This is a genomic window from Nonomuraea sp. WAC 01424 (assembly GCF_003947315.1).
In the GTDB taxonomy this organism is placed as follows: Bacteria; Actinomycetota; Actinomycetes; order Streptosporangiales; family Streptosporangiaceae; genus Nonomuraea; species Nonomuraea spiralis.
Genome location: NZ_QHHZ01000001.1, coordinates 397,752 through 622,163, shown reverse-complemented (window position 1 = coordinate 622,163; position 224,412 = coordinate 397,752). Strand labels below are relative to the sequence as shown.

Sequence of the window (224,412 nt, the reverse complement as noted above, 5' to 3'; positions counted from 1 at the left end):
GCCGCCCTGCGGCTGGACGGTGAGTGCGGACTCCGCTGTTGCTCGGGCTCACGCGCTGGGCGCTCGCGTGGCGGGCTGACCACCAAGACGCATCCGGCCCCAGGCGGCCCGCCGTAAGGCCAGGGGGCCGCGCGCCCGCCGGAGAGGGCGACCGCCGCCGAGGCAGGGCACACCAGCCCGCGTTGACCTTCGAGTTGGTTGAAGCTCGATGATGGCCGGGTGCCGAACTCTGAGTTGATGCCGATCGGGGTCTTCGCCCAACATAGTGATCTGACCTCGAGCGCGTTGCGGTTCTACGCCGACTCGGGCCTGCTTCCGCCCGCCAAGGTCGACCACGTCTCGGGCTACCGCTACTACAGCGCCGACCAGGTCGCCCGGGCGCGCGAGCTTCGTCAGCTCCGCGAGATCGCCATGCCACTCACCGCTGTCGAGGCGGTCCTCGACGTCGAGCCCGATGAAGCGTCCCGGCTGATCGACGAGCACGTCACGATGGTTCTCGGGGACGCGGTGGCGGTACAGCAGAAGGCAGCCCTGATCAAGGCGTCGCTCGCTTCCGCACCAGGTCTGCGGGTTGCCGCGCTGAAGGGCCCCGTGCTGGCTGACGCGATCGAGCAGGTTCTGACCGCGACCGCATGCGATCCGGGGATGCCCGTACTCGGAGGGCTGCGTGTGGAGGCGACCCATGAATCCGTCACACTGACCGCGACCGACCGCTACCGCCTCTCGACCAGGACCCTGGCCCCCGCCGAACCGGCGGCCGCGGCCTGGGCGGCCACGGTTGCTCGCGTCGTTGTCCGAGGTCACGACCCGCGTGATGGCCACGAAGGATCTGCTCCTGCGAGCTCTCGAGGAGCATCCGGGCGCGCGGATCTCGCTGCGCGTGACCGATCAGGGCTTGGACGTTCTGAGGACCGATGGACGGCGCCCCGACCACCCGCTACCGGCCACCGTGACGGGCCGCAATCTCCAGATCTCCTTCGAGCTGACCACGCTCTATCCGGCCGTCAGCACCGCCATCGGCTCCGACGTACTGCTCGACCTGCGAGGACCCGACCAGCCCGTCACGATCCGCTCAGCCGACCGCGGCGACCTCACCACGTTGGCCATGCCCATCGAACCCGACCGTTCCGCCTGAGACAGAGGACACCTACTTCCATGACCGACGCCTCCATCAGCCCCGACCCGACCATGGCAGCCATCGGCCAGGCCGTCGCGGAAGGACAGACCGGCGACACCGCCTCCGCTCGCCGAAAGCTCCTGGACCTCTGGTCCGTGATCGGTGTCACCGGCGACCCGCTGCACCGCTGCACCCTCGCCCACTACCTGGCAGACCTCTACGACGACCCCGCCATGGCCCTGACCTGGGACATCCGGGCCTTGGACGCCGCCGACGCCGTGACCGAGCAGCGCGTCCAGGAGCATCATGCCGGTCTTCACGTCGCGGGCTTCTACCCGTCTCTGCACCTCAACCTTGCCGACAACTACCGCCGGCTGGCGTCGTTCGACGCCGCCACCGAACACATTGACGCGGCCAAGGAACATGCCCCCAACCTCCCCCAGGACGCTTACGGCGCCATGTTGCGTGCCGCCATCGAGCAGGTGGCCGAGGCCATCACCCGGCGGGACACCGCCAAGCGAGCCTCCGCCCGCACCGCATGACGCACGTCCTCGGCCGGCACGCTCCTGCCCAAGGGCCAGACCGACGTGATCAGCTTCGGCATCATCGAGCACGTCGACGACACCGGCGGCGTCTCGAGCGGCTGGACCCTGACCTTCGACCAGCTGCCGCTCGTCGCCGATGAAGCCGAGATCGCCGAGCTGTACGGCAAGCTCGGGTGGCGGTCAGGAGTGGTCGTTGCGCTGTTGCATCGAGCGGCGGTAGAGCTCGTCGATCTGGTCCAGCGGGTCCGGCGGGCGGCGGCGGGCCTCGATCTCCAGCTCCGTCCGCGCGTGCAGGTCGTCGATGCCCGACGACGTGTGGTGCATCTGGTCGCCCAGGAGGTCGGCGCGGATGCGGGCGCACATGGCGGTCAGCTTGGCCTGGTGCCCGCGCAACTGGTCGAGGGCGGCATGGTCGACGTACGGCGACACGCGGCGCTGCTGGGCGTACATGCCGAGCTGGCCGTCGTGCACGTCGGCCTGGGCCGACAGGTCGGCCATGAGCCGGGGCAGGTCGCCGAGACCCCACCCGCGCTGCTGGGCCTGGGCGGCGGCCTGGCGGGTGAGGGCCACCTCGCGGCGCAGGTCGAGCCGGAGGCGTTCGACCTCGGCCGCGTCGCCGGTGCCCATGGCGTTGACGTGCGTGGTCAGCCGGGTGGTGGCCTGCCGGGCCTTCTTGGCGGCCTTCTTGCCCAGCTTGACCAGCAGGTAGACGCCCACGCCGGTCAGCAGCAGGAGGAACGCCAGGACGGCCAGCACGATGACAAGGAACTCGCTCATCTCCGCCACCTCCCGTGGATTCGTTGTCTAGAAGGATAGTTCGACGGGCGAGGGGTTCAACGCCCGGCGGGGATCGCGGGTTCCGCCGAGTGGGCCGAGCAAGCTCTTGATCGGGGACGCGCGCACGTGTTTCAGTGCTCATGTTCGGTCGTCTCGGATGAGGGGTACGCGTGCTCGACGGCAAGGTAGTGATCATCACGGGCGGTGCCAGGGGGATGGGGGCGGCCACGGCACGCAGGTGCGCGGCGGGCGGCGCCCGGGTCGTGCTGACCGACGTGCTCACCGAGGAGGGAACGGCCACCGCGAAGGAGGTCGGCGGCACGTTCGTCCCCCACGACGTGACGGATCCCGGGCAATGGGACACCGTGGTGGCCGCGGCCGTGGAGGCGTACGGGCGGCTCGACGGCCTCGTGAACAACGCGGGCATCGCCACCGCGCACACCATCGAACAGCAGTCCCTGGACGACTTCGAGCGGGTGCTCCGGGTGAACCTGGTCGGCGTGTTCCTCGGGCTCAAGTCCGTGGTGGCCGCCATGCGGGCGTCCGGCGGCGGCGCCGTGGTGAACCTCTCCTCGGTCGCGGGGCTGACCGCGCTGCCCGGCACAGGCGGGTACGGCGCGTCCAAGTGGGGCGTACGCGGCCTGACCAAGATCGCGGCGCTGGAGTTCGCCCGCGACCGGATCAGGGTGAACTCGGTGCATCCCGGGATGATCGTCACCCCGATGACGACCGCGTTCGGAGCGGTCTCCGGCGAGGGCACGTTCCCGCTGGCCGCCGCCGGGCGGTGGGGCGAGCCCGAGGAGGTCGCCGAGGCCATCGTGTTCCTGCTGTCCGACGCGGCCTCGTACGTCACGGGCGCCGAACTGGCGATCGACGGCGGCTGGACGGCGGGCGAGACCGCGCTGCTCGGCCCGCCACCGGGCCGGGCCGCGACCGCGCCGGAGGAGAAGGGGGCCGGAGATGGCCGTTGACGAGCCGACCCGCGCGGTCATCGACCTGATGAGCGAGTTCTTCCCCAAGGGGCAGGGGCCGTGGGACCCGGTCGAGGCGCGGCGGGTGCTGGCCTCGGTCCCGGCTCCCGAGCCGCTGCCCCTGGACCGGGTCGAGGAGCGCGACGCCGCGGGCGTGCCCGTACGCGTCTACTGGCCGCCGGAGGCCGGGCCCGCGGACGACACACCGGCCGGGACGGCGGCGCGGCCCCTGGTCGTGTACTTCCACGGCGGCGGGTTCACGCTGGGGTCGCTGGACAGCCATGACGGCGTCTGCCGCCAGATCTGCGCGGGGGCCGGGGCGGTCGTGGTCGCCGCCGGCTACCGGCTCGCGCCCGAGCACCCCTACCCGGCCGCCGTCGAGGACGCCCTCGCCGTCACGCGCTGGGCCGCCGAGCACGCGGACGCGTTCGGCGCCGATCCGGGGACGCTGGTGGTGGCGGGCGACAGCGCGGGCGGCAACCTGGCCACCGTCACCTGCCTGCGGGCGCGGGAGGAGGGCGGGCCGCCGATCGTGCTGCAGGTGCTGGTCTATCCCGCCACGGACGCCACCCGCCACTGGCCCTCGTACGACCAGAACGGCGAGGGATATTTCCTGACCACGGCGCACATGCGGTGGTTCTGGGACTGCTACCAGCCCGGCGAAGGGCGGCGCGGGGAGCCGTACAGCTCGCCTCTGGGCGCGGACGTGCGCGGGCTGCCGCCGGCGCTGGTGATCACGGCCGGGCACGACCCCCTGCGCGACGAGGGCGAGGCGTACGCCCGCCACCTGCGCCACTCCGGCGTCGAGACCGAGAGCATCCGGTACGAGGGCCTGTTCCACGGCTTCTTCGGCACGGGCCCGATCCTGCCCGCGGCCGGCGACGCCATGGACCGCGTGTGCGCCGCCATCCGCGCCCTCAAATAGCGCCCAAATAAAGGGAAATTTCATGCCACACGCCGAAATTTCGCCAACCATCAGGCTCTTCTACACCGACGACGGCTCCGGCGGTGGCCCGGACGACCCGCCGCTGCTGCTCGTGCACGGCTGGGGCGCCGACTCCCACCAGTGGTCCTGGCACATCGACGCCCTCGCCCCCGGCCACCGCGTCCTCGCCGTGGACCTGCGCGGCCACGGCTACTCCTCGGTCCCGGAGACCGGCAACACCCCGCGGGCGATGGCCGAGGACCTGGACGTGCTGCTCGACCGCCTCGACGTCCCCGAGGTGATCGCGGTGGGCCACTCGATGGGCGGCCAGGTCGTCTCCATCCTCGCGGTCGAGCATCCGGGGCGTGTACGGGCGCTCGTCACCCTCGACCCCGGCTACGGCATGACCCAGGACCTCGCCGGAAGCTTCCCCGAGATGATCGCGGGCCTGCGCGGCGAGCACGCGCACGCCGTCGCCGAGGAGATCGACAGGTGGTGCACCACCTCCGCGACCCCCGCCGTCATCAGACGCTGGCACAAACGCCGCCTGTACGGCATGCCGCCGCACGTGCTGGCCGAGGCGTTCGAGGCCATGTTCACCGCGCCCGGGGCCATCGGCGTGCGGCCGGCCAGTGACGACCACCTGGCCCGCCGGAATTGTCCGGCGCTGTCGATCTGGGCCGATCCCGGGCGCGCGGCCTGGGAGGAGGGGCTGCTCAAGCAGCCGGGCTCGAAGGTCGTGTGCTGGGAGGGCTCCGGCCACCGGCTGCACGAGGAGCGCCCGGCGGAGTTCGTGCGCCTGCTGGAGGGCTGGCTGAGGGGCCGGTGAGGGCGTGCTGAGGAGAGGGCATGGTGAAGGGCCCGGCAGCGCGGACGCTGCTGCCGGGCCCTTCGTGTGAGCGCGCACAGGGGGTTGGGGGCCATGGCGCTCACACGTCTATGAGGGCAGCTCCACCCGGACGATCTCGCCCTTGCCGGTGGTGAAACCCTTGTTCGACACGTAGACCGACCCGTCGGCGGCGACGGCCATGCCCAGCGGCACGGTGAGCGTGCCCGGCTTGAGCAGTTCGGTGCGCTTGCCGTCGGCCTCGATGCGGTAGAGCGACGTACGCGGCTGGTGGTCGGAGGGCACCGGGCCGACCGAGCCGAGCACGAGCAGCCGTCCCGAGCCGTCGAAGGCGACGTCCACCGCGGTCGTGAAGCCCTTGACGGCGGTCTCCGCCTTCTTGCCGGCCAGCCTGAACACCCTGGCCACCCCATCGGGCTGCGGGAACCCGGCGTGCTCGGCCACGTAGTAGGAGCCGTCGGGGGCGGCCGCGATGCCCATGGGCACCGACTGCATCGGCACCTTGCTGCCCTTGGGCAGCTTCAGCATGGCCGGCGCCGCGACCTTGCGTGCGTGGAACACCGCCCGCAGCGTCACCTTGCCCGACGCGCTGACCTGGAGCACGTCGTTGGCGCCCACGTCCGTGACCAGCGCGCCGCCCTGCGGGGTCGGCACGACCGCGAACGGATACGAGTCGATCGTGCTGCCCTTGTCCTTCTTGTCGGGGTTGTGCTTGACCTCGAACGCGAGCAGGTCGCCCATGACGGACGACGTGCCGTCCTTGATCTTCAGCAGCGTCCCGAGGGTCCTGCCCTTCGGGCCGAGCTTGGCCCGAAGCTTGCCGTCGCCGCCCAGGCCGATGGGCACCAGCATGGAGCCGTCCGCGGCGAAGGCCACGTCGTGCGGGCCGGTGCCGAGCCCGTCGGAACCGGCCGAGGGCAGGTCCTTGATCACGGTGGTCAGCTTGCCGTCGGCCAGCTTGGAGATCTTCCCGGTGAGGCCGAGGCAGACCTTGCTCGCCTCGCCGCCCGGCTCGGCGGGCACGGTCGCGCACTTGATCTTCCCGCCGGAACCGGACTCGGCGACGTAGAGAGCGCCGTCGGGGCCGAAGGTCAGGCCGCGCGGGCCGTCGAGCTTGGAGGCGACGACCGTGACGCTCGCCTGCGCGGACGCTGACGCCGGGACGGGCGCGACCGACGCGGCCAGGCCGAGAGCAGCGACTCCCCCCGTGATGATGACTCGCTTCATGGGAGATCACCGTAGGAGCGCGGGGCGGGGGAGCGGATCAGCCCGCAGGGTGAGGCGTACTCAGCCTGGCGGTGGATTTCGCCGGATCCTGCGGCGGGCGCGCAGGCGGCGTACGCGCCTGATCGTCCACCAGGCCAGCAGGACGAGCAGCAGCAGTACGACGATCACCAGCAGCGGCAGGAACACCGCGATCAGGCTCATGCCGAGCGAGCCGGCGTCCTCGGCGGTGCTCACGACGGGCGCGCCGACCCCCGCCGTGCCGGCGTTGATCACCGGGCGGGCCGTCGCCTTCAGCGTGTGCACGGCCAGCGCCATCGCGATGCCCAGCAGCCAGCCGGCCCACGGGTTCGCGGTCATCCAGGTCGAGTGGTCGATCTCGGCGGCGGCGTTGGTGGCGGAGAAGACCACGCCGCCCGAGGCCGGGCGCACCACGGTCTGGACGGCGTCGTTGACGCTGTCGACGGCCGGCACCTTGTCCAGGACGATCTCGGCGAGCAGCAGCACCGCGATGATCGCCAGCACGCCCCAGTTGGACAGCCAGGAGTAGCCGTCGGGCAGCTTCACCCTGTCGGTGAAGTTGGCCAGCACGCCCACGACCAGGAGCGGGATGTAGGCGTTCAGGCCGGCGGCGGTGGAGAGCCCGAGACCGGTCAGCGCGGCGAACATCCCCCTAGTCTGCCCCCGCCGCGGCCTCCATCACGCGGGCCAGGCCCGGCCGGGTGAACTCGGCCGCCGCACGCTCGTACTTCTCCATGCCCCAGGACCAGAAGTCGAAGTCGATCGTGTCGTTCGCGCCGTCCTGGATGGAGGCCCACAGGGTCCAGCCGTACTTGGACATGAGGCCGAGCAGGCGGGCGCGGGCGATCTTGTGGCGCAGGCGGCGGCCGTAGTAGGCGGTGACGAGTTCGTCCAGGTGGCCGGGTGGGAGGTCGGCCTCGCTCCAGAGGTTGCCGAGCTCGAAGCAGGGGTCGTTGTTGCCGGCGTACTCGTAGTCGATGAGGTGGAGGCGGTCGCCGCGGTCGACGATGTTGCCGGGGAGAAGATCGTTGTGGCAGGGGACGGTGGGCTCGGCGCGTACCGCCAGACATTTCCTGATTTCTGCGGCGGCGGGCATGAAATCCAGATATTTCGCCGGAAGTCGGAAACCTCGCTCCTGGACGATCCGCAGATACCCCCGCTGCACCTCGAACATGTCGAAGTCCCGGACGAAACGCGGCCCCGCGTGCAGCCGCCGGCACACCTCCGCCACTCTCGGCAGGTTCGCCGGCTCCCACAGATCCGCCTCGGTGAACGTCCGGCCCGGCAGGAACCCGATCACCAGCACGCCCGCGTCCGGCAGGTAGCCGTGCACCGGCGCCCCCACCCCCGCCCGCGCGGCGGCGATCGAGTCGGCGTGCTCGGCGTCCTTGTCGATGCGCAGCAGGGCGCCGTCGCTGGCGGTCACCCGTACGACATAGGCCCCGGCGGGGGTGGTGACCTTGTAGTTGCGGTTGGTCATTCCGCCGGGCAGCTCCTCGACGGAGCGCGGCAGGCCGGACAGCAGCGGGATGCGGTCGAGAACCTGGGCGAGAGCCATGGTCGATGCTAGCTCCGCCGTCCTAAACGGTCTAGACCTTTTACGGTACGGAGGTTAGCCTCGCGACCATGAGCGACTCGGCCCGCATCGTGATCATCGGCGGCGGGGTGGGCGGCGCGTCCGTCGCCTACCACCTCACCCGGCTCGGCGAACGCGACGTCGTCCTGCTGGAGCGGGACGAGCTCACCAGCGGCTCCACCTTCCACTCGGCGGGCCTGGTCGGCCAGCTCCGCTCCGACCCCACCCTGACCCGGATGAACCAGTACTCCGTCGAGCTCTACCGCACCCTCGACGCCGGGTGGACCGAGTGCGGCGGGATCAAGCTGGCCTCGACGCCGGAGCGGATGGCCGAGATCCGCCGCCAGATCGGCTGGGCCAGGACGTTCGGGCTGCCGCTGGAGGAGATCTCGGTCGCCGCGGCGGTGGAGCTGTTCCCGCTGATGGACCCGGCGGGGGTGGTGGGGGCGGCGTACCTGCCGACCGACGGCCAGATCGACCCCTCGATGCTCTGCTACGCGCTGGCGACCCGGGCCCGCGAGGGCGGCGTACGGGTGCGCACCCGTACGCGCGTGCTCGGCATCGACGTCGAGCGTGGGCGCGTCACCGGCGTACGGACCGACCAGGGGAACATCGCCTGCGAGGTCGTGGTCAACTGCGGCGGCATGTTCGCCGCCGAGATCGGCCGCATGGCCGGGGTGCGGATCCCGATCGTGCCGATGTCCCACCAGTACGTCGTCACCGACGCCTGCCACGACCACCCCGTCCTGCCCACGCTGCTCGACCCCGACCTGCTCGTCTACTACCGGCAGGAGGTGCGCGGCCTGGTCATGGGCGGCTACGAGCGCACCTGCGCCCCCTGGACCGCCTCCGAGACCTCCTACGACGCCGTGCCGGCCGGCTTCAACGGCAAGCTGCTGCCCGAGGACTGGCCGCGGTTCGAGGAGATCTCCGCCAACTCCAGGATCCGGGTGCCCGCGACGGCCGACGTCGGCATCCGCAAGCTGATCAACGGGCCGGAGGCGTTCACCCCGGACAACGAGTTCTGCCTGGGGGAGACCGAGGTGGGCGGGTTCTTCGTGGCGGCCGGGTTCTGCGCCCACGGCATCGCGGGCGCGGGCGGCATCGGGAAGGTCATGGCCGAGTGGATCGTCGAGGGCGAGCCCGGCATGGACGTCCACCACATGGACATCCGCCGCTTCGGCCGCCGGTACCGGTCGCCGTCGTACACGGTCAAGCGCTCGGTCGAGAACTACGAGACGTACTACGACATCCGCTACCCGGGCCACGAGCGCGCGGCCGGGCGCCCGCTGCGGGTCTCGCCCGCCTACTCCTGGCACGCCGCCCACGGCGCCGTCTTCGGCGAGAAGGCGGGCTGGGAACGGGTCAACCACTACTCCGCCGGCCCCGCGGACGAGGACGAACGCCCCCGCGGCTGGGCCGGACGGCTGTGGTCGCCCGCCGTGGGAGCCGAGCACCGCGCCACGCGCACCGCGGCCGGGCTGTTCGACGAGAGCTCGTTCGCCAAGATCGAGGTCACCGGGCCCGGCGCCGCCGACCTGCTGGAGTGGGTGTGCGACAACCGCGTCGCCCGCCAGGTGGGCGCCGTCACCTACACCCAGGCGCTGAACCGGCGCGGCGGCATCGAGTGCGACTTCACCGTCACCAGGCGCGGCGAGCAGGAGTTCCTGATCGTCACCGGCACCGCGTCCGGCTCCCGCGACCTCGCCTGGCTGCGCAGGCAGGCCGCGCTCACCGGCTCGGCCGCCCGGATCGCCGACGTCACCGGCCAGTACGCCTGCTTCGCCCTGTGGGGCCCGAAGGCCCGCGACATCCTGTCCGGGCTGACCCCGGACCCGCTGGACTTCCCGTTCATGTCGGCGCGCGAGCTCACCGTGGGCGACGTGCCCGCGCTGGCCCTGCGGGTGACGTTCGTGGGGGAGGTGGGCTGGGAGCTGTACTGCTCCAGCGAGTACGGCCGCGCGCTGTGGGAGACGCTGTGGCGGGCCGGCGAGCCGCACGGCCTGGCCGCGGGCGGCTACCGGGCCATCGACAGCCTGCGGCTGGAGAAGGGCTACCGGGTGTGGGGGGCCGACATCGGCCCCGAGACGACGCCGTACGAGGCCGGGCTCGGGTTCTGCGTCAAGCCCGGCAAGGACTTCCTCGGCCGGGACGCCCTCGACCCCGACCCGGCCCGCCGCCTGCGCTGCCTCGTCCTGTCCGACCCCCGGGCGGTCGCCCTCGGCAACGAGCCCGTACGGGTGGACGGGCAGGTCGTGGCCCGGGTCACCTCCGGCGGCTACGGCTACACGGTCAAGGAGTCGATCGCGTACGCGTACCTGCCGGTCGGGCCGGGGGCGGCGGTCGAGGTCGAGGTCGAGGGCGAGTGGGTGCCGGGCGTCGTCGTCAGGGAGCCGCGGTACGAACCGGCGGGGTCGCGGGTGCGGTGACGCCGCTGCGCACCGACAGGCGTACGCGGTCGGGGCGGAACAGGTCGCGGGCGTACTCGACCGGGGTGCCGTCGGCGGCGTAGGCCGTGCGCTCGATCCGCATGAGCGGCGCGCCCGCCGCGATGCCCAGTTCGGCGGCCTCCTCCGGACCGGCGATCACGGGGTCGAGGTGCTCGACGGCGGTCCGCGGCTCCAGGTCGTAGCGGGTGGCGAGCAGGGCGTAGAGGGAGCCGCCGAGATCCTCGCCGAGGAACCCGGGCAGGGCGGGGAAGAAGGAACGTTCGAGCGCCACCGGCGAACGGCCCGCCGAGCGCACCCGGGCCACCTCGTGCACCGGCTCGCCCGGCGCGGCCCCGAGCGCGGCGGCCACCGCGGCGGACGCGGGCACGGTGGCGGCCGTCAGGATCCTCGCCTCGGCCCGCAGGTGGGCCCGGCGCATCTGCTCGGTGAAGCCGGCCAGGCCGGTCAGGTCGCACTCGATGCGCGGCTCGGCCACGAACGCGCCGCCCGACCTGGCGGGGAGCCTGATCAGCACGCCGTCGTGTTCGAGGGTGGCCAGGGCCTGGCGCAGGGTCATCCGGCTCACGCCGAGGCGCGCGGCCAGCTCCCGTTCGCCGGGCAGGCGGTCGCCCGGGGTCATCTCGCCGGAGGAGATGGCCTCCAGCAACCACTTCTCGATCTGCGTGTGCGCGGGAACTCCGGTGCCACGCTCCAGCTCAGGCGGTGTCCCGACCACACGCGCATGGTAACCCGTGGGCGGACGGACGCCGTGACCGGGCCGGTCAGGAGGAGGTGAGGCCGTTCAGGCGCTCGACGGCGGCGGCGAACTCGCTGATCATCTCGTACACCACGTCACGGGCCGGCCTGACCCGGTCGAGCTGGCCCACCACCTGCCCCACGTAATAGCTGACCAGCTCCAGGGCCCCGGCGTCGCCGCGGTCGGCCGCCACGCCGATGCGGGCCATCGCGCCCTCGGCCAGCAGCAGTTGCAGTGGCATGCCCAGCGGCCCCGGGCTCTCCTGGCCGGAGTCCCACTCCTCGGTCCAGGCCGACCTGAGCTGCCGCGCCGGCTTGCCCGTACGGGACCTGGACCGCACGGTGTCCAGCGACGAGGCGGCCAGCAGCTTGCGCCGCAGCGCCGGGGACGTCTCCGCCTCCTCGGTCGTCAGCCACACCGAGCCGCACCACACGCCCTCGGCCCCGAGCGCCATGGCCGCGGCCATCTGCCGCCCGGAGGCGATGCCGCCCGCGGCCAGCACCGGCACCGGCGCGACCGCGTCCACCACCTGCGGGACGAGCACCATCGTGGAGATCTCGCCGGTGTGCCCGCCCGCCTCGGTGCCCTGGGCCACGACGATGTCCGCGCCCGCGGCCACCTGCCTGCGCGCGTGCTCGACGGTGCCGACCAGCGCCGCCACCGGCACGCCCGCCTCCCTGGCCTCGGCGACCATCTCCGGCGGCGGCGGGCCGAGCGCGCTGGCGATGAGCCCGATCGGGTGCCTGAGCGCCACGTCGATCAGCGCGGTCGCCCCCGGGCCGGTCACCCGCCTGCCGAACTCGTCGGCCACGGCGGTGAGCGGCTGCGGCGGCGCGTTCACGCCGTACTTGGCCAGCAGGTGGGTGACGAAGTCGCGGTGGCGGTCGGGTACGAAGTCCAGCAGATGGGCCCGCAGGTCGAGCGCCGAGGCGTCGATCCGGCCCGGGACCAGCACATCCACCCCGTACGGCCGCCGGCCCACCCGTTCGTCGATCCACGTCAGCTCCGCGTCGAGCCGCTCCGGCGAGTACGCGACGGCCCCCAGCACCCCGAACCCGCCCGCGTTCGTGACGGCGGCCACCACGTCGCGGCAGTGGCTGAAGGCGAACAACGGGAACTCGACGCCCAGGCGCTCACAGATGGCGGTCCGCATGCACCGACGCTAACCTCCAGAAGCTTGTTCGGTCCATCCCTGTTCTCAGGACGGGCCGGCCTGCCCGTCGAGCGCCAGGGCGATCCCGGCGGCCGACTCCGGGGGGCTGCCGGGAGCGTGCCAGCCCAGCTCGGGCGTGTATCCGCGGATGCGCTTGGCGGGCACGCCTGCGACGACGCTGTGGTCGGGGAACTCGCCGCGTACCACCGCGCCCGCCGCCACCACGCACTGCCGTCCCAGCACCGTGCCCGGCAGGATGATCGCCCCCGTGCCGAGCCACGAGCCCGCCCCGATCGAGACCGGGCTGTTACGCGGCCACTGCCTGCCGATCGGCGTCTCGGGGTCGTCGTAGACGTGGTTCTGGTCGGTGATGTAGACGTACGGGCCGGTGAAGACGTGCTCGCCGATGTCGATCGACTGGTGGGCCACGATGTGCGAGCCCCGGCCGATCGAGCACGAGCCGCCGATCCGCAGGATCGACCCGGGGCCGAGATCCACGCCGGGCCACATGCCGCAGGAGATGGACACCCGTTCGCCGATCAGCGTGTGGTCGCCGATCTCGATCCACTGCTCGCCGAAGATCGCCCCGGGTGGGAAGGCGATGCTCACTCCGTCGCCGATCCGGCGGAATCGAAATCCCGCGGTGGAGGCCGGGGAGATCGCCCCGGCGGAGCGGATCGCCGCGTAGGCACGGTGAATCAGCGTGCCCATGGCCCGCCGTACGAGTGACATAGGGACCAAAGTTACCGCTAGGTCATGTCGTTCGGGCATGTGAGGGGCGTTGTTTGATATCCTGAGAGCCCGTGGACACTTCGGCCACACCTCGAGCCACGGGAGCCCCTTTGCGCAGCGCATCGCAAACCAAGCATCTGTTCGTCACCGGCGGTGTCGCCTCCAGTCTCGGCAAGGGGCTCACGGCCTCCAGCCTCGGCCGCCTGCTCAAGGGTCGCGGTCTGAGGGTCACCATGCAGAAGCTCGACCCTTACCTCAACGTCGACCCCGGCACGATGAACCCGTTCCAGCACGGAGAGGTGTTCGTCACCGACGACGGCGCCGAGACCGACCTCGACGTCGGCCACTACGAGCGTTTCCTCGACACCGACCTGCACGGCTCGGCCAACGTCACCACCGGGCAGATCTACTCCAACGTCATCGCCAAGGAACGGCGGGGCGAATACCTGGGTGACACCGTCCAGGTCATCCCGCACATCACCAACGAGATCAAGGACCGCATCCGCGGCATGGCCGGTCCCGACGTCGACATCGTGATCACCGAGGTCGGCGGCACGGTCGGCGACATCGAGTCGCTGCCGTTCCTGGAGGCCGTCCGCCAGATCAGGCACGAGGTCGGCCGCGACAACGTCTTCTTCCTGCACGTGTCGCTGCTGCCCTACATCGGCCCGTCCGGCGAGCTGAAGACCAAGCCCACCCAGCACAGCGTGGCCGCGCTGCGCAGCATCGGCATCCAGCCCGACGCGATCGTGCTGCGCTCGGACCGGCCCGTGCAGACGGCGATCAAGCGCAAGATCAGTCTCATGTGCGACGTCGACGAGGACGCCGTCGTCTCCGCCGTCGACGCCGCCTCCATCTACGACATCCCCAAGGTGCTCCACGCCGAGGGCCTCGACGCCTACGTCGTGCGCCGCCTCGGCCTGCCCTTCCGTGACGTCGACTGGAAGGAGTGGGAGCAGCTCCTGCGCCGCGTCCACCGTCCGGCCAAGGAGGTCACGATCGCGCTGGTCGGCAAGTACATCGACCTGCCCGACGCGTACCTGTCGGTCACCGAGGCGCTGCGCGCCGGCGGGTTCGCCAACGACGCGCGGGTCAACATCCGCTGGGTCAAGAGCGACGACTGCGAGACCCCCGAGGGCGCCGAGCGCGAGCTCGACGGCGTCGACGGCGTGCTGATCCCCGGCGGGTTCGGCGTGCGCGGCATCGAGGGCAAGATCGGCGCCATCCGGCACGCCCGCGAGGGCAAGATCCCGCTGCTCGGCATCTGCCTCGGCATGCAGGGCATGGTCATCGAGGCCGCCCGCAACATGGCCGGCATCGAAGACGCCAACTCCGCCGAGTTCGACCCCGACACCAAGCACGCGGTCATCTCCACCATGGCCGACCAGGAGGACGTCGTCGCCGGCGAGCGCGACATGGGCGGCACCATGCGGCTCGGCAGCTACACCGCCAAGCTCGGCGAGGGCACGCTGGCCAGGCAGCTCTACGGCGGCAAGGCCAAGGCCGACGAGCGCCACCGCCACAGGTACGAGGTCAACAACGCCTACCGCGAGCGCCTGGAGAACGTCGGCCTGGTCTTCTCCGGCCTGTCGCCCGACGGCCGCCTGGTGGAGTACACCGAGCTTCCCGTGGACGTGCACCCGTTCTTCATCGGCACGCAGGCCCACCCCGAGTTCCGCTCCCGCCCCACCCGCGCCAACCCGATGTTCAAGGGCCTGATCGGCGCCGCCCTCGCCTACGCCGACAGCCGTGTGAGCACCAAGGTCGGCAAGTGAATGTCCAGGACACGCCCGAGGCGTGGGACGTCGTCGCGTCCAAGGAACACTTCCAGGGCTACGTGATCAAGGTCGTCACCGACACGGTCAGGATGCCCCACGACGAGGTCGCCGACCGCGACTACGTCGTGCACCCCGGCTCGGTCGCCGTGCTCGCCCTCGACGACCGTGACCGCGTCCTGATGATCAGGCAGTACCGCCACCCGACCCGGCGGCTCATGTGGGAGCTGCCGGCCGGCCTGCGCGACGTGGCGGGCGAACCGCTCGCCGCCACCGCGGCCCGCGAGCTCGCCGAGGAGTCCGGCTACCGCGCCGAGACCTGGCACACCCTGGTCGACCTGCGCTCCTCTCCCGGCATGACCGACGAGCGGATCAGGGTCTTCCTCGCCCGAGGCCTGAGCAGGATCCCCGACGAGGAGAACACCTTCGTCCACCGGCACGAGGAGATCGACATGCCGGTCGAATGGGTGCCCCTGCCCGACGCGGTCGAGAAGGCGCTGATGGGAATGATCCACAATTCCCCGGCCGTGGCCGGTATCCTCGCCGCATATGCGGCATCGGTTGAGGGGTTCGCCCAGTTGCGCCCCGCCGACGCCCCGGAGGCGTGACGGAAGGACCATGTGGTGGAGGCGGTGCTCTCCAGTTACCTCGCCCATCTGGCGGTGGAACGAGGTCTGGCTGCCAACACGCTCGCGTCCTACCGTCGTGACCTGCGGCGATACTTCGAGCATCTCCAGGCGCGGGGGCGGCTGAAGCTCGACGAGGTGGGGGAGGCCGACGTGCAGGCCTTCCTCGCCGCGCTGCGCGAGGGCGACCGGGAACACCCCGCCCTCGTGGCCAGCTCGGCCGCGCGGGCGGTCTCGGCCGTACGCGGCCTGCACCGCTTCGCCCTGCGCGAAGGCGTCACGGCCCACGACCCCGCCCACGAGGTGCGCCCGCCGCGCCAGCTCCGCAGGCTCCCCAAGGCGATCACCGTGGACGAGGTCGAACGCCTCATCGCCGCCTCCGGCCCCGACGGCGCCCCCCTCACCCTGCGCAACCGCGCCCTGCTGGAGGTCCTGTACGGCACCGGCGCCCGTATCTCCGAGGCCGTCGGCCTGGCCGTCGACGACCTCGAACCCGACCAGGTGCGCCTGCGCGGCAAGGGCGGCCGTACGCGTGTCGTCCCTCTCGGCCGCTACGCCCGCTCGGCCCTCGACGCCTACCTCGTCCGCGCCAGGCCCGGCCTGCTCGCCCACGGACGCGGCACACCGGGGGTCTTCCTCAACGCCCGCGGCGGCCGGCTGACCAGGCAGGGAGCCTGGGAAGTGCTCCAGGCCGCCGCCGAACGCGCCGGACTCGCGGGGATAAGTCCACACGTTCTCCGACATTCCTTCGCGACCCACCTGCTCGACGGAGGCGCGGACGTTAGGGTGGTCCAGGAGTTGCTCGGTCATGCCTCCGTCACGACCACGCAGGTCTACACCCTGGTCACGGTCGACAAACTCCGCGAGGTCTACGCCGCGGCGCACCCGCGTGCCCGGCAGTGATCTATAGTCTTTTGCGCGAGCGCGGTGCCCCGGCGTGCCGCCTTGCCGCGTTAAGTGGTGACGCCATAGTGTCCGTCCGGACGGTCCGGTTCGGGATCGTCAGGGAGGTTCGAGCTGGTGACTGTGACGACCAAGGGTTCGACCCAGGGGACCCCCGACAACCCCTGGGGTGACACCAAGACCAACGCGCCTTCCAACGGCGTCAACCTGGGCCCCACGCAGCGCCCGCGGCCGGTGTTCCCTGAACCGGTCCCGCCGCAGGTGCACGGGCCGGCGCGAGTGGTCGCGATGGTCAACCAGAAGGGCGGCGTCGGCAAGACGACCACCACCATCAACCTGGGCGCGGCGCTGGTCGAGTGCGGGCTGAAGGTGCTGCTGGTCGACTTCGACCCGCAGGGCGCGCTGTCGGTGGGCCTCGGCATCAACCCGCTCCAGCTCGACCTGACCGTCTACAACCTGCTGATGGACCGCGGCGTCACCGCCGAGGACGTCCTGCTGGAGACCGGCGTCGAGGGCCTCGACCTGCTGCCCAGCAACATCGACCTGTCGGCGGCCGAAGTCCAGCTCGTCACCGAGGTCGCCCGCGAGCAGGTGCTCGGCCGCGTCATCAAGCCGCTGCTGCCGCACTACGACGTCTGCCTCATCGACTGCCAGCCGTCGCTCGGCCTGCTCACCATCAACGCGCTGACCTGCGCCCACGGCGTCATGGTGCCGCTGGAGTGCGAGTTCTTCGCGCTGCGCGGCGTCGCGCTGCTCATGGACACCATCTCCAAGGTCCAGGAGCGGCTCAACGAAGACCTCGAGATCGAGGGCCTGCTCGCCACCATGTACGACGCCCGTACCCTGCACGGCCGCGAGGTGCTGGCCCGCGTCGTGGAGGCGTTCGGCGACAAGGTCTTCCACACCGTGATCAACCGTACGGTCCGCTTCCCCGACGCCACCGTCGCCGGCGAGCCGATCACCACCTTCGACCCGTCGTCCCTCGGCGCCAACGCCTACCGCGAGCTGGCCCGCGAGGTGCTCTCGCGCTGGCCGGCGCCTGCGACAATGGCCAGGTGACCGCAGAGCAGACCGAGCCTTCCCAGGGCTTCCAGGTTCACCTGGACGTCTTCGAGGGCCCCTTCGACCTGCTCCTCGGCCTGATCGCCAAGCACAAGCTCGACATCACCGAGGTCTCGCTCTCCAAGGTCACCGACGAGTTCATCGCCTACCTCCGCTCCCGGGGTCCCGAGTGGGACCTCGACCAGACCAGCCACTTCCTGCTGGTCGCGGCCACGCTGCTCGACCTGAAGGCGGCCCGGCTGCTGCCCTCGGGCGAGGTGGAGGACGAAGAGGACCTCGCGCTCCTGGAGGCCCGGGACCTGCTGTTCGCGCGGTTGCTGCAGTACAAGGCGTACAAGGAGGTGGCGAAGGTCTTCGCGGGGCGGATGGCGGAGGAGTCGCTGCGTTTCCCCCGTACGGTGTCGCTGGAGCCGCAGTTCGCCAACCTCCTGCCCGAGCTCATCCTCGGGATCGGGCCCGAGCAGCTCGCCCGCATCGCGGCCAAGGCGTTCACCCCGAAACTCCCGCCCACCGTCAGCGTCGGGCACATCTACCAGCCCCTGGCCAGCGTCAAGGAGCAGGCGGCGATCCTGGTCATGCACCTGCGGCGGCTGCGCCGGGCGACCTTCCGCGCGCTGGTGGCCGACTGCGAGGGCACCTTCGAGGTCATCGCCCGATTCCTGGCCGTGCTGGAGCTGTTCAGGGAGTCGGCGGTGACGTTCGACCAGGTCGAGGCGCTGGGAGAGCTCCACGTGACCTGGACGGGCGCCGACGACGGCGACGTCGCGGTGGGGGACGACTACGAGGAATCCGCGGAGAGACCATCGAATGACTGACAACCCCAACCCCCTGCCCGGCCCCCGCAAGTCCCCGGACTCGGGATCCCCGCTGCCCGCCTGGATGACCCTTCCGGGCTCCCTCGTCCAGCCCGCCTCCCCGGAGGATGCCCCCACGCTGCCTCCCAGCCTCCCGGCCTCGCCCCCGCAGCCCGCCACGGCCCTGGACGACGCCCCGGCCCCCGCCCCGGCCCCCGAGCCGGAGCCGGTCGCCGGGCCCGCCCCGGCCCCCGAGCCGGAGCCGGTCGCCGGGCCTGCGCCGGGCGCCGAGCCGGAGCCCGAGCGGGAGCCCGAGCAGGAGGAAGCGGCCGAGCCCGCCGGGCCGGAGCTGGGCGCGGCGCTGGAGGCGATCCTGATGGTCGTGGACGAGCCCGTAGCCGAGATCACGCTGGCCCAGGTGCTGGAACGGCCGACTCATGAGGTCTCGGCGGCGCTCAGGGGGCTGGCGGCGGAATATACCGCCGCCGGACGGGGTTTTGATCTGCGGGAAGTCGCGGGTGGCTGGCGTTTCTACACGCGGGCCGACTGCGCACCGCTGGTCGAGAGGTTCGTACGCGACGGCCAGCAGACGCGGCTCACCCAGGCCGCGCTGGAGACACTCGCGGTCGTGGCCTACCGGCAACCGGTGAGCCGCGCCCGTGTCGCCGCCGTACGCGGCGTCAACAGCGACGGCGTCATGCGGACGCTCGTCGCCAGGGGGCTGGTCGAAGAGGCCGGCACCGACCCGGAGAGCCAGGCAGTGCTCTACCGGACAAGCTCATACTTCCTGGAACGTCTGGGACTGCGGGACCTCAGCGAGCTTCCCGAGCTCGCTCCCTTCCTCCCCGACGACGTGGAAAACCTCGAGGAGACAACAAAGTGATCAACAGGCGCAGCACCCCGTCCGGTGATGGACGCGGTCGTGGACGCACCGGCGGCTCCGGCCGCGGCGGGCGTCCCGCCTTCCGCTCCGACGACAACCGCCGCGACGGCTTCGGCGGTTCCGGCAACTACGGCAATTCGGGCGGCTCCGGCGGCTCCGGCGGCTCGGGCAGTTCCGGCAGGGACGCGTTCCGCGGCGACGCCCGCCGTGACTCCCTTCGTGCCGACCGCGGCGGAGCACGTGCCCGCTACGGCCGTCCCGGCGACCGCGACGACCGCGGTGGCCAGGGCTTCGGCGGGGGTTCCCGCGACGGCGACCGCTTCGACCGCCCGGCACGCGATGACCGTCCGGCACGCGACGACCGTCCTTCGCGCGATGACCGTCCGGCGCGCGACGACCGCGGGGCCGGTGCGTCCCGTGGCGGCGGCTTCCGCGACGACCGCGCCCCGCGCGGCGACCGTTTCGACCGTCCCCGCCGTGAGGGGGGCGACAGTTTCGACCGCCCGCGCCGCGAGGGCGGCGACCGTTTCGAGCGTCCCCGCCGTGAGGGCGGTGACCGGCCGCGTGGTGACGGCTTCCGCGGCGCTTCGCGCTCCGACGAGCGCGGCGGCTACGGCAGCGACCGGCGCGTCGAGCGCGGCGGCTACGGCGGCGGCGAGCGGCGCGGTGAGCGCGGCGGCTACGGCGGCGGCGAGCGGCGCGGTGAGCGTGGCGCCTTCTCCGGTGGTGACCGTGGTGGTTACTCCGGCGGCGACCGTGGCGGGTTCTCCGGCGGTGACCGCGGTGGGTACTCCGGTGACCGTGGCGCAACCTCCGGTGGCCGTGGTGGATACGGAGGCGAGCGGCGTGGTGAGCGCGGCGGGTACGCCGGCTCCCGTGGCGGCGCGCGTCCCACCCGTGGCGGCGACGGCGGCCGTTCGGAGCGTGGCGGCTTCCGGGCCGAGCGTCCGGAGCGCGGCGGCTACGGCGGCGGCGAGCGTCAGGAGCGTGGCAGCTTCGGGGGCGAGCGTCAGGAGCGTGGCGGGTTCCGGGCCGATCGCAGTGGGCGCAGGGACGACGGCCCGCGGTCGGGCGGCGCAGGCGCCACCCGTGCCCGGTTCGGCCGGCGCGAGGACACCCCCCGTACGCAGCAGCCGCGTACCCCCAGGCGGGACGACGTGCAGACGCTCGGCGGCGGACGGCGGGAGGCCGGCTACGGCAGCCCCCAGGCCAGGCGGGTGAAGGCCAACCGCCAGCCCCTGCGCGACCGTGACTTCTACGCCGACGACTACACCGACGAGCGCGACACCACCGAGGTCCCCGACGGCGTGCGCCTGCAGAAGGTGCTGGCCCAGGCGGGCGTGGCCAGCAGGCGCGCCTGCGAGGAGATGATCGGCGACGGCCGCGTCACGGTCAACGGCCAGGTGGTACGCAGGTTCGGCGCCAAGGTCGACCCCGCCACCCAGGTCATCCACGTGGACGGCAAGCGCATCCCCACCGCCCCCGACCTGGTCTACTACGCCCTCAACAAGCCGATCGGCGTTGTGTCCACCATGGACGACCCGCAGGGCCGCCCGTGCCTGGCCGACTACGTCGAGGAGCTGGCGCCGCGCCTGTTCCACGTCGGCCGGCTCGACACCGAGACCGAGGGCCTGCTGCTGCTCACCAACGACGGTGAGCTGGCCAACCGGCTGACGCACCCGAGCTACGGGGTGCAGAAGAAGTACTGGGCCAAGGTGCCCGGCCCGATCCCGCGCGACCTGGGCCGCAGGCTCAAGCAGGGCATCGAGCTGGAGGACGGCATCGCCAGGGCCGACAGCTTCGCCATCGTGCAGGAGCACGGCCAGCAGGCGCTGGTCGAGGTGGTGCTGCACGAGGGCCGCAAGCACGTCGTACGGCGGATGCTGGAGGAGGCCGGTCACCGGGTGATCGACCTGGCCAGGATCGAGTTCGGTCCGGTGAAGCTGGGACGTACCAAGGCCGGCACGGTCCGCGCGCTGTCCTTGAAGGAGGTCGGCGAGCTTTACGCGGCTGTGAAGCTGTAATCTGGCTGGTACGCAGGAGCCCGTGCGCATCTCCGCACGGGCTCTCCCGCTATGGAAGGGGACGAAGCGCATGGTGCGGGCTATCCGCGGGGCGATCCAGCTGGATGCCGGCGACCGCGACTCGATCATCCAGGGGACGACCGAGCTGGTCCAGGCGATCATGGACCGCAACTCCCTGACCACGGACGACGTGATCAGCGTGCTGTTCACCGCCACGCCCGACCTGACCGCCGAGTTCCCCGCGCTCGCCGCGCGCAAGCTGGGTTTCCACGAGGTGCCGCTGATCTGCTGCACCGAGATCGACGTGCCGGGCGCGCTGCCCAGGGTGGTGCGCCTGATGGCCCACGTGGAGACCGACCGGCCGCGGGCGGAGATGCAGCACGTGTATCTGCGGGGCGCGGTGGCCCTGCGTCAGGACATCGCCCAGTAGGCGTCCCACTTCCTGCTTCAATAGCCCGATAAATCAGGACATCGATATGGCCTCGGAACTCCGTACCGTGCTCGTCGTCGGCACCGGTCTCATCGGCACCTCGGCGGCTCTGGCGCTGCGCAAGCGCGGCGTACGCGTGCTGCTCGCCGACCGCGAGGCGGCCGCCGTACGCCTGGCCAGGGAGCTGGGCGCGGGCGAGGAGTGGCAGCCGGAGCTGCTGCCCGCCGGGGACGTCGACCTCGCGGTCATCGCGGTGCCCCCGGCGCACGTCGCCGAGGAGCTGCTGGAGCTGCAGAAGCGCGGTGTGGCCCGCTTCTACACCGACGTGGCCAGCGTCAAGGCCGAGCCCATCCGCCAGGCCGAGCGGCTCGGCTGCGACCTGACCACCTACGTCGCCTCCCACCCGCTGGCCGGGCGGGAGAAGTCCGGGCCGGGGGCGGCCAGGGCCGACCTGTTCCTCGGGCGGCCGTGGGCGTTGTGCCCGACCGGCGAGGCACTCTCCGAGGCCAGGACGGCGGTGCTGGAGCTGATCGAGTTGTGCGGCGCCAACCCCGTCGAGGTGGGCGCGGAGGAGCACGACCGCGCGGTCGCCGTCGTCTCGCACGCCCCCCACGTCGCCGCCTCGGCGGTGGCGGCCCGCCTGGCCGACGCCACCGACGTCGCGCTCGGCCTGGCCGGGCAGGGGGTGCGCGACGTGACCCGCATCGCGGGCGGCGACCCCGGGCTCTGGCTGGGCATCCTCGAGGGCAACGCGGATCCGGTCGCCGAGGTGCTGGAGGCCGTCTCGCGCGACCTGGCCGAGGCCGCGACGGCGCTGCGCTCCCTGGCCGGGGGCGACGGCACCGCGTCCGGCGACCTCACCCAGCTTCTCAAGCGCGGCGTCGCCGGGCACGGGCGCATCCCGGGCAAGCACGGCGGTCCCGCGCCCGCCTATGTGGTCGTCCAGGTCGTCATCGGCGACCGTCCCGGGCAGCTCGCGCGGCTGTTCCAGGTGTGCGACGAGGTCGGGGTCAACGTCGAGGACGTGCGGCTGGAGCACGCGCCGGGGTTGCCGCTGGGCATCGCCGAGCTGTGGGTGCAGCCGGACGCGGCTTCGCCGCTGGCCGACGCCCTGCTCGAACGCGGCTGGCAGGTCCCCTGACCGCACCGCCGTCCGCCCCCTGATCACGGCGGGGCGCGGTCCAGCCTGCGGCGGGCTCGTTCGACGGCGGGCGGGAGGCCGCGCCGGGCGGCCAGGGCCCGGGGCAGGCTCCGTACGGCGGTGCGCAGCCCCTCACGGCCCCCTGGACCGCCCAGCAGCGCCCGCAGGGACCGGCGCGCCACCACCGGCCACGGACGGCGCAGCACGGCCGTGAGCACGGCGTCGCGCGCGGCCAGCGCCTGTCCGCCGCGCGGGTCGCGGACCGCGGCGGGACGGTGGTGGGCCACGACGTCGTCCACGTAGGCCAGCCCCCAGCCGCGCGCGGCCAGGTCCACGGCCAGGCGCTCCTCCTCGCCGTAGAAGAAGAGCACGTCGTCGAATCCGCCCGCCTCCAGGAACGCCTCCCTGCGTACCACGGCTCCACGGGCCAGGAAGCTCAGCACGCTCGGCCCCGGCAGGCCGTCCTCGACGCCGAGCGGGGAGTCCCGCATCGCCTCCGACACCGGGTCCGGCCGCTCCTCGGGCCCCACCAGCACACGCGCGCCCAGGACCGCCAGGCGGGGGTGGGCGTCCAGCACGTCGGCCGCCCGGTCCAGCGCCCCGGGCGCCCACCAGGAGTCGTCGTCGGCGAAGGCCACGTACGGGGTCCCGGCCAGGCGTACGCCGAGGTTGCGGGCGGGCGCGCCGAGGTTGGCGCCCGCCTCGACCACCTGGACGTCGGGGAAGTGCTTGCGGACGAACCCGGCGGTCCCGTCGGAGGAGCCGTTGTCGACGAGGATGACCGGCCGCGGGTGGCGGGGGAGCGACCGGGCCAGCGTACGGACCCGGTCCCTGGCGGCCACCACGACCGTGACCCGCGCTCGGCTCGTCTCCGTCACGCCCGACCTCTAACCCGCGCGGCCCCCCTTAGTCCTCTGAAGGGCGTTGACGGCGGGCGGGGGGAGGCGTAGAAAAGACGGTAACAGCGTTACCTACAAGAAACGGTGTTACTCACATGGCGGTCACCGCGTACCGGCAAGCCCAGCAGGAAGGCCAGAGCGTGGTCAGGTCGGCCATCCTCGACGCCGCCAAACACCTGCTCATCGCCGACGGCCCGGCGGCGCTGACCGTACGGCGCATCTCCGGCGAGGTCGGCTGCTCCACGAAGGTGATCTACACCCTCTTCGGCGGCAAGGACGGGCTCAGCGAGGCGCTCTGGCTGGAGGGGTTCGCCCGGCTGGAACGGCGGCTGCTGGCCGTCCCCGCCCAGGACGACCCGATCGACGCGCTGCACGCCGGCCTGGAGGCCTACCGCGAGTACGCGCTGGACGAGCCCGACTACTACCGGGTCATGTTCCAGAACGCCATGCACGGGTTCGAGCCGGCCCCCGAGCCCGCCCCCGCCGGGCGGCGGACGTTCGACATCCTGGTCGACGCCGTGGCCGCCGCCCTGGAGGCCGGGCGGCTGCGCGGCACGCCCGCCGGGGAGCTGGCCGACGTGTTGTGGATGGCCATCCACGGCGCGGTGAGCCTGGAGATCTCCGGCTTCTTCGACCGGGCCGAGGCGGGGCGGCGCTACCGGCTGCTCTGCACCTCCGTGCTCACGCCGTTCCTGACCTGAGAGGAAGCGCACGATGACCACCAGCCCCTACCGCAACGGCTTCGCACCCGCGACGGAGGAGATCACGGCCTTCGACCTGGAGGTCACCGGCCGCATCCCGGCCGAGCTCGACGGCCGCTACCTGCGCAACGGCCCCAACCCGCTCAGCCTCGACGACCCCGCCGCCACCCACCTGTTCATGGGCCAGGGCATGGTCCACGGCGTGCGGCTGCGCGGCGGGCGGGCCGAGTGGTACCGCAACCGGTGGGTGCGCAACGCCGAGGTCGCCCGGCGGCTGGGCGAGGAGCCGAGGCCGGGGCCGGTGCACGAGGGCATGGACTTCGCCGCCAACACGCACGTCATCGGCATCGCCGGGCGCACGTTCGCGACCGTCGAGGCGGGCGGGCTGCCGTACGAGCTGAGTTACGAGCTCGACACGGTCGGCGCGTGCGACTTCGTCGGCGGCCTGCCCGGCGGGTACGCCGCCCACACCCACCTCGACCCGGTCACCGGCGAGCTGCACGCGATGGCCTACTTCGCCGGCTGGGACCACCACCAGCACATCGTGATCGACCCCAAGGGCGTGGTGGCGCAGGTCAGGGACATCCCCGTCGCCGACCGCCCGATGCTGCACGACTTCGCCCTGACCCGCCGGTACGTCGTGATCTACGACCTGCCGGTCACGCTCAGCATGGCCCACGCCGAGCGCGGCGCGCCGCTCCCGTACGCGTGGGACGACGCCCGCGCCGCCCGGCTCGGCCTGCTCTCGCGCGAGACCGGCGACGTGCGCTGGGTCGAGGTGGACCCTTGCTGGGTCTTCCACACGCTCAACGCCTACGACGACGGCGACGACGTCGTGATCGACGTGGTCCGCTACCCCAAGCGGTTCGTGGACGCCCGGCTCGACCAGCGCGGCGCGCCCACGCTCGACCGCTGGCGCGTCGACCCCGCCGCCGGCCGGGTCACCACCACCCGGCTGGACGACCGCCCCCAGGAGTTCCCCCGCATCGACGAGCGCCGCACCGGCGGCCCGTACCGGTACGGGTACACCTCGGCCGCCGCCGACCTCCACGACGTGATCTACCCGGCCGGAACCGAGCTGGAGGACCTGCCCGACGAGGCGTTCGACAACACGCTCATCAAGCACGACCTGGAGCGCGGCACGCAGGAGTCGCGGCGGTTCGGGCGGGGGGCGTACGCGGGGGAGCCGGTGTTCGTGCCCTCCGGCGCGGCCGAGGACGACGGATATCTGCTGACCTACGTCAACGACCCGGCCAGGGGAGCGGCCGACCTGGTGATCCTGTCGGCCCAGGACTTCACCGGCGAGCCGGTCGCCACCGTGCACCTGCCCGCCCGGGTCCCGCTCGGCTTCCACGGGAGCTGGATCGCGGACTGACCGGACGCGGTAGCCTCTTCAGGTTGGGGAAACACACGTGAAGAGGGAGAGGCCGTGTCCGGTCTGGTCGTCGCCATGGACGGTCCTTCGGGGTCGGGCAAGTCGAGCGTGTCGCGCGGGGTCGCCCGTGCGCTGGGCCTGCGTTACCTCGACACCGGGGCGATGTACCGGGCGATGACGTGGTGGATGCTCCAGCAGGGCGTCGACCTGGCCGACCCCGCCGCGATCGCGGCCCGTTCCGGCGAGCCGTCCATCGTCTCCGGCACCGACCCCGAGGGCCCCACGATCCAGGTCGACGGCGTCGACGTGGGCGGGCCGATCAGGGAGGCCGAGGTGACCGGCGCGGTCTCCGCCGTCGCCGCCGTCCCCGAGGTGCGCGCGCGCCTGGTCGCGCTCCAGCGGGAGCTCGCCGGCGCCGGTGACATCGTGGTCGAGGGCCGCGACATCGGCTCGGTCGTCTGCCCCGACGCCGCCGTCAAGGTCTACCTGACGGCCAGCGCCGAGGCCCGTGCCCGCCGACGGAGCGCGGAGCTGACCGGCTCCACGGTGGAGGCGCAGCAGGCCGACATGGCCAGGCGTGACACCCTGGACTCAACACGTAAGACGGACCCACTCTCGATGGCGGATGGCGCCGTCGAGCTCGACACCACCGCGCTCAACCTCGAAGAGGTCATCGCGGAGGTGCTGAGACTGGTCAAGGAGCGCACCTGAGCCCAGGTGCGGTACTCACGTAAGGATGAATGATCGTGTCAACGGGGGATTGGGTCGAGGCCGGCCTCGACGAGCTGGAAGTCGCCGAGCACGGTGACACCACGCCACTGCCGGTGGTCGCCATCGTGGGCCGCCCCAACGTGGGCAAGTCCACGCTGGTCAACCGCATCATCGGCCGCCGCGAGGCGGTCGTGGAGGACGTGCCGGGAGTAACCCGCGACCGCGTCACCTACGACGCCAACTGGCGCGGCCGCCGTTTCACCGTGGTCGACACCGGCGGCTGGGACCCTGACGCCACCGGCATGAACCTGCGCATCGCCGAGCAGGCTCAGGTGGCCGTCGAGCTGGCCGATGTGATCGTGTTCGTGGTCGACGCCACGGTCGGCGCGACCGACGCCGACGAGATCGTGGGCTCGGTGCTGCGCCAGTCGGGCAAGCCGGTGATCCTGGCCGCCAACAAGGTCGACAACCAGCAGCTGGAGATGGAGGCGGCCGCGCTGTGGGCGCTCGGGCTGGGCGAGCCCTACCCGGTCTCCGCGCTGCACGGCCGCTCCAGCGGCGACCTGCTCGACGTGGTGCTCGACGCGCTGCCCGAGACGCCGCAGATGACCTTCGGCGCCGAGCGCGGCCCGGCCCGCGTGGCGCTGCTCGGCAAGCCCAACGCGGGCAAGTCCTCGCTGCTCAACCAGCTGGCGGGGGAGGAGCGGGTGCTGGTCGACCCGATGGCCGGCACCACCCGCGACCCGGTCGACGAGCTGATCGAGCTGGGCGGGCGCACCTGGCGGTTCGTCGACACCGCCGGCATCCGGCGGCGCGACCGCGAGCTGCAGGGCGCCGACTTCTACGCGGCCATGCGCACCCGCGCCGCCCTGGAGCGCTCGGAGGTGGCGATCGTGCTGATCGACGCCAGCGAGCCGCTCACCGAGCAGGACCTGCGGATCATCGGCCTGGTGATCGAGTCCGGTCGGGCCATGGTGGTGGCGTTCAACAAGTGGGACCTCGTCGACGAGGACCGCCGCTACTACCTGGAGAAGGAGATCGACCGGCAGCTCGTACGCACCCCGTGGGCGCTGCGGGTCAACATCTCCGCCAAGACCGGCCGTCACATGGACCGGCTGGTGCCCGCGCTGGAGAAGGCGCTCAACTCCTGGTCCACCCGGGTGCCGACGGCGCGGCTCAACGCGTTCCTGACCGAGCTGGTGCACGCCACGCCGCCGCCGGTGCGGGGCGGCAAGCAGCCGAAGATCCTGTTCGCCACCCAGGCGTCGGTCGAGCCGCCGAAGTTCGTGTTGTTCACCTCCGGCTGGCTGGAGGACACCTACCGGCGCTTCATCGAACGGCGCATCCGCGAGGAGTTCGGGTTCGCCGGATCGCCGATCGACGTCACGATGAAGATCCGGGAGAAGCGGCCCAAGAAGGACAAGTAACGGCGTTGCCGTATGATCGGCGGCAACACGTGGACGGAGACGAGTAACCAGCGGGCCGCACGGGCCCAGAGAGCCGCCGGATGCTGCGAAGGCGGTCCCGTGTCCGCTGGTGAAGACACTCCCGAGTGCGGGGAGGAAATGCCCCGCCGGCCTGACCCCCGTCATCGGGTCGTGGAGGCCGCCCCTCGCGGGCGGTGAAAGTGCGGTGGCACCGGGAGCTCCCTTCTCCCCCGCACTCCCAAGGGGTCATGCACTTCCTGCAGAGGAGCTGTGATGATCTCTCGTGTCCTGTCGGCGGCGCTCGCTGAGCACGCCGGCCAACGAGTGACGATCGCCGGCTGGGTCCATCGCCGCCGGCACCTGAAATCCGTGTCCTTCCTGGTCGTACGCGACCGTTCCGGGCTGGCGCAGGTGGTCAGCGCGTCCGGGGAACTGCCGGCCGAGGAGAGCGTGGTCCGGGTCACCGGCACCGTGACCCCGGCCGGGCAGGCGCCGGGCGGGGTCGAGCTGACCGGGCCGGAGATCGAGGTCCTGGCCGAGCCCGACAAGGCGCCGCCGTTCGACCTCTACCGCCCGGTCGTGGCGGCGAGCCTGCCGACGATCCTCGACCACGCCCCCGTCGCGCTGCGGCACCCGCTGCTGCGGGCGCCGCTGGAGATCTCGGCGGCGAGCGTGGCCGGGTTCCGGGAGACCCTCGACGGGCTCGGGTTCACCGAGATCCACACGCCCAAGATCGTGGCCTCGGCCACCGAGTCGGGCGCGAACGTCTTCGGCATCGACTACTTCGGCCGGCGCGCCTACCTCGCGCAGTCGCCGCAGTTCTACAAGCAGACGATGGTCGGGGTGTTCGAACGGGTCTACGAGGTCGGGCCGGTCTTCCGCGCCGAGCCGCACGACACCGTACGGCACCTGGCCCAGTACACCAGCCTCGACGCCGAGCTGGGGTTCGTCGCCGACCACCGGGACGTGATGGCCGTGCTGCGCGAGGTCGTGGCGGGCATGGTCGAGTCCGTACGCCGCCGCGCCGGGGCCGCCGTCGAGGCGACCGGGACCGTGCTGCCCACAGTGCCGGACGAGATCCCGGCCGTGCACTTCACCGAGGCCCAGCGGCTGACCGGCGAGGACGAGCCCGACCTGTCACCGGCCCAGGAACGGTGGCTGTCGGAGTGGGCGCTGCGCGAGCACGGGTCGGAGTTCCTGTTCGTCACCGGCTACCCGATGTCCAAGCGGCCGTTCTACACCCATCCCGACCCGGCCAGGCCGGGCTACTCCAACGGGTTCGACCTGCTGTTCAGGGGCCTGGAGCTGGTGACCGGCGGCCAGCGGCTGCACCGGTACGAGGACTACGTACGGGCCCTGGACGGGGACGTGGAGCCGTATGAGGGTTACCTCCAGGCGTTCCGGTACGGGATGCCGCCGCACGGCGGGTTCGCGCTCGGCCTGGAACGCTGGACGGCCCGGCTGACCGGCGCCGCCAACATCCGCCAGACCACCGCCTTCCCGCGCGACCTGCACCGCCTGTCGCCCTGACCGGAGGCCCGGCCTAGGAGACCGGGCCGGGCTCCTCGCCGGGGGCGGCGCCCACGAGAGCGGACGCCGCCTCCGCGCGGCGCGGCATGAGCAGCGCCACGGCCGCCCCCAGCAGGCAGACGAACGCCGTGAGCAGGAACATCTCGGTGTACTCGACATGGAGGGCGGCGTCCACCTTGGCCAGGTAGTCGGCCAGCCGCCGCTGGTAGGTCTGCGCGTCGACGCCGAACGGCAGCGGCGTGTCCAGGTGGGCGGTCAGCGACTGGAACCGGTGGAACCCCCACGCCGACACGCCCGCCACGCCGATGAGCATGCCCATCATCCTGGCCACCACGACCGCCGCCGAGGCCACGCCGTGCTGGGCGGCCGGGCTCACCCGCAGCACCGCCGACGAGACCGGCGCGATCACCAGCCCGAGACCGAGGCCCGCGATGACCAGGTCGGCGTCCACGGCCAGGCCCGCCCCGGCCAGGTCGAGCGGCCAGCGGCTCATCAGCCAGTAGCCGGCCGCCGCGATCAGCAGGCCGGGCACCGCCACCGCGCGCTCGCCGGCCCGCCGGGCCAGCACGCCGCCGAGCAGCGCGCCGACGGCCAGCGCGCCGAGGAACCTGGCCAGGACCAGCGCCGCGCCCAGGGCGTCCTCGTCCAGCAGCGTCTGCGCGGCGAACTGCACGAACACCATCGTCACCAGCAGCGCGGCCCCCGTCAGGAAGCTCACGGCCAGCGTCGCCAGCAGCGGCCCCTTGCGGGCCGCCGACAGGTCGAGCAGGCGGACGGGGGAGCGGATCTCCCACCAGACGAAGACGGCGGCCGCCACCGCGCCGCCCGCGATCACCGGCGGGCCCCACGGCGGGAGCACGGTCGTGGCGGGGTCGGGGTTGTAGAGGCCGACGACCAGGAGGGCGAGCGCCAGGGCCAGCAGGGCGCCGCCGACGACGTCGACGCGGGCCCGCGCGGCGGGCGGCCGGGACGGGACCGTACGCTGCACGGCGACGGCGGCCAGGGCGGCCAGGGGCACGTTGACCCAGAAGATGGCGTGCCAGCCGCCCAGCTCCACCCCCGCCACGGCGACCGGGGGGATCAGCGCCAGCACGCCGCCGTACAGGGGGCCGAGGGCGCTGCCCAGCTCCTGGGCCGCACCCACCGCGCCCAGCGCGAGCGGGCGGTCGCGGGTGTCCCAGAGGTCGCCGATCAGCGCCATCGTGATCGGCAGCAGCGCCCCGCCCGCCACCCCCTGCACCGTACGGCCCGACACCACCATCGCCTCACCGGCCGCCAGCGCGGTCAGCACCGAGCCGAGCGCGAACGCCGCCAGGCAGGCGTGGATCAGCGGCCGGCGGCCGTAGCGGTCGGAGAGCTGGCCGAGCAGCGGCATCGCGGCGACGTACCCGAGCAGGAACCCGGTGACGACCGGCGTGACGCGCTCCAGGTGGTTCTGTGGCACGCCCACGTCATGGGCGATGTCCATCAGCACCGTCACGACCACGTACGCGTCGAGCGCGGCCAGCAGCACCACCGCGCCGCCCGCGCCGAGCGCGACCCGGCGGGCGCGGGACGAGGCGGTCACCCGGCTCACCCGGAGGTGGGCGGCGTGATCGTGACCGGCGCGTCGTAGTCGCTGAACGTCACCGTCACCGTGCCGTTCTGCAGCGGCAGGCTGGCCTTGGTGAGCCTGGCGGTGGCCTTGTCGATCCAGACCTTGCCGTTCACGCCCTGCGTGACGCCCGGGACGATCTGCCCCACGACCTGCCCGGAGAACGTCGTCGCCACCCGGTACGAGCCGTCCTCCAGCGCCTCCACCTGGGGATCGGTGGCCGAGGCGAGCAGCTGCGCGATGCCCTTGGCCGGGCTGAGGATCACCGAGGGGTCGTAGAACTGGGCGAGCTGCTGCCTGGTCATCGTCTGGAACCCGCCGGTCGGCCCCTTGAAGTGCACCGTGTCGCCGATCACGGCGAAGGTGATCTCCTGGAGGGTGCCCAGCACCTCCAGCGTGATCGTGCCGTCGGCGTCGCCTCCCGAGGTGAGCCTGCCGTCGGCCTTCTTGAGCGGCACGTTGGGCTTGCCTTCGGTGGCGATCGAGAAGCCGGCCGACTTGACGGCCTTCATGGCCTCCGACGCCTTCTTCATCAGGTCGGGCCCGGCGGGAAGCTCGTCACCGCCGCCGCCCCCGGCGGAGCAGGCCGACATCAGCGCGAGCACGACAACGATCAGCAGCTTTCGGAGCATGAGCGGATCGTAGCGACCGCCCGGGAACGCCGCGCGGCGCCGGCCATATCGGTTGGGTGTCAGCGCAGCTTCTTCAGGTGCTCGACGATCGGCTCGAACGCCTGCTCCAGCGCCTCCATCTGGTCGTCGGTGAGCCGGTCGACGAAGTGCTCGCGCACGCCGGCGACGTGGTCGGGCGCCACCCGCTGGATCGTCTCCCAGCCCTCGTCGGTCAGGACGGCGAACGTGCCGCGCCGGTCGTCGCGGCAGTCCTCCCTGGTGACCAGACCTTTGGCCTCCATGCGGGAGATCTGGTGCGACAACCTGCTGCGCGACTGGATCGTGGCGTCGGCCAGGTCGCTCATCCGCATCCGCCGCTCCTGGCTCTCGGAGAGGTTGACCAGGATCTCGTAGTCGTTCAGCGAGAGCTGATGCTCCTGCAACTCGCGATCGAGGCGGTGCATGAGCAGCTTGTGCAGCGCGAGATGCGTACGCCAGGCACGCTGTTCGGTGGGGGAAAGCCAGCGGGGCGCGCTCATGATCCCCAATCTAGCGCACGACCGCGGCGATGCGACTACCTGCGGGGGGCTGCCGGGCGTGCCCCCCGTAGAGTGATCTGGTGGCGGAGAAGTCGGGGGACAGCCTGGCCACCGTGCTGGTCGCGGGCGCGGCGAACCTGACCATCGCCCTGGCCAAGCTCGTCGCCGGGCTGATCGGCGGATCGGCCGCGATGTTGTCGGAGGCGGCCCATTCGGCCGCCGACACGGTGACCGAGCTGCTGCTGCTGGTCTCGGTACGCCGATCGGGCAAACCGCCCGACGAGCGCCACCCCTTCGGCTACGGCAAGGCCGGGTTCTTCTGGGCGATGATGGCGGCGGTCGCGACGCTGGTCGGCGGCGCCGGTTTCTCCGTCACCCACGGGGTCCACGAGATCAGCCACGGCGAGGAGCTGGGCAACCTCACTCCGTCCTACGTCGTGCTGGCGGTCTCGTTCGTGATCGAGGGCGTCTCGCTGAGCAAGGCGCTCTCGCAGTTGCGCGCCGCGGCCGGCAGGCACAAGATCCGGCCGCTGCGCCTGGTGCGGATCACCTCCGACACCGCGTTGAAGGCCGTGTTGTTCGAGGACGCCGCCGCGCTGGTGGGCCTGGTGATCGCGGCGATCGGCCTGCTCGGCTCCCAGTGGTCCGGCTCGGCCCTGTGGGACGGCGCCGCGTCGGTCGCGATCGGGCTGCTCCTGCTGGTCGTCGCGCTCATCCTGATCCAGTCGAACCTGTCGCTGCTCATCGGCCAGGCCGCCCCCCGGCAGGTCGAGACCGGCATCCGCGCGGTGTTGCTGGCCCAGCCCGAGGTGGAGGAGGTGGTCGAGCTGCTGACGATGATGATCGGGCCAGGCTCGATCATGGTCGCCGCGAAGATCGACTTCTGTGACGAGGCCGGCGCGGCGGGCGTGGAGATCGCCTGCGACCGGCTCGACCGGCGGCTGCGCGACCGTTTCCCGGGCGTCAACCTGGTCTTCCTCGACCCGACGCCCACGCGGCGGGGCTAGCCGTCAGGCCGCCGGGGGCACCGGCACCCGCCGGGCGGGCGAGTCGGTGATCACCGCGACCATGACGTCCGGGTCGGCGCGCCACTCCAGCAGATGGCGGCCCGCCAGGTCGGAGCCGCCCGAGCGCAGCTCGTCGAGCGTCAGCTCACCGCGCTTGACCAGGGCCTCCTTACGGGTCCAGTGGCGGATCAGGTCGTCGTTGCCGGTGACGAGGGCACGTTCTGCGGGGGTGAGCGCGTGGTCGGCCAGCGCCTCGTTCAGCGGGCCCGGCGGCACGTGCTCGGCGTCCACGCCGACCCGGCCGGGGCCGGCCGCCGCGCACACGTAGCCGCGGGTGTGGCTGAAGCTCACGCCCAGTTCGGGGGCCTCGGGCAGGTACGGCCTCCCATGGCCGGGGCCGTGCACCTCGCAGCGTTGCAGCAGGGTCAGGCTGTCCGGCGGGAGGCCGAGCACGGCGGCGGCGCACAGGCGTACGAGCAGGTGGGCCGCGACGAAACAGGCGCGGTCGGCGGGGAAGACGAACCGGTCGGCCCGCTCCCGCTCCACCTCGGTCAGCCACGTCTCGGGCGCGCGCACCTCTTCGGGGCGGCCGCCCATCGCCAGGGGGACGATCGTCAGTCCTTCTTCTTCGCCGCGGGGTCGTCGAGGTTGTACTGGTCCTCCGAGGCCGCGCCGAGCACGGTCACGTCCTGGACCTTCCAGGAGCCCTTCTGCTTCACAAGTGTGATCTTAAGGTGCGAATCCTTCACCGAGCGAATCGCCTGCGCGGTGTTCACCTGCTGGTCGACCACGACGATGGCGTGCGCGGTGGCCTCGTCCGCGTCGGCCAGGTAGACCTCGCGGACCTTGGCCTGCGAGACGGCCTTGAGCTTGACGATCACCTGGGACATCGCGCCGCCGAACGCCGCGTCGTAGGTGGCCTGGAAGTCGCCCGTGGCCTGGGCGGACAGGGCCGTGCGGGTGCTCTGGAGGTCCTGGTAGTCGTAGCTGAGCAGGGCCTGGCTGAAGGCGCTCGCGGCGCCTGAGACCTCCAGGCGCAGGGCACGCTCGTTCTCCAGCCTGGCCAGCGCGTCGCGGGCCCGGGAGGCGTCGATCCACTGCAGCACCGCCGTGGCCGCGACGGCCGCCGCCAGCATCGCGGCCAGCGCCCCGAACACCCGCGCCCGCGTGAACCACCCGCCCGCCGCCGCCTCCGCCTTCGGAGCGGCGTCCTGCTCGGTGGCGGACTCGGGCCCGGGGGTCTCGGCGAGGTCCTGGTCGGCGGTCATGGCGACTCCTCACGGCGGCGGGCCGCCCGGCCCGCCGCGATCCAGCCCACGATGCCACCGGCCGCCACGACGGCGAGGAAGATCGCGGCAATCAGCGGCGTGGTGCTCGATCGGGTACGGGACGCGCCCCCGGCGGCGGCCACGCCACCGGACGACGACGGGGACGGGACGGTCTCCTTCTCCGGAGACCCCTTGCGTTGCGGCCGGCCGGGGGTGTCCTGCGGCCCGCCGGTGGGCCGGGCGGCGGCGTCCGGATGCGGCCCGGTGTCCCGGGCGGCCCTGGAGGTGTCGGCCGTCGCGTGCCGGGGGCAGGTCGTGAGCCGGGGCACCCGAGGCGGCCCGAGGGCCCCCGCGTACTCCTCGGCCGGCGTCGGCCCGCCGGGCACGCTGAAGACGAACGACGCCTTGCCGTACACCGTGTCGCCCCGCCGTTCGCTGATGTCGCCGGCCAGGCTCAGCGCGGTGGGGACCACGCTCAGCAGGTGGTGCACGTTCTTCGCGGTCTCGGCGGAGAAGACCGGGCGGTGCGGCAGCCCGGCCGCCGTCAGCAGGCACGACAATCCCGGCCTGGACTTCCTGATCGCCGCGTCGAGCTGCGCGAACACGCCCGGTCCCTGGTCGAGGAAGGCGTTCAGGTCGGTACGCGAGGCGCGCAGCGAGCCCGTGACCGCGCTCAGGTCCGTGATGCCCGAGGCCAGCGCGTCCTTGCGGCCCGCCAGCGTGTGGGTGAGCCGGGTGAGCTGCACCGACAGGTCCTCCAGAGCCTGGGAGTCGTCGGCCAGCGTGCCGGTCAGGTCGTGGGCGTCCTCGATGACGTCCCTGATCGCCGGGGCCCGCCCGTCCAGGGCCGTCGCCAGCTCGTGGGTGATCGTCCTGGCGTCCCCGGGCGGTACGGCGTCCAGCAGCTTGCCCACGCCCTCGAACAGCTTGCGGTAGTCCAGCGGCACGGCGGTCCTGCCCAGCGGGATGGTGTCGCCGGCCGCGAGCGTGGCCCCGGTGACGCCGGTGGCGGGCGGCGAGAGCTCCACGTACGGCTCCCCGACCGCGGACTTGCGGCGCACCTCGGCCGTGCCGCCCTTGGGCAGCCTGATCTCCCTGTCGATGTCGAGCCCGACGACGATCTTCCCGGGCGCCAGCCGCACGTCCCCGATCCGGCCGACCCGTACGCCCAGGTAGGCCACGTCGAAGCCGCGTACGAGTCCGGGGGAGGAGGCGAACTCGGCCGACACCCGGTACGGCCGCTCGATCGCGTCGAGCTTGATGATCGTGCTGAACGCCCAGATCGTCATGACGACGCCCAGCAGGACGAAGAAGCCGAGGTTCAGATAAACGCGGTTCCTCATCGCGGCGGCTCCCACAGCAGGCGGAAGTCCTCCAGCCGGTCGGCGGCCTTCTTGGCGACGTCCGGGACGACCCCCTTGTTCCTGGGCAGCAGCAGGCCCTTCAGCCAGACGTAGATCAGCACCTGCCCGTTGACCGTGATCGGCGGCGCGTCGATGAACGTCTGGATCCGCGCCACCAGCGTTTTCAGGTCCTCCTTGCCCCGCCGCATCGCCGAGGAGACGGCCTCCAGCTCGCGCAGCAGCGTACGCAGCCGGGCGGCGTGCCGCGGGTACACGGTGAGGTTGGCCTCCTTGGCCAGCTCGGTCAGCGCCACGACGGCCCGCTTGACGTGCTCGCGGCCGTGCGCGATGCGGGTGGTGGCGGCGGCGAGGGTGCCGGGCAGCCGGTCGAGCTCGCCGCTGCCCTTGGCCAGGTCGTCGACCAGCCGGGCCAGGGCGTCGATGCCGGCCGCCAGGTCCCGCCGGGCCGCGGCGTAGGCGTCGGTGACCTCCGCCGTCTGCCTGATCAGCTTGTTGACGTCGGTGCCCTTGCCGGCGAACGCGGTCGAGGCCGCGTCCAGGATCGCGTTGACGTCCTGGGCGCCGAGTGCCGCGACGAGCGGGCCGGCCCTGGCGGTGACCTGCTCGATGTCCGGTTCGACCGACGTGTCGGCGATCGTGGCCCCGTCCGCCAGGTACGGGCCCGTGGACAGGTCCTTGCCCGGCGGCGGGCTGAGCAGGACGTAGTTCTCGCCCAGCACCGACGTCTTGGCCACGGTCGCGGTGCTGCCCACGGGCACCCGGTGGGCGGACTGGATCGACATCGTCACCCTGGCCCGGTAGCCCTCCAGCCGGATGCCGGTCACCGTGCCCACGCGGACGTCGGAGATCTGCACGCTGTGCCCGGCCACCAGGCTCTGCACGTCGTCGAAGGTGGCGTTCAGCGTCAGGTCGCCGGTGATCGCGCCGAGCGTACGCAGCGAGCAGGACGCGGTGAGCGCCAGCGCGAGCAGCAAGACCGGCAGGCGGGCCCTCATCGGGTGGCCCCCTTCCGCTCGAAGGGGCAGTTGCTCAGCCCGCCCGGCAGGCACGGCACCTCGCCCAGGTTCAGCGACCGGAACAGCGGTGTCAGCCAGGTCCTGGTCATCGCGTTGAGCACGACGCGGATCTTCAGCACGTGCTGGTCCCGGTCCCAGGAGTCGATCAGCACGTCGGCGAGGTCGGCCGCGCCCTTGACCGCGCGGGCCGTGGACTCGCTGTTGGCCCGGACCGTCAGCACCAGCTCGGCCAGCGTGCTCGCCGCCTGCGGCAGCCGTTCGGAGTACGCCTCGATGATCAGGTCGCCGCGCCGGACGAAGCCCGCCATGCCGGCGACGAAACCGCGCAGGCGCCGGCGTTCCTCGGCCAGGATCGCGCTCGCCTCGGCGAAGGAGTCGATCGCTCCGGTCACCTGGCCCTGCCGCCTGTTGAGGCTGGTGGCCAGCCGGTTCAGGCCCTTGGCCAGCTTGACGAGCTGCTCGTCCTGGCGGGCCAGGGTGTCGGTGAGGTGGGCGGTGTCGGCGATCGCGTTGTTGATCGTCCGGCCGCGTCCCCGTACGCCGTCGGCCAGGTTCCCGGCCACGTCGCCGAGCTTGTCGCCGTCGAGGGCGTCGGTGAGCTTGGTGAAGGCGGCGAGGGCGTCGTCGATCTCCACGGGCAGGTCGGTGCGCTCCAGGGGGATGACCGCGCCCGGCGCGATCCGCCGGTCGCCGGGTTTCCACGGCGGATACAGCACGACGTTGCGCTCGCCGAGGGTGTTCTGCGGCGCGACCACGGCCTTGACGCCGTCGGGCAGTGGCACCTCGGGGTCGACCAGCAGCTCGACCCGTACCTTGTCGCCGGCGACGCGGATGCGCTCCACGTACCCGGCGTCCAGCCCCATGACCTTGACCCGCGCCTCCTCGTACAGGGAGGGCGCCTTGCGGAAGACCGCCACCAGCCGGTACGGCGGCACGCCCAGCACCGAGCAGCCGCCGTTCGCCGCCAGCAGCGCCCCGGCCGCCAGGACCGCGAGGAGTCGTCTCATCGGTCCTTCTTCCTGTCCTTGGCGACGGCGGCCAGCACCTCGGGGTCGATCGGGCCGAGACCCGTGGCGACGGCCTCCAGCCACGGGCCCTGACCGCCCATGGTGGCCAGGCCGGAGAACGTCGGGCCCGCCCACGCCAGCAGCGAGTTGAGCCGCTCGCCGCTCCCGCTCAGCCGGGCCGTGATGGCCGCGTTGTCGTCCAGGACCTGGATGAGGGTCTTCTCGTGCTCGTCGATCAGGCGGGTGGTGCTCCGTACGAGGTCGCTGCCGTCGCCGAGCAGGGCGCGCAGCTCCTTCCTGCGGGCGCGCAGCTCGTTCAGCATGACCTCGACGGCGTCGATGAGCCGGCCGAGCCGGCGGTCCTTCTTCTCCAGCACGTCCATGATCCGGGTGCCGTTGTCCAGCAGGCGCTGGAGTTGCGGCTCGCTCCTGCTGATCGTGTCCGACAGGTCGCCGATGTTCTTCAGCAGCCTGCTCACCCGGCCGCGCCTGGAGGTGTCGATCTTGCCCAGTTCGGTGAGCAGGTCGTCCACGGCGTCGGTGTCGAGCCGCCGTACCAGCCGGGTGGCGTCGTTGACCGCGTCGTTGACGAGCGTGGGGACGCCGGTCCGGTCCGCCGGGATGCGCCGCCGCGCCTCGGGGAGCTGGTCGAGGTACGGGGCGGCGACCGGGCCGGTGAGCTTGACGTACCGGCCGCCGAGCAGGTTGGACAGGGCGATGTCGGCGCGGGTGGCCCGGCCGAGCCGTACGTCGTCGTCCACCTTCCACGTGACGACCACGTTGCCCTGGGCGTAGTCGGCGCGCACCTCGGTGACCTTGCCGACCCGTACGCCGGCGACCCGTACGTCGTTGCCGGCCCGCAGCCCGCCCGAGTCCACGAAGACGCCCGACATGGACCAGCCGCCTTCGAGCAGCCCCAGGTTGCCCACCAGGAACGTGGCCACCAGGATCGTGCCGAGCACGGCCACCGACACCAGGCCCACGGCGATCTTGTTCCGGTCGCGGAACGACTTGGCCGCCATCACCGGCCCACCAGCAGCCTGCGCAGGTCCTTCTCGCTCTGCACCCTCGTGTTGCGCAGCGGCGGCGGCGCCTTCATCGGGTACGGGCACGGCGCGGCCCCCAGCGCCACGCAGGGCACGGCGGTGATGAAGTAGCGCCCGCGGTTCACCGTGGAGTACGCGCGGGCGAACAGCGGCTGGAACGTGCTGACCGTCCGGTCGATCTCGCTCACGTGCCGCCGGATGCCGCCGGTCAGCCCCGACAGGTTGTCCACCACCCGGCCCAGCTCGTCGGCGTTCCTGCCGATCACCTCGTCGGAGGTGCGGAACGTGGCCGACAGCTCGACGACGGCGTCGTCCACCAGCTTCCGGTTGCCGGCGAACGCCTCCGAGAGCGTCACCAGGTTGTCCACGAGCCGCTCGATCTGCCGGTCCCGCTGGGCCACCACGCCGGTGACCGTCGCGTAGTCCTTCAGGAGCTGCTCGATCGTCCTCCTGCGTTCGTTGACCGTGCCGGTGATGGCGTTGACGTTGTCCAGCAGCCTCGGCAGGTTCTTGTCGTTGCCTTTGAGCGACCTGGCCGCGGCGGTGAGGAGCCGGTTGATCTGCTCGGGGTCGAGGCTGCGGGTCAGCGGGCCGAGATCGCTCACCAGCTCGCCGATGTCCACCACGGACGAGGTGCGGACGATGCGCGACCCCGGCGGCAGCCGGCCCGGCGCGTTTCCCGGCAGCAGGTAGACCACGCGCTGGCCGATGGCGTTGCGCCAGCGTACGGCCGCCTCGGTGTCGGTGGGCACCCTGACCGCGTCCTGGACCTCCATGGTGACCTCCGCTCGGCCGTTCACCACCCTGATCGACTCCACCCGGCCGACCGGCGCTCCGGCGATCTTGACCTCGTCGCCCTCGTTCAGCCCCGACACGTCGTCGAACGCGGCGGTCAGCGGATAGCCGCCGCCGGTGCCGACCCGGCCGATCTGCACGCCGATCAGCACGATCAGCGACCCGGTCAGGCCGACGAACAGTACGAAACGCACGAACGTCCACCGGCGCGCGATCCGTGCCCGGGAGACCGCCATCTCAGCGCCTCCCGTCCGTGGGCCCGCAGGACCCGACGATCAGCTCGCACACGTCGGTGGCGACGAACGCCTCGACCTGGAGCATGCGGCTGCCGTCCGGACCGCGGGCCTCGATCAGCTCGTTGAGCAGGTCCACCAGCCTGCTCAGGCCGCGTACGCCGTCGCCGGCCAGGCCGAGCTGGGCGTAGATGAGGGCGGCCACGCGCTCGCCGGAGCGCACGCCCGCCCGCAGGTCCTCGCGATGCGTACGCAGGCCGTGCGCGGTCAGGCCGGAGACGGAGGTGATCTCCTGGAGCAGGGCGCGTACCTTGTCGGCCCGTTCGAGCAGGCCGGGGGTGATGACGTTGACGTCGGAGGCGATCGAGACCAGTTCGTCGCCCTTGTCGGACAGGGCCGTGCCGAGTCCGGCGGCGTCGTGCAGGAACTGCCGGGCCCGCCCCCGCTGCCGGTGCGCGACGCCGACGAGCGTGCCCGCGTCGCCGATCAGCTCGCGCAGGTTCCGGCCCTCGCCGTCCAGCCCCTTGGCCAGGGTGTGCACGATGACGGTCACCTCGCGGGGATCGATCGCGTCCAGGCCCCTGTAGGCGTCGCCGAGCGTGTCGGACAGGTCGAGCGGCTCCTCGGTGTCGGTGATGACCGCGCCGCTGCCCAGGTACGGCCCCGTGGCCTCGCCGGCGCCCGGCCGCAGGTCGATCATCTTGGGGCCGAACACCGACAGCGGCTCGACCGCCGCGACCGTGGTACGCGGCACCTTCACGCCCGGCTGGAGGTGCATCGTGACCACGGCCCGGCCCTTGGCGTCCAGGGTCACGTCCGTCACGTCGCCGACCGTGACGCCGCGGATCTTGACCTTGGAGTTGGTGTCCATGCCCTGCCCGGCCCGGGTGAACACGGCGTCGATCCGGGTGCCGACCTCGGTGGCGGCTCGTACGACCAGGAACGCCGCCGCGGCGACCACCACGACCACCGCGACGGCGATGGCGTAGGGGGCGGCGAGGGAGAGGTCGGATCGGGACAACCGGCTCACCCCGTCAGCGGTATGTTGCCGCCGCCGCCCCAGAACAGGAACGACAGCAGCAGGTTCAGCAGCACGATCGTGACGATCGACTGGCGGATGGCGCGTCCGGCGGCCACGCCCACGCCCACCGGACCGCCGGTGGCGTGGAAGCCGTGGTAGCAGTGGATCACGATGACGGTGAAGGCGAAGACGCCGACCTTGACCAGGCTGTAGACGATGTCGCTGACCGGCAGGTACAGGTAGAAGTAGTAGTCGTAGGCGCCGGGGGCCAGGCCGAACAGCACCGTGCACATCAGGCGGGTGGCGAAGAAACTGGCGAACAGCGCGATCAGGTACATCGGCAGCAGCGCGAGCAGCGCCGCCACCACCCGCGTGCAGATCAGGTAGGTGAAGGCGTTGATGCCCATCACCTCCAGCGCGTCGATCTCCTCGGAGATGCGCATCGCGCCGAGCTCGGCCGTGAACGACGAGCCCACCTGCGCCGCCAGGGCGGTCGCCGCGATGATCGGGGTGATCTCGCGGACGTTGGCGAAGCTGCCGACCAGCCCCACGAACGACTCCGCGCCGATGGCCTGCAACCCCTGGTAACCCTGGAGGCCCACGGTCGCGCCCACGACGAACGCCATCGTGAACACCACGAAGACCATGCCGCCGCCGATGACGGTCGCGCCGACCCCCACCACGACATCGCTGACCTGCTTGATCACCACCTTGACGTAGCGCAGCCGCAGGACCACGTCACGGACGGAGTAGAACAGCACCTTCCACACGAACAGCGGCCAGTCGGCCAGTGTCGCGAACCGCTCGGCCAGGTCCCGCCCACGGTGGGCGATCCCGGGCCCGGCCGTCCGCGTCGCCGTCACATCGACCTCGGCGGGTAGGCCAGGAAGTACACGGCCGAGATCACGTAGTTGAACGTGAACACCAGCATGAACGTCAGCACGGTCGCCTGGTTGACCGCCCGCCCCACGCCCACCGGGCTGGTCGCGCACGTCATGCCCTTGTAACAGGCCACGGCGGCGGCGACGAAGCCGAAGATCCACGCCTTGAACAGGGTGACGTACAGGTCGGAGCCGACGACCAGGGACAGCGCGCCGTCGAAGTAGGCGCCCGGCGTGACGCCCTGCACGACCACGTTGAAGAAGTAGCCGCCGGTCGCGCCCGCCAGGATGACCAGCGGGCACAGGCAGACCGCGATCGTGGAGGCCGCCCACATACGCGGCGTGACCAGGCGGTGGATGGGGTTGACCGCCATGACCTCCATGGCGCTCAGCTCGTCGCGGATGTGCCGGGCGCCGATGTCGGAGGTCATCGCGCTGCCGCCGGCCCCGGCGATCAGCAGCGCGCTGGCCAGGGGCGCCACCTCGCGGATGAGGCCGACGAAGACCGCGCTGCCGGTGGCCGAGCCGGCGCCGAGCTGCCAGGCCAGCTCGCCCACCTGCAAGGCCACGGTGGCGCCCAGCGGCAGGGAGACGAGCAGCACGGGCACGCTGGTGACCTTGGCCAGGAACCAGCACTGGTCGACGAACTCCCACCACCAGTTCCTGACGTCCCAGGTCCGGCGTAAGCCCTCCAGGACGATGACGAACAGGTCGCCCACCTGACCCAGGAGGGACCCGGCCTTGCGTCCGACGTACCCGGACAGGGCCATCAGCGGCCTGCCCGCACCCGTGTACCCGCCACGACCACCTCCGCCTACGGATCAGTCACCTTACTGACGGGTTGTCTAGTAGTCGATGCTTTGCCAGGAATTTGAGCAAAAGGTATGAGACCCAGGTCACTCCTTGTCAGGCATGCACGAAACGTGACCGGGCCGTTACGAGAGGGCGTTCATCCAGGACTCGATCTCGTCGGGGTGGCGGGGGAGCGCCGACGACATCAGGGTCGCGCCCTCGGCGGTCACGACCAGGTCGTCCTCGATGCGGATGCCCATGCCGCGCAGCTCGGCGGGCAGCGTCAGGTCGTCGGGCTGGAAGTACAGGCCCGGCTCGACCGTGAGGACGTGGCCCTCCTCCAGCACGCCGTCGAGGTAGACCTCGGCCCGCGACCTCGCGCAGTCGTGCACGTCGAGGCCGAGCATGTGGCCGCTGCTGCACAACGTGTAGCGCCGGTACAGGCCGGACTCCATGAGCGCGTCGGGGGAGTCCTTCAGCAGGCCCCAGTCGTTCAGGCCCTCGCAGATGACCCGCATGGCCGCCAGGTGGAAGTCACGGAAGCTCGCGCCGGGCTTCAGCGCCGCGATGCCGGCGACCTGCGCCGCCAGGACCAGCTCGTACGCCTGCCGCTGCGCGCCGGTGAACCGGCCCGACAACGGGAGTGTGCGGGTCACGTCGGCGGTGTAGAGGGTGTCGGTCTCGACGCCGGCGTCGAGGAGCAGCAGGTCGCCCTCGGCGAGCGCGCCGTCGTTGCGGATCCAGTGGAGCACGCAGGCGTGGGCGCCGGAGGCGACGATGCTGTCGTAGCCGACCGCGTTGCCCTCCAGCCGCGAGCGCAGCCCGAACACGCCCTCCAGGTAACGCTCGCCGCGCGGGTGGCCGAGCGCCGCGGGAAGGGCGCGCGCGACGTCCTCGAAGCCGCGCACGGTGGCGTCCACGGCCGACTGCAGCTCGCCGACCTCCCACTCGTCCTTGATCAGCCGCATCTCCGACAGGAACACCTCAAGCTCGGCGTCGCGGCCGCCCGCGGGCACCCGCTCGTCGACGGAGGCGTCGACACCGCGCAGCACCAGGGCCGGGCCCGACAGGCTCAGGTCGCGGATGTGCGCACACTCGATCTGGTACAACTCGGACGCCTCGGCCAGGTCGGGCCTGCGGCCCACCCAGAACTCGCCGTAGCGGCGGTCGCGGTAGAACTCCTCGCCGTCCTCGCGCGGCGAGCGCGGGCGCACGTACAGGACGGCCTGCCCGGACGGCTCGACCACGAGCACGTCGCCCGGCTCGCCCGCGCCCGTCAGGTAGGAGTACGCGCTGTGCGGACGGAACCGGTAGTCGCTGTCGTTGCTGCGCACCTTCAGCGTGCCCGCCGGGATCACCAGGCGCTCGCCGGGGAAACGCGCGGCCAGCGCCGCCCGCCGCCGCGCCGCCCACGGGGCGATCGGCAGCGCGGTCACTCCGGTGCGTCGGGTGTCGGCCCAGCCCGTGCGCATGAACGCGGCCAGCTCCGGAGTGATGGGCAGGTCGTGGCTTCCGGTGTTGAGCTGCTCGGTCATCGGTCGGTTCCTCGTCCTCGGGGATGCGGCAAGTCAGCCTACGTGACCGCTTGACGGCGTCCCCACTTGGTTGTTTGCCTGTGGGAGCGGGCATAAGCCGAGTCCCGTCCGGGGACATTGGGAGCAGAGGTGATGCACATGCTCATCGGGACGATCCTGCGCGGCAAGGGAAGTGCCGTGACCACGCTGGCGCCTGAGGCGACCGTGCGGGAACTGCTCGGCAAGCTCTCCGACCACAACATCGGCGCGGTCGTCGTCTCCACCGACGGCACGACGATCCAGGGGATCGTCTCCGAGCGCGACGTCGTGCGCCGGCTGCACGACCGGGGCGCCGAGATCCTCGACGCGCCGGTCTCCTCGATCATGACGACCGAGGTCCGCACCGCCGGGCCCGGCGACAACGTCGACGAGCTGCGCCGTACGATGACCACCCACCGATTCCGCCACATGCCGGTGGTCGAGAACGGCCGCCTGGTCGGCATCGTCAGCATCGGTGACGTGGTCAAGAGCGCGATCGAGGAGCTGGAGACCGAGAAGGCGTCGCTCGTCGACTACCTCCACCGTTGACAGGCACGTTGACAGGGATGGCACCCTTGGGTCCGTGATGTACGGCCCCCCTGAGGTTCCTCGGGCGACGAGCAGTCCGACGATCATCCTGCTCGTGTCCGGACTGGCCGCGGTGCTGGGATTCATGCTCGGCGTCTTCGTCGGGTTCGGCGCCGGGGAGTCGTCGGCCGAGCCCGCGCCCAGGGTCACGGTGACGGTCGAGGGCACCGGCCCGCCCTCCGGCGAGCCCGTCCCCTCCGCGTCGTCCGTGCCTTCGGCGTCCTCCGTGCCGTCCGCGCCCGCCACCCAGCCGGGCCCCGCGCAGACCGGGCCCACGCAGAACGGCTCCACCCAGACCGGGCCCACGACCGGGCAGACACAGCCGGGGGTCGCGCAGACCGGGCCGGCCGCCGGGATGCGCACGTTCGTCGTGGGCGTGGACATCCAGCCCGGCACCTACCGTACGACCGGTCCCGTCCAGGGCTCCACGAACTGCTTCTGGGCCCGGCTGAACAGCACGTCCCCCGACATCGGCTCCGTGATCAACGCCGGCGCCCCGACCGGCCCGGCGAGCGTCACCATCGAGCCCGGCGACAAGGCGTTCCAGACAGCCGGATGCGCACAGTGGACCAAAGCGTGACACTTTCCTGCCGCAAACTCTGGACATAAGAGCAGGAACGCGCAATTCTATGCGGCAACGGAAGGAGGCACGCCCCAGCGTGCTGGCGTGATCGTCCTACGGTCTATGGGCCACGCCACTCCCGCGCCCCTGGCAAGGACGCGGCACGGAGAGTGTGGAACAGCGCGCATCGCCACGAATCCCGAACCCTTCGTTCGTGAGGAGTGACCATGCGTCCACCTCTGTTCCCGTCCCCATCCGCCCCCCGCCGGACGTCCCGCCGTGGCCGCTGAGTTCGACCTCCTGGTCGTCGGCGACGCCAATCCCGACGTGGTGCTGGCCGGCGCGCCGCGCGAGCTGGAGTACGCCCAGCGCGAACGGCTCGTCGCGGGCGGCGACCTGGTCCTCGGCGGATCCGCCGCGATCACCGCCTGCGGCGCGGCCCGGCTCGGCCTGCGCACCGCCTTCGCCGGCCGCGTGGGCGCCGACGCGGCGGGGCGTTTCGTGCTCGGCGAGCTGGCGGAGCGCGGCGTCGACGTCTCCTACTGCGTGACCGACCCCCGGCCCACGGCCATGACCGTCGTGCTCGCCGACGGCACGGACCGGGCCATCCTCACCTCGCCGGGTTGCCTGCCGTACCTGACCGCCGCCGACGTGCCGCGCGGGCTGGCCCGGCACGTGCACGTGTCGTCGTACTTCCTGCAGCCGGGTCTGGCCGCCGGGCTGCCCGCGCTGCTGGGGGAGCTGCGCGCGGCGGGCGTGACGACCTCGCTGGACACCAACGACGACCCGGACGGCCGCTGGGACGGCCTCGCCGCCGTGCTCGCCGAGACCGACGTGTTCCTGCCCAACGCCGACGAGGCCAGGGCGGTCGCGGCCCGCCTGTCCGGCGTCCGCGGGGAGCGCCTGGAGGCCGCCGCCGCGCGGCTGGGCGCCCTCGGCCCGGCCGTCGTCGTCAAGGACGGCGCGAACGGCGCGCTGGCCTGGGAGTCCGGCCTGGTGACGCGGGCCCCGGCCGTCCCCGTCGAGCCCGTGGACACCGTCGGCGCGGGCGACAGCTTCAACGCCGGCTTCCTGGCCGCCAGGCTGCGCGGGATGAGCCTGCGCGAATGCCTGGACGTGGCCGTGACCTGCGGTTCGCTGTCCACCCGCGCGGCCGGCGGCACCGCCGCCCAACCTACTTGGAAGGAACTATGAAGATCACCTTCCTCGGCGCGGGAAGCGTCGAGTTCACCCAGGGCCTGCTGGCCGACCTGGTCGGCTTCACCGACCTCGGCCCCTTCGAGGTGGCCCTGCACGACATCCATCCCGAACGCCTGGAGACCGCCGAGGCCGCCGCCCGCGCCATCGCCCGCGACCGCCCGGACATCACCGTCTCCGCCCACCTGGACCTGCGGCGTTCGCTGGAGGACGCCGACTTCGCGATCAACATGATCCAGGTCGGCATGATCGACGCCACCCGCGTCGACTTCGAGCTGCCCGCCCGCTACGGACTGCGCCAGACGATCGCCGACACCATCGGCGTGGGCGGCATCTTCCGCGCCCTGCGCACCTTCCCCGCGCTCGACCGCATCGCCCAAGCCATGGCCGAGGTCTGCCCGGACGCCTGGCTGCTCAACTACACCAACCCGATGGCCATGAACGTCTGGTACCTGTCGGCGGCCACCCCGGTGCGCAACGTCGTCGGCCTGTGCCACTCGATCTACTGGACCGCCCACGACCTGGCCGAGCTGGTGGGGGTGCCGTACGAGGAGGTGACGTACCTGGCTGCGGGGGTGAACCACCAGTCGTGGCTGCTGCGCTTCGAGTCCGGCGGCCGGAGCCTGTACCCGCGCCTGGACGAGGTCATCGCGGCCGACCCCGGCATGCTGCGCCGGGTGCGCGTGGACATGTACCGCAGGCTCGGCCACTACCCGACCGAGACCAGCGAGCACTCGGCCGAGTACGTGCCCTGGTACCTGCACGACGACGCCGAGATCGAGCGGCTGCGCATCCCCGTGGGCGCCTACGTCGGCATCAGCGAGGAGAACGTGCGCACCTACGAGGCCACCCGCGACGCGCTCAGGGCGGGCCGGCCGATCACCGCGGAGGGGACCATGGAATACGCCCCGCAGATCATCCACAGCATCACGACCGGCACCGGCCGCACCGTCTACGGCAACGTGCCCAACCACGGCCTGATCGGTAACCTGCCCGCCGGGTGCGTGGTCGAGGTGCCCGTCGTCGCCGACGCCCTCGGCGTGCGGCCGGTCGCCGACGGCGACCTGCCCGCGCAGTGCGCCGCGCTCAACCGGGCCTACGTCAACGTCAACGAGCTGACCGTGCGCGCCGCGGTCGAGGGCCGCCCCGAGCACGTACGGCACGCCATGATGGCCGACCCGAACACGGCCGCCACGCTGACCGTCGACCAGATCGACGAGTTGTGCGGCGCGCTGCTGAAGGCGCACGGCGACCTGCTGCCCGAGTCGCTGAGGAGCCGGTCGTGAGGCGGGCGGTTCTGGTGGCGGCTCTGGCCGCGGGTCTGCTCACCGGCTGCGGCTCGGACCCCGGCGGGCAGGGGGACGGCCCGGTCGAGATCACCTGGTGGCACGGCCAGGTCGAGACGCAGGCCAAGACCATCGAGCAACTGGCCGCCGACTACAACAAGGCCCACCCCGGCGTACGGATCGTGCCCGCGGTCGGCACCACGAACGTCGACGACATGCTGCAGAAGGTGCAGGCCGTGCTGGCCGGGGGCAAGGCGCCCGACATCGCCTACATGTACGGCACCTGGATGCCGCACCTGGCCAAGAACCCCAAGGTGTACGACCTGACCGCCACCGTGAAGGCCCCCGGCTTCGGCTGGGACGACTTCTGGCCCTCCGAGCGGGCCGTGTCGGAGGTGGACGGCAAGGTCGTCGGCATCCCGGCCGTGGTGGACAACCTGGCCGTCATCTACAACAAGAAGCTGTTCGACGCGGCCGGAGTGCCCTACCCCGGCAAGGACTGGACCTGGGACGACTTCCGCGACGCGGCCCGCAGGCTGACGAAGGACGGCGTGTACGGCACCGCGTACCCGGTCACCGGGGGCGAGGACACCGTGTGGCGGTTCTGGCCCATGATCTGGCAGCAGGGCGGCTCGATCCTGACTCCGGACGGCAGGAAGTCGGCGTTCGACACGCCGCAGGCGGCCAAGGCGCTCGATCTGTGGAGTGCGATGGCCCGCCAGGACAAGTCCGTATATCTCGATCAAAATGGTGAGAAGTTCCTGCCGCTGTTCCAGAGCGGCAAGATCGGCATGATCGTCTCGGGGCCGTTCGCGCTGCTCGACGTCATCGACCACAAGGTCGACTACGGCGTCCAGGTGCTGCCCGGCTACGACGGCAACCACGAGACCGTCGCCGGGCCGGACAACTGGGTCGTCTTCGACAACGGCTCCCGCCGCGCCAAGGCCGCCGCCGACTTCCTCACCTGGCTCACCCGTCCCGAGCAGGACGCCCGGTGGACCCTCGGCCTGGGCAACCTGCCGATCCGCAAGGCCACCACCGCGCTCCCCGCCTACGACACGTTCGTCAAGGACTTCCCCGACATGGACGTCTTCACCGCCAACCTGGACAACGCCAAGCAGGCCAGGCCGCCTGTCCCGGTGTACCCGGAGTTCTCCGAGAAGGTCGGCGACGCCATCAGCCGGGCGCTGGTGGGCGGGACACCCGTACCGGAGGCCCTGACCAAGGCGGCGGCCGAGGCCGACCGGGTGCTGGAGCGCGCACGATGACCGCGGCGGCCCCGGCCAGGCGCGACGCGCGGCGGGCGGGGCGGCGGCGCCTGCTGCCCGAGCTGACCGGGTGGGGGTTCGTGCTGCCCGCCACGGTCGTGATCGTGGGGCTCAGCCTGTTCCCGGCGGCCTGGGCGCTGCTGCTGTCGCTGCGCGACGGCGACCTGCTCACCGGCGGCGACTACGTCGGCCTGCAGAACTACCGCGACCTGCTGGGCGACGCCGACCTGCGCGCCGTCGCCGGGCACACGCTGGTCTACACCGTGTTGTTCGTGCCGGGCTCGGTCATCCTCGGGCTGGGCCTGGCGCTGGCGCTCAACCTGAAGATCCGGCTCATCGGCTTCTACCGGACCTGCTTCTTCGTCCCGTACGTGGTCTCGGCCGCCGCCACCGGCATCCTGGCCAACTTCGTCTTCGACCCCGACTTCGGCATCGTCAACGCCGGGCTCAAGGCGCTCGGCCTGCCCGCGATGGGGTTCCTCCAGGATCCCGACCAGGCGATGCTCACCCTCGTACTGATCTCGTTGTGGGGCGGGGTCGGCATGCCCGCCGTCGTCTACCTCGCCGCGCTTCAGGACATCCCGCGCGAGCTGACCGAGGCCGCCCGCGTGGACGGCGGCGCCCAGCGCCACGTGCTGCGGCACGTCGTGCTCCCGCAACTGCGGCCCGCCACGGTGTTCCTGCTGATCTGGCAGACCATCACCGCGCTGCAACTGTTCGACCTCGTCTACACCACCACCAAGGGCCAGCCGCTCGACTCCACCACCGTCATCGTCTTCTACCTCTACCGCCAGGCCTTCCAGCTCTTCCATTCCGGGTACGGCGCGGCCATCGCCTACGTCCTGTTCGCCGTCACGCTCGCCGTGTCCGGCCTGACCCTGTGGAGGGGGACGAAGTGAGACGGCCTCACCTCGCGCACCTGTTCCTGATGCCGCTCGCGCTGCTGTTCGCCGCGCCGCTGGTCTGGATGACGCTGACCGCGTTCATGCCGGACGCCGACATCAACAGCTACCCGCCCAAGCTGTGGCCCGAGCACTTCACCCTGGGCGGCTTCACCCGCATCTTCACCGAGGACGACTACCCGCGCTGGCTGGCCAACACCGTCCTGGTCGCCTTCGGCGCCGTGGCCGGGCACGTGGTGCTGTGCTCCCTGGCCGGGTACGGCTTCGCCCGCATCCCCTTCCGCGGCCGTGCCCTGGCGTTCGGGGCGCTCATGGCCACCATCATGATCCCCGCCCAGGTGCTCATGATCCCGACGTTCCTGCTGTTCCGGAACCTCGGGCTGATCGACACCCTGGGCGCGGCGGTCGTACCGTGGCTGGCCTCGGCGTTCGGCGTGTTCCTCATGCGGCAGTTCTTCCTGTCGCTGCCGCGCGAGCTGGAGGAGGCCGCCGTCATCGACGGCTGCTCCCGCCTCGGGGTGTTCTTCCGCGTCGTGCTGCCGCTGGCCCGTCCCGCGCTCGCCACGCTGGTGGTGTTCACGCTGCTCGGCGCCTGGAACGACCTGCTCTGGCCGCTGATCGCGATCTCCTCCGAGGACGTCTACACCCTCCAGATGGGCCTGGCCACGTTCGCCGGTGCCCGGCACACCGAGTGGTCGGCGCTCATGGCCGGGAACGTGGTCGCCGTGCTGCCGCTGGTGGCCGCGTTCGTGCTGGCGCAGCGGCACTTCGTGGCCACCATGAGCTTCAGCGGGCTGAAGGGATGAAGATGTTTGCACAGGTGAGCTCGACAGGAGGAGGATGCGCTCAGCCCCACCAAGGAGGATGACATGTCGGTGTTGCAGAGCTTCGTGGACAGTGTGCGCAGCGGCGCGATCGAGGTGATCGACCTCACCGCGCCCCTCGCGCCGGAGACGCCGGTCCTCCAGTTGCCCGAGCCGTTCGGCAACACCATCCCGTTCCGGCTGGAGGAGATCAGCCGCTACGACGACCGCGGCCCGGCCTGGTACTGGAACGACATCCACACCGGCGAGCACACCGGCACCCACTTCGACGCCCCCGTCCACTGGGTCACCGCCCGCGACGGCCAGGACGTCTCCCAGGTGCCCGTACGCAGCCTGATCGCCCCCGCGGTCGTGATCGACCTGGCCGCCGAGGCGTCCAAGGACCCCGACTTCCTCCTCCAGATCGACCACGTCAAGGAGTGGGAACGCGCCAACGGCCCGCTGCCCGAGGGCGGCTGGCTGCTCTACCGCACCGGCTGGGACGCGCCCGCCGCCGACCAGGCCGCGTTCCTGAACGCCGACGAGACCGGCCCGCACACGCCCGGCATCTCGGCCGAGTGCGCCTCCTGGTTGGCCGCCGAGACGCCGATCCTCGGGATCGGCGTGGAGACCGTCGGCACCGACGCCGGCGCCGCCCACTCCTTCGACCCGCCCTTCCCGTGCCACTCCTTCCTGCTCGGCGCCGGCAAGTACGGCCTGACCCAGCTCCGCAACCTCGACCGCCTGCCCGTGACCGGGGCCGTCATGGTCGCGCCGCCGCTGCCCATCGTGGGCGGCTCCGGCAGCCCCGTCCGGGTCCTCGCCCTGGTGGAGCGTTGACCGTTACGGAGACGGCCGCGGCGGCGGTCGGCCGGGTGCTGGCCGCCCAAGGCGTCCGTACGGCGTTCGGGGTGGTCGGCAGCGGCAACTTCCACGTCACGAACGCGCTGGTCGAGCACGGCGTACGCTTCGTCGCGGCCCGGCACGAGGGCGGGGCGGCGACCATGGCCGACGCCTACGCCCGGATGAGCGGCGAGGTCGGCGTCGTCACGGTGCACCAGGGGCCGGGGCTCACCAACGCGATGACCGGCCTCACCGAGGCGGCCAAGAGCCGTACGCCGATGGTCGTGCTGGCCGGCGAGGCGACCGACGCGCGCTCCAACTTCCACATCGACCAGGAGGCCCTGGCCACGGCGGTGGGCGCGGTGCCCATGCGCGTCACGGACGCCGGGCGGGCGGGGGAGCGGGCCCTCGAAGCGTTCCGGGTGGCCGCGCGGGATCGCCGTACGGTCCTGCTCAACCTCCCCCTCGACGTGCAGTCCATGCCGTCGAACGCCCCCGTCCCCGTCCCCGCCGTCGGCGACGCCGAGCGGTCCGGCGCTCCGGCCGGGGTGGTCGGCGGGACGGCGGAGCTGGGGCGGCTGCTGGCCGCGGCGCGGCGGCCGGTGTTCATCGCGGGGCGCGGCGCCCGGCACGCCCGGCGCGAGCTGGAGGCGCTGGCCGACCGCACCGGCGCCCTGCTGGCCACCTCGGCCGTCGCCAAGGGCCTGTTCCGCGGCAGCCCGTGGGACCTCGACGTGAGCGGCGGCTTCGCCACCCCGCTGGCCGCCGAGCTGATCCGCGGCGCGGACCTGGTCGTCGGCTGGGGCTGCGCGCTGAACATGTGGACGACCCGCCACGGCTCGCTGGTCCCGCCGGGGGCGAAGGTGGCCCAGGTCGACCTCGACCCGGCGGCCGTCGGCGCCTACGTCCCGGTCGATCTGGGGGTGATCGGCGACGTCCGCGCCGTGGCGGCCGCCCTGACCGGGCCGGACGGCGGCGCGCCGGGTTACCGGTCGGCCGAGCTGGCCGCGCGCGTCCGGGCCGAGGGACGCTGGCGGGCGGTGCCGTACCGGGACGAGAGCGGCGCGGGCCGGATCGACCCGAGGACGCTCACCATCGACCTGGACGACCTGCTCCCGATCGAGCGTGTCGTGTCCGTCGATTCCGGCAACTTCATGGGATATCCCTCGATGTTCCTCGACGTGCCGGACGAGGGCGGGTTCTGCTTCACCCAGGCGTTCCAGTCGATCGGGCTCGGCCTGGCGACCGCGATCGGCGCCGCGCTGGCCCGGCCCGACCGGCTGCCGGTGGCCGCCCTGGGCGACGGCGGCGCGTTCATGGGCCTCGCCGAGCTGGAGACCGTCGTCCGGCTGGGCCTGCCCATGGTGGTCGTGGTCTACGACGACGAGGCGTACGGCGCGGAGGTGCACCACTTCGGGCCGCACGGGTTCCCGCTCGACACCGTCCGGTTCCCGCCCGCCGACCTGGCCGCGATCGCCAGGGGCCACGGGTTCGCCGCCGTGACCGTCACGGACCGCGCCGACCTCGCCGGTGTGGCCGAATGGCTCAAGGGGCCCCGGGACCGCCCGCTGCTGGTGCACGCCAAGATCACCGGTGAACGCGGCTCCTGGTGGCTGGAGGAGGCGTTCAAGGGCCACTGAACGGCCGGGCACGAGGGACAGACCGGCGTGCGCGGACCGTGGCGCGGGGTGCAGGGTGCCAGGTGGTGCGGTCAGAGCTTGCGGTAGGTGCGGGCCTCCTCGGCGGCGGCCAGCACCTCCGCCAGCGACCCGCCCACGCACGCCGCCACGCACGCCGCCACCGCCCCCTCCACGAACGGCACGTCCGCGATCACCACCCGCCCCTCCTCCTCCAGCAGCCGGGCGGTCAGCACCGAGCTGCCCAGATCGGGGATGATCAGCACGCCGTCGCCCCGGTCCACGGACCGGATCGCCTGCTCCACGAGGTCGAAACTGGTGCCGAGGCCGCCGTCCGCGGTGCCGCCGGCCGCCGCCACCGGCACGGGCTCGCCGGCGATCCCGCGCGCCAGCGCCGCCGTCTCGGCCGCCAGCCCGGCACTGTGCGAGACCAGCACCACCCCGACCATCAGCCCTCCGCCCGCGCCGCCGTCGCCAGGGCTTCCATGATCAGGGCGGTCGAGGCCGCGCCCGGGTCCTCGTGTCCCATGCTGCGTTCGCCCAGGTAGCTGGCCCGGCCCTTGCGGGCCTGGAGCGGGATCGTGTCCCGTGCGCCCTCGGCCGCCGCCGCCGCGGCCCGTTCGAACGCCTCCAGGGCCCCGATGCCGTCCCGTACGGCCAGGGCCAGCGCCCGCGAGGCGGGGACCAGCGCGTCCACCATGGTCTTGTCGCCCACCGCCGCCTTGCCCAGCCGCTCCAGCGCGACCACCCCGGCCTCGAACGCCGCCTCGAAGTGGAACAACGTCACCGGGGACTCCAGCGTCCGGCCCATCTGGCGGAACATCGAGCCGTACAGCGGGCCGGAGGCGCCGCCGACGCGGCGGATGAGGGCCGTGCCCGCCTCCGTCAGCACCTGCGCGGGCGAGCTCGGCGGCCGGTCGGCCAGGGCCTTGGCGACCTCGGTGAAGCCGCGGTCGAGGTTCACGCCGTGGTCGGCGTCGCCGATGGCCGCGTCGAGCTCGGTCAGCCGCTCGCGGTCGCGGCGTACCAGCCTGGCCGCCTCGTCGAGCCAGGCCACGAAGAGGCCGGTGTCCATCACCGGCCCCAGCGCAGCGCCGGTGTCTCGACCGGCGCGTCCCACAACCGTGTGAGTGTGTCGTCGAGCCGGCACACGGTGACCGAGAAGCCCTGCATGTCCAGGCTCGTCACGTAGTTGCCCACGAGCGAGCGGGCCACCCGGGCGTCCTTGCCCTTCACGAACGCGGCCACCTCCGCGAACAACACGTACAGCTCCATGAGCGGGGTGCCGCCCATGCCGTTCACCATGACCAGCAGGTCGCCGCGGAGCGCCAGGTCGCTGTGCAGGGCCTCCATGGCGACGGCGGCCAGCTCGCGGGCCGAGGCCATCGGCACCCGCGTGCGGCCCGGCTCGCCGTGGATGCCGATGCCCAGCTCCACGTCCGTGTCGGGCAGGTCGAACGTCGGCTTGCCGGCCGAGGGCGTCGTGCACGAGGTCAGCGCGATGCCGAAGGACCGGCTGCGTTCGTTCACCTCGCCGGCCACCCTGGCCACCTCGGTCAGCGGCGCGCCCTCCTCGGCCAGCGCGCCCGCGATCTTCTCCACGAACACCGTCGCGCCCGTGCCGCGCCGTCCGGCCGTGTAGAGGGAGTTCTGGACGGCCACGTCGTCGTCGACCAGCACGCTGACCACGTCGTTGTCCTCGGCCAGCTCGGCGGCCATCTCGAAGTTCAGCACGTCGCCGGTGTAGTTCTTGACGATGTGCAGCACGCCGGCGCCGCCGTCGACGGCCCGGGTGGCCTCGATGATCTGGTCGGGCACCGGCGAGGTGAAGATCTCGCCGGGGCAGGCGGCGTCCAGCATGCCGTACCCGACGAACCCGGCGTGCAGGGGCTCGTGGCCCGAGCCGCCGCCCGACACCAGCCCCACCTTGCCGGAACGCGGCCCGCCGGCCCGGTAGACCACGCGGTCCTGGACCCGCAGCGAGGGGTGGGCCGCGGCCATCCCGCCCAGCGCGTCCTCGACGGCGGACTCCGCGGTATTGATGAGCTTCTTCATGGTCAGAACATCTGCCCGTTCTCGCGCGGGAGCAAGCACCGCGGGACGAACCGGCGATCCGGCGGCCGGACGAGGCCGCTGACGACCGTCCGACCGGTCCGAGTAGGCTACCTTCTGGTCATGGCTGAGATTGTGTACCCGCCGGTGATCGCCGCCGCGCGGACCCTCTTTCGCGTGCTCGACTACCGCTTCCACATGGAGGGCACCGAGCACGTGCCGCGGACCGGGGGCGCGGTGCTGGTGAGCAATCACATCAGCTATCTCGACTTCATCTTCGCCGGGTTCGCCGCGCTGCCGTCGAAGCGGCTGGTGCGCTTCATGGCCAAGCAGGACGTCTTCGACCACCGTATCTCCGGGCCGCTCATGCGGGGCATGCACCACATCCCGGTCGACCGGGGGGCCGGCGCCGGCTCGTACGCCACCGCGCTGCGCAAGCTGAAGGCCGGTGAGGTGGTGGGCGTCTTCGCCGAGGCCACGATCAGCCGCTCCTTCACCGTCAAGGAGATCAAGAACGGCGCCATCCGCATGGCCCAGGCCACCAACGTGCCGGTCATCCCGGTCGCCCTGTGGGGCAGCCAGCGGATGTGGACCAAGGGCCGGCCCAAGCAGCTCACCCAGCGGCACGTGCCGATCACCATCCTGGTGGGGGAGCCGTTCCACCCCAAGCGGGGCGAGGACGTCAACCAGCACACCACCGACCTGCACGTACGCCTGTCGGAGCTGGTCGACCGGGCCCAGCGCACCTACCCGGAGGTCCCGCCGGGCGTGTGGTGGCAGCCCGCGCACCTGGGCGGCACCGCGCCCACCCCCGAGGAGGCGGCCGCCATGGACGCCGGCGGGGCCGAGGCCCGCGCCGCGAAGGAGTGAGCCCGCGCCCCCGGTCTCAGATGGCGGCCTGGTAGGCGCTGGCGCGCATGCCGGCCAGCAGGCCCGCCGTCTGCTCGGGCGTGTAGCGACGTACGGGGTCGTGGTGGAGCAGCCCCTCGATCAGGGGACGCATCACCCCGGCCCGCCGCGGCGGCGGATACGGGCCGCTGCGGGCCATGCCGAGCACCGTGGCCGCGTCCTGGCCGGGGTAGGGCGGCTGGCCCTCGATGGCGCTGTAGAGGGTCGCGCCGAAGGACCACATGTCGGCCTCCTTGCTGGCCGGCCCGCCGTGCAGCCGCTCCGGGGCCATGAACGCGGGTGTGCCGCGCAGCCGCCGCGAGGTCGTCATGCGGATGTCGCCCTCGGCGGTGGCGATGCCGAAGTCGGTCAGCACCACGCGGTCGCCGGTCAGCATCACGTTCGCGGGCTTGACGTCACGATGGAGCACGCCGGCCTTGTGCGCGGTGCGCAGCGCGGCGAGCAGGTGCTGCCCGATCGCGGCCACCGACTGCGCGGGCAGTGTGCCCACCTGCGAGAGCAGCTGGTGGAGTGAGAGCCCGTGAAGGTACTCCATCACGATCCAGAGCTTGCCGCCCACTTCCATCAGGTCGTGGACCGTGACGATGTTGGGGTGCGTCAGCCCGGCGGCCATCCGGGCCTCACGCAGCACCCGGCGGCGCACCATCTCGGCCTCACCGGCCAGAGTCAGCTCCTTCAACGCCACCTCTCGGTGGAGGAGCCGATCGAACGCCCGCCAGACGACTCCCATACCCCCACGACCGGCCTCCTCGTTCAGGAGGTACCGTCCGCCGATCTCCCGCATACCATCCCCTCAAGCTCGGGGATAATCATGTCATCTCCGCACGCGACATTGGGTGCCTAAGGTGATCTGGATATGTCGGAAAGTGTAGGTGTGCTGGTCAGCGCCGCAGAAATTCGCCCCGGCATGGCGCGCCACACCAGTCCCACCGCCACCAGTCCCAGCCCCGCGGCCCCGGCCAGGACGGCCGCCAGCCCGAAGAACTCGCCCGCCACGCCGCCGAGCGCGGCCCCCAGCGGCATACCGCCCATGCCGACCAGCCGGTAGGCCGAGTTCACCCGTCCCAGCAGCTCGCCGGGGATCACGCGCTGCCGTACCGAGACGACGAGTACGTTGGCCGCCGCCCCCGTGACGCCCCACACCACGGCGACCGGGTACAGCGCCCACGGCGAGGGCACCAGCACGGGGACGAGCAGCAGCAGGCTGCTCGTCAGCCACGCCCCCACCAGCACGGCCTGCTCGCCGAGCAGCCGCGTGGCCGGTCCGGTCAGCGGCGAGCCGAGCACCGCGCCCGCCGCGAGCGCGGTCATCATCAGGCCGTAGCCGCCCGGTTCCAGGCCCATGCGCGACCCGTCGCCGACGGCCCACAGGACGAAGACGGCGAAGTAGGCCGCGCTGGAGACGTTCAGCAGGCCGGCCGAGAGCGCCAGGCTGCGCAGGAACCGGTGGGACCACAGGTAGCGCAGCGCCTCGCCGATGTCGGCGCGCAGCCGGCGGCGCGGCCCGGCCGGTGCGGCGCGGTACGAGCCGCGCATGCCGGTCAGGAGCAGGGCGGCGGCGCCGTACAGGAGGGCGGGGGCGCCGAAGAGGGCGGCGGGCAGGAGGGCGGCGAGCAGCCCGGCCACCGGGCCGCCGACGAAGTCGTTGCCGATGGTCTGGGCGCTGACGATCCGGCCGTTGGCCCGGGTCAGGTCCTCCCGCGAGACGGTCATGGGCAGGACGGACTGCGCCGAGAGGTCGGCGAAGACCTCGCTCACACCGGCCGCGAACACCACCGCGAGCAGCACCCACAGGTTCAGCAGGCCCATGGCGGCCAGCAGCGTCCCCGTCGCCAGCACCGCCGTACGGACCGCGTTGGCCAGCGCCATGACCCGGCGGCGGTCGGCCCGGTCGGCGACCGCCCCCGCGTGCAGCGCGAACAGCAGCCACGGCGCGGGCGCGGCGGGCCCGGCCAGCGACACCAGCGTGGGGGAGCGCGTCATGGACACGGCCAGCAGGGGCGCGCCGACCCTCAGGACGCCGTCGGCGAGGTTCGACAGCGCGGTGGAGGACCACAGGAACCCGAAGGCCCGGCCCAGACGTGTCACGGCTCACTCCGATAGTGTGTAAGGAAAAGTGTGCATAGATTCCTTTGCAAAGATAGGCTTGCACAGTGAGCGAAGGCAAGAGCTTTTCCGCGCGGGCCCTCGACGCGAACGCGCTGAAGTCGTTCGCGCACCCCCTGCGGCTGCGCATCTACGAGCTGCTCGACGAGCACGGCCCGTCCACGGCCACCGGGCTGGCCGGCCTGCTCGGGCAGAACACCGGCGCGACCAGCTACCACCTGCGGGAGCTGGCCCGGCACGGCATGATCGAGATCGCGCCCGAGCTGGGCCGGGGCAAGGAGAAGTACTGGCGCATCACGCCCGGCGGCTTCAGCTACGCGCCGTCGGAGGAGGACTCGGGGAGGGACCCGGAGGCGGCCGACGCCCTGGACTTCCTGATGGACGACCTGGTCCGGCAGCGCGGCGCGGAGCTGACCCGCTGGCGCGAGGCGTTGGGGCGGGCGCCCGAGGAATGGGTGCGGGCCGGCATGTTCGCCCGCCGGTCCCTGCGGCTCACCCCGGCCGAGGCGACCGCTCTGAGCGAACAGGTGCTGGAGGTGCTGGACCACTACCGGAAGTTGTCGGACGGCAGGGACGTGCCCGCCGGTGGCGGGCACGTCGTCGTGCACTTCGACGTCCTGCCGCTCGGGGCCACCGGCGACCGGCCGGAGGACCCGGCCTAGGGTTCTCCCCGGCCCCGGCCCCCGGCCCCCGGCGGCCGTTCAGGAGATCAGGGTCAGGAGATCAGGGTCAGGGCGCGCTCGGCGGTGCCCTCGGGCGCCTTGGCGGGCGAGCCGGCGTCGAACGGCGGGCGCGGGTCGTACTCGATCGCGAGCTGCACCGCCTGCGCCGTCTCGGCGTCGTTCGCCTGGGCCAGCAGGGTCAGGGCCATGTCGATCCCCGCCGAGACCCCGGCGGCCGTCACGACCTTGCCCTCGACGACCACGCGCTCGCTCACCGGCTCGGCCCCGAAGTTGCCCAGGCCGTCCAGCACCGCCCAGTGGCTGGTCGCGCGCAGGCCCTTGAGCACCCCGGCCGCACCCAGCAGGTACGAGCCGCTGCACACCGACGTCGTCCACCGCGTGTGCTCGTGGGCCTCGCGCAGCCAGCCCAGCAACGCCTGGTCGGACAGGGCTTCGAGGGTGCCGGGCCCGCCGGGCACGACGACCACGTCGGGACGGGGCAGGTCGGCGTAGGAGGCCGTGGCGGCGATCGACAGGCTGCCCCGGTCGTCGAGCACCGGCCCCGCCTGCCCGGCCACGAACGTCACCGTCACGCCGGGCGCGAACGCCAGCACGGTGTAGGGACCGACCGCGTCGAGCGCGGTGAAACGGGGATAGAGCGGAATGGCCACGTGCATGGTGTCATTTCTCCTTCGACTGGAATCTGCGGCGGTGCTCGCCCGGCGAGACCCGCCAGTGACGGCGGAAGACGCGGTAGAGGCTCTCCGGCGTGCCGAGCCCCGACTCCCTGGCCACGGTCTCCAGCGGGTGCCCGGTGACCTCCAGGAGGCGTCTGGCGGCGTCGGCGCGGCTGCGTTCGACGTACCGGCCGGGGGACAGGCCGGTCTGCTCGGTGAAGACGCGGGAGAAGTGGCGTTCGCTCATCCCGACGCGCCGGGCGAGCGCGGGCACGCTCAGGTCGGCGGCCGGGTTGGCGTCGATGTAGCCCTGGAGTTCCCGCAGCGGCAGGCTGCGCGGCGTCATGGCCCGCATCGGCGCGCTGAACTGGCTCTGCCCGCCCGGCCTGTGCAGGTAGACGACGAGCCCACGGGCCACGTCGCGGGCCAGCTCGTGGCCGTGGTCCCTGGCCACCAGCGCGAGCGCGAGGTCCACACCGGACAGCACGCCCGCCGAGGTCCACACGTTGCCGTCCTCGATGTAGAGGGGGTCGGGGTCCACCTCGACATCGGCGTAGCGCCTGCGCAGGTCGTCGGCGGCCAGCCAGTGGGTCGTGGCCCTGCGCCGGTCCAGCAGCCCGGCCTCGGCCAGCAGGAACGCCCCGTTGCAGACCGAGGCCACCCGGTCGGCCCGCGCCGCCAGGCCGGAGATGGCCTCGACCAGCGCGCGATCCTCGAGCTGCCGGGGCACCGACAGCCCGCCGGCGACCAGGAGCGTGTCGATCGCCCCGGTCACCTGGCCCAGCGCCCCCGCCACGACGGCGAGCCCGTTGTGCGCGCTCACCGCCCCCGCCTGCACGGCGGCCACCTCGACCCGGTAGCCGCGCCCCCGCGCGATCAGGTCGGCGGTCGAGAACACGTCGGCCGGCCCGGCCATGTCCAGCAACTGGAAGCCCGGGAAGACGACGATCACGATCCGCCGACGCATGTCTTCATGCTGGTCGCGGCCCCGCGACGGCGTCAATGACACAAACCTTGCACATTACGCCATGGCCGGTCCGGGAATTGGAAACGGCCGACACCCCCTACCAGGGTGCCGGCCGTTGCTCTGGAGGGCGTCAGCCCATGTGCGGGTAGCGGTGGTCGGTCGGCGGGACGAACGTCTCCTTGATCGTGCGGGCGTTCACCCAGCGGATCAGGTTGAAGATCGAACCGGCCTTGTCGTTGGTGCCCGAGGCCCGCGCGCCGCCGAACGGCTGCTGGCCCACGACCGCGCCCGTCGGCTTGTCGTTGACGTAGAAGTTGCCCGCCGCGAAGCGCAGCCGCTCCGCGGCCGAGGCGATGGCGTACCGGTCCTGGGCGATGATCGACCCGGTCAGCGCGTACGGCGCGATGCCCTCCATCTGGGCGAGCACCGTGTCGAAGTCGCGGTCCTCGTAGACGTGCACGCCGAGGATCGGCCCGAAGTACTCCTTGACGAAGATCTCGTCGGTCGGGTCGGCGCACTCCAGGACGGTCGGCTTGACGAAGTAGCCGACGCTGGAGTCGTACGAGCCGGTGAGCACGTCGATGTTCGAGGCCGCCCGCGCCCGGTCGATGGCCTCCTTGTGCTTGCCGAAGGCCCGCTCGTCGATGACCGCGCCCATGAACGTCGACAGGTCGGCCGCCACGTCGCCCACGGTCAGCGACTCGGCCACGCCCACGAAGTCGTCACGCATCCGGTTCCAGACCGAACGCGGCACGTACGCCCGCGAGGCCGCCGAGCACTTCTGGCCCTGGTACTCGAAGGCGCCCCTGACCAGCGCGGTCGTCAGCACCGCCGGGTCGGCCGAGGGGTGGGCCAGTACGAAGTCCTTGCCGCCGGTCTCGCCCACCAGGCGCGGGTAGCCGTGGTAGGAGGCGATGTTGGCGCCGACCGTGCCCCACAGGTGCTGGAAGGTCGGGGTGGAGCCGGTGAAGTGGATGCCGGCGAGGGCCGGGTGCGTCAGCGCCACCTCGGAGATGGCCTGCCCGTTGCCGGTGACCAGGTTGATCACGCCGGGAGGCAGCCCGGCCGCCTCCAGCAGCCGCATCGTGAAGTGCGCGGCGAACTGCTGGGTCGGGGACGGCTTCCAGACGACGACATTCCCCATCAAAGCAGCAGAAGTCGGCAAATTTCCGGCGATGGCGGTGAAGTTGAACGGCGTGATCGCCAGCACGAACCCCTCAAGGGGCCGGTACTCCATCCTGTTCCACACGCCCGGCGACGAGATCGGCTGGTCGGCGTAGAGCTGACGGGCGTACGTCACGTTGAAGCGCAGGAAGTCGATCAGCTCGCAGGCCGCGTCGATCTCCGCCTGCTGCGCCGACTTCGACTGCCCCAGCACGGTGGCGGCGTTCAGCGTCTGCCGCCACGGCCCGGCCAGCAGGTCGGCGGCCTTGAGGAAGACCGCGGCCCGCTCGTCGAAGGACAGTGCCCGCCAGGCGGGCGCCGCCCGCAGGGCGCTGTCGATCGCGTCCTGCACGTCCTGAGCCGTAGCGTCGTTGGTACGGCCCAGGACGGAGGCATGGTTGTGCGGCTGCACCACGTCGATGGGCGCGCCGCCGCCGAGCCGCTGCTCGCCGTCGATGGTCATGGTCAGGTCGATGGCGGAGCCGGACAGCTCCTTGAGGCGGTCCTCCAGTGCCGAACGCTCGGCGCTGCCCGGCGCGTAGCCGAGTACGGGCTCGTTCGCGGGGACGGGGACGTTGCTGATGGCATCCATTTACTTACCCCCAAGGGCACGAAGGAAGAAGGCGACGTTGGCGGGGCGCTCGGCCAGCCGGCGCATGAAGTAGCCGTACCAGTCGTCGCCGTAGGGGACGTACACGCGGACCGTGTGGCCGGCCCCGGCGAGGGCCTCCTGCCGGTCGGTCCGGATCCCGTAGAGCATCTGGAACTCGTGGTCGCCGAGCGTCCGCCCGAAGCGGTCGGCGAGCAGTTCGGTGATCGAGATCAGCCGGTCGTCGTGCGTCGCCACCATGGGGTAACCCTTCCCCGCCATGAGGATGCGCAGGCATCGCACGTACGCCTTGTCCACGGCCTGCTTGCCCTGGTGCGCGACCGAGGCGGGCTCGCGGTAGGCGCCCTTGACCAGCCGTACCCGTGACCCCTCGTGGGCCAGGTCGCGGCAGTCGTCCTCGCTGCGGAACAGGTACGCCTGGATGGCCACGCCGGTCGTCGGGTAGTCCTCACGCAGCTTGCGCAGGATGCCCAGCGTCGAGTCGACGGTGGTGTGGTCCTCCATGTCGAGCGTCACGGTCGAGCCGTTGGCCGCGGCGGCGGCGCAGATCTCGCGGGCGTGCTCCAGGGCCATCCCGTCGTCGAGCCGCTGGCCGACGGCCGACAGCTTCACCGACACCTCGCCCCGGCGGCCGAGCTGCAGCGGCTTGAGCGCCTCCAGCAGCGTCACGTACGCCTGCGCCACGGTCTCGGCGGCCTGCGCGTCGCGCGTCTCCTCGCCGAGGTGGTCGACGGTCACGGCCAGGTTCGCGTCCCGCAGCCGTTCGATGGCGTTGCGGGCCTCCTGGACGCTCTCGCCGGCGACGAACCGGTCCACCACCTTACGGGTGAGCGGGAAGCCTGACACGGAGCGGCGTACGACGCCGCTGCCGGAGGCGGCAAGGAGCAGTTGACCCAACATGCCTCAATTCTAGAAACCCCAGGTCAGAAGGGGCCATGAACGCGCGTAACGAGCGATGTGGCAGGCTGTCATACAAATGCACAACACCTCAGACCTTCAGGAGATCGTCGACGAGATCGCCGCCACGCTGGGGGCGTCCGCGACGCTGGAGGACCGCTCGTTCCGCCTGCTCGCCTACGGCGCCCAGCACGGCGACATCGACACGGTCCGCCAGGAGTCCATCCTGCGCCGGCGCGCCACCGGCGAGGTGCGCGACTACTTCGAACGCTACGGCATCGCCAGGGCCGGCGGCCCGGTCCGGATCCCGGCCGACGCCGAGCTCAAGGTGCTGGCCCGGGTCTGCTGGCCGCTGCGGCACGGCGAGGTCACCTACGGCTACCTGTGGCTGCTCGACTCCGGCAGCCTCACCGACGACGCCCTGCGCGGCGTCGCGCCGCTGGTCGCCAGGGCCGCCGCCGCGCTCGCCCAGGAGGCCAGGAGCCGCCAGGACCTCGGACGCGGCCTGCTCGCCCTGTTCTCCGCCGACCCCGAGGAACGCGCCGCGGCCTCCATCGAGGTGCCCGGCCCGGTCACCGCCGTCGCCGTACGCGAGTCGAGCGAGCGGGTGGCCGCCCTCTGGACGCTCCCGCGCGGCGTGCTGGCCCGTACCGGCTCGCCCGTCGCCCTGCTCGCCCCCGCCCACCTGGCCGGGGAGGTCGCCCAGACCCTCCAGAGCGCGTACGGCACCGCCGCCGGCATCGGCGCACCCAGGAACGACCCGGCCGACGCCTGGCAGAGCTGGCGCGAGGCCCGCCAGGCGCTGCGCATCGCCGAGCACTTCCCCCGGCACGCCCCCATCGCCCGCTGGCCGGACCTCGGCGTCCACCGCCTGCTGGCCCGGCTCGGCCGCTCCGACCTGCACGAGCTGGCCGCCGAGACCGGCGCGCTGGACCCCGAGCTGGCCCAGACCCTCGAGGCCTACCTCGACCTCGGCGGCCACGCCCAGAAGACGGCCGCCGAGCTGGGCATCCACCGCCAGACCCTCTACTACCGCCTGGGCAAGGCCGAACGCCTCCTGCACCGCGACCTGTCCGACGGCGACGACCGGCTGACCGTGCACCTCGGGCTGAAGGCGGCCAGGCTGCTGCCTCAGGACAGCCGGTAGACCTTCACCCAGTCCACGTACATCGACACCGTCGCCGGGGTGGAGGAGTCGCGGCAGCGCGGCTCGCAGACCACGTCGTTCTGCAGCGCGAGGCCCATTTTGCCGCCGTCCGGCACGTACGCGCCCCGGTAGTCCCACACCTTCCGGCCGTCCAGCCAGAACGTCAGCCTGCCGGGCAGCCGGTCCACCGCGACCGTGTGCCAGCGGGTGAAGTCGGCCCGGAGCTGCCGCTGCGCGCGCCCGCGCCCGCCGTGCACGAAGATCCGGCCGCCCTGCCGCCGGGGGTCGACGATCTCGGCGAAGTCGACCTCGGCGTAGCCGTCGCCCTCGCCCTGCGCGGTCGGCCACAACAACGCCACCGGCGTGTACCCGTTGCCCGCCTCGGCCCTGAACCTGACCTCCCACCGGCCGTACCGCTGGGCGAGCCTGGTGGCCACGCCGCCGGACAGGTCCTTGCCGCCGTACCGGCCGCCCTTGAGGCGCAGCATCCCGCCGGCGACCGTCGCGGCCTTCCCCGTACGGGGGTTCCGCTCCGCGTCCGGCGAGTGGTAGACCATCCATCTGCTCGTGTCGACGGAGGAACCGTCGAAGTTCTCGACGAGGACGGGCGTGCCCCACGTCTCCGCCTGTGCGCTCTGGGGGAGGGCGAGGGCCGTGAGGAGCGCCGCCGCCGCCAGGATCGAACCGCGTGTAGACATGCCGACCATCGAAGCAAAGACGTCACTCCGGTAACAAGGGCCCCCGAAACGGTGACAAGGGCCCTTGGATCGGTGGCAAGGGCCCCTGGATCGATGGCAAGGGCCCCTGGAACGCCGAAAGGCGGACGGCCCCCGCCGCCCGCCCCTCGCCGCCTGTGTCAGGCGCAGGCCGACTCGTACACGCGGACCAGCTCCTGGCTGACGCGCTCCCAGGAGTAGCGCGAACGGGCCCGGTCGGCGCCGGCGTACCCGAGCGCGGTGCGCAGCGTCGGGTCGCACAGAAGCTCACGGGCCAGCCGCGCGGTGCGGGCCGGCCGGTCCGGCGGGACCAGCAGGCCGGTCACGCCGTCGATCACGGAGTCGAGGTGGGCGCCCACGGACGAGGCGATCACCGGTACGCCGCAGGCCATGGCCTCCAGCGCGACGATCCCCGTCACGGCCTCGCGCGGCACCGAGACCACGGCGTCGGCGCTGCGCATCAGCTTCGGCACCGAGGCCCGCTTGACCTGCCCGAGCAGCGTCACCCGGTCGGCGACGCCGAGCTGCTCGGCCAGCGCGCGCAGCCGGCGCGCGTCCCGGTCCTGGTCCAGGTCCTCGGGCTCGGGGCCGCCCGCGATGAGCAGTTCGACGTCGGTCAGCCCCTGCAACGACCGCACCGCCGTGTACGCCCCGCGCTCGGGCGACAGCGGGCCCACGTGCAGCAGCCGCTTGCGGGTGCCCTTGGTGGCGATCGCGCCGCGCCGCTGGAACCGCTCGGTGTCCACCCCGTACGGCACGATGGCGATGTTGCCGCGCGGCACGCCCAGCCTGATCAGCGCCGACTCCTCGTCGCCCGAGCCGGCGATGACCGCCTTGGCCCTGCGCCCGAGCGCCCGCTCCAGCTTCTGGTGCGTGGCGTCCACGGTGTGGAAGGTCTGCATGACCGGCACGTCCAACCCCTTGGCGCCCGCCACCGCGACGAGCCCCCCGGTCCACGAGTGAGCGTGGATCACGTCCGGCCGCTCCTGGTTCCACCGCTTCATGAGGTGCTCGCCGACGTCGTTGAGGTACGGCACGACGTCGTCGGGCGTCAGGCTCTTGGCCGGGCCCACGTCGATCTGCTCCAAAGTGACACCCGGGGCCACCCGCGTCTTGGGCTTGCCCTCGGCGTCGTCACGGCGGGAGTAGATGGTGACGTGGTGTTCGCGGCCCAGCTCGCGCGCTACGGCGAGGATACGGTGATGCTGGTTTCCCTTGGCGGACGCGACGATCGCAATATTCATGGCACACCTCAGCGTGGAAAAGCCTTCAAGGTGTGCCTGCGTCTTAGGCACGTTGTTCTACGGAACGACAATACCCATGTTTGACTGGTTCGCAAACCCTCGCAGATCAGACACCTCGGAGGGCGAGAACCACGATCTCGTCCCACACCTGGCCGCCGGAGAAGGCGTGCCGGTCGGCCTCCACCGCCTTGACCACGGTGGCCGGGGCCTGCCCCGCGCAGCGTCCCAGCACGTCGGCCAGCCGCTCCTCGCCGTACGGCTCGCCGGAGTCGTTCCTGGAGGAGATCAGGCCCTCGGAGTAGAGCACCAGCGTCTCCCCGACGGAGACCGTCAGCTCCTGCACATCCGTCTCGGCCTCGGGGGAGATGCCGAGCGGCACGCCGCCGCCCGCCGCGAAACGCACGTTGCCGTCGGGCTGCAACAACGCCGCCGGATGGTGACCGGCCGAGGACAACAGGATCGTACGACCCTTGACGAACCCCGCCACGGCCATCACGAACATGCCCGTGCCCTGCGCGACCAGGGCCTGGTTGACCTTGCGCATGACCAGGTCGGGATGGGACTCCCAGGTGCTGAGCACCCGTAGCCCGCCGCGTACCATGGCGCTGACCGAGGCCGCCTCCTCGCCCTTGCCCGCCGCGCCGCCCAGCGCGAACCCCCAGCCGCCCGCGACCGGGAACACGTCGTAGAACTCGGCGCCCACCGACGAGCCCGGATGGTAGACGGCCGACGCCTCGTAGCCGGGCACGTCGGGCAGGTTGCGCGGGGCCACGCTGGCCGACAGCGCGTCGGCGGCCCGTGAGCGGCTCTGGAAGCTCGACTGGGCGCGTACGGCCAGGCCGAGCTGCATCCCCACGTCCTGGAGCACACCGAGGTCGGCCAGCGAGAACGGCTGCCGGTCGTGCGTACGGACCAGCGTGAGCACCCCGTCGGAGTTGCCGATCGGCACCGACAGCAGCGAGCCCGCGCCCATCACGGTCAGCAGCGGCCCGTCGGCGCAGTAGCCGAGCAGCGACTCGTCGTCGACCATCTCGTGCACCACGCCCGAGCCGCGCTCCAGCACCTGCACCACCACCTGGCTGCCGGCCGGGTCGGCCGACTCCACCTGGCGCACCAGCTCGCCCAGCGGATGGTTCTTGGGCGCCACCACCACCGAACGCCGCGGCAGCCCGTCACGCACCATGTCGGCGATCACCCAGTCGGCCCACTCGGCCGCCAGCAGCCGCGTGGTCCGCGGCAACGCCACCGGCCGCAGCAGCGCGTCCTCGTCCAGCAGCAGCGCCCCGATCTTGGCCAGCAGGTCCTGCCGCCTGGACGCCGCCAGCAGCAGCGCCCCGTCGGACTGCTCGGGCCGCCGCGCCCCCGGCTCGGGCAGCTGCACCTCGGTGGGCAGCGCCACGGCCGCCACCATCTGCTGCGGCTCGCCCGGCATCGTCACCCGCGTCAGCGCGAGCTGCACGGTGTGCGTCCGGCCCTGGTGCGCCAGCCGCGTCTCGAACGCCGACGGCTGCCCGGTCTGCAACACCGAGTTCAGGTGCGAACGGAACGCCGCCCGCCTGGAGACGTCCACCAGCAGCGGGAACGACCGCCCGACCAGGTAGCCGTCGGGGCTGCCGAGCACCCGCGAGGTCTCCGGGTTGATCCGCCGGACCACCCCGCCGCCGTCGAGCACGATGACCGGCACCGGGAAGGCCCGGAACACCTGGCGCAGCAGCTTCAGCTCCCGCTGCGTGCCGTCCTTCTTGCCGGAGGCGCGCTTGGGCGCCTTGCGCAACGCCTCGCGCGCCTCGGCGAGCAACTCGGCGGCGGTGTCCAGTTCGGCCAGGGCGGCGTCGAGCGTGGGCGCGAGGTCGGTAGGGTAGGCCGTCCTCGCCTCACGCAAGGACGACACGCGTCCCGCCAGCGCGTCCAGAGCGTGTTCGAGGTCCGGCATGGTCATCCTTTGACGCTACGCCACCGGGGATAACGGTAGCCATAAGGGGTAGGGGCTTCTTGCTATGGAATCGACGGCGATGATCACTCCCGGGCTCGCCCGAGACCTGGCGGCGCTGGGGCGGCTGGGCGAGGACACCTCCACGGAGAGCGTGTTGCGCGGTCTGACCACCGCGCTGGCGGCCGGGGTGCCCGGCTGCTCGGGCGGCTCGGCCGAACACTGGCGCGACCAGCGGGTGCTGGTCTCCGGCTCGCACAGCGAGCTGATCATGCTCGTCGAGGGCGAGCGCGAGCTCGGCGAGGGCCCCTCCGTCGAAGCTCGGAAGACCGGCGCCCGCGCCAGCGTGAGCGACGTGCTGAGCGACAACCGCTGGCCCCGCTACGACGCACTGGCGACCCGCTGGGGGGTGCGCTCGGTGCTGGTCGTGCCCATCGAGGTGGCGCCCGCGCAACTCCTCGTCGGACTTTACTCGGTACGGCCGGGTGCCTTCTCCCCGCAGGCCGCTCATTCGCTGGCCGAGATGCTGACCGAGCAGGTCGGGGTGGCCGTGGCGAACATGTGGGAGTTCGAGGAGGTACGCACCGACGCCGCCCAGCTCCAGGAGGCCCTGGCCGGGCGCTCGGTCATCGACCAGGCCAAGGGCATCATCATGCAGACCAGCGGGTGCACCGCCGAGGCCGCCTTCGAGGAGCTGCGCAGGATCTCGCAGCACCATCAGGTCAAGGTGGCCGATCTGGCCAGACTCCTCGTCGAGGAACACCAGCGCAAGTCGACGCGTCGCCCCTGACACCGGGCGTGGGCCCTTGTGCGAGCCCCGACCCCGACCCCGACCCCGGCCTCATTCCTCAGCCGATGGCGGCCAGTGCGTCGTCGAGCGTGTCGTACAGCGGCAGGCGCTGGGCCAGCCCGGTGATCCACATCACCTTCGACTTCGAGTACTCCACGCCGACCAGCGCGAACTTCGCACTCGAGGCCAGGCTCGTCTGCCAGTGATGGACGATCAGCCCGAGCGCGCGCGAATCCATGAACGTGACCCCGGCCAGATCGAGTATCAGATCGGCTCCGGCCAGCGACAGGTAGTCGGCGAACTGCTCACGCGTCGTGGCGTCGAGCACGCCGTCGACCTTGACGACCGTGATCTCGCCGACGGTCGACGACGTCAGGCTCAGGGCGGCCACGGGCCCTTCGCCGTTTTCGGGCATTGTCACGAAGCAACCCTACTGTCACCACGCGACCGAGGAATACTTCCCGCGGCAGGGGGGACACTGGATCCGAAGTCCAGCAGAGGGCTTTCGTCTCGAGAGTAGAGCGAGGCGTGCCTCTGCCTGGGCTTTTCCTGCTGGCGGAGGCCGCCCTGCGACCCATATGAGGAGCAGCGATGGCTGTGCAGGAATACGTCCTCGAGGAGATGTCAGCGGAAGAGCTCCTGGCCGAGATGGCCAGGGAAGGCACACCCGACAACCACAGGGAACGGCTGCGCGAGCGCATCGTGGAGATGCACCGGCCGCTGGCCATGGAGATCGCGAGGCGCTACCGCTACCGGGGCGAACCCCTGGAGGACCTCCTCCAGGCCGCGTACGTCGGCCTGATGAAGGCCGTCAACGGCTTCGACCCGACTCTCGGCCACGCCTTCAGGGGCTACGCGGTCGTCACGATGACCGGTGAGGTCAAGCGGCACTTCCGCGACCGCACCTGGGCCATCCGGGTGCCGCGCCTCTACCAGGAGCGCCGGTCCGAGCTCAACAGGCTCGTCGCGGACCTCAGCCAGGACCTCGGCCGGTCGCCGACCGTGGCCGAGCTCGCGGCGAAGATGAACATCTCGGAGGAAGACGTCCTGCTCACCCTCGACGCCTCGGCCGCGTACAGCACGCTGTCGCTCGACGCGCCGCTCGGCACCGACGACGACGCGGCCTCGCTCGGCGACGTCATCCCCGAGGACGACGACACACTGAGCACCATGGTCGACCGCGAGGCCGTCAAACCGCTCATCGACGCGCTTCCCAGCCGCGAGAAGCACATCCTGCTGCTGCGCTTCTTCGGCAACATGACGCAGGCCGAGATCGCCGCCGAGTTCGGCATCTCGCAGATGCACGTGTCACGGATTCTTCGTAAGGTACTCGACCAGCTCCGCAGTGAGCTGCTGGTCGGTCAGTGAGAAAAATCGGTCAGTGATCGGTCAGTGAGAGAAGGCGAGTCGCCGGGTGAACGAGGACGTAGAGCCTCAGTCGGGCTACACGAGCCCGCCACCCGGCGTGCCCGTGAAGGAGCTGCGCTTCCGCCTGCCGGATCTGCCGGAGGTGCGGCAGTTCGCCGAGGACGAGGCCCGCGCCACCGGCATGCCGGAGGAGGCCGTCGGCGACTTCGTCATCGCGGTCAACGAGGTGGCGACCAACGCGGTCACGCACGGGGCCGGCCGGGGGGCCCTGCGGACCTGGACGGTGGACGGGGACCTGGTGGTCGAGGTGCACGACGAGGGCGCCTGGAAGCCGGGTCCCCTGCCGGGGGCGGTGGGGGGCATGGGGTTGTGGGTGGCGCGGCTGCTCTCCTCCGATTTCACGTTGCGGGTGGGGAGCGGGGGGAGCACAGTGATCATGCGGTTCCCCGGCAAGAGCTGAGCTGTTCGCTCTGGGCTTTTGGTGGTTGTTTGGCCCGTTCTGGTGCTTGGGGTGGCTGGCTCCAGGTGTTGCGTGCTTACCGGGGGACGGTGGTGCGCGTATCGGGGCGTTTCCGAGGCGTATCTGGGGCTTGTCGCGGCCTGCTGCGGCGGATCAGCGGATCGGTGGACCGGCGGATCGGTGGATTGGCGGATCGGGCGGGAGGCCTGACAGCCTCCCGCCCGATCGTCGTTCTCGTTCTACCCGTCGTTCCCGCTCCACCTGGGGGCTGCCGCCTCTGGGGTTGCCTCTTCTAGCGGCGGGACCGTCCGCGCCAGTTGCTGTAGCCGGAGCGGATGCCCGCCGTACCGACCCCCGCCTGATGCAGGGCCAGCAGGGTCAGCCCGAGCAGCACGAACGTCATGCCGGAGAACCCGCCGGGGATCTTCACGTTCACCAGGTCGAGCAGGAAACCCAGCCCGAAGATGATCGCAGCGACGATTGCGAGCATCTAGATCACCTCCTCGTTTCCTGGGACGAACCGTGCGTGGACAGCGCGAGCAGCCGCTCCAGGACGTTCCGGTAGTCGCGGAACGCCTGCCGCAGGTCCTCGGTGTCGGGGGAGTCCACGTCCTTCCAGCGTTCGCGCAGGGCGTCGGTACGGGAGGTCAGGGAGCTGGTGAGCGACTCCACCACCTCGCCCACCAGGCCGTCGGCGTGCTGGATCGCCTCGGCGGGGTCGTCGACGAAGGACGCCTGCAGGTCGCGCCAGCGGGCCTGCACCTGGGCCGGATCCTGGTCGAACAGGCCGACCTCCAGAGGGGCCGCATGAGAGGGGACGTCGTCGGCGGGACCCTTTTCAGCAGCCCGCCCGCTATCCGTCAGCCCGCTATCCGTCAGCCCGGGATCCGTTAGCTCGTGATCCGCCGGCCCGGGATCCGTCAGCCCGCCTTCCGTCGGCTCGTTGTGAGCCAGCCCGTCATCGGCCCGTCCGTCGTTGGCCGGTCCGTCGTGGGGGTCTTCGTCGGCGGTCCGTCCGCCGTAGGGCTGTTCGCCGGTTGCCCATCCGCCGTGAGACTGGTCGTCGATGGACCGTCCGCTGTGCACCAGTTTGTCTTCGGGGTGTTCGCCGGGGTGGGGTGTGGTTCCGGGCAGGGTGTCCCGGGAGGTCTCGTATCCGGGCGCCTCGTCGGCGGGGATGCCGGTGTGGGCCGGGTCGGGGTCGCGGTCCCGTTCGGCCCCGCGTCCCAAGGGGGTGTCGCGTTCCGGGTCGGCCGGCAGGTCGCCGGCGGGGCCGGTGCTCGCGTACGGGTCCTTGTAGGGCGGCTCGTCGTCGTCCTCGCCGGGCGCCGTGGCAGCGTACCCATGGGCTGCCGGGGCGTGGGCGATCTCGTCACGCCGCCCGAACGCACCACGGCCCGCACCTTCGCCCAGACCCTCACTACGGCTCACGCCTTCGCCCAGGCCCTCGCTACGGCCCACGCCTTCGCCATGGGCCAGGCCCTCGCCATGGACCGAGCCCTCGCTTTGGGCCACGCCTTCGCCATGGCGCGTGCCGCCGTAATCGCCCGTGCCAGCCGTGTCACCCGCGCCAGCCGTGCTGTCCGTGCGGTCGTCCGGGCCGAACCGGCCGTCATCGTGCCGGCCGTCATCGTGCCGGACCTGTCCGGAACCCGCCTCCTCGCGCGCCCTCGGGTCGCGCGCTCTCGGGGCACGCGCCCTCGGATCCCGGTCCTCGTACTCATCACCGGTCTCGCCGATGAGATCCTTGTCCTCGTCCCCGCGCGTCTCGTCCGACCGCTGCGACGGGACCTTGAGCTCGTCCTCGCTTCTGCTGTTGCGCATCTACGTTCACCGCCCTCGCGTGGTCTCGTGCAGCAGTTCCTCGAACAACGCGCGGTAGTGCACCATGGCCTGCCGGAGCTCCTCGGTCGAGGCTTCCTTCCTGGCCGCCCGCCCGCTGATCTCGTGGGCCTTCCTGTAGTGGTCGAGAGTGGCCGCGTGTCCGACCGACAGATCGGACAGCCGCTGCTCGAAGTCGTCCGTGGGGTAACCCCGTTCCGCCATGACGGAGGTGACGAGCTGGTCCGCCTCGGTCACCGCGAACCCGGGCGCGTCGACGAAACGCTCCTGGACCTCGGTCCACCGGTTGGCGTAGGTGTCGCGCGTCTCCTCCGGCAACGGCCGGATGTCGAGCTCGGAATGGCGCTGCTCGCGGGCGATGAGCTCCCGCTCGGCCTCGCGCCGGTTGTCACTCTCGGCCACCGTACGTTCGTACTCAGGGCCGAAACGTTCGCGGAGACGGCTGCGGCGTTGCTGCTGTAGCACGACAAAGCCCACTGCGGCGAGCGCCACCACCGCGACCACGACGACGGCCACCCAGATGAAGGTGGTCATTGATGTTCGCCTCCGGTCTCAGTAACGAGACCTGCGACTGCCCACGATCAGGGTTGTCGAAACTCGCGTACTCAGTGAGCTGCAAGCCCTTTCCTGGCGGCCTCCAGCACCGTCGCGACGTGTGAGCCCGCAGGTGGCGCCGGGACCTCACTGAACCCCTCGGCCGCGTCGTACCGCACGTCGAGCCCCGCGTCCACGAGCCGCTGAGCCCAGCGCAAAGCCGTATTCAACCGCTCGGCCGCCGGCGGCTTCCCCTGCGCCGCCGCCGACAGGTTCCGCAGGTTCGTCGCCGGCCCGGACTGCGCGTGCTCACGCGCCAGCTTCCACGGTACGGCCACGCTGTGGTCCAGCATCGGCTTGGCCAGCCCCGCGGCCCGCTTGGCCTGAAGCACCCCCGACTCCGAAACCCCGAAATGACCGGCCAGCTCCTGCACACTCATCCCGTCGGCCACCAGCCGCGCCAGCTCCGCCCGATCAACGCTCGGCCTCCGCCCCACCACGCCCTCCGCTCCCGCTTTCCGTGTACGCGCCTACCTCCGATGTGCGCTAAGGTTATGACGTCCCGCCCCGCAGGGGGCGGCCGACACAACCGGGACGTAGCGCAGCTTGGTAGCGCACTTGACTGGGGGTCAAGGGGTCGCAGGTTCAAATCCTGTCGTCCCGACCAGGTTTTAGCTGGTCGGTTAGGGGTGCCAGAGGTTCTCTGGTGCCCCTTTTCGGATCTTAAGGAGCCAAACGGGGAGCCACTGCTCTACCCGGCTCGCGACTTGAAGATCTCGTCCATCACCACGGCGCCGTCTGTCAGCGCCGGTCGGATCTCCTGCCGGTACACGGTCTCCGTCACATGCGTTGACGAGTGACCAACGAGGCGAGCGATCTCTTCACTCGCCACCCTGTGAGCGGACAGCAGCGACATGAAACTGTGCCGCAGTTCGCGCGGGCACCAATCCTCTCCGATGCCTGCGGCCGTTGTTATCTTCTTGAATTCGCGCCGGACGTACCAGTGAGCTGTTTTCATCCTTGGCGGAGACTGCTGATCACAGCATGATCGCGAGTCGGAGTTCACCCTGAAGACGCAGAGAACCCCTGGTAGACGGGTGGATCACCACAATCAACACCGTCACCACCAGGGGCTCGGATGCTTTTCTATCGCGCTGCCGTCGATTTGTCGCGCTCAATGCTGAACTACGTGGCCGGGATCATCCGCAGCCACCGCAAGGCCATCCGTTCCACCTGGCGGCGGCTCAACCCCGCCCAGCAAGCCCTGCTGGTGCTGGTCTACCTGCGCAAAGGCGAGACATTCACCGAACTCGGCGCCGGGTTCGGCGTCTCGGCGGCCACCGCCTGGCGCTACGTCGAGGAGACCATCGGTCTGCTGCGGGCCCGTGCCCCCAAGCTCCGCCACGCCTTACGCAGCGCCGATCGAGATGGCCTGCACTACCTGGTGCTGGACGGCATGCTGGTCCACACCGACCGCGTGCGCGCCGATCGGCCGTACTACTCGGCCAAGCATCGCACGCACGGGATGAACATCCAGGTCATCGCCTCTCCAGACGGCACGATCATCTGGACCTCCGGGTCACTGCCGGGCAGCACGCACGACCTGACCGCCGCCCGCATCTGGGGCATCCTGCGCGCGCTGGAACAGGCCGGCATCCTCACCCTGGCCGACAAGGGATACCAAGGCGCCGAAGGCCCGGTCGCCACGCCATACAAGGGACGTGACAAGCCCGCCTCCCAGAAGACGGCCAACCGCTCCCACGCTCGGCTACGCGGACCTGGCGAACGCGCCAACGCCCAGCTCAAGAGCTGGCGCATCCTCCGCAAGCTCCGCTGCTGCCCCCACAAAGCGGGCAAGCTCTGCAAGGCGATCGCCGTCCTGCAGAACTACGAGTTCGCCCGAGGATGAAAAGGCCTCAGTGAGTGTTTGAGATTGGTGATCTCCGTCAGTCGCAGACGATTCTGGCCTGTCGCCGAGCGGGGCCCGTGCAGGTGAGACGGCGGGCCATACCGGCGATGGCAGCCCAGCGGATGACGGCCTCGGAGACCTTCGGGTCTCGTTCGTAGTCGCGGGCCAGACGGCGACAGGCGGTCAGCCAAGCCGGCGTCCTCTCTACCACCCAACGCCGTGCGATGACGCTGAAGCCTCGCTGATCAGCGGGCTTGCGGACGATCTCCAACGTTGTACGCAGGGTGTCGCGGACCCGGTCCACCAGCCGGCCGGCAAACCCCTGGTCGGCGACGATGTGCCGGATCGGGGTGGTCAGATACGCCGACAGCAGGGCGGTCATGGCGCCGTCCCGGTCCTGCCGGCTCGCGGCCATCACCGCGACGGTGACCAGCAGGCCGGTGGTGTCGGTGATGATGAACCGCTTGCGGCCGTTGACCTTCTTACCGGAGTCATGGCCGCGACTGTCACGCCCGACGGTGTCGGCGCCCTTGACGCTCTGGGAGTCGATGACGCCGGCGGACGGCTCGTCGTCGCGGCCGTCCTGGCGGCGGGCCTTGATGCGCAACTCGCGCAGCAGGTCCTCGGTCACCCCGGCCTGCTCCCATTGCTGGAAGTACCAGTACACGGTCTGCCAGGGAGGCAGGTCCGTGGGCAGGTACCGCCACGGGCAGCCGGACCGGACCACGTACAGGATGGCGTTGACGATCTCCCTGCGCGGGTGCTTCTCCGGCCGACCGCCGCTGTTGGGCTCGGGAAGCAGAGGCTCGATGAGGTCCCATTGGGCGTCGGTCAGGTCCGAGGGGTAGCGCTGCGGGGGCATCCGGACACCCTGGTTGCCCACGAGCTGGTCGTCACGCCGCCACGCCGTACATGAATGATCTTCTCAAACACGCTCTGAGGTCGGCGGGGCCTGACGTGGCGCTAGCTGAGGTGGCGACTCGATTTGTAACTGGTTGAGTGGATTTAGTCCTATGACAGGCCGACACGCACCCGGAAAAGCAATCCGTAAGAAGACGTGTCTTGGAGGTTCGATGTCAAGCTGTACGCATAATGGAGGCTCAAGAGCATCTGGAGCATGTTGTGGGGAACGCGTTCGGTTATGTGCAGCTGCATACGCCCGATATGCAAGGGGCGCAGAGGTTTTACGGTGAGCTGTTCGATTGGGAACTGGAACCGACCGGCCCTGCTGATAAGCCTTACGTGGAAATACGTGTGGGTGACGGAGTCGCGGGCGGGATGATGCCGGTGACGGAGCAGGATCCCGTTCCCCGATGGGTTCCATATGTGCAAGTCCATGATGTGGCCGATATGTCCATGCGCGCGGCAGCGCTCGGAGCGACTGTCGTCGTTCCCCCCACCGCCCTGCCCGATGGCAGCTTCTACAGCCTGCTCTTCGATCCGGAAGGTGCACCCTTCGCCTTGCATGGGCCGTCCTCGGGCTGATTCTCGCCGCTCTTCTGGAAGGTGGAGGCACGGTGCACGTATCGAATGGCGCCCGGTTGCCGGTAGCCGCCGGGATCGTTTCAGCGGTTGTCGGACTGTCCATGGTGGCGTGTTCGGAAAGAACATCCGACAATGGCGCCAACGAGACGTACGTTCCGACGTCCGAGAACAACGGGCACAGCCCGGCTGCGAACATGATGGTCAATCGCGGCCGCTATCTTGCCACGATCGGCGCATGCGAAGCCTGCCACACGCCACCTGAAGTGCCGCAGGACCCACCTGGCCCTGCAGACGAGAAGCAGATAGCTCGTGAGAGAAATTTCCGCACCGATCCCGACTGGGTGAAGTACCTCGACCATGACCGGCCCAATGCGGGCGGTGTTCCCTTCGTCATCCGATTGACGAAAGATTCGGATGCCGTGGTTTACAGCCGGAACATCACTCCGGACGTCGAGACCGGGATCGGCAGCTGGAGTGAGGCTGACATCGTTAAGGCATTGCGAACGGGAGTGACGAAAGACGGGCGCGTGCTGTTCTTGTTCCCGCCCCACTCGTTCTATCCGAATCTTGCCGATGATGACGCATATGCACTCGCCCGCTATTTGAAGAGTTTGAAACCGGTGCGGCACGAGATCCCTGATCGCGTGTTGCCGTTCGACCCGCAACCAGCGAAAAGCGACCCGCCCGAGAAAGCTCCAGGCAGCCGAGACCCCAAACGGGCGGACTACCTTCTCTCAGCCTTGGTCGGATGCACGGAGTGTCACTCTCATCATGAGGGTGGGACTCTGAAGAAATTCGTCGGAGGCGACCCGAAGGACGCGACCACCGGGGTCTTCCGATTTGGACCTGACCTTCCGTTGCGAGTGCACGAAAAGGGGCTGGCCACGTTTCCGTACCCAGGATATGCGGTCTTCTATGCCGGCAACCTCACGAAGTTCGGTGTCGGCGGGCCGCAGAGCAATACTTCTGTCGAGAAGATCACGCGCGCCTTCCGTGGAGGTGTATCACCCGAACCTGACGAGTACGGTCGGCCGCGCCCTCTCAACCACATCATGCTCTGGCAATTCTATTCGCGAATGAGTGATGATGATTCGTATGCCATTGCGCGCCTGATCAAGAAGCTGCGGTATGAACCTCACGAGGTTCCGCGCAGCCCGATTTATTTCGGTGAAGACTGGCGCGCTGCATTCGAGCAGGTATTCGGAGAGCCGCCGTCCAGTAACGACGCAAGAATATTCGGCAAAAGCCCATGAAAGGAAATGAACGATGACCACGGGCGACGAATCCGCGAAACTCGCGCAACTCAACGAAGACTACGACGAACTCCTTGCGCAGATGGGAGACCAGATCGGGCCGTATCCTGATGCGGGCATCGACGGCTTTCTCAGCCACTTCATCATCTCACTGGAGATCCTGCAAGGGCCGGCGGCCGGGCAGTCGGTGATGTTCACGATGCCCCCTGCGGTTCAGACGGTCTCGAGGTCAGCTCCGTTTCGCTACCGAAGTGGTGGCGACCATTCAGTACAGATTCCACTCCCTGCGAGTTGTACCCTGCCCAGCACGATTCGTGAGAGCGACTTCATCAACAGGCCGGAGGGTTTCTTTCAAGAAGGTCGGGAAACGGTCTGGATGCAGATCCTGAACCTCGACGCGCGTGCAGAAGTCGATGCCCTGGGCCCAGTGCGGATCATACTCGGCGAAACTCTTAAACGGGAGTATCCTGACGTATTCCAGCCGTCGCTGGGCGTCGCGCAGTCTCTAGGCCCCCGGCGCGGCGGGTTTCCGGCGAAGCTGTTCTTCAATCCTTACGCTCTGATCGAGACGCCCGCCGGCGCGTTTCGCGCCATCCACGGCACGCTCGCCTATGGTCGTATCACCAGCTTCCCGCCCATTGGCACTCCGGTGAGCATCTGCGACTGCATCCCCCTCGAAAGCGTCGAGGAAGTGCGCAGAACGGGTTCGCTGCGTTCTGTGGACGAATCCATCGAACCTTTTGCTCGACTGGTTGCACTCTCCCATCCGATCGACGTAGCCATGCAGATTTCCGGAGAAGAAGCATTTCTTCACGTTGAGCGGCGGATCGAGCTGGCGGGTTCGTCCCCACGGCAAGGGTGATGAATGCAAACGGGCCGGCCATTGAGTTGTTCCAGCTCACCCGGATGTATGGCAAGGTCCCTGCACTGATCCGCGCCTCTGTGCGAATCGAACGGGGCGAAGCTGTTGTGGTGAGTGGACCCAACGGGGCGGGCAAGAGCACTTTGCTCAATGTCATCACGACGCTGGCCTCGCCTACCTTCGGCTCAGGACAGGTGGTCGGTTTCGATCTTGTGCGCGATCGGATGGCGGTTCGTGAGCGGGTAGAGCTGCTCGGCCACCAGACCCGTCTGTACGACGATCTGAGCGCGCTGGAGAACCTTCAATTCGTCTGCCGGCTTCATGGCGTAGAGCCCGCGCGTGCGATGTGGGCTGTTGAGCAGGTCGGCCTGGTGGACGTGGCCACTGAACCGGTGCGCGCATTCTCAAGGGGAATGCGGCAACGTGTCGCGCTCGCCCGTGCGCTGATGAGGGAGCCGGAGGTGCTGTTGCTCGACGAGCCTTACGTCGGTCTGGACGAGGATGCGAAGGGCTTGGTCGACGCGATGGTCCGCACCACGTTGCATGCGGGCCGCACGGTTGTGGCGGCCACGCACGACGACGGCCGCTGCGGGTGGACCAGCCGGACGGTGCACATGGAGAGAGGACGCATCGCAGCCGGGCCTGTCAGCGGCCGGGCCGACGAGGTGAAGCATGACGGCGTATCTGCGTAACGTGGCGGCGTTGGCCGCCAAGGACCTACGAACGGATCTGCGGGCCCGCCACACGATGGCGATCGTCATGCCGTTCGCCGTCATGCTGGTTGTGACATCCGGCCTCGTATTCGGGCCAGGGCGAACGATGCTCATTCAGGTTCTGCCTGGGATCATCTGGCTCGGCGCGCTGTTCGCAGCTGTGCTCGCATCCGAGCGGTCCTTTGAGAATGAGTGCGCTGACGGTGCGCTGCTGGGCTTGATACTCGCTCCGGTACCGAGGGGGGCAGTTTTCACCGGTAAGGCGATCGCTCTCACGGCACAGCTCATCGTGCTCGAGGCAGGGATGATGCTGCTCGGGGTGATCCTATTTGATCTTCCGGCGATGGCTCGCCCACTGGAATTGACTGTTGTCATGTTCACGGGTGCGGCTGGACTCGGTGCACTAGGCGTGTTGTTCGGCGCTTTCGCAAGCGCGACGCAGACTCGTTCGGGTGTTTTCCCGCTGCTGGCACTTGTGCTGGCCGCCCCCATGCTGCTCGGTGCGACACGAGGAACCGCCGCAGCCCTCGGTGGCGAGGACCCTGGCGACTGGTTGAGCCTCCTGGCCGCCTTCGACCTCATCGCCTGGTCTCTTGGAGCACTGCTCTTCGAGTCTGTTCTGGAGGACTGAGGAGTGCGGATCCTGTGGCAAACGGCGATCTGGATGTCGGGTGCGGCGGGGCGTCGCGTACTCGCCGTCGTCGCGAATACCGGTGTGATCGCCGCCATGCTGGTCGCATTGTTCCTTGTGCCCGCGGACGGGGAGCAGGGCATGGTGCAGCGACTCATGTATCTGCACGTACCCACGGCGTGGGCCGGCTACATGAACTTCACTGTGGTGTTCGTAGCCAGCATCGCCTATCTGCGGACGCAGCGGGTTCATTGGGATCGACTCGCCGCTGCCGCGGCGGAGGCAGGCGTGGTGTTCACCGGTCTCACGATCACGCTCGGGGCGCTCTGGGGACGGCCGGTGTGGGGCACTTGGTGGAGTTGGGACCCGAGGCTTACGACGACTCTGATTCTCTTCCTCGTATATTCGGCCTATTTGACAGTCAGGCGACTTCCGGATAATCCTGTTCGCTCCTACAGGTGGGCAGCCGTGGTGGGGATCGTAGGGTTTGCCGATGTTCCCATGGTGCATCTGTCCGTCCTGTGGTGGCGCTCCCTGCACCAGGAACCGTCGCTACTACGCCCCGAAGCGCCGGCATTGGCGCCTTCGATGTTGGCAACCCTGGTAGCCGCCACCATGGCCTTCACCGTGATGTCAGTGTGGCTGATCATCATGCGCCTGCGTCTTCGCAGAATGGAAGACCGCATTTTCACCGATACTCCTGGGCGACTCATCGAGCGGGTCAGGCCGGTGGTCATCCCCGCCTTGCCAGAACGGAAGAACTGATGGGCTACCTCGTGACGGGTTATCTCATAACCGCGGGCGTGATAACGACATATGCGCTCTCGATTATTCGTCGAACATCTGACCGCTCCCGCGAGACCAGAGCCAGGCGGCGATGAAAGTTCGTCTGGTGCTGCCGCTGCTGCTCACCGCTGGCGCGTTGGGCTGGATACTGATTCGCGGCCTGGGGGGCAGCCTCACGTATTACCTGACTCCTGGCCAGATATCCGGCCGCACGGAGGTAGGCACCCAAATACGGATCGGCGGGCAGGTTCAGCCAGGTTCCGTGCGGCATCGGGACGAGCAGTTGCTGTTCGTACTGCAGGACGATAGCGGCACGGTTCCTGTGATCTTCAAAGGCAGCGTGCCAGCGATCTTCCGTTCGGGCCAGGGAGCGATCGTTGAGGGGGTCTATGGCCGCGACCATGTGATGCATGCCGACACCCTTGTCGTACGGCACGGCAACCGCTATGCCCCCGACGGCAGGGGGTGAGGTTGTGAGCACGGCACTTTTTGGGAAGATGGCGCTGACCCTAGCTCTTGTTGCGGCGTGCTGGGTCGTAGCTGCAGCAGTTGCCGGTGCACGCGGCCGGGGCGCCATGCTCGACAGCGCGAGGAGTGCCACGTACGGGGTTTTCATCGCCGTCGTCGTGACTGTTGCAACCATGGTGGCAGCCCTGCTCACCAACGAGTTCCGCATTCACTATGTCGCGGAGAATTCGAGTTCCGGCACGAGCGTCTTCTACCGCGTGATTGCTCTGTGGGCGGGCGACGCCGGCTCGCTGCTGCTATGGAATTTGTGCCTGGCAGGCTATCTGGCGCTCTTCGCGCGTCGCCATCGGCTGCACCAAGAGATCGCGCACGCCTGGGCGTTGGCGGTGATCGGAGTGGTGCAGGTGTTCTATCTGACGCTGACACTCGTCATTGATCCGTTCGCGACCGCGGAATCGATGACCGACGGCCGTGGCCCTCAGCCTCTGCTCGAGAGCAGTTTCCTCATGGCGTACCACCCTCCACTGCTCTATTTGGGCTTCGTAGGATTCACTGTTCCATTTGCCCTGGCGATGGGAGCCTTGATAGCGCGCGACCACAACCTTCTGGTTCGCTGGACCCCTATGTTGAGACGTTGGACGCTCATCGCTTGGTGTTTTCTCACCATCGGCCTGGTGCTGGGGGCATTGTGGGCCTATGAGGTACTGGGCTGGGGCGGGTATTGGGCCTGGGATCCAGTGGAGAACGCGGCGTTCATGCCATGGCTCACTGCCACAGCCTATCTTCACAGCACGAGGCTACGAGAACGTGGTGGTCCGATCGGCAGGTGGAATCTTTATCTCTTGGTCGTCACCTTGTCCTTGATCACCTTGGGTACGTTTCTGACCCGAGGCAGCCTCCTGACGTCGGTGCACGCCTTTGCGGAGTCACCCGTGAGCGGGATGTATCTGGCATTTTTGCTGGTAATTCTGGGAGGTGGCACCTGGCTCGTCCGGACTCGTGCTGGAATGGTTGTCAACAAGTTCCATATGCGGTCGGTGCTGTGTCGAGAAACCGCCATCATGGCAAACAACTTGGTATTGATCGTCTTGTGTGTCACTGTGCTCAGCGGAACGCTGTATCCCTTGGTAGTCGAGGCGCTGTCCGGGCCGCGAGTGAGCGTCGGCAGGGCCTACTACGAGGAAATGGCGGGCCCATTGCTGATCCTGCTCGTAATGCTAGCGGGAGCCGGGCAGTTGCTCGCCTGGCAGGTATGGTCAGCACGGAGGGTCGCGGCTCGGGCTGTTCCTGCTGGGCTTGGCTCCGCCGGCGTCGCGGCAGCCGTCATGGCCGCAGGCGTCCGGTCCGGAGTCGTTGTCGCGGTGCTTGCGATAGCCACGTTCACGCTTCTGGTCAACGCGATCGAGGCCTGGTCGATGTGGCGGGCGGGCGGCAAGCGCTATAGCGTCTGCGGAGCATTTTTCGGTCACGCCGGATTGGCGATAGCAGCGGCCGGAATCGCCACTTCGATGGGTTTGGCAGGACAAGCAGAGATCACCTTGTCGCCGGGAGAACAGTCGGCTTTTGAGGGCGAGATCGTCCATTACCAAGGCATACAGACTCAGACACGGCCGGAACGTACGGATTTGATTGCCAAGCTCACCGTAGGAAAGGTTGATCTGTCGCCGTCCCTCCGGCTGGTCCAGCAGTCAGCCGATCCGGTGGGCATGCCGGCCATCAGGCATGATCTCACTGGCGATCTATACGTCTCTGTGCTCGCTATTGAACAACCAGGCGGACGCGCCAACTTTCACTTCTACAGCAATCCCGGGATCGGTCTGCTGTGGGTGGGTGGAGCATGCGCCGCTGCAGGTGGGCTGGTGAGCGTTTGCCGCCGACGCCGGGTAATGGGCAAGCATGTCGCAGAAGCCGACGGCCTTTCTGCAGCACCACGATGAAACGGGAACCGATATGAATGTTTCGTCACGTCTCCTGAACCGACTAACAGCAGCGGCGGTGGTCACTGCGCTGACATCTCTCGCGGGCGTACTGATCAGTGTGCTGGTGTGGGATCCAGCGGAGGAGCATGCACCGCTCATCGGACGTCAAGCTCCAGGCTTCAGTCTCGACCGAATCGGGGGGCCTGGGAACGTCACTACGGCTCGTTTCGCCGGTCACCCAATGATTATCAACTTCTGGGCTTCGTGGTGCGATGTGTGCCGCTCGGAGTTCGTTCTGCTGGACGGCGCGCTTGAGCGACATCGTGAGAAAGGACTCGTCGTGCTGGGTGTGCTCGCCCATGACGTAAAGGAAAGGGGATACGACTTCCTGCGCCAAACCGGTGTGGACTGGCTGAATGGAGTGGATGTCGACGCGAAGACGACTATGGCATATGGGGTACGAGGGCTTCCTCAGACGGTTTTCGTGGCACCGGATGGTCACGTCAGCGCTGTTCATTTCGGTGAGCTGGATGATACGGCGCTTGAGAGGTACATCGAGGAGATGGCAGGAACGGGTGAATGAGACGGAGGCTGATCCTTGTGGTTGTCGCCGTCGCACTCGTGCTCTTTGTCGCCCACCAGCTCAGCGGGCCTCCTTCGCGCGAGGAGCAGGCATATCGACTGGAGAAGCGACTACGCTGCCCAACGTGTCAGGGCATCTCGGTCGCGGACTCTCCTTCGCCGATCGCCCGCACCATCCGGAGGATGATCGACTCGGAGTTGAATGCGGGACGCGATCCGCAGGCCATCGAGGCTGACCTCGTCGCTACGTATGGAGATTGGATCCTGCTGGAGCCCCCGAACCGTGGGCTGGGGCTGATCGTCTGGTGGCTCCCCCCGCTAGCGATGCTGATCGGACTCGTGCTGGTCGGACGTCGGGTCTGGTGCTGGGCCGACGATGGTCAGCAGGAGGAAGCTTGAACGAGTGGCTAATGCCGGTGGGGGTGGCCGCCCTGACATGGGTGGTGCTCGTTGTGGGACTCTGGCCGCTCATGAGGCTGCCTCGGGTCGAGTATGGGATCGGTTCACGTGCTCATCAGCGATGCTTCAGGTGGATGCTGAGCGGTGCTCTTGTGATCGGGATGGCCACGCTGCTCACAGGATCGGTCCCGCTTCGTACGTCGATGACGACCATGAACGCCGCACTCGAACGCTCGACTCCTGCCCAATCCAGAAATGGTGAACCGCAGTCGATCGAGGAACTGCTGGCCCGGGCACGCCAGTACATGAGCCAGGGAGCGGTCAGAGAAGCGATCGTGCAGTACATCAAAGTTTTGAGTATCGACCATCGTAACTCTGAAGCCTATACATATCTAGGATATATGCAGTATATGGCGGGGCATCTGAAGGATGCGCGCTGGGCCGTAGGGCAGGCATTGATTTTTGATCCGAGAAATATGCAAGCACGATACCTGCGCGGCAGGATAGCATTTGGTGGGGGGCGGACCAAAAAGGCTGCGGAGGATTTCTGTGAATATCTGAGGCAGGCGCCTCTTGGGGCTTATCGAGCCGATGTGAAGCGTTTGCTAGGGGCTGTCGGCGAAAGATGTCGAAGGTGAGCGATCAGAAGTTTGTTCAGGTGAAATCCCCTCCTGTGCGAGAAGGGGAAACGCCGTCAAAAGTGGCGGATCAGTCAACTGTCGCTTGCGTAGCTGGATGTAGACGACTTCCGAAGAGGAGATGTGGTCGCCGAGTGTCATATCACTTCCTCTTCCCACATACATGGATGCTTCGGATGTTTCCATAAGAACTTGTTCGACTGTCGCCTCCGCGGCCATACTGATCGCCAATACGACGACTTTTGCTGAAGATCTCGAAACCGGTACCAGGATCGGGCCAGGAGAAGTGGTGACCGTGCACGAGATGGGTCGAGTCTGGGCGATGTGCGAAGGGAACAATCCAATCACGGTGAGGCCAGGAGCACGGTCGGGGCGCTCGCGAACCCAGCATTCAAGATGAAGTGGGGAACTGTCAGGCTGTGGTGCACGGTTGACATTCATCAGTTCGATGACTGGTACGTCTGCCACCTTGCGTGCCTGAGATCGGAATCGCCCTGGAGATAGCCCCACGAGCCTAGTGAATTGTGACGTGAAGGTGCCCAAGCTGGAGTAGCCGACGGAGATGCTGATATCCAAGATACTCGTGGATGTCCGTACGAGCATTTGCTTGGCCTCGGCGATTCTTAGTGCGGTGAGGAATCGGCCGGGGGTGGTTGTGGTGATTGTATGGAAGGTTCGATGAAAGTGAAACAAGCTCATATGTGCGGTCTGTGCGTGGTCGCGTAGTTCTAGCGGCTCGGCCAGCCTTTCGTTCATGTTGGCGATGGCCAACATGATGGACCTGACGTGGTCTTCATGGTGGCATGTGTTGTTTCCTGGCCGCATGGCTTGAAGCCGGTCCATAGTGCTGCTCCGTCAAGTCACCGGCCATTTGTGTGCCGATAAGCCTCTACACCATAATCGTATTGGCTCGGCTCGGTGGCGAAGCGAGCTGCCTAGGTCGTTGGGGATGCGAATCAAAATCCACGGTGAAATATTAAGCTCATCTGATATTTCACCAAGGTACTTGACCTCTGATAGGGCAAGTCGTTTCGGTGTTGAGCTTTCTTGATGTGCTCGTGTCGCTTTCGTGCATACGATCCAAGCCGCTCAATAGGCCACAAGAAATGCCTGCAGTGTACGACGGCGGTGATGATGGGAGTGGCTCGCTTCCGAGGCGGACCTGTGGAACGCCCAATGGCAGGAGACGGTAGGAGCGGACGACGGCGTGGGAGCGGAACGAGCCGTTGTTCTGCGTGATCGCGCAGGCGGGTGGTCACCCGGTGACAAGCGATTCGGGGAAGACGCTCACCAGAGACGGCGCCCTGCCGGCCTTTCGTCCTCTGGGCGATGACCGACTCGATCGGCCGGGCATGGGCCGCGATCGTGGAGTCCCTGTGTGCCGCGCGGGCATCGGGCCGTCTCTCGTCCATCTAGTCCGCGGCTGTGGACGGCGCCGGCGAATGTGTTCCAGTGCGCTTCGTGTAAGGGCCGAGCGCCGCGATGAGTTGCGCGGGCAGCGGAGCCGGCTCCAGGCCGGTGGATCGGCGCCGCATGAAGGCGACGGTCTGCCGGCCGCGCGCGGCGAGTTCCGGGCCTGCGTCCGCGACGCGCTGGTAGTCGAAGATCATCGTTATCCGGTTCGTGGTGGTGTCGCACAGTGACATGTGCATCTCGATGAGGTCCAGGGGCCAGCATTCGCGCAGGTAGTCGACACCGCAAGAGACGGTGACGAGGGCGTGCCCGTCGTGCAGCATGTCCAGGACGCGGGGGCAGTGTTCGGAGAGGAAGGCTTCGCGGCAGTGTCCCTGCCAGCGCACGTAGTGGGCGAAGTAGGCGTTGCCGGTGAAGTTCGTCTCCTCGAAGGTGACACGGTGGCGGTGGACGTAGGTGCGTGTCATGAGGCGCCGTCCCGGGTGAGGGGGGTGCTCCCTTGCCGGTCCCCCTGGAGACAGACGGCGATCGCGACGGGGCTGGGTAGCTCGCGGACCGCGGTGACCATACCGGCGATCCGCCGTTGTCCCGAATGCATGATCAGCCAGCCGTCGTCCCGGGTCTCGGGGACGAGGATGAGGGGATCGGAGGGACCGGCACCGAGCTTGGCCAGGGCTTCCCTGGCGGTCCAGATCCGAGCGGCCGCCCAGGTTTTCGGCTCTCCCGCCGTGCCGGTGATCTGCCGAGCGACCTGTGCGTCTGATGTACTCAGGAGCGAGTCCCAGCGTTGCGCGGGCGCGCCGTCGACCGCTTCCCAATCGACCGCGATGGGCCGCGTCCCGGTGGCCACCATCAGGTACCCGGCGTGATGGCTCGCGGAGGCGTACGCGCCAGAGACGATCAGCCGACCCTCCGGACTGTGGCTCACGGCGTGTTTCCCGTCCAGGAGCGTCCGCACCATGCGTTCCGTGGTCGCGGGGGACGAGCGTGTACCGCTCGCGACGCAGACCAGATCGGTCGTGATCGAGGGGAAGAGCCGGTCGAGGGCGCGGGCCAGGTGCGGGCCGAGCATCTCCAAGGTCAGCGCTTGGGTGTCTGGCATTGGTCCCGTATCGGTGAGCCGCAGTCCACGCCAGGTCTCGATCATGGTGCCGTTCGCGTCGGCGACGTCAAGGTCGTAGACGAATGTGGCGCCGTCGTGGCTGCGTTCCCGGGCACGTACCTGCACAGTTCCTGTGGGAAATGCGATGCTTTGCACTGATTCCACCGCGACGGGCAGCACCCGATGTCCCGGTACGCAGCCCTGAAGCACGTGGATGTAGGCGTCGCGGGCACCGGGATCGCCCAGGAGCAGGTACGGATCGTGGAATCCGGCGAACCAGGTCGCGGTGAGGTCGGCGTTGACGAGCGCCTCGCATCGGCGTGCGGTGAGCAGCTCGTAGCGCCGGAGTCGGTGGAAGCGGGGGCCGTGGAAGAACAGGGTGCCGTAGTAATCATGGACGGCGGCGCCTGGACCCTTGCCGGTGACGAGGGTGCGGAGGGGTGCCCGGTCGGCGAACCGGCACACTGCGGAAAAGTGATCCACCGCGTAGCCGGTCTCCGCGGCGCGCAGGACGACCTCGATCTGGCCGTCGTCGTGGCTGAGCGCCGCGAGCCGAACGGTGCAAACGCCGTTCGTCGGCACCGCCACCGGCCGGCTGAATCTGATGTGCTCGAAGGCAGGCGCGTCCGTGCGGCCGGCCACTGCCGCGGCGGCCTGAGCCATCGCCTCCATTCCCACAACTGCGGGCAGCAGCGCCTCACCGTCCAGCACGTGGTCTTCCAGATAGAGGTCCTCGGGCATGGACAGGTCGGCTTCAGTGACCAGTTCGACGCCCGGATGATGTATCAGGGGGCGTTGCAGGAACCGCCAGGTCGGCACCGCTTCCCGTTCGTACACCAGCGTCTGCCCCCGCGGATGCCGTCCGCAGACCATGACGTCGAACGGCAGGTCGTTCTCGGCGAGGAGGTCCATGAAGGCCGCGACGCCCTCGGGCACCGGGATGGGTGCGACACCCTGGCGCGTCAGCGTGTCGATGGCGCCCAGGCGTGCCCCCATGCCGGTGCCGGACCAGACCGACCATTCGATGTTCAGGCACCGGCATCGGGGCAGCCGCGCGGCCGCCTTCTCGACGCGGAGCCGCAGCCGCTCGTTCGCCAGTGCGTAATCGCTCTCACCCGGCAGGCCGATCCGGGCGATGACCGACCCGAAGGTGATCAGCACGCGCAGGTCCGTCTCGTCGAGCTCGGCCAGAAGGAGGTCCAGGCCGCCGACCTTCGCGGCGAACGTCGCGCGCATGCGTTCCGGGCTCAGGTCCTCGATGCGTCCGGGCTGGTTGTGCCCGGCGGAGTGCACGAGGCCGCGGACCGGTCCCAGCCTGGAAGCCTGCCGTACCGCGTGGCGTACCGCCGCGGGGTCGGTGATATCAGTGGGCAGGTAGACGGCCTTCGCCCCGGTGGCGGCGAAACGCTCCAGATTCGCGGCGACCTCCGGATCGTCGATTTCGCTGCGGCCCAGCAGGACGATACGGGCGCGGGTGGCCCGGGCGAGTGCGAGAGCACACTCTGCACCGATTCCCTTGGCTCCGCCGGTGACGACGCACACATCTTCGGGTCCGAGCGGGAGGGGCCGCTCCGGGTCGCCGCGGCGACGCAGCCGTCGATGGCGAGTCACCGGCGTGGTCCGCCCGCCTCGGCCGTCGACCGTGATCTCGGTGTACCCGTGGAAGACCCGCGATGCCTCCTCTGCGGCCTGCTCCAGCCCTGCCTTGGTCGCAGGTGCGTCGATCACCAGGCAGTCGATGTCGGGACGTTCGGCTACGATGCTCCGGCCGAGCGCGGCGCCTAGGCCCTGGTGGTGCAGGACGACAATCGGCACGTTCTCGGCCGCGGCCTCCTGGAGCGCGGCGGTGAGGATGTCGGCGGCGTCCTCGTCACCGGGCGGTAGTGCGACGAGTCGGCTCGGCGCGCCTTCTCCAGGCGGAAAGCAGGCGGAAAGCTCGGCGGCGAGAGGATTGTGTGTGGCCGACATCTTCCAGTCCCGGGCGACGACGCGGCCGGGAGGCGGGGCCGGTACCCATCGTTGCTCGAACGCTCGTACCCAAGGGGCGACCCCGGCGATGAGGGAGTCGAGCTCCTGCCCGGCCTCGGGCAGCTCGTCCACGTAGGCGGCCAGGTCGGCGACCGTGGCGCCGGCCAGTGCGGGAGGCGCCACGGGCGCGGCCCTGCCCAGGCGGGCGGCGGCTTCGGCCTCGAGCCGGCCGACCTTCAGCGAGTTGAGGTGCAGATCGGTGAGGAGCCGGTCCTGCGGCCGTACCGCGGGCAGTTCCAGTTCGGTGACGAGCAGCTCCTCGACCACGGCCCGCGCGTCGCAAGCCGCCTCGGGCGGCACTCCACGCGCGGGCGTCCCGGTCTTGGCTGGTTCGCCCGCTCCTTCGTGCTCAGGCGAGGCGGGAAAGGTGGTTTCGCACGGGCTGGTCAGCAACCGCCTCGGCTGCGAGGCGTCGATATGCCGTGCTCCTCTGCCGTGGACGAAGGCACCGGCGTTGGCGCCGCAGGCGGCGAACAGGGCCGCCGTCACCTCCGCAGCGGGGCGCGCCGAGGGGTTGCCGCTGTCGAGAGCGAGTACCGGCACGCCCGCTTGCTCCGCGATACCGGTGAGCATCGTGCCCGGCCCGGCTTCGATGAGCAGATCGGCGTGGGCGAGCAGGCCCTCCAGGGCGTCGGCGAATTGCACCGGCGCGGTGAGCTGCTCGCTCAGCAGGGCGGCCAGGTCGACGTCGGCTGTGATCAGCTTTCCGGTGACCGAGGAGTACACGTCGTGCCGCGGTGGACGGAGCCGGGCCGCCTTGAAGTGCGGCTCCAGTTCCTCGGCCGCCGGAGCCATGACGGACGTGTGGAAGGGGTGGGACACGCGCAGACGCGTCGCCTGTACCCCATGCTCAAGCACCCGAGCCAGAACCGTCTCCAGGTCGTGCGCGGGACCGGCGACGGTCACCGACGCGGGACCGTTGCAGGCGGCGATGACGGCCGCGGTGCCCTCGATGAGACGTCGGGCCGGCTCGGGACCGGTGGCAAGACTGATCATGCCCCCTTCTCTGGGCATCTGGCCCATCGCCTCACCCCGCGTGCGGGCGAGCCGCAACGCTTCCTGCTCGCTCAGCGCGTCGGCCCAGGACAATGCGGTGAGCTCGCCCAGGCTGTGTCCCACTGCGCCGACGGCTGCCACGTCCAGCGCGGCCACGTAACGTAGTCCGGCGAGCGAGGAACGCACGATGGCGTGCTGTGCCACGGTGGTGTTGGCCGTGCCCGCCTCTACCGGGCCGTCGGCGAACAGGTCGCCGGTGTCGACCAGCCGCCCCGTCCAGCCCGCGTCGGGATACACCGGCGCGGCCTGACCGGGCAGCAGCAGCCCGAGCTGCGCCGGTCGGCGTCCCCACACGAACGTTCCGTCACGCACGCCGACATGCGCGTCCTCCCCGGCCATGACGAGCCCGAGCGCGCCCTGCAGCCGATCTGCGAGCATGGACGGGCCGTCCGCGACGACGGCCGCCCGCCAGGGCCGGTCGCGCGAGGCCCGCCGTGTGAGCGTCACCGCCAGGTCGGTGAATTCGGCGTCGGACAGTGCGGCGGCGTGCCCGGCCAGCATCCGCAGCTCGCGCGCGAGTCCCTCGCGGGCGGCCGCGCCGAGCGCGACCACCTCCCAGCCGGGAGGCCGCATGCTCAATCGCCGCTCTCTCGCAGTCAGAGTCGTCCGCCGGCCGGGTCGTGCCTCGGACACGACGACGTGGATGTTGATACCGCCGAACCCGGCGGAGGTGACGCCGGCCAGGCGGTGCGGGCCGCACCATGGTTCGGCGTCCTGCGCCGTACGGAGCACCGGCGCGCCGCCGGTCAGCTCGAGACGCGGCGACCGGCAGCCGGTGGTCGGCGGCAGCAACTCGTGGTGGACGGCGAGCACGGCCTTGAGCAGGCCGGCGATGCCGGCGGCCGCCTTGGTGTGGCCGATGTTGGCCTTGATGCTCCCCAGCGCGGCCGGGGCGCCCTCGCGGCCGGCCCGTCTCAGCGTGGCAGTGAGCGCGTCCAGTTCGACGGCGTCGCCGACCTGAGTACCCGTGCCGTGTCCTTCGATGAGATCCACCGTCGCGGGTGAGAAGCCGGCCATGCGGTAGGCGCGGTCCAGCGCGAGTGCCTGACCACGCTGCTCCGGCCGGGTCAGGCCGCCCGCGCCGTCGGACGACACGCCCCAACCGCGGATGAGGGCATAGACTCGCATGCCGCGCTCGTGGGCGCGGGACAGGCCGGTGAGCGCCACCATCCCGCAGCCTTCTCCGGGAAGGAAGCCGGTCGGATCACGATCGTAGATACGCATCTCGTCCTCGGCCAGCGCGCCGAGGCGGGCGAATCCAACCAGCTCGAACGGATCCAGGCTCAGGTCCACCCCGCCCGCCAGGGCGAGGTCCAGTTCACCCCGCTGCAGCGCGGCACACGCGTTGATCACGGCGAGCAGTGACGACGCGCAGGCGCCGTCGACGGTGTAGCCGAAGCCGTGGAAGTCGTAGTGGTTGCAGATCCGCCCGGCGATCGTGTTGGCCAGCGCGCCGGCCAGCGACTCATCCCCGGGTACGGGGAACGGCCGCTTGAAGTCCTCCTCCAAGCGGGCGAGCATCCGGTCGCGCTGCTTAGGCGTCAGGCCCTCGGCTGACAGCGCGGCGGCGACGGTACGGCGCACATACGGCCAGCGGGTGCGCAGTCCATGGGCCCGGGTGACGTCGCCGGTCAGGGAGTTGCCGATGACGACGCCGACCCTGTCACGGTCCAGCCCCTCGCCGCCGGGTGCTCCGGCGTCGCTCAGGGTGGCGTCGGCGACTTCGAGTGCGAGCCAGTGCGCCGGATCCACGGCGCGATACAGGGAGCCCGGCACGCGGAAGCGCTCGCGGTCGAACGTCCAGCCCTCCAGGAGCGCCGCGCGCTTGACGTAGGTGGTGTCGGCGGCCGACCGGTCGGAGGAGATGTAACCCCGAGGGTCGAGCCGCTGGGCAGGCAGCCGGCGGAACGCCCGCCGCCTCGCCAGCACGCTCTCCCACAGGCGGCTCGGGTCGTCCGCGTCGGGGAAGCGGCATCCGATTCCCACGACCGCGATGGGCTCGTCCATCAGGAGTTCCTCGATTCGGCCGCCACCTCGAGCGGGGTGGTGACAGGGGCGGGCCGCCGGTCGGGGGCCGTGCGCCGCCACAGGTTCAGCGCGGCCAGTCCCAGCCAGCGCGTCACGCAGACCGACGTCAAGGCGAAAAACAGCCCGAATGACACGCCGGCCGCCACCAGCACCCCGTAGCCGGCGGCGACGGCCAGCCCGAACGCGACCTGGCGGCGGGGGGCGACCGGGGTGCTGCCCGGGTCGGTGATCATGTAGTTGGTGTAGAGGATGAACGCCACGCCGCTCATCGGCAACAGCGCGCTCGGCAGCCAGACCTCCGTCAGCACCGCCCGCATCACGGCCTGCAGGACGAACCCGCCCAGCCATCCGAGGATCAGCGGCATCTTCCCGGTCAGCTTGGCGTTCAGCATGGTCCCGGCGGCAAGGATCACAAGCGGGATCACCCATCGCCACAGACCGGGGCTGTACTCGGTGAACTGGTACGGCGGCGCGATGCCGACCCACGGGAACAGCAGGAGGACGACGGTGATCCCGGTGTTGGACGGGTTCAGGACGTGCCTGAGCCGCCCGTGGACGCGTATCCGGACGACGTACTTGGTGGCGATGGCGACCGCGACCGCGAGCATGTACGGGGCCAGCCGGTCGCCGGCGAAGAGCAGCATCGCCGAGGCCAGCCCGGCGATGTGCGCCGGAAGCAGGAAGTCGGCGAATGTCGCCGCCGAGCCCAGAAACCGGGGCCGCCGTCGAGAGGCCAGTGCTTCGAGGCTCTCCAGGGTCAGTTCGACGGCGTAGGCGGTCAGCACCGTCACGATCGGCGTGAGGTATGCCTGCTCGAAGCCGAGCCACGCATGCCCCAGCACGGTGAGGACGGTGATGGACAACGCGAAGCGTCGTAGCGCCTTGATACGCCGTTGATCAGGCGACAGTTCAGCGGCCACGTCGGCCTCCGTTCGACGAGCCGTGCTCCAGGACCACGGTGTGCCATCCCGGCCGCAGGGTCCGGGTGATGCGATGCAGGCCCGACGCGTCCCGCCAGATGATCTCCGCGGCCACGTCCCGCAGCGGGCGGTCGCCCAGGCCGAAGAGCAGGTCGGGGCTGGACACGCCGGTGTGCCCGTTGGCCGGGTAGACCTGCTGGGTCTGCGAAGGCGAACCCGGTGCAGACACGGTGACCCGTGCGCCGATGGCCGGGGTGAGCGCGCCGTCACGACCCGCCGGTGCCGGCACCCGCAGCCGCAGGCCCACGTGGTCACCGGTCCGGCCGGCGTTGCGGTAGAACGTCGACCGGCCCCACTGGTTGGCCACCGCGAAATCCAGGCGGCCGTCGGCGTCGGTGTCGGCCAGGGCGAAGGACCGGCTGGGCGTCTCCTGTTCCAGATCCAGCATGGTGGACAGGTCTGTGTAGCGGCCCTGCGGCGTCCGGACGAAGAATCTGTTGTGCGCGGCCCCGGAAAGGTCGTCCCCTGGGCCGAAGTCCGGCCAGGCGGCGGGTTCCCGCAGCAAGGAGTCGTTGGTCATCGCCAGTTCTTGAAGCTGAGGCCAGCGGTTGGTCTCCCCCTTGATGAACCCGACGGCCTGCAGGATCTGCTGCTCGCCGCTGTTGGTGAAGTCTCCGGTCTTGATGTCCCAGGCCCAGCCGGACCGGGACAGGCCCAGTTCCTCGCTGCGGTCCTGGTACGGGGCAACGCCCTTGAGCAGGTCGTCGGCCGTCCCGGCGGGGGCGAACGCGAAGTTGCTCTCCTGGAGCGCGTAGGGAAGCGTGATGTTGCTGACCAGGATGTGTGGCAACGGATCGGGGCCCAGCTGGGCGAACGCGACGCCCATGCCTTTGAACGAGTCACGCCCGACGACCTTCGACTTCGGCGTGGAGAGCGTGCGGGTCCCGGCGGCGGTCGTGAAGCGGACGCGGCCGGGCGAGGAGCGGTTGACCAGCAGGTGGTCGCGTCCGAAGTCGTTGGCGAGGTACAGCTCCGGCAGCCCGTCGCCGGTGAGGTCCTGCGCGCCCGTGGCCAGCGTCCAGGAGGTACGAGCGTCCGGTGGCAGCGCCTGCGGTTCCTCCTGGAAGGAGGCGTCCGGAGCGGCCCCGCCCAGACCCGACTTCCACAGCAGGACGTGTGCGGTGCCGGCGCCCGCGGCGTTGGACATGCCGTCCTGCATCTTCATGAGCGGATCCGGCCCGGCCTCCGGATCCAGCACGCGAGCGCCGTCGGCGAAGTAGTTCCCGACGATGACGTCCGGACGGCCGTCGCCGTCGACGTCGGCGATGTTCACGGTTTCGGTGTTCCAGATCCGCGGGGGTGAGACCAGTTCACGTGACTGGAAGCCGTCCGCGGTAGGGGGCCGATCGAGCCCGTCACGCCGCAGGTACAGGACGGGTGACCGCCCCCAATAGGAGACCAGTAGGTCAGCGCGTCCGTCCTGGTTGAAGTCGCCCGGCACGCAGCCCATCGGCGCCATTGTCGCCGGATTCCACCACAATCCCCGGGGCGTCAGCCGGAACGGCGTGAAGCGATCACCCGTGCCCGGCGCCGGGCGTACGGTCACGGAGTCATCGCGCGGGTCCACCAGGCACACATCGCCGTCCCGGCCGCTGCCTGCGATGTCCGCGATGGCCACGGCCGCGCCGACCGCCGAGATCCACGCCGAGATCCGGGCGAGGCCGGGCGCCACCCGACGGACCGTCGCCGCGTGTGCGGGATCCCCGTGCAGATCCATCCGGACGAAGCGAAAGCGCTCGGCCAGCCGTGCCCGCTCGTCTTCCGCCATGGTCGGCTCCCGGCTCACGGTCACGAGCGCCCCCACGACCGCGAGTGCCACGGCGGGCACCAGCAGTCCGCGCCATATTCGTTGCAACACGATCCCCCCGAACACGTGCCGTGATTTCTCGCCGTACTCTTCGATCCGGCTACTCGGCTCCGGCGAGCCGGCGGATCTCACGTCGCCACAGGAGGAATTCCTGGACGGTCCCGTCACCGGAGAGCGAGGCAGCCGCCTTCTGCGTCCAGTCGGCGGCGGTGTCGACATCGACCCCGGTCAGGCGGCATACGGCCTCCCGCGTGTACCCGGGCACATGGCCGGCGCGACGCCGTGCCTCTGCGGCGAAGGCGGCCCCCTGGGCCACATGGGCCCGATGCCCAGCGGACAACTCCGCCAGGCGGCCCAGTTCCTCCCCGGTGGCGCCACCGGCGTAGGTCGCCGCGAGCCCCACACCGCTCCACAGATGGGGCCGGTGCTCCGGAGGGGCGGCGTCGATCGCGACCGCCACCGACTCAGGGTCAGCGGACTCGATGAACCACAGACTCCGGCCCATGCCCTGGCACCGGACGGCGTCCGGACCGCGCAGTGGGCCGCGGCTTCTGTGTCGCCGCAGCGCGCGTCGGTCGCCGAAGAACCCGAGGGAGAACCCCCATCCGTCCAGTGCGAGCCACCCGAGCAAGGGATCCAGTCCCAGCAGCCGATGCGCGCCCGGGTAACGCAGCCGGGCGAGCGCCCACCCCGCCCCGACATGGATCACGTAAGGGTGCTCGTCACCCGGTCCTGAGAGCAGCGCCTTGGTACGGCGTCCTCGGGACAGCAGAAGGCCGTCCATCAGGGCGCACGCCATCCCCGCACCCTCGAAGGCGAAGCCACGCTCCTCGGGCTCCACCGAACCGAGCCGCGCGTGCACATGGCCGATCGGAGAATCGGCCATCGCGGTGTTGAACCCGTACAGGAACGATCTGGCGTGCCCTTCGAGGGCAGCACGGCTGACGGGACGATTCAGAGCGAATCCTCGCTCTGCAAAATCCGCGAGCCCGCCCACAAGTCGAAAACGGCTGAAAACAAGGTTCCGCCACCCGGACATTGACGACCAGCACCTCAAAGAAGTTATCGGCAATTGCGCGACAACACTAACAATGCTCTCAATATCGGAAGCATAGCATGGGAAAAAGGGGGGAATTTGGTCCGATTTGTCCGGACTGGCACGCTATAGCACATGCATACATTCAGCGGCATTGCCAAGTAATTTCGGCGCCATCGGACATGCTTTAACGCGACAGCCGCCTGGAACCAGAACATCCCTCTCGGGAAACGGCGTGTCCTCCCGCGGAGTCTCCAGGCCAGAACCAATATCGGGAGGGCCGTGAGGCCCGACAGCACGGACACCTGGGAGTAGAGGCCGAACGTCACGGCGATCGAGGAAAGGAGGAGCAGCGGCGCTCCGATGAGTCCCACCACGGGAATGACGCGGGGCATCAGCCGGGACCGGTACAACAGGTAGCCCAGCAACAACGCGTTCACGGCCGGAATGACGTCGGGGCCGAGGAAGAATGTCCAGTTGTGGATCGCGACGAGCGCCTTGCCGGTGATGACGAGCGAGTCCGCATCGGCCCCGGTCGCTCCAGGTTGCCTCAGGCTGACGACTGCGAAGAGGCTGAGGATGCCGACGACGATGATGGCGGCCTCCAGAACCCGGGCGGCGACGAAGCCGAGCGCCGCCGCTTCGTTCTGCCGTTTGACCACCGGGAACAGCACGACCGCGGTGCCTATGCAGGCGAGGACGCAGATCGTTTCCAAGAGACCGGCCCAGAGCACACCGGTGTCAGGGGCGGGGCCCACGATGTAGTCGGGGTTGTTCAGCACGGGGGCGTAGAGGGCGAGCGTGGGGATGGAGGTGACGATGGTGATCAGGTAGAGCACGCCCGCGACGAGCGCGGTTCTCCGCAGTGAGTCCTGTGGATGAGTTCCGTGGTGACGGATCGATCCGTGATCACCACGACGGATTCCTCTCGTGGTGGTTCACCGCATCAAAACAGTCCATCAGCGGAAGTGATGACGAGGACGTGGCCCGCCATGACAGGCCCGGAACTCGGGTATGCCTGCGGTCAGGACATCATCCGCAGGCTGCGGTCCAGGCCGGTGAGGCGCAGCATCTGGGCGGTGTACGGCCGCGGGTGGGCCAGGCCCAGGGTGATGCCCTGCGCTCGGGCGCGATGCTGGATGCCGACCAGGACGGCCAGGCCAGAGGCGTCGCAGAACGACACCTGGGACAGATCGAGGATGAGCAGCCTCGTGCTGTGGCGCAAGGTGTCCGTCAGTTGCCGGCGAAGCAGCGTGCTGGTGAAGATGTCGATCTTGCCCGACAGGTTGACGATGGTGGCAGCCGCTGCGCCCGCTTCGGTGGGTGAGGCCGCATCGACGACGGTCATGAGGATCTCCGATCGGAGAGGTGAAGAAACGGTGAGCGGGTGTGGGCATCGTGGCGGGAACGAGGGCTCCAGGCCGTGCCTCGGGTGTGATCGGCGGGTCACGCGCACCGGCCCCTGGGCAAGCACGCAGTGCACTTGAGACGCTTTTCGCGGATCGGCCGTGTCCGGCCAGGGCGCTCGGCGGAGTCAACGGGGTCGGCGTGACGCCGACTTTCAACGCGACTCCGGCCGGAGCACCCTGGCGGCCCCCCAGGGAAGGGTCGCCGCCCATGAGAAGAGTCAATTCCGTGCCCCCACTTGGGGCAATCACGTAGGAGAGAAAAGCTCATCTCCTACGGTGATCAGCGATATCTCCGCGCGCTCGTCCCATGCTCGTGAGCAGTGACCGCAGCGCGGCGAAGGTGGCCGTGGCTCACGCGCCGCGACCCCGGTCGGACACCGGGGCGTGCGAACGGTCGCCCCGCCACGATCTCCGGCGTGATCTACAAGTGATCACTCGATGTCATGGCCAGGGCGAGCGGTTGGCTGTCAGCTCGAGACGGCGGTGCCGCCGGGCTCGTCTCCGCCGAGATCGAGCCGGAAGGGTGGGTATCGGTCGGTCATGAGCGCCGCGTAGCCGGCGACCCGCAGCCCCCAGCGGTTCAGCCCGAGGATGAGGTCGAAGAGGGGGCGGGGGTAGCGGCCGGTGACGGTGAGCGCGATCCCGGCGATCAGGACGAGCAGTGCGACCAGACCGCCGCCGCCCCAGTCCCATGCGTCGCCGTCGGCCTGCCAGCCGATCCAGGTGCTGCCGCTGAACAAGATCCCGACGATCAGGAGGTGCGGGACGGCCAGGAGCCACTTCACCAGGACGAGACCGCGGTGCAGCCGCGTTGGGTACGCGACGTTCAGTCCGGCCGGGTAGCCGGGGATCTCCCGCAGCGCGAACGGCGGGTAGCGATCGGTGCCGAGCGCGTTGTAGGCGTAGTAGCCCACCCGCCAGTTCCACCGCATGACGCCGACGTTGAAGTCGAAGATCGGCCGCGGATACCGGCCGGTGATCACGATCGCGACCAGCGCCACGAGGCTGAGCACGCAGAAGGCGATCCACAGCGGGATCAGTATCAGCACGTGTGGCACGATCAGCAGCCATTTCACCAGCCACAGCCAGCGTGACAGAGGGTCGTCCTGCTGGGCGTGCACCTGGATCGGGTACGGCCTGACCGCGGGAGTGGGGGCTTGCATGGCCAACGGGGTTGTCGAGCTCATGGTCGAGTTCCCTTCTTGTCCGAGAGTCGCAGGTAGGAGGAGGCCGCATGGCCACTGCTCGGGCGCGCCAGGCGGTGCGGACGTCTCTTCGGCAGAGGTCTGTTGCGGGCGCGGGGCTGGCTGTGAGCCAGGAGCCGGCCGGACACGCGAACCTACTCGTTCTTCGAGGGGATGAGCGCGCCGCCGGATCCGCGCTGGGAGATCGAGCCGTGCCCCGTTTCATCGGAGGTCCGTGCTCACCGGGAACGACGGCTCGGCGTGGGTCAGATGGTGACGGGCCGTGCTGGCACGGAGGCCGTGATGCGGCCGCCCTCGTTCTCCCAGGAGGCTGAGTCGTCCCGGCCGGGTGAGCCCTCCTCCGGGTGTGCGGGGTGGAGGATGTCGGCGGGACGGACTCCGGCCGTGCCTGCGGCTGCGAACGCGAGCGCGGCCGTGGCTGGGCCGTCCGCGGTGCCGGGCGGGATGACCAGCAGGGTGATGGGCGCGGTTCCGGCGATGCTCAAAGTGATCAGGTGCGGGTCGGCGCTGCGGAACCAACCCACTCTGACCTGGCGGCCGCGGGCCGGGATGCGGCGCGGGATGTGATCCCAGGCGTCCAGATGCAGGCCCACGCGCAGGACTGCCCTGCCGAGCCGCCGGTCGACGGCGGAGATGAGGGCGGGCAGTTCTGCGTTGGCGTCACGGGTGCGCGGCCACCACGCCCCGTCGACGGTGCCTCGCCGGTCGAGGACGGTGTTCAGGCTGAGCCTGGGGGCGGCCTCGGCCGCGAGAACGGGGCTGGACGGGAAGGAGGGTGTCGTCATCGTGATCGCCTGGCCTGTCGGGCCCCCGTCACGGGGCCGGAAGTGGTCCATCGCCGCGGGCGACGCCGACCTGGATGCCAACGCTCGAAATGTCCTCGGTAATTACTATTCTACCTCGCTTTGCGAGGCAAGGAAAAACATCACGTCGCCGGCAGGCGCTGTTATCGATTGTGGTGATAATCGGGTCGGTGATTGCCTGTTGTCTGTTCTCGCCAGGAAGAGCAGCCTGGTGCCGGGTTCGAGAGCTGCAGAAGGGAAGCGCTATGAGTCCGTCATGGAGGATGAAGTCCTGGATGCGGACCGTCCGGAGTTGGATCATGCTCTACTTCGGCCGTGCCACCGGAAACCAGCATCTGGAGTCGAAAGGCATGGCCGCCCGGGCTGGAAATGATCCGGGGCGGCGCAGCGAGAAAACCAAAAGGACGTTCAAGCGCTGATGTGGCGACCGTCAACGGCGCCGAAATGTGCCGGCCCGGTCCAGTGCATTCGTTCTTCGCGTGATCAGTTAATTGCCGGCACAAATCTGGAGTAGCCATGAATCGTGTCATTGTCGTGGGCGTCGACGGTTCGGATGCCGCCACCTCGGCCGTCGAGTGGGCCGCCGACGACGCCGCTCGCATGGCGGCCCGGCTCCGCATCGTGCACGCCGTGGACCGCTCGCCGTACGAGATCGCGAGATTCTCCACCCCGGGCCAGGACGACGTCATCATGCTCAGCGCGCAGAGCGTGCTGAGCGACGCCGAGGCGGCGGCGCGCAAGCGACAGCCCGGCATCGACGTCGGCTGCGAGCTGCTTCAGGGCGCCGCCGCGGCGGTGTTGCGCAGCCGGGCCGGTGACTGCGCCGAGATCGTGATCGGCGGCACCGGCCTCGGCGGCTTCCCCGGGGCCGTGCTGGGCTCGGTGAGCACCCACGTGGCCGGGCACGCGCACGGCCCGGTGGTCGTCGTCCGATCCGACCACGACACCGTCCATGGGGAGGTCGTGGTCGGGCTCGACGACTATCACGCCTGCGAACCCGCCCTCGGCTACGCCTTCGAGCAGGCGATGCTGCGTGCGAGCACGTTGCGCGCTCTCTGCGCGTGGCAACCTCCGGCGCACGCTCACATCCCCGACGACGCCTATGACCTGGACGGGATCCACGCTACCCAGGGCCGGACGGCGGTCGGCATCCTCCAGGGGTGGCGGCAGCGATATCCGCAGGTTCCGGTGATCGAGGACGTCCGTCGCGCCCATCCCGTCGATGCTCTCATCGGAGCTTCCGCCACGGCGGATCTGGTCGTCGTGGGCTCTCAGGGCAGAGGGGCGATCGGCACCGTGATGCTCGGATCCGTCGCCCTCGGGATCTTGTACGGCGCGCGCAACCCCGTCGCGGTGGTGCGGTCATGAGCGCGCCTTGGCCGGCGACCTGGAACCTGAGCCGGTGGCCGTCTGGGCCGGTCAGCCGGCAGGCTCGGGGGTGAGCAGCGGCTCGGACGGCCCCGTTGACGCGCCGGGCGGGATCGCCGGGCCGATCACCGGGCCGTAGACGAGCTTGTCAGACGGTGGTGGCCGCCTGTTCCTGCCGTCGTTGCCGGGGCTGGGCACGGGCTCCGGCGGGGGCGTCGGCCGGTCGGCCGCTTCGTCGAGGTGTTCGTCGTCGTTGCGCAGGTTCATGGCGCTTCGCCCTTTCATGAGCTGTTTCAGGTGTCTTGCTGTGATATCCCTGCTCGTCCCGGACGGCTGTGACCAGCTGATCGGCCGCGTGGACAGCCAGAGCCGGCGCGACGGTGAACTGCTCCTGGGTCGCCGTCCAGGCCGGGGACGACGTGGGGATCGATGGTGCCGAACCAGCCCACTTTGACCTGGCGCCTGGGGGCGGCGATGCGGCGTGGGACGTTGGGCCAGGTGTCGACGTGCAGGCCCACGCGCAGGCCCCGTCGCTCCAGCCGCTGGTCGACGGCGGCGATCAGGGCGGGCGGCTCCGCGCCGGCGGCGTAGATGGCGGGCCACCACGCCCCGTCCACCGCGTCCTGGCGTGGGAGGTCGGGATCCAGGGGGAGCCGTGCGTGCTCAGGGCCGGTCATGTCGGCATCGCCTCCCTGTCCCCGTCACAGCGCGCACTCACGCGTTGCCAGACATCGATTCGCCTTCTCACGCACACCGCGGCTACACACCTCGCCGCCCAGCCCGCGCGCGTCAGACAGCCTCGTCGCTGCGGCTGCTGGTGGCTGCCGGCGCGTCTTCGCCGGACGGCGGTTCGGTGGCCGGGGCGACGGGTTCGAGCCAGTCGAGCTGTTCGGCCAGGTGCCGGGCGGTGTCGAGGACGGTGGCGATGTGCGGGGAGGGGTTGGCGTCGTGCCACAGCAGGGACCAGGGGTAGTACGTGGTGGGGTCGGTCAGGGGCCGCCAGGTGGTGCCGGGCCGGTTGGAGGAGCGGAAGGAGGAGGGGACGCAGTGCACGCAGCGGTGCTGGAGTACGAGGTCGGCGGCGGCCCGGGAGCTCTCGACGGTGCCTTCGTAGAGAGTGGGCTCGAACCCGGCCGAGCGGCACAGCGCGAGGACGAACTGGTTGAGCTCCGGCGTCTGCGATTCCTCGCCGAGCAGGAGCAGTTCGTCGGCGAGGGCGGCGACGGGTACGCCGTTGAGGACGGCGAAGCGGTGGTCGTCGGGGACCAGCACGCCGAGGGGATCGAGCCTGATGAGTTTGGAGGTCATCTCGGCCGGGGTCTGGGAGGCGTGTCCGATGGCTATGTCGAGGCGGCCGTCGGCCAGTTGCCGGTACTGCTCGGGGGTGCCTGCTTCGATCTGGTGGATCGTGATGCCGGGATGGTTGTCCTGGAGTTCGTGCAGGATCTGCGGCATGGTGTCGTAGCCGGCGTCGATGATGCCGACGCGTAGCGTGGGCGCGGACGCGGCGGCGTTGCGTGCGGCATGCCCGGCCCGGCTGACGTGGTGGAGGATTTGGCGCGCCTCGACGAGGAAGGCGGCCCCGGCGGGGGTCAGGTCGACGTGGTGGGTGCTGCGGTCCAGGAGCCGCACGCCGAGCTCGCGTTCCAGCCGCTGGATCTGTTGGCTCAGCGCCGACTGCACGATGTGCTCGCGGGCGGCGGCGCGGCCGAAGTGCAGCTCTTCGGCCAGCGTCACGAAATAGCGCAACTGCCGTAACTCCATGGCCGCCACCCTTCCCTTCCCGGGCGGTGCCGATGCGGGCCGCTGTCTCCCACCCTAGGTTCCTCGTGGGTGCCCGAGCTTCTGGAGGCGCTCCTGGCCCTGGTTGCTGGATTGGGGCCGGGGCCTACGGCAGGTGATCTTTTCGGGGGAAGGCGGTTCGCCGAAGCGGGATCAGCGTTTGAAAGCATCCCTGGCCTTGTCACCGGCCTGCTTCAGATTGCCCACGACCCGGTCGCTCTTGCCCGTGGCCTGCTGGCGCCGGTTGCCGGTGACGCGGCCGAAGCGTTGCCTGGCCCAGCCCTTGAAGGCCTGGACCTTGTTGCTGATTTCCCAACGTAAACTCATTGCGATCTTCCTTCGCTGCGGTCAGGCGGCTTGGAGCCCCAGTGTCTGCTCTGGCTTGGGAGGGGGAAACGAGCAATGGCCGTGCCGGTTATCACAGGTACTGATGAGCGGTGGGGTGTCGGGGTCAGTCACCGGCCGGTGAGAGCGCGCCGGTACGGTGGCGCCGGAGGCGTTCGGGATCGGGCCAGCGTACGTCGCTCGCCCAGCCGAGCCGCTCGAACAGGCGGATCACCCCGCTGGACGGGTCGATCTGGCCCCGGTCGAGACCGTGGCGGGCACAGGTCGGCTCGCTGTGGTGGCCGTTGTGCCAGCTCTCGCCGAACGACAGCAGGGCCAGCGGCCACAGGTTCGTCGCCCGGTCGTGGTCGCGGGTCTTGAAGGGCCGGCTGCCGATGAGGTGGCACAGGGAGTTGACGCTCCAGGTGACGTGCTGGAGCAGCGCGATGCGGATCAGGCCGGCCCACAGGAAGGCGGTCAGGCCGCCGTAACAGGGTGCCGGCGATCGCCCAGCCGGCTGCGAACGGCAGCACCAGCGACAGCGCGCACAGCGCGGGGAAGGCGCGGGCCACGCGGGTCATGGCCGGATCGGCCAGCAGGTCAGGGGCGTAGGCGTTCGGCGGACGTCTGGTCGTCGGTGAACAGCCAGCCGAGGTGGGCGTGGGCAAGCCCCCGAAGCTGCCCGCGCAGGCTGGTTCCGTACCGGTAGGGCGAGTGCGGATCGCCCGGCCGGTCGGTGAAGGCGTGATGGCGGCGGTGCGGCGCCACCCAGTCGATCACGTTGCCCTGGAAGCCCATCGCCCCGGCGACCGCCAGCACCACGCGCAACCATGGCCGGGCGGTGAAGGAGCCGTGGGTGAGCAGCCGGTGGAAGCCGACCGTCACTCCCGGCCCGGTCACCACGTAGAAGGCGGCGGCCAGGAGCAGGTCGGTGGGCGCGACCCCGTGCCCCCACGCCAGATAGATCACCGCACCGAGCGCGGCGAACGGCGCGATCACGATCGCCCCGGTCAGCGCGGTCTGCGGCCGCCCGGCCGGCACGTGCTCGCCGGCCCCCGGGGAAGGGCGAGGTTCCGTCGTAGTCCCGCCGGCGTTGCACCGGTCGTTCAGAAACAGCCATGAAACAGCCTTCTTCTCATCTATACGGTCCGCCGGTGCACGTAGCACCAACGCCAGGCCGGCCTCGGCCCCAGGGCGGTGGCCACCGGGTGGTCGGTCTCCTGGTAGTGGGCCTTGGCGTGGCCGCCCTGGGAATCGTCGGAACAGGCGACCCGGCCGCAGGTCAGGCACGCCAGCAGGCGCGTCCAGGTCTGGCCGAGAGCCAGGCATTGCTTGCATTCGGCTGGTCCGTACCGCACCTGGGGGAGTTGGTCGATGTGATCGCAGCGCGGGGTCTGACCGTTCAGGCAGGCGCGGTTGGTGGCGTCCGTTCCTTGTGCGTCCAGGGTCATGACGACCCCCTCACGGTGACAGCGGCGCAAGGTGCGTCGGCTGGTCACTTGCCAGTCAACGTGCTCAGCGGGGCCGGCGGAAAGACGCGATCCCAGTCAGCCTCATCAGTTGCGGCGATGGCGGGCCTGCGGGCGATTTCACGAGAGGCCACCGGATCATGCGGATCGCGACGCTGAGAGCAGCCGGACCGCGAAATCGGCCGGATATTTCACACGACGCAGACCTTCCGTCACTTATGCCGAGAGCGGATACCGCTCATTTATGCGAAATCTCCTTGCTATTTATTCCGGCAGGGTATTGAATGAGGAATGCAAGCAAGGAAAAGGGGAGGCTCTCATGAGCTTCGTACAGATTCTGGAATTCAGCACCAAACGCGCCGCGGAAATCGAGTCGCTCATGAACGAGTGGCGGACGCAGACCGAGGGAAAGCGCCATGTGAAGCGCGAGGTCGTGGCGAAGCACCGCGATCGCCCCGATCACTACGTGGCCCTCGTCGAATTCTCCTCCTACGAGGAGGCCCAGCGTAACAGCAAGCTGCCGGAGACCGGCCGGTTCAACGCGCACATGGTCCAACTGTGCGAAGGCCCGATCAAGTTCTCCGACTACGACGTGATTCGCGACAAGAGCTGATCACCGGCTGAACATCGCGAAAAGCTCAACCTGTGCTGTGGCGTGCGAGAACATTCTCGCGTCATGGCGCGGGGCATTTTTTTGTGTCGGCCCATCGTCGCGCGAGACGTGAAGGGGCCGGCGCCGGCCGACCGGCACTGCCCGACCGCTACGGATTCCTCCTGGCGAGCGCCTGCTCGGCCGCGGCGCTCAGCAGCCCGGCGGCGGCGGCCACCTCGGCGAGCCGGGCAGGCCCCATCGCCTCCAGACAGATGGCCAGCCGCTGCCGGTCACCACGGCAGGCCATGTTCGTCGCATGCTGAACGGCGAGGGCGCGCGAGGCCGTGCCGAGCGCCGTCAAGACGTCAGCCAGGGCCTGATCCACGCCGTCGTTCGGACCCGGCGGCCGCGCAGGTCGAGCAGTCAATGCCATTCACCATGCCGTCCTTGAACCCTGAGCGCGATCCGATGCCGCCGGCCGGTCGGCTCCAGAGGCGGCCGAGGACAACGGGATAGCGCCCCAGTGGTTCCCATGACACGCCACGAGCGGTGTGGCGTCAAACCACTCGCGTCACCACGCCGGCGCCGGCCCTGGTGATCACGGCTGATGATAGGCGTGGGGCAGATTGCCGCTTTCCACCTGGCCGAGCCACGGGATGATCAGTACAGCGCACCGGACTGCTCCACTCGCGCTGGCTCCCGCACCACGTGTTCATGGCCGCCTCACACTCGCGGCCACCCTATTCCGTACTCCCCGCCCGTAGGAGTCAGCATGGACAGCGCGGACGCAGCCGGCATTCGCACGCCTGACACGGTCGCCGATCCGCCCTTGCGCATGACGCCGCTCGTCGATCCCGCGGGCCTGCGGATCGAAGGCGAGCTCGACTACGCCACCCTGCCTGCCCTGACCAGGGCACTGGTCTCGATGGAGAGAGGTGGCAGCTTCTGCGTCGATCTGAGCGGCCTGGTGTTCTGCGACGTCGGCGGGCTGCGCGCGTTGGTCACCGCCGCCGCCGGCATGCGCAACGGCCAGGTTCTGACATTACGCTCGCCCTCTCCGCAGGTGCGACGCCTGCTCCAGCTCACCGGCTGGCACCCGAAAGCCGGTCTTCGCCTGCAGGATCGGAGCACCTCATGACGACCCTCGATCCCCGCACCGCGAGCCCGCAGCGGGTCTTCATCGGCAAGAACCCTGACAAGTCGTCGGCCGTGACGCTCGCCGACGGCAAGGGCGCGCCGCGCATCGTGATGCGGGTCGATCAGGACGGCAACCCCCAGATCCGGTTCCTGAACGCCAAGGGCAAGGTCACCCGGACGATCAAGGGCTGATGAGGAACGGCATCTCCCTCCGAGAGGCGATCACGGGGACCCCGCTGCGGTTCCTCGGGTCGCCATGGCCCTGGCGGGCGCTCGCCTACCTGCTGACCGGTCTGCCAGGCGGCGTCGCGGTGGCCGGCGGCGATCCCCACGCCGGAGCCGAGAGCGTCGATCTCCTTCGCGAACCCGGCAGCCTGGCGCGATCGGCTACGCGCTGCTGTGGGTGACGGTTCTGCCTGCGGTCAACGGCCTGGTCATCTCCTTGGCGGCATGGACGGTCTTCTCCTACACCTCGGCTCTTCCCTCCGGCGGCTCGCCGCTGGTGGTCCTGCTGACCGTCGTCGTGGTGCTGGGCGGGCTGGCCGGTTGCGCGTACCTGTTCACGGTGGTGGCCGCGGCGCAGGGGGCGCTCGCGCGGGGGCTGCTCGCCGCGCCGCCCGAGGAGCGGATCATCGAGTTGACCCGGTCGCGGGCACGGTTGGCGGACGCCTTCGAAGCCGAGCGGCGGCGTATCGAAAGGGATCTGCACGACGGCACGCAGCACCAGCTCACCGCCGTGCTCATGCACCTCGGCCTCGCCCGGCCCGACGTACGGGAAGACCTCGAACGCACGGCGGAAGCCATCGGCCTGGCCTACGACCACACCCAGGCCGCGCTGGACGAGTTGCGACGCGTCATCAGAGGCATCCACCCCTCCGCGCTCACCGACCGGGGGCTCAGGGCCGCCGTCTTCGATCTGGCCCGCCACTGTCCCATCCCGGTGATCCTGGACCTCGACCTACCCCGCCGCCCGCCCGCAGGCGTGGAGGCGGCGGCCTACTTCTGCATCTCGGAAACCCTCACCAACGCGATCAAACACAGCAAGGCGCAGAACATCACGATCAAAGCGAAGCTGTCGGACCGTCTTCTCGCCCTCGACGTGCGCGACGACGGCATCGGCGGGGCCGACGCCGCGAAGGGCAGCGGTCTCACCGGGCTGGCCGACCGGATCGGCGTGTTCGAGGGAACCCTGTCGCTCAACAGCACGCCGGGAGGCCCGACGGCGATCAGGGTGGAGCTGCCATGCGGGTGATGATCGCGGAGGATTCGGTTCTCCTGCGGGAAGGGCTGACCGGCATCTTCACCCGGTTCGGCGGCGAAGTGGTCGCCGCCGTCGGCAGCGCCGACGAGCTGCTGCACGCCATCGCCCAGGACCTGCCCGACATCGTCGTGATGGACGTCCGCATGCCGCCGGCCTTCCACGACGAGGGGTTGCGGGCCGCCATTCAGCTGCGTGGCGAGCATCCCCGGCTCGGCATCCTCGTGCTGTCACAGGTCGTCGAGGCGGCCGCGGCCGGGGAACTGCTGGAGGCCGGCACTCGCGGCCTCGGCTACCTGCTCAAGGACCGGATCGGCGCGATCGGCCAGTTCGTGCCGGCGGTACGTGACGTCACCGCCGGGGGCACGGTCATCGATCCCGACGTGGTCCACCAGCTGATGGTCCACCATCGCGCGCACGATCCGCTGGACGCCCTCTCGCCACGCGAACGCGAGGTGCTCGCGCTGGTCGCCGAGGGCAGGTCGAACAGTGCGATCGCCCAGCGCCTGTACGTGTCGGAGGCCGCCGTGGCCAAGCACATCACCGGTGTCCACACCAAGCTGAACCTCGGCCCGGACACCGACGACCACCGCGGAGTCCTCGCCGCGCTGACCTTCCTGCGCTCGCGCTGACCTCGAAGGACGGCCGAACGTCACTCCCGTCCGCGACGCTGACAGGGCCTTCCCGGTGGGACATGAGGCGGCCTCCGGGGACGTGCCTCGGGAGCCTTCCTCCCGAGCCGCCGTTTCACGTCACGGCCGCCTGCCCGGGGTCGTGATGGCGGGGTTCAGCGACCGGGTCAACGACTTCCCCGACCTCACCTTCGTCCCGCACCCCTCGGTCACCCTGCTCTTCGACCTCGGCGAGGAGCCGTTCCTGGTCGAGGACGATCGCGGCTCGCGGCAGCAGGGACGCGTCATCGCCGGCCTCGCCCCCGGTAGGTGCGGGGGAGCGGGCTGAGCAGCCGGATGGGATGCCTCCAGATACGGCTGTCGCCGATGGTCGCGCACGCCGTCCTGGGCGCGTCCTCGGAGCTGGGCGGCACGGTGGTCTCCCTCGACGACCTCTGGGGGCGGGAGGCGGTACGCGCCCAGGAGCGGCTGCGGGCCGCCCGGTCCTGGGAGGACCGGTTCGCGATCGCCGAGGCCGGCTGGAGCCGCAAGCGCCTGTGGCCCCGGTTCCGCGCGCAGGTCGGCCTCACCCCGAAGCGGTGTGGAGGTGGTCGATGTCGACCCGGATGTTCTCCGAGGACCAGCTGGAGCGGCTGCGGTCCTATCCCGACATCAGTCGCGAGGACCTGATCCGGTACTTCACCCTGACACCCGCCGATATCGCCTTCATCGACCCGGGCCGCGGCCCGGGTGACCGATTAGGGCTTGCCGTTCAACTGGCGACCCTGCCCTGGCTGGGGTTTTTGCCGGATGAGGTGAACTCGGCCCCGCCGGTGGCTGTGGCCTGCTCAAGAACGCCGGGAACGTCGACGCCGCCTGGTACCTGGAGCCCGGTCACCGGCTGACCAGACCACCTAGCCCCGTTTCCGCACGTCGGAGCGTTTGAAGCTCGATGGGTTGCTGCGCTGATCGTTGCCACGGTATGACCTGGGCTCGTGAGACAGCGTGCGCAGTGGGGACAGGCCGACATCGAGAAGATGCTCGGCGCGTTGCCGGTGGTGGCCGTGTTCTGTTCCCGGTTTACGGATCCGGGAACTGGTGGACGCGGCCTCTGGCCGGCCGCGCAGGCAGGAGCGGCTGCAACGCCGCCCACTGCGCGTCCGTGAGGTCGTGCCGCCTCGTTGCCGCTACGCTGACCACGAGGTCTCAGGTGTTCGTTCTTCTTGGTCGTTGAACCAACTACCGGAGACCTCTTCATTTCACGACCACCGACACGCCCAACACGTTGTGGTCTTTTGAAACACGGCCCAAAGCCCGTCGGAGTCGGAACGCCTGAACTTGATGGTTCCGGACGCGCCCGCTGCTCCCCGTGGTCTTCGGCGCCACCGGGTCGTGGCCGCTGTGGCCGCGCTGCCGAGGGCCGGGTCTCAGCACATCGACGGGATGCAGGTGAAGGGGTTCTCCATCGCGGACGGCTGCTGTGGTTGGGTGGGCGCCTGGGTGGTCTGCTGCGGCGGCTCGGGCGCGGGCTCCGGTGGGTGCTCGGTGGTCCTGGCGGGCGTCGGGTGGGAGGTCGAGCCGTCGTCGATGGGGCTGCTCACCGCGTCGCCCGTCCTGGTCGGCCGGGGCGTGGGGGCCGAGCTTCCGGGCCGGGTCCGCTGCCTGGCCGGCGGGGACGACGTTCGCTGCGGGGTGCTTCTGACCTGCTGCGGCGAGGTGGTGGCCGCGGCCGGGGCTGGGGCGGTGGTAGTGCCGGACGACGGGGGAGCGGCCGAGCCGATCGTGGCCGGGGGCGGCGCGGGCGGGTTGTCCGCGGTGATCAGCACGCCGCCCGTGACGAGCAGCGCCGCCGTCGCGGCGGCGGCCGTCGCCAGCAGCGCGTGCCGTCGCCGACCGGCCGGACGCTCCGGCGGCGGGGACGACCCGGCGGCCGGTCCCGGTACGAATTCGGGGGAGGTCAGCCCGGCGACCAGGTCGTCGGCGCTTGGCCGCGCGGCCGGGTCCTTCGACAGGCCGGCGGTGACGAGCCGGAGCAGGGCCCCGGTCAATCCCGAGACGGCCGGCTGCTCGTTCAGGATGCGGTTGATCACGGCCGGGGTGGAGTCGGCGCCGAACGCGGGCCGCCCCGAGGCGGCGAACACCATGGTCACGGCCCAGGCGAAGACGTCGGCCGCGGCCGTCACCTGCCTGCCGCCGAGCTGCTCGGGCGCCAGGTAGGACGGCGTGCCCATCAGCGGGCCCGTCGAGGTGTTGCCCGGAGCGTCCAGGGCCCTGGCGATGCCGAAGTCGATCACGACCGGGCCTTCGGGTCCCATGAGGATGTTGGCCGGCTTGAAGTCGCGGTGCAGCACCCCGGCCCGGTGGATGGCGGCCAGCGCGGCGGCGGTGCTGATGGCGAGCCGCTCCAGCGCGGCGCCCTGCCGTGGTCCCTCGGTGGCGACCAGGTCGCGCAGCGAAGGGCCGGGCACGTACTCGCTGACGATGTAGGGGCGCCGGCCGGCCAGGTCGGCGTGGAGCACGGGCGCGGTGGAGAATCTGGCCACCCGCCGGGCGATCTCCACCTCGCGCAGGAACCTGGCGCGCGCGCCGGGATCGGTCAGCAGGCCGTTGTGCAGCAGCTTGACGGCCACCCGCCGGCCGGCGGGGTCGCGGCCCAGGTAGACGACGCCCTGGCCGCCCTCGCCGAGCCGGGCGACGAGCTCGTACGGCCCCAGCGTGCGGGGATCGTCCGCCACCAGCTGATCCACTCGGCCTCCTGGAACACATGAACGGACAGGACAAAAGGGATTGGCTGCTCCGCCGGCCGCGATCACCGGCACGCACGCCGAAGGCGTGCCGACTTCTCTCAGCCCGGCAGGCCGCGTGGGTGGGCGTCGGCGACGAGGCCGAGAACGACGTCGTGCTCCAGCAGCGCCTTGAGGGCGCTGATCAGGAAGGTGAAGCCGCCGGTGGAGTCGGTCACGTAGCGGACGAGCTCGTCACCGGTGCCGGTGAACCCGCTCTCGGTGACCTGGACGTAGGTGGTGTCGTCCGGCATGGGGATGAAACGGAACTCGACTGTGGTGGGGGCGTCGGGAGTGTAGTTGCCCCAGGTGAAACGGATCCGCCGGTTCTCCTCCACCTCGTCGACCGAGGCCCGGGTCGACGCCCCGTACATGTCCCATTCCCAGGTCAGCTCGGCGCCGGGGGTCATCTTCCCGCTGCTTCTGGTGTACCAGATCTTGCTCGTGACAGCGGGGTCCACGATGGCCTGGAACACCTCGCGGGCGGGGCGGCGGATGAGCATGCCGACCTCCACCGACGGGATCGTGGTGAGCTCGAGCGTTCGTGCGGACATGCGCTGGTTCTCCTCTCGTGGTCCGGGACCGGCGTCACGGTCGTGGTCGCTGCTCCAGCGTGGTCACGGGCAGCGTGTCAGGAAAGGGCGTAACGCGGTGATCAGCGCGGCCGGATTGTCCTCCTGGACGTTGTGCCCGGCGTCAGGCACGACCACGAGCTCGCCGTCCGGAATGCGCGCGACCAGGCGTTCGGCGGCAGCCTGGGGAAGCACCCTGCTGCGTCCGCCCCGCACGAGCAGCACCGGCGTCCTGCCCAGCTGAGTGGGCAGCCGGTCGATGGCAGCCAGGATGGCGGGGAAGTCCGGAGGGCGCGGATCGCCCTTCGGCACCCAGCCGCCCCCTGGTGCACGGCGGAACAGTGTGCTCATGCGGTAGGCGACACTGGCCCGGTGGGCGCGTGGATTGACCCGCATCGCGGCCTCCACCACCGTCTCCAGCTCCCGCACCGGACCGAGCCCGCTGATGAAGGTCCGCACCCGCCAGGTGCTGTCGAAGTCCACGCCCGGCGCGACATCGATGAGCACCAGCCGCACCACCCGGCCGGGACGCTCGTCGGCGACGTGGGCCGCGACGACGCCGCCCAGGGACATGCCGACCAGCCGCACCCGGTCGAAGCCGAGATGATCGGCCGCGGCGACGACGTGGGCCGCGAGGGTGCCGATGCGGTAGTCGCCGGACCAGCCGCTCTCGCCGTGACCTCGCAGATCCAGCGCGATCAGCCGGGCGGCGCCGCGCAGCCCGAGGCAGACGAAGTCCCACGTGTGCGCGGTCAACGCGCCACCGTGCAACAGCAGCACCGGCGGCCCTGTTCCACCCCAGTCGAAGCCGTGCAACGGGCAGCCCGCCCGGGAGAAGCGGATCTCGCGGGGCGGCGCCGGCTCGTGGATCGTGACGCCCAGTGCCGCCGCCAGCTCGGTCATCGCCGGAATCGTGAACTGTCCCCGCACGCGCCACCCCCTTACCTTGAGGGTCCAAGGTAAGGGGTGTTGCCTTGACTGGTCAAGGTAATGTGGACGCGTGGCCACCCGAGTACGACGCCGGCCTGAGGACGCCAAGCGGCTGATCCTGGAGGCGGCGAGCAAGCTGCTCGCCGCGGGCGGCCCTGCCGCCGTGCAGGTGCGCGCCGTCGCCGCGGAGGTCGGGGTGTCCGACGCCGCGGTCAACCACCACTTCGGCACGCGTGAACGACTGCTGGAGTCGCTGTTGCGATTCGGCGGGGCCAAGCTCAAGGCCGAACTGCACACTGTGCTGGGCACGTGGGCCGATGCCCCGATCGATCTCGCCGAGCTGGTGCGCACGTTGTCCGCGCTGTACGCGGGCGGTTACGCCGAACTGGCGCTCGCGCTGCATCGTTCCGGCTGGCGGGACACCGGCAGCGGAATGCTGGACGAGGTGGTGGATCGGCTGCACGCCCAGGCGCTGCAGCACTGCACGGCGAGCGGGCGGACGCCGCCGTCACGCGAGGCGATCCAGCTGACCGTGTGTGCACTGCACCAGGCAGTCGCGACCGAACCGCTGTTCGGCGACGAGTTCCGCCGGAGCGTCGGACTGGACGACACCGCCCGGGATCGTCTGCTCGACTGGTGGACCGAAACCCTGCGCGCGACTGTCTCCGGACAGGGCTAGCCGTGTCGTGACGGTGGAGGGGGCACCGATTCCGCCGGGCCATCGCGGTGATTCCGCCGAGCGGGGCACGCAGGCGCGGGGTCAGGGTGATCAGAGCGGCCGTCCCGCCCCTTCGAGCGACGCGGACGTGGCGGCCGACGCGGGTCGGCCGGGCATCCGCGAGAAGCGCAGCCATGACGACGGCCCTGCCCGCGGCCGTCGTCACCGCTGCTTGCCCGCACTTCTTGACCGGCGCTCCGGGAGAACTCGCCCCGGAGAGTACGGTGTCAGGTGAGTGTCTAGGGTTTCGCCGCCCGGCCCGTTTCACGCGGGTCCGGCGGGCCTGGTCCGAGCGATACCGCCGGCGGCTCGGGTGGCCACCGGTCAACTGAAGGGACAAAAGCCTGGAGGTCGTGGTTCCCGCGAGCGTGGGAGCCGGAAAGGCCTCCTGGTGTGCCCTACCGTCGTGCTGTTCGTCCAGCACCTGCCCAGTGAGCTCTCGCGACAGAGCGCATCGGCTCTTGAGCCGTCCACCGGCCTCCTCCCCACGCTGCTGACCGCGTCAGTGCTGGCCTTCGCTCTGGCCTGGCTGTCATCGGTGGGCGGCGTGGGGGGCGGCGCGTTGATGCTGATCGCGTTCACCGCCCTGTACGGTCTGCAGGTGGCACTGCCCACCCACACACTGACTCAACTGGCCAGTAACGGCCGTCGCGCCTGGTTCAACCGGCACGCTGTCCAGTGGCGGGTCATCACGTGGTACGCCCTGGGCGCCGTCCCCTTCGCCCTGACCGGCGGGCTCCTGCTGCCCTACGTGCCGGTCGAGCCGCTCAAGCGCGTTCTCGGCGGGTTCCTCATCGTCACCGTCTTCTGGCGGCGATTCCGGCCGCCGCGAGCGGTGCCGGCCGACAAGACGTTCGCCGCCGTCGGCGCCGGTTGCGGTCTCGCCTCGGCCCTGTTCGGGGCGGCAGGACCGGTCGCGGCCCCGTTCTTCCTCGTCAAGGGCTTCATCGGCAGCGCGTACATCGGCACTGAAGCCGCCGCGTCCCTGATCATCCAGCTGACCAAGATCGTCGCCTATGGCGCGGGCAGCCTGCTCTCGGTGCACGTGCTGCAACTCGGCCTGGCCCTCACCCCGGCCGTCGTCGCCGGAGCGTGGCTGGGCCGAAGAACCGTCGCCCGGATGCACGCCCAGGCCCTCGTGCTGGTCACCGAGGCCGGAGCAGCCGTCGCGGCGACCTTGTTGCTCGCCGGGATCTGAGCCGGGGCTCATCCTGGACGGCGTCACCAGGGCGGCGGCCACGTCCTGCGTACGGCGCCCCAGCGCCTGACTCACGCTCTCGTCCGCCACATGTCCGCGTCACGCCCGTCAGGGCTCGGGCCGGCCCGGCGAACGGGCTCGTCGATCAGCGTCACGATGCCCTCCAACAGGCGCTGGAGCCCGAACTAGAACAGGGTGTCCAGGTCGAGCGAGCGGACCGCGTGCTGCGCCGCACGCACGGCACCAAGCACTACCACCATCCCCTCGTCGGCGAGCTGCACTTCCACTACGAGTTCCTCCGGGCGACCCCGACCAGACCTTGTGCGTCTACAACGTCGAGCCGGGCTCCCCGACCGCGCAAGCGCTCCGGCTCCTCAGCAGTTGGGCCTTACAGTACGAGTGGAGCGGCCGCACGATCGAGCGGCACCGGCCGAGCTCCGGGTCCGGTCGATCGAGCCGCCGAGTCCGAACGGCTGCCGGGCATGTTCGGCGACGTCGGACGACGGTGCCCTCGCGTTTGAGCTGCAGGTGGACGCGGCGCACCTCGTAGACCCGGGCGTGCACGTCCTCGATCAGGTCGGGGACGGCTCCTCGCCTATCGGCTTCCCTCCGGCCGGATCATGGCCTCCAGCAGCGAGCGGATGCTTTGGTGGAGTTCGTCTCTGCTCTCCTGAGTGCCGGGGAGTGGCGCGATGGACGCTCCCACGCCGACGAGGCGGTCGAGGATCAGTCCGTTGATGCATGCGACGTAGTCGCGACCACGGCGGTCGGTGTCCCGAACTCCGGCACGAGCCAGGAACGCGCTCGCCGATGCTCGCGCGGCGTCGTTGTGCGGGGCCAGCAGTTCACGCAATTCGGGGTCATGGGCGGCCTCAAGAGCACAGACGTGGCGAGCGAGTGTGCGGGTGCGGCCCGCGCTGAGCCAGTGGTCGATGACCGCGGCCGTGGCCTCGGCCAGACGGTTCACCCCGTCTGCGGTCACGGGAATGTCCTGCGGCTCCCCCAGCAGTGGTCCTTCCGCTGCCAGGGCGCGGCGTTCCAGGTCGATCCTGTCCAGGTCGGCGAGTCGCCGTACCAGCCCGGTGAGCAGGGCTTTCCACGTCCGGTAGTAGGCCGAGGTGGTGCCGGAGGGCATCCCTGCCTGGGCGTCGACCGCGCGGTGGGTGAGCCCGCGTATCCCGCGCGCGGCCACCAGCTCGATGGCCGCGTCGGCCAGTACGGCGCGGCGATCCCGGTGCTCCGTCATCTCTCGCTCTCCCTTTGCCTTCTACATGCGTAGTATCCTCTTCTACAAATGTAGAAGGGAGCGTCATGTACGAGAGATCGGCGATTGTCGTCGGTGGCGGTATCGCGGGGCTGGCCGTCGCCGTCGGGCTGCGGCGCATCGGATGGCGGGTCACGGTGCTGGAGAGGGATCCCGTCTTCGGGGCGATCGGGGCAGGCATCTCGCTGCTGGCCAACGGATTGCGCGCGCTCGACTCGCTGGGAATGGGCGCTGCCGTACGCGACGTCGGGCGCCGTCAGTCCGGGGGTAAGATCTCCGCCCCATCAGGCCGGCTGCTGACACCCATGGATGACGCCGCCATCGAGGACCGACTGGGGACGGCGGTCTACTCGTTTCTCCGTCCCGAGCTGCACAACGTGCTGGCCCAGGCCCTGCCATCCGACGCCCTGGTGCCGGGCGCGCTGATCAGAGCGCTGGAGCAGGACGGCACGGGAGCCCGGGTCCACTTCACCACCTCGGACGGCGACGCCGTACTCGACGCGGACATCGTCATCGGAGCCGACGGGCTGAACAGCTGGGTGCGGTCACAGATGTGGCCGGAGCATTCTGGCACGGCCTACAGCGGTGCGACCGTCTGGCGGGGCGTGACGAGCGAATCTGTCGAATCCCCGCGGGGCATCGATCAGACCTGGGGCCGTGGCATGGAGTTCGGCTTCTCATCGCTGAGCGGCGGACGGATAGAGTGGCACGCCCTGGCCAATGCGTCACGTGGCACGCGGTACGCCGATGAACTAGGAGAAGTACGGGCGCGATTCGGCTCCTGGCATGATCCCATTCCAGCCGTGCTCGCGGCCACGCCGCCCGAGGCCGTGCTGCGCCACGACATCTTCGACCTGGTCGCCCCGTTGCCGAGCTATGTCCGCGGCAGGACGGTCCTGATCGGGGACGCGGCCCACGCGATGCAGCCACACCTCGGGCAGGGGGCCGGCATGGCGCTCGAGGACGCCGTCGTCCTTGCCGCCGAGCTGCGAGCCGGACCCGATCCGGCCTCCGCGCTCGCCCGCTACGATCACGCGCGGCGACCGCGGACCCAGGCCGTCGCGCGGAACGCCCGCCGGGTGGGGCGGATGGGAGCACAGCTGGAGAACAGGCTGGTCATCATGGCGCGCAACACCGCGATGCGGCTCCTGCCGGCAAGCGTCGGGCTGAGGGAACTGGTCCGAACCGCTGATTGGACGCCGGTATCGCTCGAAGGCCCAATGCACAAGGGGTGACCCGTCTCCCGCCCGTCTGTGGATCGCCCTGGGCCGGGAAGACCGGACGTATGGCAGACGTCCTCGCGCGTTTCGAGTGCTTCGGACATGTCAACGCGGCCCCAACGTTCCAGCGGTGCACGCCGGGCGCTTGCCGATGCCCGGGACGGCCACGCCGGCGCTGCACGCGACGGCCACGGCCGGCACCGGGAGGGGCCGCCGGGGGTTCGTGCCGGCCCGGGCGGCCGGGCCGGCAGACGGGACGATCCCCTCCGACGTTCTCCTCTGGATGCTCTCACCTCCTGAACCGGACAGACGCGCGATCCCTGGCAACCAACGAGTGTGATCCGGGCCACCGGTCAGTGATAGGACATGTGATAGACGTACGGGACCGCCCCCTGGTCGAAGCGGACGAAGAACACGTCGACCCTGCCCGGCCCCCAGGACGCGACGGCTGGGGCGCGCTTCTCGTCGAGGGGCCCGGTGGCGGTGTGGTCCAGCGGTTCGGCAGGACGGTCCCAGCCGTGGCCGCTGGTGTTCCATCGCCGATCGACCAGGCGCCCTCCGGAGTTGTAGAACACATGGAGTGACCCGAACCGGTCGGCGACCGCTGCCGGGTCGCAGGTGAGAGAGTCGCCCAAGTCCTCCTCCGCGCCCCGCACCCCGGAGTCCAGCCATTGGTGCATGAGATGGTTCGCGGGGGATCGGTAGAAGACGTCCAGCCTTCCTTCGCCCCAGGACGCGGCCGTGGGCCGCCCCTGCACAGTCCCGCCCCAGTCCTCCTCGCCGGACCAGACGCCGCCGCTCCAGCGGTGGTGCAGGAGGCGGCTGCCTCCGCTCGCGGTGGTGTAGAACACGTGCAACTGGTCCGACGCGGGCCACCCCACGGCGCAGAGCCCGTTGATCGACCCCCAGCCCAGGTTCTCGGGCGCCGTCCACGACTGCCCGTTCCACCAGCGATGCCAGGGGCCCGTCCCAGGGTGTGCGTAAAGGAAGTCCAGATGCCCCGGGCCCAGCGAGCTGAGGGCCATCGAGCCGATGGCGGGGGAGTCACCGCTCCCGTCGCCCGGCCCCGCCGGCCCCGGCTGGGACTCGAACGCCGCCCCGGTCCAGGCCGCCCTGGCGATCTTCTTGAAGTCCGAGAACGAGCTCCATGCCGCGTCGATGCGGTTCGGCCCCCATGAGACGGCGGTCATCGCCGGTATCGGGACACCGTGGCTCATGCCGATCCCGCGCCGTTCCGACCAGCCCGGCAAGTGTGGCATCGGAGCTGGAGCCGGGACGACCGTCGCCGTCGCCCGTACGTCCGTGAAGGCCCCGTGCGGGGCGATGGTCCGCAACATGTACGTGTAGTCGCCCGGCCCGCCCACGTGGTCGGTGAATCGTCCCGGGTCGGAGGCCCCGGGCGAGCTGAACAACCTCACCTCCGGCCCCAGCCGGACCACGAACAGCTCCCTCACGGTCGCCGCGTTGACGCGGTCCCACGTCAGTTCGACGGTCCCGCCGATGCTCCCGACTGCACGGAAATGGCCGGCGGGCGGCGGTGGCGGCTCCACCGGAGCGGTCGCCGAGGGTAGGGTACGCGCCTGGAAGCTGTTGGCCGCGATCACTCCTCCCGGGTACACGCACGCCACGATGAATGTCATCTGACGGTCGCTGGGCAGGTTGGTCCAGGTGTACCGGCCCCCCCACCCTCCGACCGAGGGATCGGCCGTGAACACGGCGAGGTCGACGTCGATCGTGACCCGCAGGTCGAACGGGTTCACCCAGATGCGGTAGCCCAGCGGCGTGTCGCCGTTGGGCACCCAGGTGCTGACGACGCTGTTCGCGTTGCTCGACCACGGGCCGAATGTCGGGGCCACCTGAACCATGATCGTGCTCCCTTCTGTCGGACGACCGGACCTACGGCAGGTGGGGCATCGGTGCGGGAGCCGCCAGGTCCGGGATGAGGCTGCGGACCCTGTTGCGTGCGCTCTCGGCCGTGCCGTTGGAGCTGTTGGCGATGACGGCGAGGAAGCACTCGTCGTCCCCCTCGGGGACGATCACAATCGTCACGTTCACCTGGTCGTTGCCGCCCAGGACGAAGTACTCGTCGCCGGCCGGGTCGCTCCAGACCTCGTATCCGGCCGTGCTCAGCGCGGTCATCGCCTGCGCCCGCGCTGCGGCCCGCGTGTAGCGGCGGCGCATCGTGCCCCAATGCGTGTCCATGGATTCTCCTGCCCGACAGCTGTTGATCTTCTGGAGTCGTTCCAGAACCAGCCTCCGCCGCCGGACGCCGCGCGGCCTGAGTAATCCCTACTCAGTCGGGCGGCGCCGACGCCGCGGGCACCCGGTGACAGGTTCACCAGGGTGGACGGGAACCCACCGTCAAACGGTCACCGCGCCGTCCGAGGCCGCCCACCGGGCCCTCGTAGCGCACGATACGACGTCGCCGGGCGCGAGTGCCGCGCAGGATGGCGAGGGCGCCGCCGCGCTTGGCCGGCCGAGCGTTGCCGGACACCGGCCGAGAGCCGGCAATCATCCTCGCCGAGTACACACGCCGGGAAGGTCGCAGACCTTCTTGGCCATCCTCTTCGCCCTGTTGGTGAGTATCTTGGTCGTGTCCTCGCCAGCCCAGTAGGAGTCGGCGGTGTAGAGGACCAAGGCGCTCCCGCGGCGGACGACGACGTACCGCTCTCCGCCGGAGATGTACAGCTCGCCCTTGAGGGGTTCCTCCGTGCCCCTTTCGTAGGAGCTCCCCTTGACCAGCAGGGCCTCGTCTGCGATGTTCACCTTCTTGCCGGTGTAGCGGTGAAAGTCCCCGGCCACGGTCGCCGTCTGCGGAGCCTTCGCCTTAGCGCATTTTTCCACGTCGGCGCGGAGCTTGCGGAACGCGGCCCTGGCGTTCTTCGCGCTGGGATACAGCACGAGCTGCTCGGTGACGTACGAGGGGGCGCTGGTCCCCCCGATGATGGTCCGCATCGCGATGCGGCCATCGCGGGGCTTCTCCTTGGAGCGGCAGGGGTTGAGCTCAAGCGGCTTGGTCAGTTTGTCGCTGACCGTCCACCACTCATCGGCCGCCTGATCCTCAGTGAGGGGCTTGGTCGCCTCGGCCTCGGTCAGCAGAAACCCTTTGGGGATCTTGACGGTCTCCGCCTGGGCCGTACTGGCCGCGCCGACCGCCGAGGCCACCATGACCGCCGTTGCGATCACCGCTATCATCGCTCTCTTGCCCGACATGTCGATCATGAGCTGTTAGATGCGTGATCCTGCTGCAAAGTTCTCCGGTGTCGAGACGGGGCAGGGGGCACAGCGAAAGTCATTCCGTTAGGAGCTGTTAGCGAGCTAGGAATACAATCAGCGCCGCGTCGGCGTGGAACTCACATCAGGTGTGGGTGTGGGTGTGGAACTCGCCGGGGCGGGAGGTCGCGGGGTTGGTGTCGGGCTTGCTGCGGGCGGTTGCAACATCATTGTGCTGGCTGCAGACCCGGCTGGAATCCCCACTCCCACCCATACCAGGAGAACTAGCGCAATGAGCCTCACCGCTGGGCTGGTCGCAAGCCAGCGTATCTGAATGGTGCGGCTCGGGTGGGACGCCCCATCGTCCTTCCAAGCTTGCACGATGATGTGGATGACCAGCCCCCAGCACGACGAGATCATGACCAGCGTCACAATGGTGATCATGTTGCCGAGGAGACTGATGTACTCCATGAACGTCGGCGGCGGTGTCGGGTTCAGCGGGAGGGCTACCTGGAGCGGCGCTGCCAGCCGGAGGCCGAGTAGAGTGCCAAGGATGGCCCTCACGCCAGCGTAGCTGGCCACCATAGTCATGAGCTCGTCGGATGCCACCTTGAACCGGCCGATGATCTGGGCAGAGCGCGCCGCTCGCTGGAGAACTAGAAGGTAGCCGAGGAAGGCCAGCGTGGCTGTGGCGGAGAATACGACCGCGAAGGCGAATATAGCAACGGCTTCCTTCCATCCAGGAGGAAGCGTTCTGGGATCGACAAAGTACTGCGGAACCGATCCCGCGGGAACGATTAGGCCAGCTAGAAGAAGCGTCAGGATCGGCAATGGATCGCGCAGGCGGGCTCGAAGGCGCTCTCGGAAGCCAGCCGGAGAATCGTGCGCGAACCTCTCGACCAGGGTGTGGGCATCGGGCTCTGTCTCGGCCTGGCGGTTCGAGGCCGAACGGCCGGGCGGCGGTTTGGTCTGCTTGCGTCGTGAACGTCGGCTCATGAGGTTGCTTTCCTAGCGAGCTTGGAAGGTGCCCTTACTTCCTCGCGTCGTTCACTCCACCTGTTACTGCTGATGCTGATCGCGCATGACATCGCACCTGCCCAGGGAGGTGCCGTAAATCGAACGGTTTACGACCCCGAGGGGCTCGCTACAGGGAGCCGATGACGAGGGATTCGCGGGCGGTCTCGACGACTTCCTTGGTGATGGTGTGCAGGTCGTTGATCTCCAGGATTCGGCTGATCCGGGCGAAGAGGCGTTGCAGGAGCCGGAAGTTGCCGGTGGTGATGCGGTGGACGGCGGCGATGGCTTCGGCGTCAGTGAAGTCGTCGGCGGACAGCGGTAGTCCGAGGGCGGCCCAGTGGCGCTGCAGGACGAAGGTGAGTTCGTCGGCGGACAGCGGCCGGTATTCGTGGACGAATCCGAGCCGGCTGTAGAGCTGGGGGTAGCGAGCCAGGCGTTTCTCGAGGCCGGGCATGCCGATGAGGATCATGCCGAGGCGGCTGCGGTCGTAATGGTCGCGCAGTTGTTCCAGGCCAGCGGTCTTGAGCCTATCGGCCTCATCGACGATGAGCAGTTCCGCGAAGGGGGTCAGCGCGTGCACGAACATCAGTCCAGGTGTTTCGACCGAAACACCTTCCGGCGCGTCAGCGCCCGCGAGTTCGCCCGCCTGGCCGGCACCAGCGCCAAGCGAGTCCTGGCCCTCTGGCAGGCATGGAATCGCCTGGCCGCCGAAGGTGTCGTTCCCCCCGCGATGGCCCTGCAGCTGGGCACAGACGTCGAACTCCCCGATGCCAAGCAGTATCCGTTTTATGGCGAGGACGGCTATTACCGCAGTTTGGATGGCCGGTCCATCTCGCCCGAGCGGCGGGAGGCGATCGAGCGGGAGGCGGCCACGTCCGGCACGCGCCCGTCGGCCATTACCTACGTCATCGGCCACCCCAAGGCGGTCAAGACCGCCCTGCTGGCCGACGAGGCGACCCGGGTGGCGGCGCGGGAGGCCCTAGCGGAGTTCGACGCCCGCCAGGCCGCCGCTGATGCGGCCGACCGCCCGGCCGCCGCTGACGTCACCCGCCAGCGGCAGAGCGAATACGACAACGAGTACGGCGAGGCCCTGCACCGGGAGCGGGAGTCGCTCGCCGCCGAAGCCCGCGCGGCCCGCGACGGGTCTGAGGCCGAGGCGTCCATGGACGTCTTCAACGCCATGGCCGAGATCCGCATGGCCGCCTCGCGGGCACTGGCGCGACTGCACAAGCAGCAGATCCGCTTCACCGCCGATCGCGCCGAGGCCATCGCCGAACTCTGCGACGGCGCCGAAGCGACCATCGCCGCCGTCCGGGACCTAGCCACCGGCTCCGCCCTGGACGACGCGGCGGCGGCGGCGTTCCCGGACGAGAACGGCGGACTGCTGTGAGCGGCCGGCAGACCTCTCGGCGGACCTCACAGCGCGACGCAATGGGCTTCACGCAGGCCGAGAAGGACGTCGCGGACGTGATGATCTGGCTGCGCTGCAACCACGGGCGCGAGGTCAGCTACGCCGACATCGCCGCCGGCGCGCTCGGGGCTCCTGGAGTGAACCTCTGGCACGCCAGCGGCGAGACGGCCTGGCAGAGCGTCTTCCACTTCCACCTCCACGTGGTGCCCCGCTTCGAGCCCACCGACCTCACGCCGCCGTGGACGGAGGCTGAGCACCCGGTCGAGTCCCTCAAGGGGTTGGCCGAGGAGATAAGGGCTTGGCGCTGAAGGCGAGTAGTCCACCCAGGCGATCATTGTCGATGGGTCGCTTCGGCCGGCCGAACCTCGTTAGGTCATGAGAGGGGTCACGAGATGACCACAACGCCGCTCATCGAGAGCGTCTGGGTCTTTCACCGAACGGGTCAATGGTGTCCCGACCGCCGGATCGGAGAAGTTGTCGCCTACGACGCGCAGCTCTTGCCCGAGTATCAAGTGCCCGGACGGCCGACCATCGATCGCAGCTTCCTACTGCTCGACCAAGGCATCCAGTTGACCAGGCCCGTCGTGTTCGAGGGCCTGGTTGAGGGGTGGTGGTACATCGACCTGGTCGAGGTTGAAGTGACCGAGGCTGGACTTGTCGTCCAGGACCTCTACGTTGACTTCCTGGTGCCACCCGGTGCTGATCGTTACCACGTCCTGGACCTCGACGAGCTTGCTGATGCCCTCCACCAGGGCCATCACAGCCGCTCAGTGCGCTACGGTCCTGCGCAGAACGCAACGCTTCATCGACCGACACCTGCGTGCAAACGAGGAGGGTTCCGTTGATCCTCCGCACCAGTTTCCGCCAGCCAGCATCGCAGTGCTTGAGTCGCTTCCTTGCTTCTTCGAACAATCACCAAGGGCCGACGTGCTGCCAGGGCCAGGGATATGACCTGACTTCGTCCCAGGTCCTCCGGGGACGCCTCCCAGACGAATCCACCGCCCAGCAATGACGTCCTGAGCCGATGCGGGCAGGCTACTTGCCTGACGTGACTGACAGCCCTTCAACAGGCTGACCAGCAGGTTCGCTTGACAACACTAGATAACCATCGAAACCCCTTCGCTCCAATTACGAGTAAAGAAATACCCTCAGCGACATGGATCGCAATGAGCAGCTTGAGCGCCTCCATCCAACAGCGCCGTGTTACACATCGAGGGGAGTCGTGCTTTTTCGGGGTTTAGTCGACTGCCGTGACGGTGATCGCGTTGCTCGGCGCGAACTTGTTGCCGACCGTGTCCACCGCCAGCAACGTGAGCGTGACCGGTCCGGGCTCGTCAGCGTAGGCGAAGGCCATGGAGCTGTTCGGGAATTCGGGGCGGATGAACGGGACGATGTCGCTCTCGAAAACACCGTCGAGATACAGCTCGTACGTGATGGCGGCCTTCGGCGTGACATTGTCCGTCGAGAGCGAGTAACTGAACATCAACTCAAGGAACGACTACCCGAAGGAGGTCAGGACGCTGGGCGGGGTGGCGGCCGAGGCCGGACCGGTCACGGGGGAGGCGCTTAATAACGCGCCGGAAACCAGGGCGAACGTGCGGTGGAACATTGGCTGATGAAGACAACGACACGTGCGTGGTCACCTTCATCGCGTACGGAGATAGTGGATGGTTCAGCAGTTCATCCGGTGGCCTGACAGGTGGTGCCCTGGGGTGGGAGTCGCAGGCTGATGAAATAGCGGTTGACGTGGGCGGTGACGCAGCCGGTGTTGCCGTAGGTGTACATCATGTGGCCGTGGCCCTCGTACTTGACGCTCGAGGAGCCCGGCACGTGGTGGATGATGCTCGCCACGTTGTCGTGGTCGGTCCAGGTCCCGACCCCCAGGAACGGCACCAGCCCCCGGGCGGACAACGGCCCCCTCGGATTGCTGACCGGGACTGGCCAGCCGACGCAACCGAGCGGCCACCATGCCCGGTGCCCCGCGAAGTTCGGCGACAGCTTTTCTGACTCCTGTCGCAGCTTCATGTACTCCGCATAGCCCTTGTACGCCCTGCCGTCCAGGCACTCGGTCATGTTCCCCCCGATGAGCGAGGGCACCTCGGGGTTGCCCGTGGCCCGTCTGACATAGTCGGCGAAGCCGGAGGCGTCGCCGACGGCGGCTCTCTTGATCGCGTCGGCCAGCTCGACCCAGCGCGGAACGGCGGGTTCCGGGCCGGGCGAGGTGAAGCTGGGGGCGGAGGCGACCTTGAAGTCGAACCCGCTGTAGGCGGCCCCGGTCGGATCGGTCATCGCCGGCACCGGATTCATGTCGGCGGCGGTCACCAGCCGGCGCCACACCGCGACGACGTCCTGGCCGTGCAGGGCACAGGCCGTGGACGAACGGCACCAGGCGGCGAACCGCTCCAGCTGCTTCTCATTGTCCGCGTACGCGTTGGTCTCTTCGTCGGCGATGCTGCCGATGTGGTTAGTGGTGCCGTCCATGACCATGGCGCGGATCCGGGAGGGGAACAGGCGGGCGTAGGAGACCGCGGGATGCCCGCCGTAGGAGTTGGCCAGGAAGCTCAACTGCCGCTCGCCCAGGGCGGTGCGGACGGCCTCGATGTCCCGGGCGCTGGAGGCCGAGTCCATGTGGTCGAAGAACTCTGGATCCGCCGACCGGCACTGCTGCGCGCGTTCGCGGTTCGTACGCCCGAGCGCGGCGTACTCGGCGCGGTCGTCCGGCAGGGTGATCAGCGGGCCGTTGGACAGGCACTCGTACGACAGCGGGCCGAAACCGGGCTTGACCGTGTTGCGCGGTGCGAAGCTGATCACGTCAAACCGGTCGCGCAGCTTGGCGAACTTGCCGTGGAACATGTTGAGGTCGTCGATGCCCGACGCGCCAGGGCCGCCGGGGACGGAGAAGACCGTGCCGATCCGGCGCTGCACACCGGTGGCGGGCAACAGCGCGAGCGGCAGGGTGATCTTCCGCCCGGCCGGCTTCTTCCAGTCGAGGGGCACCTCGATGGTGGTACAGCGCATGATCTCGGGGGCGTCCTTGCCGGTGCACCGCCCCCAGACCAACGTGGAGGTCGCGGAGTCTCCGGCGGCTGGCACCGCCATCAGCCCGGCCAGCAGGGTGGCCGCCGCGCCGACGGCCAGCACCTTGATCCGGCCTCGCCGCAGCGCGGTCACCGTGGCCCCCGCCGTCAGCGCGGCGGCGACATAGCCAACGAGCAGCGCGAGCGCCGCCCCCGGCGGCAGCAGGCCGCTCACCCCGGCGACCTGCGCCGGCAGGTTCTCCATCATGTACGAGCCCACCTCCGACCGCAGCGGAGACGGCAACGCCTGCGCGATGACCGGAATGACCAGAAAAATCATGACCAGGGCGACCAGGCTGCCCGGCGTGGACCGGATCGCCGCCCCCACGCCGAGCCCGACCAGCGCGGCGGCGGCCATGGACAGCCCGGCGACGACCACCGTGACGAGCACGCCCGGCTCCGACAGCGAGGTCCCAAGGGTGCCCCCGTCGGTCAGCAACTGGCCGGCGCGGTCGCCGAGCACCGCCTGAGCCGCCAGGTGCATGACGAACGCCAGCACCTGTCCGGCGATCAAGGTGACCGCCGCCAGGCCGGGGACCTTGGCGAACAGGAACACCTGCCGACGCGGCACCACCGCCAGACTCGTACGGATCATCCCGGTCGCGTACTCGGAGGTGATCGTGAGCGCCCCCAGCGCGCTGAACACGAAGAAGGCCACCGGCAACCCGGTCCCCAGCCCCGCCCCGTTGCTGGGGAAGGCCACCCGCTCCTCGAACGTCTGGCCGTCGAACCCCCGGCCCGTCAGGTACGCCATCCCGGCACAGGCCAGCACCGCGAGCACGGAAGCGGCCAGCAGATAACCGTTGGACCGGAGCGAGCGCAGCTTCTGCCACTCCGAAGCGATCACGTCCATCATCGGGCTGCCTTCGTGGCGGCGTACTCGACGCTGTCCTCGGTGAGTTCCATGAACGCCTCCTCCAGTGACGCGTTGCGCGGCGTCAGCTCGCGCAGCGCGATGCCCGTCCGCAGGGCCAGTTCGCCGATCTCGGTCGCGTCCAGGCCGCGCACGAGCAGAGCGCCGTCCTCGACGGTCACGGTCGCGCTGTGCGCGCGCAGGGTCTCCATCAGCCGATCCGGGTACGCGGTGCGTACCAGCACATCGCGCTGGAACTGTGCGGCGAGCGCGTCCATCGCGGTGTCGGCGACCAGCCGGCCGCGGCCGATGACGACGACGTGGTCGGCGGTGACGGCCAGCTCGTTCATCAGATGGCTGGACAGCAGCACGGTGCGGCCCTCGGCCGCGAGCGAGCGCAGTAGGTCGCGGATCCAGCGGATGCCCTCGGGGTCCAGCCCGTTCAGCGGCTCGTCGAACATCAGCACCGCCGGGTCGCCGAGCAGCGCCGCCGCGATCCCGAGGCGCTGCCTCATGCCTAGGGAGAACTCGCCGATCCGCCGGTCCGCGACCTCCGTCAGGCCGACCTGGTCGAGCACCACGCCCGTCCGCCGGGCCTTGATGCCGTTGCTGCGCGCCAGGCAGCCCAGATGGGCCCGGGCCGAACGGCCGCCGTGCACCGCCCCCGCGTCCAGCAGTGCCCCCATCGTCAGCATGGGACGGCGCAGCGACGCGTACGGCTTCCCGTCCACCAGCGCCTCGCCCGCGGCCGGGACCTCCAGCCCGAGCACCGCCCGCATGGTCGTGGACTTGCCGGCGCCGTTCGGCCCCAGGAATCCGGTCACCAGACCCGGTTTCACCGAGAACGACAGGTCGTCCACGGCGAGCTTGCGGCCGTACCGCATGCTCAGCTCCTTTACTTCGATCACATCTCCCCCTCATTCACTGGGCCGGAGAAAAGCCTCGCGGCCGGAAGATCCGCTTTCCATGGGCGCCGGCCCACCGGCAGAGGTGCGAAATCACCACCTTGCGTGGTAGGTCTAGCCCTACCGTCTTCCACTCACCGGTAGGGCAGACTGCATCAGTGGTGGAGATACGACCGGTACGGCGCTTCGCGGCCCACGCGTGGAACTGGGTGGCCGGGCTGGCGGCGCTGGGGTTGAACGCCGCGACCGGCCTGGCGGCGCTGGCCTTGCTGGTCCTGCTGCCGGCAAGCGCCGCTTTCGGGCGGTCACCGCTCACCCGCGTGCTCGGGCTCGTCCACCGCCTGGCCCGCTTCCAGTGCCGTTGGGCGAGCCGGGTGCTCGGAGCCGGCGAAGGGCGTACGCCGGAGCCGCGCCTGCGGCGCGAGCTGATCTGGCTGGCCGCGCACGGCGTCATCGGCCCCGGCCTCGCCCTGGTGATGTGGGCGATGCTGGCTTCCCTGAACTACATGTTCCTCTGGATACGCCCGCAGGAGACGAGCACGCTGAACACGTTCGCCCTCAGCATGTCCTCCGTGGACATCGCGGTAATCATCCTCCTGGCCATCCCGATGTTCCGTACCGGGCAGGCGCGGCTGGCGCGGCGGCTGCTGGAGCCGGAGGCCACGCCGGACGCGCGGATCCAGGTGCTGACCGAGTCACGGGCCGCGGTGGTCGACGCGCGCGCGGCCGAACTGCGCCGCATCGAACGCGACCTGCACGACGGCGCACAGGCCAAGCTCATCGCCGTACGCATGCACCTCGGCCTGGCCCGCGGCATCGGCGAGCCGGCCGAGATGGCTCGGATGATCGACGAGGCCAGGGAAGTCGCCGGCCAGGCCCTGACCGACCTGCGCGACCTGGTACGCGGCATCCACCCGCCGGTGCTGGCCGATCGCGGCCTGGCCGGCGCCATCGAGGCGTCCGCGCTGCTCTGCCCCATGCCGGTCGAGATCGACATCGACCTACCCGGCCGCCCGGAGCCGCCCGTCGAGTCCGCCGTGTACTTCGCCGCCACTGAGGCGCTCACCAACGTCACCAAGCACAGCGAGGCATCCCGCGCCTGGGTACGCCTGCGGCACACCGCCGGCGTCCTGCGGCTGACCATCGGCGACGACGGCCGCGGCGCGATCCGCCGCGATCAGGGCACCGGCGTACGCGGCATCGAACACCGCCTGTCCGCCTTCGACGGCTGGCTCACCGTGATCAGCCCGCCGGGCGGCCCCACCGAACTGACCATGGAGGTCCCATGCGCGTTGTCATAGCCGAAGATCTCGCGCTGCTGCGGGATGGCCTGGTCCGCCTCCTGTCGGCGCACGATTTCACCGTGGTGGAGGCGGTGGACAACGGCCCCATGCTGCTGGCGGCGCTGCTGCGGCACCGCCCGGACGTGTCCGTGATCGACGTGCGGCTGCCGCCCTCCTTCACCGACGAGGGGCTGCGCGCCGCGCTGGAGGCGCGCCGCCAGGTTCCGGGGCTGCCGGTGCTGATCCTGTCGCAGTACGTGGAGCAGCTCTACGCCAGGGAGCTGCTGTCCGACCACTCCGGCGGGGTGGGCTACCTGCTGAAGGACCGGGTGGGCGACGTCGACAGGTTCGTCGACACAGTACGCCAGGTCGCCGCGGGCGGCACCGCCATGGACCCGGAGGTCGTCTTCCAGCTACTCACCCGCCGCAGCCGCGACGAGCCCCTGGCCGCGCTGACGCCCCGGGAGCGTGAGGTGCTCACGCTCATGGCGGAGGGCATGTCCAACCTGGCGATCGCCGCCCGCTTCCACATCACCGACAAGGCGGTCGGTAAGCATACGAACAACATCTTCGCCAAGCTCGGTCTGCCGCCGTCCGACGACCACAACCGGCGCGTCATGGCGGTCCTGGCCTACCTGCAGGCCGCGCCCGCGCCGCCGATCTTCTGAGCGCCCAGTCCGATTGCGCAGGTTGGGGTACTGGACGCGTCCAGGTCCTCATCGAAGACCACCGCCCACGACACCGACTCATCGGGGGCCACCGCTCGTTCAGCCCGGTAGTGCCGCTCGGCCGCGCCTGACCTGCCCAACATGCCGTACGGACCCCCAGATACTGTGCGTCAAGTAGCGGCCCACACTACTTGAAGTACTTGCTGCACGACTGAGAGTCACCAAAGATAACTACAGCAGTCTGGAACTCAGCCCACGCTCGCTCCGACCTCGCCAAACATGCTGCACCGTCCTGGGCGCTCAAAGGGAGAACGACAGGGCGACAGCATGCCGCACAGCGCCGACAATTTCGGCACTCACATCAAGCACATGTTCGTGACGTGAACCGTCAGCTCAGCACGATGTTGACAACAAGATCGTTCGGCAAAATGGACAAGCAGCAGATCGCCTTCACCTCCGACCGGGCCGAGGCCATCGCCGAGCTCTACGACGGCGCCGAAGCGGCCATCGCCGCCGTCCGGGACATGGCCACCGGCTCCGCCCTGGACGACGCCGCGCTGGCGAAGTTCCTGGACGACAGCGGCGGGCTGCTATGAGCCGGCGGCGTGACGCGATGGGCTGGACGCAGGCCGAGAACGACGTCGCCGACGTGATGATCTGGCTGCGCTGCAACCACGGGCGCGAGGTCAGTTACGCCGACATCGCCGCCGGCGTCGACATCCCCGACGGTCACCGGCTGCGGCGGGCCGTCCGGGTCGTCCGCGTGATCGCGGCCAATCGGGGCGACCGCCTGGAAAGGTTCCAGCCCTCGGCCGACCCCGCCCGGCGCGACCCTGCCCGGCGACGGGTCTTCGTCACCCGCTACATGCGCGACGGTCACGGCGATGAGTTCAGCGCCCGCGACGCCATGTCCGCCGCGCGAGCGGCAATGACGTCGGTCAAGGACATGCACCGCGCCACCACGTTCGAGGCCGCCAACACCCGCTCGATCGCCCGCACGGAGTTCGCCACGATGGCCCAGGCCGCCGACGAGTGCATCACGAAGGCCGCCGGCATCGAGGTGGTCGGCCCGCAGGCGGTCCGGCGCGAGAACACTAGCCTGCTCGCCGAGATGATCGCTGACCTGGAAGCCCGTCTCACAGAACCGGCGACGAGCCCGCGCTGACGACACCAGCGGGCCACAGCAGACCCTTGCGAAACAGCGAGAACGCGACCGCGACGATGTCGCCTTGCGCCTTCCGGCGGCTGATGCCCAGACGGTTGGCGTTCGCGGCCACCGCGTCGTCCAACGGCGCGCCGGCCGCGACTGCCTGCACAACGGCCAGGCACTCGTGGTTGAACCGTGAGCGACCTCCGGTTCGCTCGTCCCCGATCGCCAGCATCCCGTGGTTATCGGTCCAGCGAACATACGGCGGGATGGCCAAGCCCCCGGTCCCGAAGTCTCGATCACTCAGGTGGTCGAACCCTTGATCGGGATGGGCGACATGCCAGTCCAGCAGCCGGTTCGTGGCGTCCTCATGCAGTTCCTCGTCGACAACCTGCGTCCACCTGCAATCGCCGCAGGCCACGACGTATTCAGCGCCGACGACCCTACCTAGTGCCGCATCGGCCTCCGAGGAGGATGAGTGCAGAGATTAGCGGTAGCGATGATCATGACCTCCCGCTGCCCATGGCGCTGTCAGCCCCAGATGGCAACAGCCGCTCTGCCTCGCGGGGTGAGCTGCGCGTTCAGTGGGTGCGGCGGCGGGGGGCGAGGTGCTCAGTGACCTTGGCGATGGCTTCGGCACCGGGTTTGACGTAGCGCATGGCGGTGCGGGGGTTCTTGTGCCGGGTCTTGCCCATGATGAGCTGCAGGGGGACTTCGGCGTCGCCGAGGTGGGTGGCGGCGCTGTGGCGGAGCTGGTGCAGGTCGAGTCCGGCGTGCTTGTCGAGCAGGACGCGGGCGCGGTCGTAGCCGAGGCGGGCGCGGCCGGTGTGCGGGCAGATGTCGGCGGCCGGGGGCCTTCGGGTGGGGACGGGGCGGCGTTCGGACAGGAACAGCGGCCCGCGCGCGCGGGTGCCGCCGTCCGGCAGGCGCAGCAGGCGGGGTAGCAGGTGGGCGGTGCCGGACTCCCAGTACACCCACTCGACGTTGCCGCCCTTGGAGGTGACAGGGGCGCGGCGGTGCTCCAGATCGAGGTCCTCGACGTTGAGCGCGAGGATCTCCGCGGCCCGGGCCGCGGTCTCGTAGAGCATCCGCCACAGCGTCCTTTCCCGGAGCGGGATGTCGCGGCGCGACAGCAGCCGGTCGATGGTGGTCTTGGCCACGGCGCGGGTCTCGTCGGCGTTCTCCTTGCGGCGTTCGGCCTCGGCCGGCACCGACGGGGCGGGCCAGTGCTTCTTGCTCTGGCACCAGGTCAGCCAGGAGGTGAGGGCGGCGCGGTTGCGGTTCCAGGTCGCCGGCGCGCGTCCGCCCCACAGTTCGGCGAGCGCCGCGCCGATCTCGGCGTCGGTGACCTCGGCCAGTGGCCGGTCGCGGCCGAGCGCCGCGATGGTTCGGTCGATGGCGGAGGCGTAGGCGCGGTGGGTGTTGGGGTTGGCGGTGCGCGCGGTGGCCAGGAAGGCGTCGGCGGCTGCGGCGAGGCTGACGCCTGCGCCGCGCAGGGTGGCAATCTTCGGCGCGGCGTTCACGCCGGCTGCCGCGTGGCGGCCGACGTGCTGTCGCCGGTGATGTACCGGATAACGTGCCCGAGTCGCGCACCGCCGTGGCGGGGCCTTCCGCTGGTCGCCGCATCACCGTGGTCACTCATGTACGTGATAATAGGCCATTATCGCGTACCTTGGTGTCCAGACGCTGCGGCGGGATGGATGCCAGCGGTGCGGAGGTGGATTGGTATCCCGGATTCGGCGGCTCAGATCACCTGCCGGTCGAACTTGTGGCCCGGCTTCTTCCCGCCCTTGCTACCAGGGGGTTTTGAGCGTTGCGGCGCCTGCTATCGCTGGGCGCACAGGGCGGTGTCCAGGGCGGCGAGGACCTGGTCGGCGGCGGATTTGGTGTAGGGCATCGCGGTGACGGCGATGGTGGCCGCGCGTCCGTCCTCGGTGGCGCCGTTGCGGACCTCGTAGCCGGAGATGTCGCCGCCGTGGGCCCAGGCGTGGCCGCCGCAGCTCAGTTCGATCTTCATCAGGCCGAGCCCGTAGCTCCAGCCTTTCGGGAATCCGGGCGCGGCGATGGTCTGCTTCATCTGCTGCAGCAGGTCGGGCTTGAGGAGCCGGCCGTCGAGCAGTGCGCCCAGGAAGCGGTTGACGTCGCGGGGGGTGCTGATCATCTGTCCGGCCGCCCATGCCCAGGACGGGTCCAGCTGTGTGACCTCGGTTAGTTCGGCGCCCGGCTCGTTGGTCTTGGCCCGGTAGCCCTTGGGGTGGGGGCCTCGGATGTTCTGCTCGCCGGCGCCTGGCCAGTAGGTGTCGCGCAGCCGGAGTGGGGTGATGATCCGGTTGGTGATCTCCTCGCCGAGGGGCCGGCCGGTGATCTTCTGCACCAGCAGGCCGAGCGCGATGTATCCGGTGTTGCTGTAGGCCCAGCCGGTGCCGGGGGCGAAGGCGGGCTGGCGGGTCAGGCCCACGTCGAGCACGTCGCGGGGTTCGAAGTAGCGGTGGCGGGCCTGGGTCCACGATGGCCAGGAGCCGGGCAGATCGTGTTCGTAGTCGGGCAGGCCGGCGGTGTGCTGGAGCGCCTGGCGGACGGTGAAGCGGCGGCCGTCGTTGCCGTTGGCGCGGATCAGGCCGGGCAGATAGGTCTCGACCGTGGCGTCGAGGTCGATCTTGCCCTCTCCGGCCAGTTGCAGGACGAGCGTGGCGAGGAAGGTCTTGGTGGTGCTGCCGATGCGTACCTTCCCGTTGCGGGGGACCTTCGCCCGGGTGGCCAGGTCCGCCACGCCTGCGGTGTAGTCGAGCACGCGCCCGCCGCGGTCCCGCGTCGAGGCCAAGGTGCCCGGGAAGCCGCCGGCGCCGACCAGGCCTTCCAGAGCCGTCTGTACGGCGTCGGCCGGGCGGGCCCGCGCGCCGGCCTCGGCGGCGGCCGGGGCGGCGGCCAGGCCCAGGACGCTGAGGGCGACGGCGGCCGCGGTGGCCGGGGCCAGGGCGCGGCGCCACCGGGGGGTGGCCGGCGGGGGCGTGAGGGCGGCTCTGGTGGGATGGGACGGCGACATCGGTTCCTCCTTGGTGACGGTGTGGTGTGACGGGAGGGGGTGAGGAACCTGCGATCGGGATGTGCAGGGCTGGTGGGGAAGGGATGGCGGCTGCGCCTGCTCTTAGGGAACGCCTCCCGGGCACGGGCTGACGGCGGGGGCGGGACGTGGCGATGAGCCTGTGTCGCCGCAAGATCCTCCTCGTGCTGACGGCTGCCCGCAGGTTCCTCCGCCCTGGATGCCGTCAGACGCGCACCCTGCCCCGAGGTCGAACCCTCGGGGCAGGGCCGGTCTCAGGCGCAGAAGGCGGCGTCGATCGCCTTCTCGAAGGGAGCCTGGTCGGTTTGCGGCTGCTTCTCGTTGACCGACAGGGCCAGCGTGGTGCGGCCGTCGGGGGTGGTGTAGGCGGCAGTGAGGTAGCCGGGGATGCCTCCGGTGTGGCCGATGATCTGCTTGCCGCAACTGGTGGACTGCACCCTCAGGCCCAGGCCGTACGCACCGATCTGGGGGTTGACGAACAGGCCCTTCTTCATCTCGGTGAGTTGGGCGGGCTTGAGGACCTTGCCGGCGGCCAGGCTGTGGAGGAAGGTCGTCAGGTCCTTGGTGGTGGTGATCATCGCGCCGCCGGCGCTGGCGATGCTCGGGTTGAGTCGGCTGATGTCGACGTATTGGCCGGTGCTCTTCTTGATGTAGCCGTGGGCGTGCGGCCCGGGGATGGAGGTGGAGTAGGTGGGAGCGGAGGTGTCGCGCAGGCGCAGCGGCTTGATGATGCGCTCGGTGACCTCGCTCTGCCAGCTGTTGCCGGTCACCGCCTTGATCAGCATCCCGGCCACCAGATAGCCGGTGTTGGAGTAGGAAAAGCGCGTGCCGGGCTCGAAGTTCAGCGGCTTGGCCAGCGCGGCCGCCACCAGTCGCTCGTCGGTGAACCGGGTGAAGCGCAGCTTCAGGTACGGCTCGCCGACGGTGGGAAACTCCGGCATGTCGGTGTAGCTGGGGATCCCGGCGGTGTGCTGCAGGATCATCCGCACCGTGATGTCGTTCTCGCGTGGCAGCAGCCCGGGCAGGTAGGTGGCGATGGGCTCGTCCAACTTGATGCGTCCCTCGCCGGCCAGGTGCAGCACGGTGGCCGCGGTGAAGACCTTGGTGGCGCTGCCCATGCGGAACAGCCCGTCAGCCGGGACGGGGCGGCTGCCGCCGATCCGGGCGGTTCCGGCGCGCAGCACGCGCTGGTTGCCGGCCTCGGTGAGCCTGGCCTGCACTCCTGCCACGTTGCCGGTATCCACCAGTGCGTCCATCGCCTTCTGCAGCGAGGCGGTTGTGCTCGGCGTCGTGGCCTGGGCGGCGTGCGCCGGGACGGTGGCAAGGACTGTGCCGGCGGTGGCGGCGGCGAGAGCGAGGGCGAGGGTCTTGGACGTGATGCGCATGAAGTGACTTCTCCCGAATGGTGATGCAGCGCCGTATCGGCGCTGGTCATCACGTTATGGGCGGCGATCACAGTAAACGATCCCGCCAGCTGCCCAATGCTCACTGGCATGGACGGCTACATCCTGGTAGGGCCTGCCCCACCAGGACGCGCCGCGCGCCAGGGCGGGCAGCACCGGGTGCCCGGCGGCCGTGGCGGCCGACCGCGCCTGGCTGGCCCGCGTCGTGGCCACCCAGTCCGCCGGCAGTTCGCCGAGCACGCCGACGACCGACCGGTGATCCACGGAAGACGCCACCCCGCTTTGGCCCACCTGTCATCATCGCGATGACACATCCGTCATGGCGTTCTCCTCCCGAGCGCGGCCCCAGCCCCAAGGTGAGGTGATCGTCGCAGGTCACTGTGCGCGACGGCGTTATCCGCCGAGGGTCGGTTTCGGCCCGGGCGTTTGGGGATGAGTCAGGCGCGCAGCCGCTCGATGACACTGAGAGCCCGGTGTCTATACCTTGCTCGCGACCACCATGTAGTTCTCGGCCTCAAGATCGAACGTGTTCACTTCCGTCCGGAGTCCGACCCGGTGCAGCTCGACTTCGAGTTCCTCGTACCGGTAGGGCCAGCAGGACAGCAGTTCCGAGCGGACAAGAACCAGCCCAGTCGCATCAACTTGGGCGATCGCAATCTCGATGTGGTGCTCCTCCTCCCAATGCGGCGCAATCTCCCAGCGGTAGACCACGACGGCATCGCGACCGTTTCGTCGGACGAGTCGGTCACTGATGTCCAGCCGGGAACCTCTGGCCCTCACGAGTTCCCAAGTGCGGGATGTGAGCACCAAGCGCCCGCCAGGGCGCAGAAGCCGTGACATCGACTCCAGAGCAGCACCCCTGCCTGTCGCGCCCGCGGCATGGTGAAGCGAGTTGCCCACGCAGAACACCATGTCGAACGTGTCGTCCTCGAAATGGTCGGGCAACTCTTCCCAGTTCGCCCGCATGGCCCGGACGGATGCCCCGAACTCCTCAGACAACTCTGCAGTCCGACGAACCATCGCTTCGCTGGCGTCAGTTGCGACAACCTGCATGCCACGACCGGCGAGGCCAACCGCCAACTGTCCGGTTCCGCACGAACAGTCGAGGACGTGAGCGTTCGACGGCAGGTGACCGAGGACGTCATCGAACGACGCAGCGAACTCAGCTGGAGGCAACTTTGCATCCGAGATGAGCCATTCGTACACCTCGGCAAGCACGTCATAATCCGTCACAACCACTACCTCCGTCACGCGGCAGACTCGGGGTTTGATCGACAACGGAACGGTCAGTGGCGTTAGCGAGCCGGATCGGTCGGAGTTGCCGCCATCCACCGTTCCGATGTCGATAGCTCCCCGGTTCTGACCTGGAGATCTTCGGGTTGGAGGCGCTGCGGGGTTCCCGGAGAGCGGCAGGGAGGAGCTGTTCCGGTTTTCACGCTGACCCGGCGGATATGGCGTTCGTGGAGCCTGGTCGGTGTGTGGGCAGGCCCCGGCCGGTCGCCGGGCCGATGGACCGGAGCACGGCGCGGTCAGTGGGTGTCTGGTCTGGGGATATGGATGCCGGCGGCGCGGAGCTTGGTCTCGACGAGCGTGACCCCCCGGGCCGCGGCCGATCCCTGCTCTTCGCCGTGGAGGGCGATCAGCGTGTACCGGGTCGCGGCCTCGGTGCGGGCTTGCAGACCGGTCACGATCTTCAGCTGTTCGGGGTTGGCGAGGAAGTGGTCGGCCATGGCGGTGGCGAGCTCGGCGATGCGCGGGTCATCCGGTTCCCAGGACGCGGCTTCGGCGCCGCGCTTGATCAAGGCGACGAACCGGGGATCTTCGAGGGCGTACTCGACATGGGTGAGGTAGTCGTCGAAGCCCTCGGGGACCAGTGCCCTGGCCAGCACCCAGCCCTCCCCGGCAGCCGCCACCTCCTCCGCGGGGAAGCCGAGGCCGGACATCCGCTCCAGCAGCACCACAGCGCGGTCGCCCAGCAGGGCCCGGTCGCCGTCGGCGAGCCGGTGCAGCGTGTCACGCCGCGCGATCAACTCCTCGATCCGTTCGGTGAGCTGCCGCTCGACGTCGGCCAGCGCGGCGGCGAACAGCGCGGGGCCGGCGTCGATCAGGGGTCCGATCTCGGCCAGCGGCACCCCGGCGGCGGCCAGCGTCCGGACCTGCACCAGCCGCAGCAGCTCGGCCGATCCGTACCTGCGATAGCCGGAGCTGTCGCGTTCCGGCTCCTTGACCAGGCCAAGCTTGTGGTAGTGCCGCACCGTCTTCACCGTGACGCCGACGAATGCCGCCGCCTGCCCGATCGTGACTCCGTTCATCTGCAGAATTCTGCCTTGTGCTCGAACTTGGCGACCAGGCAGACCATAGCCGAGCGTAGGGACGGGCCAGGCCGGGCTCGCCCAGCTCGGCGTGGCCCCGGTTCGCGTTCTCCCTGATGCACGGCCGGAAGGGGCCGCCCCTGGAGGCGTGCGGGTCACAGGTGTTCAGTCCGTCGGCTGAGCCTGATCGGCCTGCCCACCGCCGAACACCTCGTTAAGGAGCCTTTGCTGGGCGTTCTGGAACGCTGCTGCGATGGACAAGTCGGCGTCGTCCACGCAGTTCAGCGCGGCGGTCAGGGTCCTGCTGCCGTCGGGTGTGCTGTACATCAGCGCCGCGTGGCCCACGGCGGCGCCGTTGTGTGAGATGAGGGTGCCGCCGCCGTCGGTGGTCAGCACGAACACTCCCAGGCCGTAGTCCATGTTCGGGATGCCCGTCGGGTGCGGGGTGCACATCTCGGCCAGCAGCGTGGCCGGCAGGAGCTTGCCGCCCAGCAGGGCGGAGATGAACGTGTGCAGATCCTGGGTGGTCGAGATCATGTCACCACCGGTGGAGATCCAGGACGGGTTCTGGCGGGTGATGTCGACCGTCTTCTGCTGGCCGTCCTCCTCGTAGCGGTAGTAGGCGTGGGCGTGCGGTTCGGGGATCTCCGGCGAGGCGTCCGGCACCACAGTGCCCGACAGCCCGAGCGGCCCCAGGATCAGCCGCCGCATCTCATCGGCGAGTGAGCGGCCGGTAACCTTCTCGATCAGCAGCCTCGCCAGCACGTAGTTGGTGTTGGAATAGCTCCAGCCCGTCCCCGGCTCGAACCGCGCCGGCTTGGACAACGCCAGCTCCACCAGCTCCTGCGGCCGGTAGGTCTTCAACCGGTTGTCCAGCCACTCTGTGCCCGCGGGGCCGTAGGGCATGGGGATCCCCAGCACGACCGCCCCATCGTCGTAGACCTCGCCGCTGAAGTTGAACACCCCGCTGGTGTGCTGCAACAGCATCCGCACCGTGATCCGCTCGTCCAGCCCGAACTCGGGCAGGTAGTCCGCCGCCGGGGTGTCCAGCCCGACTTTGCCCTCGGCCACCAACTGCAGCACCAGGGTCGCGGTGAAGGTCTTGGTGTTGCTGCCAATCCGGACATGCCCGTTCGTCGGCGGCTTCGCGGTCCCGCCCAGCTCGGCCGCCCCGGCGCTGCCGACCCACTCGCCCCGCTCATCGTGCACGCGCAGCGACACCCCGACGAAACCGGAATCGACGATCTCCTCGATCGCCTTCTGCAGCTCCGGGCGATCCGGCCCGGCAGCAGCCGCCGGCACAGCCCCGCTGTCCGCAGTGGCCACCCCGGCGGCGTCAAGGGCGGCGATGATCCTGCGGACCATCTCGGCCATGGCGGGGCTGGGCTGGCCATGACGGATCTGGGCGGTTTCGATGGCGAGCCGGACGATGCTGCGGAAGTTGTCGGCCTCTGCCGGAGCCTGCTTCTCGAGCAGGGTCACCGCTGCGGTCAGGGTCGGTAGCACCTGGTCGGCGAGTGCGGCGACGGACTTGCTGTCCAGCTTGATGCTCTTTGACCTGTCGCCGAGCACGTGCCCGATCAGGCTGGTCGCCGACGCCAGGGCAATGCTGCCGTCGGTGGCGATCTTTTGCGGCTTGCCGCCGGCGGCACCGGCAGCGGCAACCAACGAGACCGCGCCGTATGCGGCGGTCCGCAGGGTGCTCTTGTCCTGGTCGGAAAGGGTGATGGACATGGTGGTTTGCTCCTTCAAATCTGTTATGTCCGGTCGGCGTCGTGCCGCTGCGACGAGCTTGCACCCTGACCCAAGGTCAACCTCAACCGTGATCTAGCTCACAGCCACTTTCAGTGGTGTTCCGGGCGCTGTCCCGGTGACGGAGGGCCATGCGGGACAATCACCGGCCATGGACGGCCAACGCCGGGTCGGCTACGCCCGCTGCTCCACCAACGAGCAGGACGTCATCGTGCAGACCGAGCAACTGCGCGCCCTCGGCGTCGAGCCGGACCGGATCTACATCGACCGCGGCTTCTCCCGCGCCACCCGGACCAACCGCGCCGGTCGGAGTTGCCGCCATCCACCGTTCCAATGTCGATGGATGCGATAGTGCGCAGGGTGTCGAAGAATCGAACGTTTCTCAACACCCCACCCGAAGTCCTCTTCACAAACCGGCCGACACCAAAAATCTGTCGGAAAAACGTGTTGAGAAGTCGGAGTGTTCAGCAACTCCGGCAGAGCCCTTTTACCTACACTTCTCGGGGTGAGCACCCTCCCGGAAGACCCGCTCGACCTCCGCCAGGTCGTCGAAGATCTCTTGTCCGCCGAACCGGCCGTCCTCACCGGAGCACTGATCGGGTACGCCCGTGTCTCGACCAAAGACCAGTTGCTGGACCGGCAGATCCTCGCGCTGGAGGCGGCGGGCTGTAGCCGGATCTTCGCCGACAAGAAGTCCGGCAAGAACGTCGAGCGCGAGGAACTCTGGAAGGCACTGGACTACCTGCGGCCCGGCGACACTCTGATCGTCCCCTCCCTCGACCGGCTCGGCCGCTCCCTCCAAGACCTCATCTCGGTCGTCGCCGGCCTCCGCAAGCGGGGGGTAGGGTTCCGGTCGCTCAAGGAAGCACTCGACACCACCACCCCGGGCGGCCGGCTTGTCTTCCATGTGTTCGCCGCGCTGGCGGAGTTCATCCGCGAGCTCATCATCGAGGGCACCAACGAGGGCCTGGCCGCAGCCAGGGCCCGTGGCCAGCGCCTCGGACGGCCTCCGGCGATGACCGCCGAACAGGTCGGCCACGCCCGCGCCTTGCTCACCCAGCCCGATGCGACGATCGCCTCGATCGCCCGGCTGCTCGGCGTCAGCCGCTCCACGATCTACAAGTACCTGCCCGAGCTCAAACCCGACGCGCCCGCCGCTCTGCCGGTTCCCCCGAGGCGGGCCGAACTGGCCGCACCCCGCCTCGACGGCCCGTCTGCCGATCGGGCGGCGGCGTCGTGAACCTCCCGTTCGTCAACCTCGGTGTCCTGCTGGCGCCCTCGTGAACACGGCCGAGCTCCTCACCTTCCTTGACGCCCGCCTGGGCGAGGACGAACGCCAGGCCGCGCTGTTTCATGAAAGCGACTGCGCGGCCCTCACCCCGACGCGGTCGGCCGGTTGCCGATGCCCGGTCCCCCAGCAAATCCTTAAGGACGCTGCCGTCCGGCACAGGGTCGTCGAGGACTGCCGCCAGCAGATCCTCCAGCAGCAAGACCCGCGGTCCCCGGACTGGCCGATGCCTCTGCTGCGAGCCCTCACCACCCTGGGCTCCCTGGCCCATCGACTACGAACTCCATCCCCGCTGGAGTGAGGACTGGCGGCCCTGAAGCCCGGCGGCGACCGCCACGCCATCAAGGTCTGCTGCACGGGCCGACCTCACCACCGGCGACTGAACCATGCCATCGCCCCGGTCAGACCTCGTCTTCGTCGTCATCGGGGGCGTCGGGGTCGCGCAGCTCGCGGATCGCGCCGGGGGCCAGATCGGGCAGCACGAAGCTGAAGGCGCCGTGCACGCCCAGGTGCCGGTTGACGAAGGGCGACAGCCGGGCCATGTCCTCCTCCTGGACCGGATAGCCCTGAGCACGCAGTTGACGGACCGCGGCGTCCAGGTAGACCGTGGTCCACAGAACGACGCAATTCAGCACAAGTCCGAGAACGCCGAGCTGGTTTTCCAGACCGCGTTCGTAGCGGTGGTACAGCTCGCCCTTCTTGCCGTGGCAGACCTTGCGGGCCAGGGCGTGGCGGCCTTCCTGCAGGTTGCGGATGGCCTTGATGTCGCGGCGGTAGGTCTCATCCACGTCGATGTAGGCGAGAATTATGTGCAGGCTCTTGTGGATCCGGCCGTAGGCGGCGATCGCCTCGCCGAGTGCGGTGGGGTGCCCGTCGCGCTGGAGCATGGTGACCACGTCGTAGGCGCGGACGGTGCCGGTGTAGATCGAGGCGACCACCCGCAGGATGTCCTCCCAGTTCCGGCGGACTTTCCGCAGGTCGATCTTCCCCCGGGCGAGGGTGTTGAGTGGGCCGTAGTCGGCGTCGGAACTGATCCGCCAGCCCTTCTGGTCGGGCAGGTCCGCGAGCGCCGGCCGGTAGGAGATCCCCAGCAGTTCCAGAAGCCCAAAGACCAGGTCGGAGTATGATCCAGTGTCCGACACGACGATCTCGGGCAGTTCCCCGCCGTCCAGCCCGAAGATGACGTCGACCATGTGCAGGGAGTCGCGGACCGTCCCCGACACGATCTTCGCGCCCCGCCCCATTCCGCGATCATTTAGGGCGTTCAGCCAGGTCATACCTCGTTTGGAGCCGAAGAATTTGCGGTTGGGGCGGGCGAACGCGGCCGGGACCGGGACGACGAACCGCATCCCGTCGACCGCGGCGACCAGGCCGCCGCCCCACGCCTGGGCCAGCGGCAACCCGGCCTGGCGAGCGACCAACGGCGCGTTCGCCACACTGAGAGTCTCGGGCCGAAAGCAGTTCTGAAACACGTGCGACAACCTTGAGCGCTCCAGGGCGGGCACGCCCTTCTTGGCGATCGGCCGGTATCCCACGTTCATGGAGTGCGCGGCCAGGCAGGCGGCGATCGAGGTCGGCAGATCGCTCAGCCGGGACCGGCCGCCGGAGGCGGCGGTGAACGCCTGCGCTCATCTGGTGGAACAGCCTGTATCTGGACGCGGCCGTCAAGCACCTGCGTGAGCAGGGAATCCCGGTCACCGATGAGATGTGCGCGCGGTTGTCGCCGATCCAGTATGACCACATCGGCGTCCTGGGCCGCTACGCCTTCTCCCGTGCGGACGTAGCCGGGGGCTTGCGTCCCTTCCACGACGGTGCTCCTGAGAGCGCCTGAGCCCGGGGCAGCAGGGCGAGCGGTGAGGCTGCTGCGGCCCTGCCTCGCGCCTGCCGTCAGGGCCCTCCGTGCCCGAAGATGGTCCCGAGCGGCCAGATGGCGGGATGGGAGATCGCGATTGCGCCTCGTGATCGTTTCGGAGCTGTGACGCAGATCGGCAGGGACAGCGCTCCCCGGCACGGGGTCCGAGGCCGGGAGGTCATTCGCACCTCGGGCGTCTTGACGCGGCGGCCGCGGACCGGAGGGGTGGCGGCGGCGCGGGCCAGGTGGTGCAGGTGCGCGGTCTCGGCGTCGTCCAGGCGCAGCGCGCGGGCGATGGCGTCCAGCACGCTGTCGGAGGCGCCGGCGAGGTTGCCGCGCTCCAGGCGGGTGTAGTACTCGACGCTGACCCCGGCCAGCGCGGCGACCTCGCCGCGCCGTAGCCCTTCGACCCGGCGGCGGCCGTGGGAGGGCAGGCCGGCCTGCTGCGGGCTGACCTTGGCCCGGCGTGAGGTGAGGAAGGCCCGGACCTCGCTGCGGTTGTCCATATCCCCAGGTTAGGCATCCCCGTCCACGGTGAGGGGGTCCCTGCCGGTACCCCTTTAGCCGGTGACTGTCTGCCCGCGCCGGTGCGGGGTTAGCTGGAAGCACACGCCCCCGCCTGGGGGAAGGCCGATCGTGCACGGCCGCAAGGGGGCGGGCAAAGAAGCGTTTGCCCGGCCGCGGCAGCCGGGATAGCCCGGGCCGACCTGGCAGGGGTAGGTCAGCGGCCGGGCCCCCGACCAGCACGACCACCAGGGCCTGACCACACGAGGGAGAACGGTCATGAAGCATGTGAAGCTGGGCGATCTGGACGTGGCCCGGATCGGGCTGGGCGCGATGGGCATGTCCCACGGCTACACCGGTGCCGGCACCGACGACGCCGAGTCCGTCCGCACCATCCACCGGGCCCTGGAGCTGGGCGTCACGCTGATCGACACCGCCGAGATCTACGGCCCATACACCAACGAGGAACTCGTCGGCAAGGCCCTGAAGGGCCGTCGCGACCAGGCAGTGATCGCCACCAAGTACGGGCTGGTCTCTCACGCCGGTGACGGCCCCTGGAACCTCGACAGCAGCCCCGCCAACATCCGCACCGCCGTCGAAGGCTCCCTGCGCCGCCTGGGCACCGACCACATCGACCTGTACTACCAGCACCGCGTCGACCCCAAGGTGCCCATCGAGGACACCATCGGCGCGGTCGCCGACCTCGTCCAGCAGGGCAAGGTCCGCCACATCGGCCTGTCGGAGGCGTGGTTGGACACCATCGGCCGCGCCCACGCCGTGCACCCGATCGCCGCGCTGCAGTCGGAGTACTCGCTCTGGACCCGCGACCAGGAGCAGGTGCTGCCGCTGCTGCGCGAGCTGGGCATCGGTCTGGTCCCTTACGCCCCGCTCGGCCACGGCTTCCTGACCGGCAAGATCCGCAGCGAGAGTGACTTCGGCCCCGACGACTTCCGGGCCGGCAACCCCCGCTTCACCGGCGAGAACTTCCAGCGCAACCTCGCCCTCGCCGACGAGGTGCAGGCCGTCGCGCACGAGGCCGGCGCCACCCCGGCGCAGGTCGCGATCGCCTGGCTGCTCAGCAAGGGGGACGACATCGCCCCCATCCCGGGCACCAAGCGCGTCAGCCGGGTGGAGGAGAACGTCGCCGCCGACACCCTCGTCCTGACCACCGAGCAGCTCGCCAAGCTCGACGCTCTGCCGCCGGCCGCCGGTGGGCACCACAACGAGGCGCAGATGCAGATGATCGAACGCTGACCCGACGAGTATCACGGAGTAGCTCATGCGTGCAGCCGTCATGTACGGTGCCGGCGACGTCCGCGTCGAGGACCGGCCCGACCCGAAGGTCCAGCAGCCTGCGGACGCGATCGTCCGCGTCATGCTGTCCTGCGTGCGGCAGTGATCTGTGGCCGTTTGCATCCATGCCCGCCACCCGGCACCGGCCGCCCGATGGGACACGAGTTCCTCGGCGTGATCGAGGAGACCGCCGCCGACGTGGCGACCTTGCGGGCGGGCGACCTGGTCGTCACGCCGTTCACCTACTGTGACAACACCTGCGACTTTTGCCGTGAAGGTCTGCAGTCCTCCTGCCGTCACGGCGGCCGCTACGGCCTGGACGGCGTCGACGGCGGGCAAGGGGAGGCGGTGCGCGTGCCGCTGGCCGACGGCAGTCTGGTCAGGCTTCCCGTCGAGGAGAGTTCACCGCTGCTGCCGTCCTTGCTGACCATGTCGGACGTGCTGTGTACCGGCCACCACGGCGCTGTCACCGCTGGGGTGAGCCGCGGCGACCGGGTCGTGGTGATCGGCGACGGCGCGGTCGGTTTGTCCGCCGTGATCGCCGCCAAGCGGCTGGGCGTCGAGCAGATCATCCTCATGGGCCGCCACACCGACCGGACCGACCTGGGCCGCGACTTCGGCGCCACCGACGTCGTCGTCGAACGCGGCGACGAAGGCGCGGCCAAGGTACGCGAGCTGACCGGCGGCGACGGCGCCGATCGCGTCATCGAAGCCGTCGGCACCCCTGCAGAGCCTGCAGACCGCCCTCGGCTCCGTCATCGACGGCGGCACCATCAGCCGCCTGGGCGTGCCGCAGTACGAGCAAGGCCCTCTCGGCCTCGACCTGATCATGCGCAACATCACTCTGACCGGCGGCGCCGCCCCTGCCCGCGCCTACATCGAAGAGCTCATGCTCGACATCCTGAACGGCGTCATCGACCCGGGCCGCGTCTTCGACCGCACCGCCGGCCTGGACAACGTCCCCGACGCCTACCGCGCCATGGCCGAGCGCCAGGCGCTCAAGGTCCTCCTCCGACCCTGAAGAACGGGCAGGACCCGACGCAGACCCAGTACCACGTGCGAAAGGACACCCCGGTGCAGACCGTCACCCTGAACAACGGCGTCGAGATGCCGATCCTCGGCTTCGGCGTCTTCCAGATCCCGGCAGAGCAGACCGAGCAGGCCGTCACCGACGCCCTGGCCGCCGGCTACCGCAAATTCGACACCGCCGCCTCCTACGAGAACGAAGAGGCCGTCGGCCGGGCCCTGGCCGCCAGCGGCATCCCGCGCGAGGAACTGTTCGTCACCACCAAGCTGTGGGTGCAGGACAACCCCGCCGAAGCCCACACCCGGCGGGCGTTCGAGACCTCGGCCAAGAAGCTCGGCCTGGACTACCTCGACCTGTACCTGATGCACCAGCCCTTCGGCGACGTGTACGGCCAGTGGCGGGCGATGCAGGCCCTGCACCGCGAGGGGCGGATCAAGGCGATCGGGATCTCCAACTTCTACCCCGACCGCGTCGTGGACATCGTCGACCACAACGACATCACCCCGGCGGTCAACCAGATCGAGGTCCACCCCTTCTTCCAGCGCACCGCCGACCAGCAGATCAACAGCGAGCGCGGCATCCTCATCGAATCGTGGGGGCCGTTCGCCGCGGGCAAGAACAACCTGTTCACCGACCCGGCCCTCACCGAGATCGGCGCCGTGCACGGCAAGAGCGTGGCGCAGGTCGTGCTGCGCTGGCTGATCCAGCGGGGCATCCCGGTCAACGCCAAGTCCGTCAACCCCGAGCGGATGAAGGCCAACCTGGAGGTGTTCGACTTCGAACTCGCCACACAGGAGATGGACCGCATCGCCGCCCTGGATACCGGTAGCTCCCTGTACTTCGACCACCGCGACCCCGCCATGGTCACCTGGCTCGGTAACCGCCGCACCGGCTGACACGGAGAGGACAGACGATGGACGGCATCCCCGAGCCCTCGACCGCCGCCAGGTCCTGTGCGGCGCGCTGCTTGTGGGAGGCACCATGATCACCGCGACCGCCTGCGGCGGCGGCCCGTCACCGGCACCCACGTCGGCCGCCGAGCCGGCCTCGCAACCGGTAAGCGCGCCGCCCTCGGCGGCGGCGGGCCGCACGGTCCTGCTGGTCTACTTCTCCCGGCCCGGCGGGAACTACCACTACGGCGGCCGCCGCACCCTCAAGACCCCCGCGGACGTCGCCAAGACCCTCGACCAAGCAGTGGGAAGGGACAGTCAGGCTCGGCCTACAGGCGGAACCGTTGACGCCTGCCGCGACCGGGTCAGGGGCGAGGGCGCGAGGTTCTCGGCGCCGGGCCTGGCGGCAACCAGGCCCGACCACCTCAGTGGCCCGCTCTGCCTTCATCTCGCCGTCGAGCTGAACGCCTGCGAGGCGTTCAGCGTCGGCCGGCGGCAGATGGCGGACGGTGAGGTCCTCCAGGGCATGACCGAGCGCGCCCGCAGATCACACGGCAAATCCGTTGGAAATTCGCCCGGCCCCACAGCGAGGCTTCTAGATCAAGAAAGGTAGCTTATAGTAACCGATACGAATACAGACAGTAATTATCGGGTGGTGCGGAATCACAGATGATCAGCACGAGCCTTACAGAAGGCAGCTCACATGCGCCTCGCCGGCAAGATCCTTACCCTCGCAGCCTCCACCCTCGGCGTCGGCGGCCTGGCCCTGGCCGCCCTGGCCGCCGACACGCCCATCGCCCCCTACGCCCAGGCCGCCGCCCTGCGCACCGCCAACGGCACCATCACCAACTCCAAGAACGTCACCCAGGTCGCCAAGGTCGGCACCGGCAAGTACTGCGTCCAGCTCCACTCCGACATCTCCGCCGCCCGCGCCGTCCCCATCGCCACGCTGCGCTCCAGCGCAGACTGGCGCAGTGAGATCTACACCAACGTCGAGAGCTCCAGCTGCTCCAGTCACCCCAACTCCGTCTTCGTCTACACCGGCAAGAACGGCGAGGCCGCCGACGAACCGTTCTTCCTGCTCATCCCCTGAGCAGCCCCGTGCGCCAGCGCCCGGGCGCGCCGGCCAGGACCCGGACCCGGCAACATGACGGGAGTCGTGTCGCCGGCGTCGGGCGGCATGGGAGGTCCTGGTGAACCGAACGGGGAGCGGGGATCGAGCCGTGGGGTTGCCCGGCACGTCGTCCGTTGCTTCCGCCGTCACCCCCCGGGCTCCCATGCGCGCGGCCCCCGGAAGATCGTTCCGGGGGCCGCGATGACAGGTTGACGTCAGACGCCGCGGGGCGCGAGTTCGCGTACGAGCCGGGTGCTCCAGCCGCACCAGACATAGCCCGGGAGGAAGGCCCCGCCGGCCTCGTCCAGATGGTCCTCGACGTAGGGGATCGTTGCGTCGCAGACCTCGATCGCGACGTCGAAGAAGTCGACGGTGCCGGGGTTCAGGTGGTAGCTCCAGCGGGGGTTGTAGGGGGCCGTCCGCGGGAGAATGCGGCCGAGAATGTGTGGCCGGTCTGTGGTCTCGCCGTTGACCAGGTCGCGGGCGTGTTGAATCTTGGCAGGGTCGGTGAGCTTGACGACGAACTCCTCTCTGGTGACGTCCGTCATCACGAAGTAGGCCTCGTCTGCTGCCTGGGCAGGGGCGGGAGCGATGACGCCGAGCGCCACGATGGCCACGAGGGCGGTGAGCGTCTTGGTCAGGATGCTGCGCATAGAGATCCCTTCACCTCGCATGATTACCGAACGTTACGATCTTCTACGTTAAGTAATCGCACTGGCAAGGGGACAGCCCCTGACGTCACGGTGACACAGCCATCACCGGAGAGAGGCGGGTAAACAGGACCGCACAAACGCCACATGTCGAGCCAGCCACGATCTTGGCGGAAATGGACCTACCGGACGTCGGTGCCCTCCAGTGCCTGGTACGGCGTCGAGAGCCCGACGTCGAGCTCGCCGGCGATCTGGGTGACCGACTGGCCGCGCCCGCGCCGGGCACGCGCGGCGGCGAGCAGGCGTGCACTTCCTCCGGGCATAGAGAAGGGCCTCCCTGTCGGGCGGCGTGGAGGCCCCTTGGTGGACGACGGGGCGGACGGCGCCCGCACCCTCCTCATCGCGCTGGCCGAGGAGCAAGACCCCGCCGGTCGCGACCAACCCAAGGGTCTGAACATCTCATGAAAGCTGAAGACCCTCGGGTTCATCCTGAAGTCCCTTCACGTCGCCTGAACTTTGGGATTTCGGGGGTTCCCGGAGTACTCGCGCAAATCGGGCGGATATGGCCCTGACCTGATGGGGGCCCGGAATAAAATTGTGTGGGGTGACCGCAGACGACGACGTGCCCTCCACCCTCTCGCATCTCGGCGCCCCGGTCGGGCCGATGATCCGCGTCCAGGGCGGGTCGGCCAACCGGCTGTACCGGCTCGACACCGACCAGGGGTCGTTCGCGGTGAAGGAGTTGAACCTCGTCGACCGCCGCTGGACCTACCACGTCGAGGACGTGTTCAGGTTCGAGCGGGCGGCCTTCGCCGCCGGCATCCCGATGCCAGAGCCGATCTCGGCCGGCACGCGCTCGACGTCGCGTGGACCCATGTGTCGATCGAGGAGCCGACGTCACGGGACTGGCCCGAGCTCGCCGCGCGGGCGGCGGCGACGGGACAGCCGTGGGCCGACGAACTCGCCTCCCACGTCGAGACGTTCCTCGCGATTGCCCACTTCGTCGACACCTGCGAACGGCCAGGCCCCGTCGTGCTGACCCATAAGGACATCCAACCGTGGAACCTGCTCGCTCGAGAGGGTCGACCGGTGGTGCTCGACTGGGAGCTCTCGGGGATGCTCGACCTGGCCGGTGAGCTCGGCTCGACCGCGCTGAGCCTCGCGAAGGGATCTGGCTTCGACAACATCGAGCCCAGCATCTTCCGCTCGGTCCTCGACGGCTACGTCGCGGGGGGCGGAGCGCTGCCGCCGTCGGGTCCAGGCTGGTTCGTGTTCATGATCGGCGGCTGGCTGGGGTTCACGAGGTGGAACATCCTGCGCTGCCTGGCCGGTGTCGAGGCGAGCACCGGCCCTGACCTCGCGCTGTCGCACGAGTCCGTGCGCAACGGCGTGCGCGGTCTCCCCGACATGTTCGGCCGACTTCCGGAGCTCGAGGCGCTGCTCGTGTGACAGTGACCGGCGTCTGTGCTGGGTGCGCGGCGTGACGCGCGCTCCCGATCCCACTGGGCGTTCGCCCCGAGGTGTGGACACCGGTTGTCATGCCGCGGGGGCTGCACCTGCGCAAGAAGGTGCGCACCACCGTGGCGGAACCCTCGCAGCAGAAGGTGCCCGACCTGATCCGGCGGGACTTCACCGCTCCCGCCCGGGAAGTGTGACTACGTGAATCCCGCTGGTGTGGCCGCTGGTCACCAGACATGGGAGTCGCCGGTTACTCGGCTGTGAGGCCCGCGTCGTTGAGTCGCTTGATGAGGCTGGGCTTGCCCTGGTGGCGTTCCCGGAGGTGGGTGAGGCGCTGGGTGAAGGTGCAGGCGTCCTCGTCGCGGAGGGCCAGGGCGCAGGTCGCGGAGGAGATCGACGGCTTGGTCGTATTCGCGGGGCTTCTTGGTGCCGATGGAGGTTTCCACCCGGTTCCACGCGGCTTCGAGGTCTTGGGCGAGCCGGTTCAGGTGGAGTTCCCTGGCCTGCCGTCGCTCCTGTTCCCGGCGGGCCTGTTCTTCGGCGCGCCGGGCCGCCTCCTGCTGCTCGCGTAGGTGGCGGCGGGCGGCGGAAGGTCCAGAAGTTCGGCGACCGTCCGCCCCGTCTCCACCTCCTGGCCGGTGAGGCCGGCGCCGAACTCGCGCAGTAGCTTCCACCGAACCTTCGCGCCGTCTTCCTCGGTCACCTGCAACAGCAGCGCGTCCTTGCGCTTGGCGGGCAGAGCGCCGATCCAGGCGGCCAGGGCCTCTTGATCGTGCTGTACGGGTTGCGCCTGCGGCCTGGCCTCGGCGGCGGCTGCGAGGTCGAGGATGAGGTGTTCGCCGCCTCGCATGATCCGGCCGACGTGCTGGATCACCTTTCCTTTGAACGAGATCGGCATCGTGAGGAACAGCGAGTCGAGCTGGGGCAGGTCGAACCCCTCGCCGGCGACCTTGTCGATGGCCAGCAGTACCAGCGGGCCTGCCTCGGTATCGGTCAGGCGGCGGCCGCGCGCAACTCGGCCTGGCGACGAGCCAGGCGCGCCGCGGCGCCCTTCAACCATCGGTAGAAGGTTGTGGAACGCTACGAGGTCACCGGCCGCAAGACCTGCCACCACCCGCATGCCGGCGATCTCACCCTCACCCCTCGGTCAATGGATCTGGAAGGCGCGCCGGGCCCGGCACCCCTGACTTCGGCGCGCTACTCCTGCTGGACATGACCACCCCGCGCCCCGTTGCAGACCCGTCCCCGCGACATCAGACCCGGCCCCGTCCGTACCGATCTTGCGGGGCTGTACGGTCGTCCGGACATCTGTCACTTCATCCGCCACAAGGAGCCTCTTCGAGTCGGCTTGGCGATCTCGTGGATGGAGGAGGCTTGTCGATGGAGAGCAAGGGCCTCGCCAGCAGCCGGATTTCTTGGCCGTTTCCCCCTTCGCCGCAGGGGTAGAGGTGTCCCGAGTCAGGATCTGATTGCACTGCGGTCGTCGTCGCTCCCGCAAGTCACGCTGATCGCGCCATCGAAGGGACCATGATGTCCAAGGCGCCGTCGGCCGTCCCATTGCCCGTGCCGACCGTCGCGGCCCCTCCGTCGTCTGATGTCCCGGCCGCTGTCGACATGTCGCGACGAGGGGGCGGGCGTGCGGCGCGTCCAGGTGGCAGCTCCCTCAGAGGGCAGCCGGCCGCCCCCGGTGACCGGCGATGAGTAGGCGTGACCGGTGAGCGGGACGTTCGGGCCGCCGCCGGAATGCCGAGACCCGCTGCTGACCTGGGCACTGAGTACGCCCGGGCCGGGTGGTGCGGCCGCGTACGATCAGAGCGCATTGCGGAAGGGCGTGAGCGCCCATGCCACCCAGCAGGGGCTGTCGTCGGCTCGGCGGGAAGATCTTGAACTGGCGGTGCACGAAGGTGTGGCCAACGTGTTCGATCATGGTGGTGGATCCGGGCGGGTCCGCCTGTGGCAGGCCGATGGCCTGCTGTGCTGCGAGATCAGCGATCATGGCCCCGGGATCCCGGCCCGCCACTACCAGCAGCGGGCATCGATGCCTGCCCGCGACCGTGACCACGGCCGCGGGTTGTGGCTGATGGCCGAGCTCAGCGACTCGCTCACGGTGACCACCGGCCCGGCCGGCACGACCGTCGTCATCGTCGTCCGTCTGCGGGACTGACTTTCCCGCGTCAGGTGCGGCACCGTCGTGAACGCGAGGGAGGACCACCAGGACCGCCGCACGACCACCCGCTCAGCAGTAGGCGGCGTCACCGCTGAACCGCGCCACCGAACGCGTGATCAGAGTGTGGGGTCCTCGCGGGCGGGCTGTCGGGTCCGGCCGCCTTCGTTGTCCCAACCGGCCAGGCGCTGCTCCTCCTCGGCGGTGTCGGCGGGACCGTCGTGGTCCGCGGCGGTGAGGATGTCGCCGGAGCGGGTGCGGCCTCGGCATCGGGTGGCCAGGTCGAGTGCCTTCTCGGCGGCTGCGGGTGTGGTGTCGGGTGGGATGACGAGCAGGTTGACGTGTTCGATCCCCGGGATGATGAGGTTGATCAGGTGGGGGTCGATGGTGCGGAACCAGCCCACTCTGACCTGGCGGCCGGGGGCGGCGATGCGATGCGGGATGTTGTGCCAGGTGTCGACGTGCAGGCCGACGCGCAGGACCCGCCGCTCCAGCCGCTGGTCGATGGCGGCGATCAGCGCGGGCAGTTCCGCGCCGGCGTCGTAGCCGGCGGGCCACCACGCGCCGTCCACCGCGCCGCGACGTGCGAGGTCGGGATCGAGGCTGAGCCGCACCTCCTCGGGGCCGGTCATGGGGAGGGCTCGCGGCGTCGTGCGGCCAGGCAGGCCGGGGTCGGCCAGCGCACGTCACGGGCCCAGCCGAGCCGCTCCAGCAGTCGGATCAGCCGGGCGGAGAGGTCGATCTGGCCGGGCAGCACGCCGTGGCGGGCGCAGGTGGGGTCGGCGTGGTGGCCGTTGTGCCAGCTCTCGCCGAATGACAGGAGAGCTAGTGGCCAGAAGTTCGCGGCCCGGTCTCCGGCGCGGGTCATCAGCGGCCGTTCGCCGAAGACGTGGCAGATGGAGTTGATCGACCAGGTGACGTGGTGCAGCAGCGCGATCCGTACCAGGGCGCCCCAGAAGAATGCGGTCAGCGCGCCGCGCCAGGTGCCGGTGACCAGCAGGCCGATCGCGGGCGGCAGCAGCAGCGAGGCTGCCACCAGCGGCCCGAACAACCGGTCCACCCGGCCGATGTCGGCGTCGTTGAGCAGGTCCTTGGCGAAACGTTTCCGATTGGTGAGGTCACGCCCGAACATCCAGCCGACATGCGCGAACAGCAGCCCCTTGGCCAGGCCGCGCACGCCGCTGCCGTAGCGCCAGGGCGAGTGCGGGTCGCCGTCACGGTCGGCGAAGGCGTGATGGCGCCGGTGGTCGGCCACCCACTGGATGACCGAGCCCTGCACCGCCAGGGACCCGGCCACGCCCAGACCGATCCGCAGCCACCGCTCCGCCTTGAACGCGCCATGGGTGAGATGGCGGTGAAAGCCCACCGTGACGCCGAGCCCGGTCAGGACGTAAGCCGAGGCGGCTATCGCCACGTCGGTCCAGCTCAGGCCCCACCCCCAGGCCACCGGCACGGCGGCGGCCAGCGCCGCGAACGGCACCAGCACGAACACCCACAACGCGACCATCGCCGCGAACGGTTTACGGCCGCCGATGAGCGGTGCCGCGCCGGCCCGCTCGATGACACCTGTTCCTGACGAAGCCATGCCAACTTCCTCCCCCACACGGCAGCGTCCTCTTCGCCCCCCTAGGCAGCAATTCACCTGCCCACACGCACGGACGCCACACCCGTGGTCAATACCAGGCGGATTGGGCGCACGCGTCCCGCATGAGCCCGCCACGGCCCGGACACCGCCCGCGCCCGTCAAGCCTTCTGTTCGGGTTCCTTCCCCGGAGGCACCGCCTTTGCCGGTGGTTCGGGGACCGGTCCCGCCGGGAGGGCGAGCGGGTCGTCCTTGAAGAGTTCGGGCACGGCCCGGTAGAGGATGGCGGTGATCGGCACGGCCACGACCGCGCCGGCGATCCCGGCCAGGATGCCGCCGACGGCCAGCACGATGATGATCGCCAGCGGGTGGAAGTGCAGCACCCGGCCGACGATCAGTGGTTGGAGCACGTGGTTCTCCAGTTGCTGCTCGACGATCAGGATGCCGACGAAGATCAGCGCGTAGATCGGGCCCTTCGCGCCGAGCGTGACCAGCGTCGCGACCGCGCCGGCGAAGAGGATGCCGACGATCGGGACGAAGCTGGCCAGGAAGATCAGTACGGCCAGTGCCGCCCACAGCGGGACTCCCATGACGGCCAGTACCACACCCATGAGCACGCCGTGCACCGCGGCCACGGCCACCGTGCCCTGCACGTAGTGCGACAGCGTGGTCCAGGCGGTCCGCCCGGCCCGGTCGACCCGCGGCGCCATCCGGCCGAACCCCTTGAGGAACCATGACCAGATCTGGTCACCGTCCTTGAGCAGGAAGAACGTCACGAACAGAAGGAGCACGATCGAGGCCAGCGCCTCCACCACCACCACGGTCCCCGCCAGAACCGTCGAGGTGATCTGCTGCTGCCGCTCGGTGACCAGCTTGGCGATCTCGTCCACCCAGCCGCTGAGCTGAACGGGCTTCACGTGCAGAGGGCCGGTGTAGAGCCAGCCCTCCACCGTCTTGGCCGTCTGCCTGACCTGTGTCAACAGGCCGGGGAACTCCTCATTTGCCCGCACGCCGATGATCCAGCCCGTCCCGCCCAGCACGGCGAGCGCGACGAGCATGGTGACCCAGGTGGCGTAGATCGCCCGCAGGCCCGACTCACGCAGCCGCCGGGTGAGCGGGAACAACAGCGCGGTCAGCAACAGGGCGACCGCCACCGGCAGGGCGAGGATGCGCATCGTCGCCACGAAGCCGAGCACATAGTTGGCCACGATGCCGATGACGATCAGACACGCGCACCACGCGGCCATCCTCGCCAAGATCGGCGGCACCAACCGCAACAGGCGCTCCTGAGATGAATCCACGCACGGGAAACTTCCCCACCGGTCGGAAATAGGCGCACTTCCCGGCTTCGGTAAAGGAAAGTTGAAGCAGAGAATTTGCGTCACGGGCCCGGCGGCCTGCGTGGTGCCGCGCCGGCTTGCGGTGAGCACCGCGGTGGTGAACGCCATCAGGGCGGCCAGCACGCGCGAGGTCACCTGTCAACGTCTTGGGTTCCGGGGGTGACGATGGTGGTTCGCCGATCACCGCCGTGTCCGGGCCAGCGCTTCCTGTGCCTGCGCCAGAGTGGGATGGGTGGGGAATATGCGCCCCAGCAGGCCGGTCCTGCGGAGCAGTTGCTCACATGTGCCGTGGAGGCCGATCAAGGCCAGCGCGCCGCCGTCACGGTCGATCTGCCTCCATACGCGGACCAGGCTGCTCAGTCCGGAGGAGTCGCAGAACTCCACCCCGGACATGTCCATGATCACTAGCGGTGGGTTCTGCTGCCGGCACACCTTGACCACTTCGTGTTCCAGGCGCGTGGCAGTGTTCAGGTCCAGCGCGCCGTGTATGGCCACCACCTGGCCCGGAGGCGCCGCGCGCACGCTGAGCCGCAAGGGCGGCGGGTCGTTCGACATCGGCTGCGAAGGCATCGACGCCTCCTCTCGGGAGGCCCTCTGCCCCGCGCCCGCTCTCTGATGTGTCGCGACGTCCGTCCTGTCACCGGCGCGGTCGGTACGGCCGGTCGTCATGGCTTCTCCTCAGCGGGGAGGGGTACGCGCAGGAGCAGCAGGGCGGTGTCGTCGCTGTGGTGGTCCCCGGCATACTCACTCAAGGCGGTCGTGATGCGCTCCAGCGTCTGCTCGGCGTTCAAGCCGTCGCAGCCTGCCAGGACCGCGCTGAGCGCGGTTAGCCCCCAGACGGCGTGCCCGCTGCGGCCGTGTGCTTCGGTGACCCCATCGGTGTAGAGCAGCAGCGCGTCGCCCGGCGCCAGCTCCACCTGTTCCGCGTGCAAGCCGGCGTCGGCGAAGATGCCGAGCAGCAGGCCGGCCCGGCCCGCCTCCTCCACGGTTGCGTCAGCGCGCCGGATCAGAGCGGGCGCGTGACCGCCCAGACTGACCAGCCCGCGCACGCCGCCGTCAGGGCCCGGCCGCAGCATGACGCACACCGCGGTCAGGAAGCGGTCGTTGACGCGCTGGCGGACCAGAGCGTCGTTCAGCCGGGACAGCACGGTGGCCGGCGAGGAGTGCTGGGTGGCCTCGGTCCGTACGGTGTAGCGGGCCAGCGCGGTCACCTTGGCCGCCTCCAGCCCCTTGCCGGACACGTCGCCCAGCGCCGCGCACCACCACGGCTGCCGGGTGGGAAACAGGTCGTAGAAGTCTCCCACCACGCTGCTCCCGTTGCCGGCGGGCAGATACACTGCGGCCGCGTCCAGCCACTCAGGCCGGGCGATCACCGGTGGCAGCAAGCTGTCCTGCAGCGTCTGGGCCAGCCGGTCGGCTGCCGCCCCAGAGCTCTCCAGCGCGTCGATCCGCTCATGGGCATGGTGCATCTGCCGGCGCAACTCGATCACGTCGCTCACCGCGCCGGCCAGCCTGGTCAGCGTGTCGATCTGCCCGTCGGTCCATGGGTGCGGCTGCTCGTCGAGGACGGACAGGCCGCCCAGCACCAGCCCATCAGCTGAACGCAGGGGAAAGCCGGCCCAGGCCCCCACTCTCTTGTCGCGCACGTCCGGTAGGTGTGCCAGCCTGGCGTCGCGGGTGGTGTCCTCGGCGACCAGCGGACCAGAAGTGCCGGCCAGTAGTGGGCAGGCGTCGGTGTGCAGGGGGAAACTGCGCTGTCCGAGCGTCAGCGGGCCACAGCCGACCGCGGCCTTGTAGAACGCGTGACGGGCGTCGAACAGCACCACCAGCGCCCGCCGGGTCCCGGAGGCCGAGGCCGCCAGCTCACACAGGTTGTCCAGGTCCGGAGCCGGTTCGGTGTGCATCAGCGCGGTGGCGGCCAGTGCCGCCAGCCGTGCCGGGTTGTACACCTGCACCGGCATCGGCGGCACGTCCGGCAGTATCAACGGCTTCAGCGGAGCTTTCATCGCGTGTCCGCCTCTCGCCGCCGAAGGGGCACCCTGGCGGCCCAGCCCGCAGACCGCAGCCATGTGGTCGCAGCCGGATGAGTCAACACCGTTGACGTTCTCTCAGAGTAGACAGCCATCGGCGGGCAGGGCAAGCAGAGCGATCTCGCCGCTCGGCGCGGCTAATGGTCGCTGATCAGGGCGTTCAAGGCGGCTGCCTTGTCCGCTTCGGTCGGCAGGCCGTAGCGGCGGGTGGTGTCCAACGAGCCGTGGCCGAGGAGTTCGGCGACCAGGACGGGGTCCGTGCCGTGGCGGATGAGCTGGGTGGCGAAGGTGTGGCGCAGGACGTGCGAGCTGAAGGGTTCGGTGGGGTCGTCGCCCAGGCCGACGGCGTCGCCGAGGCCGGTGATGATGTCGCGGGCAGCGCGGTCGCTCAGGCGACCGCCGCGCTGGTTGAGGAACAGCGCGGGGTGGGTGGCGGCTCCCTTCCAGCCGGCGCGGGTTGCCAGCCAGTCGGTCAGGGCCTGGCGCAGGTCGGGGTGGACGGGCAGCAGGCGGATCTTGCCGCTGTCGCGGCCCTGTCCGCGGATGCGCAGTTCGCCCTTGCCGACCGAGAGGCGCACGTCGGTCAGGTCGAGGCCGACGACTTCGGAGATGCGCAGGCCGGCGTAGTAGGGCAGCAGGGCGACGGCTTTGTCGCGCGGGGAGGCGGTGAGCTGGACGTGGCGGATGTAGCGGCGGGTGCGCCGGGCGTCCAGGACTCGGGGGCGGTGCGGCGGGAGTCGCGTTCGCGCTGGGTCTGGGGCTTGCCGAGGCCGCGGCGAGCGTAGAAGTCGTCGATGGCCGACAGGTAGGCGTCGATGGTGTTGGGAGCGCGACGGCCGTCCTTGAGGTGGCGGCGGAAGTCGCGTACCGCGCCGGCGGCCGCGACCGCATCGGTGAGCGGATCGCCGTCCAGGGCGGCGGCGTCGGCTTGGACGGCCAGCCAGTCCAGGTAGCCGCGCAGCCGGGAGGTGTACTTGGTCTTGGTGGAGTCGGCCAGCGGGGCGCGCTCAAGTGCGGCGGTGTAGTCGGCCAGGACGGCGGCGTGGGGAGCGGGGAGCCGTCCGGCCCGCGACCGGCGCGGGTTTCCGGAAGCGACTCCGGCCGGCTCCGTGATTCCCGAGGGCGAGTTTCCGGAAGTCATCCACAAAGTCTACTTCCGGAATTATGTGATTCCGGAAGTAGGGGGTAGACTGAAGGGACCGAGGACTTCTCGAGCGTTGGCACTCAGGTCTGCGTCGCCCCCGGCGAACCACCACAGGCCCCTTCGAAGGGGCCCGGATAGGTCAGCGACCATGACGCCGACACTTCTTTCTCAGCCCGCACCGCTCAGCCCCACCTCCTCCGCGATGCCTCGGGCCGATTCCGCACTACGGCTCAGTCTCCACCCGGTGCCGAATCGGCGATCGGTGGTGGACGGGGCCTGGTGGCCCTACTCCAGTGACACCGCCGCGGAATTGCCCGGTCTCATCGCTGCCGTCGACCGGCTGCTTGATCGGGTCACGCTCCGCGTCGGCGTGCATTGCGATGCGTGGCAGAACATCCCGCGCCGCATCCCGGCCCGCGGGCGGCAGGTCCGCGTCGGCTGGTTCCGCCACACCGACCCGCGCATGATCACTCTCAGCTTCGCGTCCGGCGAGCCGGTCGTCCTGCTGATCATCCCGTCAGGAACTGCCGCCGGCGCCGCCGAGGCCGTGCTCAAGCTCACCGCCCAGGACACCGCCGGCTTGACGGCCGACGCCATTCTCACTCTGGCGCACCTGCCGGCGGGCCCCGGTCCGCGTGCGTCGGCCGGCTCAGCCCGCTGGGAGAACGAGGGCGGGTCGATCAACGGGCAGAAGGCGGCCTCGTTCACGGCACGGCCAATCCTGGCGTGACCCGCGTGCCGCCTGCCGGCCGGATTGAGCGGTCCAGGCATCGCCCGTTTTCCGGCGGCGGGCCGATCTCCGGCCGGCAGGCATCTCATCCCCTTCCAGCTTCTCCACAGGAGACTTCCATGACCGTCATCGACACCGCCCCACTCGGCGAGGCGAGCGCCTCGGCGCCGACCCTCGTGCACCTGGCGGGGGACATCGACATCTTCACCACAGCTCAGCTGCGCAGGAGGCTGATCGACACTCTCGCCCACAGCACCGGCCTGCTCGTCCTGGACCTGTCCCAGGTGACCTTCTGCGGCGCCGGCGGGCTGGGCGTGCTGGTCGGCGCTCAAGGCCGGGCCCGGTCACGGGGCATCACGCTCGCCCTGACCGGCGTTCCGCCGCGCATGGCCCGGCTGCTGCACATCACCGGCCTGGGCCGCCGATTCCCGATCATCGCATGACCGGCATACCACTCACCCGCGAGCTCGCCGCGACGGCCGGCTATGACGGCAGTTCGCCTTTCCCCCGGCCTGTGACACCGGCGCGGGCCGGTATCACCCCGGCGACACTGACCGCCGCAATCGTGATCGCGCCGTTCCTCGCGCTGGGCGCCGGCATCTGGCTGGCGTGGGGAGCCGGTGTCAGCCTCACCGACCTGCTCCTGGCCGTCGTCTTCTACGTCGTGACCGGGCTGGGGGTGACGGTCGGCTTCCACCGCCTGCTGACCCACCGCTCCTTCACCGCCCGTCCGTGGCTCCGCGCCGTCCTGGCCGTGGCCGGGTCGATGAGCTTCCAGGGCAACCTGATCGACTGGGTGGCCGTCCACCGCCGCCACCACGCCTTCACCGACCGGCCCGGCGACCCGCACTCCCCCTACCGGTACGGCACCGGTCTCGGCGGACGACTGCGCGGCCTGGCCCACGCCCACCTGGGCTGGCTGTTCTCCAGCGAACCCACCTCGGCCACGACGTATGCTCCCGATCTGCTGCGCAACGACCCGGCCATGCTGCGGATCTCCCGCGCCTACCCTGCCTTGTGCGCCGCCTCCCTCCTTCTGCCGTTCGCGGCGGGCTGGGCGATCAGCGGCGGCCTTTACGGCGGGCTGACCGCGTTCATCTGGGCCGGCCTGATCCGTATCGCCCTGCTGCAGCACGTGACCTGGAGCGTCAACTCCCTGTGCCACATGATCGGTGAGCGGCCGCACAAGGCCCGCCGCCACGACCGCTCCACCGACCTGTGGCCGCTGGCCCTGCTGTCCTTCGGAGAAAGCTGGCACAACGGCCACCACAGCCAGCCCGGTTGCGCCCGGCACGGCCGCAGCGGCCGCCAGATCGATCCCTCAGCCGCACTCATCAGCCTGTTTGAACGCCTGAACTGGGCCAGCGATGTGCACTGGCAGCCCCCCGACGTCCTCGGCCACCATCGCACGGTGGCCGGCAAGCACACGCTGCGCACCAGCGCCCCGCGCCAGGGCGGAACTGAGAGGCGTTAGCCCTGGTCAGCGCGTTTGGGAGAAGCTCGTACAGCTGGGAAGAAGAACTAGTGCAAGGGGAAGGGCCTCCAGGGAAGGCATCGCGGTGACCGGTGATGGCGAGCAGATGCTGGGCGGCTTGCTGAGCGCCAGCCAACTCTCCTCAGTGGAGGATCTGCCAGGCCTGGTCGCCGAGTACGGACGGTCGGTGGGCTTCTCCCAGACCATGATCTACGTAGCCGACCTGCAGCAGCAGGTGCTGGTCCCGCTGACCGGGCAGCGTGACGTGTTCGGCGACCCGCTCGAAACGATCCGGATCGACGCCACCATGGCAGGACGTGCCTTCCGCAACATGGAGATCGTCGAGGCCCGCCACGTGCTGGATCCCGCCGCGCCCGAGACCGCGCCGACGTCGCCGGCGGGCGATGGGCCGCAGCGCCTGTGGGTGCCGTTGCTGAACGACACCGAGCGGGTCGGCGTCCTGGGAGTGACCGTGGCGCAGGGGTCGGAGAGCGTGGGGTTGCTGGCCGGCCGACTGGCTTCCCTCGTCTCGCTGCTGGTGATCAGCAAACGCCCGCACAGCGACTCCTATGCGCGCCTGGTACGCGCTCGGCCGATGACGCTGTCGGCCGAGGTGTTGTGGAACCTGCTCCCACCGCGAGCCTTCGCCGATGACAACGTGGTGGTCAGCGCCGCGCTGGAACCTGCCTACGAGGTGGGCGGCGACGCCTACGACTACGCGATCGACAGTGGCACACTGCGCGTGTCGATCTTCGACGCGATGGGGCACGACACCGCGGCCGGCCTGACCGCCACCATCGCCATGGGGGCCGGTCGCACCAGCCGCCGCCAGGGCAAGGACCTGCCTGCGACGAGCGAGGCGATCGACGCGGCGATCGACGAGCAGTTCATCGACCGCTTCGCCACAGGAGTCCTGGCCGATCTGGACCTGCGGACCGGTTGGCTGAGCTGGGTCAACCGAGGGCACCATCCGCCCTTGGTGATCCGCAAAAGCCAGCAGGTCGCCACCCTGGACAGCGTGCCCGATCCGCCGATGGGCATCTGCCTGAGCCTGTCCACCGGACTGCTGCGCTACCAGTTGGAACCCGGGGACCGGCTGCTCTTCTACACCGACGGCGTCATCGAGGCCCAGAGCCTGGACGGGCAACCCTTCGGGCTGGAGCGCTTCATCGACTTCATCGTCCGTCACGAGGCCGACGGCACGTCCGCCCCGGAAACACTCCGCCGGCTGATCCACAGCATCCTGCAGCACCAGCACGGCCGACTCCAAGACGATGCCACCGTGCTGATGGTCGAGTGGCGCACCGGGCGGCAACAGCAACTCGTCCTGGGAAAGAGCAAGATGCCAGGACCGTAGGGCGCAACAGCATGGGCACCGAACCGGCTGCACGCCGACGACCAGGTGGCCGGCCCGAACTCGTCGATGTCCGTGCTGGCGAGTTTCTGATCAGTTCGTACGTCTTGTCCCGTCTTGCGCCGAGTAGGTCGGTTGCCTTCCCAATCTTGCACGCCGCCAAGTGCGTCACCTCCCGCCGCCGACTTCTGTCTGGTGGTTGTCGTCGGCCAGGGCGGCCTCGTGCTGGAGTCGGCGCAGGTGGTTCCAAGCGCGGCGGCCGGCCGAGGAGACCGCTCCCGCGGGCCCGAGGAGTTCCGCCGTAAGACCGGCGGCGCGTCCGGCGGGCTGTGGCCGGGTGTGGCGGCCATGCCGGCGGACGTCGCCACCGCGCTCGACCGGGGCGAGATGGCCCGGGACCACCGCCTTGCCCCCGCCGATGCCGACTCCCTCACCTGGCGGCGCGTCGGCTGAACCTGGGGACGTGCCGCCGTGATCGAAGGCCGTCCTCTCCGCTGCCGTGTGGGCGGCGGCGAGGACGGGAGTCACCGGGTTCGCGTCACCATCTCGCCGATCTCGGGGAGGACGGCGTCCGCGACCGTGATCTTCCGCTCGATGAGCCCGTTGGCGTGGAACAGGTCGGCGGCGTGCTGCTCCTCGGCGACGAACTCCGTGCTGACCGGGTGCAGCCCCCACGGGCGGGTGCGCAGCGCGTGCTCCCACGCGTCGAGGTCGCCGTCGAACAGGGCCGCGGCCTCGCGCGGGCGCTCCTCCGTCCAACTGTCCGCCCGTTGCAGCGCGGTGACGATCCTGGCCAGCTCCTCCGGCCGTTCCTGGGCGAAGTCGCGACGGGTGAACCAGAGCGAGCGGTGGCTGAACAGGCCCTCGGTCTCCACCAGCGTCCGGGTGCGCGACTCGACCGGCGTCAGGTACGGGTAGGAGCCCACCCAGGCGTCCACGTCGCCGTTCACCAGCAGCTCGGCGGCGTTGCCGTAGGCGTCCACCGGGACGATGTCGCCCCACCCGAGCCCGGCCCGCTCCAGCGCCAGCAGCAGCAGGGTGGTCTGCCAGGAGCCGTGCCCGAGCGCCACCCGCCTGCCCTTCAGCTCCGCCACCGAGCCGATCGGGGAGTCGTCCCGGACCACCAGGCGGCCGTTCTCGACCCGCGGCCCCGAGATCGCCACGTACACGATGTCGTGCCCCTTGGCCTGGGCGGTGACCGGGGGCGTGGAGCCGGTGCCGATGAAGTCGTATCCGCCGTCGAACAGGTGGTCGCCGTGGGCGGACGGCAGGGCCCGGGTGGGATCGACGCGCTCGTCCCGGCCGAGGGCGTTCAGGTCCACCCATTCGACGCCGGGCAGCAGGTCCAGGTGGCGGGCCACCCAGAGCGTGTTGTTCTGCGGGAAGAAGCCGACCTTGGTGGTCATCAGGAGCGTCCTTTCAGTAGCGGCAAAACGTGGCGGCCCACGCGGCGGGCCTCTTCGAGATGGGGGATCCCGGCCAGGATGAGGGCGTCCACCCCGAGGTCCAGTAGCCGGTCGAGGCGGTCGGCGACCTGGTGGTAGTCGCCGACCAGGCCGAAGGCCGGGCCGTCGCGCAGCCGGCTGAACCCGCCCCACACGTGGGGAGCGACCTCCAGGGCGCGGGGGTCGTCACCGGCTCCGGCGAGGAAGGCGCGGCTGCGTCGCACGCCGACGGAGTCGCCCTCGCCGGCGTCGCTCTCGCGCGGCCGGGCCCGCCAGCCGGCCTCGATCTCCGCCCACGCCTCCTCCTCGCTCTCCCGGGCCAGCAGGTCCACCCGCACGGCGAACCGGGGCGGCGTGGCACTGTGCGCGCGCACCGCGTCGAACTTCTCCTCCAGTGCCTCGAACGGCTCCAGCCAGGACAGGTAGTAGTCGGCGTGCCGGCCGGCGGCGTCGATGGCGGCGGGGGAGGAGCCGGAGAAGAAGATCTCGGGGAACGGCTGCCCGGCCAGCTCCTCCGGCAGCCCGGCGTTCTCCACCTGGTAGAAGCGGCCCCGGTGGGTGTGCCCGCCCTGCCAGACGCCCTTGAGCACGTCCAGGAACTCCGAGGTGCGCGCGTAGCGGTCGTCGTGGTCCACCTTGTCGCCCCACCAGAGCTGCGCCGGGCCGCCGCCGCCAGAGATGACGTTGTAGACGATCCGGCCGCCGGTGGCCCGTTGCAGCGTGGCCGTCATCCGGGCGGCCTGGACGGGGTGCAGGAAGCCGGGCTGGAAGGCCACCATGAAGCGGTACGACGTGGTCTCGCGGGCAAGTGTCGCGGCGGCGGCCCACGGGTCGTCGGTGTGCGGGAAGTTCGGCAGCAGCCCGCCGGTGAAGCCGCTGTCCTCGGCGGCCCTGGCGACCTCGGCCATGTAGTCGGCGTGGCTGTAGCCGTCGTCCCGGCCGTCCCTGGTGCCGGGGGCGGTGCCGCCGGGGGCGAAACCGCCTCGGCTGCGGACGCGGCGGCGCAGCGAGGGCTGGTCGCCCTCCATGTGAATGCGCCAGTAGATGTCAACGGTCAACAGACCGCTCCTTCACGTGCTCGCCGAGGCGGTAGACGTCCTCGGTCTGGAGGAAGAACTCGGTGACGCCGAGCGCGGCGTACTCGTCGGCGGCCTCGATCGAGGGCAGGTGCACGCCGTAGCGCAGGCCGGGCAGCTCGGGGACGAGGGCCGCCAGGTCGTCACCGGCCGCGAAGACGTGCACGTCGGCGTGGCGGCGCGACAGCTCCAGGGCCTCGGGCGAGACGCCTGACAGGTGCACCTCGGGAAAGGGCGGGGACGACAGCGGCGCGCCGAAGCCGCCCTTGACCACCTCGTAGAAGTTCCCGGCGAAGTCGAACGGGCCGCCGCCCCAGACGCCCTTGGCCACGGTGAGGAACTCGTCGGCGCGGGCGAACCGGGCGGCGCCGGTCAGGAAGTCGCCCTGCGCCCTGGCCACGGCCGGGTCCAGATCCACCGCGAGCCGCCAGCCGAGCCGTCCGGCGGAGAAACGCTGCAGGGACGCCGAGAGCTTGGCCGCGTAGACCGGGGCGGCCACGGCCGGGTGGAACTCGGCCACGACCCGCAGGTGGCGGGTGCGGCGCAGGGCGTTGGCGGCAACGGCGAGAGATTCCTGGCCGGTGGGGTCGAAGGGCGAGAGCGCGCCCGCCCACCCGGACAGGTCCGCGGCGACGGCGGCCCGCCCGGCGGGGTCGGTGAGCGCCGGCCGCACGTCGGTGAGGAAGCCCGGCAACGGGGTGGGGTCGGGGCTCCGGGTGGGCAGGGCCAGGTGGAAGCGGCCGGTGCGGTGCGCCGTCATGCCGCCGCCCCCAGCGGGACCTCTTCCAGCAGGGCGTCGATGCGCGGGAGCAGCTCCCCGGCCAGCGGCTCGATCTGGGTGTCCAGCACGAACAGGCCGCGCGTGACGTGCCGCGCGCCGAGCACGCTCAGCACCGGGCGCAGGGCGTAGTCCACGGCCAGCAGGTGGGCCGGGGTGCCGCCGGTGGCGATCGGCACCACCGTCTTGCCGGCGAACGCGCCCTGCGGCAGGACGTCCAGGAACGCCTTCAGCAGCCCGGTGTAGGACGCCTTGTAGATCGGGGTGGCGACGACGATCGTGTCGGCCGCGGCTACCTGCGCGGTGGCGCGGGCCAGCTCGGGATGGGCGGTGTCGCCGCGCAGCAGGGCCTCGGCGGGCAGGTCACGAAGGCACAGTACGGTGGCGGGCCGGTCCAGCCGCCCGGCCAGGTGGTCGAGCAGGCGTACGGTGCGCGAGGCGGCCGATGGGCTGCCGGAGATAAGCAGGACGGACATGTCAGATCTTTCCTAGGGGTTCAGCGGAAACGGGCGGCGTCCGGGTCGGCCGCGGCGACTGGCCCGTCTCGTCGAGGAAACCGGGCGGCGGCAGGTGGTATGGCGGCTCGGCGCCGGCCGGCAGGAGCGCGGGCTCCCGTTCGCGGGAGTCGAACTCCGCGCTGACCGCCGCCAGCGTCTCGGGCTGCTCGACCAGCGTGACCGCCGCCGTGGCCAGGTAGCGGGCGGCGGCCAGCAGCCCGGCGTGTGCGATCGGGGTGCCGGTCGCCGCGGTGGCCGCCCATGAGTGCAGGGGCACCCCGAGCGGCACCACGGCTGCGACCAGGCTGAGGTGCGGCGCCGTCCAGCTCACCTCGGAGGTGTCGCTGGACGGGCCGCCGAGGTCAGGACCGGCGGGCGGGCGCAGCGGCAGCACCTCGCCGGCCAGGCCGGCGGGCGAGCGGCCGATCGCCGCCTGCAGCCGCCGCGCGAACGCATGGTCGGCGTCGGTGAACGCCGGCGGCCCCAGCTCGCTCATCGTGTGGTGCAGCAGCTCGGCGCCCGCCCGGTTGCCGAGCCCCTGCCTGATGGCGGTGACCAGGCGGTGCTCCAGCCGGGTCCCGCTGCCGGCGGCGGCGGCGTGGGCGCAGGTCACGACCTGGTCGTAGAGGGTCCTGGCGGCGGCGGCCGTGGACTCGCGGACGTAGACCCAGACCGTCTGCAGGTCGGGGGTGACGTTGGGGGCGCCGCCGCCGCTGATCGTGTAGCTGACGCGGCCGGAGGGGGAGACGTGGCCGGCGCGCAGGCGCTCGACCATCTCCGTCAGCAGCAGCGCGCCGTCCAGGCCGCTGCGGGTGCCCAGCGGGTTCGAGCCGTGGCCGGGCGAGCCGAGGAAGGAGAACGTGGCCGAGTACAGGGCGCTGGTGACGTCCCAGCCAGTGCCGGTGACGGGGGCGGGGTGCCAGTCGAGGAAGGCGTCCAGCCCGTCGTAGGCGCCGTCGCGCACCGCGTACGCCTTCCCGACCAGGTGCTCCTCGCCGGTGGACGCGAACACCTTGATCGTGGCCCGGCTCCCCAGTGCCGCGGCGGCGGCGATGGCCCCGCCTGCCGACGCCGCCGCCAGGGCGTTGTGGCCGCAGCCGTGGCCGGGGCCGTAGGCGGGGGCGTACTCGTCGCCCTCGAACGCGACCGGCTCGTGCCGGGCCGCGCCGGCCCGCTGGGACAGGCCGGGCAGGGCGTCGTACTCGACGTTGAAGCCCAGCACCGGCCCGCGGTCGCCGTGGGTGGCGACGAACGCGGCAGGCAGGCCGGCCGTGCCCCATGTGATCGTGAAGCCGTGCGCGCGCAGGAGCGCGGCGGTGGCCAGCGCCGAGCGCCATTCGCGCAGCGACGGCTCGGCGTAGGCCCAGATCCGGTCGGCGAGCCCGGTCAGCGCGGCGGCGTTCTCGGCGATCCAGCCCGCTGCCGTCATGGCCCCGCTCCCGGGCGCCGTCATGGCGCCGCTCCCGCGTGGGCGTCCACGCCGAGGTCGGCGAGGAGCCGGCGGCGCAGCTCGACGAAGTCGGGGTCGGTGCGGTCGCGCGGCCGGTCGAGCTCGACCCGCACATCGGTGACGAACGTGCCCGCGCGCAGCACCGCGATCCGGTCGGCGAGCAGGATCGCCTCCTCCACGTCATGTGTGACCAGCACCACGGCCGGGCGGTGCCGGGCGCACAGCTCGGCGATCAGGTCCTGCATGTGCAGCCGGGTCAGGGCGTCCAGCGCGGCGAACGGCTCGTCGAGCAGCAGCAGCTCCGGCTCACGTACCAGGGCCCTGGCCAGCGCGACCCGCTGGGCCTCGCCGCCGGACAGCGTCGCGGGCCAGGCGTCGGCATGGCTGCTCAGCCCCACCTCGGCCAGGGCCGCCAGGCCCTTGGCGCGGGCGGCGCGGCCCTGCCCGATGATCACGTTGGCGAGGGCGCGCTTGGACGGGACGAGCCGCGGCTCCTGGAAGACGACGGTGCGCACCGGCGGCACCAGCACGCTCCCGCCGCCGGCCGCGTCCAGCCCGGCCAGGATGCGCAGGAGCGTGGTCTTGCCGGTGCCGCTCGCGCCGAGCAGCGCCAGGAACTCGCCGCGCCGCACGTCCAGGTCCACCCCGTCGAGCACGGCCCGCTCGCCGAAGACCTTGCGCAGCCCCCGGGTGCGTACGGCGAGGCTCATCGGATCGTCACCGCCCTGCGCCAGGGCATCGTGACCCGCTCGGCCAGCCGCAGGGCCAGGTCGGCGGCGAGCCCGATCACCGCGTACAGCAGCACGCACAGGGCGAGGATGTCGGTGCGCAGGTAGTCGGTGGCCCGGGCCATGAGGTAGCCGAGCCCGGCCGTCACGTTGATCTCCTCGGCGGCGATGAGCGCGATCACGCTGAGCGTGGTGGACAGCCGCAGCCCGGCGAAGATCGACGGCAGCGCGCCCGGCAGCACGACCTCGCGGGCGATGGCCAGCCGGCCCAGTCCGAACGAGCTCGCCGCCTCAACGACCTTGCGGTCCACGTTGCGCACCCCGCTGGAGACGTTGATGTACATGGGGAACGTGCAGGCCACCCCGATCAGCAGGATCTTGGACGCCTCCTCGATCCCGAACCAGACGATGAACAGCGAGGTCAGCGCCAGGAACGGGATGGCGCGCAGGGCCTGCATCGAGGAGTCGACGAGCTCCTCGCCGAGCCGGGTGAAGCCGGAGGCGACGCCCAGCGCCAGCCCCGTGGAGGCGCCCAGCAGCAGGCCGAGCCCGGCCCTGGTGACCGACACGCGCAGCGCCTCGGGGAGCTGGCCGTCGGCCCACAGCTCGCCGAAGGTGTTGACGACGTCCTGAGGGCCGGCGAGCACGTCCTGGGTGAGGGCGCCGGTGGCGGTGGCCGCGTACCAGGCGGCGAGCAGCAGGACGGGGCCGGCGGCGCGCAGCGCGAGCGTGACGGCCGGGTGACGGCCGGACGAGCGCGGCGGCTGGGGCGCGACGAGCCCTTCGACGCCGGCCTCCGCGTGAGTGGCCACGCTCATGACCGCGCGCTCCCGAGCGTGTTCACGTCCACGACGTGCTGGGAGACGTCCAGCGGCGCGGTGAGCACCTTCTGGTCGAGGAAGAACCTCGCCACGTCCTGATATTTCATGATTTCGGCGGCGGTGACCGCCTGGACGGGCCTGCCCTTCTTCTGGATGCCGGCCACGAGCTCCTTCTGCTCGCCCTGCACGGCCTGCGGGCCGGTCTGGGTGAAGACGTTCAGGTACGCCGCCGGATCGGCGATCTCCTTGGCGCTGCCCTCCTTGATGAACGCGAACAGCGCCTTGACCACCTCGGGATGTTCCTGCAGCAGCTTGTTGGCGGCCACGTAGATCACGTAGTTGTCCGACTTGATCGCCTCGCCGTCGGCCAGGACGCGCGCGCCCAGATCGGTGACGGCGGGGATGAGGAAGGTGGAGAAGGTGGACCAGGCGTCCACCTCGCCCGAGCCGAAGACCGGCGCGGTCTGCGGCGGCGGGAGATAGACCCGCTTGACCTTCTCGACCGGCACGTCGAACGTCTGCAACGCCTTGAGCAGTAGGTACTCGCTGGTGCCGCCGTGCCCGACGGCCACGCTGCGCCCGGCCAGATCGGCCACGGACCTGATCGGCGAGTCCTTCTTCACCACGATGCCCTCCCCGGCCAGGTCTGGCGGGACGGTGGCGAAGATCTTGAAACTGGGCTTGACGGCCAGCGCGGTGACGCCGGAGGTGATCGAGCCGGTGGCGATGTCGAGCGAGCCCGCGTTGATGGCCTGGGCGGCCGGGGCGAACACGGAGAAGTCACCGGCCCACTTGACCTTGGCGTTGACCTTGGCCAGGGCCGCGTCCAGGCTGCCGTCCTTCTTCGCGACGGCCAGGAAGCCGCTGTTGCCGGGGTCGGAGATGCGCACGACGACCTGCTCTTGGCCGGCGGTGGTGGTGGTGTCCGGGCCGCCGCAGGCCGTGGCCAGGAGGGCGAGCGGAAGGGCGAGCAGCAGCTTACGCATGGGTGACTCCTTGGAGCGGGGTGTGGTCGGCCCAGGCGGCGACGTCCACGGGTGATTCGAGGAAGCCGTGGCCGCGCAGGAAGCGCTCCTGCTCGGCCAGCAGGTCGAGGCGTTCGGCGGACAGGTCGAGGTGGAGCGAGGCGCCGGGGCGGTAGGCCGCGGCCACGCCGGTCGCGCCGGCGCCGGTCTCCGCGCCCAGGATCCTGGCCACCTCGGACGGGTGCGCGGCAGCCCAGTCCGCGGCGCGCAGCAGGACGGCCAGGAAGCGGGTGACCACCTGCGGATGCTCGTCCAGCAGGCGCTGGTGGACGGTGATCGGGCGGGGGGTGCCGTTGTTGATCCGCGCGCGCCGGTCCGGCACGGTGTCCAGGTCGATGCCCACCTCCGCGCCGTGGCGCAGGGCGGCCTCGACGGCGAGCGCGCCCTTGACGTAGACCGCGTCCACCCGGCCGGCGGCCAGCGCGGCCAGCTCCGCCTCCCACTGGCCGCCGCCTGGCTCGGCCTCGACGTCCACCAGTTCGGCGTCACCGAGCCCGAGCCCGGCCAGGGAGAGCGCGCCGTGGAAGCCGCGCAGGGCCATGGCCCGCCAGAAGTCGATGGCGATGTGATGCCGGGGCGCCGCCAGCCGCAGGCCCTTGAGCTGCTCGGGGCTCTCCAGGGCGGTGCCGCCGCGCACCAGCACGACCTGCCGCTCCTCGATCCAGGTGAGCCCGATGAGCCTGGTCGCCTCGCCGCGCGAGCGCGCCCACAGCGCCGGCACGTTGCCGCCCTCGCGGAACAGGCCGGTCAGAGCGTGGGTGTAGTGGGTCTCGCGGGGCACGCCGGGGTCGTCGTCCTGCAGCGAGCGGACCTCGATCCCGTCGCCGGCGAACTCTCCCGCCAGCCAGCCCTGGTCGGCCGCGATGCCTGTGGCGGTGGGGACGGGACAGCGGGTGAACCAGATGGCGTCGAGTGCGGCTGTGGTCATGAGGCAGAGTTTGCTAGTAAATTGGTAGGGAATGCAAAGATTGTCCCGCGATGCGGGAAACGTTCCCGGCTGGACCGGCTCTTACCTGGTCCCCGATCTCCCTACTCGGAAGGCGGAGTTTCCCGCATGGCAACAGACGACAGTGTCCAGTCGGTGCGCAGGGCGATCGGCCTGCTCGGCTGCTTCGGGGGCGGTGACGCCTCACTCGGCCTGTCCGACCTGGCGCGCAGGATGGGGCTGTCCACCTCGACCACCCACCGCCTGGCCAGGACGCTGGCCGCCACGGGCTTCCTGGAGCAGGAGGCGCGCACCGGCCGCTACCGGCTGGGGCCGTCCATCACGGAGCTGGGGCAGCTCTCCTTCCACCGGCGCGGCCTGCACCGCATCGCCCCCGAACTGGCCGAGCTGGCCCGCATCACCTCCGCCACCGTGGACCTGGCCGTCCGCAACGACCGGCACGCGGTCATCCTGAGCGGCGGCTCGCTCAACCCTGACAGCGGCGCCGGGCTGCGCCGCCCCCTGCACTCCACGGCGCTGGGCAAGGTGCTGCTGGCCTGGGACCCGGAGGGCAGCGCCGACCTGGAGGCGCTCGGCCCATTGCCGGCGCTGACCGGCCGCACCATCGTGGACCACGCCGAACTGCGCGAGGAGCTGGTCCGCGTGCGCGAATCCGGGTACGCGCTCAACGACGGGGAGTCGGGCGACGGCATCCGCACCGTCGCGGTGCCGGTGCTCGACCGGCACAACCACGTCCGCTACGCGCTGGCCGTGCGCTCCACGCCGCTGGTCATCAGCGACGCGCGGATCGACTGGTTCGCCGCGCACGCGCGGGCCTGCGCCCGCGCGCTGGAGGTGCTGCTGATCCCACCGGCCGAGCGCCGCCTGCGCCCCTCCGCCTGAGTCACGCCTTCCGCCGGCTCCTGCCGCAGCAGGCGGCGCCGTACCGGCCGGGGGCGGTGTAGGGGTTGCGGTCGAGCACCTCGCCCCGCTCGGCCAGGTCCAGCAGGCGTCGCTGGCCGGCGGCGGCGTCGCGGACGACGGGGGTGGCGCGGACGACGGGGGTGGCGCGCAGGCCGAACTCCAGCGGCGGATGCGCGCGGCCGCGTCCCTCGGGCGGCGGGCCGCGGCCGCACGGTGGAGCCGGTGACGCGGAAGTGCTCGCCGTGGTGGGTGACGTCCTCCTCGGTCCACAGCCGGCGCACGATCCGCAGGAACTCCCGGGTACGGGCCCGGTCGGCCGCGTCGTCGCCCCGGTGGCCGGGCCGGGCCTGGTTGGGGTTGTACCAGAGCAGTCGGGGGCTCATCCGCCGCCCCTCCTCCAGATAGCCCTAATTTCAGGGTGATTTTACGGAGAAGGCGTGACGGAGGCGAGGAGCGCCAGCTTCTCGGCGCTGCCGGTGCCGGGGTCCGGGTGCAGGACGATGAGCGTCTGGCCCGCCGCGCCGCTCACGCCCAGCCTCTCCCGGTTCAGCCACAGCTCACCGACCTGGGGATGGTCGAGGCGCTTGGGCGCGCCTTCGCACGTGTTCACGTCGTGGCGGGCCCAAAGCCTGCTGAACAGCGGGCTGGTGAGGGAGAGCTCGCCGACGAGTTCGACGAACCGGGGATCGTCGACGTCGGCGCCGACGGACTTGCGGAAGCCGGCGACCATGCCCTGCGCGGCGTTCTCCCAGTCCGGGTAGAGAGCCTGCTCGGCGGGGTCGAGGAACACGTCCCGCAGGCGGTTGCGCCCCGCCACGAGCCGCGGCGACAGGGTGGTCGCCGGCGCGTTGGCGGCCAGGACGTCGAAGGAGCGGCCCTCCACGTACGCGGGCAGCGCGAGCGCGGCGACGAGCTTGGCGATGCCCGTGGGAACGCTCTCCTTGCGGGGCCGCCGCCGTCGCCGCCGGGGATCGCCCGCCCCGAGGCGCAGCAGATAGGCCGTCGCATCGTCGTCGAGCCGCAGCACGCGCGCGAGGGACACCAGCACCTGCCCGGACGGGTTGCGGTCGCGGCCCTGCTCCAGGCGCAGGTAGTAGTCGGCGCTGATGCCGGCGAGCATCGCAACCTCCTCCCGGCGCAGGCCCGGCACCCGCCGTACGCCCACGGAGGGGATGCCCGCCTGCTCAGGAGTGACGAGCTCCCGGCGGGCGCGTACGTATTCGCCCAGAAGATTGGATTCGCCGCTCATGCGCACCACGGTAATGGCGCACCTCGGCGCGTGCCTGGCCCCCTCACCCCCAGGATCGCGAGGGCTCTGGCTGCGCCGGCGGACGAGCGGAAACCTCACTCGGGAACGAACACCCCTTTGATGAGCAAGGAGCCGCACATGTCAACGTACGTGCTGGTACACGGGGCCTGGCACAGCGGTCGATGCTGGGAGCGGGTGGTCCCGCTCCTGACCTCGGCCGGGCATCAGGCGGCCGCGCCGTCGCTGACCGGCCACGGCGGCAAGGCCCATCTGCTCGGCCCCGAGGTGGGACTGGACACCCACGCCGGCGACATCGTCGAGCTGATCACCGCGAACGACCTCGCCGACGTGATCCTGGTCGGCCACAGCTACGCCGGGCTGGTCATCTCCTCCGTCGCCAACCGCATCCCGGAACGCATCGCCCACCTGGTCTACCTCGACGCGATGGTCCCGGAGGACGGCGAGAGCGCGGTGGACGTGCAGCCCGTCACCCAGGCCCTCATCGACCGCGCCGCGCAGTCCGGGACCGGCTGGCGGATCCCGCCCATGCCCGAGCTGCCGCCGCCCCTGGGCCTGTTCGGGGTCACCGACAAGGCGGACGTGGCCTGGCTGCGGGCGATGCTGTCGGACCAGCCGGCGCTCTGCCTCCAGCAGCCGGTCCGGCTGGACAACCCCGTCACGCACGCGATCCCGCGGACGCACATCCACTGCGTCGCGGGCGTACCGGAGGGCATCACGCGGCGGCCCGTTCCGGCGACGCAGCCCAACGGCAGCCCCGCACAGGTGTGGGAGCTGCCGACGGGCCACGACTGCATGATCACCATGCCGGCCGAGCTCACCGAACTACTGCTCAAGCTCGCGTGACCCGGTGGCCTGGGGCAGACCGGGATCCAGTTGCCGTGGAAGCCCGTGGGGATGCGCACCGGGACGTGCACCTCGGCGAGCGGGGTCGCGGCCAGGTCGGCGGCGTCCAGGATGGCCAGGCGACTCGTACCGGTGCCGCGGTCGTGGGCGAACGTTCATCGGGAAGCCCTCGTTCTCACCGGTCCCTGCCCGAGACGCGAAGACGGCCTCGCCGCAGGTATGGCCTGGAGGAAGGCGGTGCACCCCTCGCAAACCGGGGACGCGTCAGCGCTGAGGTCAGAACAGGTACAGGCTGTGGGTGCGGTCCAGCGACCCCGCGTCGATCTCCCGCCCGGTGAGGCGACCTGCCGGCCGGAGAGCTGATGTCACGCTCACGTCGACCGTGGTGGGATCTTCGTTGAAGATGTCCCCTGGTTCGTCCAGTTGGAAGTGCAGGTCTCGCATGAGCGGGTCAAGCGCGGTGGGGTCGGCCCCGGCCCGCTGACTCGGCCACGTCTCCTGGACCCAGCAGAAGTCATGCGGAAACCAGTCGAACATGAAGGCCTGCACCCATCCGTCGGCGGCCCCGGCCTACATGCCGGCACAGCCGCCACCGAGACCGGCGATGTCGTCCAGGCCGCACCGGTGAGCATTGTTCGGATCGGCGCCGAGCCGCCGGGCCGGCTCGTTGCCACCCATCCCTTCGGCCCACACGATGTGGAAACCCGGATATTCGGCCGCACCCTCGAACCCTCGGGTGGCCAACAGGTCGTAGAGGTCGGTGGGTTTTGGCATGTGACATCTCCGCGATCAGGGGGAGCAGGCGCCGGCCGAAGTGGCCACCTGCTCCCCGCAATTCATCCGGTGTACATCGGGCACGTATCCGTGCCACCAGTGGCGATTCACCTGGGAGGCTGATCCGCTGACCCAGAACTTACTCGTCCGGTTCACGCGGTGACGCGCATGGAAGAGCCATCGATCTCGCCCTGCCATTGAATTGCGTGACGTCGCCGGCACGCCGGCGTCGCCTCCTCGGCGGAGGCGTAAATCCGTGGTGTGGGCGGCGCGTGCCGTACTACAGTCGGGCACGCCTTCACCTCGCGGCTGCTGAACCACGAGGCCCGCGGCGGCGGCCCCGGCCCGTCGCCCTCTTCGGCGCGGCTTTCGACCGCGCCCGCCCTTACATCGCATTTCAGCAGCCCGAAGGACTTCACCATCATGCGCACCCGTCAAGACCGCCGTCTCCTGCGCCGCGACGAGCAGTGGCTCACCCTCCCGAACCCCTACGACATCCCCGTCGACATCTGTGCCGACGAACGTGTGCCTCTCGAACCGGCCGCCGTCGACGAAGTGCTGTCCGTCCTGGAGACCGCCGACACCCTCCACCGCCTCGCCGAGGCCGTACCCGGCCACGACGGTCCGCTGCCCCGCCTGGTCCGCCTCGTCCTCACCCCTGACTTCCACAAAGGCGCGGGCATCCCGATCGGCACGGTCATCGAGACCGAGGGCGCGCTGCTCCCGCAGGCGGTCGGCAACGACGTCAACTGCGGCATGCGGCTGGAGGTCACCTCACTCACCGTGGAGCAGGTACGTCCGCGCCTGGACGCCCTGGAACGGCGGCTGCGGCACTTGTTCTTCGAGGGCGGCCGCCGCATCGCCCTCACCCCCGCCCAGCGGGAGGCACTCCTGCGCGACGGGCTCCCAGGGCTCATGCTCACCGGCGACGCCCCCTGGCAAGGCCACCAGCCGACCGACACCGAGGACTGCCTGGACCGCATGCACGCTCCGGCGCACCCGACCGGCACCGCCGAGGCGTTCGCCGACTGGATCACCAGCGCGGGCGGCACCGAGGCCGCCAGCCACGACAGCCTCATCGGCAGCATCGGCGGCGGCAACCACTTCGCCGAACTGCAGTACGTGGCACGCGTCCACGATCCCGCCGCGGCGTACGCGTGGGGCCTGACAGCGGGCGCGGTCGTCCTGATGGTGCACAGCGGCTCACTGGCGCTGGGACACCAGGCCAACGCCACAGCGCTGGACCGGCTGCGCCAGACCTGGCCGCCGGGGTTGTCGCGACCCCGCAACCAGATCCTGCCGTTCCTGCTGAACGAGCGCACGGCCGCCGCCCGGCGCCGCTACCTGGACGCCTTCGGCAACGCCGCCAACTTCGCCTCAGGCAATCGGTTCTTCCTCGCCCTCACCATGCGGGCCGGGCTCGCCGCCGAATGCGGCCAGACGACGGCGCGCCTGGTCTACGACGCGCCGCACAACCTGTTCTGGCAGGAGGAGGACCGCGTCATCCACCGCAAAGGCGCGACGCCGGCGGGTGGTCACGAGCAGATGAGCGGCGGCCCGTACGCGATCTGGGGCGAGCCCGTGATCGTGCCCGGGTCGATGGGAGCGTCCAGCTACCTGCTGCGGGGCCACGGCAACGCCCGCACGTTGGCCAGCGCCTGCCACGGCGCCGGACGGCGAGTCCCACGCGGCGCCACCGCACGGGCCGGCGACCGCGACCTCGACGCGTTCCTGCGGGAGTTCCGCGTGGTCACGCCGCTGGACCACCGCGATCCGACCGTGGCGCGCCGCGCGGACGTGATGACGGCCTGGCGGCGCGACCTCAAGCAGGAAGCTCCGTGGGCGTACAAGGACATCGGGCCCGTGGTGTCGAGCCTGCAGGCGGGAGGTGTGGCGGACCCCGTGGCCGAGCTGCGCCCGCTCCTCACCGTCAAGGGCTGACCGCCTTCCCCGCGCACGATATCGGCTGCCTGCGGGGCGCGAATGTTCGGTGACTGCGTCCGATCTGCGGGTTCGCTGAACCCTGTGCCGCTCGAGTATTGAGTTATGTGGTTTGAGCTGTGGTTACCCATCGTGGTGGTATTCGCTGATCACGCCGGTGACGATGGCGAAGGCGGATGGAGCGCAGGTTGTCACTCGATCGGCACTAACGGATCTTGCTTCTGATCCGACGGTCGCAGGTTCGAATCCTGCGGGGCGCGCCCTGATCATGATCTCGCCTGTGATGACCTGGCGTCGAATGCGGTCCAGAATGCCTGGGTGGCCTGGCCGAAGACTCATGGCAACCACGGTGGAGGGCGCAACGGCGCCAATGCCCAGTAACAGCTTGGAGCTGGGGATGGGAGGTCGGTTGCGCGTTTCAGATCAGTGGCGGCGCTGGTGCTGGTCTGCGGGTCGGCCCATGAGGTGGAGTGGCCGGCTCGCGCCGACAGCTGAGGGGCGTCGGCGTACGGCAGCTGCCTTGCCCGTGGTGGGATCGCGGGCCGTCGAGTCGGGAGGGGTGTCGTCTGCCGTGGCTGGCTCTACGGAAACGCGCGAATCAGCGCCTGTGATCGCGGGTTTGGCTCATCGTCCCCGTAGCGCCAGGGGATGGAGGCCGGGGACCTGTTGGGGACCACACGCCCTGCTCGCGCTTGCGCGACCTGCAGGTCGACGAATGGCGTGCTCAGTGCGAGAGTGTGTTTGACGTGCAGAAACGTGTACTCCCAACCTGCGGCTTCGCATGGACGCCTCATCGTTTCGGGTCGCGGAGGCGTCCGGATCCAGGGTCCGGGCCGGGCTTGACACGATCGCAGCGTAGGTCCTCGACGGTCTCGCGGATGAGCGCGTCGGCCAGGTCGCGGCGCGAGGTGAACCGGCCGGCGATCTGCGGCGGGCCGATGGGGTAGTGAGTGACTGTGCCACCGTCGAACAGGCCGGAGGGCCGCAGAACCTCGGAGCTGTAGGGATGCCGAGCGTTGAGATCATCACCTCGTGCCCGGCCACCCCCGGTCCACCGCTTCTAGGCTGAGCCGGCGGACGGAAGCGCGAACCGTACGGCGGTCAGCCGTTCTGACAGCTCCCACAGCCGGCGTCCGGTTTCGGCGTCGGCGGCGGCCGGGGACAGCTGCACCCGTTTCGGCGCGCCGCGCAGTTCGGCCATGCCGTCCGGCCCGAAGAACTGCCCGCTGTCGGCGTCCGGGGCGGTCGCCGCGTACAACTGGGGCAGCGCGCCCTGGTCGGGGGACTGGGCGAGCGGGGCGAGGATGCGGCCGTACAGCAGCTTCACCATGCCGACCGGGGCGCTGGTCTGCAGGTTGGTGGCGGTGTAGCCGGGGTGGGCGAGCATGCTGCGCACCGGGCTGCCCGCTGCGGCCAGCCGGCGGTGCAGCTCCCGGCCGAAGACGGCGTTGGCGAACTTCGACTGGTTGTAGTACGCCATGGGGGCGTACGTACGCTCGCCGGACAGGTCGTCGTAGAACAGCCGCCCCTGTCGGTGGTTGGCGGAGCTCACCGTGACCACGCGCGGGTTGTCGCCCTCGGCCAGGAGGTCGAGCAGCAGGCCGGTGAGGGCGAAGTGGGCCAGGTGGTTTACCGCGAACTGCAACTCGTGGCCCTGCGTGCTGAGCGTCCGGGGCGGCGCCATCACGCCGGCGTTGTTGAGTAGCACGTCCAGCCGTGTGTGGTCGGAGCGCAACCCGTCGGCGAAGGCGCGGACCGAGTCCAGGTCGGCCAGGTCGAGCCGGCGTACCTCCAGGTGGGCGCTCGGCTGCTCGGCGGTGATCCTCTCGACCGTCCGGCGGGCCTTGAAATCGTCGCGTACGGCGAGGATGACGTGCGCGTTCTTGAGGGCGAGCGCCCGGGTGGTCGCCAGGCCGAGGCCGCTGGTGGCTCCGGTGACGACGAACACCCGCTTGGTCTGGTCGGGAATGTGTCCGGTGGTCCAGGGCTCTTGCTTGGTCATGCGGCACACGTTGCCCTTGATGGCACTGAGTGTCAAATCTGAGTCTTCGTGTCATCATTGGCATAGTGTGTACGATGGTTCGGTGACCAACCCCGAAGTGAGCCTGGCCCAACGCAAACGTCAACTCGTCTCGGACGAGCTGACCCAGGCGGCGCTGAATCTGCTGACCCAGAAGGGGTTCGACGCGGTCACGGTCGACGAGATCGCGGCCGCCGCGGGCGTCTCCAGACGGACGTTCTTCCGCTACTTCGCCTCGAAGGAAGACGTGGTCGTCCAGTTCCTGGCCGGGCTGGGCGACGGCATGCGCGCGGAGCTGGCGGCCAGACCCGCCGAGGAGCCGCCCTCGGTCGCGCTGCGGCACACCGTCTGGGTCTCCGTCGACGCCTGCGCCGGCCACGCCGACCGGGCACTGCGCGTGGTGCAGCTGATCCTGGACACGCCCGCCCTCCTCGCCCGCTTCCTGGAACGCCAGGCGCAGTGGCGCGACGACCTGGCGTCCGAGCTGGCCCGCCGGCTGGACCTCTCCGCCGAAAACCATCTCTACCCGCGACTGGCCGCCGGGACGGCGCTGACCGCCTTCGACGCCGTGCTGCAGCGGTGGAGCGACAGCGACGGCGTCGAGGGCCCGGCCGCCTTGATAGACCAGGCATTCGCCGTCATCGCGCCGGCGCTGGACACCGTCGTACCGCAAGGGGTTCGGTAGCACGATGACGACGTCCGGCCCTCGACGTGCTCATCACGCACCACTTCACCATCGACACACAGCGAGCGGGTGCGTTGAGGCGTAGGACACCCGGCGCCGCTCCGACTGCCCTGCCTGGCGATACCCTTGCGAGCCGACCGCGACGGCCATCTCGTCCACGCAGCACTCGGCTGACGTCCGGCCCAGGACCCGGATGCCGGTGGCCTCCATGCCGGGAGCGGGGACGCCGTACAGGGAGAAACGCTCGGGCCGGCCGTAGATGATCCGGCCTATTTCACAAAGCTGCTCACCGGTCAGCAGCGTGGTGCGCAACGGACCCATCAGGCGCAGGCACAGGTCGTAGTAGACGTCGACCTGGCTCATCGTGACGAGCCCAGCGCCGGGGCCAGTTCCAGCAGCCAGGACCCCGAGGGTAGGGGGCGGGTGGCACCGAGGCTCAGCCCCGCGTCCGTGGCGAGCCGGGAGAGCTCGGCGAGGTCGCGTTCCCCGGCACCGAACACCAGCATCATGAACAGGTCGTGCGCGGTGGTCACGAGCGGCGATCTCGCAGCGGCCGGTCAGCCCTTGCTCGCGCAGGAACCGCTCGGCCCGCCGCGCGGTCGCCGGCAGCTCGACGAGGGTGCCGCGCAGCCTGGGATGGGCGGCCAGGAGCGCGGCGAGCAGCCCGCCGGTGCCGCCGCCGACGTCGGCCACGCTGCCGACGCTCGTCCAGTCATAGCCTTGGAGGAGGTGCGGCAGGTCCACGGCCAGGCGGCGGCGCATGACGTCGTCGAAGACGGCCGACCGTTCCGGAGCGCCGGCCAGGTCGTCGAAGAAGGGGCGTCCGTGCACCTCGGCGTAGGCGGGGCGGCCGGTGCGCACGGCGCTCAGCAGGTGGGAGATGGCCTGGTCGGTGCGGCCGAACGGGCCGTCGATGTCGAGACAGCCGCGCATCCCCGACGGATGGTCGCTCAGCAGCGTCTCGCCCTGGTCGTTGAGCGCGAACCGGCCGGGCTCGGGCTCGATGAAGCAGCCCCGGCAGACGAGGTAGCGCAGCAGCCGCTCCACGCTGCCGGCGTGGGCCCCGCTGCGAGTGGCGAACTGCTCCGGCCGCGAAAGCCCTTCGTCCATGAGATCGGCGAGGCGGAGCGTCGCCGCGACACGCATGGCCCACGGCAGCATCAGCGGATGCCCGGGTTCCGGAAACATGACTCCGTCATACCTGTCCGTGCTCATTGTCCCTCACGGGAATCCCTCGCAGGTCCATCAGTCTGCTGAATACTGCTGAGAACGGATGCGGCTCCAGCCGCCCGGCCGGTGTGTCTGCCGGGCCGACGACCATCTCGCCGATCTTGGCTTGGAATCGGATCAGCCGATCACTGGAAAACCTGACCTTCGCGACGAATGGCAGGCTCTCTCCGGAGCTGGCGCTGGCGGTGCCTGGCACCGACACCTCTGTGAACCTTGTCGTGGAACGGTCGTGATCACTCTCGATCTCCAAGGGGACGCCCGGCTCGACGTCGCTGACCTACCAGTCACGGTTCCACCACGGTAGGTCCTGCAACACTTCGTTGAAGAAAGGAGGCAGGACGGTAAGATCCACTGGGTCCGGTGGACTCTTCTGGCTGCCGTGGATGACGTCCGGCCAGTACCTCAGCGCCGCAGTCACATCTGCGGTCAGCGTGCGGTTCGCAGTCTCCATGCCACCACTTTCCACCAAACGAAGCCACACGCGGTTCCCCGCTCACGACCGGGATTCGACGAACCCACGCGCTTTCGACTCCTCCGCCACTGCGACGTCATCTCCCATCAACGCCCAGCTACCGACTCAAGAATCGGATCAAGAACATCGAACGAGACACCGACGTCGCCTGAGCTGGAGCACATAGCCCCGCACTCGGTGGAGCACTCAAGCTTTACGCCGACAGCAGTCCCCGAGTCCACGGGCGGACGGAATCCTCGGGCTGAGATCTGACTCTGATGGGGCCCAGACTCATGCGTGGTCAAGGCGTCCGTGATCGCTAAGTGGGGCCACTTCTCACGCGAACTGACAACGGCGAAGATCGCCAGGTGGGGCCCAGAGAGACAGAAAAGTGGGTCTGTCTTTCACGCGAGAAATCACGGCGTCCTCCCGAGCGTGGCCCCAACCGTCAAGTAGACCGATCGTTACAGGCCGCGGGAGGTCCGCGCCGGACAGCACGGAGACCGAAGGTCTCGGCACCGGACGTTAGCGCTGGGATGCGCGCGAATCCGCGTGGAGAACGTCTTTGACGCGCGCCTTGGCCGCCTGTTCGCCGATCTCGGCGGCACCTGGCCCCGGCGCCGCCTCACCACCCTCGCCGCAGCAGCCCGCGCCGACAGGCTCGCCGAGACCCTTGTGCACCACCGCTACCCGCCAGGGAGGCGGCGCAGGTCATGCCTACCAGCCTCGGGAACGTCCTCAAGGCCACCGAGAGCTACCCCCGCCTGCGCTACGGCGTCGACACCGTCCTTGGTGGGCCGTGGGCGGAGCGGCCACCACTCGGCCCGGCGGTGGCCGACCACTTGCCGACGATCAGCGAGGCGGTGGCCAGGCCGTACTCCAGCGACCCTATAGACGCTGGGAAGGGGCGGAGGGGTGGACCGGTTCCCGAGGGGTTTCCTATGTTCCGACGCCAGCGCGTTCTTGGTCGTTTCCATGACGCCTCCATCCGTGCCCAGTCAGTATTGAGCTGGATTCGGGGTTTCCGTCCGCACCGCCGTACAGGCATGAGACGAAGGAGCAGCCTATGTTGACCGAAGCGCTCACGGCCTTGGCCGCCAGTGGCGGTGCGGCCCTGGTGGAGGCGATGGCGACCGATGCCTGGCAGGGGGCCCGCAACGGCATGGCCAGGCTGTTCGGCCGGCAGGGGCCCCAGCGTCAGGTGGCTGTCGAGGCCCAGCTGGACGGCAACGTCGGCCTAGTGGAGCAGGACAGCGAACCCGACGAGGTACGGCGGCAACTGCTGCCGGTCTGGCGGATGGAGCTGCTGCGGCTGCTGAAGGAACATCCCGACGCCGAGGCCGAACTCCGGCAGCTCATCTCCCACATACGGGACACCCTGCCCGAGCACCGGCAAGTGCAGCAGAACCAGTACGTCATCACCCGTGACAACGCCCGCAGCTTCGCCGTCCAGGGAGGCGACCTCATCTACCACGACCACGCCCCCGCCCGACAGCAGGACACGGCGAACGGCGGCGCGGACCCCGCGCGGTGACCGTCGCGGACGGGCTGTTCGGCCAGAGGGGGCTGAACGCCCACCAGGAGGTACGGGTCGAGGCCGGCTTCGGTTACGGCGTGATGGGCGCCGACCTGCACGTCTTCGGCGACGGCAGGCCGGTCTACCTGCTCAGGGAGGCCGGTGGGCGCACGGCCCCGGTAGTCGCGCGCGACCGCCACGGGCTGCCGGCCCAGCCGAGCCACCTGCTCAACGCCCGCCACGCGATCGTGGACTTCACCGGCCGCGACGACGAGGTCGGCGAGCTGACCGCCTGGCGCGACAGCGGTGACGGCCGCGCGGTCCGCTGGCTGCACGCCCCCGGCGGCCAGGGCAAGACCCGCCTGGCCGGTCACGTCGCCGCGTCGGCCGCCCGGCAGGGGTGGAAGGTGATCGTCGCCGAGCACGCCGCGTCCCTGGTGGTCGACGCAGAGGACCAGACCAGCCACGACCTGCGGCTCGGAGCCGCCCGCGGGCTGCTGATGCTGGTCGACTACGCCGACCGCTGGCCCCTCGCCCACCTGACGTGGCTGGCCGGCAACAAGGTCCTCGACCAGGACGTACCGGTACGGGTCCTGCTCCTCGCCCGGAACGAGCACGTCTGGCCCGCCCTGCGCCACGCCCTCGTCCAGGCCGGCTGGCCGGCCGGGAGCTGTACCGCCCGGTCGCTCGGCGCGCTGCCGGCCGCCGAGGACGCCCGCGCCGACATGTTCGTGGCCGCCCGTGACTGCTTCGCCCGCTGCTACGATGCGCCGGACGCCTCGGCGATCGGCGTGCCCGGCTGGCTGGGACGGGCGGAGTTCGGCCTCACCCTCGCCGTCCACATGGCGGCGCTGGTCGCGGTCGACCGGCACGCGCGCCGCGCGCCGCAGCCCGCCGGGCCGCACGAGGACATGCCGGCGCTGACTGCGTACCTGCTGGGCCGCGAGAGTCACCACTGGCACGCCCTGCACGGCATCGCCGACCCTCTGGCCGGTGCGCGCACGGCGTTCGGCACGCCCCCGGAGCGGATGCGCCGGGCCGTGTTCACCGCCGTGCTCACCGGCCCGCTCGGCTACCGGGACGCGAAAGCGGTGCTGGACACGGTGGGCGTCGGCGGCGACCCCGACCGGGTGCTCGCCGACCACACCTTCTGCTACCCGCCCGCCGATCCCCGTACGGTGCTGGAGCCTCTGTATCCCGACCGGCTCGCCGAGGACTTCCTGGCCCTGTGCCTGCCCGGCCACGGCCTGCCCGAGCAGCTGCCGGAGGCGTGGGCGGCCGACGTCCCCGAGGTGCTGCTCACCTCGCCCGGCGACGGGGCGCTGCCGCCGTACGCCGCCCGGACGATCACGTTCCTCACCACGGCCGCCGAACGCTGGCCGCACCTGGTCCCCACCCTGGAGGCGCTCGAACGGCTCCTCCCCGAGGAGCCGGGCGACGCGCCCGGTGACCTCGCCGTCGCCGCCGCCGCCCTCACCGAGCACCTCGCCCGTCACCGCCTGCCGACGCTCACCGACCCCGCCGCCCGCGCCAAGGTGTACGAGGCCCTGGGCCACTGGCTCGACAAGGTTCGCCAGGTGGAGAAGGCGGCCGCCGCGCTCACCGAGGCGATCACGCTCTACCGGCCGCTGGCCGCGGCCGACCCGCGCACGTTCGAGCCCAGGCTCGCCGAGTCGGCGTTCGGGCTGGCGATGGTCCTGACCCTCGGCGGCATCTCCCACGGAGACAGCTGGACGACGATGGGCACGCTGACAGCCGGCGGCGACACATTGCGGCCCGAGCTGGACCGGCCGGACGAGGCGCTGGCGATGTTCCGGGAAGCCGTCGAGATCTACCGCCGCCTCGCCGACGACGATCCCGAGGAACACCAGGGGCACCTGGCCGTCGCGATCTTCATGACCGCTCTGTGCGGGCCGTATCTGGGAGCGGGGCAGGAGTCACTGGCCCTCGCGCGCGAGGGCGTCGAGATCATCCGCCGGCTGACGCGCGAGAAGGACGGCCTGGACGACGAGCCGCTCGCCGAGGTCGCGATCGCGCTGGTGGGCCTGGCGGGAAACCTGGTGACCTCCGAACCGGAGCAGGCCGAGACCCTCGCCCGCGAGTCCGTCGAGATGCTGCGCGGGATCGTCCGGAAGCGGACGGCCGAATCCGTTCACGAGGAGACTCTGCACGTGACGCTGGCCGCCCAGTGCGGGGTGCTGATGCGGCTGGGCCGCGCCGAACCAGCCGGCGCCGCGTTCCAGGAGGCCGTACGGATCCGTCACCGGCTGGACCGGCTCAAGGACCCCGACGGCTGCGCTGCCTGGCAGAACACGGCCGCGGTGGTTCTCGGCCTGACCTGGCTCCAGGGCACCGGAGAGGACGTCGAGACCGGCTTGGAGACGGCCATGCGGGTGTTGCACCAGGAGGCGCGGGACGTCTCCGTCACCCACGCGACCGCGGTCTCCCACACGCTCTACGCGCTGGAGCACTTCCTGCGCCGGCTGGAACGATGGGATCTCGTCCTGGCCGGGCACCGTCTCCACGCCGACCTCCTCAGACGCATCGAGGACGACGCCTGCATCGGTCATCTGACGGCCAGCGGCAGCGTCCTGGCGATGCTCGGCAGGTGGGACGAAGCGATCGACATCATGGGCGAGATCGCCGCCGAGATCCACCGGACGAACAGCGGCTACCAACTGGAGTACTGCCTTCACACCGCGCTGACCATGATGTCCTCGGGCGTGCTGGGCCAGAGCTCGGACGAGCACCCCGTGGGCGCCTACGAGAACCAGGCGCGGGAGGAGAACGTCGCCCTGCTGGAGCAGATCGCGGCGGCCTACCGCCGGTGCTCCCGCGGCGACCCGCACGAGCGCGACCACGGCTTGGCCGTCACGCTGAAGACGCTCGCGGAAACGCTGTGGATCATAGGCCGGCCGTGGCAGTCCCTGGCCGCCGGCGACGAGGCCATCAAGGTCCGCCGCCGGCTGGCGCGCGGCGGCTCGTCCGAGCACCTAGCCCACCTGGCGTACGCGCTGAAACGCCAGGCGCACAGGGCCGAAGACATGCGCCGCCACGAGGAGGCCGCCGCCGCAGCCGACGAGGCCGCCCGCATCTACCACCACCTCGTACGGGACGGCCACCACGCGAACGACCTCCCCCTCGCCGCGACCCTGCACCTCCTGGCGACCAACCTGCGGTGGTTCAGCCCGGCCGAGGCGCTGGCGCCGGCGTGGCGGGCCGCCGAGATCCTGGAACGGCTGGCCTGCGACGAGCCCGCCACGCACGACGAGGATCTCGTGACGGTGCTGGACACCCTCGCCGCGGTCCTCGAACTCCTGGGACGCGAGGGGGAGTTCCGGGCCGCGGCGAGCCGGGCGGCCGAAGTCCGTGACCGGCTCACCGCGGGGAGCAACCCTCCATGACGGGCCCGGGGCGCGGTCAGTGGGAGACGTAGCCGCCGCTCGTCACGCCGAGTGCGCCGTCGGTGAGGTCCTGCGACTGGCCGTGGTAGCAGCCCTGGCTGAGCGGCTGGTCGTACCAGATGTACCTCTTCACTTGGCCGGTGTAGATCCAGAAGGGTGTGGGTGCCGAATACTGGGTCACACAGTTTGATCTGAGGCTTCGCCAGGTTCGGCGGCTCAGTTCCGGCTGGATCGCAGGAGGGCTCTGCGGCTGCTGTTCTTGATCGTCTTACGGGTATTCGGCTGGATCGCGCTGCCAGATCGCGGACGTCCAAGGACGCGGAGATCCTTGTGTTGCGGCATCAGCTGGCTGTGCTCCGCCGCCAGGCGGCCGTCCCCCGGCCATCGTGGATGGATCGGGCGAGCGCGGCCTGGCGGATCATGAGAGGGACGCGAACCATCGCCCCGCCGCGTTCCAGCGTTCGACGGTGGGGAACCCGGATCGCCCGGCAAGGGGGGCGATGTCGTCGATCGACACGGTCGCCCAGGTGAACCAGTCGCCCGTACACCCGGCCTGGCGCAACCGTACGGTCTGGACCACGCTCTGTGAACCCGGCGGGGAGAGTTCGGCGATCACCGCGCCTCCTGGCCTGACCAGCTCGCGCAGGCGCCGGAGGAGGGCTGCCGGGTCGCCGCCGATGCCGATGTTGCCGTCGGCCAGGAGCGCCTCGGCCCACCGCCCGGTTCCGGGAAGGGGCTCGAAGACGCACCTGTGCAGCGCCAGGCCGCCGGCGCGGCGGGTCAGTTCCACGGCCAAGGGCGCGATGTCGATGCCCATGGCGGGAATCCCCATTCGGGTAAGGGCAACGGTCAGTCTTCCGGGTCCCGAACCGACATCGAGAGTGGGTCCGCCGCATCGGGCCAGAATGTGCTCGTCGCCCTCGTTGTACCGGAGCCAGCGCTCGGCGGAGAGTGGCTGTATGAGGCCGTCGGAATATTCGATTTCTACGGCTCTGCCGTTGAGGCAGTCTTCATAGAAAGTGCCAATCACGCGGCTTTTCCTAGTGGAGGACGACGTTCGCGCGGCTACCGATGATCATGTGCAGACACTACCCCCACAGGTCGGAGCCGATCCTTACGAGGCTGTTACGGGCACGAGGCCACGACTGCCGGGCAAAAGTGCGTCCATCATGCCCTCAGTGGAAAGCCAAAATATGACAGAGTGGGACAGGTCGCATGCCCTGCCAGGGCGTAGGGCCCAGCGGCCCAAACCGCGCGGACGACCACGAAACTGTATTTCCGTGGACCCGAGCCGGTCATTTCTCGGAACGACGTCATCCTTTCGTAAGGGAAATGGCGCTGTCGCCGCGTTAGCGTCGGCCCATGGAGATCGACGTGGTTCTGCCCTGTCTGAACGAGGAGGCGGCCCTGCCCTGGGTGCTCGGGCGGATGCCGCCCGGCTTCCGCCCGATCGTGGTCGACAACGGTTCGACCGACGGATCCGCGAGGGTCGCGACGGAGTTCGGCGCGATGGTGGTGACCGAGCCCCGGCCCGGATTCGGCGCCGCGTGCCACGCGGGGCTGACGGCCGCGACGGCGGACGTGGTGTGCTTCATGGACGCCGACGCCTCCCTCGACCCTGGGCAGTTGCCGCGCGTGGCCGGACCGGTCCTGGCGGGCGAGGCCGATCTGGTCCTCGGTCGCCGTGTCCTTGGACCGGGTGCCTCCTGGCCGGTGCACGCCCGGCTCGGCAACGCCGTGCTGGCTCGCAAGCTGCGCCGCCGTACCGGCGCCGACCTGCACGACCTGGGGCCGATGCGGGCGTGCGGACGCGCCGCCCTGTCGGCCTTGGAACTGGTGGACCGGCGGTTCGGCTACCCCCTGGAGATGGTGCTGCGCGCCGGTGCGGCCGGCTGGCGGATCGCCGAGGTCGAGGTGGACTATCTGGCCCGTACGGGGAGGTCGAAGGTGACCGGTACGGTGCGCGGCACGCTACGGACGATCGGCGACATGCGCCGGGTCATGGCCGACAGGGCGGTATGACGTGAGTCCGCACCATGCCGGTGGCGCGCAGCTCCTGGTGATCGCCAAGGAGCCCGTACCGGGAAAGGTGAAGACCCGCCTGACCCCGCCCTGCACGCCGCGCGAGGCCGCGGCACTGGCCGGCGCCGCGCTGGAGGACACGCTGCGGACGGTCGCCCGGGTTCCGGTGGCCCGTCGCGTGATCGCTCTCGACGGGGCTCCCGGGGCCTGGCTGCCCGCCGGGTTCACCATCGTTCCGCAGCGCGGGGACGGCCTGGACGAACGGCTCGCCGCCGCGTTCGACGACGCCCACCGGCTCTCGCCCACCCCGATCGTGCTCATCGGCATGGACACCCCGCAGGTGTCCGCCGGCCTGCTGGCCGACGCAGTATCGTTGCTCGGCTCTCACGACGCGGTGTTCGGCCCCGCGACCGACGGTGGGTTCTGGCTGCTCGGGCTGCGCGCCCCCGACCCTGATCTGCTGCTCGGCGTGCCGATGTCCGAGCCGACCACAGGAGAGATCCAGTTGAACAGACTGACCGAGGCCGGCATGAGCGTCGCCCGCCTGCCCTGCCTGACCGACGTGGACACCATGGCGGACGCGATCGAGGTGGCGGCGCTGGCTCCCCGCTCCCGCTTCGCCGCCGCGCTCGCCGGGACGGCGATGTCGTGATGCCCCCTTCTCACGAGGCGAAGGTACTGGTCACCGGCGCGGCCGGATTCATCGGGAGCCATGTGACGGAGGCGCTGGAAGCAGCCGGGCACGAGGTGGTCCGACTGGACCTCAGGACCGGCGACGACGTGCGCGACAGCGCCGCGCTCGACCGGTCGATGACAGGAATCGACGTCGTCGTGCACCAGGCGGCCAAGGTCGGGCTCGGCGTGAACGTGGCCGACCTGCCGGACTACGCCTCGGTCAACGTGTACGGCACGGCAGTGCTGCTCGCCGCCATGGCCCGGCATGAGATCGGGCGGCTGGTGCTGGCCTCCTCGATGGTGGTCTATGGCGAGGGCGCCTACGACTGTCCGGGGCATGGCCGGGTACGGCCCGCGCCGCGTTCCGCCGCCGCTCTGGCACGCGGGCACTTCGAACCTCGCTGCCCTCGATGCGACTCGGAGCTGGCCTACGCCACCATCGATGAGAACGCGCAGACGGATCCCCGCAACGCGTACGCCACCAGCAAACTGGCGCAGGAGCATCTGGCCGCCAACTGGGCGCGCGAGACCGGTGGCACGGCCGTCGCGTTGCGGTACCACAACGTGTACGGGCCGAGGATGCCACGGGACACGCCGTACTCGGGGGTGGCGGCGATCTTCAGATCCGCGCTGGAGGCCGGTCGGGCACCCAGGGTGTTCGAGGACGGCGGGCAGTTGCGGGACTTCGTCCACGTCCACGATGTCGCCCGCGCGAACGTCGCCGCGCTGTCCGGCGGCCGGCCCGGCCTGCTGGACGCGTACAACATCGCCAGCGGGGAGCCGCGCAGTATCGGCGACCTGGCGGCGGCCCTGGCGGCTCAGCGTGGCGGGCCGGAGCCGGTGACGACGGGGGAGTACCGGTTGGGTGACGTCCGGCACATCGTGGCAGCTCCGCACAAGGCGGGCGCGGAGCTCGGCTTCCACGCCCGGATCGGGTTCGACGAAGGGATGAAGGAGTTCGCCACCGCACCTCTGGCCTACCCGGCGTGATCCGCCGCGCGGCGGGAACGGCCGTCCTGCTGGTCGCCCTGGCCGGGACGCTCGCGTGGGCGATCGGTCAGGACGCCGTTCCGGCGGACCGCCGCGGCCTGTTCTGGCCATACGTGCTCGCGTGGGCGTTCTTCTATGCGGCCATATGGGCTGTGCGCGGGCTGCCGACACGCCAGGCGATGTGCCTGCTGATCGCCGGTGGGATCGCCGTGACCGCCACCGGTCTCCTTTCGCCGCCCGCCACCAGCACCGATTCCTACCGCTACGTCTGGGACGGACGGGTGCAGGCCGCGGGCGTCTCGCCCTACGATCACGCCCCGGACGCGGAGGCGCTGGCGCCGCTGCGCGACCGCTGGCTCTTTCCTCGCGGCGACGGCTGTGCGGGGCCCGATCGTTATCCGATTCCCTCCGGAGAGCCGATCTCGTCGTGCACGCGGATCAACCGTCCCGGCGTGCACACGATCTATCCGCCGCTGGCGGAGGCGTACTTCCTCCTGGTACACGGACTCTCTCCCGAAGGGGCACGGCACAAGCCGTTGCAGATCGCTGGTGCGCTCCTGGCGTTCGCGACCTCGGCCGTGCTGCTGATCGCGCTCGGCGGCCGGGACAACGCTCCGGCGTACACCGCTTGTTACGCGTGGTGTCCCGCCGTCCCGCTCGAACTGGTGAACAACGCCCACGTCGACGCGCTCGGCGTCCTGCTCACCGTCATCGCCCTGACCACGGTGAACAGGCACAGACTTCTCGGCGGCACACTGCTCGGCGCGGCGACCGCGGTCAAGCTGCTGCCCGCCGTCACCGCCCCCGGAGCGCTCTCCGGGCTCCTCGCGGCAGACGGGAGGACGCCGGCGCGCCGGATGCTCGACACTCTGGCCGTCCTCGGCCCCGCCGCTCTCGTCGTGGCGCTCGCCTATCTGCCGTACGCGCTCGCCTCGCGCGGCTCGGTACTCGGATACCTCTTCGGGTACCTGACCGAGGAGGGTTACGACGATGCCGGCAGCAGGGACCGGTATGCGTTGCTGCGGCTGGTCCTTCCCGACTCGTGGGCGTTGCCCGCGGCCCTGGTCATCCTCGGGATCGCGATCTTTCACGTCCTCCGCCACGGTGACGCGGACCGGCCGTGGCAGGGCGCGCTGTTGGTGACCGGGGTGGGGTTCCTCGTGTTCACGCCCGGCTATTCCTGGTACGCCGTGCTGGTCGTCGCGCTGGTCGCCCTCGACGGCCGGTGGGAGTGGCTCGGCGTCCCGCTGGCGAGCGGCGCGGCGTACCTGGGCACCGGCGGCTTGGGGACCATCGCCTACGCCCTTGCCGCGCTGGCGGTGGCCGCGGGGTTCGTCGTACGCGTGGTCCGTCCCTCACCGGCGTGGCGGCGGGCGGCCTGATATTGCCGAATGGGTGCGAGGACGTGGCATTGGAAAGACCGCCTCCGGTAAGGAGACCGGACAGTCGACGTGGATTTCGGGGGGATCGGTGCCGGACGTGTGGCGCGGCGCGAAAGCCGGTGGGAAGGGCCGCCTGGCCGCGCGGCTCAAGGGATGGAACGGGCCGCCCGGGCCGTTCCGGCCGGAGTTCTGGCGCAGCCCGCTCCGCGGCCCCTGGCTGACCTCGGTGCTCGGACTGGTCCTGCTGGCCGGGATCACCCTCGTCGCGATCACCGGGCTGGTGTCGTACGCCGCGTACGAGCCCCGGCTGCCGGGCAACGACACGACCCCCGGCAGGGGCCTGCTGGGCTTCTATCTGTTCGACTGGCCCACGGACCCCATCTGGTTGTACCGGGTCACCCAGGGCGTGCACGTCGTCGGCGGGCTGACCCTGGTGCCGATACTGCTGGCCAAGCTGTGGTCGGTCATCCCCAAGCTGTTCTCCTGGCCGCCCGCCCGCTCCGTGGCGGAGGCCGTCGAGCGGGCCAGCCTGCTGCTCCTGGTCGGCGGTGCGGTATTCCAGTTCGTGACCGGGATCCTCAACGTCCAGCTCTTCTACGTCTTCCCGTTCTCCTTCTACCCGGCCCACTTTTATGGCGCGTGGATCTTCCTGGCCGCGTTCGTCGTCCACGTCGTCATCAAGATGCCGCGCGTCATCCACACCCTGCGGACGTACGGCCTGCGTGACCACCTGCGCAGTTCTGTGGCGGACACCCGCCCGGAGCCGCCGGACCCCGATGGCCTGGTCGCCGTCGACCCGGCGCCCCCCACGATGTCCAGGCGCGGCCTGCTGACCTTCGCCGGCGGCGGCTCGCTGATCATGTTCGGCCTGTCAGTCGGCCAGTGCGTCGACGGGCCGCTGCGCCGTACCGCGCTGCTCGCTCCCCATGGGCGCCTCTACGGCCCTGGCCCCAACGATTTCCAGGTCAACAAGACGGCGGCGAGCCTCGGTGTGACAGCAGCTCAGACCGGCGCGTCCTGGCGGCTCGCACTCGTCGGACCACAGCGGATGCAACTCTCCCGCGAGGACCTGCTGGCGATGCCGCTCCACACCTACGCCTTGCCGATCGCCTGCGTGGAAGGCTGGTCGACCGTCCAGACCTGGACCGGCGTACGGCTGGCCGACCTCGCCCGTCTCGCCGGGATCCGGAGCGGCTCGACGGGTGTCACCACCAGGTCTCTGCAACGCGTGGGCTACTTCGGTCAGGCCTCGCTCAGCGCCGCGCAGGTCGCCGACCCGCGCTCGCTGCTGGCGCTGCGGGTCAACGGCGCCGACCTGTCCCTCGACCACGGCTTTCCGGCGCGGGTCATCGTCCCCAACGCCCCCGGCGTGCACAACACGAAGTGGGTGCGCGAGCTCGACTTCACCCAGGAGCGATCCTGAACGGCCACAGCCGGTGGGCACGGACCTACGGCGCTGCGCCTTGGCACCTGCTCGCCCTCGTCCTCTGTTTCCTGGTCGCCGGCTACGCCGCCATCCGGGTGGTCGACGTGGGGATCTGGCCGGGCTTCCTGGTGTGGTTCGTGGGGGCCGTCATCCTCCACGATCTGGTGCTGTTCCCGCTCTACTCCGCCGCCGACCTCGCCGCCCGGTCTGCCGCCGACCGTACCCGTCGCCGTCGTACGACTGCTCGGCGCAAGCCCCGGCCGGCGGGACGGCGGCCGGCTCCGGTCAACTACCTGCGCGTGCCGGCCGCGTACTCCGTCCTGCTGCTGCTGGTGTGGTCCCCACTCATCCTGCGCGGCGCCGAGCCCAACTACCGGGCGGCGCTCGGCTTGAGCACCATCCCTTATCTCAACCGATGGATCCTGGTCACCCTGGTGCTCTTCGCCGTCTCGGCACTGCTCTACGCGCTGCGACGCCTGGCCGCGGGGCGGGCCGGCCGTTGAGCACCCGGCCGATCGGCGACTACGCGATGTTGTCGGACTGCCGGTCCGCGGCACTGGTCACGTCCGACGGCTCCATCGACTGGCTGTGCCTGCCGCGTTTCGACAGTCCGGCGCTCTTCGCCCGGCTGCTGGACGAAGAGGCCGGATTCTGGACGATCCGGCCGGCATGTCCGGCCGAGGTGACCCGCCGGTACGTCGAGGACACCCTTGTGCTGGAGACCACGTTCCGGACGCGCGACGGCACCTTGGTGCTCCTGGACGCGCTCGCGCTGGGCCGCGGCGAACGCGCCCATGCGCTGGGCACGTCTTCCCCCGGCCTGCTGCTCCGCCGGCTCGCCTGCACCGAAGGGCAGGTGCCCGTGGAGATCGTGTACGCGCCCCGGCCCGAGTTCGGGCTCGTCCGCCCGCTGATGCAACCGGTCCGCGGCGGCCTGGTCGCCCGTGGGGGCTCCGACGTGCTCACCCTGTCCAGTCCGGTGGAGTTCCGGACCAGCGGCTCGGTCGCGGACGCCGCTCTCACTCTGCGCGCGGGACAGAACGTCGGCCTGGCCCTGCAAGCCGATCGGGCCTGGGCGCCCGACCCGCCGTGCCGTACCTCCTGGGCCGTCGCGCGCCGGATCCGGGACACCGTCGCGGGATGGCGCTCCTGGTCACGCGGGCACGGCGACTACGAGGGACCCTGGCGCCGGCAGGTCAACCACAGCGGCCGGGTTCTGCGCGCGATGACCTACGCCCCGACGGGGGCCATCGTGGCCGCGGCCACCACCTCCCTGCCGGAGAGCATCGGCGGCGAGCGCAACTGGGACTACCGCTACACCTGGGTCCGCGACGCCAGCTTCACCCTGCACGCCCTGAACACGGCCACCTGCGAAGAGGAGGAAACCGCCTTCTTCACCTTCCTGGCCCGCGCGTGCGCGACCCAGGTCGACGCGGACCCGGACCTGCAGATCATGTACGGCATCGGCGGCGAGCGCGACCTGAGCGAACGGCGGCTGCCGCATCTGCGGGGATGGCGGGACAGCGCCCCCGTACGGGTCGGCAACGACGCCTGGCGCCAGCGTCAACTCGACGTGTACGGCGAACTGCTCGACGCCGCCCACCAGACCTACCGGGACATCGGCCCGTTCGACCCCCTCACCCGCTCGCTGCTGATCGGAGTGGCCGAGACCGCCGCGCGCCGCTGGCAGGAGCCGGATCAGAGCCTGTGGGAGGTCCGTGGCCCCAGCCGGCACTTCACGCACTCCAAGCTGATGTGCTGGGTGGGACTGGACAGGGCCATCACCTTGGCCCCCGTGCTCGAAGCAGCCTCCCGGGTCGCCGACTGGAGGCGCGTCCGGGACGAGATCCACGCCGCGATCCTGACCCACGGATGGAACGAGCAGGCGGGTGCCTTCACCCAGACGTTCGGTGGCACCCAGGTCGATGCCGCCACCCTGATGATGCCCCTGGTCGGATTCCTGCCGCCGGACGACCCGAGGATCCGCTCCACCGTGCAGGCTGTCGCCACCCGGCTGACCGACGCGAGAGGGTTGGTGTACCGCTACCGTTCCGCCGACGGGCTGGCGGGACAGGAGGGTTCGTTCCTGCTGTGCACCTTCTGGCTCGCCCACGCGCTGGCCCTCACTGGTCAGGACGCCGCGGCCAGGCGGGCGTTCGAGACCGCCGCCTCCTGCGCCAATGATGTCGGCCTGCTCAGCGAAGAGGCGGACCCCACCACAGGAGAGGCGATCGGCAACTACCCTCAAGCTCTCAGCCACATCGGCCTGATCAACGCCGCCCGCGCCATCGGGGACGCCCGGCGCTCCTCGGACCGAGCGCCTTACGGCGGCTCTTGAAGCAATACCCGGCCTGCTTGTCCCAGGGCGGCCATCGTCTGCCTTGGGCGGACCGCCGGGGCCGCCTGTCGGAGAGATGGGGCATCTGGCAGGACGCGTGCTGTAAGCGCCTACAGTCGGATGATCGAGTCCTTACTGCCCGAGTCGAACACCGGCGGGGGTCCGGAGAAGCACCCACGCCGGGAGATCGTGAACGCGATCCGGTATGTGGTGCGCTCAGGTTGCCCGTGGCGGTACCTGCCCACCGACCTGCCGCCCTGGCAGACTGTGTACTGGTACTTCCAGCAGTGGGAACAGGCCGGCGTCACCGAGACGCTGCTGGCCGAGCTGCGCGTCAAGGCCCGCCGCCAGGCCGGTCGCGCCGATCAACCGTAGGCCGGCATCATCGACTCCCAGAGCGTCAAGGGCGCCGACACCGTCGGGCGTGCCAGTCGGGGCTACGACGCGGGCAAGAAGGTCAACGGCCGCAAACGCGCTTGGGGTGGTTGTCGATGGCCAGCACCTCGGTGCCGCGCCGGGTCAGTTCGAGGGCCAGCGAGCTGCCGAACCGTCCAAGCCCGATCACCACGACCGGATCGTTGTTCTTGTCAGCCAACGATGACCCTCTCCTCGGGCAGTTGGTAGTGGCGGACGCGGTCCTTCAGCGCCAGGGCGGAACCCAGGGTGAGCGGGCCGGTTCTGCCGATGAACATGAGCAGCGTCAGCAGCATCTGCCCGGCCGGTGTCACGTCCGCGGTGATGCCGGTCGACAGGCCGGCGGTGCCGAAGGCCGAGACGACCTCGAACAACACCCGGTCCAGGCTGTGCGGCGTCAACGCGAGCAGCACGTACGTCGACACCGCGACCAGCGCGATGCTGACGAGGCTGATCGAGATGGCCTGACGCTGGACCGCGTCCGTGAGGCGGCGATGGCCGACGTGCACCTCGCGCTCGCCGCGCATCTCCGCCCAGATGACGAAGGCCAGCAGGCCGAAGGTGGTGACCTTGATGCCGCCCGCGGTGCCGGCGCTCCCGCCGCCGATGAACATCAGCAGGTCGGTGGCCAGCCAGCTGGTGGGGTACATCTCGGCGAGGTCGAGACTGTTGAAGCCCGCGGTACGCGGCATGACTGCGGTGAAGAACCCGGCCAGCAGCTTGCCCGAGTCGTCGAGCGCGCCGAGCGTCCTAGGGTTGCGCCATTCGGTGGCCAGGAACACCAGCGTGCCGCCGACCAGCAGAACCCCGGTGACGCCGACGGTGATCCTGGTCAGTACCGACCAGCGTCCGGGCCTGCGCCAGCTGCGCAGCAGCTCGAACGCCACCGGGAAGCCGAGCCCGCCCACGATCACCGCGATCGCGATGGTCAGGCAGATCCACGGGTCGGTGAAGGAACCGGCCGGTCAGGACCAGCGCCGCGATGGCCTCGCAGACCAGACTGAAGAGGACCACCTTGCGGACCACGTGCCGGACGTCGGTCATGTGCAGGGTCTTGGTCTCGGCCTGGGCGAAGATCCTGGCCCGAAGGCCGAGGCGTCCGGTCACCAGGACGGTGAACAGCGTGGCCAGGGTCATGATGCCCAGCCCGCCGACCTGGATCAGTCCGGCGATCACCCACTCGCCGAACGCCGACCAGTGGGTGGCGGTGTCCACGACCACCAGACCGGTGACACACACCGCGGACGTCGCGGTGAACAGGGCGGTCAGCCAGCCCGCCGACTCACCCGACTCGGTGGCGATCGGCGAGGCGAGCAGGGCGGTGCCGATCAGGGCCACGGCTGCGAAGCCGGTGACGATCACCTGGGCCGGGTGCTGGAAGCGGCCGAGGAGTCCATATGGCTGTCTCACGGGGTCTGTTCACGTTTGCGCAGGCGGCCGAACCAGGCCGGGACGTCGTGCTCGTCGTCGAAACCGCGGGCCACCACGATGTCGGTGGAGGAGTGGAGCAGGATCGAGGCCACGATGGTGACGGCGACGATCTGGAACACCTGCTGCGCGGCGGCGATCCCGGAGGCGAGCACGAGCAGCCCGTACACCACGGACGCGAACCCCTTCGGGCCGAACCACGCCACCGCCGCCTGCTCGCGCACCGTCAGCCCGGAACGCAGGAACGACAGCCAGATCGCCACCGGCCGCGCCACCGCCAGCGCCAGGATCGCGAACAGCCACCCCTGCCAGCCCACCGAGCCCAGCAGCGACGGCGTGATGAGCGCCCCGAACACCAGCAACGCCGCCAGCTTGAAGATCTCCGCGATGAGCTCGCCGAAGTGCTCGAACGATTCGCGCTGCCGCTGCCCGAAGGTGGCGACGGTGATGCCCGCGGAGAACGCGGCCAGGAACAGGTTGCCGTGCGTGGCCTTGCCCACGGCCAGCACGAGCAGCCCGATGGCCAGGGCGTTGAGCGGCTCGTAGGCGGTGGAGGCGGCGAACCAGCGGGTCTGCTCCAGCTTGATCGCCGCCCACGGGATCGCCACGCCGATGAGCACGCCGAGGCCGACCTCCAGCCCCAGCTCGCCGAGGTGCAGGTCGGCCGAGCCCGAGGCGATCGCCAGGAACAGGATCACGAACGGCAGCGCGAGCCCGTCGTTGACACCGGACTCGACGTTGAGCAGCTGCCGCAGCCGGGGCGGCACCTTCTCGTTGCCGACCAGGGCGGCGGCGAACACCGGGTCGGTGGGCGCCAGGATCGCGCCGATCAGCAGCGACTCGACCCAGCCCAGCCCGAGCAGGTAGTGCGCGCCGGCGGCGGTGATGACCAGGGTGAGCGGCAGGCCCCAGCCGAGCGCCCGGCCGGGCAGCCGCCACGCGCTGCGCAGCTCGGCCCAGCCCACCCGCATGCCGTCGGTGAACAGCACCGCGAACAGCGCCAGCTCGGCCAGCGTCGCCACCAGCTCGTCACCCGGCTTGAGCGAGACCACGCCGAGCACCCCGTCGCCGAGCACGAACCCGGCCACAAGGAACAGCGCCGCCGTGGACAGGACGGTGCGGTGGGCCAGGCTGGACAGCAGCACCGCCAGCAGGAGCAGGCCCGCGAACGCGGTCAGTAGGGTGCCCATCAGGCACGCCTAGGGAGGAAGATCATGGCTGCTGGGTCTCCGGTCGAATCGTCGTCAAGAACGTTGCCGACCAGACTTCCCGGCACACCGGCGATTACCTTAACAGCGGCGTTGGCGACGCGCACGTACGGGTTCTTGACGGCGGTCCGAGAAAGAAGCTGCCGGCCAACTGTGTCTATGCCGGTCCTGATACGTTGAGTGCAGGTGCGCCGGGAGTCTGGTCGGCAGGTCCTTGTCCCGTTGACGCAAAGGATGTGCTGGTGCGCGCCCGAGACCTGCTTGCCGACTTCCCCGTGGTCGCGCTCGATTCCCCGGTGATCGACGCGGCCCGCCTGCTCGTCGACCGGGATCTGCCCGGCCTCATCGTTGTCGGGGACGACGGCACGCCGTTCACCATCCTGCCCGGCACGCAGGTGCTGCGGCTGGCGGTGCCCGGCTACTGCCTGGACGATCCCGCCCTGGCCCGGGTGGTGGACGAGGGACACGCCGACGCGTTCCTGCGCGAGCTGGACGGCCGCACCGTGCGTGAGGCGCTGCCGGAGCGGCCGCGCGAGCTGCCGGTCACCGATCCTGACGCCACCGTGCTGGAACTCGCCTCCTTGATGGCGCGCACCCGCAGCCCGCTGGTGGCGGTGGTGGACGACGGGCGGCTGCTGGGCGCGGTGACGCTGCAGGGGCTGCTGGACCGGGTGCTCGCCGCGTGAGCATGCTCGCCTGGGTGAGCGTGGCGGCGTTCCTGGCCGCATATGCGCTGATCGCCACCGAGAAGGTCCACCGGGTCGCGGCGGCGCTCGGCGGCGCCGGGATCATGCTCCTGATCCACGCCACCAACGCGAAAGCCGCGTTCTTCTCCGAGCACACCGGCATCGACTGGAACGTCATCTTCCTGCTGCTCGGCATGATGGTCATCGTCGGCGTGCTCAAGGAGACCGGCGTCTTCGAGTACCTGGCGATCTGGGCCGCCAAACGCGCCCGGGGCCGGCCGTTCCGGCTGATGGTCCTGCTGGTGCTGATCACCGCTGTCGCCTCGGCGCTGCTGGACAATGTCACCACGGTGCTGCTGATCGCCCCGGTGACGTTCCTGGTGTGCGAGCGGCTGGCGGTCAGCCCGGTGCCGTTCCTGATCGCCGAGGCGATGGCGTCCAACATCGGCGGCGCCGCCAGCTGGTCGGCGATCCGCCCAACATCATCATCGCCAGCCGCGGCGGCTTGAGCTTCAACGACTTCCTCGTCCACATGGCGCCGGTGATCGTCATGCTGATGGTGGTGTTCGTCGCCCTGTGCCGGCTGCTGTTCGGCCGGTCGTTCCGCTATGACCTCGAGCGTGCCGAACAGGTCATGGCGCTGGACGAGCGGGAGGCGATCGCCGACCGGCGGCTGCTGTGGCAGTCGCCGGCCGTGCTGGGCCTGGTGATGGCTGCGTTCGTGCTGCACCCGGTGCTGCATTACGAGCCGTCGGTGGTCGCGCTGCTCGGCGCCGGCGTGCTGGTGGCCGCCACGAAGGTACGCGCCGAGCAGGCCATCGCCGAGGTGGAATGGCCGACGCTGGTGTTCTTCGCCGGGCTGTTCGTCATGGTCGGCGCCCTGGTCGAGACCGGCGTCATCGGACAGCTGTCGCAGACCGCGGTCGCGGCGACCGCCGGCAGGCCCGAGCTGACCACCATGGGGCTGCTGGGCGGTTCGGCGGTGGTGTCGGCCATCGTGGACAACATTCCCTACGTCGCCACGATGAGCCCGATCGTGGAACAACTGGTGCAAGCCGAAGGGGGCAACGGGGCCGGCCAGGTGCTGTGGTGGGCGCTGGCCTTCGGCGCCGACCTCGGCAGCAACGCCACGGCCGTGGGCGCCGCCGCCAACGTCGTCGTTCTCGGCATCGCCGCCCGCAACGGCACCCCGATCAGCTTCTGGCAGTTCACCAAGTACGGCCTGATCGTCACCTCTGTGACTGTCGCCCTGGTGGCGCCCTATCTGTGGCTGCGCTACCTGGTGTGACGATGAGAGTGCTCAACCGTCGTCGCGTACACATCGGCCCGGTGACCGGCCGCACGGTGTTGAGCAAGGCGCGGTCGGATGCCTGCCCTGGCCCAACTGGTTGACCGCTTGATGGGTCTTCGGTGAGGTCAGCCGCTCTGGTGGTGCCAGCGGTGCAGCAGGGCGGGGAGTTCACCGAGCAGGAATTCATAGAAGGAGTGCATCTGCGCCAGGCGCCGCCGAGCGGGGTCCCCCTCATCGGTGGCGGCGATTCCGGCGGCCGCGGCCTGGAGCATGGCCTGGATGACGGTGTTCTGACCGGTGAACAGGGTGGCCCAGGCGTCGTCACGGAGTCGGTAGTGGTCACGGCGGCTGCCGGGGGCGGGCAGGCGTTCGATCAGTCCGACGGTCAGCAGGGACTTGATGGCGCCGGAGACCGATCCCGCGCTGGCCTCAAGTCGTTCGGCGATCTCGCCCGCAGTGACGCTGTCCTGGTCGGTGAACAGGAATACCGCGAGCGTGCGAGCCGGCATGCGCTGGAGCCCGCCCTCGATCAAGGTCAGGGCCAGTCGTTCCGCCGCCTGCCACTGTTCAGACCTGTCGTTCAAGGTGCCTCCTTCTCAGAGGGCAGGCTATCGAACACACTCACTCTTCAGTAATTTCTGAAAGTTCGATACAGTCGTCACATCGGCCTCTCCCCAGAGGACACGATGGTGTGCCGGGAAGCCTGGTCGGCGAGCAGCATTGCCGACCCCAGGAGATGCCCCGATGCCTTCCTCAGCCGTGTGCACGGCCCTACGTCACCGAAGCCCCATGGCAGAGGCAACGCTTCGAAGCGGCTGCCGGCACGGCCATCACCCTGGCGCCGGCGAGCTGCTCGCGACCGGTACGAGCCTGCGCCCCTCTGAGGACGAGATCTTCCTCGGCCACCAGCACCCGTCAGTCCTCTGGCTGCCCCTCACTCCAGGAGCATCGTGAAACTACTCGTCCTCGGCGGCACCCACCACGTGGGCCGCGCCATCGTTGAGGCCGCGCTGGAGCGCGGCGACGAGGTGAGCACACTCAACCGCGGACTCAGCCGCGGTCCCGCGCCCGGCGTGCGGGCGCTGCTCGCCGACCGCACCGACCCCGAGTCCGTACGGCAAGCGCTGGGCGGCGGGGAGTGGGACGCGGTCGTCGACACTTGGGCCTGGGCGCCCTCGGTGGTGCGTGACAGCGCCCGCCTGCTGTCCGGCCGGGCCGGGCACTACGGGTACGTCTCCAGCCGCGGCGTGCACCGCTGGCCCTGGCCTGCGGGCGCCGACGAGCAGGCGCCCCTGGTCGACGGCGACCCCGCCGGCGCCGACGACGCCGACTATGCCGCGGCCAAGCGCGGCGGCGAACTCGCCGTCCTGGAATCCTTCGAAGGGAGGGCGCTGCTGGCCAGGGCGGGCATGATCCTCGGCCCGTACGAGGACGTCGGGCGCATCCCGTGGTGGCTGCGCCGCCTGGAGAAGGGCGGGCGCGTCCTGGCCCCCGCTCCCGCCCGGACACCCCTGCAGTATCTCGACGTCCGGGACCTGGCCGCCTGGATGCTGCGCTCGGCCGAACGCGGCCTGAACGGGGCCTTCACCGTGACCGGCCCGCCGGGCGCGACCACCCTCGGCGACCTGCTCGCCACGGTGCTGGAGGTCACCGGCTTCGACACCGAACTGGTGTGGACACCGCCGGAGCTGCTCCTGCAGCACGGCCTGCCGCTCGGCATGGAGTTCGGGCTACGACTGCCTGACGGCGGCGTACCGAGCGGCATGCACGACGCCGACGTCAGCGCCGCCCTGGCCGAAGGGCTCACCACCCGCCCGCTGCGCGAGACCCTCGCCGACACCTGGGCCTGGCTCCAGACCGAAGGCGACCCGGCACCCCGCGCCGACGCACCTTCCCCCGACACCTGGCTGGACGCCGCCGCGGAACAGCGGCTGCTCGACCAGCTCTCCCACTGAAGGAAGCACCCCCATCATGCGCGCCATCATCATCGGAGCCGGCATCGCCGGCCTGGCCACCGCCCTGCGCCTGCACCAGATCGGCTGGGACGCCCTCATCGTCGAACGCGCCCCGGCCCGCCGCGGCGGCGGCTACGCGGTCACCTTCGGCGGCATCGGCTACGACGCCGCAGAACGCATGGGCATCCTGCCCGACCTGCGAGCCAAGGGCTTCGACACCACCGAGCTCGTCTACCACAAGAGCGACGGCTCCCGCCGCTTCGCACTCGATCGTGCCACCATCGCCGCCACCACCGGGCCGCGCTCGATCACCATCCTGCGCGGCGACCTCGAAGCTGTCCTGTACGACAAGGTCCGCGACCACACCGAGATCCGCTTCGGCACCACCCTCACCCACGTCGACCAGGACGACCACGCCGTCCGCGTCACCCTGAGCGACAGCTCGGTCGTGGAGGCCGACCTGTTGATCGGCGCCGACGGCCTGCACTCGGCCACGCGCGCTCTGCTGTTCGGCCCGGAGGAGGACTTCCTGCTCGACCTGGAGCACAAGGTCGCCGTCTTCATGCTGGACCGGCGGCCCGCCACCATCGCACCCGGCGCGACCGGCACCTTGTCATCCAACGGTCGTACCGCGGCGGTCATCAGCGTCGGCGACGGCCGCAACGTCGCCTTCTTCGGCTACCGCACCGACCACGCCCGCCCGGACGAGGACGTCGCCACCCAGCTGGGACGCGTCTACGGCGACCTCGGCTGGGTCATCCCCGAAGCCCTCGCCGGCCTTGCGCGGGCCGACTCGGTCTACTTCGACACCATCAGCCAGGTCGTCGCCCCAGCGTGGAGCAAGGGCCGGGTGGTGTTGCTCGGCGACGCCGCCTGGTGCGTCACCCTGTTCGCCGGTTACGGCTCCTCGCTGGCCGTCGGTGGCGCCGACCGGCTCGGCACCGAACTGGCCGCCCACCCGGGAGACATCCCCACCGCGTTGGCCGCCTGGGAGGCCGCCATCCGCCCCGAAGCCGAACGCAAGCAGAAGCTCGGCCGCCGGGTCAAAGGCGTCTACGCCCCGGCTAACCCCCTGGTGCTGTGGCTGAGCCTGCTTCCGCTGCGGCTGGCGTCCCTGCCACCGGTGCGCCGGTACATGACCCGCCGCTTCATCAAGGGCTGAGCCTTGTGACGCATCTGGCCGGGTAAGCGGTCAGATGCTACATTCCAGGCGTCTGCAGGAACGTGCCCCGAGACGGGGCGCGAACGTCGGTGAGCCGGGAAGCCTGGTCGGCCCGCGATCCTCCGATCGCGGAGCTAGGAGGCCAGTTCCCCATGCGCCTGACCATGATCCTTCTCGGCTGCGGCGTCGCTGCAGGCGTACTCATCCCAGCGCTGCTCCTGATCGACGGTGCCACCCGGCCCGGCTACAGCCTCTGGCACAACGGCGCCAGCCAGCTCGGCACCGGCGAACGTGGCTGGCTGCAAACAGCCAACTTCGTGATCGGCGGGCTCCTGCTGCTCGCCTTCGCCGCCGGGCTGCGCCGTGCTCTTCCTCCTGGCCGGGCCGCCGTATGGGCGACGTTCCTTCTGGTGGTCTGCGGTCTGGCGGCGGTCGTGGCGGGGATCGTCCCCACTGATCCGGCCCTCGGCTATCCACCAGGCCGAGCCGAGGTGGTCACCACCGCCGGCCGCATCCACGGGCTGGCCGGCCTGGTGCTGTTCGTCGCTCTTGCAGCCATGCCGCTCGTGCCGGCGAGGGGCCCGCACGGCGGTAGCCGAGGGTGGACGGTCTACTCGCGCTGGTCCGGGGCTCTTGTCATCACCTTCGCCATCGCCGCAGGGGTCGCCTTCCGCCTGGATGCACAAGGCGTGGTCCGGCCGGCGCCGGCCGGGCTGCTCGAACACGCCGCCCTGGTGGTCGGCTTCGCCTGGATCACCGTCGCCGCCGCCCGCCTGCTCCGCCGGAACGCCCTCAGAGAGGTGTGAGGTGGAGATCCCGATCGGCCGGTCCATCCTTACGCGTGTGACGTGCGGAAACAGCCGACTCCCTGTGCTGGGGGTCAAGGGGTCGCAGGTTCAAATCCTGTCGTCCCGACTTGCGAGAAACCGCAGGTCAAAGGCCGTTCTCGAGAATTCGAGAACGGCCTTTCCGTGTTCCCCTGGGGACCAGATGGGGACAAACTCGGACAGATCGCGGGGCCTAACCCTCTTGACCGCGGGTCAAGGGAGCTAGGTGTGCTTGCCGAAGATCAGGTGTGGTGCCTCGGAGGGGTACGCGCGGAATCTGCAGAGCTTCTAACTGCGGTTTCGCATGGCTGCGTGATCATCCAAGGCTCGTGCTGAGGTGTTTGCCAGCAGGCACGATGGTTGCGCCGAGGTGCTTGCGTGGTTTCTGTTGGTGATCGGCTGCCTGGCGAGTTCCGGTACGAACGTGGCCATGGCCGACCCGACTGTGATCGCTCCGTCCACTACCGCCTGGCCGTCCTTCACGCTGATCGGGACGTACGAGATGTTGATGTGCCAGATTCGCCGATCAGTGGTGACTGCTGCGCCCTCGGAAGCACCAGCGGGGATGGTCATTCGAGGGTGAGCAGGCGCTTCGGCGGGCTGCATCGGTGTCAGCGCCGAGCCGGCGTTCAAGGACGGTGACCTGGCGACGCAGGACTGTCCTTGCCTCGAGGCCCACGGAGAGCAACCGCAGTACGGCGAACGCGTTCGTACGGTGAGGCGCGCCGGGGGAAGGAGTACAGCGGATCATCTCCCCGTACGCGCTTCCATCTGCTGGGGTGACCGGGGTACGCGCACGCCACGCGAAGCCCGTGCTGAGTCATGACCTGGGCGGATGTAGTTATCGGCAGGCGCAATGTTGGCGTGGTTGCCGTCCGCCAGGCCGAGGACCGGCAGGAACGGATTGGCCAGGAGCCGGTCGGGGGCGTTGGAGTTCACCCATGCGGCGCCGGCGTGGAAGGCTTCCCCAACGAGTCGATCACGGCCGCGATCGGGGTGCGCGTCGGTCCCGGCGCGGATCTTGCGCACCGCCGTCGCTGGACCCCAGGGCGCGACGTCGTCCACGACGGCGCGAGGGATCTCGTGCAGCCGGTTCAGCGAGGTCAGCGTGAATCTCCAGCTTCGAGGCCCGGTTGCGGCCGGGACGGCTGGTGGTGGGGCGCGAACGTGTCAGACGGCCGGGCGGCCGCAGGTGACGTCCTTTCCGGGCAGGACACCGTCGACCAGGTAGCTGGTGACCTTGGTGTCGACGCAGGCGTTGCCCGCCGCGAGGTAGACGCCGTGGCGGAAGGCGCCGTTCAATGTGATCATGCGGGAGCCGGTCAGCGCCCGGTGCATGGCCTGCTGGCCCGGATAGGGCGTCGCGGGGTCGCCGGCCGCGCCGACGATCAACGCCGGTACGGAGTTGCCGATCCTCGTGGGCGCTTCAAGCGGCTTGACCGGCCAGAACGCGCACGGGGTGATGTTGCGGACGAGCGGTCCGAACAGTGGTTCGGCGGTGCGGTGCCGCTGGATGTCGCGGTAGTAGGTCGCCGGGTCGCGGGGTGCGGCCCGGTCACCGCACAGGATCGCCGTGCCCGCCCGGTCCGAGGCCTCTCCGGCACCGGTGAACAGGCCGTCGAGGAATTCCTTCAGCGAGGCGGGCGGCGGTGTCTCGCCGCCGCGGCTCAGCGCCCGCGCCTCCTCGGCGAGGACGGCATAGGACTGCGGGCCGTCGCTGTAGAGGCGTGCGAACAGCCAGTACGGCACGACATGGGCATCGACGCGGTATCCGCCGATCTTCACGGGATGCCGGTTGATCTTCTCTACAGTCGCCAGGACGGCGTCACGTGTCCCGCCCAGCCCGTACTCCTTGTCATGTGATGCGGTCCAGGACGCCCAGCGCCGCAGCGCGGCGTCGATCGCGGGGGCGGCGCGTGAGAACATGCGCGGGCCGTACACCCGCGGGTCGACGGCGCTGTCGAGCACCACCCGGTCGGCCCGCGAGCCGAACATCTGCAGGTAGGTCGCACCCAGGTAGGTGCCGTAGGAGTAGCCGAGGTAGGACAGCTTCTGCTCGCCGAGCGCGACCCGGATCACGTCCATGTCGCGTGCGGTGTTCCTGGTCGTGGCGTACGGCAGGGTCTGGAGATTGCCCTTGGCGCAGCCCGCCGCCAACTGTTCGGCGAGGCGCACCCCCTCATCGAAGGTACGCCGGTCGGGTCCCGCCGAGCGGAGGAAGGTGTCGGTCTGCCACCGGCAGCTGATCGGTGTGCTGCGGCCGACGAATCGGGGGTCCATGCCCACCAGGTCGTAACGGGCCGCGACCTCGGGCATCTCCTTGCCCAGGAGCGTCATCGAGAGCCCGGCGCCTCCCGGCCCGCCGGGGTTGAGCAGCAAGACGCCGCGGCGCCGGGAGGAATCGGTGGCCTTGATCCGGGAGAGCGCGATGGAGAGGGTCCGCCCCTGCGGTCTGCGGTAGTCCATCGGGACCAGAACGGTGGCGCATCGAGCACCGGCGGCGTCCATCTGTTCGCCCATCTGATCGCCGGGTCCGGTTGCGCAGGCGCGCCAGGTGATCGTCTGATGGTGGAAGCGGTCCAGGGGGGTGGCCGCCTGCGCCGGTCCGGCGGCGCCCAATCCGATTCCGGCCGTGAGTACTACTGCGGCAGCCGTTCCACTCTTGATGAGGAGCATGCATCATTCCTTGGTGAAGGGGTTGTTTCCTGCGGATCCAGCACGCGTCGAATTTCGACGCTCCGGTAATGATGTGTCCGGTCTCAGGGGTGCACCCTGTTGATCATTGATCACCGGCTGTATCCAAAACTAGGGGCCTGAGCAGCCCCTGGACATCGTGCGGAAGGTCGATCCGGGCCCTGCCACCGGCACACCAACCGCCCGCTTCTCTGCAACCGCTGCCCTAACGACGACTCCTCCCAAAGGAGGACAAAGCGGGTCACGCTGGCGGCTACCTTCGTCTCATGAACGTGGTGCGACGATGGGGCCGCTGGTGGCGCGGCTTGCCGGTGATGGTCGCCGACAGCCTGCTGGCCGGTGTGTCGACCGCGCTGGCGGTGACGCAGGCCGCCTTGTCCGCCCATGACCCGGTCGTGCTGGCGTACCTGCTGGCGGTGCTCACCAGCGCGCCGCTGGTGCTGCGCAGGCGCCACCCCATCCTCGTCCTTGCGGTGATCACAGCGGGCCTGATCGGCTGCGGCCTGGCCGGCTACCCCAACGGATTCCAGGCCCCGCCGGTGCTGGTCAGCCTCTACACCGTCGCGGCCTACCGCCGGGAGGGCTACCGCGACGGCGTCCTGGCCCTGGTGTTGATGGCGGGCATCCTCGTTCCCGACCTCATCAGGTCCGGGCTGACCTTCGCGATCGTCAAAAGCCTGGTCGAGAACGCGCTTCAGCTCGGCGCGGCCTGGGCCATCGGAGAGGGGGTGCGCAGCCGCCGGCTGCGCCACCAGGACCTCATCGAGCACGCCCGCCACCTGGAGATCGAACGCGAAGAGAAAGCCCTGCGAGCGGTCGCCGAAGAACGCGTGCGCATCGCCAGGGAACTGCACGACGTGGTCGCCCACCACCTGTCGGTCGTCTCGATCCAGTCCGGTGCCGGCGGCCGCCTGATCGACACCGAGCCCGACGCCGCACGCGAAGCATTCACCGCGATCGCCGCCACCACCCGCGAGGCACTGGCCGAACTCCGGAACATGCTGTCGGTCCTGCGCCTCACGTCCGACACCGGCGAGGACTCCTACGTCCCGCAGCCGGGGCTGGCCCAGTTGGACACGCTGCTGGAACGCTCCCGCCTGTCCGGCCTGTCGATCCGGCGGGAAACCTCCGGTCAGGTACGCCCGCTGCCGCCCGGCGTGGACCGGTGCCTGTACCGCATCACCCAGGAATCATTGACCAACGTGCTCAAACACGCCCCACACGCCGACGTGACCCTTACCCTGACCTACCAGCCCGCCGCGGTCACGCTGCAGGTCGGCAACAACGGCCCGGCCACCACCGGGCACAGCGCCGACGGGCACGGCCTGATCGGCATGCGCGAACGAGCCACCCTCTACGGCGGCACCCTCACCGCCGGCCCACGTACGGACGGCGGCTTCACCGTGACCGCGCACCTGCCCGCCTCACCACTCGCCGAGCCCGCTTTCGCCACGGCCCACCTGCAGCAGAGCGCACCACGACCCGGGGCACCCCGATGACCGGCCCCGACACCGACCGCGGGACCATCCGCGTCCTGGTCGTCGACGACCAGGCCCTGGTCCGTGCGGGCCTGGTCGCCCTCCTCCGCACCGACGCCGCTCTCGCGGTCGTCGGCGAGGCCGCCGACGGCCACGAAGCCATCGCCCAGGCCGCGGCGACCGCCCCGGATGTCATCTTGATGGACATCCGCATGCCCAACCTGGACGGCGTCGCCGCCACGCGCCACATCCTCGCCCACGCCGCCGACCCGGCACCGAAGATCCTCATCCTGACCACCTTCGACCTGGACGAACACGTCTTCTCCGCCCTGCGCGCCGGCGCCTCGGGATTTCTGCTCAAGGACACCCCCGCCGACCAGATGCTGGCCGCGATCGCCACGGTCGCCCGCGGCGAGGTGCTGCTGGCGCCCAGCGTCACCCGGCGCCTGGTCCACCATTTCGTCACCGCGCCCGAACCCAACCGGCGCCGGCCCGAGGAACTCGCCCGGCTCACCAGCCAGGAAACCGCCGTGCTCCACCTGGTCGGCCAGGGCCTGACCAACCAGCAGATCGCCACCCGCCTGAACATCGCCGAGGCCACCGTCAAATCCCACCTGGGCCGCCTCATGACCAAGCTCAAGCTGTCCAGCCGCGCCCAAGCCGTTGTCATCGCATACGAGACCGGCTTGATCGTCCCTGGAGCCGGAGACCGCACCTGATGCCCAGCAACTCACCGGTTCGGGAGCACCGGCCGGGATCTCCGGCATCGTGTCGACGACCTCGGTCTCCAGCACCACGGTGGCCCGGCGCAACACCTCCGCGCCACCGCCCGGCCCCCCTCAAGTGAGGCACTTCCCTACGGCTTCCCGCCCCCCAGGCGAGCTACGACCCGTGCGATCTTCACGCGCTGACGGCAGGGACACCCCTGAGGCTTCGGCGGTGAAACGACGCCAATGAATAGCTCCTCCCTACCAGGGCGCTTATTGCCGCTACCTGGGCGAGTGCGTGACGGTGAAACTGCGGTGGGGCCTTTTCATCGACGCCGCCGAGAAGGAGGCGATCACCGACCTCACCGATGCCTGCTCGGACGCCGAACTGACGTTCACTCGCGTAGACGACCTGTGAACCGGCGGCGCGCCGGCGGGACGGGGAATGTCGTCCTCCGCTGAGGAATGGCGGCAGCTTGTCGCCCCGTTGGCCGGTCGACGTGTTGTCAAGTGGGGTGACCTGCCGGTGGCAGGAGGGGGATGTCGGCGCGGTAGAGGCTGAGGAGCAGTCCGTAGGCCTCGGTGCCGTGTTCGGGGTTGAGGCGCTGACCGTGTTCGTAGTCTTCGATCCGTCCTGCCAGTGTGCGGGCTTCTTCCGGGGTGAGCCAGACGTGGTGCAGCACGGTGTGGCCGGGGTCGCCCGGTCGTACGGGTGACATCTCGGCCAGGGCCGCGTCGTGCAGGAATCTGGCGCCGGTCTCCTCGTCGAGCTGGAAGCCGCGGTTGACGAGTTCGAAGCGCTGCTCGGTGCCGCCACGCACCTGGCGGGTGCTCGCGAGGCGGACGAGCCCGGCCTCGCGCAGGACCAGCACGTGGTAGCCGACCGTGCCCTTGGTGGAGTCGAGCGCGGTGGTCAGCTCGCTGAGGGTGGCCGGGCGCTGGCGCAGCAGGTTCACCATGCGGTGGCGCATCGGGTGCCCGAGCGCCTTGTACTGCGCGGATGAGCGCAGAGAGAGGAGCTGCTCATCGGTCATGGGGTCAAGTGTCGAGGACCGTCGACGCTTTTGACAAATCGCGCGAGACGTTGGCAGACTGCCGAGCGCCTAAAGCGTCGACATATCTAAACACTTGGAGGGTGCATGCTTCGGTCCACGGCACACGTCGCGACCGACCGCCCCGAGCGGTACGCCAAACAGCTCGTCTCCCATCTGGGCCACAAGGCCGCCGCCGAGCACACCGGCTCGGGATGCGCGACGATCACCTTCCGCTCCGGCGCCTGCTCTCTGCGGTCGAGTCAGGGGGTGCTCGTCCTGGTCGTCGAGGCCGCAGACCTCGACGCGCTGGGCGGCGTCCAGGACGTCGTCACCAGGCATCTCCTGCGCTTCGCCGCTCACGAAGAACTCCACGTCGACTGGACCGGGAGCCGGCGATGACCAAGGCCGCCCACGACCCCGACTTCCCGCCCAGGCTCCTGGAGTTCATGCGCGCGGCCTGGCTCGACCAGCCGCTGGACGTGCGTCCCCAACCGGGCGTGCCGCACTACGCGCGCCGCCGCGCCGAACTGTCGCGCGCTTTTCCCGGGGAGACGCTGGTCATCCCCACCGGACCTGCCAAGATCCGCGCCAACGCCACCCTCTACCGCTTCCGCCCGGGAAGCGACTTCTCCTACATCACCGGCGACCACGACCCCGACGGTGTGCTGGTCCTGCGACCGGGCGGTGACGCTCTGCTCTACACCCACCAGCGCTCCTCGCGGGAGACGGACGAGTTCTTCCGCGACCGGGCCGGCGAGCTGTGGGCCGGGCGCCGCCGTACGCTCGATGAGAAGACGACCGAGCTCGGTGTCGACACCGCCCCGCTGGCCGGCGCCGACGCCGCCCTGGCGCGATGCGTGCCAGGGCGCACCCGGGTGCTGCGCGGGCTCGACGCCAGGGTCGACGCGGCCGTGCCCGCCGACGACGTCCGTGACCGGGCGCTCTCGGCGGCGATCGCCGAACTCAAGCTCGTCAAGGACGAGTGGGAGATCCGCCGGCTCCAGGAGGCGGTCGACGCCACCATCCGGGGGTTCGAGGACGTCGCCCGGGTGCTGCCCGCCGACCGGGGTGTGTCCGAGCGGCTGATCGAAGGCGTCTTCGGGCTGCGCGCCCGGCACGACGGCAACGACGTCGGTTACGGCTCGATCGTCTGCGCCGGAGCGCACGCCACGATCCTGTGCTGGAAGCGCAACGACGGCTTCACCGCGCCCGGCGAGTTGTTGCTCATGGACATGGGAGTGGAAGGCCATCAGCTCTACACCGCCGACATCACCCGCACCCTGCCGGTCTCCGGTGTCTTCACCCCGCTCCAGCGCGAGGTCTACGACATCGTCCACGCCGCCCAGCAGGCCGGTATTGCAGCGGTCAAACCGGGGGTGAAGTTCGCCGACGTCCATCTGACCTGCATGCGGGCGCTCGCCGAGGGCCTGGTCGAGCTCGGGGTGCTCAAGGTGAGCGCCGACGAGGCGATGGACCCGGCGTCGATGCACTACTGGCGGTGGACGCTGCACGGGTTCGGCCACATGCTGGGCACCGACGTGCACGACTGCGCCAACGCCCGGCCCGAGCGCTATCGCGGGGGCGAGCTCGGCGCGGGCAACGTGTTGACCGTCGAGCCCGGGCTGTACTTCCAGCCGGAGGACGATCTGGTTCCCGCCGAGCTCCGCGGGATCGGGATCCGGGTGGAGGACGACATCCTGGTCACCGCGGAAGGCGCGGTCAACCTGTCCGGCGCGCTGCCCAGCCGGGCCGACGAGGTGGAGAACTGGCTCGCCGCCCAGCGCCAGGCGGGACCTCGACTGCCGTGAGTCTCCTGGATGTGGCACGTGCCCGCCTCGACACCCCGGGATGCGCCGAGGTGGTGCACCTCAACAACGCCGGTGCGGCGCTCGCTCCGGCCCCGGTGCTCGACGCCGTCATCGGACACCTGCGGCTGGAGGGGCGGCTCGGGGGATACGAAGCCGCCGCCGTCGCGGCTCCGCAGGTGAACGCGGTCTACGAGGCGATCTCCCGGCTGATCGGCTGCCTGCCGGGCGAGATCGCCGTGGTCGAGAACGCCACCCGCGCCTGGGACATGGCCTTCTACGCGCTGCGCTTCGGATCGGGGGACAGGATCCTGACCTCCCGCGCCGAATACGCCAGCAACGTGATCGCCTTCCTGCAGGTCGCGAGCCGTACCGGCGCTCGGGTCGAGGTGGTCGACGACGACGAGCACGGCCAGTTGTCGGTGCGCGACCTGGAGCGGCGGCTCGCCGCCGACGTCAAGCTCGTGGCTGTCACCCACGTCCCGACCCAGAGCGGACTGGTCAACCCCGCGGCCGAGATCGGCCGGCTGACCCGCGCCGCGGGCGTACCGTTCCTGCTCGACGCCTGTCAGTCCGTCGGGCAACTCCCGGTCGATGTGCGGAAGCTCGGCTGCGACCTGCTGTCGGCCACCGGCCGCAAGTTCCTGCGCGGGCCGCGCGGCACGGGTTTCCTCTACGTCTCCAAGCGGCTCGCCGACACCTTGGAACCGCCCTTCCTCGACCTGCACGCTGCCACCTGGACCGGCCAGGACACCTACGAGATCCGTTCAGGCGCGCGCAGGTTCGAGAACTGGGAGGCCAACTACGCGGCCAAGATCGGCCTCGGCGTCGCGGTGGACTACGCCCTGAGCTGGGGCGTCGAGGCGATCGCGGAGCGCGTCACCGCGTTGGCCGCCCGGCTGCGGCGGCGGCTGGGGGAGCTGCCTCGGGTGACCGTCCAGGACCGGGGGCAGCGGCTGTGCGGGATCGTCACCTTCACCGTCGACGGCGAGTCCGCCGCCGACGTGCACCGCCGCCTGAGCGCGGCCGGGATCAACACCAGCGTGTCCGCGGTCACGTCCGCCCGCTACGACCTGGGCGAGCGTGGCCTGGCCGCCGTGGTGCGGGCGTCGGTGCACTACTACAACACCGACGAGGAGGTCGACGCGCTCTGCGCCGCCTTGCAGCGTCGGAACTTCCGTTCTGATATTCGGAGCCCTCGATGTACCTCATAACCGGCGCCACCGCCCACTTCGGCCGACAAGCCGTCGAAATGGTGCACGCCGCGGGCCACCCCGTCCGCGCCCTGACCCGCACGCCCGAACGAGCCGCCCTGCCGCAGGGCGTCGAACTGGCCCAGGCCGATCTGACCAAGCCCCAAACCCTCCCAGCCGCGCTCGACGGAGTGAGCGCCCTCCTGCTGGTCCTGCAGTACGGCATGAACCCGGCGCCGCTGCTGGCCGCCGCCCGCGAAGCCGGGGTGAGCCGGATCGTCTTCCTGTCCTCGGGCGCGGTGGTCGACGGCGCAGGCGCGCAGCCGGATGTGATCGCCCAGTACCACGGCGACGTGGAGCGGGCCATACGCGAGTCCGGCCTGGAGTGGACGATCCTGCGGCTGCTCTTCCCGGCGATCAACTCGCTGACCTTCGCGATGCAGCTCGCCGGCGGCGACGTGATCCGCGCGCCGTACACCAAGGCCGCCTTCAGCGCCATCCACGAATTGGACGTCGCCGACGACGCGGTCGCGACGCTGACCCGCCCCGGCCACGCCGGGCAGACCTACCACCTGACCGGGCCGGAGTCGCTCACCCAAGCCGACCAGGTCGCCATCCTCGGCCAGGCTCTCGGCCGCCCGCTCACCGTCGAAGACCTCGACCCCGCGCCGGTGCTGGAGCAGATGAGCGCCTTCATGGATCCGGCCTTCCTCGGCGCGTTGTTCGAGCTGATGGCGGCCTGCGTCGGCAAGCCCGCCGACGTCAACGACACCGTCGAGCGGATCACCGGCCACCCCGCCCGCACCTACGCGCAGTGGGCCGCCGACCACGCCATCGACTTCTGACCCAAGGATCCTCCACTCATGCTGTTCACCAAGACCCTGGCCGCGCTCATCCTCGCCTTCACCGCCGTCCCCGCCCAAGGCGGTACGACGCAGCCCCGCTGGACGGGCGCCTGGGCGGCAGCCCTCCAGCAGCCCTCACCGGGCGGGCTGCCGTGGTCGTCCAACTGGTCGGAGCAGGGCTTCGAACGCCACTCTGTCCGTCAGGTGCTCCGCGTCACCGGGCCGGGAGCCGCGCTCCGCATCACCATCTCCAACCGGTACGGCACCGCGCCTCTCACCGTGAACGGGGCGACGATCGCCAAGGCCGCGACCGGCGCCGCCGTACGTCCTGACACTCTGCGCGCCGTCACCTTCTCCCGGCGCGCGGCCGTCGTGGTCAAGGCCGGCCAGGAGCTGGTCAGCGACCCGATCCCGCTCCAGCTACAGGTGCTCGACCGGCTGGCCGTCACCCTCTACTTCCATGGCGCGACCGGACCCGCCACCTTCCACGACATCTCCTCGGCCACCAGCTACCGGGCGTCCGGCGACCACCGGTTCGACCCGCGCGGCACCGCCTTCACCGACACCACCCAGTCGTGGTACTTCCTCAGCGGCGTCGACGTGCTCGGCGCCTCAGCCCGCGGCGCGGTGGTGACCTTCGGCGACTCGGTCACCGACGGCACGGGCTCCACCCTGGACGCTGACAACCGCTACCCCGACCAGCTCGCCGAGCGCCTAGTCGCCTCCGGCACCCGGCTGACCGTCCTGAACAGCGGGATCTCCGGCAACCGGGTCCTCTACGACCACCCGCTCTTCGGCGAACGCGCCCTCGCCCGCTTCCAGCGGGACGTGCTCGACAAGCCGGGTGTGCGGACGGTGATCGTGATGGAGGGCATCAATGACATCACCTATCGTGACCCTGATGTCACCGCTGGTCAGATCATCGCGGGACACCGCGAGTTGATCCGGCGCGCCCACGCCCGGGGGATCCGCGTCGTCGGTGGCACCATCATGCCGTTCAAGGGCAACCCGTGGCTCTACCCCGACGGTACGGCTGAGCCGTACGGTCTGGAGCAGGTCCGCGACCAGGTCAACACCTGGATCAGGACCGGCGGTGAGTACGACGCCGTGGCCGACTTCGAACGCGCCCTCGTCGCCCCAGGCGACCCCGACCGGCTGCGCCCGGAGTTCAACGTCCGCGACGGCCAAGAGGGCGACTGGCTCCACCCGAACGACGCGGGCCTGAACGCGATGGCCGAGGCCATCGACCTGAACGCACTGTAGGACCGTGGCTCCGCCGGTCACGCGCCGCGGTTCGACAAGACACCCGACAGCTATCTTGCCGGCCTGCATTTACGCGGGGCCGTCATATGGATCCGAAGGCTCCGGCCAGTCTAGAGATCCGAACTCCGTACAGGCTCTGGCAGAGGTAGGTACGCGAGGGTCTGGGTGAGACCTGCCTCCAGTGGAGTGGAAACAGCCTCAGGCAAGCCAACGGGCGGACCCGAGCGGTCGCCCTGTAGACCCAGGCCGGACTCCAGGTGCGCCAGGGCCGTGTCGATCTCGGCGGGCCCGTCCATATCGGGATCTTGTGCCCATTGGAGCCAGACCATGGCCACGATCCCGACGACAGCACCGATGGCGTTACGTATCCGCGGGTCGTCCGCGGCACATCCGGCCTTGTCCGCCACGTTTTCGCCGACCTCGCGGATCACGCCCGGACCCTTGCGCAGGTTGGCCACCAGCAGTTCGGGCACGGTGGCCGCGAACACCTCTCGTGCGTGTCCCGCGGCGATCTCCTCGGCGGACAGGGCGGCGAACGCCGTGCGGAATGCGCCGCGTAGCACGGCGACCGGTGGGCCCGGCGGCTGGGCGGCCAGGGCCTCGACGAGAGGCGGAAAGCGATCGAGCGCGACCAGGTGTTCCTTCGTCGGAAAGTAGCGGAAGAAGGTCGCGGGGGAGATCTCGGCGGCCGCGGCGATCTGCTCGACGGTGGTGGCGTTGTAGCCGCGCTCACGGAAGAGCCTGAACGCTTCGCACAGGATCGCCTCCCGGGTCCTGGCTTTCTTGCGTTCGCGTAGCCCGCTGTCACTCATGCGGCAAATGCTATCGCCCAATCAAATGGCAGTGTACTCTCAAAAGAGAGTCTACTATCGAATTTTTCAGATACGGAGGGGTCCGTGATGGGCGACGACATCAACGGTCTGCATCACGTCGGGCATATCGTGCAGGACATGAACCAGGCGATGGAGCGATACCGCCGGCTCGGCTTCACCGTGTCGGCGCCTGCCTATCCCGTCCTCCCGCGCGTCCCGGGAGGCCCCGCCGAACCGTGCGGAGTGGCCAACACCCATGTGTACTTCCCGCGCAACTTCATCGAACTGGTAGCCGTCATCGACGACACCGGCCGCATGCCCGGCGAAGCCCGCCCCGTCCCGCTGCAGGCGCCTGACGACAAGCTGCCAGGGCTGAGGGCGGCCATCCGCGCCACCGCCGCCACCATCACGTCCTTGCTCCAGCGTTTCCAGGGCCTTCACATCATGCTCGCCGATACGCCGGACATCGACAGCGTCGCCGCGCGGCTGACCGCCGCTGACGTTGGCCACGGTGGCGTGCACGCCATCCAGCGACCCGTCGAGACCAGCATCGGGACCAAGATGGAGCCCGCCCGCTACCTGGAGATCTCCCATCCCCATCTGCCCGCCGGACGTGTGCCGGAAGGCAGGATCGGATTCGCCGAGAACACTCCAGTCGAGGCACTGGACGACGAGCAGCACACCGACCATCCCAACGGCGCCACCGGGCTGGTCGAATGTGTGCTGTGCGTCGCCGACTCGGCATTGCCCGAGCTTGAGCACCGCTACGGCACCTACTTCGGCCAGGCACGGGATGGCCAAGTGACACGTTTCGACCGGGCGAACATCACCGTCGTGGCCGCATCGGCGCTCGCCGGCCTGCTGCCAGGTGAACGCCCGGCGGCCCTGCCGGCGTTCGTCGCCTACACAGTGTCCGTACGCGACATCGCCGCCACCGAGAGGCTCCTGCGCGACAACGACATCCCGGTCACCCACACCGGTACCGGAGAGATGTTCGTGCCCGCCAACGCCGCCCTGGGCGCCGCGATCATCTTTCGCCAGGATGACTGAGGCAACCTCCGCACGATGAGGCTCATGACGATCCTCCGGGGAGGCTGTCGCGTAGAGACGTCAACGGGATGAGAGCCACCCCAGCGCCGAGTTCCTTGGGGGCGGGTCCGCCCGGCGTCGGGGGTATCGGCCAGGTGCGCTGGCCGTCCCGACGCGGCCAGTGACCCCGACGACGCGCCGCCGAGCGGCTGGGAGCCCGCGCTCGCTGAGCTCGCCCGCCGCGCCGCCGACGCGGCCACCACCACCATCGCCATCGCCGCCCGCAGCCTTCATACAGCGCCCGCGCGTCATCGAGTCCGACGACGAAGCGGCGATCGGCATGGCGATCAACACGGCCATCAGCCGTCGCAGTGCGCGGGATCCCGCCTACCGGGCTGAGGCCTCATCTCCGAGAGCGGAGTGTTGTCGCAGGTCGGCGACCTTCGGGCGATTCTTTCGCGCGATCATGAGGGCCTCGGGGAAGCCGGGGCCGTGGACGACGTGGATCTGCGCGAGGTCGGTGACCTCCCCGCAGGTGTCGCAGGTGGTCTGCTCGGTGATCGCCCCATCGCAACCGGTGTGCCGGTACAGAATGGGCGGGCCGCCGGGCGCCGCCCATCGATCACCCCACTGCGTCAGCGCGATGATCACGGGTGCCAGGTCGAGTCCCTTCCGGGTCGCGGCATAGCCGCTCCGATCGGGGTGTTCCTTGCTCGACCGGCGTTCGAGGACGCCCGCGTCGACCAGGCTGTCCAGGCGTTTGGCCAGGATGTTGGTCGCGATGCCCAGGCGCTGGAAGTCGGCGAACCGGGTCGCCCCGGCGAACAACACGTCGCGCACGATCAGCAGGCTCCATCGCTCGCCGATGACCTCCAGTGCCCTGGCGGCCGAGCACACCTGCGTGTCGTAGGTCTTGCCCAGCATGACGACCCCACCTCCCAGAGGAGCACTTGCGTCATGCAAGACTACCCCTCTAACCTCGCTTGCATCACGCAAGTGGGCTCTCATGTGCCGGACGGCGGCATGGCCGCGGCCAGGGAGCCCGCCTGTCCATTCGGAAGAACAATCATGTGGAGGTCACCGATGAGCGGATTGCTGCTCAAGGACAAGAGCGCTGTGATCTACGGAGGCGGCGGCGCCATCGGCGGCGCCATTGCACGGGTCTTCGCCCGGGAGGGCGCGAGGGTCTTCATCGCCGGACGGACACGGGCGAAGCTCGACGCCGTGGCGCGTGACATCGCCGCCGCGGGCGGAAAGGTCGAGACCGCCCAGGTCGACGTGCTCGACCAGGAGGCGGTCGAGAAGCACGCCGACGCGGTCGCGGCGACGGCCGGCGGCCTCGACATCGCCGTCAACGCCGTGAGCGTCCAGCACGACCAGGGGACTTCGCTGGCGGATCTGTCGCTGGAAGAATTCATGCGGCCGATCGACGGCTTCTTGCGGACGCTGTTCATCACCAGCAAGGCCGTCGCCCGGCACATGGGGGGCGAGCGTACCGGTGTGATCCTGACGCTGTCGGAGCCGGGTGCCAAACTGGCCGTAGGCGGCATCCTGGGGCACGCCGTGAGTGCGGCCGGCAAGGAGGCGTTCTCCCGGGTTCTGGCCGCGGAGCTGGCGCCCGGCAACGTCCGGGTCATCGGCATCCGTCCCCACGCTGTCGTCGACGCGCCGGCAGCCGGTTCCTACACCAAGGAGCTCTTCGAGCACACCGCGGCAGCGGCCGGGCAGTCGGTCCAGGAGATGCTCGAAGGCGGGGCGATGGCGCAGGGGACGCTGCTCAAGAGGCTTCCGACGCTCTCCGAGATCGCGGAGACGGCCGCGTTCCTGGCTTCGGATCGAGCGGGGGCCATGACCGGGACGATCGCCAATCTGACCAGCGGCGCGATCGTCGACTGAGCTCAGGCTCGCCAGGACGTACGCCGGGCGGCGAGCGCGGTGGGGTGCGGTGGGGGCGCGGTCACAGGACCGGCGGGGGCAGGCTCGGCGCGTTCGCCGGCCCCGAGACGGGGGCCGGCTTCCGGATCATCGAGTGGAAGGCCACCTGAGGACGCAACTCGCCGGCGGCACGGATATGGCGCTGCCTGGCGCGTCGGGCGGTGCCGTGCCAGTCGGCAATGTCCTAGCTGCAGTTCAGAGAAAGATCGCAGAAGTTCGGCCAAGCCCGTGCTCGAGTAGCCCTTGCTCCAGATCAGCAGCCAGCTGTCGCTCAATGCGGTCTGTGTGCAGATCCTTTCGAAGGTATCTGAGTTCTCGATCAGGAAGATCCCGATGGCCTCGCACCTCACTACCCCAAGCGAAAGAACGCCGTTGGCGGGCAGACTGACCCAGGGTTGTGCACGGGATGCGTCCGCAGCCACGACTCCGACGCTCCACACCAACGGACCTCGCAGGCGCACCTCGGTGTCCGGTTTGTCGACGGCCTCGTCAAAGGGGAGGTCGATGAGGTTGGCGAACGCCTGCATACGGGCAGGGGTCCAACGTTTGGAGCCCCGTAGTGCCTTGGCTGCGAGTTCCTTGGCGCTGAGGCGCTTGCCCAAGGCGGTGTATGACCACCACACGGAGGCAGCGCTTACGCCACCAGCCGCCCGCTCGACCACGACCCCGGCGCCCGCTACTCCTACAACAACTACAACTTCCTGCTGCTGGGCCGGATCATCGAGAAGGTATCGGGCCTTGACTACGCGACGTGGGTCAAGAACAAGGTGATGGCCCCGCTGGGCGTGACCCGGCCGAGACTGACCACCAACCCGGGCACCGGCGAGGTGCCCTATCTGTCCAAGTACACCACCACGACCGTGCTCGACGAGTCCGGAAAGGTCGTGCCGTACCCCTACGGCGGCACCAATTACGCGAGCTGCGACTCCTCAGGTGGCTGGGCGGAGACCGGCGCGTTCGAGAGCGGATCCTGGTACAGCGGCGGCTGGTTCGTCCGATCCGTGGGCAGCGCGCTCAACCTGTGGCATGCGGGTTCGATGCCCGGGGCCTTCGCCGTGCTGAGCAGGACCCACAACGGGATCGTGCTGTGCGCGACCTTCAACAGGCGCGAGGAGTCCGGCTCGCCCGACTTCGACGCCTTTCATGACGAGCTCTACGACGCCGCTCAGGCGATCAAGACCTGGGAGGGCCGGCTCTGGCGAGGCCGCTGAGGTTTTGCCGTCAACCCTGTGTCAACCGGCTGTCGATCAGCGAGTTCTTGGATCGGGTGATCGTAACGACCTGGGGGATGACTTGTGCAAAAACCACCGCGGCTTCCGTTTCCCGGACTCCATCCGTTCGAACTGGCCGCCGGCTACCTGGAAGGTCCGGCCGTCCGCAGGGTGACGACCCAGGCAGGGGACCCTGCCTGGCTGGTGACGGGCTACGCCGAGGTTCGCGACCTGCTGTCGGACCGGCGACTGGGAAGATCGCACCCGTGTCCCGAACGTGCCGCCCGCCTGTCCGGCTCGATCAGGCTGGGCGGCCCGGCGGGCGGACACGCGAGCGAGTGGGCAGATCATGCCGCCATGCGGCGGCTGCTCAATCCGGCCTTCTCCGCCAGGAGGACGGCCGCGCTCCGCGGGTTCGTCCGGCACACGGTGGAGGAGGTGCTGCGCGGCGTGGCCGCCCACGGTCCGCCGGCGGACCTGCGGGTCTGTTTCTCCCGTCCGCTGGCCGGGCGGGTCATCTGCGAGCTGCTCGGCGTGCCGTACGCCGACCGTGACGACTTCGCCGCCTGGGCCGACGAGGCGAGTCTGCTGAGCGAGCCGGAGCGGAGCTGGGCGGCCTGGGGCAGGCTTGTCGCGTACGTGGAGGAGCTGCTCCGCAGCAAGCGCCGCCGACCGGCACGGGACCTGCTGAGCGACCTGGTCGTTGCCGAGAGCCCGTTCTCCGTCGCCGAGCTCGCGCGCCTCGGCGCGGCGGTGCTCTTCGGCGGGTACGCCACCACGGCCCTGCGCGTCGACTTCGTGATGGCCTTCCTGCTGGCCTGCCCCGACCAGCGGGCGCTGGTCCAGCAGAGTCCGGATCTCGTCGGGGCCGCGGTGGAGGAGGGGCTGCGGCTGGCGTCCGCCAACACCCACGGGATACCTCGCTACGCGCACACCGACCTCAGGATCGGCGGGGTGACGATCAGGGAGGGGGACGGGATCCTGCTCAACGTGCCGGCGGCCAACCGGGATCCCGGCGTCTTCCCCGACGCGGGCGGTTTCGTGGTCACCCGAGACTCTCCGGCCGCGCATCTCGCCTTCGGCCGCGGGCCGCGCCACTGTGTGGGCGCCGGGCTGGCCAGGCTCGAGCTCACCGAGGCGGTGAGCGCGATCCTGCGCCGCTTCCCCGGCCTGCGGCTGGCCGTCCCGGTGGCGGAGCTCCGCCAGGTGGGAGGCACCACGACCGAGGACTTCGAGCAACTGCCCGTGGTGTGGGACGAGCACCGATGTCCGAGCTGAGCGACGAGGCCGTGCAGATCTATCTGCACGTGGTCCGGCATGGCGGGACCACCATGGCCGAACTGCGGGAGGGGCTCCGCCTCCGGGAGCCCCCCGCGCGGGCCACCACCTGGCTCACCGGCATGGGCCTGCTGCGTGAGGACTCCGGAGGCCGCCTGCACGCGATCGGGCCGGCCCTGGTGGCGGCCGGGACTCTCCAGGAGGAGGCCCGGCTCCGCCTGGAACAGCTGAGGCTGGAACGTACCCGCAGCGTGCTGGCCGAGTTCGGGCCGCTGTACGTGCAGGCGCTCGACGGGTGGCGGGAGCAGGCCGTCACCGTCGTCCCCATGGCGGAGGCGGAGGCGCTGCTCGACAGCGAGCTGTCCGCCTGCGCCGAGGAGGTGGCCGTGGCACAGCCGGGGGAGGAATCGGTTGCCCCCGGGCTTTCCCGCGCGTTGGAGCGCGGTGTCGCGGTCCGGCTGCTGTGCCCGCACGCGCACCGGCGCATCGCGAGGTCGCGGCAGGACGTGCTCGACCTGTCCGGGATGGGCGCGCAGGTGCGCAGCGTCGCCGAGGTGCCCGCGCGCGTCTTCGTCCTGGACGCCAGGGTCGCGCTCGTCCCGGCGTCCGGCGAGCCGGCGACGATGCTGCTGGTCCGGGAGCCGACGCTGGTGGCGCTCGTGCACCGGGTCTTCGAGTCGTACTGGACGTCGGGGGAGCAGTTCGCCGCAGAGTACAGCGCGCCGGTGCTGGACGACCTGCGGTCGACCATCCTGGCCATGCTGGCGGAGGGCGCCAAGGACGAGTTCATCGCCCGCGCGATCGGGCTGTCGGTCAGGTCGTGCCGCCGGCACATCGCCGAGATCATGAAGACGCTGGGCGCACAGAGCCGTTTCCAGGCCGGATACCTGGCCAAGGAGTTGACTCCGTCAGCCGAGGAGTAACTGCTCGGCGATCAGCGCCTCCTCCAGCACGTTCAGGCCGAGCCGGTTGTTCGTGGTGTGGACGAAGTGGAACAGCAGGTGCGGGGCCGTCCGAGGCCCCTCGGACAGGGCCCGTTCCAGGTGGTGCCCGTACAGGTCGGACGCCGGGCCGCTCAGGGGGGCCGGCTCCACCGGGCAGCGGCCGGCGAGCAGGCGGATCCTGGCCCGCCGCTCCTGGTCGTGGCCGGTCCAGTACCACGCCATGTGGTAGAGGAAGGATCTGCGGCCCGCCGGCGGCAGCAGCTCGACCGCCGTCCGCGTGACGGCCAGCGCGGTGGCCAGCCGCCGTTCCCGCCGGCCGGGCCCGGTGAGGGACAGGGTGAGGGACAGGGCGAGCTCGCTGGATGCCTGGAAGACCCGCTCGGCGCTCGCCACGCCGGCGACGCCGCCGTACTTAGCCAGCTCGGGCTCGTAGAGAGACAGTGCCGCACCGCGCCAGGACTCGGTCAGGCGGTTCGGCCACGCGTCCCGGACCTCGAACACCTGCCGGGCGAGCCGCCGTACCTCGCAGATGCGGTCCGGCGCCGCCGCCAGGCGCAGCCGGACGTGCGGGCCCCACCGGTCGGTGAACCGGAGGAAGAACCAGCGCTCGATCCCTTCGGCCGCCTCGATCAGCCGGCTCAGCGGGTGTTCCACCACGTCCTGGAGGTGGTCTCCCGACTGGACGACCAGCCGGTAGTAGAGCCAGTCCCGCCTCATGCGCCGCCGTCCAGCCGGACGAGGGCGACGAACTCGGCGGCACGGGCGCGGCCGGAGCCGTCGCGCACCCAGTGCTGCTCACGGGTGGGCAGAGCCTCGGTCAGTTCGATCTCCCCGCCGGTCAGCTCGTGGTCGAGCAGCGCGACGGTGTGCGGCGCGTGGAAGTCCACCCAGAACGGTTTACGCCCGCCGCGCCGTACGAACACCTGGCGCGGGATGGCATGAGCGGCCCGCCAGACGGCGAGGTCGGCCAGGTGCCGGGCCCACGAGCCGGTACGCCGCGGGACGGCGCCGGCGGGCAGGCGCCACCGCGCCCGGCTCATGACCACCCTGCCCTGCCGCACCCTCGCGGCCGCCGTTGCCGACGTCTCGGGGAGCGCCGGGATCCAGGGGTGGGTCAGCGTGGCCAGCAGCCGCACCGGCCCGCGGAGCAGGGGCAGCGGCATGGCGCCCAGGTAGACGAAGGCGGCAAGGGCGCCCGCCGGGTCACGGACCTGCAGCGTGCCGGTCCGGCGGTCGTGGGTCACCGCGAAGCCGCGCAGGTCGCGGCCTTGCGGGGGGCCGAGATCAGAAGGCCAGGCGACGCGCTCGAAGAGCCGGGCGGCCGGCATCTGCACGGCGGCGAAGTCGGCTCCGGCGAGCAGCTCGTACACCGTGCTGCCCGGATGCAGCGAGGAGATCCAGGCCTGCAGCGTCTCCGCCGTGCCGCGGGCGCCGTCCCATCGCGCGGCCTGCCCGCCCGGCTCGACGCAGACCTGGTTGACCACCAGGGTGTAGTCGCCCCGGTCGAGGGCCGCGCGGCCGTCCGCGGCGAGCTGGTAGAACACCGTGGCGGCGGGGAATCCCAGCGTGCCGCCGGGCTGCGGCGGGTGCGCCGGGGAGGGGGCGGGGGTCCACGGGTAGGTGTAGAGGAACTCCAGAAGGTCGTCGCAGCGTCCACCGGAGCCGTACCGGGCGACGAAGTGCCGGACCAGACCCTCGTACAGGCGCGTTCGGCCGAGCCCGGCCCGGATCCGCGCAGCCACGACGCCCAGATCCTCGGTCACCTGTGGGGGGAGGGCGGGCAGCGGCACGTCGTCGGCGGGCCGGGTCTCGTGGAACAGGGGCGCGTTCCGGAGCCAGGCGGGCGGGGAGGTCTCCAGGCGTTCGAAGGCGTCGGCGGCGGCCTGCCGCACCCGGGCGTCGAGCCGTACCCGTTCGGCGGCGTCGGCGGCCGGCATCCGCTGTTCGGCCCGCTTCAACTCGGCGAGGGCGTCGGACAGGGGGCCCGCGGGCACGCCGTCGGCGATCCGGGCCAGACAGTCGCGTTCGCCGGATCGCCACGGGACATCGGGGAGGAGGAGCCCCATCTCCACCCATCTGCCGGCCAGCTCCGTCCCGGCTCCGGGCCAGGCGTCGAGAGGTCGCGCGTCGAGAGGCCGGGCACTGTCCGGGCGGTCAGGGGCGAGGTGTCCAGGCACGTAGAGGGAGGCGTCCGTCAACTCGTCCCAGCGATGCGCCAGGAGCCCGGCGGGCACGTCGTAGCAGGGCAGCATCGCGTACCAGGTTCCCGCGACATCGCGCAGGCTCGGGTTGACCCGGGAGGGGAACCGCGACGACAGGCGCGGGTGCTGCGCGCAGGCCCGGACGAGGGCGACCGCCAGATGAAGGGGAGAGCTCACCGCCGCGGTCGAGGGGACGGTACGGCCCAGCGACCCGAACGGGCTCGGCTTCAGCGCCGCCCTGGTGGCGTACGACACGGCGGTCCTGCACGTCCTGCTGTCCGGCGGGTACGTCCGGGCGGATCCGGGGCCGAGCAGAACGCGCGTGAAGGCGGGGCTCGCCAGCGCGAGCGTGCTCATGATGTCGGGCCGGGTCAGCAGGCCGAACACCTGGCGGCCGGCCGCCGCGACGTGCGAGGCCGCCGCCCGGTCCGTCTCGGCCAGGCTCTCCCGCAGCGCGGTGACCGAGCGGAGCCAGGAGCCGACGAGATCGCGAAGCTCACGATCGAGGTGCCGTGCCACGGCGGCGGCGGCGGCGCGCGTGCGGTCGGAGCAGCGGCCGTTGTGGGCGTCACGCCGCAGCCTGAGCGCCTCCCGCCGCTCCTCCTCCGCCAGGCGGGGGACGACGTCGTGCAGGGCGTCGGCGACCCGGCGGCCGAGTTCCTCGGAGCGGTCGCGCTGTGTGGCGGCCCGCTCCAGCAGGCCGCCGAGCTCGGGGGCGACCAGCACGTCGAGATCCCCCACCGGCAGTCCGGCCACCCTCATCAGCACCACGGCCACGACCGACGTCATGAGGGACGGCTGCCCAGCATGAACTCGCCCACGGCCGACTCCTCGAGACGGTCGAGGCCGAGCACCCGGGCCGACAGGTCGGAGTCGCCCGACCCGAGCGCGCACGGCGCGAGCCCCATGGCGGTCGCCACCAGGTACATCGTCTGGTAGAGCACCCCGACGTTCTTGAGCGTGGCCGCGTACGCCAGGCCCCGGTACTTCCAGGACAGGCGCTGGAACCGCGAGGTGATCACGAACATGACGTCGGGGGAACGGGCCAGCCCGGCGGCCGAGCGGGCGTCGCCCAGGATCCTCGCGAGGTCGGCGGGGCGGGCCTCGATGCCGGTCAGCCGGTGATCCAGCGGGTCGTAGTGGTAGATCCCGGGGGCCAGGCCCTCGCACCTCTCGACGAGCGGGTAGAGCTCCAGGTCGTAGCAGGCGCCGCCGGACGGATAGGGCCGCGAGCTGGCCTGGTAGGGCAGCCCCTCGGCCTCTGAGAGCGAACGCACCCGCGCCACCCGGTACAGGAACTCCGCCAGCTGGTCCGCCCGCAGCGGCCGCTGTCCGTACTCGCGGATCGAGTGCCGCTGCTCCAGTACGTCGGTGAAAGCAGGGTCGCGCTCGGAGACGG

At 70.3% G+C, this 224,412-nt stretch carries 222 protein-coding genes, 1 tRNA gene and 10 pseudogenes (1 of these 233 cut by a window edge); 115 read left to right on the top strand and 118 right to left on the bottom strand.

Features of this window, described 5'->3' with window-relative positions; translation table 11 throughout:
* Positions 1-237 precede the first annotated feature (237 nt).
* From DMB42_RS56285 to DMB42_RS54735, 3 genes and pseudogenes are all read left to right on the top strand, one after another.
* Positions 238-687, top strand: a pseudogene (locus tag DMB42_RS56285) (MerR family transcriptional regulator); the annotation flags it as partial.
* Positions 688-790: 103 nt separating this feature from the next.
* On the top strand, positions 791-1,135 hold the full coding sequence (locus DMB42_RS54740) for a hypothetical protein (protein WP_260477445.1): 345 nt from the start codon (positions 791-793) through the stop codon (positions 1,133-1,135).
* A gap of 20 nt (positions 1,136-1,155) precedes the next feature.
* A complete protein-coding gene (locus DMB42_RS54735) occupies positions 1,156-1,659 on the top strand; it encodes a hypothetical protein (protein ID WP_125630277.1) in 504 nt (167 codons plus the stop codon).
* 183 nt (positions 1,660-1,842) lie between these two features.
* Here DMB42_RS54735 and DMB42_RS02950 read toward each other — a convergent pair whose 3' ends face one another.
* Positions 1,843-2,439 carry a hypothetical protein gene (locus DMB42_RS02950; protein WP_260477444.1) on the bottom strand — a complete coding sequence of 199 codons (597 nt, stop codon included), beginning with the start codon at positions 2,437-2,439 and terminating at the stop codon, positions 1,843-1,845.
* A gap of 170 nt (positions 2,440-2,609) precedes the next feature.
* Between DMB42_RS02950 and DMB42_RS02945 the strand changes: the two genes are divergently transcribed.
* The 3 genes from DMB42_RS02945 to DMB42_RS02935 are packed head-to-tail and all read left to right on the top strand — an operon-like array spanning position 2,610 to position 5,164.
* Positions 2,610-3,410, top strand: coding sequence for a glucose 1-dehydrogenase (locus tag DMB42_RS02945; protein ID WP_260477443.1), 801 nt, complete (start codon positions 2,610-2,612; stop codon positions 3,408-3,410).
* On the top strand, positions 3,400-4,335 hold the full coding sequence (locus tag DMB42_RS02940) for an alpha/beta hydrolase (RefSeq protein ID WP_125630273.1): 936 nt from the start codon (positions 3,400-3,402) through the stop codon (positions 4,333-4,335). The genes DMB42_RS02945 and DMB42_RS02940 overlap by 11 nt, the downstream gene beginning before the upstream one ends.
* Before the next feature lie 22 nt (positions 4,336-4,357).
* Entirely contained in the window at positions 4,358-5,164 is an 807-nt protein-coding gene (locus DMB42_RS02935; protein WP_125630271.1) for an alpha/beta fold hydrolase, read from the top strand.
* Positions 5,165-5,272: 108 nt separating this feature from the next.
* Here the strand turns inward: DMB42_RS02935 and DMB42_RS02930 are convergent, their stop codons facing one another.
* The 3 genes from DMB42_RS02930 to DMB42_RS02920 are packed head-to-tail and all read right to left on the bottom strand — an operon-like array spanning position 5,273 to position 7,985.
* Positions 5,273-6,409 (bottom strand): ScyD/ScyE family protein, encoded by a 1,137-nt coding sequence (locus DMB42_RS02930; RefSeq protein WP_125630269.1) that lies wholly within the window; start codon positions 6,407-6,409, stop codon positions 5,273-5,275.
* A gap of 60 nt (positions 6,410-6,469) precedes the next feature.
* Positions 6,470-7,075, bottom strand: a complete 606-nt coding sequence (locus tag DMB42_RS02925) for a DUF4126 domain-containing protein (RefSeq protein ID WP_125630267.1) — start codon at positions 7,073-7,075, stop codon at positions 6,470-6,472.
* Positions 7,076-7,079: 4 nt separating this feature from the next.
* A complete protein-coding gene (locus tag DMB42_RS02920) occupies positions 7,080-7,985 on the bottom strand; it encodes a choline kinase family protein (protein WP_125630265.1) in 906 nt (301 codons plus the stop codon).
* Positions 7,986-8,053: 68 nt separating this feature from the next.
* Between DMB42_RS02920 and DMB42_RS02915 the strand changes: the two genes are divergently transcribed.
* Complete coding sequence (locus DMB42_RS02915) at positions 8,054-10,432, top strand: FAD-dependent oxidoreductase (protein WP_125630263.1); 2,379 nt, start codon at positions 8,054-8,056, stop codon at positions 10,430-10,432.
* On the opposite strand, the gene DMB42_RS02910 is transcribed toward DMB42_RS02915, so the two are convergent.
* Genes DMB42_RS02910 through DMB42_RS02900 form a run of 3 tightly spaced genes read right to left on the bottom strand, consistent with a single transcriptional unit; the run spans position 10,389 to position 13,074 of the window.
* Complete coding sequence (locus tag DMB42_RS02910) at positions 10,389-11,168, bottom strand: GntR family transcriptional regulator (protein ID WP_125630261.1); 780 nt, start codon at positions 11,166-11,168, stop codon at positions 10,389-10,391. The genes DMB42_RS02915 and DMB42_RS02910 overlap by 44 nt on opposite strands.
* Positions 11,169-11,214: 46 nt before the next feature.
* Positions 11,215-12,342: a nitronate monooxygenase family protein gene (locus DMB42_RS02905; protein ID WP_125630259.1), complete on the bottom strand. Its 1,128-nt coding sequence runs from the start codon at positions 12,340-12,342 to the stop codon at positions 11,215-11,217.
* A 45-nt stretch (positions 12,343-12,387) separates the two neighbouring features.
* Positions 12,388-13,074, bottom strand: a complete 687-nt coding sequence (locus tag DMB42_RS02900) for a DapH/DapD/GlmU-related protein (RefSeq protein ID WP_125630257.1) — start codon at positions 13,072-13,074, stop codon at positions 12,388-12,390.
* Positions 13,075-13,184: 110 nt separating this feature from the next.
* On the opposite strand from DMB42_RS02900, the gene DMB42_RS02895 reads away from it, so the two are divergent.
* From DMB42_RS02895 to DMB42_RS02855, 9 genes are all read left to right on the top strand, one after another.
* The gene (locus tag DMB42_RS02895; protein WP_125630255.1) at positions 13,185-14,849 is read left to right on the top strand and encodes a CTP synthase; all 1,665 of its coding nucleotides are present in this window, start codon (positions 13,185-13,187) and stop codon (positions 14,847-14,849) included.
* Entirely contained in the window at positions 14,846-15,457 is a 612-nt protein-coding gene (locus DMB42_RS02890) for an NUDIX hydrolase (RefSeq protein ID WP_125630254.1), read from the top strand. Before DMB42_RS02895 ends, DMB42_RS02890 begins: the two co-directional genes overlap by 4 nt.
* Before the next feature lie 15 nt (positions 15,458-15,472).
* Positions 15,473-16,378, top strand: a complete 906-nt coding sequence (gene xerD / locus DMB42_RS02885) for a site-specific tyrosine recombinase XerD (RefSeq protein WP_125630252.1) — start codon at positions 15,473-15,475, stop codon at positions 16,376-16,378.
* Between the two features lie 117 nt (positions 16,379-16,495).
* A complete protein-coding gene (locus tag DMB42_RS02880; protein ID WP_125630250.1) occupies positions 16,496-17,437 on the top strand; it encodes a ParA family protein in 942 nt (313 codons plus the stop codon).
* Entirely contained in the window at positions 17,434-18,255 is an 822-nt protein-coding gene (locus DMB42_RS02875; protein ID WP_125630248.1) for a ScpA family protein, read from the top strand. The genes DMB42_RS02880 and DMB42_RS02875 overlap by 4 nt, the downstream gene beginning before the upstream one ends.
* 328 nt (positions 18,256-18,583) lie before the next feature.
* Positions 18,584-19,117, top strand: a complete 534-nt coding sequence (gene scpB / locus DMB42_RS02870; RefSeq protein WP_260477499.1) for an SMC-Scp complex subunit ScpB — start codon at positions 18,584-18,586, stop codon at positions 19,115-19,117.
* On the top strand, positions 19,114-21,141 hold the full coding sequence (locus DMB42_RS02865) for a pseudouridine synthase (protein ID WP_260477442.1): 2,028 nt from the start codon (positions 19,114-19,116) through the stop codon (positions 21,139-21,141). Before scpB ends, DMB42_RS02865 begins: the two co-directional genes overlap by 4 nt.
* 70 nt (positions 21,142-21,211) lie before the next feature.
* Positions 21,212-21,571, top strand: coding sequence for a chorismate mutase (gene aroH / locus DMB42_RS02860; RefSeq protein ID WP_125630246.1), 360 nt, complete (start codon positions 21,212-21,214; stop codon positions 21,569-21,571).
* A gap of 46 nt (positions 21,572-21,617) precedes the next feature.
* Positions 21,618-22,712 carry a prephenate dehydrogenase gene (locus tag DMB42_RS02855; protein WP_125630244.1) on the top strand — a complete coding sequence of 365 codons (1,095 nt, stop codon included), beginning with the start codon at positions 21,618-21,620 and terminating at the stop codon, positions 22,710-22,712.
* 23 nt (positions 22,713-22,735) lie between these two features.
* Here DMB42_RS02855 and DMB42_RS02850 read toward each other — a convergent pair whose 3' ends face one another.
* Positions 22,736-23,590, bottom strand: a complete 855-nt coding sequence (locus DMB42_RS02850) for a glycosyltransferase family 2 protein (RefSeq protein ID WP_260477441.1) — start codon at positions 23,588-23,590, stop codon at positions 22,736-22,738.
* Positions 23,591-23,706: 116 nt separating this feature from the next.
* On the opposite strand from DMB42_RS02850, the gene DMB42_RS02845 reads away from it, so the two are divergent.
* The 5 genes from DMB42_RS02845 (at position 23,707) to aspS (ending at position 29,355) form a co-directional block, all read left to right on the top strand.
* Positions 23,707-24,312, top strand: a complete 606-nt coding sequence (locus DMB42_RS02845) for a TetR/AcrR family transcriptional regulator (protein ID WP_125630242.1) — start codon at positions 23,707-23,709, stop codon at positions 24,310-24,312.
* Between the two features lie 13 nt (positions 24,313-24,325).
* Positions 24,326-25,687 (top strand): carotenoid oxygenase family protein, encoded by a 1,362-nt coding sequence (locus DMB42_RS02840; protein WP_125630240.1) that lies wholly within the window; start codon positions 24,326-24,328, stop codon positions 25,685-25,687.
* 54 nt (positions 25,688-25,741) lie between these two features.
* The gene (cmk, locus tag DMB42_RS02835) at positions 25,742-26,398 is read left to right on the top strand and encodes a (d)CMP kinase (RefSeq protein WP_125630238.1); all 657 of its coding nucleotides are present in this window, start codon (positions 25,742-25,744) and stop codon (positions 26,396-26,398) included.
* Positions 26,399-26,433: 35 nt separating this feature from the next.
* Entirely contained in the window at positions 26,434-27,825 is a 1,392-nt protein-coding gene (gene der / locus DMB42_RS02830; protein WP_125630236.1) for a ribosome biogenesis GTPase Der, read from the top strand.
* Positions 27,826-28,098: 273 nt separating this feature from the next.
* Entirely contained in the window at positions 28,099-29,355 is a 1,257-nt protein-coding gene (gene aspS / locus DMB42_RS02825) for an aspartate--tRNA(Asn) ligase (protein WP_125630235.1), read from the top strand.
* A gap of 13 nt (positions 29,356-29,368) precedes the next feature.
* Here aspS and DMB42_RS02820 read toward each other — a convergent pair whose 3' ends face one another.
* From DMB42_RS02820 to DMB42_RS02810, 3 genes are read right to left on the bottom strand one after another with little or no spacing between them, the layout of a single operon-like run.
* Positions 29,369-30,922: an MFS transporter gene (locus DMB42_RS02820; protein ID WP_125630233.1), complete on the bottom strand. Its 1,554-nt coding sequence runs from the start codon at positions 30,920-30,922 to the stop codon at positions 29,369-29,371.
* 5 nt (positions 30,923-30,927) lie between these two features.
* On the bottom strand, positions 30,928-31,581 hold the full coding sequence (locus DMB42_RS02815) for an LppX_LprAFG lipoprotein (protein ID WP_125630231.1): 654 nt from the start codon (positions 31,579-31,581) through the stop codon (positions 30,928-30,930).
* A 59-nt stretch (positions 31,582-31,640) separates the two neighbouring features.
* Complete coding sequence (locus DMB42_RS02810; RefSeq protein ID WP_185844435.1) at positions 31,641-32,099, bottom strand: MarR family winged helix-turn-helix transcriptional regulator; 459 nt, start codon at positions 32,097-32,099, stop codon at positions 31,641-31,643.
* 80 nt (positions 32,100-32,179) lie between these two features.
* On the opposite strand from DMB42_RS02810, the gene DMB42_RS02805 reads away from it, so the two are divergent.
* Positions 32,180-33,106: a cation diffusion facilitator family transporter gene (locus DMB42_RS02805; protein WP_260477440.1), complete on the top strand. Its 927-nt coding sequence runs from the start codon at positions 32,180-32,182 to the stop codon at positions 33,104-33,106.
* Between the two features lie 3 nt (positions 33,107-33,109).
* Here DMB42_RS02805 and DMB42_RS02800 read toward each other — a convergent pair whose 3' ends face one another.
* From DMB42_RS02800 to DMB42_RS02750, 11 genes are all read right to left on the bottom strand, one after another.
* Positions 33,110-33,703 (bottom strand): 4'-phosphopantetheinyl transferase superfamily protein, encoded by a 594-nt coding sequence (locus DMB42_RS02800; RefSeq protein ID WP_125630225.1) that lies wholly within the window; start codon positions 33,701-33,703, stop codon positions 33,110-33,112.
* A gap of 17 nt (positions 33,704-33,720) precedes the next feature.
* Positions 33,721-34,374, bottom strand: coding sequence for a hypothetical protein (locus DMB42_RS02795; RefSeq protein ID WP_125630223.1), 654 nt, complete (start codon positions 34,372-34,374; stop codon positions 33,721-33,723).
* The gene (locus DMB42_RS02790; protein WP_125630221.1) at positions 34,371-35,717 is read right to left on the bottom strand and encodes an MlaD family protein; all 1,347 of its coding nucleotides are present in this window, start codon (positions 35,715-35,717) and stop codon (positions 34,371-34,373) included. The genes DMB42_RS02795 and DMB42_RS02790 overlap by 4 nt, the downstream gene beginning before the upstream one ends.
* Positions 35,714-36,733 carry an MCE family protein gene (locus DMB42_RS02785; protein ID WP_125630219.1) on the bottom strand — a complete coding sequence of 340 codons (1,020 nt, stop codon included), beginning with the start codon at positions 36,731-36,733 and terminating at the stop codon, positions 35,714-35,716. Before DMB42_RS02785 ends, DMB42_RS02790 begins: the two co-directional genes overlap by 4 nt.
* On the bottom strand, positions 36,730-37,761 hold the full coding sequence (locus tag DMB42_RS02780; protein ID WP_125630217.1) for an MCE family protein: 1,032 nt from the start codon (positions 37,759-37,761) through the stop codon (positions 36,730-36,732). Before DMB42_RS02780 ends, DMB42_RS02785 begins: the two co-directional genes overlap by 4 nt.
* Entirely contained in the window at positions 37,758-38,783 is a 1,026-nt protein-coding gene (locus DMB42_RS02775; protein ID WP_125630215.1) for an MlaD family protein, read from the bottom strand. The genes DMB42_RS02780 and DMB42_RS02775 overlap by 4 nt, the downstream gene beginning before the upstream one ends.
* A complete protein-coding gene (locus DMB42_RS02770) occupies positions 38,783-39,796 on the bottom strand; it encodes an MCE family protein (protein WP_260477439.1) in 1,014 nt (337 codons plus the stop codon). The genes DMB42_RS02775 and DMB42_RS02770 overlap by 1 nt, the downstream gene beginning before the upstream one ends.
* A 43-nt stretch (positions 39,797-39,839) precedes the next feature.
* Positions 39,840-40,856: an MCE family protein gene (locus DMB42_RS02765; protein WP_125630211.1), complete on the bottom strand. Its 1,017-nt coding sequence runs from the start codon at positions 40,854-40,856 to the stop codon at positions 39,840-39,842.
* 5 nt (positions 40,857-40,861) lie between these two features.
* On the bottom strand, positions 40,862-41,719 hold the full coding sequence (locus DMB42_RS02760; protein ID WP_125630209.1) for an ABC transporter permease: 858 nt from the start codon (positions 41,717-41,719) through the stop codon (positions 40,862-40,864).
* Complete coding sequence (locus DMB42_RS02755; protein ID WP_125630207.1) at positions 41,716-42,507, bottom strand: ABC transporter permease; 792 nt, start codon at positions 42,505-42,507, stop codon at positions 41,716-41,718. The genes DMB42_RS02760 and DMB42_RS02755 overlap by 4 nt, the downstream gene beginning before the upstream one ends.
* Positions 42,508-42,672: 165 nt before the next feature.
* Positions 42,673-44,064, bottom strand: a complete 1,392-nt coding sequence (locus tag DMB42_RS02750; RefSeq protein ID WP_125630205.1) for an aminopeptidase P family protein — start codon at positions 44,062-44,064, stop codon at positions 42,673-42,675.
* Between the two features lie 138 nt (positions 44,065-44,202).
* Between DMB42_RS02750 and DMB42_RS02745 the strand changes: the two genes are divergently transcribed.
* From DMB42_RS02745 to DMB42_RS02705, 9 genes are all read left to right on the top strand, one after another.
* The gene (locus DMB42_RS02745; RefSeq protein ID WP_125630203.1) at positions 44,203-44,631 is read left to right on the top strand and encodes a CBS domain-containing protein; all 429 of its coding nucleotides are present in this window, start codon (positions 44,203-44,205) and stop codon (positions 44,629-44,631) included.
* 94 nt (positions 44,632-44,725) lie between these two features.
* Complete coding sequence (locus DMB42_RS02740; RefSeq protein ID WP_125630202.1) at positions 44,726-45,250, top strand: hypothetical protein; 525 nt, start codon at positions 44,726-44,728, stop codon at positions 45,248-45,250.
* Positions 45,251-45,511: 261 nt separating this feature from the next.
* Positions 45,512-46,426 (top strand): carbohydrate kinase family protein, encoded by a 915-nt coding sequence (locus tag DMB42_RS02735; protein ID WP_125630200.1) that lies wholly within the window; start codon positions 45,512-45,514, stop codon positions 46,424-46,426.
* A complete protein-coding gene (locus tag DMB42_RS02730) occupies positions 46,423-47,715 on the top strand; it encodes an alpha-glucosidase/alpha-galactosidase (protein ID WP_125630198.1) in 1,293 nt (430 codons plus the stop codon). Before DMB42_RS02735 ends, DMB42_RS02730 begins: the two co-directional genes overlap by 4 nt.
* On the top strand, positions 47,712-48,983 hold the full coding sequence (locus tag DMB42_RS02725) for an ABC transporter substrate-binding protein (RefSeq protein ID WP_125630196.1): 1,272 nt from the start codon (positions 47,712-47,714) through the stop codon (positions 48,981-48,983). The genes DMB42_RS02730 and DMB42_RS02725 overlap by 4 nt, the downstream gene beginning before the upstream one ends.
* The gene (locus tag DMB42_RS02720; RefSeq protein ID WP_125630195.1) at positions 48,980-49,882 is read left to right on the top strand and encodes a carbohydrate ABC transporter permease; all 903 of its coding nucleotides are present in this window, start codon (positions 48,980-48,982) and stop codon (positions 49,880-49,882) included. The genes DMB42_RS02725 and DMB42_RS02720 overlap by 4 nt, the downstream gene beginning before the upstream one ends.
* Positions 49,879-50,691, top strand: coding sequence for a carbohydrate ABC transporter permease (locus DMB42_RS02715; RefSeq protein ID WP_221761987.1), 813 nt, complete (start codon positions 49,879-49,881; stop codon positions 50,689-50,691). Before DMB42_RS02720 ends, DMB42_RS02715 begins: the two co-directional genes overlap by 4 nt.
* A 63-nt stretch (positions 50,692-50,754) precedes the next feature.
* Positions 50,755-51,528, top strand: a complete 774-nt coding sequence (locus tag DMB42_RS02710) for a cyclase family protein (RefSeq protein WP_125630193.1) — start codon at positions 50,755-50,757, stop codon at positions 51,526-51,528.
* A complete protein-coding gene (locus DMB42_RS02705) occupies positions 51,525-53,171 on the top strand; it encodes a thiamine pyrophosphate-binding protein (RefSeq protein ID WP_125630191.1) in 1,647 nt (548 codons plus the stop codon). The genes DMB42_RS02710 and DMB42_RS02705 overlap by 4 nt, the downstream gene beginning before the upstream one ends.
* 71 nt (positions 53,172-53,242) lie before the next feature.
* On the opposite strand, the gene dhaM is transcribed toward DMB42_RS02705, so the two are convergent.
* The 3 genes from dhaM to dhaK are packed head-to-tail and all read right to left on the bottom strand — an operon-like array spanning position 53,243 to position 55,223.
* Positions 53,243-53,617, bottom strand: a complete 375-nt coding sequence (gene dhaM, locus DMB42_RS02700) for a dihydroxyacetone kinase phosphoryl donor subunit DhaM (RefSeq protein WP_125630189.1) — start codon at positions 53,615-53,617, stop codon at positions 53,243-53,245.
* Complete coding sequence (gene dhaL / locus DMB42_RS02695; protein WP_125630187.1) at positions 53,617-54,243, bottom strand: dihydroxyacetone kinase subunit DhaL; 627 nt, start codon at positions 54,241-54,243, stop codon at positions 53,617-53,619. Before dhaL ends, dhaM begins: the two co-directional genes overlap by 1 nt.
* A complete protein-coding gene (gene dhaK / locus DMB42_RS02690; protein WP_125630185.1) occupies positions 54,243-55,223 on the bottom strand; it encodes a dihydroxyacetone kinase subunit DhaK in 981 nt (326 codons plus the stop codon). Before dhaK ends, dhaL begins: the two co-directional genes overlap by 1 nt.
* 120 nt (positions 55,224-55,343) lie before the next feature.
* Between dhaK and DMB42_RS02685 the strand changes: the two genes are divergently transcribed.
* Positions 55,344-56,090, top strand: coding sequence for a 1-acyl-sn-glycerol-3-phosphate acyltransferase (locus tag DMB42_RS02685; RefSeq protein ID WP_125630183.1), 747 nt, complete (start codon positions 55,344-55,346; stop codon positions 56,088-56,090).
* 16 nt (positions 56,091-56,106) lie between these two features.
* On the opposite strand, the gene DMB42_RS02680 is transcribed toward DMB42_RS02685, so the two are convergent.
* Entirely contained in the window at positions 56,107-56,913 is an 807-nt protein-coding gene (locus DMB42_RS02680; RefSeq protein WP_125630181.1) for a serine/threonine-protein kinase, read from the bottom strand.
* A gap of 56 nt (positions 56,914-56,969) precedes the next feature.
* Positions 56,970-58,217: an MFS transporter gene (locus DMB42_RS02675; protein WP_125630180.1), complete on the bottom strand. Its 1,248-nt coding sequence runs from the start codon at positions 58,215-58,217 to the stop codon at positions 56,970-56,972.
* A gap of 65 nt (positions 58,218-58,282) precedes the next feature.
* On the opposite strand from DMB42_RS02675, the gene DMB42_RS02670 reads away from it, so the two are divergent.
* Complete coding sequence (locus DMB42_RS02670) at positions 58,283-58,897, top strand: helix-turn-helix transcriptional regulator (protein WP_125630178.1); 615 nt, start codon at positions 58,283-58,285, stop codon at positions 58,895-58,897.
* A 53-nt stretch (positions 58,898-58,950) separates the two neighbouring features.
* Here the strand turns inward: DMB42_RS02670 and DMB42_RS02665 are convergent, their stop codons facing one another.
* The 4 genes from DMB42_RS02665 to DMB42_RS02650 form a co-directional block, all read right to left on the bottom strand.
* Positions 58,951-59,574 (bottom strand): DJ-1/PfpI family protein, encoded by a 624-nt coding sequence (locus DMB42_RS02665; protein WP_125630176.1) that lies wholly within the window; start codon positions 59,572-59,574, stop codon positions 58,951-58,953.
* Positions 59,575-59,578: 4 nt separating this feature from the next.
* Positions 59,579-60,541, bottom strand: a complete 963-nt coding sequence (locus DMB42_RS02660; protein WP_125630174.1) for a GlxA family transcriptional regulator — start codon at positions 60,539-60,541, stop codon at positions 59,579-59,581.
* A 130-nt stretch (positions 60,542-60,671) separates the two neighbouring features.
* Positions 60,672-62,297, bottom strand: a complete 1,626-nt coding sequence (pruA, locus tag DMB42_RS02655) for an L-glutamate gamma-semialdehyde dehydrogenase (RefSeq protein WP_125630172.1) — start codon at positions 62,295-62,297, stop codon at positions 60,672-60,674.
* Positions 62,298-63,215, bottom strand: a complete 918-nt coding sequence (locus tag DMB42_RS02650; protein ID WP_125630170.1) for a proline dehydrogenase family protein — start codon at positions 63,213-63,215, stop codon at positions 62,298-62,300. It lies immediately after the preceding gene.
* A gap of 76 nt (positions 63,216-63,291) precedes the next feature.
* Here DMB42_RS02650 and DMB42_RS02645 point away from each other — a divergent pair, with 76 nt between their 5' ends.
* A complete protein-coding gene (locus DMB42_RS02645) occupies positions 63,292-64,359 on the top strand; it encodes a CdaR family transcriptional regulator (RefSeq protein ID WP_125630168.1) in 1,068 nt (355 codons plus the stop codon).
* Here DMB42_RS02645 and DMB42_RS02640 read toward each other — a convergent pair.
* From DMB42_RS02640 to DMB42_RS02630, 3 genes are all read right to left on the bottom strand, one after another.
* Entirely contained in the window at positions 64,344-65,057 is a 714-nt protein-coding gene (locus DMB42_RS02640; protein WP_185844434.1) for a glycoside hydrolase family 16 protein, read from the bottom strand. The two genes, DMB42_RS02645 and DMB42_RS02640, sit on opposite strands and share 16 nt — an antisense overlap.
* A 158-nt stretch (positions 65,058-65,215) precedes the next feature.
* The gene (locus DMB42_RS02635; protein ID WP_125630164.1) at positions 65,216-66,319 is read right to left on the bottom strand and encodes a glycosyltransferase; all 1,104 of its coding nucleotides are present in this window, start codon (positions 66,317-66,319) and stop codon (positions 65,216-65,218) included.
* Between the two features lie 106 nt (positions 66,320-66,425).
* Positions 66,426-68,258, bottom strand: coding sequence for a SpoIIE family protein phosphatase (locus tag DMB42_RS02630; RefSeq protein WP_260477437.1), 1,833 nt, complete (start codon positions 68,256-68,258; stop codon positions 66,426-66,428).
* A gap of 73 nt (positions 68,259-68,331) precedes the next feature.
* Between DMB42_RS02630 and DMB42_RS02625 the strand changes: the two genes are divergently transcribed.
* Positions 68,332-69,039 (top strand): ANTAR domain-containing response regulator, encoded by a 708-nt coding sequence (locus tag DMB42_RS02625; protein ID WP_260477436.1) that lies wholly within the window; start codon positions 68,332-68,334, stop codon positions 69,037-69,039.
* A 58-nt stretch (positions 69,040-69,097) separates the two neighbouring features.
* Here DMB42_RS02625 and DMB42_RS02620 read toward each other — a convergent pair whose 3' ends face one another.
* A complete protein-coding gene (locus DMB42_RS02620) occupies positions 69,098-69,454 on the bottom strand; it encodes an STAS domain-containing protein (protein ID WP_125631162.1) in 357 nt (118 codons plus the stop codon).
* A gap of 176 nt (positions 69,455-69,630) precedes the next feature.
* Between DMB42_RS02620 and DMB42_RS02615 the strand changes: the two genes are divergently transcribed.
* Both DMB42_RS02615 and DMB42_RS02610 read left to right on the top strand, forming a co-directional pair.
* Positions 69,631-70,407, top strand: a complete 777-nt coding sequence (locus tag DMB42_RS02615) for a SigB/SigF/SigG family RNA polymerase sigma factor (protein ID WP_125630161.1) — start codon at positions 69,631-69,633, stop codon at positions 70,405-70,407.
* A 46-nt stretch (positions 70,408-70,453) separates the two neighbouring features.
* Entirely contained in the window at positions 70,454-70,867 is a 414-nt protein-coding gene (locus DMB42_RS02610; RefSeq protein ID WP_125630159.1) for an ATP-binding protein, read from the top strand.
* A 292-nt stretch (positions 70,868-71,159) separates the two neighbouring features.
* Here the strand turns inward: DMB42_RS02610 and DMB42_RS02605 are convergent, their stop codons facing one another.
* The 4 genes from DMB42_RS02605 to DMB42_RS02590 all read right to left on the bottom strand — a co-directional run bounded on the left by DMB42_RS02605 (position 71,160) and on the right by DMB42_RS02590 (position 73,743).
* Positions 71,160-71,357 (bottom strand): hypothetical protein, encoded by a 198-nt coding sequence (locus DMB42_RS02605; protein ID WP_125630157.1) that lies wholly within the window; start codon positions 71,355-71,357, stop codon positions 71,160-71,162.
* Positions 71,358-71,362: 5 nt separating this feature from the next.
* On the bottom strand, positions 71,363-72,691 hold the full coding sequence (locus tag DMB42_RS02600; RefSeq protein WP_125630155.1) for a hypothetical protein: 1,329 nt from the start codon (positions 72,689-72,691) through the stop codon (positions 71,363-71,365).
* A 6-nt stretch (positions 72,692-72,697) separates the two neighbouring features.
* Positions 72,698-73,243 carry a hypothetical protein gene (locus DMB42_RS02595; protein WP_125630153.1) on the bottom strand — a complete coding sequence of 182 codons (546 nt, stop codon included), beginning with the start codon at positions 73,241-73,243 and terminating at the stop codon, positions 72,698-72,700.
* A 71-nt stretch (positions 73,244-73,314) separates the two neighbouring features.
* On the bottom strand, positions 73,315-73,743 hold the full coding sequence (locus DMB42_RS02590) for a hypothetical protein (protein WP_229824854.1): 429 nt from the start codon (positions 73,741-73,743) through the stop codon (positions 73,315-73,317).
* A gap of 90 nt (positions 73,744-73,833) precedes the next feature.
* On the opposite strand from DMB42_RS02590, the gene DMB42_RS02585 reads away from it, so the two are divergent.
* Positions 73,834-73,910, top strand: a tRNA-Pro gene (locus DMB42_RS02585).
* Between the two features lie 84 nt (positions 73,911-73,994).
* Here DMB42_RS02585 and DMB42_RS02580 read toward each other — a convergent pair.
* The gene (locus DMB42_RS02580; RefSeq protein ID WP_125630151.1) at positions 73,995-74,261 is read right to left on the bottom strand and encodes a tyrosine-type recombinase/integrase; all 267 of its coding nucleotides are present in this window, start codon (positions 74,259-74,261) and stop codon (positions 73,995-73,997) included.
* 120 nt (positions 74,262-74,381) lie between these two features.
* On the opposite strand from DMB42_RS02580, the gene DMB42_RS02575 reads away from it, so the two are divergent.
* Positions 74,382-75,152, top strand: a complete 771-nt coding sequence (locus tag DMB42_RS02575; RefSeq protein ID WP_125630149.1) for a transposase family protein — start codon at positions 74,382-74,384, stop codon at positions 75,150-75,152.
* A 37-nt stretch (positions 75,153-75,189) separates the two neighbouring features.
* On the opposite strand, the gene DMB42_RS02570 is transcribed toward DMB42_RS02575, so the two are convergent.
* A complete protein-coding gene (locus tag DMB42_RS02570) occupies positions 75,190-76,014 on the bottom strand; it encodes an IS5 family transposase (protein WP_125630147.1) in 825 nt (274 codons plus the stop codon).
* Between the two features lie 230 nt (positions 76,015-76,244).
* On the opposite strand from DMB42_RS02570, the gene DMB42_RS02565 reads away from it, so the two are divergent.
* The 11 genes from DMB42_RS02565 to DMB42_RS02515 all read left to right on the top strand — a co-directional run bounded on the left by DMB42_RS02565 (position 76,245) and on the right by DMB42_RS02515 (position 84,888).
* Positions 76,245-76,637 carry a VOC family protein gene (locus DMB42_RS02565; RefSeq protein ID WP_125630146.1) on the top strand — a complete coding sequence of 131 codons (393 nt, stop codon included), beginning with the start codon at positions 76,245-76,247 and terminating at the stop codon, positions 76,635-76,637.
* 32 nt (positions 76,638-76,669) lie between these two features.
* Positions 76,670-77,890, top strand: a complete 1,221-nt coding sequence (locus DMB42_RS02560; protein ID WP_125630144.1) for a hypothetical protein — start codon at positions 76,670-76,672, stop codon at positions 77,888-77,890.
* A gap of 13 nt (positions 77,891-77,903) precedes the next feature.
* Positions 77,904-78,752 carry a hypothetical protein gene (locus DMB42_RS02555; RefSeq protein WP_125630142.1) on the top strand — a complete coding sequence of 283 codons (849 nt, stop codon included), beginning with the start codon at positions 77,904-77,906 and terminating at the stop codon, positions 78,750-78,752.
* Entirely contained in the window at positions 78,752-79,444 is a 693-nt protein-coding gene (gene ccmA, locus DMB42_RS02550; RefSeq protein WP_125630140.1) for a heme ABC exporter ATP-binding protein CcmA, read from the top strand. The genes DMB42_RS02555 and ccmA overlap by 1 nt, the downstream gene beginning before the upstream one ends.
* Positions 79,425-80,096 carry a heme exporter protein CcmB gene (locus tag DMB42_RS02545; protein ID WP_125630138.1) on the top strand — a complete coding sequence of 224 codons (672 nt, stop codon included), beginning with the start codon at positions 79,425-79,427 and terminating at the stop codon, positions 80,094-80,096. Before ccmA ends, DMB42_RS02545 begins: the two co-directional genes overlap by 20 nt.
* A 3-nt stretch (positions 80,097-80,099) precedes the next feature.
* Positions 80,100-80,861: a cytochrome c biogenesis protein CcsA gene (gene ccsA, locus DMB42_RS02540; protein ID WP_125630136.1), complete on the top strand. Its 762-nt coding sequence runs from the start codon at positions 80,100-80,102 to the stop codon at positions 80,859-80,861.
* A gap of 112 nt (positions 80,862-80,973) precedes the next feature.
* Positions 80,974-81,351, top strand: a complete 378-nt coding sequence (locus DMB42_RS02535) for a cytochrome c maturation protein CcmE (RefSeq protein ID WP_125630134.1) — start codon at positions 80,974-80,976, stop codon at positions 81,349-81,351.
* A gap of 4 nt (positions 81,352-81,355) precedes the next feature.
* Positions 81,356-83,287 (top strand): heme lyase CcmF/NrfE family subunit, encoded by a 1,932-nt coding sequence (locus DMB42_RS02530; protein WP_185844433.1) that lies wholly within the window; start codon positions 81,356-81,358, stop codon positions 83,285-83,287.
* Positions 83,247-83,852, top strand: coding sequence for a TlpA disulfide reductase family protein (locus DMB42_RS02525; protein WP_125630130.1), 606 nt, complete (start codon positions 83,247-83,249; stop codon positions 83,850-83,852). Before DMB42_RS02530 ends, DMB42_RS02525 begins: the two co-directional genes overlap by 41 nt.
* Positions 83,849-84,250, top strand: coding sequence for a cytochrome c-type biogenesis protein CcmH (locus DMB42_RS02520; protein WP_125630128.1), 402 nt, complete (start codon positions 83,849-83,851; stop codon positions 84,248-84,250). Before DMB42_RS02525 ends, DMB42_RS02520 begins: the two co-directional genes overlap by 4 nt.
* 161 nt (positions 84,251-84,411) lie before the next feature.
* Positions 84,412-84,888 (top strand): tetratricopeptide repeat protein, encoded by a 477-nt coding sequence (locus tag DMB42_RS02515; protein ID WP_185844431.1) that lies wholly within the window; start codon positions 84,412-84,414, stop codon positions 84,886-84,888.
* Here the strand turns inward: DMB42_RS02515 and DMB42_RS02510 are convergent.
* The 10 genes from DMB42_RS02510 to DMB42_RS02465 form a co-directional block, all read right to left on the bottom strand.
* Complete coding sequence (locus tag DMB42_RS02510) at positions 84,856-85,662, bottom strand: helix-turn-helix transcriptional regulator (protein WP_185844430.1); 807 nt, start codon at positions 85,660-85,662, stop codon at positions 84,856-84,858. The genes DMB42_RS02515 and DMB42_RS02510 overlap by 33 nt on opposite strands.
* 638 nt (positions 85,663-86,300) lie before the next feature.
* On the bottom strand, positions 86,301-86,768 hold the full coding sequence (locus DMB42_RS02505; protein ID WP_125630122.1) for a thioesterase family protein: 468 nt from the start codon (positions 86,766-86,768) through the stop codon (positions 86,301-86,303).
* Positions 86,765-92,494: a type I polyketide synthase gene (locus DMB42_RS02500; RefSeq protein ID WP_125630120.1), complete on the bottom strand. Its 5,730-nt coding sequence runs from the start codon at positions 92,492-92,494 to the stop codon at positions 86,765-86,767. Before DMB42_RS02500 ends, DMB42_RS02505 begins: the two co-directional genes overlap by 4 nt.
* Positions 92,494-93,435, bottom strand: coding sequence for an enediyne biosynthesis protein UnbU (locus tag DMB42_RS02495; RefSeq protein WP_125630118.1), 942 nt, complete (start codon positions 93,433-93,435; stop codon positions 92,494-92,496). Before DMB42_RS02495 ends, DMB42_RS02500 begins: the two co-directional genes overlap by 1 nt.
* Entirely contained in the window at positions 93,425-95,353 is a 1,929-nt protein-coding gene (locus DMB42_RS02490) for a CRTAC1 family protein (protein ID WP_221761986.1), read from the bottom strand. Before DMB42_RS02490 ends, DMB42_RS02495 begins: the two co-directional genes overlap by 11 nt.
* Positions 95,354-95,402: 49 nt before the next feature.
* Positions 95,403-96,341 (bottom strand): DUF1702 family protein, encoded by a 939-nt coding sequence (locus DMB42_RS02485; protein ID WP_125630116.1) that lies wholly within the window; start codon positions 96,339-96,341, stop codon positions 95,403-95,405.
* A 23-nt stretch (positions 96,342-96,364) separates the two neighbouring features.
* Positions 96,365-97,177 (bottom strand): DUF4386 domain-containing protein, encoded by an 813-nt coding sequence (locus DMB42_RS02480; protein WP_221761985.1) that lies wholly within the window; start codon positions 97,175-97,177, stop codon positions 96,365-96,367.
* Between the two features lie 185 nt (positions 97,178-97,362).
* A complete protein-coding gene (locus DMB42_RS02475; RefSeq protein ID WP_125630112.1) occupies positions 97,363-97,686 on the bottom strand; it encodes an STAS domain-containing protein in 324 nt (107 codons plus the stop codon).
* A gap of 528 nt (positions 97,687-98,214) precedes the next feature.
* Entirely contained in the window at positions 98,215-98,934 is a 720-nt protein-coding gene (locus DMB42_RS02470; RefSeq protein ID WP_260477435.1) for a DUF4389 domain-containing protein, read from the bottom strand.
* A gap of 263 nt (positions 98,935-99,197) precedes the next feature.
* On the bottom strand, positions 99,198-99,737 hold the full coding sequence (locus tag DMB42_RS02465; RefSeq protein WP_125630110.1) for a DUF5994 family protein: 540 nt from the start codon (positions 99,735-99,737) through the stop codon (positions 99,198-99,200).
* 534 nt (positions 99,738-100,271) lie between these two features.
* On the opposite strand from DMB42_RS02465, the gene DMB42_RS02460 reads away from it, so the two are divergent.
* Positions 100,272-101,123, top strand: a complete 852-nt coding sequence (locus tag DMB42_RS02460) for a universal stress protein (protein ID WP_125630108.1) — start codon at positions 100,272-100,274, stop codon at positions 101,121-101,123.
* Between the two features lie 51 nt (positions 101,124-101,174).
* Here the strand turns inward: DMB42_RS02460 and DMB42_RS02455 are convergent, their stop codons facing one another.
* The 6 genes from DMB42_RS02455 to DMB42_RS02430 all read right to left on the bottom strand — a co-directional run bounded on the left by DMB42_RS02455 (position 101,175) and on the right by DMB42_RS02430 (position 104,680).
* On the bottom strand, positions 101,175-101,390 hold the full coding sequence (locus tag DMB42_RS02455) for a hypothetical protein (RefSeq protein WP_125630106.1): 216 nt from the start codon (positions 101,388-101,390) through the stop codon (positions 101,175-101,177).
* 26 nt (positions 101,391-101,416) lie between these two features.
* Positions 101,417-101,800: a DUF5994 family protein gene (locus tag DMB42_RS02450; protein ID WP_125630104.1), complete on the bottom strand. Its 384-nt coding sequence runs from the start codon at positions 101,798-101,800 to the stop codon at positions 101,417-101,419.
* A gap of 112 nt (positions 101,801-101,912) precedes the next feature.
* On the bottom strand, positions 101,913-102,887 hold the full coding sequence (locus DMB42_RS02445) for a LysR family transcriptional regulator (protein WP_125630102.1): 975 nt from the start codon (positions 102,885-102,887) through the stop codon (positions 101,913-101,915).
* 171 nt (positions 102,888-103,058) lie between these two features.
* On the bottom strand, positions 103,059-103,232 hold the full coding sequence (locus DMB42_RS02440) for a CsbD family protein (protein ID WP_125630100.1): 174 nt from the start codon (positions 103,230-103,232) through the stop codon (positions 103,059-103,061).
* Between the two features lie 597 nt (positions 103,233-103,829).
* Positions 103,830-104,270, bottom strand: coding sequence for an acyl-CoA desaturase (locus tag DMB42_RS54095; protein WP_221761984.1), 441 nt, complete (start codon positions 104,268-104,270; stop codon positions 103,830-103,832).
* Between the two features lie 98 nt (positions 104,271-104,368).
* Positions 104,369-104,680 (bottom strand): UBP-type zinc finger domain-containing protein, encoded by a 312-nt coding sequence (locus DMB42_RS02430; protein ID WP_125630098.1) that lies wholly within the window; start codon positions 104,678-104,680, stop codon positions 104,369-104,371.
* A 337-nt stretch (positions 104,681-105,017) separates the two neighbouring features.
* Here DMB42_RS02430 and DMB42_RS02425 point away from each other — a divergent pair, with 337 nt between their 5' ends.
* Positions 105,018-105,311, top strand: coding sequence for a hypothetical protein (locus DMB42_RS02425; protein ID WP_125630096.1), 294 nt, complete (start codon positions 105,018-105,020; stop codon positions 105,309-105,311).
* A 148-nt stretch (positions 105,312-105,459) separates the two neighbouring features.
* Here the strand turns inward: DMB42_RS02425 and DMB42_RS52840 are convergent, their stop codons facing one another.
* A complete protein-coding gene (locus DMB42_RS52840) occupies positions 105,460-105,675 on the bottom strand; it encodes a hypothetical protein (protein ID WP_148109009.1) in 216 nt (71 codons plus the stop codon).
* Positions 105,676-106,062: 387 nt separating this feature from the next.
* Here DMB42_RS52840 and DMB42_RS02420 point away from each other — a divergent pair, with 387 nt between their 5' ends.
* The 6 genes from DMB42_RS02420 (at position 106,063) to DMB42_RS02390 (ending at position 109,201) form a co-directional block, all read left to right on the top strand.
* Complete coding sequence (locus tag DMB42_RS02420) at positions 106,063-106,428, top strand: STAS domain-containing protein (protein WP_185844429.1); 366 nt, start codon at positions 106,063-106,065, stop codon at positions 106,426-106,428.
* Positions 106,425-106,619, top strand: a complete 195-nt coding sequence (locus tag DMB42_RS02415) for a hypothetical protein (protein ID WP_125630092.1) — start codon at positions 106,425-106,427, stop codon at positions 106,617-106,619. Before DMB42_RS02420 ends, DMB42_RS02415 begins: the two co-directional genes overlap by 4 nt.
* A 211-nt stretch (positions 106,620-106,830) precedes the next feature.
* Positions 106,831-107,679: a sensor histidine kinase gene (locus DMB42_RS02410; protein ID WP_185844428.1), complete on the top strand. Its 849-nt coding sequence runs from the start codon at positions 106,831-106,833 to the stop codon at positions 107,677-107,679.
* Positions 107,679-108,317, top strand: a complete 639-nt coding sequence (locus DMB42_RS02405; protein ID WP_125630088.1) for a response regulator transcription factor — start codon at positions 107,679-107,681, stop codon at positions 108,315-108,317. Before DMB42_RS02410 ends, DMB42_RS02405 begins: the two co-directional genes overlap by 1 nt.
* A gap of 145 nt (positions 108,318-108,462) precedes the next feature.
* A complete protein-coding gene (locus DMB42_RS02400; RefSeq protein ID WP_125630086.1) occupies positions 108,463-108,645 on the top strand; it encodes a hypothetical protein in 183 nt (60 codons plus the stop codon).
* Positions 108,646-108,910: 265 nt separating this feature from the next.
* Positions 108,911-109,201: a DUF4158 domain-containing protein gene (locus DMB42_RS02390; RefSeq protein WP_221761983.1), complete on the top strand. Its 291-nt coding sequence runs from the start codon at positions 108,911-108,913 to the stop codon at positions 109,199-109,201.
* A gap of 522 nt (positions 109,202-109,723) precedes the next feature.
* Here DMB42_RS02390 and DMB42_RS02380 read toward each other — a convergent pair.
* The 3 genes from DMB42_RS02380 to DMB42_RS02370 all read right to left on the bottom strand — a co-directional run bounded on the left by DMB42_RS02380 (position 109,724) and on the right by DMB42_RS02370 (position 112,554).
* Positions 109,724-111,043 carry a serine/threonine-protein kinase gene (locus tag DMB42_RS02380; protein ID WP_125630084.1) on the bottom strand — a complete coding sequence of 440 codons (1,320 nt, stop codon included), beginning with the start codon at positions 111,041-111,043 and terminating at the stop codon, positions 109,724-109,726.
* Between the two features lie 98 nt (positions 111,044-111,141).
* Positions 111,142-111,633: an SRPBCC family protein gene (locus DMB42_RS02375; RefSeq protein ID WP_125630082.1), complete on the bottom strand. Its 492-nt coding sequence runs from the start codon at positions 111,631-111,633 to the stop codon at positions 111,142-111,144.
* A 63-nt stretch (positions 111,634-111,696) separates the two neighbouring features.
* On the bottom strand, positions 111,697-112,554 hold the full coding sequence (locus DMB42_RS02370; RefSeq protein WP_125630080.1) for an alpha/beta fold hydrolase: 858 nt from the start codon (positions 112,552-112,554) through the stop codon (positions 111,697-111,699).
* Between the two features lie 97 nt (positions 112,555-112,651).
* Here DMB42_RS02370 and DMB42_RS02365 point away from each other — a divergent pair, with 97 nt between their 5' ends.
* Both DMB42_RS02365 and DMB42_RS02360 read left to right on the top strand, forming a co-directional pair.
* Entirely contained in the window at positions 112,652-113,260 is a 609-nt protein-coding gene (locus DMB42_RS02365) for a TetR/AcrR family transcriptional regulator (protein ID WP_125630078.1), read from the top strand.
* 445 nt (positions 113,261-113,705) lie between these two features.
* Positions 113,706-114,497 carry a sulfite exporter TauE/SafE family protein gene (locus tag DMB42_RS02360; RefSeq protein ID WP_221761982.1) on the top strand — a complete coding sequence of 264 codons (792 nt, stop codon included), beginning with the start codon at positions 113,706-113,708 and terminating at the stop codon, positions 114,495-114,497.
* 595 nt (positions 114,498-115,092) lie between these two features.
* On the opposite strand, the gene DMB42_RS02350 is transcribed toward DMB42_RS02360, so the two are convergent.
* Complete coding sequence (locus tag DMB42_RS02350) at positions 115,093-115,743, bottom strand: TetR/AcrR family transcriptional regulator (protein WP_125630076.1); 651 nt, start codon at positions 115,741-115,743, stop codon at positions 115,093-115,095.
* 65 nt (positions 115,744-115,808) lie between these two features.
* On the opposite strand from DMB42_RS02350, the gene DMB42_RS02345 reads away from it, so the two are divergent.
* On the top strand, positions 115,809-116,996 hold the full coding sequence (locus DMB42_RS02345; protein ID WP_125630074.1) for an FAD-dependent oxidoreductase: 1,188 nt from the start codon (positions 115,809-115,811) through the stop codon (positions 116,994-116,996).
* 338 nt (positions 116,997-117,334) lie between these two features.
* On the opposite strand, the gene DMB42_RS02335 is transcribed toward DMB42_RS02345, so the two are convergent.
* The 5 genes from DMB42_RS02335 to DMB42_RS02315 all read right to left on the bottom strand — a co-directional run bounded on the left by DMB42_RS02335 (position 117,335) and on the right by DMB42_RS02315 (position 121,797).
* A complete protein-coding gene (locus DMB42_RS02335; protein ID WP_125630072.1) occupies positions 117,335-118,837 on the bottom strand; it encodes a hypothetical protein in 1,503 nt (500 codons plus the stop codon).
* 40 nt (positions 118,838-118,877) lie between these two features.
* Positions 118,878-119,183, bottom strand: a complete 306-nt coding sequence (locus DMB42_RS02330) for a hypothetical protein (protein WP_125630070.1) — start codon at positions 119,181-119,183, stop codon at positions 118,878-118,880.
* A 309-nt stretch (positions 119,184-119,492) separates the two neighbouring features.
* Complete coding sequence (locus tag DMB42_RS02325; protein WP_125630068.1) at positions 119,493-120,203, bottom strand: hypothetical protein; 711 nt, start codon at positions 120,201-120,203, stop codon at positions 119,493-119,495.
* 108 nt (positions 120,204-120,311) lie between these two features.
* Entirely contained in the window at positions 120,312-121,025 is a 714-nt protein-coding gene (locus DMB42_RS02320; RefSeq protein WP_125630066.1) for a hypothetical protein, read from the bottom strand.
* Positions 121,026-121,338: 313 nt separating this feature from the next.
* Positions 121,339-121,797, bottom strand: coding sequence for an AAA family ATPase (locus DMB42_RS02315; RefSeq protein ID WP_125630064.1), 459 nt, complete (start codon positions 121,795-121,797; stop codon positions 121,339-121,341).
* Here DMB42_RS02315 and DMB42_RS02310 point away from each other — a divergent pair.
* From DMB42_RS02310 to DMB42_RS02300, 3 genes are all read left to right on the top strand, one after another.
* Entirely contained in the window at positions 121,786-122,601 is an 816-nt protein-coding gene (locus DMB42_RS02310; protein WP_125630062.1) for a hypothetical protein, read from the top strand. The two genes, DMB42_RS02315 and DMB42_RS02310, sit on opposite strands and share 12 nt — an antisense overlap.
* 41 nt (positions 122,602-122,642) lie before the next feature.
* Positions 122,643-122,930: an HIT family protein gene (locus DMB42_RS54090; protein WP_125630060.1), complete on the top strand. Its 288-nt coding sequence runs from the start codon at positions 122,643-122,645 to the stop codon at positions 122,928-122,930.
* An 84-nt stretch (positions 122,931-123,014) separates the two neighbouring features.
* Positions 123,015-123,467 (top strand): DUF402 domain-containing protein, encoded by a 453-nt coding sequence (locus DMB42_RS02300; RefSeq protein ID WP_125630058.1) that lies wholly within the window; start codon positions 123,015-123,017, stop codon positions 123,465-123,467.
* A 392-nt stretch (positions 123,468-123,859) separates the two neighbouring features.
* Here DMB42_RS02300 and DMB42_RS02295 read toward each other — a convergent pair whose 3' ends face one another.
* The 3 genes from DMB42_RS02295 to DMB42_RS02285 all read right to left on the bottom strand — a co-directional run bounded on the left by DMB42_RS02295 (position 123,860) and on the right by DMB42_RS02285 (position 127,460).
* A complete protein-coding gene (locus tag DMB42_RS02295) occupies positions 123,860-124,105 on the bottom strand; it encodes a hypothetical protein (protein WP_125630056.1) in 246 nt (81 codons plus the stop codon).
* Positions 124,106-124,302: 197 nt separating this feature from the next.
* Entirely contained in the window at positions 124,303-126,555 is a 2,253-nt protein-coding gene (locus tag DMB42_RS02290; protein WP_125630054.1) for an alpha/beta fold hydrolase, read from the bottom strand.
* Entirely contained in the window at positions 126,552-127,460 is a 909-nt protein-coding gene (locus tag DMB42_RS02285) for an ATP-binding cassette domain-containing protein (RefSeq protein ID WP_125630052.1), read from the bottom strand. The genes DMB42_RS02290 and DMB42_RS02285 overlap by 4 nt, the downstream gene beginning before the upstream one ends.
* 155 nt (positions 127,461-127,615) lie before the next feature.
* Between DMB42_RS02285 and DMB42_RS02280 the strand changes: the two genes are divergently transcribed.
* The 4 genes from DMB42_RS02280 (at position 127,616) to DMB42_RS02270 (ending at position 130,573) form a co-directional block, all read left to right on the top strand.
* Positions 127,616-128,758 (top strand): sensor histidine kinase, encoded by a 1,143-nt coding sequence (locus DMB42_RS02280; protein WP_260477434.1) that lies wholly within the window; start codon positions 127,616-127,618, stop codon positions 128,756-128,758.
* Positions 128,743-129,408 (top strand): response regulator transcription factor, encoded by a 666-nt coding sequence (locus DMB42_RS02275; protein WP_125630050.1) that lies wholly within the window; start codon positions 128,743-128,745, stop codon positions 129,406-129,408. The genes DMB42_RS02280 and DMB42_RS02275 overlap by 16 nt, the downstream gene beginning before the upstream one ends.
* A gap of 428 nt (positions 129,409-129,836) precedes the next feature.
* A complete protein-coding gene (locus tag DMB42_RS52935; RefSeq protein ID WP_185844427.1) occupies positions 129,837-130,004 on the top strand; it encodes a hypothetical protein in 168 nt (55 codons plus the stop codon).
* Positions 130,001-130,573: a hypothetical protein gene (locus DMB42_RS02270; protein WP_125630048.1), complete on the top strand. Its 573-nt coding sequence runs from the start codon at positions 130,001-130,003 to the stop codon at positions 130,571-130,573. Before DMB42_RS52935 ends, DMB42_RS02270 begins: the two co-directional genes overlap by 4 nt.
* Here DMB42_RS02270 and DMB42_RS02265 read toward each other — a convergent pair.
* The 7 genes from DMB42_RS02265 to DMB42_RS02235 form a co-directional block, all read right to left on the bottom strand.
* Positions 130,545-130,976: a hypothetical protein gene (locus tag DMB42_RS02265; RefSeq protein WP_125630046.1), complete on the bottom strand. Its 432-nt coding sequence runs from the start codon at positions 130,974-130,976 to the stop codon at positions 130,545-130,547. The genes DMB42_RS02270 and DMB42_RS02265 overlap by 29 nt on opposite strands.
* A 160-nt stretch (positions 130,977-131,136) precedes the next feature.
* Positions 131,137-132,078: a site-specific integrase gene (locus tag DMB42_RS02260; protein ID WP_125630044.1), complete on the bottom strand. Its 942-nt coding sequence runs from the start codon at positions 132,076-132,078 to the stop codon at positions 131,137-131,139.
* Positions 132,079-132,380: 302 nt separating this feature from the next.
* Positions 132,381-133,598, bottom strand: a complete 1,218-nt coding sequence (locus DMB42_RS02255; RefSeq protein WP_125630042.1) for a serine hydrolase — start codon at positions 133,596-133,598, stop codon at positions 132,381-132,383.
* Between the two features lie 272 nt (positions 133,599-133,870).
* Complete coding sequence (locus DMB42_RS02250; protein ID WP_125630040.1) at positions 133,871-135,001, bottom strand: serine hydrolase; 1,131 nt, start codon at positions 134,999-135,001, stop codon at positions 133,871-133,873.
* Between the two features lie 495 nt (positions 135,002-135,496).
* Positions 135,497-136,270, bottom strand: a complete 774-nt coding sequence (locus DMB42_RS02245; RefSeq protein WP_221761981.1) for a class I SAM-dependent methyltransferase — start codon at positions 136,268-136,270, stop codon at positions 135,497-135,499.
* Between the two features lie 278 nt (positions 136,271-136,548).
* A complete protein-coding gene (locus DMB42_RS02240; RefSeq protein ID WP_125630038.1) occupies positions 136,549-137,331 on the bottom strand; it encodes a MerR family transcriptional regulator in 783 nt (260 codons plus the stop codon).
* Positions 137,332-137,496: 165 nt separating this feature from the next.
* The gene (locus DMB42_RS02235) at positions 137,497-139,065 is read right to left on the bottom strand and encodes a serine hydrolase (RefSeq protein ID WP_260477433.1); all 1,569 of its coding nucleotides are present in this window, start codon (positions 139,063-139,065) and stop codon (positions 137,497-137,499) included.
* 169 nt (positions 139,066-139,234) lie between these two features.
* On the opposite strand from DMB42_RS02235, the gene DMB42_RS02230 reads away from it, so the two are divergent.
* Entirely contained in the window at positions 139,235-139,435 is a 201-nt protein-coding gene (locus DMB42_RS02230; protein ID WP_125630036.1) for a recombinase family protein, read from the top strand.
* 153 nt (positions 139,436-139,588) lie between these two features.
* Positions 139,589-140,323: a recombinase family protein gene (locus DMB42_RS02225; protein WP_221761980.1), complete on the top strand. Its 735-nt coding sequence runs from the start codon at positions 139,589-139,591 to the stop codon at positions 140,321-140,323.
* Positions 140,324-140,772: 449 nt separating this feature from the next.
* Here the strand turns inward: DMB42_RS02225 and DMB42_RS02220 are convergent.
* Positions 140,773-141,984, bottom strand: a pseudogene (locus tag DMB42_RS02220) (transposase); the annotation flags it as partial.
* 17 nt (positions 141,985-142,001) lie between these two features.
* Between DMB42_RS02220 and DMB42_RS56280 the strand changes: the two are divergent.
* Positions 142,002-142,202, top strand: a complete 201-nt coding sequence (locus DMB42_RS56280; RefSeq protein WP_125631145.1) for a Tn3 family transposase — start codon at positions 142,002-142,004, stop codon at positions 142,200-142,202.
* Positions 142,203-142,435: 233 nt separating this feature from the next.
* On the opposite strand, the pseudogene DMB42_RS54730 reads toward DMB42_RS56280, so the two are convergent.
* Positions 142,436-142,729, bottom strand: a pseudogene (locus DMB42_RS54730) (helix-turn-helix domain-containing protein); the annotation flags it as partial.
* A 277-nt stretch (positions 142,730-143,006) separates the two neighbouring features.
* On the opposite strand from DMB42_RS54730, the gene DMB42_RS02205 reads away from it, so the two are divergent.
* From DMB42_RS02205 to DMB42_RS02185, 6 genes and pseudogenes are all read left to right on the top strand, one after another.
* Positions 143,007-143,981, top strand: coding sequence for an aldo/keto reductase (locus tag DMB42_RS02205; protein ID WP_125630033.1), 975 nt, complete (start codon positions 143,007-143,009; stop codon positions 143,979-143,981).
* 192 nt (positions 143,982-144,173) lie between these two features.
* Positions 144,174-144,689 (top strand): annotated as a pseudogene (locus DMB42_RS55930) (alcohol dehydrogenase catalytic domain-containing protein); the annotation flags it as partial.
* Positions 144,690-144,807: 118 nt separating this feature from the next.
* Positions 144,808-145,041, top strand: coding sequence for a hypothetical protein (locus tag DMB42_RS55925; RefSeq protein ID WP_312024718.1), 234 nt, complete (start codon positions 144,808-144,810; stop codon positions 145,039-145,041).
* Positions 145,042-145,094: 53 nt separating this feature from the next.
* A complete protein-coding gene (locus DMB42_RS02195; protein WP_125630031.1) occupies positions 145,095-145,943 on the top strand; it encodes an aldo/keto reductase in 849 nt (282 codons plus the stop codon).
* An 85-nt stretch (positions 145,944-146,028) separates the two neighbouring features.
* A complete protein-coding gene (locus DMB42_RS02190) occupies positions 146,029-146,550 on the top strand; it encodes a hypothetical protein (RefSeq protein WP_125630028.1) in 522 nt (173 codons plus the stop codon).
* Between the two features lie 90 nt (positions 146,551-146,640).
* Entirely contained in the window at positions 146,641-147,030 is a 390-nt protein-coding gene (locus DMB42_RS02185; protein WP_125630026.1) for a hypothetical protein, read from the top strand.
* Between the two features lie 236 nt (positions 147,031-147,266).
* On the opposite strand, the gene DMB42_RS02180 is transcribed toward DMB42_RS02185, so the two are convergent.
* Together DMB42_RS02180 and DMB42_RS52930 are read right to left on the bottom strand one after the other, a co-directional pair.
* Positions 147,267-147,704, bottom strand: a complete 438-nt coding sequence (locus DMB42_RS02180; RefSeq protein WP_125630024.1) for a calmodulin-binding protein — start codon at positions 147,702-147,704, stop codon at positions 147,267-147,269.
* 179 nt (positions 147,705-147,883) lie between these two features.
* Complete coding sequence (locus DMB42_RS52930; RefSeq protein WP_185844426.1) at positions 147,884-148,024, bottom strand: hypothetical protein; 141 nt, start codon at positions 148,022-148,024, stop codon at positions 147,884-147,886.
* 553 nt (positions 148,025-148,577) lie between these two features.
* On the opposite strand from DMB42_RS52930, the gene DMB42_RS02175 reads away from it, so the two are divergent.
* Positions 148,578-149,150 (top strand): phosphotransferase, encoded by a 573-nt coding sequence (locus DMB42_RS02175; RefSeq protein WP_396980727.1) that lies wholly within the window; start codon positions 148,578-148,580, stop codon positions 149,148-149,150.
* Positions 149,151-149,643: 493 nt separating this feature from the next.
* Here the strand turns inward: DMB42_RS02175 and DMB42_RS52925 are convergent, their stop codons facing one another.
* Positions 149,644-150,279 carry a hypothetical protein gene (locus DMB42_RS52925; RefSeq protein ID WP_185844425.1) on the bottom strand — a complete coding sequence of 212 codons (636 nt, stop codon included), beginning with the start codon at positions 150,277-150,279 and terminating at the stop codon, positions 149,644-149,646.
* 594 nt (positions 150,280-150,873) lie between these two features.
* On the opposite strand from DMB42_RS52925, the gene DMB42_RS02160 reads away from it, so the two are divergent.
* Positions 150,874-151,323, top strand: a complete 450-nt coding sequence (locus DMB42_RS02160) for an ATP-binding protein (protein ID WP_221761977.1) — start codon at positions 150,874-150,876, stop codon at positions 151,321-151,323.
* Positions 151,324-151,442: 119 nt separating this feature from the next.
* On the opposite strand, the gene DMB42_RS02155 is transcribed toward DMB42_RS02160, so the two are convergent.
* From DMB42_RS02155 to DMB42_RS54725, 7 genes are all read right to left on the bottom strand, one after another.
* Positions 151,443-151,955, bottom strand: coding sequence for a DUF5994 family protein (locus DMB42_RS02155; protein WP_125630020.1), 513 nt, complete (start codon positions 151,953-151,955; stop codon positions 151,443-151,445).
* Positions 151,952-152,908, bottom strand: a complete 957-nt coding sequence (locus DMB42_RS02150; protein WP_125630018.1) for an acyl-CoA desaturase — start codon at positions 152,906-152,908, stop codon at positions 151,952-151,954. The genes DMB42_RS02155 and DMB42_RS02150 overlap by 4 nt, the downstream gene beginning before the upstream one ends.
* Before the next feature lie 158 nt (positions 152,909-153,066).
* Positions 153,067-154,152, bottom strand: coding sequence for an AI-2E family transporter (locus DMB42_RS02145; RefSeq protein ID WP_185844424.1), 1,086 nt, complete (start codon positions 154,150-154,152; stop codon positions 153,067-153,069).
* Positions 154,153-154,425: 273 nt separating this feature from the next.
* Complete coding sequence (locus DMB42_RS02140; protein ID WP_185844423.1) at positions 154,426-154,815, bottom strand: STAS domain-containing protein; 390 nt, start codon at positions 154,813-154,815, stop codon at positions 154,426-154,428.
* A 95-nt stretch (positions 154,816-154,910) separates the two neighbouring features.
* Positions 154,911-156,251 carry a PP2C family protein-serine/threonine phosphatase gene (locus DMB42_RS02135; RefSeq protein WP_185844422.1) on the bottom strand — a complete coding sequence of 447 codons (1,341 nt, stop codon included), beginning with the start codon at positions 156,249-156,251 and terminating at the stop codon, positions 154,911-154,913.
* Between the two features lie 161 nt (positions 156,252-156,412).
* Positions 156,413-156,910: a tyrosine-type recombinase/integrase gene (locus tag DMB42_RS02130; protein WP_396981088.1), complete on the bottom strand. Its 498-nt coding sequence runs from the start codon at positions 156,908-156,910 to the stop codon at positions 156,413-156,415.
* Positions 156,859-157,416 (bottom strand): hypothetical protein, encoded by a 558-nt coding sequence (locus DMB42_RS54725; protein ID WP_260477432.1) that lies wholly within the window; start codon positions 157,414-157,416, stop codon positions 156,859-156,861. Before DMB42_RS54725 ends, DMB42_RS02130 begins: the two co-directional genes overlap by 52 nt.
* A gap of 151 nt (positions 157,417-157,567) precedes the next feature.
* Between DMB42_RS54725 and DMB42_RS02125 the strand changes: the two genes are divergently transcribed.
* From DMB42_RS02125 to DMB42_RS02105, 5 genes are all read left to right on the top strand, one after another.
* Positions 157,568-158,149: a DUF5994 family protein gene (locus DMB42_RS02125; protein WP_125630009.1), complete on the top strand. Its 582-nt coding sequence runs from the start codon at positions 157,568-157,570 to the stop codon at positions 158,147-158,149.
* 119 nt (positions 158,150-158,268) lie between these two features.
* Positions 158,269-158,592 carry an STAS domain-containing protein gene (locus DMB42_RS02120; RefSeq protein ID WP_125630007.1) on the top strand — a complete coding sequence of 108 codons (324 nt, stop codon included), beginning with the start codon at positions 158,269-158,271 and terminating at the stop codon, positions 158,590-158,592.
* Positions 158,589-159,623, top strand: a complete 1,035-nt coding sequence (locus DMB42_RS02115) for an acyl-CoA desaturase (protein ID WP_125630005.1) — start codon at positions 158,589-158,591, stop codon at positions 159,621-159,623. Before DMB42_RS02120 ends, DMB42_RS02115 begins: the two co-directional genes overlap by 4 nt.
* Before the next feature lie 85 nt (positions 159,624-159,708).
* Positions 159,709-160,980, top strand: a complete 1,272-nt coding sequence (locus DMB42_RS02110) for a PP2C family protein-serine/threonine phosphatase (RefSeq protein WP_221761976.1) — start codon at positions 159,709-159,711, stop codon at positions 160,978-160,980.
* A gap of 192 nt (positions 160,981-161,172) precedes the next feature.
* Positions 161,173-161,430, top strand: coding sequence for a hypothetical protein (locus DMB42_RS02105; RefSeq protein WP_125630003.1), 258 nt, complete (start codon positions 161,173-161,175; stop codon positions 161,428-161,430).
* A 71-nt stretch (positions 161,431-161,501) separates the two neighbouring features.
* Here DMB42_RS02105 and DMB42_RS02100 read toward each other — a convergent pair whose 3' ends face one another.
* Genes DMB42_RS02100 through DMB42_RS02060 form a run of 9 tightly spaced genes read right to left on the bottom strand, consistent with a single transcriptional unit; the run spans position 161,502 to position 169,725 of the window.
* Positions 161,502-162,383, bottom strand: a complete 882-nt coding sequence (locus DMB42_RS02100; RefSeq protein ID WP_125630001.1) for an ABC transporter substrate-binding protein — start codon at positions 162,381-162,383, stop codon at positions 161,502-161,504.
* On the bottom strand, positions 162,383-163,480 hold the full coding sequence (locus DMB42_RS02095) for an LLM class flavin-dependent oxidoreductase (protein ID WP_125629999.1): 1,098 nt from the start codon (positions 163,478-163,480) through the stop codon (positions 162,383-162,385). The genes DMB42_RS02100 and DMB42_RS02095 overlap by 1 nt, the downstream gene beginning before the upstream one ends.
* Entirely contained in the window at positions 163,470-164,258 is a 789-nt protein-coding gene (locus tag DMB42_RS02090; RefSeq protein ID WP_125629997.1) for an LLM class flavin-dependent oxidoreductase, read from the bottom strand. Before DMB42_RS02090 ends, DMB42_RS02095 begins: the two co-directional genes overlap by 11 nt.
* The gene (gene ssuE, locus DMB42_RS02085) at positions 164,255-164,752 is read right to left on the bottom strand and encodes an NADPH-dependent FMN reductase (protein WP_125629995.1); all 498 of its coding nucleotides are present in this window, start codon (positions 164,750-164,752) and stop codon (positions 164,255-164,257) included. Before ssuE ends, DMB42_RS02090 begins: the two co-directional genes overlap by 4 nt.
* A 1-nt stretch (position 164,753) precedes the next feature.
* Positions 164,754-166,202, bottom strand: a complete 1,449-nt coding sequence (locus DMB42_RS02080) for an amidohydrolase (protein WP_125629993.1) — start codon at positions 166,200-166,202, stop codon at positions 164,754-164,756.
* A gap of 20 nt (positions 166,203-166,222) precedes the next feature.
* Positions 166,223-166,933 carry an ABC transporter ATP-binding protein gene (locus DMB42_RS02075; RefSeq protein WP_125629991.1) on the bottom strand — a complete coding sequence of 237 codons (711 nt, stop codon included), beginning with the start codon at positions 166,931-166,933 and terminating at the stop codon, positions 166,223-166,225.
* Positions 166,930-167,769, bottom strand: coding sequence for an ABC transporter permease (locus tag DMB42_RS02070; RefSeq protein ID WP_125629989.1), 840 nt, complete (start codon positions 167,767-167,769; stop codon positions 166,930-166,932). The genes DMB42_RS02075 and DMB42_RS02070 overlap by 4 nt, the downstream gene beginning before the upstream one ends.
* Entirely contained in the window at positions 167,766-168,758 is a 993-nt protein-coding gene (locus DMB42_RS02065) for an ABC transporter substrate-binding protein (RefSeq protein ID WP_125629987.1), read from the bottom strand. The genes DMB42_RS02070 and DMB42_RS02065 overlap by 4 nt, the downstream gene beginning before the upstream one ends.
* A complete protein-coding gene (locus DMB42_RS02060) occupies positions 168,751-169,725 on the bottom strand; it encodes an ABC transporter substrate-binding protein (protein ID WP_125629985.1) in 975 nt (324 codons plus the stop codon). Before DMB42_RS02060 ends, DMB42_RS02065 begins: the two co-directional genes overlap by 8 nt.
* Before the next feature lie 126 nt (positions 169,726-169,851).
* Between DMB42_RS02060 and DMB42_RS02055 the strand changes: the two genes are divergently transcribed.
* The gene (locus DMB42_RS02055) at positions 169,852-170,625 is read left to right on the top strand and encodes an IclR family transcriptional regulator (RefSeq protein WP_125629983.1); all 774 of its coding nucleotides are present in this window, start codon (positions 169,852-169,854) and stop codon (positions 170,623-170,625) included.
* 179 nt (positions 170,626-170,804) lie between these two features.
* On the opposite strand, the pseudogene DMB42_RS56275 reads toward DMB42_RS02055, so the two are convergent.
* Positions 170,805-171,029: pseudogene (locus tag DMB42_RS56275) on the bottom strand (LLM class flavin-dependent oxidoreductase); the annotation flags it as partial.
* 41 nt (positions 171,030-171,070) lie between these two features.
* Positions 171,071-171,895 carry a helix-turn-helix domain-containing protein gene (locus DMB42_RS02045; protein WP_125629981.1) on the bottom strand — a complete coding sequence of 275 codons (825 nt, stop codon included), beginning with the start codon at positions 171,893-171,895 and terminating at the stop codon, positions 171,071-171,073.
* Between the two features lie 138 nt (positions 171,896-172,033).
* Here DMB42_RS02045 and DMB42_RS02040 point away from each other — a divergent pair, with 138 nt between their 5' ends.
* Positions 172,034-172,759: an alpha/beta fold hydrolase gene (locus tag DMB42_RS02040; RefSeq protein WP_125629979.1), complete on the top strand. Its 726-nt coding sequence runs from the start codon at positions 172,034-172,036 to the stop codon at positions 172,757-172,759.
* 32 nt (positions 172,760-172,791) lie between these two features.
* Here DMB42_RS02040 and DMB42_RS02035 read toward each other — a convergent pair.
* The 3 genes and pseudogenes from DMB42_RS02035 to DMB42_RS02025 all read right to left on the bottom strand — a co-directional run.
* Positions 172,792-172,902: pseudogene (locus DMB42_RS02035) on the bottom strand (carotenoid oxygenase family protein); the annotation flags it as partial.
* A 133-nt stretch (positions 172,903-173,035) separates the two neighbouring features.
* On the bottom strand, positions 173,036-173,296 hold the full coding sequence (locus DMB42_RS02030) for a hypothetical protein (RefSeq protein WP_125629977.1): 261 nt from the start codon (positions 173,294-173,296) through the stop codon (positions 173,036-173,038).
* A 33-nt stretch (positions 173,297-173,329) separates the two neighbouring features.
* Positions 173,330-173,533 carry a hypothetical protein gene (locus DMB42_RS02025; RefSeq protein ID WP_125629975.1) on the bottom strand — a complete coding sequence of 68 codons (204 nt, stop codon included), beginning with the start codon at positions 173,531-173,533 and terminating at the stop codon, positions 173,330-173,332.
* Positions 173,534-173,956: 423 nt separating this feature from the next.
* Between DMB42_RS02025 and DMB42_RS02020 the strand changes: the two genes are divergently transcribed.
* Complete coding sequence (locus DMB42_RS02020) at positions 173,957-175,474, top strand: RtcB family protein (protein WP_125629974.1); 1,518 nt, start codon at positions 173,957-173,959, stop codon at positions 175,472-175,474.
* A gap of 1,060 nt (positions 175,475-176,534) precedes the next feature.
* On the opposite strand, the gene DMB42_RS02015 is transcribed toward DMB42_RS02020, so the two are convergent.
* A complete protein-coding gene (locus DMB42_RS02015; RefSeq protein ID WP_125629972.1) occupies positions 176,535-177,476 on the bottom strand; it encodes an oxidoreductase in 942 nt (313 codons plus the stop codon).
* An 82-nt stretch (positions 177,477-177,558) separates the two neighbouring features.
* On the opposite strand from DMB42_RS02015, the gene DMB42_RS02010 reads away from it, so the two are divergent.
* A complete protein-coding gene (locus DMB42_RS02010) occupies positions 177,559-178,179 on the top strand; it encodes a TetR family transcriptional regulator (RefSeq protein ID WP_221761975.1) in 621 nt (206 codons plus the stop codon).
* A gap of 45 nt (positions 178,180-178,224) precedes the next feature.
* Here DMB42_RS02010 and DMB42_RS02005 read toward each other — a convergent pair whose 3' ends face one another.
* Together DMB42_RS02005 and DMB42_RS52920 are read right to left on the bottom strand one after the other, a co-directional pair.
* The gene (locus DMB42_RS02005) at positions 178,225-179,367 is read right to left on the bottom strand and encodes a methyltransferase (protein WP_185844421.1); all 1,143 of its coding nucleotides are present in this window, start codon (positions 179,365-179,367) and stop codon (positions 178,225-178,227) included.
* Between the two features lie 7 nt (positions 179,368-179,374).
* Positions 179,375-179,659, bottom strand: a complete 285-nt coding sequence (locus DMB42_RS52920; RefSeq protein WP_185844420.1) for a hypothetical protein — start codon at positions 179,657-179,659, stop codon at positions 179,375-179,377.
* A gap of 1,267 nt (positions 179,660-180,926) precedes the next feature.
* On the opposite strand from DMB42_RS52920, the gene DMB42_RS01995 reads away from it, so the two are divergent.
* Positions 180,927-181,394: a hypothetical protein gene (locus DMB42_RS01995; protein WP_125629966.1), complete on the top strand. Its 468-nt coding sequence runs from the start codon at positions 180,927-180,929 to the stop codon at positions 181,392-181,394.
* Positions 181,391-184,780 (top strand): ATP-binding protein, encoded by a 3,390-nt coding sequence (locus tag DMB42_RS01990; protein ID WP_125629964.1) that lies wholly within the window; start codon positions 181,391-181,393, stop codon positions 184,778-184,780. The genes DMB42_RS01995 and DMB42_RS01990 overlap by 4 nt, the downstream gene beginning before the upstream one ends.
* 418 nt (positions 184,781-185,198) lie before the next feature.
* Here DMB42_RS01990 and DMB42_RS01980 read toward each other — a convergent pair whose 3' ends face one another.
* Positions 185,199-185,810 carry a methyltransferase domain-containing protein gene (locus DMB42_RS01980; protein WP_125629962.1) on the bottom strand — a complete coding sequence of 204 codons (612 nt, stop codon included), beginning with the start codon at positions 185,808-185,810 and terminating at the stop codon, positions 185,199-185,201.
* Positions 185,811-186,142: 332 nt separating this feature from the next.
* Here DMB42_RS01980 and DMB42_RS01975 point away from each other — a divergent pair, with 332 nt between their 5' ends.
* The 8 genes from DMB42_RS01975 (at position 186,143) to DMB42_RS01940 (ending at position 193,988) form a co-directional block, all read left to right on the top strand.
* Positions 186,143-186,802, top strand: coding sequence for a glycosyltransferase family 2 protein (locus DMB42_RS01975; RefSeq protein WP_125629960.1), 660 nt, complete (start codon positions 186,143-186,145; stop codon positions 186,800-186,802).
* A gap of 1 nt (position 186,803) precedes the next feature.
* The gene (locus tag DMB42_RS01970) at positions 186,804-187,454 is read left to right on the top strand and encodes a TIGR04282 family arsenosugar biosynthesis glycosyltransferase (RefSeq protein ID WP_125629958.1); all 651 of its coding nucleotides are present in this window, start codon (positions 186,804-186,806) and stop codon (positions 187,452-187,454) included.
* On the top strand, positions 187,454-188,467 hold the full coding sequence (locus DMB42_RS01965) for an NAD-dependent epimerase/dehydratase family protein (RefSeq protein WP_125629956.1): 1,014 nt from the start codon (positions 187,454-187,456) through the stop codon (positions 188,465-188,467). The genes DMB42_RS01970 and DMB42_RS01965 overlap by 1 nt, the downstream gene beginning before the upstream one ends.
* Positions 188,464-189,849: a glycosyltransferase 87 family protein gene (locus tag DMB42_RS01960; protein WP_221761974.1), complete on the top strand. Its 1,386-nt coding sequence runs from the start codon at positions 188,464-188,466 to the stop codon at positions 189,847-189,849. The genes DMB42_RS01965 and DMB42_RS01960 overlap by 4 nt, the downstream gene beginning before the upstream one ends.
* 88 nt (positions 189,850-189,937) lie before the next feature.
* On the top strand, positions 189,938-191,272 hold the full coding sequence (locus tag DMB42_RS01955; RefSeq protein ID WP_260477430.1) for a molybdopterin-dependent oxidoreductase: 1,335 nt from the start codon (positions 189,938-189,940) through the stop codon (positions 191,270-191,272).
* A gap of 107 nt (positions 191,273-191,379) precedes the next feature.
* The gene (locus tag DMB42_RS01950; RefSeq protein ID WP_260477429.1) at positions 191,380-191,778 is read left to right on the top strand and encodes a hypothetical protein; all 399 of its coding nucleotides are present in this window, start codon (positions 191,380-191,382) and stop codon (positions 191,776-191,778) included.
* Positions 191,775-193,613, top strand: coding sequence for a glycoside hydrolase family 15 protein (locus DMB42_RS01945; protein WP_125629955.1), 1,839 nt, complete (start codon positions 191,775-191,777; stop codon positions 193,611-193,613). Before DMB42_RS01950 ends, DMB42_RS01945 begins: the two co-directional genes overlap by 4 nt.
* A 120-nt stretch (positions 193,614-193,733) precedes the next feature.
* Positions 193,734-193,988: a transposase gene (locus DMB42_RS01940; RefSeq protein WP_125629953.1), complete on the top strand. Its 255-nt coding sequence runs from the start codon at positions 193,734-193,736 to the stop codon at positions 193,986-193,988.
* Between the two features lie 94 nt (positions 193,989-194,082).
* Here the strand turns inward: DMB42_RS01940 and DMB42_RS01935 are convergent.
* The 3 genes and pseudogenes from DMB42_RS01935 to DMB42_RS01925 all read right to left on the bottom strand — a co-directional run.
* Positions 194,083-194,208: pseudogene (locus DMB42_RS01935) on the bottom strand (NAD-binding protein); the annotation flags it as partial.
* Positions 194,201-195,389: pseudogene (locus tag DMB42_RS01930) on the bottom strand (TrkH family potassium uptake protein). The pseudogenes DMB42_RS01935 and DMB42_RS01930, both read right to left, overlap by 8 nt.
* Positions 195,390-195,433: 44 nt before the next feature.
* Positions 195,434-196,645, bottom strand: coding sequence for a sodium:proton antiporter (locus DMB42_RS01925; protein WP_125629951.1), 1,212 nt, complete (start codon positions 196,643-196,645; stop codon positions 195,434-195,436).
* A 260-nt stretch (positions 196,646-196,905) separates the two neighbouring features.
* On the opposite strand from DMB42_RS01925, the gene DMB42_RS01920 reads away from it, so the two are divergent.
* Positions 196,906-197,349, top strand: a complete 444-nt coding sequence (locus DMB42_RS01920) for a CBS domain-containing protein (protein ID WP_125629949.1) — start codon at positions 196,906-196,908, stop codon at positions 197,347-197,349.
* A 2-nt stretch (positions 197,350-197,351) separates the two neighbouring features.
* A pseudogene (locus tag DMB42_RS01915) lies at positions 197,352-198,637 on the top strand (ArsB/NhaD family transporter).
* A gap of 128 nt (positions 198,638-198,765) precedes the next feature.
* On the opposite strand, the gene DMB42_RS01910 reads toward DMB42_RS01915, so the two are convergent.
* The gene (locus DMB42_RS01910; RefSeq protein ID WP_221761973.1) at positions 198,766-199,224 is read right to left on the bottom strand and encodes a GbsR/MarR family transcriptional regulator; all 459 of its coding nucleotides are present in this window, start codon (positions 199,222-199,224) and stop codon (positions 198,766-198,768) included.
* A 366-nt stretch (positions 199,225-199,590) separates the two neighbouring features.
* On the opposite strand from DMB42_RS01910, the gene DMB42_RS01905 reads away from it, so the two are divergent.
* The 3 genes from DMB42_RS01905 to DMB42_RS01895 all read left to right on the top strand — a co-directional run bounded on the left by DMB42_RS01905 (position 199,591) and on the right by DMB42_RS01895 (position 202,563).
* On the top strand, positions 199,591-200,595 hold the full coding sequence (locus tag DMB42_RS01905) for a reductase (RefSeq protein WP_125629947.1): 1,005 nt from the start codon (positions 199,591-199,593) through the stop codon (positions 200,593-200,595).
* Between the two features lie 16 nt (positions 200,596-200,611).
* A complete protein-coding gene (locus DMB42_RS01900; RefSeq protein ID WP_125629945.1) occupies positions 200,612-201,757 on the top strand; it encodes an FAD-dependent monooxygenase in 1,146 nt (381 codons plus the stop codon).
* 152 nt (positions 201,758-201,909) lie between these two features.
* Entirely contained in the window at positions 201,910-202,563 is a 654-nt protein-coding gene (locus DMB42_RS01895; RefSeq protein WP_125629943.1) for a DUF998 domain-containing protein, read from the top strand.
* Between the two features lie 1,191 nt (positions 202,564-203,754).
* Here DMB42_RS01895 and DMB42_RS01890 read toward each other — a convergent pair.
* Entirely contained in the window at positions 203,755-205,260 is a 1,506-nt protein-coding gene (locus tag DMB42_RS01890) for an alpha/beta hydrolase (protein ID WP_125629941.1), read from the bottom strand.
* A gap of 284 nt (positions 205,261-205,544) precedes the next feature.
* Between DMB42_RS01890 and DMB42_RS01885 the strand changes: the two genes are divergently transcribed.
* Together DMB42_RS01885 and DMB42_RS01880 are read left to right on the top strand one after the other, a co-directional pair.
* Entirely contained in the window at positions 205,545-206,777 is a 1,233-nt protein-coding gene (locus DMB42_RS01885) for a sensor histidine kinase (protein ID WP_125629939.1), read from the top strand.
* A complete protein-coding gene (locus DMB42_RS01880; RefSeq protein WP_125629937.1) occupies positions 206,774-207,475 on the top strand; it encodes a response regulator transcription factor in 702 nt (233 codons plus the stop codon). The genes DMB42_RS01885 and DMB42_RS01880 overlap by 4 nt, the downstream gene beginning before the upstream one ends.
* Before the next feature lie 494 nt (positions 207,476-207,969).
* Here the strand turns inward: DMB42_RS01880 and DMB42_RS01875 are convergent, their stop codons facing one another.
* Positions 207,970-208,497 carry a transcriptional regulator gene (locus tag DMB42_RS01875; protein ID WP_125629935.1) on the bottom strand — a complete coding sequence of 176 codons (528 nt, stop codon included), beginning with the start codon at positions 208,495-208,497 and terminating at the stop codon, positions 207,970-207,972.
* 105 nt (positions 208,498-208,602) lie between these two features.
* Here DMB42_RS01875 and DMB42_RS01870 point away from each other — a divergent pair, with 105 nt between their 5' ends.
* The 5 genes from DMB42_RS01870 to DMB42_RS01850 are packed head-to-tail and all read left to right on the top strand — an operon-like array spanning position 208,603 to position 213,603.
* On the top strand, positions 208,603-208,896 hold the full coding sequence (locus tag DMB42_RS01870) for a DUF2218 domain-containing protein (protein WP_125629933.1): 294 nt from the start codon (positions 208,603-208,605) through the stop codon (positions 208,894-208,896).
* Positions 208,893-210,305: an aminopeptidase P family protein gene (locus DMB42_RS01865; RefSeq protein WP_125629931.1), complete on the top strand. Its 1,413-nt coding sequence runs from the start codon at positions 208,893-208,895 to the stop codon at positions 210,303-210,305. The genes DMB42_RS01870 and DMB42_RS01865 overlap by 4 nt, the downstream gene beginning before the upstream one ends.
* A gap of 11 nt (positions 210,306-210,316) precedes the next feature.
* Positions 210,317-211,516, top strand: a complete 1,200-nt coding sequence (locus DMB42_RS01860; protein WP_312024715.1) for an aminotransferase class V-fold PLP-dependent enzyme — start codon at positions 210,317-210,319, stop codon at positions 211,514-211,516.
* Positions 211,504-212,340, top strand: a complete 837-nt coding sequence (locus DMB42_RS01855) for an NAD(P)H-binding protein (RefSeq protein ID WP_125629927.1) — start codon at positions 211,504-211,506, stop codon at positions 212,338-212,340. The genes DMB42_RS01860 and DMB42_RS01855 overlap by 13 nt, the downstream gene beginning before the upstream one ends.
* An 18-nt stretch (positions 212,341-212,358) precedes the next feature.
* Positions 212,359-213,603, top strand: coding sequence for an SGNH/GDSL hydrolase family protein (locus DMB42_RS01850; protein ID WP_125629925.1), 1,245 nt, complete (start codon positions 212,359-212,361; stop codon positions 213,601-213,603).
* A 110-nt stretch (positions 213,604-213,713) separates the two neighbouring features.
* Here the strand turns inward: DMB42_RS01850 and DMB42_RS01845 are convergent, their stop codons facing one another.
* Complete coding sequence (locus DMB42_RS01845) at positions 213,714-214,415, bottom strand: TetR family transcriptional regulator (RefSeq protein WP_125629923.1); 702 nt, start codon at positions 214,413-214,415, stop codon at positions 213,714-213,716.
* 87 nt (positions 214,416-214,502) lie between these two features.
* On the opposite strand from DMB42_RS01845, the gene DMB42_RS01840 reads away from it, so the two are divergent.
* Entirely contained in the window at positions 214,503-215,465 is a 963-nt protein-coding gene (locus DMB42_RS01840; RefSeq protein WP_125629921.1) for a VOC family protein, read from the top strand.
* Between the two features lie 366 nt (positions 215,466-215,831).
* Here the strand turns inward: DMB42_RS01840 and DMB42_RS01835 are convergent, their stop codons facing one another.
* Positions 215,832-216,368 (bottom strand): helix-turn-helix domain-containing protein, encoded by a 537-nt coding sequence (locus DMB42_RS01835; protein ID WP_125629919.1) that lies wholly within the window; start codon positions 216,366-216,368, stop codon positions 215,832-215,834.
* Positions 216,369-216,536: 168 nt separating this feature from the next.
* Between DMB42_RS01835 and DMB42_RS01830 the strand changes: the two genes are divergently transcribed.
* The 4 genes and pseudogenes from DMB42_RS01830 to DMB42_RS01815 all read left to right on the top strand — a co-directional run bounded on the left by DMB42_RS01830 (position 216,537) and on the right by DMB42_RS01815 (position 220,791).
* Complete coding sequence (locus DMB42_RS01830; protein WP_221761972.1) at positions 216,537-217,340, top strand: SDR family NAD(P)-dependent oxidoreductase; 804 nt, start codon at positions 216,537-216,539, stop codon at positions 217,338-217,340.
* Positions 217,341-218,026: 686 nt separating this feature from the next.
* Positions 218,027-218,590, top strand: a pseudogene (locus tag DMB42_RS01825) (serine hydrolase); the annotation flags it as partial.
* A 171-nt stretch (positions 218,591-218,761) separates the two neighbouring features.
* Positions 218,762-219,868, top strand: coding sequence for a cytochrome P450 (locus DMB42_RS01820; protein ID WP_125629917.1), 1,107 nt, complete (start codon positions 218,762-218,764; stop codon positions 219,866-219,868).
* On the top strand, positions 219,856-220,791 hold the full coding sequence (locus DMB42_RS01815; protein WP_125629915.1) for a LuxR C-terminal-related transcriptional regulator: 936 nt from the start codon (positions 219,856-219,858) through the stop codon (positions 220,789-220,791). The genes DMB42_RS01820 and DMB42_RS01815 overlap by 13 nt, the downstream gene beginning before the upstream one ends.
* On the opposite strand, the gene DMB42_RS01810 is transcribed toward DMB42_RS01815, so the two are convergent.
* The 3 genes in view from DMB42_RS01810 to DMB42_RS01800 are tightly spaced (each overlapping or abutting the next) and all read right to left on the bottom strand, a layout consistent with a single transcriptional unit that may run on beyond the window.
* Positions 220,777-221,529, bottom strand: coding sequence for a thiopeptide-type bacteriocin biosynthesis protein (locus tag DMB42_RS01810; protein ID WP_125629913.1), 753 nt, complete (start codon positions 221,527-221,529; stop codon positions 220,777-220,779). The genes DMB42_RS01815 and DMB42_RS01810 overlap by 15 nt on opposite strands.
* Positions 221,526-223,802, bottom strand: coding sequence for a lantibiotic dehydratase (locus tag DMB42_RS01805; RefSeq protein WP_125629911.1), 2,277 nt, complete (start codon positions 223,800-223,802; stop codon positions 221,526-221,528). The genes DMB42_RS01810 and DMB42_RS01805 overlap by 4 nt, the downstream gene beginning before the upstream one ends.
* Positions 223,799-224,412: the end of a SagB family peptide dehydrogenase gene (locus DMB42_RS01800; RefSeq protein WP_125629909.1), read on the bottom strand. The gene runs 709 nt beyond the window's last position; 614 of the gene's 1,323 nt are visible here — the last part of the coding sequence; its start codon lies beyond the right edge, outside the window; it ends in the stop codon at positions 223,799-223,801. The genes DMB42_RS01805 and DMB42_RS01800 overlap by 4 nt, the downstream gene beginning before the upstream one ends.

What these genes read in the sequence shown, in the direction of transcription:
- DMB42_RS54735 (WP_125630277.1), top strand. Translation starts at nt 1,156, where the DNA reads ATGACCGACGCCTCCATCAGCCCCGACCCGACCATGGCAGCCATCGGC.
- DMB42_RS02950 (WP_260477444.1), bottom strand. Translation starts at nt 2,439, where the DNA reads ATGAGCGAGTTCCTTGTCATCGTGCTGGCCGTCCTGGCGTTCCTCCTG.
- DMB42_RS02940 (WP_125630273.1), top strand. Translation starts at nt 3,400, where the DNA reads ATGGCCGTTGACGAGCCGACCCGCGCGGTCATCGACCTGATGAGCGAG.
- DMB42_RS02935 (WP_125630271.1), top strand. Translation starts at nt 4,358, where the DNA reads ATGCCACACGCCGAAATTTCGCCAACCATCAGGCTCTTCTACACCGAC.
- DMB42_RS02930 (WP_125630269.1), bottom strand. Translation starts at nt 6,409, where the DNA reads ATGAAGCGAGTCATCATCACGGGGGGAGTCGCTGCTCTCGGCCTGGCC.
- DMB42_RS02925 (WP_125630267.1), bottom strand. Translation starts at nt 7,075, where the DNA reads ATGTTCGCCGCGCTGACCGGTCTCGGGCTCTCCACCGCCGCCGGCCTG.
- DMB42_RS02920 (WP_125630265.1), bottom strand. Translation starts at nt 7,985, where the DNA reads ATGGCTCTCGCCCAGGTTCTCGACCGCATCCCGCTGCTGTCCGGCCTG.
- DMB42_RS02915 (WP_125630263.1), top strand. Translation starts at nt 8,054, where the DNA reads ATGAGCGACTCGGCCCGCATCGTGATCATCGGCGGCGGGGTGGGCGGC.
- DMB42_RS02905 (WP_125630259.1), bottom strand. Translation starts at nt 12,342, where the DNA reads ATGCGGACCGCCATCTGTGAGCGCCTGGGCGTCGAGTTCCCGTTGTTC.
- DMB42_RS02900 (WP_125630257.1), bottom strand. Translation starts at nt 13,074, where the DNA reads ATGTCACTCGTACGGCGGGCCATGGGCACGCTGATTCACCGTGCCTAC.
- aroH (WP_125630246.1), top strand. Translation starts at nt 21,212, where the DNA reads ATGGTGCGGGCTATCCGCGGGGCGATCCAGCTGGATGCCGGCGACCGC.
- DMB42_RS02855 (WP_125630244.1), top strand. Translation starts at nt 21,618, where the DNA reads ATGGCCTCGGAACTCCGTACCGTGCTCGTCGTCGGCACCGGTCTCATC.
- DMB42_RS02845 (WP_125630242.1), top strand. Translation starts at nt 23,707, where the DNA reads ATGGCGGTCACCGCGTACCGGCAAGCCCAGCAGGAAGGCCAGAGCGTG.
- DMB42_RS02840 (WP_125630240.1), top strand. Translation starts at nt 24,326, where the DNA reads ATGACCACCAGCCCCTACCGCAACGGCTTCGCACCCGCGACGGAGGAG.
- aspS (WP_125630235.1), top strand. Translation starts at nt 28,099, where the DNA reads ATGATCTCTCGTGTCCTGTCGGCGGCGCTCGCTGAGCACGCCGGCCAA.
- DMB42_RS02815 (WP_125630231.1), bottom strand. Translation starts at nt 31,581, where the DNA reads ATGCTCCGAAAGCTGCTGATCGTTGTCGTGCTCGCGCTGATGTCGGCC.
- DMB42_RS02810 (WP_185844435.1), bottom strand. Translation starts at nt 32,099, where the DNA reads ATGAGCGCGCCCCGCTGGCTTTCCCCCACCGAACAGCGTGCCTGGCGT.
- DMB42_RS02800 (WP_125630225.1), bottom strand. Translation starts at nt 33,703, where the DNA reads ATGGGCGGCCGCCCCGAAGAGGTGCGCGCGCCCGAGACGTGGCTGACC.
- DMB42_RS02795 (WP_125630223.1), bottom strand. Translation starts at nt 34,374, where the DNA reads ATGACCGCCGACCAGGACCTCGCCGAGACCCCCGGGCCCGAGTCCGCC.
- DMB42_RS02790 (WP_125630221.1), bottom strand. Translation starts at nt 35,717, where the DNA reads ATGAGGAACCGCGTTTATCTGAACCTCGGCTTCTTCGTCCTGCTGGGC.
- DMB42_RS02785 (WP_125630219.1), bottom strand. Translation starts at nt 36,733, where the DNA reads ATGAGGGCCCGCCTGCCGGTCTTGCTGCTCGCGCTGGCGCTCACCGCG.
- DMB42_RS02780 (WP_125630217.1), bottom strand. Translation starts at nt 37,761, where the DNA reads ATGAGACGACTCCTCGCGGTCCTGGCGGCCGGGGCGCTGCTGGCGGCG.
- DMB42_RS02775 (WP_125630215.1), bottom strand. Translation starts at nt 38,783, where the DNA reads ATGGCGGCCAAGTCGTTCCGCGACCGGAACAAGATCGCCGTGGGCCTG.
- DMB42_RS02755 (WP_125630207.1), bottom strand. Translation starts at nt 42,507, where the DNA reads ATGGCCCTGTCCGGGTACGTCGGACGCAAGGCCGGGTCCCTCCTGGGT.
- DMB42_RS02750 (WP_125630205.1), bottom strand. Translation starts at nt 44,064, where the DNA reads ATGACCGAGCAGCTCAACACCGGAAGCCACGACCTGCCCATCACTCCG.
- DMB42_RS02745 (WP_125630203.1), top strand. Translation starts at nt 44,203, where the DNA reads ATGCTCATCGGGACGATCCTGCGCGGCAAGGGAAGTGCCGTGACCACG.
- DMB42_RS02730 (WP_125630198.1), top strand. Translation starts at nt 46,423, where the DNA reads ATGAAGATCACCTTCCTCGGCGCGGGAAGCGTCGAGTTCACCCAGGGC.
- DMB42_RS02720 (WP_125630195.1), top strand. Translation starts at nt 48,980, where the DNA reads ATGACCGCGGCGGCCCCGGCCAGGCGCGACGCGCGGCGGGCGGGGCGG.
- DMB42_RS02710 (WP_125630193.1), top strand. Translation starts at nt 50,755, where the DNA reads ATGTCGGTGTTGCAGAGCTTCGTGGACAGTGTGCGCAGCGGCGCGATC.
- dhaM (WP_125630189.1), bottom strand. Translation starts at nt 53,617, where the DNA reads ATGGTCGGGGTGGTGCTGGTCTCGCACAGTGCCGGGCTGGCGGCCGAG.
- dhaL (WP_125630187.1), bottom strand. Translation starts at nt 54,243, where the DNA reads ATGGACACCGGCCTCTTCGTGGCCTGGCTCGACGAGGCGGCCAGGCTG.
- dhaK (WP_125630185.1), bottom strand. Translation starts at nt 55,223, where the DNA reads ATGAAGAAGCTCATCAATACCGCGGAGTCCGCCGTCGAGGACGCGCTG.
- DMB42_RS02685 (WP_125630183.1), top strand. Translation starts at nt 55,344, where the DNA reads ATGGCTGAGATTGTGTACCCGCCGGTGATCGCCGCCGCGCGGACCCTC.
- DMB42_RS02680 (WP_125630181.1), bottom strand. Translation starts at nt 56,913, where the DNA reads ATGCGGGAGATCGGCGGACGGTACCTCCTGAACGAGGAGGCCGGTCGT.
- DMB42_RS02665 (WP_125630176.1), bottom strand. Translation starts at nt 59,574, where the DNA reads ATGCACGTGGCCATTCCGCTCTATCCCCGTTTCACCGCGCTCGACGCG.
- DMB42_RS02660 (WP_125630174.1), bottom strand. Translation starts at nt 60,541, where the DNA reads ATGCGTCGGCGGATCGTGATCGTCGTCTTCCCGGGCTTCCAGTTGCTG.
- pruA (WP_125630172.1), bottom strand. Translation starts at nt 62,297, where the DNA reads ATGGATGCCATCAGCAACGTCCCCGTCCCCGCGAACGAGCCCGTACTC.
- DMB42_RS02650 (WP_125630170.1), bottom strand. Translation starts at nt 63,215, where the DNA reads ATGTTGGGTCAACTGCTCCTTGCCGCCTCCGGCAGCGGCGTCGTACGC.
- DMB42_RS02645 (WP_125630168.1), top strand. Translation starts at nt 63,292, where the DNA reads ATGCACAACACCTCAGACCTTCAGGAGATCGTCGACGAGATCGCCGCC.
- DMB42_RS02640 (WP_185844434.1), bottom strand. Translation starts at nt 65,057, where the DNA reads ATGTCTACACGCGGTTCGATCCTGGCGGCGGCGGCGCTCCTCACGGCC.
- DMB42_RS02635 (WP_125630164.1), bottom strand. Translation starts at nt 66,319, where the DNA reads ATGAATATTGCGATCGTCGCGTCCGCCAAGGGAAACCAGCATCACCGT.
- DMB42_RS02630 (WP_260477437.1), bottom strand. Translation starts at nt 68,258, where the DNA reads ATGACCATGCCGGACCTCGAACACGCTCTGGACGCGCTGGCGGGACGC.
- DMB42_RS02625 (WP_260477436.1), top strand. Translation starts at nt 68,332, where the DNA reads ATGATCACTCCCGGGCTCGCCCGAGACCTGGCGGCGCTGGGGCGGCTG.
- DMB42_RS02620 (WP_125631162.1), bottom strand. Translation starts at nt 69,454, where the DNA reads ATGCCCGAAAACGGCGAAGGGCCCGTGGCCGCCCTGAGCCTGACGTCG.
- DMB42_RS02615 (WP_125630161.1), top strand. Translation starts at nt 69,631, where the DNA reads ATGGCTGTGCAGGAATACGTCCTCGAGGAGATGTCAGCGGAAGAGCTC.
- DMB42_RS02605 (WP_125630157.1), bottom strand. Translation starts at nt 71,357, where the DNA reads ATGCTCGCAATCGTCGCTGCGATCATCTTCGGGCTGGGTTTCCTGCTC.
- DMB42_RS02600 (WP_125630155.1), bottom strand. Translation starts at nt 72,691, where the DNA reads ATGCGCAACAGCAGAAGCGAGGACGAGCTCAAGGTCCCGTCGCAGCGG.
- DMB42_RS02595 (WP_125630153.1), bottom strand. Translation starts at nt 73,243, where the DNA reads ATGACCACCTTCATCTGGGTGGCCGTCGTCGTGGTCGCGGTGGTGGCG.
- DMB42_RS02580 (WP_125630151.1), bottom strand. Translation starts at nt 74,261, where the DNA reads ATGAAAACAGCTCACTGGTACGTCCGGCGCGAATTCAAGAAGATAACA.
- DMB42_RS02575 (WP_125630149.1), top strand. Translation starts at nt 74,382, where the DNA reads ATGCTTTTCTATCGCGCTGCCGTCGATTTGTCGCGCTCAATGCTGAAC.
- DMB42_RS02570 (WP_125630147.1), bottom strand. Translation starts at nt 76,014, where the DNA reads ATGCCCCCGCAGCGCTACCCCTCGGACCTGACCGACGCCCAATGGGAC.
- DMB42_RS02565 (WP_125630146.1), top strand. Translation starts at nt 76,245, where the DNA reads ATGGAGGCTCAAGAGCATCTGGAGCATGTTGTGGGGAACGCGTTCGGT.
- DMB42_RS02555 (WP_125630142.1), top strand. Translation starts at nt 77,904, where the DNA reads ATGACCACGGGCGACGAATCCGCGAAACTCGCGCAACTCAACGAAGAC.
- ccmA (WP_125630140.1), top strand. Translation starts at nt 78,752, where the DNA reads ATGAATGCAAACGGGCCGGCCATTGAGTTGTTCCAGCTCACCCGGATG.
- DMB42_RS02545 (WP_125630138.1), top strand. Translation starts at nt 79,425, where the DNA reads ATGACGGCGTATCTGCGTAACGTGGCGGCGTTGGCCGCCAAGGACCTA.
- DMB42_RS02535 (WP_125630134.1), top strand. Translation starts at nt 80,974, where the DNA reads ATGAAAGTTCGTCTGGTGCTGCCGCTGCTGCTCACCGCTGGCGCGTTG.
- DMB42_RS02525 (WP_125630130.1), top strand. Translation starts at nt 83,247, where the DNA reads ATGTCGCAGAAGCCGACGGCCTTTCTGCAGCACCACGATGAAACGGGA.
- DMB42_RS02520 (WP_125630128.1), top strand. Translation starts at nt 83,849, where the DNA reads ATGAGACGGAGGCTGATCCTTGTGGTTGTCGCCGTCGCACTCGTGCTC.
- DMB42_RS02515 (WP_185844431.1), top strand. Translation starts at nt 84,412, where the DNA reads ATGGCCACGCTGCTCACAGGATCGGTCCCGCTTCGTACGTCGATGACG.
- DMB42_RS02510 (WP_185844430.1), bottom strand. Translation starts at nt 85,662, where the DNA reads ATGTTGGCCATCGCCAACATGAACGAAAGGCTGGCCGAGCCGCTAGAA.
- DMB42_RS02505 (WP_125630122.1), bottom strand. Translation starts at nt 86,768, where the DNA reads ATGACACGCACCTACGTCCACCGCCACCGTGTCACCTTCGAGGAGACG.
- DMB42_RS02500 (WP_125630120.1), bottom strand. Translation starts at nt 92,494, where the DNA reads ATGGACGAGCCCATCGCGGTCGTGGGAATCGGATGCCGCTTCCCCGAC.
- DMB42_RS02485 (WP_125630116.1), bottom strand. Translation starts at nt 96,341, where the DNA reads ATGTCCGGGTGGCGGAACCTTGTTTTCAGCCGTTTTCGACTTGTGGGC.
- DMB42_RS02475 (WP_125630112.1), bottom strand. Translation starts at nt 97,686, where the DNA reads ATGACCGTCGTCGATGCGGCCTCACCCACCGAAGCGGGCGCAGCGGCT.
- DMB42_RS02470 (WP_260477435.1), bottom strand. Translation starts at nt 98,934, where the DNA reads ATGAGCTCGACAACCCCGTTGGCCATGCAAGCCCCCACTCCCGCGGTC.
- DMB42_RS02465 (WP_125630110.1), bottom strand. Translation starts at nt 99,737, where the DNA reads ATGACGACACCCTCCTTCCCGTCCAGCCCCGTTCTCGCGGCCGAGGCC.
- DMB42_RS02460 (WP_125630108.1), top strand. Translation starts at nt 100,272, where the DNA reads ATGAATCGTGTCATTGTCGTGGGCGTCGACGGTTCGGATGCCGCCACC.
- DMB42_RS02455 (WP_125630106.1), bottom strand. Translation starts at nt 101,390, where the DNA reads ATGAACCTGCGCAACGACGACGAACACCTCGACGAAGCGGCCGACCGG.
- DMB42_RS02450 (WP_125630104.1), bottom strand. Translation starts at nt 101,800, where the DNA reads ATGACCGGCCCTGAGCACGCACGGCTCCCCCTGGATCCCGACCTCCCA.
- DMB42_RS02445 (WP_125630102.1), bottom strand. Translation starts at nt 102,887, where the DNA reads ATGGAGTTACGGCAGTTGCGCTATTTCGTGACGCTGGCCGAAGAGCTG.
- DMB42_RS02440 (WP_125630100.1), bottom strand. Translation starts at nt 103,232, where the DNA reads ATGAGTTTACGTTGGGAAATCAGCAACAAGGTCCAGGCCTTCAAGGGC.
- DMB42_RS02430 (WP_125630098.1), bottom strand. Translation starts at nt 104,680, where the DNA reads ATGACCCTGGACGCACAAGGAACGGACGCCACCAACCGCGCCTGCCTG.
- DMB42_RS02425 (WP_125630096.1), top strand. Translation starts at nt 105,018, where the DNA reads ATGAGCTTCGTACAGATTCTGGAATTCAGCACCAAACGCGCCGCGGAA.
- DMB42_RS02420 (WP_185844429.1), top strand. Translation starts at nt 106,063, where the DNA reads ATGGACAGCGCGGACGCAGCCGGCATTCGCACGCCTGACACGGTCGCC.
- DMB42_RS02415 (WP_125630092.1), top strand. Translation starts at nt 106,425, where the DNA reads ATGACGACCCTCGATCCCCGCACCGCGAGCCCGCAGCGGGTCTTCATC.
- DMB42_RS02405 (WP_125630088.1), top strand. Translation starts at nt 107,679, where the DNA reads ATGATCGCGGAGGATTCGGTTCTCCTGCGGGAAGGGCTGACCGGCATC.
- DMB42_RS02400 (WP_125630086.1), top strand. Translation starts at nt 108,463, where the DNA reads ATGGCGGGGTTCAGCGACCGGGTCAACGACTTCCCCGACCTCACCTTC.
- DMB42_RS02390 (WP_221761983.1), top strand. Translation starts at nt 108,911, where the DNA reads ATGTCGACCCGGATGTTCTCCGAGGACCAGCTGGAGCGGCTGCGGTCC.
- DMB42_RS02375 (WP_125630082.1), bottom strand. Translation starts at nt 111,633, where the DNA reads ATGTCCGCACGAACGCTCGAGCTCACCACGATCCCGTCGGTGGAGGTC.
- DMB42_RS02370 (WP_125630080.1), bottom strand. Translation starts at nt 112,554, where the DNA reads ATGACCGAGCTGGCGGCGGCACTGGGCGTCACGATCCACGAGCCGGCG.
- DMB42_RS02350 (WP_125630076.1), bottom strand. Translation starts at nt 115,743, where the DNA reads ATGACGGAGCACCGGGATCGCCGCGCCGTACTGGCCGACGCGGCCATC.
- DMB42_RS02345 (WP_125630074.1), top strand. Translation starts at nt 115,809, where the DNA reads ATGTACGAGAGATCGGCGATTGTCGTCGGTGGCGGTATCGCGGGGCTG.
- DMB42_RS02330 (WP_125630070.1), bottom strand. Translation starts at nt 119,183, where the DNA reads ATGGACACGCATTGGGGCACGATGCGCCGCCGCTACACGCGGGCCGCA.
- DMB42_RS02325 (WP_125630068.1), bottom strand. Translation starts at nt 120,203, where the DNA reads ATGATCGACATGTCGGGCAAGAGAGCGATGATAGCGGTGATCGCAACG.
- DMB42_RS02315 (WP_125630064.1), bottom strand. Translation starts at nt 121,797, where the DNA reads ATGTTCGTGCACGCGCTGACCCCCTTCGCGGAACTGCTCATCGTCGAT.
- DMB42_RS54090 (WP_125630060.1), top strand. Translation starts at nt 122,643, where the DNA reads ATGGGCTTCACGCAGGCCGAGAAGGACGTCGCGGACGTGATGATCTGG.
- DMB42_RS02300 (WP_125630058.1), top strand. Translation starts at nt 123,015, where the DNA reads ATGACCACAACGCCGCTCATCGAGAGCGTCTGGGTCTTTCACCGAACG.
- DMB42_RS02295 (WP_125630056.1), bottom strand. Translation starts at nt 124,105, where the DNA reads ATGTTCAGTTACTCGCTCTCGACGGACAATGTCACGCCGAAGGCCGCC.
- DMB42_RS02290 (WP_125630054.1), bottom strand. Translation starts at nt 126,555, where the DNA reads ATGATGGACGTGATCGCTTCGGAGTGGCAGAAGCTGCGCTCGCTCCGG.
- DMB42_RS02275 (WP_125630050.1), top strand. Translation starts at nt 128,743, where the DNA reads ATGCGCGTTGTCATAGCCGAAGATCTCGCGCTGCTGCGGGATGGCCTG.
- DMB42_RS52935 (WP_185844427.1), top strand. Translation starts at nt 129,837, where the DNA reads ATGGACAAGCAGCAGATCGCCTTCACCTCCGACCGGGCCGAGGCCATC.
- DMB42_RS02270 (WP_125630048.1), top strand. Translation starts at nt 130,001, where the DNA reads ATGAGCCGGCGGCGTGACGCGATGGGCTGGACGCAGGCCGAGAACGAC.
- DMB42_RS02255 (WP_125630042.1), bottom strand. Translation starts at nt 133,598, where the DNA reads ATGTCGCCGTCCCATCCCACCAGAGCCGCCCTCACGCCCCCGCCGGCC.
- DMB42_RS02250 (WP_125630040.1), bottom strand. Translation starts at nt 135,001, where the DNA reads ATGCGCATCACGTCCAAGACCCTCGCCCTCGCTCTCGCCGCCGCCACC.
- DMB42_RS02240 (WP_125630038.1), bottom strand. Translation starts at nt 137,331, where the DNA reads ATGAACGGAGTCACGATCGGGCAGGCGGCGGCATTCGTCGGCGTCACG.
- DMB42_RS02235 (WP_260477433.1), bottom strand. Translation starts at nt 139,065, where the DNA reads ATGTCCATCACCCTTTCCGACCAGGACAAGAGCACCCTGCGGACCGCC.
- DMB42_RS02230 (WP_125630036.1), top strand. Translation starts at nt 139,235, where the DNA reads ATGGACGGCCAACGCCGGGTCGGCTACGCCCGCTGCTCCACCAACGAG.
- DMB42_RS02205 (WP_125630033.1), top strand. Translation starts at nt 143,007, where the DNA reads ATGAAGCATGTGAAGCTGGGCGATCTGGACGTGGCCCGGATCGGGCTG.
- DMB42_RS02190 (WP_125630028.1), top strand. Translation starts at nt 146,029, where the DNA reads ATGATCACCGCGACCGCCTGCGGCGGCGGCCCGTCACCGGCACCCACG.
- DMB42_RS02185 (WP_125630026.1), top strand. Translation starts at nt 146,641, where the DNA reads ATGCGCCTCGCCGGCAAGATCCTTACCCTCGCAGCCTCCACCCTCGGC.
- DMB42_RS02180 (WP_125630024.1), bottom strand. Translation starts at nt 147,704, where the DNA reads ATGCGCAGCATCCTGACCAAGACGCTCACCGCCCTCGTGGCCATCGTG.
- DMB42_RS52930 (WP_185844426.1), bottom strand. Translation starts at nt 148,024, where the DNA reads ATGCCCGGAGGAAGTGCACGCCTGCTCGCCGCCGCGCGTGCCCGGCGC.
- DMB42_RS52925 (WP_185844425.1), bottom strand. Translation starts at nt 150,279, where the DNA reads ATGCGGGTGGTGGCAGGTCTTGCGGCCGGTGACCTCGTAGCGTTCCAC.
- DMB42_RS02155 (WP_125630020.1), bottom strand. Translation starts at nt 151,955, where the DNA reads ATGACCGGCCCCGAGGAGGTGCGGCTCAGCCTCGATCCCGACCTCGCA.
- DMB42_RS02150 (WP_125630018.1), bottom strand. Translation starts at nt 152,908, where the DNA reads ATGGCTTCGTCAGGAACAGGTGTCATCGAGCGGGCCGGCGCGGCACCG.
- DMB42_RS02145 (WP_185844424.1), bottom strand. Translation starts at nt 154,152, where the DNA reads ATGGCCGCGTGGTGCGCGTGTCTGATCGTCATCGGCATCGTGGCCAAC.
- DMB42_RS02140 (WP_185844423.1), bottom strand. Translation starts at nt 154,815, where the DNA reads ATGCCTTCGCAGCCGATGTCGAACGACCCGCCGCCCTTGCGGCTCAGC.
- DMB42_RS02135 (WP_185844422.1), bottom strand. Translation starts at nt 156,251, where the DNA reads ATGAAAGCTCCGCTGAAGCCGTTGATACTGCCGGACGTGCCGCCGATG.
- DMB42_RS54725 (WP_260477432.1), bottom strand. Translation starts at nt 157,416, where the DNA reads ATGACTTCCGGAAACTCGCCCTCGGGAATCACGGAGCCGGCCGGAGTC.
- DMB42_RS02125 (WP_125630009.1), top strand. Translation starts at nt 157,568, where the DNA reads ATGACGCCGACACTTCTTTCTCAGCCCGCACCGCTCAGCCCCACCTCC.
- DMB42_RS02120 (WP_125630007.1), top strand. Translation starts at nt 158,269, where the DNA reads ATGACCGTCATCGACACCGCCCCACTCGGCGAGGCGAGCGCCTCGGCG.
- DMB42_RS02115 (WP_125630005.1), top strand. Translation starts at nt 158,589, where the DNA reads ATGACCGGCATACCACTCACCCGCGAGCTCGCCGCGACGGCCGGCTAT.
- DMB42_RS02100 (WP_125630001.1), bottom strand. Translation starts at nt 162,383, where the DNA reads ATGACCACCAAGGTCGGCTTCTTCCCGCAGAACAACACGCTCTGGGTG.
- DMB42_RS02090 (WP_125629997.1), bottom strand. Translation starts at nt 164,258, where the DNA reads ATGACGGCGCACCGCACCGGCCGCTTCCACCTGGCCCTGCCCACCCGG.
- ssuE (WP_125629995.1), bottom strand. Translation starts at nt 164,752, where the DNA reads ATGTCCGTCCTGCTTATCTCCGGCAGCCCATCGGCCGCCTCGCGCACC.
- DMB42_RS02080 (WP_125629993.1), bottom strand. Translation starts at nt 166,202, where the DNA reads ATGACGGCAGCGGGCTGGATCGCCGAGAACGCCGCCGCGCTGACCGGG.
- DMB42_RS02075 (WP_125629991.1), bottom strand. Translation starts at nt 166,933, where the DNA reads ATGAGCCTCGCCGTACGCACCCGGGGGCTGCGCAAGGTCTTCGGCGAG.
- DMB42_RS02070 (WP_125629989.1), bottom strand. Translation starts at nt 167,769, where the DNA reads ATGAGCGTGGCCACTCACGCGGAGGCCGGCGTCGAAGGGCTCGTCGCG.
- DMB42_RS02065 (WP_125629987.1), bottom strand. Translation starts at nt 168,758, where the DNA reads ATGCGTAAGCTGCTGCTCGCCCTTCCGCTCGCCCTCCTGGCCACGGCC.
- DMB42_RS02060 (WP_125629985.1), bottom strand. Translation starts at nt 169,725, where the DNA reads ATGACCACAGCCGCACTCGACGCCATCTGGTTCACCCGCTGTCCCGTC.
- DMB42_RS02055 (WP_125629983.1), top strand. Translation starts at nt 169,852, where the DNA reads ATGGCAACAGACGACAGTGTCCAGTCGGTGCGCAGGGCGATCGGCCTG.
- DMB42_RS02045 (WP_125629981.1), bottom strand. Translation starts at nt 171,895, where the DNA reads ATGAGCGGCGAATCCAATCTTCTGGGCGAATACGTACGCGCCCGCCGG.
- DMB42_RS02040 (WP_125629979.1), top strand. Translation starts at nt 172,034, where the DNA reads ATGTCAACGTACGTGCTGGTACACGGGGCCTGGCACAGCGGTCGATGC.
- DMB42_RS02030 (WP_125629977.1), bottom strand. Translation starts at nt 173,296, where the DNA reads ATGTTCGACTGGTTTCCGCATGACTTCTGCTGGGTCCAGGAGACGTGG.
- DMB42_RS02025 (WP_125629975.1), bottom strand. Translation starts at nt 173,533, where the DNA reads ATGCCAAAACCCACCGACCTCTACGACCTGTTGGCCACCCGAGGGTTC.
- DMB42_RS02020 (WP_125629974.1), top strand. Translation starts at nt 173,957, where the DNA reads ATGCGCACCCGTCAAGACCGCCGTCTCCTGCGCCGCGACGAGCAGTGG.
- DMB42_RS02015 (WP_125629972.1), bottom strand. Translation starts at nt 177,476, where the DNA reads ATGACCAAGCAAGAGCCCTGGACCACCGGACACATTCCCGACCAGACC.
- DMB42_RS02005 (WP_185844421.1), bottom strand. Translation starts at nt 179,367, where the DNA reads ATGTTTCCGGAACCCGGGCATCCGCTGATGCTGCCGTGGGCCATGCGT.
- DMB42_RS01995 (WP_125629966.1), top strand. Translation starts at nt 180,927, where the DNA reads ATGTTGACCGAAGCGCTCACGGCCTTGGCCGCCAGTGGCGGTGCGGCC.
- DMB42_RS01975 (WP_125629960.1), top strand. Translation starts at nt 186,143, where the DNA reads ATGGAGATCGACGTGGTTCTGCCCTGTCTGAACGAGGAGGCGGCCCTG.
- DMB42_RS01965 (WP_125629956.1), top strand. Translation starts at nt 187,454, where the DNA reads ATGCCCCCTTCTCACGAGGCGAAGGTACTGGTCACCGGCGCGGCCGGA.
- DMB42_RS01940 (WP_125629953.1), top strand. Translation starts at nt 193,734, where the DNA reads ATGATCGAGTCCTTACTGCCCGAGTCGAACACCGGCGGGGGTCCGGAG.
- DMB42_RS01925 (WP_125629951.1), bottom strand. Translation starts at nt 196,645, where the DNA reads ATGGGCACCCTACTGACCGCGTTCGCGGGCCTGCTCCTGCTGGCGGTG.
- DMB42_RS01900 (WP_125629945.1), top strand. Translation starts at nt 200,612, where the DNA reads ATGCGCGCCATCATCATCGGAGCCGGCATCGCCGGCCTGGCCACCGCC.
- DMB42_RS01895 (WP_125629943.1), top strand. Translation starts at nt 201,910, where the DNA reads ATGCGCCTGACCATGATCCTTCTCGGCTGCGGCGTCGCTGCAGGCGTA.
- DMB42_RS01890 (WP_125629941.1), bottom strand. Translation starts at nt 205,260, where the DNA reads ATGCTCCTCATCAAGAGTGGAACGGCTGCCGCAGTAGTACTCACGGCC.
- DMB42_RS01885 (WP_125629939.1), top strand. Translation starts at nt 205,545, where the DNA reads ATGAACGTGGTGCGACGATGGGGCCGCTGGTGGCGCGGCTTGCCGGTG.
- DMB42_RS01880 (WP_125629937.1), top strand. Translation starts at nt 206,774, where the DNA reads ATGACCGGCCCCGACACCGACCGCGGGACCATCCGCGTCCTGGTCGTC.
- DMB42_RS01875 (WP_125629935.1), bottom strand. Translation starts at nt 208,497, where the DNA reads ATGACCGATGAGCAGCTCCTCTCTCTGCGCTCATCCGCGCAGTACAAG.
- DMB42_RS01870 (WP_125629933.1), top strand. Translation starts at nt 208,603, where the DNA reads ATGCTTCGGTCCACGGCACACGTCGCGACCGACCGCCCCGAGCGGTAC.
- DMB42_RS01865 (WP_125629931.1), top strand. Translation starts at nt 208,893, where the DNA reads ATGACCAAGGCCGCCCACGACCCCGACTTCCCGCCCAGGCTCCTGGAG.
- DMB42_RS01855 (WP_125629927.1), top strand. Translation starts at nt 211,504, where the DNA reads ATGTACCTCATAACCGGCGCCACCGCCCACTTCGGCCGACAAGCCGTC.
- DMB42_RS01850 (WP_125629925.1), top strand. Translation starts at nt 212,359, where the DNA reads ATGCTGTTCACCAAGACCCTGGCCGCGCTCATCCTCGCCTTCACCGCC.
- DMB42_RS01845 (WP_125629923.1), bottom strand. Translation starts at nt 214,415, where the DNA reads ATGAGTGACAGCGGGCTACGCGAACGCAAGAAAGCCAGGACCCGGGAG.
- DMB42_RS01840 (WP_125629921.1), top strand. Translation starts at nt 214,503, where the DNA reads ATGGGCGACGACATCAACGGTCTGCATCACGTCGGGCATATCGTGCAG.
- DMB42_RS01835 (WP_125629919.1), bottom strand. Translation starts at nt 216,368, where the DNA reads ATGCTGGGCAAGACCTACGACACGCAGGTGTGCTCGGCCGCCAGGGCA.
- DMB42_RS01815 (WP_125629915.1), top strand. Translation starts at nt 219,856, where the DNA reads ATGTCCGAGCTGAGCGACGAGGCCGTGCAGATCTATCTGCACGTGGTC.
- DMB42_RS01810 (WP_125629913.1), bottom strand. Translation starts at nt 221,529, where the DNA reads ATGAGGCGGGACTGGCTCTACTACCGGCTGGTCGTCCAGTCGGGAGAC.
- DMB42_RS01805 (WP_125629911.1), bottom strand. Translation starts at nt 223,802, where the DNA reads ATGACGTCGGTCGTGGCCGTGGTGCTGATGAGGGTGGCCGGACTGCCG.